The following is a 229,994-nucleotide window of genomic DNA, read 5'->3' as shown; positions in this document are numbered from 1 at the left end:
CAGGGACATGACGTGCGGGTCATTACCGCGCCGCCGTACTACCCGGAATGGAAAGTGGGCGAGCGCTACTCAAGCTGGCGCTACCGGCGCGAAGAGGGCGCGGCGACCGTCTGGCGCTGCCCGCTGTATGTGCCTAAGCAGCCGTCAACGCTGAAACGCTTGATTCATCTTGGCAGCTTCGCCCTGAGCAGTTTCTTCCCGCTGATGGCGCAACGTCGTTGGAAGCCGGATCGCATCATCGGTGTGGTGCCGACGCTGTTTTGCACGCCAGGCATGCGCCTGCTGGGCAAACTCTCCGGCGCGCGCACCTTGCTGCATATTCAGGATTATGAAGTGGACGCCATGCTTGGCCTGGGGATGGCAGGCAAAAGTAAAGGCGGCAAAGTGGCGAAACTCGCCAGCGCGTTTGAGCGTAGCGGTCTGCATAACGTGGATTATGTCTCGACCATCTCGCGCTCAATGATGAACAAAGCGCAGGAGAAGGGCGTTCCGGCTCAGAAGGTGATCTTTTTCCCCAACTGGTCCGAAGTGGCGCGTTTTCGCGACGTAACTGAAAGTGACGCTCAGGCGCTACGCGCCCAGCTCGGTTTGCCTGATGATCAAAAAATCATTCTTTACTCAGGCAATATCGGCGAAAAGCAGGGGCTGGAGAGCGTGATTGAAGCGGCCCAGTTGCTCAGCAAGCAGCCGTGGATGTTTGTGATTGTCGGGCAGGGGGGTGGAAAGGCGCGGCTGGAAAAAATGGCAAGCGAACGCGGCCTGACCAACGTGAAATTCTTCCCGCTTCAGTCCTACGAAGCTCTGCCTGCGCTGCTGAAGATGGGCGATTGCCATCTGGTTGTGCAGAAGCGTGGCGCGGCGGATGCGGTGCTGCCGTCCAAACTGACCAACATTCTGGCAGTGGGTGGCAACGCGGTGATTACAGCAGAAGCCGAAACAGAATTAGGCCAGCTGTGTAACAGCTATCCGGGGATTGCCGTGTGCGTGGAGCCGGAATCGGTCCCGGCGCTGGTTACCGGCATTGAACAGGCACTTGCCATGCCAAAAGTGAACACGGTGGCACGTGAATATGCCGAACGCACGCTCGAAAAAGAGAACGTGTTGAGCCAATTTATTGCAGATATACGGGGATAAATCATGAGTCAAACCACTTTGTATCCGGTTGTGATGGCTGGTGGCTCTGGTAGCCGGTTGTGGCCGCTGTCCCGCGTGCTCTATCCAAAACAGTTCCTCTGCCTGAAAGGGGATCTCACCATGCTGCAGACCACGGTGAACCGTCTGCATGGCGTGGAGTGTGAAAGCCCGGTGGTGATTTGTAACGAACAGCACCGTTTTATCGTGGCTGAGCAACTGCGCCAGCTGAATAAACTCACCGAAAACATCATTCTGGAGCCGGCCGGTCGTAATACCGCGCCTGCTATCGCCCTGGCAGCCCTGGCAGCAAAACGCAGCAGTCCGGATTGCGACCCGCTGATGCTTGTGCTGGCGGCAGACCACGTTATTCAGCAGGAAGAGGCGTTTCGCAATGCAGTGCGTGCGGCCATTCCTTATGCCGAGAGCGGCAAACTGGTGACGTTCGGCATCGTGCCGGATCTCCCGGAAACTGGCTATGGCTACATTCGCCGTGGCAGCGTGACGCCCGGTGAAGGCGACAGCGTGGCGTTTGACGTGGCGCAGTTTGTTGAAAAACCGAATCTGGAAACCGCGCAGGCCTATGTCGCCAGCGGTGAATACTACTGGAACAGTGGGATGTTCCTGTTCCGCGCCGGACGCTATCTGGAAGAGCTGGAAAAATATCGCCCGGATATTCTGAACGCCTGCGAAAAAGCGATGGCAGTGGTGGACCCGGATCTCGACTTTATCCGCGTGGATGAAGAGGCTTTCCTCGCCTGCCCGGAAGAGTCTATTGACTATGCGGTGATGGAACGCACGGCTGATGCCGTCGTGGTACCGATGGATGCGGGCTGGAGCGATGTTGGCTCCTGGTCATCGCTTTGGGAGATCAGCGCCCACACCCCGGAGGGAAATGTCCACCATGGTGATGTAATCAGCCATAAGACGGAAAACAGCTACGTTTACGCTGAATCCGGGCTGGTTACCACGGTGGGCGTGAAAGATCTGGTGGTGGTGCAGACGAAAGACGCGGTGTTGATTGCCGACCGTAACGCGGTGCAGGACGTTAAAAAAGTGGTGGAGAAAATTAAGGCCGATGGTCGTCATGAACACCACATTCACCGCGAAGTGTACCGTCCGTGGGGGAAATATGACTCCATCGACGCGGGCGATCGTTATCAGGTGAAACGCATCACCGTGAAACCGGGTGAGGGACTGTCCGTTCAGATGCACCATCACCGCGCCGAGCACTGGGTGGTGGTGGCAGGTACCGCGAAAGTCACCATTGACGGTGAAGTCAAACTGCTGGGTGAAAACGAGTCCATTTACATTCCACTGGGGGCGACGCACTGTCTGGAGAACCCCGGGAAAATTCCGCTCGACTTAATTGAAGTGCGTTCTGGCTCATATCTGGAAGAGGACGATATCGTGCGCTTCCAGGACCGCTACGGGCGCGTGTAACACCGTCTTTAACGCCGGATGGCGCTTCGCTTATCCGGCCTACGAATGAATAAAAACAATTTTGCCTGTTAATCGGGCGGGCCGACTGTTGCCTGAAAAAGGGGTCATCATGGAAAAGTTAACCTGTTTTAAAGCCTACGATATTCGCGGCAAGCTGGGCGAAGAGCTGAATGAAGACATCGCGTGGCGCATTGGTCGCGCGTACGGCGAATATTTAAAACCGCAGACCATCGTGCTGGGCGGCGACGTGCGTCTGACCAGTGAGTCCCTGAAGCTGGCGCTGGCGAAAGGGCTGCAGGATGCGGGCGTGGACGTGCTGGATATCGGTCTCTCCGGGACCGAAGAGATTTACTTTGCCACCTTCCACCTGGGCGTGGACGGCGGTATCGAAGTGACGGCCAGCCACAACCCGATGGACTACAACGGCATGAAGCTGGTGCGCAAGGGCGCGCGCCCAATCAGCGGCGACACCGGCCTGCGCGACGTGCAGCGTCTGGCGGAAGCTAACGATTTCCCGCCGGTGAACGACGCGAAGCGCGGCAGCTACAAAAAAATCAATCTGCAAAAAGAGTACATCGACCATCTGCTGGGCTACATCAACGTGGCGAACCTCAAGCCGCTGAAGCTGGTGATTAACTCCGGTAACGGCGCGGCCGGTCCGGTTGTCGATGCCCTGGAAGCCCGCTTTAAGGCGCTGAACGTGCCGGTGACCTTCGTCAAAGTGCACAACACCCCGGACGGCAACTTCCCGAACGGTATTCCTAACCCGCTGCTGCCGGAGTGCCGCGACGACACCCGCAACGCGGTGATTGAGCACGGCGCGGACATGGGCATCGCCTTTGACGGCGATTTCGACCGCTGCTTCCTGTTCGATGAGAAAGGGCAGTTCATCGAGGGCTACTACATTGTCGGCCTGCTGGCGGAAGCGTTCCTTGAGAAAAACCCGGGCGCGAAAATCATTCACGACCCGCGTCTCTCCTGGAACACCGTCGATGTGGTGTCCGCGGCAGGCGGCACGCCGGTGATGTCCAAAACCGGCCACGCCTTCATCAAAGAGCGCATGCGCGAAGAAGACGCCATCTACGGCGGCGAGATGAGCGCCCACCACTACTTCCGTGATTTTGCCTACTGCGACAGCGGAATGATCCCATGGCTGCTGGTGACCGAGCTGCTGTGCCTGAAGGGACAGACGCTGGGCGAGCTGGTACGTGACCGTATGGCGGCATTCCCGGCGAGCGGGGAGATTAACAGCAAGCTGGCGCAGCCGGCCGAGGCCATTGCCCGCGTGGAGCACCACTTTGCCCTGCACGCGCTGGAAATTGACCGCACGGACGGCATCAGCATGGCGTTCCCGCAGTGGCGCTTCAACCTGCGCTCGTCCAACACCGAGCCGGTGGTGCGCCTGAACGTGGAATCCCGTGCGGATACTGCGCTAATGGAAGCACGAACGAAGGACATTCTGGCGCTGTTGAATCAGTAAAAATTGCCCCTCCCGGCGGGAGGGGGAACCGAAAACAGGAACAACGATGACGAATCTAAAAAAACGCGAGCGAGCGAGAACGAATGCATCGTTAATCTCTATGGTGCAGCGTTTTTCTGATATCACCATCATGGTCGGTGGATTATGGGCGGTGTGTCGGATCGGCGGGCTACCGTTCTTATACATGCATCTGCTGATGGCATTGATTGCGCTGGTTGTGTTTCAGATGATCGGCGGGATGACGGATTTCTACCGCTCGTGGCGCGGTGTGAAAATGACCACCGAACTGATGCTGCTGCTGCAGAACTGGACCTTAAGCCTGATCTTCAGCGCGGGTCTGGTGGCGTTTAGCCATGATTTCGATAATCGCCTCGTGACCTATCTGTGCTGGTATCTGCTCACCAGCGTTGGCATGGTGGTCTGCCGTTCCCTGATCCGTTTTGGCGCGGGCTGGCTGCGTAACCGGGGTTATAACCGTCGCTTTGTCGCCGTGGCCGGTGATTTGCCGGTGGGGCAGGTGCTGCTCGACAGCTTCCGCAAAGAGCCGTGGTTAGGTTTTGAAGTGGTCGGGATTTATCACGAACCTAAGCCTGGCGGCGTGCCTGCGGGCTGGGCCGGCAATTATGACCAGCTTATCGACGATGCGAAAGCCGGCAAAATTCACAACGTCTACATTGCCATGCAGATGAAAGACGAATCCCGCATTAAGCAACTGATGCGCGAGCTGGCGGATACCACCTGTTCGGTGATCCTGATCCCGGACGTCTTTACCTTCAACATTCTTCACTCCCGTATTGAAGAGGTGAATGGTGTACCGGTCGTACCGCTGTACGACACGCCGCTGTCGGGTATCAACCGCGTGCTAAAGCGCCTGGAAGATATCGTGCTCTCTTCGCTGATTTTGCTGCTGATCTCTCCGGTGCTGTGCTGCATCGCGCTGGCAGTCAAGCTGAGCTCTCCGGGGCCGGTCATCTTCCGCCAGACCCGCTACGGTATGGACGGTAAGCCGATCATGGTGTGGAAATTCCGCTCCATGAAGGTGATGGAGAATGACAAGGTGGTGACGCAGGCAACGCAGAACGATCCGCGCGTCACCCGCGTGGGTAACTTCCTGCGCCGTACCTCTCTTGATGAGCTGCCGCAGTTTATCAATGTGTTCACCGGTGGAATGTCGATTGTTGGCCCGCGTCCGCATGCGGTGGCGCATAACGAACAGTACCGCTCGCTGATTGAAGGTTACATGCTGCGCCATAAAGTGAAGCCAGGCATTACCGGCTGGGCGCAGATCAACGGCTGGCGCGGAGAAACCGACACGCTGGAAAAAATGGAAAAACGCGTTGAGTTTGACCTGGAGTACATCCGCGAATGGAGTCTCTGGTTCGATATCAAGATCGTCTTTCTGACCATCTTCAAAGGTTTCGTGAACAAAGCGGCGTACTAAGATGAGCTTACGTGAAAAAACCATCAGCGGGGCGAAGTGGTCAGCGATGGCGACCATCGTCATCATTGGCCTCGGTCTGGTGCAGATGACCGTGCTGGCGCGCATTATTGATAATCACCAGTTCGGCCTGCTGACCGTCTCGCTGGTGATTATCGCCCTGGCCGATACGCTGTCTGACTTTGGTATCGCCAACTCGATTATCCAGCGCAAAGAAATCAGCCATCTTGAACTGACCACGCTCTACTGGCTGAACGTGGGGCTGGGGATTTTCGTGTTTGTGCTGGTGTTCCTGTTGAGCGACAGCATCGCCAGCGTGCTGCACAACCCGGATCTCGCTCCGCTGATGCGCACGCTGTCGTTTGCTTTCGTGGTGATCCCGCACGGACAGCAGTTCCGCGCGCTGATGCAAAAAGAGCTGGAGTTCAACAAGATCGGCATGATTGAGACCAGCGCCGTTCTGGCGGGCTTTACCTTCACCGTGGTGAGCGCCCATTTCTGGCCGCTGGCGATGACCGCTATTCTGGGATACCTGGTTAACTCTGCCGTGCGTACGCTGCTGTTCGGCTACTTTGGCCGCAAGATCTACCGTCCGGGGCTGCATTTCTCTCTCGCTTCCGTCTCCTCCAACCTGCGTTTTGGCGCATGGCTGACGGCGGACAGCATCATTAACTATGTGAACACCAACCTCTCAACGCTGGTGCTGGCGCGTATTCTGGGCGCAAGCGTGGCGGGGGGCTACAACCTGGCCTACAACGTCGCGGTCGTTCCTCCGATGAAGCTGAACCCGATTATCACCCGCGTCCTGTTCCCGGCGTTTGCCAAGATTCAGGACGACACTGAGAAGCTGCGCGTTAACTTCTACAAGCTGCTTTCCGTGGTGGGGATTATTAACTTCCCGGTGCTGCTGGGGCTGATGGTGGTTTCCAGCAACTTCGTGCCGCTGGTGTTTGGCGAGAAGTGGAACGGCATCATCCCGATCCTGCAGCTGCTGTGCGTGGTGGGGCTGCTGCGCTCCGTAGGGAACCCGATTGGGTCCCTGCTGATGGCAAAAGCGCGCGTGGATATCAGCTTTAAGTTCAACGTGTTCAAAACCTTCCTGTTTATCCCGGCGATTATTGTTGGCGGACATATGGCGGGGGCCATCGGCGTCACGCTGGGCTTCCTGCTGGTGCAGATCGTCAATACCGTTCTGAGCTACTTCATCATGATCAAGCCGGTGCTGGGCTCCAGCTACCGTCAGTACATCCTGAGCCTGTGGCTGCCGTTCTATCTCTCATTGCCAACCCTGGCGGTGAGCTACGGTCTGGGTGTGCTCCTCAATGGTCATCTGCCGCTGGCCGCGCTGCTGGCGGTGCAGGTAGTGGCGGGTGTGCTGGCATTCGGCGTGATGATTGTGCTTTCACGCAATGCGCTGGTGGTGGAGATGAAGCGCCAGTTTTGCCGTAACGAAAAAATGAAAACGCTGCTTCGCGCAGGCTAGTTATTTAAGAGGCCATTATGAAATTATTAATTCTTGGCAACCATACCTGCGGCAACCGTGGCGACAGCGCCATCCTGCGCGGTTTACTGGATGCAATTAACACCCTTAAGCCTGAGACCGAAGTGGATGTGATGAGCCGTTATCCGGTGAGTTCATCCTGGCTACTGAACCGCCCGGTAATGGGTGACCCGCTTTACAGCCAGATGAAACAGCATAACAACGCCGCGGGCGTGATGGGGCGCGTGAAGAAAGTCCTGCGCCGTCGCTACCAGCATCAGGTGCTGCTTTCCCGCGTGACCGATACCGGCAAGCTGCGCAACATCTCTATCGCGCAGGGCTTTACCGATTTCGTTCGTCTGCTGTCGGGTTACGACGCCATTATCCAGGTCGGCGGTTCGTTCTTCGTCGATCTCTACGGCGTGCCGCAGTTTGAGCATGCGCTGTGTACGTTCATGGCGAAAAAGCCGCTGTTTATGATTGGTCACAGCGTTGGGCCATTCCAGGACCCTCAGTTTAACCAGCTGGCAAACTATGTCTTCGGCCACTGCGATGCCCTGATCCTGCGCGAGTCGGTCAGCCTTGAGATGATGAAGCGCAGCGAGATTGATACCTCAAAAGTTGAGCACGGCGTGGACACGGCCTGGCTGGTGGATCACCAGGACGACAGCTTCCAGGCAAGCTACGCGGTGCAGCACTGGCTCGACGTGGCGGCGAAACAGAAGACAGTCGCCATTACCCTGCGTGAGCTCGCTCCTTTCGATAAACGTTTAGGCACGACGCAGGCGGCGTATGAGAAAGCCTTCGCCGACGTGGTGAACCGTGTGCTGGACAGCGGTTACCAGGTGCTGGCGCTCTCAACCTGTACCGGTATCGACAGCTACAACAAAGATGACCGCATGGTGGCGCTGAATCTGCGCAGCCTGGTTAATGACCCGTCCCATTATCACGTGGTGATGGATGAACTGAACGATCTTGAGATGGGCAAGCTGCTCTCTGCCTGCGACCTGACGGTGGGCACGCGCCTGCACTCGGCCATTATCTCCATGAACTTCGGTACGCCGGCCATTGCCATCAACTATGAGCACAAGTCTGCAGGGATAATGCAGCAGCTTGGAATGCCGGAAATGGCCGTGGATATTCGTCATCTGCTGGATGGTTCGCTCGGTGCGATGGTGGGGGATACCCTGGGTCAACTGCCTGCCATCAATGAACGCCTGGCCGTGGCGGTGAAAGCCGAGCGCGAGAAGGGCATTGGGATGGTGAAATCGGTGCTTGACCGCGTTCGGGAGGGGAAATGAAGGTTGGTTTCTTCTTACTGAAATTTCCGCTGTCGTCAGAAACGTTTGTCCTGAACCAAATCACTGCGTTTATCGATATGGGGTATGACGTGGAGATTATCGCCCTGCAAAAGGGCGATACCAAAAACACCCATGCGGCCTATACCCAGTATGGGCTGGAGGCGAAAACCCGCTGGCTGCAGGATGAGCCGTCCGGGAAGCTTAATAAGCTACGCCACCGCGCCAGCCAGACTTTACGTGGATTCCATCGCGCATCGACATGGCGGGCGCTGAATGTTTCCCGCTATGGGTCCGAATCTCGCAATCTGATCCTGTCGGCCATCTGCGGACAAACGGCGCAGCCGTATCGTGCGGATGTGTTTATCGCCCACTTTGGCCCGGCGGGCGTCACCGCCGCGAAGCTGCGCGAGCTGGGCGTGATTGACGGTAAAATTGCGACCATTTTCCACGGTATCGACATTTCCAGCCGCGAAGTTTTGAACCACTACACGCCGGAGTATCAGCAGCTTTTCCGGCGCGGAGATATGATGCTGCCCATCAGCGACCTGTGGGCCGGGCGCCTGAAAAATATGGGCTGTCCGGGGGAGAAAATTACCGTTTCGCGGATGGGCGTGGATTTAACGCGGTTTACCCGCCGCCCGGTGAAGGTGCCGGGTAAACCGCTGCAGATCATTTCTGTTGCGCGTTTGACGGAGAAGAAAGGTCTGCATGTGGCCATCGAAGCCTGCCGCCAGCTGAAAGCGCGTGGGGTAGATTTCCACTATCGCATTCTTGGGATTGGGCCGTGGGAGCGTCGTCTGAGGACGCTTATCGAACAGTATCAGCTGGAAGATGTCGTAGAGATGCCGGGCTTCAAGCCAAGCCACGAGGTCAAGGCCATGCTTGATGAGGCGGATGTGTTCCTGCTGCCCTCGGTAACGGGCGCTGATGGCGATATGGAAGGTATTCCGGTGGCGCTGATGGAGGCGATGGCCGTCGGTATTCCGGTGGTTTCTACCCTGCACAGCGGGATCCCGGAGCTGATTAAGTCTGACCATTCCGGCTGGCTGGTGCCGGAGAATAATGCTATGGCCCTGGCCGATCGATTAGCGGCATTTAGCGACATCGACCAGCAGGCGCTGGAGCCTGTGCTCCACAATGCCCGACAAAAAGTTGAAATCGATTTTAACCAGCAGGTGATTAATCGCCAGTTAGCGAGCCTGCTGCAAACGCTGTAACGCCGAGGTTGTATGCTGAAAAAGATTACCCGACGCACCTTCGTCTCTTCGCTGTCCGTTCTGGCGGCCACGCCGCTGCTGTCGTCCCGCATTGCGCGGGCGGCAAGCGGAAAGACGGTCTCTGTTAATCAGTACAATAACAACGACTGGATTGCCGCCTTTAAGCAGGCGTTTAACGACGGTGATACGGTCGTTGTACCTGCGGGACTCACCTGCGAAAACATCAATACGGGCATTTTCATTCCCGATGGTAAAACGCTGCTGATCCGCGGGGCATTAGCCGGCAACGGCCGCGGCCGCTTTGTGTTGCAGGAAGGCAGCAAAGTGATCGGTGAAGGCGGAGGGCGTACAGAGAATATCACCCTGGACGTTCGCGGCTCTGACTGCGTGATTAAAGGGCTGGCGATGAGCGGTTTTGGTCCTGTGGCGCAGATTTATATCGGCGGTAAGGACCGCAGTGTGATGCGCAATCTGGTGATTGACAACATCACTGTCAGTCAGGCCAACTACGCCATCCTGCGGCAGGGCTTCCATAATCAGGTGGACGGTGCCCGCATCACCAACAGCAAGTTTAGCCACCTGCAGGGCGATGCGATCGAGTGGAACGTGGCCATCAACGATCGCAATATCCTGATTTCCGACCATGTCATCGACAACATTAACTGCACTAACGGCAAGATCAACTGGGGCATTGGCATTGGCCTTGCCGGCAGCACCTATGATAATGACTATCCGGAAAAGCAGACCGTCAAGAACTTCGTGGTGGCCAACATTACCGGCAGCAACTGTCGTCAGCTGGTGCACGTTGAAAACGGAAAACATTTTGTTATCCGCAATATTAAGGCCAAAAACATAACCCCTGACTTCAGTAAAAAGGCGGGAATAGACAACGCCACCGTCGCTATTTATGGTTGTGATAATTTCATTATTGATAATGTCGATATGGTCAATAGTGCCGGTATGTTAATCGGTTACGGGGTGATAAAAGGCGATTATTTGTCCATTCCGCAGAACTTCAAACTCAACAATATTCGTCTGGATAATCGGCAGCTGGCGTATAAGCTGCGCGGAGTACAAATTTCATCCGGTAACGCGACGTCTTTTGTGGCGATTACCAACGTTGAGATGCAGCGCGCTACCCTGGAGCTGCACAATAAGCCACAGCATCTTTTCTTACGAAATATCAATGTTATGCAGGAAGCTGCCGTGGGGCCTGCCCTGAAGATTAATTTCGACCTGCGTAAAGACGTTCGGGGCAAATTTATGGCTAAAGACGAGACGCTGCTGTCGCTGGCGAACATCAAAGCCGTTAATGAGAAGGGGCAAAGCTCAGTGGATATTGACCGGGTGGATCAGCAGGTTGTGAATGTGGAAAGGCTGAATTTTGCGCTTCCATCAATGCGAAAGTGAATTTTTAAGAGGCATAGCACGGACTCATCGTAAACACCTAAAATTTGTTACTGAACTCAGCGATTTTAGGGTTTATAATCCGTGCCACAATTTCCAGATTTGTCTTGTCATTAGCGATACCTCACGGAATATCATGACTCCCGGAGGTTTGCCAAACACACATAACGCATTGAGTGGTTTATGAACGATAAAGTTTTGTTTATTGGCGCGTCCGGTTTCGTTGGGACTCGTTTGATCGAGATTTCTAAGTCCGAGTTTGATGTTACCAACTTCGACAAACAGCAGAGTCATTTCTATCCAGATATTACTGTTTCTGGTGATGTGCGTAATCAGGAGCAGCTCGATCAAGCACTTGCCAGTTTCGGAACGGTGGTACTGCTAGCTGCCGAACATCGTGATGATGTTAGCCCGACTTCACTCTACTATGATGTAAACGTACAGGGTACACGTAATGTACTGGCAGCAATGGAAAAAAATAATGTTAAGAACATTATTTTTACCAGTTCAGTTGCTGTTTATGGTCTCAATAAAGTGAATCCTGACGAATCTCACCCGCACGATCCTTTTAACCACTATGGCAAAAGTAAGTGGCAGGCGGAAGAGGTACTGCGTGAATGGTTCAACAAAGCGCCTGAAGAGCGATCTCTTACGATTATCCGTCCAACGGTCATTTTTGGTGAGCGCAATCGAGGCAATGTCTTCAATCTTCTGAAGCAAATTGCGGGTGGAAAATTCGCAATGGTGGGCGCCGGAACTAACTACAAGTCAATGGCTTATGTAGGTAATATTGTTGAGTTTATCAAATTCCGATTGAGCAACGTCAAACCTGGTTACGACGTATACAACTATGTCGATAAACCCGATCTGAATATGAATCAGCTGGTTGCCGAAGTAGAAAAGAGCCTGAGCAAAAAAATCCCATCAGTACATCTCCCTTATCCTTTAGGGATGCTCGGCGGTTATTGCTTTGATATTCTGAGCAAAGTTACCGGCAAGAAGTATGCGATTAGTTCCGTACGTGTAAAAAAATTCTGTGCCACCACTCAGTTTGATGCAACTAAAGTGCACACCTCTGGTTTTAAAGCGCCTTACACCCTATCTCAAGGACTGGACCGTACGTTGAAGTACGAGTTCGTGCATGAGAAGAAAGATGACATCACGTTTGTTTCTGAGTAGCAACGGATGATCTGGGATTTGTCGGAATCACGTTTTTAATCTTCTTTATTGATAGGGTTTCCGACGATTCTGGGTCACACTTATGACGTAATGAGTTTTAGTAATCAGAGTTCTGAGCCAAACGTGATTTGCATTTGACGCAGTAGACTTTCTTCATCAGGCATTTTTCCTGACACGGTTTATACTTCGTCAACCATATTAAGGTGGAAGAGATAATGATCAATTTGAAAGCAGTCATTCCGGTAGCAGGTCTGGGCATGCATATGCTGCCGGCCACAAAAGCCATTCCTAAAGAGATGCTGCCGATCGTCGATAAACCAATGATTCAGTACATTGTCGACGAGATTGTTGCTGCAGGGATCAAAGAAATCGTTCTGGTTACCCACTCTTCCAAAAATGCGGTAGAGAACCACTTCGACACCTCTTACGAACTCGAAGCTCTGCTTGAGCAGCGTGTTAAACGTCAGTTGCTGGCGGAAGTTCAGTCTATTTGTCCTCCAGGCGTGACCATTATGAACGTGCGTCAGGCGCAGCCGCTGGGTCTCGGCCACTCCATTCTGTGTGCCCGTCCGGTTGTGGGTGATAACCCATTCATCGTTGTGCTGCCGGATATCATTATTGATACCGCTTCTGCCGATCCGCTGCGTTATAACCTGGCGGCAATGGTGGCACGTTTCAATGAAACAGGCCGCAGCCAGGTGCTGGCAAAACGCATGAAGGGCGATCTCTCTGAGTACTCTGTTATCCAGACGAAAGAAGCGCTAGAGACAGAAGGGCAGGTGAGTCGCATCGTTGAGTTCATCGAAAAACCGGATCAGCCACAGACGCTGGATTCCGATCTGATGGCGGTTGGCCGCTATGTGCTGAACGCCGATATCTGGGCCGAACTGGAAAAAACCGAGCCAGGTGCCTGGGACCGTATTCAGCTGACTGATGCGATTGCCGAACTGGCGAAGAAGCAGTCTGTTGACGCGATGCTGATGACTGGCGACAGCTATGACTGTGGTAAGAAAATGGGCTATATGCAGGCGTTTGTGAATTATGGACTGCGTAATCTGAAGGAAGGGGCGAAGTTCAGGGCCCGTATTGAGAAGTTACTGGCAAACGACTGATATTTCTGCCACGACTTGAACAAGCGGCAGTCATTATTTTGGTGTGTTGAAATATAACCCAAATGATGACTGCCGTTTTTTGTTATTAATTCTATGATTACATAGAGTTATCGGGTTTAAATCTCGACAGCTTTGTAGCGATTTGTGCTTGTTTCTGAGGTCGTTTAGGACGACAATTAAAGCCAGTTTTTGCCTGAATCCAGGCAATAGAATCATTTAATCCAACATCGCTCAGTGCACTGGTAGCTGTTAAGCCAGGGGCGGTAGCGTGCTCAATTTCTGAAACCGTCAAAAAACGATCGGGTTCAGAGCGTAAGTATCCAGACATTTCCAACAGACGGAACAGATAACGTGAAAATTCTTGTGACGGGCGGGGCCGGTTTTATCGGCTCAGCGGTTGTACGACATATTATTAAAAATACCCAGGACGAAGTCGTCAATGTGGATAAGCTGACGTATGCCGGTAACCTTGAGTCACTTATTGATGTCAGCGATAGCGATCGTTATGCCTTTGAGCATGCTGATATCTGTGACAAGGCAGCAATGGATCGAATCTTCGCTGAGCATAAACCCGATGCCGTAATGCACCTTGCAGCCGAAAGCCACGTTGATCGTTCTATTAGCGGCCCTGCTGCGTTTATTGAAACCAATATCGTAGGTACCTACGTGCTCCTGGAAGCCGCCCGAGGGTATTGGTCCACATTAGATGATGCTGCTAAGAAAGCCTTCCGTTTTCATCATATTTCAACCGATGAAGTTTATGGCGATTTACCGCATCCTGATGAGCATTCTGCATCATTCGAGTTGCCTCTATTCACGGAAACTACCGCTTACGCACCAAGCAGTCCATATTCGGCATCAAAGGCCTCGAGTGACCATCTGGTTCGCGCGTGGTTGCGTACCTACGGTTTCCCTACGATTGTCACCAACTGTTCAAATAACTACGGCCCATATCACTTCCCAGAAAAGCTGATTCCGCTGGTTATTCTGAATGCGCTGGAGGGTAAAACTCTGCCAATTTACGGTAAAGGCGATCAGATCCGTGACTGGTTGTATGTAGAGGATCATGCACGTGCACTCTATACCGTAGTGACACAGGGCAAAATTGGCGAAACCTACAACATTGGCGGTCACAACGAAAAGCAAAACCTCGATGTGGTACACACTATTTGTTCTCTGCTGGATGAAATTGTGCCAAAGGAAGGTTCCTATCATGACCAGATCACTTATGTTGCTGACCGGCCTGGCCATGATCGCCGTTATGCGATAGATGCTGAGAAAATTGGTCGGGAATTGGGTTGGAAACCGCAAGAAACCTTCGAAAGTGGCATTCGCAAAACAGTAGAGTGGTATCTGGCAAACATTCAGTGGGTGGAAAACGTGAAAACCGGGAATTATCAGTCCTGGATAGAGCAAAATTATAGAGAGCGTAAGTAATGAAAGGTATTATTTTAGCTGGTGGTTCTGGTACCAGATTATATCCAATTACAATGGGTGTATCAAAGCAGTTACTCCCTATTTACGATAAACCAATGATTTATTATCCCCTCTCTGTGCTCATGTTGGCTGGAATCAAAGATATTCTAGTGATCACCACTCCAGAAGATCAGGCTGGTTTTATCCGTTTACTCGGTGATGGAAGCCAATTTGGTATAGAAATCAAATATGCAATTCAACCGAGTCCGGATGGATTAGCACAGGCATTTATTATTGGTGAAAGTTTTATTGGGAATGATTCCGTTTGTCTGGTACTTGGAGATAATATTTTCTTTGGTCAAGGGTTTACTCCCAAACTTAAACTTGCATGTGAGCGTTCTCGAGGTGCCACTGTCTTTGGATACCAAGTAATGGATCCTGAAAGATTTGGTGTCGTTGAGTTTGATAGAGAATTTAAAGCGTTAAGTATAGAAGAAAAACCAAAAAATCCAAAGTCAAATTGGGCTGTGACTGGTTTATATTTTTACGACAACGATGTAATAAATATAGCTAAAAATATTAAACCCTCTTCACGAGGTGAGCTTGAAATTACTACCGTAAATGAAGTGTATTTAAAAAATAATGCGTTGAATGTGGAACTACTTGGGCGTGGCTTTGCCTGGCTCGATACAGGAACCCATGATAGTTTGATTGAAGCGGGTAGCTTCGTTGAGACAGTTCAGAAGCGGCAGGGGATGATGGTTGCCTGTCTTGAAGAAATCGCCTGGAGAAATGGTTGGCTAACAAAAGAAAATCTATTCGAAAGAGGCCAGCAACTTTGTAAAAATCATTATGGTCAGTATTTAATAAAATTAGTAGGGTGAATTATGAATATCCAACTTATCCCATTACAGGTTCATGGTGATGATAGGGGCGCTCTTGTTTCTTTAGAAAGAGATAAGAATATAGACTTTGAAATTAGGCGAGTGTATTACATTTTTGATACAAAAAAAGGTGTAGTCAGAGGCTACCATGCCCATAAAAATCTGAAACAGTTAGTAGTCCCTGTCAGAGGATCGTGTCGTTTTACGCTAGATGATGGATACGAAAGAGTAAGTGTTCTTTTGGATAACCCAGCTCAAGGATTACTTGTTAATTCATTAATCTGGAGGGAGATGTCAGATTTTTCTGACGACTGTGTATTAATGGTTTTAGCCAGTAATGAATATGATGAATCTGATTATATCAGAGATTACGATGCATTTAAATTGGCGGCAAAATGATGTTTATACATAAACTAAGTGATGTCCAGTCAACATCTATTGGTGAAGGTACAAATATATGGCAATTTGTTGTTATCCTCAAAGAGGCAAGAATTGGTAAAAATTGCAATGTTTGTGCTAACTGCTTTATTGAAAATGACGTTGTCATTGGAAATTCAGTAACTATTAAATCAGGTGTTTATATCTGGGATGGCGTAAGGGTACATGACAATGTATTTATTGGACCTTGCGTTGCGTTTACTAATGATAAATATCCTCGTTCTAAAAATTATGATACACAATTTTATGAAACTATAATTGGTGAGAATTCATCGATTGGCGCAAATTCGACTATTCTCCCTGGAGTAAAGATTGGGCGCAATTGTATGATTGGGGCAGGTTCTGTTGTAACGAAAGATGTTCCTGACAATGCTCTGGTTTTAGGGAATCCAGCAAGAATCGTGAAATTTTTGGAGGCAGAATGATTGATTTTCTTAATTTACAGAAGTCCAATGCACGCTACAATAATGAATTAATTAAAGCTGCAGTACGAGTTATTGAAAGCGGATGGTATATCTCAGGTTCAGAATTAAATGCATTTGAGGAAAGTTTCGCTAAGTATTGTAACGTTAAGCATGCTATAGGTGTTGCTAATGGGCTTGACGCTCTGACGTTAACTCTTAAAGCATGGCAAGAACTGGGCAAAGTAAAAAGAAATGATGAAGTGCTTGTCCCGGCTAATACTTATATAGCTTCAATTCTGGCCATCAGCGAGGCAGGGTTAAAGCCTGTTTTAGTTGAACCAAATGAGTCCAGCTATAATCTCTCAATTGAGAATATTAAATCCAAAATTACTGCCAATACGCGGATCATACTCCCTGTCCATCTCTATGGTTTGATTTCCCCAATGGACGAAATCATGAGTTTTGCAAGAGATAATAACCTATTAGTATTGGAAGACAGTGCCCAAGCGCATGGTGCTTCAATCGATGGTAGAAAAGCCGGAAGTTGGGGTGATGCTGCCGGGTTTAGTTTTTACCCTGGCAAAAACCTTGGCGCGCTAGGAGATGCTGGTGCTATAACTACTAATGATACTGAATTAGCAGATACGGTAAGTTACTTGAGGAACTATGGTTCAAAAGTAAAATACAGACATGATTTCAAAGGTGTAAATAGTCGATTGGATGAAATTCAGGCTGCCTTCCTGAATGTAAAACTGAATTATTTGGATGAAGATATTTGTATTAGACGAAATATCGCAAATCGCTATTTAAAAGAAATTAAAAATGAATTAATAGTACTCCCAACCATTACCTGCGAAGAGAATCATGTATGGCATCTCTTTGTCATCAGGACAAAGAACAGGGATGCACTTCAGCGTTACCTGACAGATAATGATATCCAGACCGTTATTCATTATCCAACGCCACCTCATCGCCAACTGGCTTATAAAGAACTCAAAGACTTGAGTTTCCCGCTTAGTGAAGAGTTGCACCGTGAAGTAATTTCAATACCAATGGATCCCACTCTTACAGAAGAGCAAGTTAGTTATGTCATTGATGTATTAAATAAATTTAATTGCTAATCATGAATTTAATTAAAGTCAGTTTTTATAATGGTATTTCTGTAATAATTAAAATGCTGACTATGCTAGGGCTTAATAAAGTCCTAGCTATTTATGTCGGTCCTGGTGGTTATGCCATAATAGGTCAGTATCAGAGTTTTGTTCAAACACTCGCTACATTTTCCGCGGGCTCAATTGCAAATGGCATTACAAAATATACAGCTCAAAATGTAAGTGAGGAAAAAGAATTAATAGATGTTTGGAAAACAGCGGGAACAGTCAGTATTGTTTCTAGCTTGTTTGTGTCAATCATTATTTTGATCTTTTTAAAGATATAAATGTTATTTTTTTAATGACAAAATAGATAATAATCTTTCATATTGGCTTGCTACCTCATTTGTGTTTATGATGTTGAATAGTTATTTGATGGCTATTCTAAATGGGATGAAGGCAATAAAAGCGTATGTATTACTTAATATATCCAGTAGTATATTAGTGTTAGTGGTGACTGGCCTTTTTGCATTTAGCATGGGCCTGAAAGGAGCCTTGATAGCATTAACAATAAATCAATCATTAAATTTTATAATAACCTTCTCATATTTTATTAAACAAAAATGGTTCAAAGTTCGTTTTTTGGCGGGGAATTTAAACAAATCTGTTGTCAAAGGTCTTAGTCGATTTGCTTTTATGGCTTTGTTCTCATCTTTAGCCGTCCCTTTAACTCAGATGTTTCTTAGGAATTTTATAGGTACTAATATTTCTTGGGAGATATCCGGTTATTGGGAAGCCATTAACCGAATAAGCGCAATAAATATTATGTTAGCAACGACTACATTAACCCTTTATTATTTGCCAAAACTATCTGAAACACATGAGAAAAGGAAATATAAGTATGAGCTAATCAATATATCTAAGTTGCTAGTGCCGGTTACAGCTATTGGATGCTTTTGTGTTTTTTATTTAAAGTTTTATATTATAAATATACTCTTTACTCCTTCATTTGTTAACATGTCACCGCTATTTGGCTGGCAGATGGTTGGAGATTTTTTCAAAGTTTTTAGTTGGATTTTCTCTTTTGCACTATTAACGAAAGAAAAATGGAAGGTCTTTATAGCATGTGAAATCTTATCAGCGGTTGTCCTTGCAGTGTCAACAACCATAATTGTTTATTTTATGTCCTGGCATTATCTTTCTTTGGCATATGCTGCAACGTACTTTATATATCTGATATTCACATCATTTTTCTTCTATCAGTCCATATATAAAAAGGCATCCTAGATGGAGTTTACTCTAAATTTCCTTATAATAATACTGAGTTTTATTCCTGGGTACTACTTGGGTGTATTTCGTTTTAAAAGGCTCAACTATTATTGTGTTCTTTACTGGTCGATGCTGCTATTCTGCATTATTGGATCATTTATAATACATTCTGGCTTCATGGATGATTCATTTTTTATAGAGCCAATTGCAAATAATGCTGAGGCAAAAAACCTTGGTTTATTTATTACTACTATTTCTTTCTTTATATTCTTTCTTTCTGCTTTTGTTGTTGAAGTTTTGTGTTCATTATGTTCAGGGCAGCGTTCGGGAATGATTCGCTGGGAAAATTATTACTCCAGTCCTATGATTATGAGCAGTCGCAAGGTAACACTAACACTCTTTATATTATCTTGTGCATTAGTTGTGTATTACATAATATCAATTTATCCAGCACCATTGTTTATGGCATTCCAAGGGGCTTCTGCGGATCAAATTGCTATACGAAGGCTGGAAGTGACAAAAAATTATTCTGGAATTGGATATTTCAAAACACTAGCAGGTGTTATACCTATAATTCTTTCGTATTATTGTTTTATTGCATATCTAAGATTTAAAAAACATTTTCTTCTTTTTGTCTTTATCACTTTCATTTCAATATTAACATTGGCTATTAATGGGGAAAAAGCACCTCTGGTTTTTTATTTCTTGGGGCTTTTAGTTTCATATTCATCGGTAAGAAAAATTAGTAAAAAGGTTTATGTACTTTCCTCAGTATTAATATTTTTCTTGATATTGCTAATGTATATTGTTCTTTTCCAATTTGATAATTCTGATTACCTCCTTTATATTCTTATCGAGAGGTTATTTATAGCTCAAGAGGCAGCGGTGTTTTATGCGGCAGATTATTTTTCTTCCCATAGTTCGCTGGGGTTATCCAGCATGGATACTATTTTTAACAAAATACTTAATGTCACTCCAACAGCCAGGGCATCAGAGATATTCATGAACCAATATTTGCCAAGTATGGTGGCGAATGGTGGTTGGAATGTAAATGGATTTTTTGCACATGAGACTTTCTCTAATTTCGGTTACATGGGAATTGTTCTTGGAAGTATGTACGGTGGAATAGTAAATAGTTTGTTATGCATCTATTTTAGAGCAAGAGAAAAAACTTTATTAACAATGAGTTTTTATAGTTTTTACATTGTGTCCGTAACAACCGTTCTCAGTAGTTTTAATGCAATGCTGTTTAATACGCAGCTGATTTTAGTTTTTATTATTTATTTGCTATTGTCAATTCTCGACGGGAGAAGAAAACATGCAGTACCAGAGTGATAGGGTCTCTATCATTATAATATCTTATAATCATGACCAGTTTATAAAAAGTGCAATCGAAAGTATATTATGTCAGACTTATAAAGATATTGAGCTTATTATCGTCGATAATAACTCTTCGGATACAACACCTGAGATATTAAAAGAATACAAGAACGTCGGTAACGTAAAAACAATTTTTCTTGAAAGTAATACGGGGATTACAGGTGGGATTAACGAAGGCTTAAAACATGCTAGTGGAGAGTTTGTAAGTTTCTTTGCTAGTGATGACATTATGGTATCGAATCGAATTGAATTACAAGTTAATGCATTAAGAAAAGAACCTGAGGCCATTGCTTGCTTTGGTAATATGATAAGAATCAATAGTGATGGCTCAATCAACAAACGTGGTTTGCTACCTATGGTCGATTTTAAGTGGTGGACACTCAACGATATACTGACAGATAGAATATGTTTATACTCTCCAACACAATTGTATAGAGTAGATGTTTTTAAACATAACTCAATAACCTTCCCAAAAGATATCAGGATTGAAGATATCTGGCTATATTTTAAACTCCTCAATGCAGGTTATAAGTTTATTACTATTCCTTACCTCCTGACAATGTATCGAGTTCATGATAATAACACTCATACTCGTTATAAAATGATGATGCTAGAGAAAATAAAAATTCTAAAGGATTATAAGGATGAAGCCTTTTATGAAAGAGCACTTCATTTTATCCACCTTGAACATTTCTCTAATTTTGGTTCGACTTCCAAGAAAGATGCGTTAAGACTTCTACCTAAAGTTATATTAAGTATTAAGTCTAAATATTTATATATCGGCCTGGCCAGGCTACTTTTTGATTGGAGAAAGTAATGTTTAAGCATGTTTACGTTGATTTGTGTGATACCTTAATCAAAGGCAACACAACGTTCATGTTCCTGGATTCCTTCTTTAGCCATCACCCAAATAAACGCTATTGGTTTTACAGAAAACTCAGCACCTCATTTATAATGAGAGTCATATTTAAATTGCTGTTTTCAGCCAAAATAGATCTAAATCGAAGAATTGCGATCCGTTTTTTAAATGGATACAGCATTGATTTTCTTAGAGAACATGTGAAATGGATGCTAGCCAATGGTATTTTTATAGAGAATAAGGAACTTGTTGATGTTATGCAATGTGCTAAAAGTAAGCATATTCCGGTAACAATTATTTCTGCTTCCTTAGATTTCATTGTTGAGGTTGTAGCATCGCATTATGCTATTAATTGCTACAGTAGTAAACTTGCATATAAAGACGGAAACTGTCAAGGACGTATCACCCTTGATCTCCTTTTTAATAAGAATAAAATTTTTGATGATGTAGAGCAAAACAATAATGCTTACTGTTTTATCAGTGATAATATTCAAGATATTAAAATATTGAAAATATGTAGTTATGGTTTTGGTGTTCCGAACTTGAAGAATGAAAAGGCATTTATTGATAATAATATTAAACTTATCAACTATGATCGGCTTATTAACTTAATTAAAAGTGAGTGATTGTGAAAGGCTATAATATCTTTTATCTTCCATTCTGGTATTCTAAGCAAACTAGATTTCGAACAATCACAAGATTTTTTTCATGGATTATAATTTATTTAATCCCTGTTTCTTTATCTTTTTTGTTTGTATACCCAGAATTTAGATATATTAATTTATTTAAGTCGCTCTTGGCTATCTTGTTAGTCTATAATTTGTATGAGATTGGATATATATACAATGATGCTGAAACAATAAAAAAAGAGATTTCACCAACATTAAGGCTTGATTATCTGCAATTGCAATATTATGAAAATAATAAAAAAAATATTTATTGCTTCCGCTTTTTAGTTGCGTTATTAATAACCTTTGCATTATCCTTCAATGATGGTTCATGGATTTTTTTGCTGGTCAGTTGGGCAATAATTCCAACATATGCATTATATAACACAGTTAGAAGTAGATTAAATATACCATTGCATTTTATATTGGTTACTTTAAGATATTGCTCACCAGTATTGTTATTTACAGGAATGAGTGAAGTCTTTATCTTTCTTTTTATGATTTTATTATTCCCGCTGATTAATACTCTTGAGAGATGTACCGAGAGAAGATTTGATTTTGATTTTTTTAACGATTTTTTCCTCACCAATAAAAAAAGCGGTCGATACCTCTATTACTTCATTTTGCTTATTATTGGGCTTTCTTGTTGCTACATTTTTGGTGGTTATATATTTTATGTGTTTTCGATCTATGCATTTTACTATATGACCTTTAGGTTCTTGTCTGCGCAGGTAAATCTTAATGAATGATAGTTCAAAATCATTTAGTGTATTAATGTCTTTATACCATAAAGAAGAACCAGTCTTTCTTGACACATGTTTTGCAAGTCTTGCCAATCAATTATTGTCTCCAACAGAAATTGTTTGTGTTTTTGATGGTCCACTTAATGCAGGATTAGAAAATGTTGTATTCAAATGGTCTGAGAAAATGAATATCAACATAGTAAGGTTACCGGTTAACGTCGGGTTAGGTAATGCTTTAAACAAAGGTCTTGCACATTGTTCATATGATATTGTTGCCCGAATGGATTCAGATGACATTTGCCTCCCTGAACGTTTTCAAAAACAAATACCTCTCTTTTTTAGTGATAATGACCTTATATTGCTAGGATCGGGAATTGATGAGTTTGAAGTATGTGAGAATAAAGTTAAATCAGTCAGGAAAGTTCCTTTGTCAGAGGCTGAGATTCGTGAGTGTTGTAAAATAAAAAATCCTTTCAATCATATGACTGTGGTTTTTAGAAAAAAAGAAATTTTATCACTTGGTGGTTATCAACATCATTTCCTTATGGAAGATTATAATCTTTGGCTCAGAGTTATTGCTAAAGGATATAAAGTTGGGAATATCGATTGCTCACTCGTTAAAGCTCGTGTTGGCAATGGGATGGTAGGGAGAAGAAAGGGGGTTAAATATATTAAAAGCGAGTGGGAGCTTTTTATACTTAAGAAAAATCTTGGATTGCATTCTTTCTTTTCCGGGCTTTGCATTTTCTTGATACGTTCTATTCCTCGCTTACTCCCTGTAACAATGCTCTCAATGCTTTATAATATTTCAAGGACTCGCAATTAAACATTTCAGTTATTATCCGTAGAATATCTCTGGGTATATGAACTAAACTTGCTGTTTAGCAGTATTTTGTAGTTATCTCAAATGACGCCGCTACCAAGCTAAACGATATTGAGTTAACATCAACAGCACATTAAAGCCGCGCACAAGCCGTGGTGACCACACCTGACAGGAGTATGTAATGTCCAAGCAACAGATCGGCGTCGTCGGTATGGCAGTCATGGGGCGCAACCTGGCGCTCAACATCGAAAGCCGTGGTTATACCGTCTCCGTTTTCAACCGCTCCCGTGATAAGACCGAAGAAGTCATTGCCGAGAACCCTGGCAAGAAACTGGTTCCTTTCTATACGGTGAAAGAGTTTGTTGAGTCTCTGGAAACGCCTCGTCGTATCCTGTTAATGGTAAAAGCGGGCGCAGGTACCGATGCAGCTATCGACTCCCTGAAACCTTACCTCGAAAAAGGCGACATCATCATTGATGGCGGTAATACCTTCTTCCAGGACACCATCCGTCGTAACCGTGAGCTGTCTGCTGAAGGCTTCAACTTCATCGGTACCGGTGTTTCCGGTGGTGAAGAGGGCGCTTTGAAAGGCCCATCTATCATGCCTGGCGGCCAGAAAGATGCATACGAACTGGTTGCACCTATCCTGACCAAAATCGCAGCCGTGGCTGAAGATGGTGAGCCTTGCGTAACCTATATCGGTGCGGACGGTGCAGGTCACTATGTGAAAATGGTGCACAACGGCATCGAATACGGCGATATGCAGCTGATTGCTGAAGCGTATTCCCTGCTGAAAGGTGGTCTGAATCTCTCCAATGAAGAACTCGCGGAAACCTTCACCGAGTGGAACAAAGGCGAGCTGAACAGCTATCTGATCGACATCACCAAAGATATCTTCACTAAAAAAGATGAAGAGGGTAAATACCTGGTTGATGTGATTCTGGATGAAGCTGCGAACAAAGGCACCGGCAAATGGACCAGCCAGAGCTCTCTGGACTTGGGCGAGCCACTGTCTCTGATCACCGAATCTGTCTTCGCGCGTTACATCTCTTCTCTGAAAGAGCAGCGCGTTGCGGCATCCAAAGTGCTGTCTGGCCCTCAGGCCAAACCTGCTGGGGATAAAGCTGAATTTGTTGAGAAAGTGCGTCGCGCACTGTACCTGGGTAAAATCGTTTCTTACGCGCAGGGATTCTCTCAGCTACGTGCTGCGTCAGACGAGAACAACTGGGATCTGAACTACGGTGAAATCGCGAAGATCTTCCGCGCGGGTTGCATCATTCGTGCGCAGTTCCTGCAGAAAATCACCGATGCGTATGCAGAAAACGCCGGTATTGCTAACCTGCTGCTGGCACCGTACTTCAAGAAAATTGCAGACGAATACCAGCAGGCGCTGCGTGACGTGGTTGCCTACGCTGTCCAGAACGGTATCCCGGTTCCGACCTTCTCTGCTGCAGTAGCCTACTACGACAGCTACCGTGCTGCGGTTCTGCCTGCTAACCTGATTCAGGCACAGCGCGACTACTTCGGTGCGCATACTTATAAACGCACCGATAAAGAAGGTGTGTTCCATACCGAATGGATGGAATGAGTTAGCTAACTCACTGTAATTTCAACCCGGGGCCTGTCTCCGGGTTTTTTATGCAAAAAATGCCGCGTGTTACTCGAAGTAGTCTGAATCTCATCCCACTCGTCGCGATTACTCCTGGTTTGCCTTGACAGTGCTGTTTGCCAGGAGGTACAAAGCCCAACAGTTATGTTTATCGCGATGGTCTGGCGGCCATCAGTACAGTTAACTCACAGAAGTCATTAGCGAATGAAAATAACAATCTCCGGAACAGGCTATGTCGGTCTTTCTAACGGCATTTTGATTGCTCAGAATCATGAAGTGGTTGCGCTGGATATCGTGCAGGCCAAAGTGGATATGCTCAATCAGAAGCAATCGCCGATTGTCGACAAAGAGATCCAGGACTATCTCAGCCATAAACCGCTGAATTTCCGCGCCACGACAGATAAAGAAGATGCATACCGCGATGCGGATTACGTCATCATTGCGACGCCTACTGACTACGATCCAAAAACTAACTACTTCAACACCTCAACCGTAGAGGCAGTGATCAAAGATGTTATCGCGATCAACCCCCGTGCGGTGATGGTTATCAAGTCAACTATCCCTGTCGGCTTCACCAAATCCATCAAAGAGAAGTTTGGTATTGATAATATCTTCTTCTCGCCGGAATTTCTGCGTGAGGGCAGAGCGCTTTACGATAACCTCCATCCTTCGCGTATCGTCATTGGCGAACGTTCTGAGCGCGCTGAACGTTTTGCTGCACTGCTGCAGGAAGGGGCACTGAAGAAAGATATTCAGGTGCTGTTTACTGATTCCACCGAAGCTGAGGCGATTAAACTCTTCGCGAACACTTATCTGGCAATGCGAGTGGCTTATTTCAATGAACTCGACAGCTATGCAGAGAGTCTTGGACTGAATACCCGTCAGATTATTGAAGGGGTATGTCTTGACCCGCGCATCGGCAACCACTACAACAACCCGTCATTTGGCTACGGCGGTTACTGTCTGCCTAAAGACACCAAACAGCTGCTGGCAAACTATCAGGCGGTACCAAACAACCTGATTTCGGCGATTGTTGATGCTAACCGTACCCGTAAAGATTTCATCTCTGATTCCATTCTGGCGCGCCAGCCGAAAGTCGTCGGTGTATACCGTTTGATCATGAAGAGTGGCTCCGATAACTTCCGCGCCTCTTCAATCCAGGGGATCATGAAGCGCATCAAGGCGAAAGGGGTTGAGGTTGTTATTTATGAACCGGCCATGCAGGAAGATCAGTTCTTCAATTCCCGCGTGATTCGCGATCTGGATGCCTTCAAGAAAGAAGCGGATGTCATCATCTCTAACCGCATGGCGGAAGAACTGGCTGACGTGGCGGATAAAGTGTATACCCGCGATTTGTTCGGTAGCGACTGATTCTCTGTTTTATTTCGTAAAAAACCCGGCTGATTTGCCGGGTTTTTTTATTTTCAGACTTTGTAGAAATCGCGGTACCAGTCGACGAAGTTCTTCACCCCATCTTTAACGGAGGTTTGCGGTTTAAATCCTATCGCGTCATAAAGTGGCTGGGTATCGGCACTGGTTTCCAGTACATCTCCCGGCTGCAGCGGCATCATGTTTTTCTCTGCTTTCTTTCCGAGTGCTTCTTCCAGAGCGGTGATGTAGTCCATCAGTTCAACAGGCGCGCTGTTACCGATGTTATAAACACGGTATGGTGCTGAACTGGATGCCGGAGAGCCTGTCTCAACGGTCCAGTTTGTGTCCGGCTGAGGAATAACGTCCTGCAGGCGAAGAATGGCTTCAGAGATATCATCGATGTAAGTGAAGTCACGCTTCATCTTTCCGTAGTTATAGACATCAATACTTTTGCCTTCAATCATCGCCTTCGTAAACTTAAACAGCGCCATGTCCGGGCGCCCCCACGGACCATACACGGTAAAGAAACGCAGTCCAGTTGTTGGCAGGTTGTAGAGATGCGAATAGGTATGCGACATCAATTCATTGGCTTTTTTGGTCGCGGCATAAAGTGAAACTGGGTGATCCACTGAATCCTCAGTGGAGAATGGCATCTTACGGTTCAGTCCATATACAGAACTGGAGGAGGCATAAAGCAGATGCTGAACCTTGTTATGGCGGCAGCCTTCCAGCACGTTGAGATGACCAATAAGATTAGCATCCGCATACACATGTGGGTTTTCCAGGGAGTAGCGTACGCCTGCCTGTGCGGCCAGATGAATCACGCGATCAAACTTCTCGCTGGCGAAAAGCGCTGCCATGCCTTCCCGGTCGGCCAACTCCAGCTTGTGAAAGCTGAAGCTCTCAGATTTTAACAGTTCCAGGCGCGCCAGCTTCAGGTTGACATCATAGTAATCATTCAGATTATCAATACCGACAACCTGATAACCGGCCTCGAGGAGGCGTTTACTGACATTAGCACCGATAAAACCCGCTGCACCCGTTACCAAAAATTTCATAGCTTCCCTCATAAACCCATATTCTTACAGATGCCATAGCGCATCACATGACGTCTATGATAGCGCGAAGGGTGTAAGTTACATAACTCATCTTTCTGATATCACTCATCGGATTCTTATAGAAAAATCCCCAGCAATAGATACACTATGCAAACATAATTATGTTTGCCCTTTTTAATCTGTTAGGGATTGTATGACGCAAAACGACAATCGCCAGGTCAGCCAAAGCAATGACCCTGAGCAAATTGATTTACTTGATTTAGTGCTTCAACTGTGGCGTGGCAAGTCGACGATAGCAATATTTGTTATTGTTTTTATCGCCCTGGCTATTGGATATCTCTTCGTCGCGAAGGAAAAGTGGACTTCAAGTGCGATTATTGCGCAACCTGATGCGGCTCAGATAGCGACCTACTCAAACGCATTGAACATTCTCTATGGTAGTGCAGCTCCCTCGATGCTGGACAACCAAACGCGCGCTATCGGTCGCTTTAGCTCCTCATTCTCGGCATTATCTCAGGCGCTTGAGAACCAGGAGGAACCTGAAAAACTGACGATAACACCGACTGTGACTGGACAGCCACTCCCGTTAAGTGTTTCCTATACCAGTACATCCGCTGAAGCTGCTCAAAAACAACTGGCTCAGTACATACAGCAGGTTGATGAGCAAACGGCAAAAGAGCTCGCCGTTGACCTCAAGGACAATATCAAAGAGCAGATTAAAACCCTGAACGATTCTCTGGAAAACCAGGAAAAAGTCGCTCAGGAGCAGAAAGATCTGCGCATCAAACAGATTACTGAGGCGCTGAAGAATGCTGAAGCAGCAAAAATCACCTCGCCGCAGATTCAGCAAACCCAGGACGTGACGCAGGAAACGATGTTTCTCTTGGGAAGCGAGGGGCTGAAATCGATGATTGATAACGAAGCTTCTCGCCCGTTGGTATTCTCAGCAGCTTACTATCTGACCAAGCGAAACTTGCTGGATATCGAGAAGCTGAACGTAAACCCGGACACTATCCACGTCTACCGTTATGTCATGAAGCCTGACCTTCCTGTTCGCCGTGACAGCCCGAAAAAAACCGTGATTCTGGTTCTTGCCGTGCTGCTGGGTGGAATGATTGGTTCCGGAGTCGTGCTGGGGCGCAACGCATTGCGCAATTACAAACCAAAAGCCTGATGCATTGATAAAAAAACCGGGGAAATTCCCCGGTTTTTTTATTTGTGCCGCTTACGAAGATTCTCAATCACCGCCGTCAAGTCCAGCTCCTGATCCTGCAGCAGCACCAGCAGGTGATACATCAAATCAGACGCTTCATTGGTCAGTTCCTCACGGTCATGCACGGTCGCGGCCAGAGCCGTTTCAACGCCTTCTTCACCGACTTTTTGTGCGATACGCTTAGTCCCGCTTGCGTACAGCTTCGCGGTATAGGAGCTCTCAGGATCCGCTGTTTTACGTTCAGCCAGCAGCTGCTCCAGTTGATACAGGAACAGCCACTGGTGGCTCGCCTCACCGAAGCAGCTGCTGGTGCCCTTATGGCAGGTTGGTCCGATTGGGTTTGCCAGTACCAGCAGGGTATCGTTATCGCAGTCGGGCGTAATGCTGACCACGTTCAGGAAATGACCTGAGGTTTCCCCTTTGGTCCACAGACGCTGTTTGGTGCGCGAGAAAAACGTGACTTTGCCGCTGTCGAGCGTTTTAGCCAGCGCGTCCTGGTTCATATACCCCAGCATAAGTACTTCGCCCGAAACGGCATGCTGAACCACCACGGGCAGTAGTCCGCCCGTTTTTTCCCAGTCCAGCTGTGCCTGTTGTTGCTCTGTTAACATACCCTGATCTCCACGCCCTGGCCGGCCAGGAACGTTTTTAACTCACCAATATTAATAATCTGTTTGTGGAACACGGACGCGGCCAGCGCGCCGTCGACGTTCGCGTCGCGGAAGGCTTCCAGGAAGTGTTCCATGGTGCCCGCGCCGCCGGAGGCGATCAGCGGGACGTGGCAAACCGCACGCACTTTTTTCAGCTGTTCGAGGTCATAGCCGTTACGCACGCCGTCCTGGTTCATCATGTTGAGGACAATCTCGCCCGCGCCACGCTTCTGCACTTCCTGCACCCAGTCGAGGGTTTCCCATTGGGTCACACGGGTTCGACTTTCATCGCCGGTATACTGATTAACGTGATATTTGCCCGTTGCGTCGTCATACCAGGTGTCGATCCCAACGACAATGCACTGCACGCCAAAGCGATCGGCCAGGCGAGTAATCAGCTCCGGGTCTGCCAGGGCAGGGGAGTTGATGGAAATCTTGTCGGCACCAAACGAGAGAATTTTGGCCGCGTCTTCAGCTGATTTAATCCCACCCGCTACGCAGAATGGAATATCAATCACTTCTGCTACGCGCGCTACCCAGCTTTTATCGACCACTCGGCCATCGCTGGAGGCGGTGATATCGTAAAACACCAGCTCGTCAGCCCCTTCATCAGCATAGCGTTTTGCCAGCGGGACGATATCGCCAATGATCTCGTGGTTGCGGAACTGCACGCCTTTCACCACCTGGCCGTCGCGTACGTCCAGGCAAGGGATTATCCGTTTTGCCAGCATTGAATCGCCTCCGTCACAGTAAATTTTCCTTCCAGCAGGGCGCGTCCAACGATCACGCCCTGCACGCCCGTTCCGCGCAGTGCGGCGATATCTTTCAGATCGCCAATTCCACCCGAAGACTGGAAAGCCACCTGCGGAAAACGTGCACAGACCTCGTCATACAGCGAGACGTTAGAGCCGGCCAGCGTGCCATCGCGAGAGATATCGGTGCACAGCACGTGCTTCAGGCCAACGGGTTGATAAATAACAACCAGCTCTTCCAGCGTCACGCCGGAGTTTTCCTGCCAGCCGCTGACCGCAACCTGTTTATTACCCTGTTCATCAATACGCACGTCCAGCGCCAGTACCAGCGCATCCGCGCCGAAACGGCGGAACCAGCCTTTGACCATTTCGGGGTCTTTTACGGCGGTAGAGCCAACGACAACGCGCGCCACACCTGCTTCAAGCAGAGCCGCAACGTCCTCTTCAGTGCGCACGCCACCACCTACCTGGACGGGGACATTCACGCCAGCGACCAGCTTTTTGAGTAGCGGGATCTGGCGTTTCGCCGGGTCTTTCGCGCCCGTGAGATCCACCAGGTGCAGCACTTCTGCACCCTGCGCCGCGTAATCCTGCAGACGTGGCAGCGGGTCGTCCCCGTAGTCACGCTGCTGCCCGTAATCGCCCTGATGAAGACGAACAACCGTGCCGTCAATTAAATCTAAAGCGGGAATAATCATCACATCTCCAGGAAGTTTTTCAGCAGCTGCGCGCCTGCGGCGCCAGAGCGTTCCGGGTGAAACTGCACGCCGAAGAAGTTATCTTTCTGCACCGCTGCGGTAAACGCTTCACCATAATTGCACTGAGCGATGGTGTACGGATTTACCGGCATGGCGTAGCTGTGCACGAAGTAAAAATATGCGCCGTCTTCAATGCCGCGAAACAGCCTGTCGCCCGCTTTGGCGTACACGCGGTTCCAGCCCATATGCGGCAGAGGCAGGCCGTGGTCGGTCATTTTCGGCACGTCTTCTTCAATAATGCCCAGCAGGTCGACGCCGTTGCTCTCTTCACTGCGGCGGCCCAGGATCTGCATACCCAGGCAAATGCCCAGCACCGGCTGGGTACAGGCTTTGATCAGGTCGACCAACTCGCGTTCGCGAATCTGATCCATCGCGGCCTGCGCGGTTCCCACGCCCGGTAAAAAGAGTTTGTCGGCGCGCAGCACCACGTCCGGGTCACGGCTCACCACCGGCTCATAGCCGTGGCGCGCAATCGCCGATTTTACGGAGTTCAGGTTGGCGCATCCGGTATCCAGAATCACCACATTCATTACAGCACTCCTTTCGATGAAGGCAGGGCGTCACCTTCCACGCGGATCGCCTGGCGAAGGGTACGGCCAAAAGCTTTGAACAGACTCTCCACGCGGTGGTGGTCGTTTTTGCCCTTGGTCTTAAGGTGCAACGTCAGGCCCATGGTGTAGGACAATGAACGGAAGAAGTGCTCAACCATTTCAGTGCTGAGATCGCCCACGCGCTGGTAGTTGAAATCGGCTTTATATTCCAGGTGCGGACGTCCGGAGATATCCATAGCGCAGCGCGCCAGGCACTCGTCCATCGGCAGGACAAAGCCAAAACGGTTGATGCCGCGTTTATCGCCGAGCGCCAGCTTCAGGGCTTCACCCAGCGCCAGGCCGGTATCTTCCACGGTGTGGTGATCGTCAATGTAAAGGTCGCCTTTTACGGTAATTTCCATGCGGAAACCGCCGTGGGTGGCAATCTGATCCAGCATATGGTCGAAGAAACCGACACCGGTGTGGATCTTGCTGCCACCTTCGCGATCCAGCCAGACCTTCACGTCAATCTGCGTCTCTTTGGTGTTACGTTCAACGTGGGAATAGCGGTCACGTTTGGTTAGCTGCTCACCAATTTTCGCCCAGTTCAGACCGTTACGATCGTAGCGCAGCCCCGCAATACCCATGTTTTCCGCCAGCGTAATATCGGTGATGCGATCGCCGATGACATAGCTGTTGGTTTTATCCAGCACATCTTCCGTCAGATAGCGCTCCACCAGTTTTACTTTCGGTTTACGGCAGTCGCACTCATCGGCCGGCATGTGTGGGCAAATCAGCACTTCATCAAAGACCACGCCCTGAGAGGTCAGCACCTGCATCATCAGATTATGCGGGCCGTCAAAGTCCGCCTGCGGGAAGCTGTCGGTACCCAGACCGTCCTGATTAGTGATCATCACCAGCTTATACCCGGCGTTTTGCAGCTTAAGCAGTACGGGGATCACGTCCGGTTCAAAAGCCAGCTTGTCGAAACGATCGACCTGAAAATCGGCTGGTGGCTCCGAAATAAGGGTGCCGTCACGATCGATAAAAAGGATCTTCTGGGTCATACTTTCTCCGCTTTCAGGGCGTCAATCACGCGCTGGCTCTCTGCGCGGGTGCCTACGGTAATGCGCAGGCACCCGCTCAGGGAAGGTTGTTTATTCTGGTCTCGTAAGATAATGCCCTGATCCCACAAAGATTTAAATACGGCACTGGATGCAGTGAAACGCACCAGGATGTAGTTGGTTTCCGAATCGAACACCTGCTCCACGCACGGGATATCCTTCAGGGCGGTCACCAGATACTGACGTTCCTCCAGGATTTGCGCCACACGATCGCGCATCGCGTTGATCCCCTGTGGGGTCAGCGCCTGTGCTGCAATATCGGCAACCGGCGTGGAGAGCGGGTACGGGGCGATCACTTTCAACAGCAGGTCGATGACCTCTTTATTGGCCAGCGTGAATCCACAACGTAGACCGGCGAGGGCGAAGGCTTTCGACAACGTACGCAGCACGACCAGGTGCGGATATTCTTCCAGCCAGCCTGTCAGCGTCGCCTGCGGGCAGAACTCGATGTAGGCTTCGTCAGCGACCACCAGGGCTTTGCCGCGCGTCATCTCCAGCAGGGTACGGATATCCTGCGGGTTGATAATCTGCCCGGTCGGGTTGTTTGGGCTGCAGACAAACACCACCTTTACACCATCGAGATTATCGGCAATGCCCTGCAGGTCCAGCTGCCAGTTCTCCAGCGAGAGGACGTTGCGACACGCCACTCCGAAGGTTTCCGCGCTGACGCTATACATGCCGTAGGTAGGCTGGCAGTACATCACCGCATCTTTGCCCGGTTCGCAGAAGGCGCGGATCAGCAGTTCAATACCTTCGTCTGCTCCACGGCTGACCAGCACCTGCTCCGGCTTCACTCCCGCATACTGCGCGTAGTTTTCGATAACGGCCTTTGGCTGACACTCCGGATAGCGGTTCAGGGTTTGCTGAGACAGCTCAAACTGGACCGCTGTCGGGAATTCGTTAGCGTTCAGCCAGACATCACCTTTACCACCTAAACGACGTGCAGACTGATACGGAGTCAGTTGACGGACATTTTCACGGGCTAATTCTTCAATGTTCATGCTTGCTCCTTCAGGGCTGCAACGCGCAGCGTAACGGCATTTTTGTGGGCGGTCAGGCGTTCCGCGGCTGCCAGCGTTTCAATGGTGGATGCCAGCGAGGCAAATCCTTCACGGGACAGTTCCTGCACGGTCATGCGTTTCTGGAAATCCGCCAGGCCGAGGCTTGAACAGGTTGAGGTATAACCATACGTCGGCAGAACGTGGTTGGTGCCGGACGCGTAATCGCCAGCGGATTCAGGTGACCAGTCACCCAGGAAAACCGAACCTGCGCTGGTGATGCTGTCGACCAGGTCGCGTGCATTTCGGGTCTGAATAATCAGGTGCTCCGGGCCGTACTGGTTAGAGATGGCAATGCACTGCGCCAGATCGCGCGCCACAATCAGACGGCTGGCGGCTAACGCCTGACGTGCCGTTTCGGCGCGGGGCAGGTCAGCAAGCTGGCGCTCGACGGCTTCGCCGACGCGCGTTGCCATATCGGCATCCGGCGTCAACAGAATGACCTGCGAGTCAGGGCCGTGTTCCGCCTGAGAAAGCAGGTCGGACGCGACGAAGTCCGGCGTGGCACCGCTGTCGGCAATGACCAACACTTCAGACGGACCGGCAGGCATGTCAATTGCCGCACCGTCCAGACGCGCTGGCTGACCTGGCGCTTGGCTTCGGTGACGAAGGCGTTGCCCGGGCCAAAAATTTTGTCGACCTTTGGAATGGATTCGGTGCCAAACGCGAGGGCAGAAATCGCCTGTGCGCCACCCACTTTATAGACCGCCTGTACGCCGCACAGCTTTGCTGCGTAGAGGATCTCATCGGCAATCGGTGGCGGAGAGCAGAGCACCACTTTCTGACAACCCGCGATACGCGCCGGGGTAGCCAGCATCAATACGGTGGAGAACAGTGGAGCCGAACCGCCAGGGATATACAGCCCAACGGACGCTACCGGGCGGGTCACCTGCTGGCAACGCACGCCAGGCAGGGTTTCAACATCCACAATTTGCAGCTTTTGCGCGGTGTGGAAGGTCTCGATGTTTTTCACCGCGACGGCCATCGCCTGCTTGATGTCATCACCCAGACGATTACTGGCATCAATGATTTCCTGTTCGGTAACCTTCAGCGCATCCACTTCAGTCTTGTCGAATTTGGCACTGTATTCACGCAGCGCGTCATCGCCACGAGCTTTGACGTTATTGAGGATCTCTGCCACGGTACGAGAGATACTTTCTGAGGCGGAAATCGCCGGGCGCATCAGCAGCTCGCGCTGTTGCGCGTCGCTACAATTATTCCAGTCGATGATTGTGTTAAAACCCATGGCCGTTACTCCATCATCTTCTCAATTGGCAGCACCAGGATAGAGCTTGCCCCCAGCGCCTTCAGTTTTTCCATGGTTTCCCAGAACAGGGTTTCGCTACTGACCATATGCATCGCCACGCGCTGCTGATCGCCCGCCAGTGGCAGAATAGTTGGGCGCTCGGCGCCTGGTAACAGAGCAATCACTTCATCCAGACGCTCGGTTGGCGCGTGCATCATGATGTATTTGGATTCACGCGCCTGGATCACGCCCTGAATACGGGTCAGGAGCTTGTCGATCAACTGCTGCTTGGCATCGGCCATGTCGCCGTCACGCTGAATCAGACAGGCTTTTGAGCGATAGATAACTTCCACTTCGCGCAGGCCGTTCGCTTCCAGCGTCGCGCCAGTTGAGACGAGGTCACAGATGGCGTCCGCCAGACCTGCACGCGGGGCGACTTCAACAGAGCCGTTCAGCAGACAGGATTTAAACTGCACGCCTTTCTGGTCCAGGTAACGCTTTAACAGGTGAGGGTAGGAGGTGGCGATACGTTTGCCGTTCAGTGCAGCCGGGCCATCCCAGGCTTCATCGACCGGCGTTGCCAGCGACAGGCGGCAGCCGCCGAAATCCAGGCGACGCAGGGTGAAGTAACGCGGGTCTTCGCCCTGTGCACGGCGGGTCAGGAGTTCTTCTTCCAGCACGTTTTCACCGATGATGCCAAGGTCAACGACGCCATCCATCACCAGGCCTGGGATATCGTCATCACGCACGCGCAGAATGTCGATGGGCATGTTTTCAGCCAGAGCAATCAGGCGCTGGGTGTGCAGGTTAATTTTGATCCCGCAGCGGGCCAGCAGTTCGCGTGAATCGTCACTCAAACGACCTGATTTTTGAATAGCTATGCGTAAACGTGAGTTATCTAACATTCTTTATTCCTCGTTAACCTGTTTTAACCTGTCTGAATTTGGTCCAAAAAAAAGCCCCCGGAAGAAGATCTTCCGGGGGCTTTTTCATGCGTTCATGCACCACTGGAAGATCCAAACGTCTTCCAGCACACATCGCCTGAAAGACTAGTCAGGATGATGGTGATGATGGTGGTGTTTAAATTGAACGCGTGTCATATAAATTCTCGATGAATGCTTATTCATTTGATGTCTTTTAACCTAAACCAGTTGTGCAACATATTGCAAGGGCTTTTTTTGATCATTAATTCATTTCATATTGATGCTATGAATTGTGTGTTCTGCCGGGCTGGCGTAGCCTTATGAAAGACGAGTACGAGTCAGGAGAATTCGCATGAAAAAGGTCGCGATTGTCGGTTTAGGATGGCTGGGAATGCCGCTGGCGATGTCATTAGCCGCGAAAGGCTGGCAAGTGACCGGGAGCAAAACCACGGCGGATGGGGTAGAAGCAGCGCGTATGTGCGGTATTGATGGTGTCGAACTGCGTCTGGAACCCGAGCTGGTGTGTGATGCTGACGATCTGGACACGTTGATGAACGTCGATGCGCTGGTAATTACGCTACCCGCGCGGCGCAGTGGTCCGGGCGAGTCGTTTTATCTGCAGGCGATGCAGGAGATTGTCGACAGCGCGCTGGCACACCATGTTCCGCGCATTATTTTTACCAGCTCGACGTCAGTCTATGGCGATGTCGAAGGTGTGGTGAAAGAGAGCTCCGGGCGCAATCCTGTTACCGTGAGCGGCCAGGTACTGAAAGAGCTGGAAGACTGGCTGCATAATCTACCCGGCACGCAGGTTGATATCGTCCGTCTGGCGGGTCTGGTGGGGCCAGGGCGTCATCCGGGACGTTTTTTTGCCGGGAAGTCAGCGCCAGACGGGCAACATGTTGTCAATCTTGTGCATCTTGACGATGTTATTGGCGCAATTGAGCTACTCTTACAGGCTCCAAAAGGTGGACACATCTATAATATATGTGCGCCTTCTCATCCGACGCGTAGTACGTTTTACCCGCTAATGGCACGTCAGTTGGGCCTGGCTCCGCCGATTTTTGGTGAGACAAAGGATGAAAGCAAAGGCAAAATTGTTGATGGCAATCGCATTTGCCATGAGCTGGGATTTGAGTATCAGTATCCCGATCCGCTGGTGATGCCCATGGAATAAGTCTCGCAGCGGAGACGATCGCACACCAGAAGGGGGCGAGCATGAAACCGCTGCTTGATGTTCTTATTATTCTGGATGCACTGGAAAAAGAAGGGAGCTTTGCAGCCGCCTCAGCAAAGCTCTACAAAACCCCTTCGGCGCTGAGCTACACCGTTCAAAAACTGGAAAGCGATCTCAATATTCAGATCCTCGATCGCTCCGGGCACCGCGCGCGTTTTACCCGTACCGGGCAGATGCTGCTGGAAAAAGGACGTGAAGTCCTCCATACCGTTCGCGAACTGGAAAAGCAGGCCGTCAAGCTTCATCAGGGATGGGAAAATGAGCTGGTTATAGGAGTCGATGATACCTTTCCGTTTTCGCTTCTGACGCCGCTGATTGAGGCATTTTATCAACACCACAGCGTGACCCGGCTTATCTTTATAAACGGTGTGCTGGGCGGTTCCTGGGATGCGTTAATCCAGGGAAGGGCGGATATTTTCGTCGGTGCACTCCATGAACCTCCCCAGTTGAGTGATTTTGGTTTTGCCCGTCTGGGCGTGCTGGAGCAGGTTTTTGCCGTTGCGCCGCATCATCCGCTTGCTCAGGAGCCGGAGCCTATTAATCGCCGGATTATTAAAGGCTACCGTGCGATTGTGGTGGGGGACAGTTCACGGCCAGAGTGTGCGGTTTCCTCGCAATTACTTGATGAGCAGGAAGCCATTACCGTTTTTGATTTTAAAACCAAGCTGGAATTGCAAATCAGTGGTCTGGGTTGCGGCTATTTGCCTCGTTATCTTGCGCAGCGGTTTATTGATAGCGGGGCGCTGGTTGAAAAACAGGTGCTTGCTCAAAGCAGTAATGAATCAGCGTGGGTGGGCTGGAATGAACAAACCTCTGGACTGGCAAGCAGCTGGTGGCGAGACGAAATTTTAGCAAATAGTGCTATCGCTGCCGTTTACTCTCAGGCCAGCGTCGAGAAATCAGCCAGTTAGCAAAAAGAAAATCACCCAGGGCATTGCAAAGTATTGCCTTTTGTATCCGATGTGGGGCAAAATGCGGCCGCTGCAACCAAATGAATAATCGACGATATAAAAGGCGTCGGTTATTTTTTTTTGCATGTACGAAACGAAACTAAAAACCAAGAGGCCGGGCTTCGTACCGGATAGATATTTACTAAAATCCGACAGTTGTTGTCGCTGAGGAATAAAGAAATGGGGCAATTTTTCGCTTACGTGGCGGTTATCACCGTAAAGGAGAATAACTATGTCGCATAACGCAACTCCAAACACCTCTCGCGTGGAATTACGTAAAACACTTACGTTGATTCCGGTTGTTATGATGGGCCTGGCCTATATGCAACCAATGACGCTGTTCGATACATTCGGTATCGTATCAGGCCTTACTGACGGTCACGTTGCAACGGCGTACGCCTTTGCGCTGGTCGCTATTCTCTTTACTGCGCTGAGCTACGGTAAACTGGTTCGCCGTTTCCCGTCCGCAGGCTCTGCGTACACCTATGCTCAGAAATCCATTAGCCCGGCGGTAGGCTTTATGGTGGGCTGGTCATCACTGCTGGACTACCTGTTCATGCCGATGATCAACATTCTGCTGGCAAAAATTTACTTTGAAGCGCTGGTACCTTCCGTACCGTCGTGGATCTTCGTTGTGGCGCTGGTGGCCTTTATGACCATCTCTAACCTGCGCAGCATCAAGACCGTGGCGAACTTCAACACCCTGATTGTTATTCTGCAGATGGGTATTGTTGCGGTAATCGTTGGCCTGATCATCTACGGTGTTTCTCACGGTGAAGGTGCAGGTACACTGACCAGCACGCGTCCATTCTGGTCTGAAGGTGCGCATGTAGTGCCGATGATCACCGGTGCGACGATTCTGTGCTTCTCGTTCCTCGGCTTTGACGGTATCTCTTCTCTGTCAGAAGAGACCAAAGACGCTGAGCGCGTGATCCCGAAAGCGATTTTCCTGACCGCGCTGATTGGCGGTATGATCTTCATCGGTGCCTCTTACTTCCTGCAGCTGTACTTCCCGGATATCTCTCGCTTTAAAGATCCGGATGCGTCACAGCCTGAAATCATGCTGTACGTGGCAGGTAAAACCTTCCAGTGGGGCGTGTTGATCTTCTCAAGCGTAACCGTACTGGCATCCGGTATGGCGGCGCACGCAGGCGTTTCTCGTCTGATGTACGTGATGGGCCGTGACGGTGTGTTCCCGACTCGCTTCTTCGGTTATGTTCATCCGAAATGGCGTACTCCTGCATGGAACGTGCTGCTGGTAGGTGCAATTGCTCTGCTGGCGATTAAATTTGACCTGGTGACAGCAACTGCGCTGATTAACTTCGGTGCGCTGGTGGCGTTCACCTTCGTTAACCTCTCTGTGATCTCGCAGTTCTGGATCCGTGAGAAGCGCAACAAAACGCTGAAAGACCACTTCAACTATCTGGTGCTGCCAGTGTGTGGCGCGCTGACTGTTGGCGCACTGTGGATTAACCTGGAAGAGAGCTCTATGGTTCTGGGTCTGATCTGGGGTGCTATCGGTCTGATTTACCTGGCCTGCGTAACAAAAAGCTTCCGCAACCCGGTTCCTCAGTACGAAGACGTTGCCTGAGTTTTAACGCATTAAAAAAAAACCGGAGACCATCGCCTCCGGTTTTTTTATATCTCTAATTCAGACTATCTCTTGTGCGTACTGGAACAGGGATTTCAACAGTGCCTGTTTTTCAGCATTCCCTTCATACTGCGCATAAAGCATCTCCAGCTCCTGAGCATAGCTATGCAGGAACTCCGGCGTAAAGACATTACGACGATGTTGCAACCAGCGTTCCTGTTCCGCTTCATCGAGGGTTCCCGGGTAGTTACGCGCACGGTAATTAAACATCAACTTTTCAATGCGCTTGTCAGCAAAAGTGATATCCAGCGCCGGCAGGTTACGCGGATCGGTTTGCAGGACGATATTCATCGCCGCGCGGTCGGCATCGCCGAAGAAACCGTTGTATAGCTGGGCATCCACGTTTTCAGACGGAACGAACGGTTCTGCTTCTGCAAAAATGGCGACCACTTTCTCACGCACCTGCGGGTTTTCGCGCAGCACTTTCAGGTTATCCAGGCAGTGTTGTCGGTTAATGCCCAGTCTGTCAGCATCTTCCGGGCGCAGGGTATTAGCCTGCGCCAGTACCGGACATTTATTGATATGCACCAGTTTAACCGGCACCGCAGGCAGATCGCCGAGTTCATTTTTCGGGGTGTAAAGCCGTTCACGCAGAGTATCACTGTCGAGCTCCAGCAGCGGCGAGATATCGCCAGCTAAGTCCACCATAATGACCGCATTACGGTTGTCCGGATGCCAGGCCAGTGGCGCAACCCAACTGGTGTTGCCGCGCCAGGCACCGAACATACCGGAGATATGCACCAGCGGTTTCATCTGCGGTACATCAATCAGCGTGGTCAATTTCTGTTTGCTGCGGTGGCTCAGCAGATACTCAAACAGCCTTGGCTGAGCGGTTTTCACCAGCTTCGCCATGGCAATGGTGGCATACACGTCTGCCATCGCATCGTGGGCATTACTGTGCTCAATGCCATTGGCGCGCGTCAGATGTTCCAGCCTGAAGCTCGTCAGTCCTTCATCATTCTCCGGCCAGTTAATACCTTCCGGACGTAACGCGTAGCAGGCGCGCATGATGTCGAGTAAATCCCAGCGAGAATTACGGTTCTGCCAGCTCCAGGCATACGGGTCGTAGAAGTTGCGATAGAAAATATTGCGCGTCACTTCATCATCGAAGCGGATATTGTTGTAACCGACCACGCAGGTATTGGGGACGGTAAACAGATCGTGGATGCGTCGGGCGAATTCTGCCTCGTTAACGCCTTTTTCCCGCGCTTCCTGCGGGGTAATCCCGGTAACCATAACCGCTCCAGGCTGCGGCAGGTAGTCATCAGCCGGTTTGCAGTAAAAGACCTCAGGCTCGCCGATAATATTGAAGTCGTCATCGGTACGGATGGCGGCAAACTGCGCCGGTCGGTCCAGCGCCGGGTGCGTACCAAAGGTTTCATAGTCATGAAATAAAAAAGTCGGGCGAGCGGCAGAGTCAGACACCAGTAATACCATCCTGTTAAAAAATGACGCCACTATGGTAAACGATCGTGCGGTCGAGACCGAATAAAAAGCACCTCCGCGTTGCAGATTTGCGCGCCAGCTTCAGAGAAAAATCTGCGTTCTGTCACATTTTTTTGCAATTAAGCCAGGTAACGACATCAGAACTCCCGTAAAAAGGTCAGCGATTTTTAATGACCTGAGGATATACCGTTGAAACGCCGTCTGTTTATTGCTGTTTCTTTACTCGCTTCGAGTGTCTCATCTGCTTTTGCGGCCGAACCACTGGATTTTTCGCCGCAGCCTCCTGCTATTCAGGCTGGCTCCTGGGTGCTGATGGATTACACGACTGGTCAAATCTTAACGGCGGGCAACGAACATCAACAACGTAATCCGGCAAGCCTGACCAAGCTGATGACGGGGTATGTGGTTGATCGGGCCATTGATAGCCATCGTATTTCGCCCGATGACGTTGTTACCGTCGGGCGCGATGCCTGGGCAAAAGGCAACCCGGTTTTTGACGGTTCGTCGCTGATGTTTCTGAAAGAGGGCGATCGCGTCACCGTGCGCGACCTGAGCCGTGGTCTGATTGTGGATTCCGGTAACGATGCCTGCGTGGCGCTGGCCGATCACGTGGCGGGCGGGCAGCCGCAGTTTGTGAAGATGATGAACGACTATGTGCAAAAGCTGAACCTGCGCGATACCCATTTCGAAACCGTTCATGGGCTGGATGCGCCAGGACAGCACAGTTCCGCTTATGACCTGGCCGTCCTCTCCCGGGCCATCATTCATGGCGAACCTGATTTTTACCATATGTACAGTGAAAAGAGCCTCACCTGGAACGGGATCACCCAGCAAAACCGTAACGGCCTGCTGTGGGATAAAACCATGAACGTAGATGGACTTAAAACGGGGCACACCTCGGGCGCAGGTTTTAATCTGATTGCTTCCGCGGTTGATGGGCAGCGCCGTTTAATCGCGGTGGTGATGGGGGCCGACAGTCCGAAAGGGCGTGAGGACCAGGCCCGTAAACTGCTGCACTGGGGGCAGCAGAATTTCGATACGGTGCAGATCCTGCAAAACGGTAAAAAAGTAGGTACAGAGCGTATCTGGTACGGCGATAAGGAGCAGGTGAAACTGGGTACCGACCAGGACTTCTGGCTGGCGCTGCCAAAAGCGGAAGTCCCGAACATCAAAGCCAAATATGTGCTGGATAAAAAAGAGCTGGAAGCACCGATTGCTGCGCATCAGCGGGTTGGGGAGATTCAGCTCTATGACCGTGACAAAGTGGTTGCACACTGGCCGCTGGTGACGCTGGAAGCCGTTGATAAAGGCGGCCTGTTCTCACGCCTGAGCGATTATCTGCACCACACGCTCTAACTGCAGATGAGCAGACTGGCAGGGTTGCGAGTCTGCTCACATAATAAACACTCTTCGTTTGCTGAACAGTTAAAATCTGCTTTATAGTGTATAAATATACAGTAATGGGTGGAGGCAGCATGGACTACAGCATTAAGCAGCAACAGAAACGTAAGATTGCCGGTTTTCATTTGGTTGGACCGTGGGAACAAACGGTAAAACAGGGCTTTGAACAGCTGGTGATGTGGGTGGACGGTCGCCACATTCAGCCGCTTGAGTGGGTTGCAGTTTATTACGATAACCCGGATGAAGTTCCGGCAGAAAAATTGCGCTGTGATACTGCTGTGACGGTACCGGACGATTTCGTTATTCCGGAAAACAGCGAAGGCGTCATGATGACGGAAATCGTGGCCGGTGATTATGCCGTGGCGATGGCGCGCGTGGAAAACTACGACTTTGCGACCCCGTGGTATCAATTCTTCAACTCCCTTCTACAGGACAATAAATACCAGATTGCCCCTAAACCCTGTTTCGAGCGCTATCTTAATGATGGCAACGCAGACGGCTACTGGGATATCGAAATGTTTATCGCCGTTGAGCATAAAACGGTTTAAGCCTGCTAAATGAAGGGTTTTTCAGTCGGGTGTGATCCGCCCGGCTGAAAACACAGTACAATTGTGGTTTGCCGTGTAGCTGGAGAGCGGGTGTGCGTCCCGACAAATCATTAACCCCTTTTGAAATTCGGTTGTACAAACATTACCGAGTGGTGCATGGGTGTCGCATCGCGCTGGCGTTCGTGTTGACGTTTGTCCTTGTCCGCTTGCTGGATGTTCCGGAAGGAACGTGGCCGCTGATCACGCTGGTAGTGGTGATGGGGCCCATCTCGTTTTGGGGAAACGTTGTTCCTCGCGCCTTCGAGCGAATTGGTGGGACCGTTTTAGGCTCGGCTCTCGGGCTTATCGCCCTGAAGCTGGAGCTGATTTCGTTTCCGGTCATGCTGGCATGGTGCGGTGCCGCCATGTTCCTGTGCGGCTGGCTGGCGTTGGGCAAAAGACCGTATCAGGCGCTGCTGATCGGGATTACTCTCGCGGTGGTTGTCGGTGCCCCTGCCGGGGATATGACCACGGCGCTGTGGCGAAGCGGGGATGTTATCCTGGGGTCACTGCTGGCCATGCTCTTTACCGGTATCTGGCCGCAGCGTGCTTTTCTGCACTGGCGTATTCAGATGGCCAACTACGTCACCGCGTTTAACCGCGTCTATCAGGCTGGTTTTTCCCCTAATCTGGTTGAGCGCCCCAGGCTGGAAAAGCATCTGCAAGCCATCCTTAACGATGTAGTCAAAATGCGTGGTCTGATTACCCCGGCCAGCAAAGAAACCCATATTCAGAAAGCGATTTTCGAAGCTATCCAGACGGTAAGCCGCAATCTGGTCTGCATGCTCGAACTGCAAATTAACGCGCACTGGGCTTCTCGCCCGAGCCATCTGTTGATGCTTAACGCACAGACCCTCAAGGAGACACAGCAGATGACGCAGCAAACTCTGCTGACCATCGCCCATGCGCTCTACGAAGGTAACCCACAGCCTATACTGGCGAACAGCGAGCGTCTGAATGAGATCGTCGCTGAGCTGAAGCAGTTAATCAACGAACGCCAGAGCGATAACGTGGCCGAAACACCTATTCATGGCTATGTCTGGCTGAGCATGGAACTGGCGCGACAGCTTGAGCTGATATCACACCTGATTTGCCGCGCACTGCGCAAATAAAACGCGGATGTGACGCCTGCTGCTTCGATTCAGCAGCAATTGGGGTTATGATAGCTTTAAACGATATACTCATTGTCATTCGCGGCCGCTGTCAGTAAGGTTAATGTTACAACGGTTGCTTTAACGAATCCGAATCTCACATTATCAGGGGTGTAAAAATGGAAACTACCAAGCCTTCGTTCCAGGATGTTCTGGAATTCGTCCGCCTGTTCCGCCGCAAAAACAAGCTGCAGCGTGAAATCCAGGACGTTGAGAAGAAGATCCGTGACAACCAGAAACGTGTTCTGCTGCTCGACAACCTGAGCGACTACATTAAGCCAGGCATGAGCGTTGAAGCTATTCAGGGCATCATTGCCAGCATGAAAAGCGACTACGAAGACCGTGTTGATGATTACATCATCAAAAATGCCGAGCTGTCTAAAGAGCGTCGGGACATCTCTAAGAAGCTGAAAGTGATGGGTGAAATCAAGAACGGCGAAGCAAAAAGCGAGTAATCGCAGTGAATTGTGAAAAAGGCTCTCTGGTGACAGAGAGCCTTTTTTTATGACTCAGAGCGCGGTTGTAGCTGGTAGATCCAGGCCTTAACATGTTGCTCGTCAGGTGTGGTCACCATGACCTCAACCCGATCATAACCGTCTTCAAATTCATCCAGCATTTGCCAGTGTGCGGCAAGGTTATCGGAAATAAACAGATAACCTTCGACGCGGGGGCCATCAGGGTGGAGGACGATCCCCGGAAAATCTGCCGCCGCTCCCCAGCCACGTTCATAGAACGTGCCGGTTACGAAACCGGTCTGCCATTCGCCGCCAATGTTTTCAAGGATATGTGCGTTAGAGTGGCCCGGGCGCAGCGTGCCGTAGACAAACAAAGCGTTCATATTTTCCCTCACCAGCAAAGCAAAAAGCCTGCTTTAAAAGCAGGCTTTTTAAATTTGGCTCCTCTGACTGGACTCGAACCAGTGACATACGGATTAACAGTCCGCCGTTCTACCGACTGAACTACAGAGGAATCGTTGTGGAGGCTTATCTTAGCGGCGAAAAAAGTTTTGTCAAACCTGATCTTAGGGAAAATCGATCGATTGCTGGTTCTGTCGTCAGTTTGTTGTAAATCCAAACATCTTTTTCTGGAAAATACTTTGCAGGATTAGCATTTCTCCCTCATTATTTGAAATGGAGTTTCAACTTTTCTCGCTAAGGTCCATTTTGAACGTCACTGCTCCCCTGCGCCAGGTGATAACGCGCACACCATGGTACGCAAAACGTAAAAGTTATCGTGTTCTGTTCTGGCGTGAAATCACCCCTCTTGCGGTACCTATCTTTCTGGAAAATACCTGCGTTCTGCTAATGGGGGTACTGAGTACCTTCCTGGTAAGCTGGCTGGGAAAAGAAGCGATGGCAGGGGTCGGGCTGGCGGATAGCTTTAATATGGTGGTGATGTCATTCTTCGCCGCCATAGATCTCGGGACGACGGTGGTGGTTGCGTTTAGCCTGGGTAAGCTTGATCCCAAACGCGCCCGTGAGGCGGCACGCCAGTCGCTGATGATCATGACCATTTTTTCAGTCATCCTCGCGGCAGTGATCCACTATTTCGGTAAAGAGATTATCGACTTTGTCGCGGGTGAAGCGACGGCCGAGGTTAAGGACCTGGCGCTGACCTATCTGGAAATGACGGTCTTAAGCTATCCGGCGGCAGCCATTGCGCTGATTGGCAGCGGCGCGCTGCGCGGGGCAGGCAACACCAAAATTCCGTTACTGATTAACGGTGGGATGAACATCCTGAATATCATCATCAGTAGCGTACTGATCTACGGTGTGTTCTCGTGGGATGGGCTGGGATTCGTCGGTGCCGGGCTGGGGTTAACCATTTCACGCTATATCGGTGCGGCGGCCATCCTTGGTGTGCTGATGACGGGGATTACCCCCTCGCTGCGGCTTACGCTTAAAAGCTATTTCCGCCCCTTTAATTTCGCCATTATCTGGGAAGTCATGGGGATTGGTATTCCCGCCAGTATTGAATCGGTATTGTTCAACGGAGGTAAGCTGCTCACGCAGATGTTTGTTGCCGGGATGGGGACCGACGTGATTGCCGGTAACTTTATCGCCTTTTCCATCGCTTCCTTGATTAACCTGCCTGGTAATGCGCTGGGTTCGGCATCGACCATCATTACCGGTAAACGACTCGGTAAAGGGCAGATAGGGCAGGCGGAACGACAGCTGCGACACGTATTCTGGTTGTCGACCATTGGGTTAACGTTGATTGCCTGGGGAAGCGCGCCTTTTGCCGGGTTAATGGCCTCATTCTATACCCACGAAGACGATGTAAAAGAGGTTGTTAAGATCCTTATCTGGCTCAACGCGGCCTTTATGCCCATCTGGGCGGCTTCATGGGTACTGCCCGCCGGGCTGAAAGGGGCGCGCGATGCCCGTTTTGCCATGTGGGTGTCGATGCTCGGCATGTGGGGTTGCCGCGTTGTCGCGGGTTATACGCTGGGGGTGATGCTCGGATGGGGAGTGGTTGGCGTCTGGCTGGGGATGTTCCTTGACTGGGCCGTGCGCGGGGCGTTGTTCTACTGGCGTATGGTGAGTGGGCGCTGGCTGTGGAAATATCCACGGAAGAATGCCTGATAAATGCGCGAAATGGAGAATAAATCGGCAAACAATCAGAAATATGCATTCTGCCTTTGACATCCCTGGGGAGCCTCGATAATATGCGCCCCGTTCACACGATTCCTCTGTAGTTCAGTCGGTAGAACGGCGGACTGTTAATCCGTATGTCACTGGTTCGAGTCCAGTCAGAGGAGCCAAATTTAAGAAGCCTGCTTTTAAAGCAGGCTTTTTGCTTTTCTGCGCAAGGTAAACGCAAAACGGCAACCTTGTTGCCGTTTTTAGTGTTTGTTCCCTCTCCCGTGGGAGAGGGATGGGGTGAGGGCACCAGACCGCACGAAATTACACGCGAATAGGCGCCGTTGCCTCAACCAGCCACGGGCGTGCATCGCTTTCCACCAGTGGTGAGAGGGTCTCGCGGACCTGCTGGTGATACTCATCCAGCCACTGTTTTTCCTGCTCGCTCAACAGATGCAACTCAACCTGGCTTAAGTCGATAGGGATGAGCGTCAGCGAAGAGAATTTGCAGAATCCTGGGCGGCTTTCAACAATCTCTACCTGGTTCTCAATACGAATACCGTGGCTATCGCCGAGATAGTAGCCTGGTTCGATAGTCATGATATTGCCCGCTACCAGCGGCCACGGGTTGACCTTTTTGGCGATACGATGCGGGTTCTCGTGGATCAGCAACTGATGCCCCACGCCGTGCCCCGTACCGTGATCGTAATCCAGCCCCATCTCCCATAGCGGGCGACGCGCAAACGCATCCAGCTGATGCCCCTGAGTCCCGGAAGGGAACTGCAGGGTAATAAGCGACAGGAAGCCTCTCAGCACGGCAGTGTAGTGCAGGCGCTGCTGCGGGGCGACCTTACCCCATGCCAGCGTCCGCGTGGCATCGGTGGTGCCGTTAACATACTGACCGCCGGAATCATTCAGGTAAAAATGGTCATGCCCGATGGGCTTGTTGCTGTCTTCGCTCGAATGATAGTGGCACATCGCCGCATTGCTGGATGAGGCGGAGATAGTCGCAAAACTTTGTTCAATAAAACCAGGCTGCTGCTTGCGGAATGCAAGCTGCTGCGCCTGAACCTCCAGCTCGGTCAGGGGGTGTCCCGCAGCCTCACGCTGCGGCACCTCACGGCTCAGCCACGCCAGGAAGTTCACCCATGCGGCACCGTCCTGGTGATGGCATTCGCGATATCCTGCCAGTTCTACCGGGTTTTTGGTGGACTTCATCAGGGTAATGGGATCGGTTTGCCAGACAATTTCCCCCTGTGGCTCAATGGCAAAGCGCAGGGCTACCGGCGCGGAACCGGCATCCATCATCACCCGTTTGCCTTCGGCGTTCTGCTGACAGCGCGCGATAAAGGCGTCCTGAGGTGCAATGGTGAAAGCATTACGCACCGCGTCCGGAAGGGCGCTGAGCTTAGTGTTGTCAACAAACCACTCAACGTTCCCGTCCCGGCCCAGAAGGGCAAAGGAGAGGGGAACCGGGCTGTATGGGATATCCGAACCGCGCACGTTTAACAACCAGGCAATGTTGTCCGGCAGGGTAACGGCCAGATAATCGGCGTTGTTTGCAGCCAGCACTGCGGCGATGCGCTGACGCTTGTCGGCACTGCTTTCGCCACTCATCTCGATCGGCATTTCACGGATAAGCCCCGCCGGAGCCGCAGGGCGATCGGTCCAGAGCACGTCGAACGGAGAGGCACTCAGAGGGACCAGCTTGCACGGTGTAGCAGAGAGTTGCTCAAACTCCGTATTGGTCATCAGCAGCGCTTCAAAGCCGATACGTGTACCCGCCTCAACGTTTGCGGATAACCATTCTGCCAGCGGCTCGTTGTGCAGATGATGGATCTCAACCTCATCCGTATTCACCTGAACGCGGGCCTGAACCTGATAGCGGCCATCAACGAACAGCAACGCTTTGTTTTTCAGTACCAGGGCCAGACCAGCAGAGCCGTCAAAACCTGTCAGCCAGGCCAGCTTTTCGTCGTAAGGCGCGCAGTATTCGCTCTGCCAGGCATCCGCGCGCGGGACGATCATCCCGTCGAGATTGTTTTCCTGTAGCCACTGACGCAGGGCTGCTAACGGTGATGTAGAGTACATTTTTTTTCCTTATTGTTATTAGCGGAATGGCGGCTCGTTGAAGGTACGTAGCTTGCGGGAATGAAGCTTGTCACCTTCGGCCCTCAGCAAATCAATGGCACGAATACCAATTTGCAGATGTTCGGATATTGCCCCTTCATAAAAACGGTTGGCCTGGCCGGGCAGCTTAATTTCACCATGCAGCGGTTTATCAGAAACGCACAGCAGCGTGCCGTAAGGGACGCGGAAGCGATATCCTTGTGCGGCAATGGTGGCGCTCTCCATATCAATCGCTACCGCGCGGCTGAGGTTGAAGCGCAGCGCAGAGGCGGAGTAACGCAGCTCCCAGTTGCGGTCATCCGTCGTGACGACCGTACCGGTGCGCAGGCGCTGTTTAACCTCTTCACCCGGCATGCCGCTGACCTCTTTGGTAGCGTCATACAGCGCGCGCTGTACTTCGGCGATGCTTGGAATAGGGATATCTGGCGGAAGAACGGCATCAAGTACATGGTCATCACGCAGATAGGCGTGAGCCAGCACGTAGTCGCCAATCAGCTGGCTTTCACGCAGCCCGCCGCAGTGTCCAATCATCAGCCAGACGTCAGGACGCAATACCGCAAGATGATCGCAGATGGTTTTGGCATTAGACGGGCCAACGCCGATGTTAATCAACGTGATCCCCTGCCCGTCGGCGGTGATCAGGTGCCAGGCGGGCATCTGGTGTTTTTTCCACGCCAGGTCGGAAATGGCCTGCTCGGGGGCTTCGGTCTCTGCGGTTATCCAGATCCCACCCGCGCAGGAAAGCGCGATGTAAGGACTCTCCGGGTCGAGGATCTGGCTGCAGCCCCAGCGCACAAACTCGTCGACATAGCGGGTGTAGTTGGTAAACAGCACAAATGGCTGGAAATGTTCAGCGGGCGTACCCGTGTAGTGGCGCAGGCGCGCCAGGGAGAAGTCGACGCGGCGAGCATCAAAGTGCGACAGAGGAGCGTACTCCGCCGGATGGAAGATGCCGTCAGCCGTCTCATCGCCAATCTGGGAAAGCTCTGTCGTCGGAAAATGGCGGGTCAGACCCGCGCTCATGGAGCGGTCAAGGGTTAACGCTGAACCGTCAATGACATAAGGATAGGGGATTTCATGTTGCGATGGCTCAACGGCGATATGCGCGCCGTAATCCTGATACAGCAGCGTGAGTTGCTCTTCAAGATAGGGGCGGAACAGTGCAGGGCGGGTGACGGTGGTGCTATAGCAGCCGGAGTGGGTAAAACGGGCGTAGGCGCGGGTTTTCGGGGTATTACTGGCGCTACCGTCCCAGGTCACAGAGAGCGATGGATAAACAAAAAGGCCCTCGGTTCTGGCCTTTTCATCGGGAAGTTTCCCTGTTTCGATGTATTCGCTGATGGCGCTGCGCAGCGCGTTGACGGACTGTTCATACAGTCCGTCGAGTTTTTCCAGCGCCTGAGCCGGGGTCAGGCTGGAGCCCTTATTATTCATCTCTGTCTCCTTGTTCCACAGGTGTGCGACTCTACCCGATAGTATGTCACACGCCTGTGAAACAAAAGTGAGATCAGCGGTGGCTCGTCTCTTTCATAAACAGGGCTGTGGCGGCGGACAGCAGGCAACCGGCCAACAGATAAATCGCCACGCTGTGCCAGTTCCCGCCGGAGAAGGTCACCAGCGCGGCAGCAATAAACGGCGTAAACCCGCCACCGACCACGCTTGCCACCTGATATCCCACGCCTGCACCACTGTAGCGGTAGCTGGCGCCAAACAGCTCGGTAAACATCGGCTGCTGGACACAGACCACCATATCGTGAGCGATGTTCGCGAGCATGATGGCAAAGAAGACAATCCAGAAGATCGACTGCGCTTCCAGCGCCATAAAGAATGGCCAGGCGCTGAGGGTGCCGATCAGCGCCCCGGTGATGTAGACGCGACGGCGACCAAACCGGTCTGCCAGCCAGGCGAAGCAGGGGATCGTCAGGCAGCTGATCCCACCAACCACCAGACCGATATTCAGGAACAATTCACGCGGCAGTCCGAGGTTCTGCGTCGAGTAATTCAGTGCAAATGCGGTGACGATATACATCGTCAGCAATTCGCACAGGCGCAGGGCGATGATTTTCAGAAAAGCGCCAGGATGCTGAACCAGGGCTTCCATCACTGGCAACCGCGTTTTGACGGCGGTTTTTTCGCGCTGCTGCTGTTCGAATTCAGCGGACTCTTCCATTCCATTACGGATCCACAGGGCAGCAATCACCAGCACGATGCTGAAGATAAACGGAATGCGCCAGCCCCAGCTCAGGAACTGTTCGTCGGTGGTGAGCTGACTGATTAAGGATACCAGCCCGGTAGAAAGCAGCAGACCCACGCCATACCCGACCTGCACACCGCTGCTGTAAAACGCTTTCTTATTTTTCGGCGCACTCTCAACGGATAGCAGCGCCGCGCCACCCCATTCGCCACCCACGGCAAATCCCTGAATAGCGCGTAGCGTCACCAGCAGCACCGGTGCCCACCAGCCAATAGTGGTAAACGAGGGGAGAATGCCAATCAGCGCGGTGGCGAGCCCCATCATCCAGACGGTAAGCATTAACATGCGCTTGCGCCCGAGACGGTCACCAAAATGGCCGAAAATCACACCGCCTAACGGTCGAAACAGAAAACCGACACCGAAGGTGGCAAACGCCGCGAGCGTGCCCATCGCGGGGCTAATCTGCGGGAAGAATTCACGGTTAAACACCAGTGCCGCGGTGATGCCGTAGAGCAGAAAATCATACCAGTCGACGACGGCGCCAGCGAAGCTACCCAAAGCGGCACGGCGGGCGCGGTTCAGCGAAGGGGTCTCCTCGTTGGGGCGATCGGAGATGAGGGTGGAGTCCATAGTAGTCCTGTCTGTACTGATTTTTAATTATTGGTATAAGAAAAGGTCACTCACATAGCAGCCGTCATATAAACGGAACCTATGAGACTACCGCGACAGAACGCTGGAGAAAACGTTTTTATCTTTCCGGAAGGTGCAGAATAAATAAATTTCATCGACACCTGCTACAACATAAATCAGGCTGTTTGGCTCTGGTTCGCACTCAATGGTTTACAGTTATAGAGACCGCTGCGTGACGGAAGCTGAGGGATTAACGATGCAACGCACTTTTCTGACATTCTGGATTGTCCTGTCTTTATTCATGGCACCGCTCCATGCTGAACCCAAAGTCTATGGCGAACAGCGTCTGGGCGGCTGGTGGAATGCGCTGACGGATGATATTTCGCAAACCTGGGAGCAGCCTCAACGCTACGATCTCTACCTGCCGTTTCTGAGCTGGCACGCGCGCTTTATGTACGACAAAGAAAAAACGGACAAATACAACGAAATGCCGTGGGGCGGCGGGCTGGGCGTCTCCCGCTACAACGACGAGGGCAACTGGAGCGCGCTTTTCGCAATGATGTTCAAAGACTCGCACAACGAATGGCAGCCCGCGATGGGCTATGGCTGGGAGAAGGGCTGGTATCTGGATAATGCCAAAGACTTCCGGCTTGGGCTTGGTGCCGCCGCGGGGATTACGGCGCGCGATGATTTTGCGAACTATGTGCCCCTGCCGTTTATCTTCCCGCTGTTCTCTGCTGGCTATAAGCGCGTTACCGTCCAGTTCACCTATATTCCCGGGACCTATAACAACGGTAACGTGCTCTTTGCCTGGTTGCGCTTGGGTTTTTAAAGGGTGATCACTTTTTTTGCTACGGCATTTGAAAGCACCAGCATGGAGAACAGAACCGAGGTGACGAAAGTGAGCACGATCAGGGTCAGTTTCATACCGAGAGACGTCACCGGGAAAAGCGCCGTCAACAGGTGAAATACCGAGTAGTGCACAATGTATACGCCGGTCATCGTTTTACTGATGGCGGCCAGAATGGACTCTTTGAATTCTGCATTGCGGCGAAAGCGTACGCCGTTCGCCGCGATCACCAGCGCAACGATCAGAATGTAGATTTGCGAGCCGGTGAGAATAAAGGCGTTTCTGTCAGCCTTGAACAGGGCAAAAAAGAAGTGGCGCTCGTAAAACCAGGTGAAGAGATAAATAAACGGGATGGCGATAACCGCGGCCCTGACCACATTCCTGCGGCTTATCCACTCGGCGATGCTGGGATCGCAGAAAAGCTGCCCCGTCAGGTAAAACAGTAACCACGTCCACAGGCGGTACTGTGGCGAAAGGGAAAAGACGTGGACGTCCGGATAGAGCGCTGAAAGCAAATCATACCCGTAGGAGAAGATCAGCAGGCAGGCAATCACGCCGCAAAACAGCGCGCGCCGCTGGCTGAGCCACTCCACCGCCGGGTGGAAAGTGTAAATCACGACAAACGCAAACACGAACCACGGCTGGATTAAATATCCGCGCTGATACGGTTCCCACAGGTAGTAGATCGTTATCCAGAACAGAAAGACAATCACCAGGCTTTTAATCTTGCTCAACTGCCAGCGGGTGCCGTGCCGGGACTGGCCGTCGAGATAGCCCGCGACCACAAAAAACAGCGGCGTGGCGATGGTCGAGATAAAGGTTAAAAACCCCAGGATCCAGTGATAGTCATAATCATAATGATCCCAGGTATTGTAGATGGTGAAGAAGGTGACCGCCGTCATACAGCCCAGCGTCTTGATAATGTTCAGGCCTGTCGCATTCATTGTTGTTCCGCTTTGTCCTTACGATGGAAGCACGCATAAATCACGGGAAGTACCAGCAGCGTCAGGATTGTCGCAAACCCAAGTCCGAACATAATCACAACGGCCATGCTCTGGAAGAAAACATCCAGCAGCAGCGGCGCCAGCCCCAGAACGGTGGTGAACGCGGTGAGCAAGATAGGGCGCAGGCGCGAGGTGGCGGCGTAAACGATCGCCTCGTGCTGTTCTTTATGCGCTTTCTGCTGCTCGATCTCTTCCACCAGCACAATGCCGTTACGGATCAGCATCCCGCTCAGGCTCAGCAGTCCAATCAGCGCCATAAAGCCGAACGGAATTCCGGTTACCAGGAATCCCGGCGTGACGCCAATCAGCGCCAGCGGCACGGTCAGCCAGATGGCAACGGCGTTTTTCACCGAGCTGAACATCAGAACCGTAATGACAAACATCACCAGGAACCCGATTGGCAGCGTGGTGAAGAGCCCCTGCTGTGCTTCGCTGGAGTTTTCAGCATCGCCTCCCCACTCGATGCTGTAGCCATGGGGCAGGGCAAGGGCGTCAATGTGTGGTTTCACCCGGGCGAGAATGTCGCCTGACGTTTGCTGGCTAAGCGGGTCGGGATCGGTCTGAACCGTCAGCACTCGCGAGCGGTCGCGTCGCAGAATAAGCGGATCTTCCCACTCCAGCGAAAAGCGGCTGACGACGTTACTCAGCGGGATATACTGCTGCCGGGTCTGGCTCCAGACCAGCACGTTGTTCAGGTGATTGGCGTCCAGCCGTTCGCTTTCCGGCGGGCGCACCACGACGGGAAGCAGATCGCTCCCTTCGCGATACAGCCCCGCACGACTGCCGGAGAAATTCATCTCCAGCGCGTTGTCGACATCCTGTTTATCCACGCCAAGTTCGCGTCCCAGCGCGGCGACATATTGAGGACGGATCACCTTGCTGCGGTTTTGCCAGTCGTTTCTGACGCTACCTGTGGCCGGATCGCGTGCCAGAATATCATCCACCTGGCTGGCAATCAGACGTAGTCTGTCAGGATCTGGGCCCTTGATGCGCACCTCTATGGCGCTGTCGCCGGAAGGGCCAAACATCACGCGTTTGGTGCTGGCGTTGACCTGCGGGTAGTTCCGGGCGATGTACTCGTCGACGTAGCGCGTCAGTGCGGAGATGTTGCGCTGGTCATCCATGCGCACCATGATCTGCGCGTAGTTGCTGTACTGCCGCTGTCCGCTGTAGGTCAAAATAAACCGCATACTGCCCTGGCCAATGGTTGAAACGGTGGTTTCTACGCCCGGCTGGCCGTTAATGGTTTTCTCAATATCGCTGGTCATTTTCTCGGTCCATTTGATATCGGTGCCGTAGGGTAACCAGAGGTCGACAAAGAAAATCGGCGTATTGGACGACGGGAAAAAGTTTTGCCGCACCGCGCCAAACCCCCAGACAGACGCGGCCAGCAGGGCGGCCATCACTACCAGCGTCGGTGCCTTATAGTGCAGCAGCGTGTTAAGCAGGCGCTGGTAGAGGCGGTACAGACGTTTGTCGTAAGGATCTGACTCGTCGGCGTTGTCCGGCGCGCTGTCGTTTTTAAACAACCACCACTTAATCAGCACCGGCGTGATGGTGAGCGCCGAGAACCAGCTCAGCATCAGGGAAATCAGCAGTACCTGGAACAGGGATTTACAGTATTCCCCGGTAGAATCCTGCGACAGCCCGATAGGTGCAAACGCCAGGATGGCGATCACCGTCGCCCCCAGCAGCGGCAGGGCGGAGCGACGGATGATGTAGTTAATGGCGGTCAACAGCGAGGAGCCCTGCTGCCTCGCAATCAGCACTCCTTCAACAATCACGATGGCGTTATCCACCAGCATACTGAGGGCGATAATCAGCGCGCCAAGCGAGATGCGCTGCAGTTCAATGCCCCACAGATACATGATCAGCAGCGTGCCGAGCACGTTGAGCGCGAGGGAAAAGGCGATGATAATCCCGCTGCGCACGCCCATAAAGATCAATAGCACGCCGATGACAATCGCCAGCGCCATCAGGAAGTTAATGATAAAACCGTTAACCGAGTGGCCCACTTCGGCGGCTTGATCGTAAAACAGATTTATGTGTATTCCCGCCGGTTTTTCCGCCGACATCTGTTTTAGCTTTGCTTCCAGGGCGTGACCCACGTCAATCACGTTCACGCCAGGGATAAACGAGACGCCCATGGTAACGGCTTTTCTGCCGTTGGCATGATAGATACTGGCAGGTGACTCGTTCAACCCGCGCGACAGCGTGGCGATATCCCGCAGACGCGTCGCTGCCCCGGTACCGGACGGCGTAATAATCAGGTCCGCCAGCTCGTCAAGATTTTCAAACTCACCGGTCGGATGCAGGCGAATCGACTCCGTGCCGGAGGTAATCTCCCCGGCGCTGGACACCACATTAAGGCGACTCAGCAGGGCCGAAAGCTGGCTAAGCGTAATACCGCGCGAGGCCATTTTGGTCAGGGAAATATCAATATTGACCTGCTGGCTAATGGCCCCACCAATTGCGACCTTCGCGACGCCGGGGACCAGAATTAATTCGCGACGCAGTTGCTCAGCGTAACGCACCAGCTCAGGGTTGCTGAATTCGTCTCCGGAAATTGCGAAGAAAAAGCCGAACACGTCGCCGAAATCGTCATTCACGAAGGGCGTGACGACGCCGGGCGGGAACTGGCGTGAGGCATCGCCCACGCGGCGGCGCAGTTCGTCCCAGATCTGCGGCAGTTCGTTCGAATGATAGCGTGAGGCAATGTTCACGGTGATCTGCGACAGGCCGTTTGAAGAGATGGAGCTGACATTGTCCAGATAAGGCAGCTGCTGGAGGGCATTCTCCAGCGGCAGCGTAACCTCCTCTTCAACCTGCTGAGCAGAGGCGCCGGGATAGTGGGTGATGACCACAGCAGTTTTGATCGTAAACGCGGGATCTTCCAGCCTGCCGATATTCAACAGGGCGAAAATGCCCCCGACGCCCAGCAGCAGAATCGTCAGCCAGACACGAATGGGGTTATTGATGAATTGACGAGAGATATCCATTACAGTCCCCGTTCACGCGTCCAGATGCGAACCGGCTGGTTAGCATGGAGCTCTCCTACGCCAGCGGCCACCACGCGTTCGCCTGCCTTAAGGCCACTGGTAATTACCACGCCCTCTGTGGTCACTTGCCCCACGCTGACCTTGCGATCTTCCAGGTGGAGCGTGTCGCCTTCCCCGGCCACAACCCAGACGTGCGGTTCATTGCGCGGGCTGTTGTCCGGGTTAAAGACCGCCTCGACCGGCACAACCAGCGCCTGAGCGCCTGCGCCAGCCGGAAGGTTGGTTAGATTGATGGTAACCGTACCGCTTACACCTCCCACGACGGGAAAATCGTCCGGGCGGGGCATGGTTAAAATCACCTGCCAGGTCAGCGTATTGCTGTCGCTGCTGCCCGAGTGTTCTTTGTAGACGGCGGTAAATTCACGATCCGGAATGGCGTTAATTCTCACCACGGGGCGATACTGCGCGTTACGGATATCAAAGGTGTTGAACAGGTTCTCAGGAATACTAAACACCACGTCCAACAGGTCGGTGCGGGTCAGGGTTGCAATCGGTTGACCGGCAGACACCACCTGATGGTTTCGAACGTGTACGCTGGCCGCCGTCCCGCTGAAGGGGGCGACGAGCGTCATCTGATTCAGCTCTTCACGGGCTATTTGCAGCGCTGCATTCGCCGAATCGCGGTTCGCGCGCTGTACGTCCATTTCTGCTTTCGAGACAGCCTGGCGTCCCGCCAGCGTCTGGAAGCGTTCGAACTGTCGCTGGGCGAGTGTCGCTGCGGTTTGTCTGTCGTTTACCCGCTGCTGGGTTTCACGGGCGTTCAGCCTGGCGAGCTGCTGCCCTTGCTTAATGGCTGCACCCTGACGTATATCGAGCGCCTCGATTTGACCTCCTCGCTTGAAGGAGAGGTCTGTTGCATCACCCGATTCAATACGTGCGGGAAAAACACGCTGCTGGGCGTGAGCGGGGATAGTTACCTCCGCCACTTTAACCATTCGCGGCAGGGGTGCGGCTTGCTCGGGTTTTGGGTCGCACGCCGTGAGCGTTAGGATAACGAACGGTAAAATGAGGTAGCGATTCACTGTATTCCCCTAATAAATAACTGTTTTATTTCTTCCGTAGCAAGGGCAGGGGGTGACACTATTCTGCCAGAACAGTGACAACCATATAGGTGAATAGCCCAATTGCCGTGCTGGCAATAATGGCAAGTGCAATAAACAAACCAAGACGGAAAAGGCTTAAACCGTACATTCATTCCTCCATGCGCTGTATAGAGCGTCTTTCTAAGAGCATAGTTGGAGAAAAGATAAATGTTAAATAACCAATATCAGTGGGTAAGCGTTAAACCTGATATTCCTGTGCTACGTTTAATATCATTCATCTTTTTTTCCCGTAACTGGCATTAAGGGTAACTCCCTGCATTTAATGCATTTTATTGCTTCACTCACTACTGTGTTGGTTATAAAAAGGATGCTCGATATGTATAAAAATATTCTGGTTCCGGTGGATGTTTACGAGACTAGCCTGGCTGATAAAGCCCTTCAGCATGCACAGTTCCTGGCACAAAGCGCATCGGGTGACATTCATCTGCTGCACGTCATGCCTAAGTTTTCTGCCGAACTGACGCGTGGTTTTATTTCAGATGCGCGCAAGATGGATGAATATATGATTAATAATTCTAAAGAAAAACTGTCTGACCTGGTCAAAAAACTCAATTTGCCAGAAGAACGTGTTCACCTCCATGTCCGTAGCGGAAATGTTCGTGATGAGGTTATTAAGCTGGCGGATGAACTTGCTGCCGGGGCAATTATTGTCGGCTCTCGAAATCCCAATATTCAAACCCATCTCCTGGGTTCAGAGGCGGCAAGTATTGTGCGTTACGCACATGTTCCTGTTTTCGTTATTCGTTAATTGCATGAAAGCAAGGTGATTTCTGAAAAGAACCTGAGGAAGGAACGATGAAAACAGAAAAACCTGAACGTCCTTATTATCAACAAACCGTTGACGACACCCTGGCGAATATCAACTCCACTGCGGAGGGGCTGAGCAGCAGTGAGGCATCGGTCCGACTCCAGCAGTATGGTGAAAATGCGTTACCGCAAAAAAAAGGCAAACCCGCCTGGCTGCGCTTCCTGGCCCATTTTAACGATGTGCTGATTTACGTTCTGCTGGTGGCTGCACTACTCAAGCTCTTTATGGGCCAGTGGGTCGATATGTTTGTCATCCTCGGGGTTGCCATCGTTAACGCACTGATTGGTCACATTCAGGAGAGCAATGCTGAAAAATCGCTGCAAAGTATTCGCAATATGCTCTCCAGCGAAGCCGTGGTGGTTCGACAAGGTAATCATGAAACGATCCCTACCACGACGCTGGTTCCGGGTGACATCGTGGTGATCCGCGCCGGGGATCGTATTCCTGCGGATTTGCGTGTGATTGAAGCGCATAACCTTCGCGTGGAGGAGGCCATTCTGACCGGTGAATCCACCGTTGTAGAGAAAAACAGCGATGTGTTAAGCGGGGAATTGCCTTTAGGTGACCGGTATAATCTGCTTTATTCAGGTACTACCGTCAGCTCCGGCGGTGGAAAAGGCGTGGTGGTGGCAACCGGGTGCGAAACCGAGCTTGGACACATCAATCAGATGATGTCTGATATCGAAAAACACCGCACGCCGCTGATGGTGCAGATGGATAAGCTCGGTAAGACTATCTTCATCACTATCCTGGTGATGATGGTGGCGCTGTTTGTCTTCAGTCTGCTGTTCCGCGATATGCCGGTTTCCGAGCTGGTGTTGTCGCTCATCAGCCTCGCCGTTGCTGCGGTGCCGGAAGGCCTGCCGGCGATCATTTCCATCATCCTTTCGCTTGGCGTACAGGCTATGGCGCGCCGCAAGGCCATCATCCGTAAGCTGCCTACGGTGGAAACGCTGGGCGCGATGACGGTCATCTGCTCGGATAAAACCGGCACCCTGACGATGAATGAAATGACGGTCAAAGCGGTGATTACCGCTGACACAACCTATCGCGTGGAGGGAGACAGCTACGAACCGGTGGGGAACATTCACCCCGTAGACGACCCGACGCCCGTCAGCGTGGTGCAGGGTTCGTTACTGGAACGCTACCTGCGCACCATCGACCTCTGTAATGACAGCCAGTTGATCAAAGACGAGCAGGGGCTGTGGAAAATCACCGGGGGGCCGACCGAGGGCGCACTGAAGGTGCTGGCGGCGAAAATTCAGCTCCCGCCGCTCGATACCGAAATGCGCAGTAAAATCCCGTTTGATTCGCAATATAAATACATGTCCACGCTTTACCGTCTGGACGATGAAGAAGTGATTCTGATTACCGGTGCGCCGGACGTGCTGTTCCGCCTCTGTCAGTACCAGCAGACGAATGACGGAATGCAACCGTTCGATCTGCCTTACTGGGAAGGGAAGATTGAAGAGTATGCCCGTGAGGGGCTGCGCATGGTGGCTGCGGCCTGGAAACCCGCCCGCGACGGTCAACGAGAGCTGGATCATCCGGACCTGCAGGATGGAGTGATCCTGCTCGGGATTGCCGGAATGATGGATCCGCCGCGTCCGGAGGCCATTACCGCGATTGCCGACTGCCTGCAGGCGGGGATCCGCGTGAAGATGATCACCGGCGACCACCCGCAAACGGCGATGAGTATTGGGCAAATGTTGGGTATTGGTAACGCCGCAAGCGCTATCACCGGACGTGAGCTGGAGGCGATGGACGATCGTCAGCTGAGCGATGCCGCGCAGCAGTACGATATTTTCGCGCGAACCAGCCCGGAGGATAAATTCCGCCTTGTGCAGGCCCTGCAAAGTAAACAGGAAGTGGTGGGCATGACCGGGGACGGCGTGAACGATGCCCCGGCGCTCAAGCGGGCGGATGTGGGTATTGCCATGGGGATTAAAGGCACGGAAGTCACCAAGGAAGCCGCCGACATGGTGTTAACGGATGACAACTTTGCCACTATTGCCCGCGCGGTACATGAGGGACGGCGGGTTTACGATAACCTGAAAAAAACCATTCTGTTCGTTATCCCCAGCAACATCGCTCAGGCCCTGCTGATCATCATCGCGCTGCTGGCGGGGAACCTGATCCCGCTGACGCCGGTCCTGATCCTGTGGATGAACATGGCGACATCGGCGACGCTCTCTTTTGGGCTGGCGTTCGAGGCGGGCGAGAAAGACATCATGAACCGACCGCCTCGCAAGGCGAATCTGCATGTGATGGACGGCTATGCCATCTGGCGCGTGGTATTTGTCGGCCTGATGATTGCCATCAGCGCCTTCATCCTGGAGGCCTGGCTGCAACCGCGTGGCTACTCGGCGGAATTTATCCGTACCGTGCTGCTGCAAACCCTGGTGACGGCGCAGTGGTTTTACATGCTCAACTGCCGCGTGAATGATGGTTTCTCGTTGAGCAAAGGTCTGCTGGCAAATAAAGGGATTTGGATCGTGAGTGGTGTGCTGCTGGCGCTTCAGCTCCTCATTATCTATGCACCTTTCATGCAGATGCTGTTTGGCACAGAAGCGCTGCCGTTCCGCTACTGGGTCATCACCTTGCTGATTGGTTTTGTGATGTTCCTTATTGTTGAAGCGGAAAAAGTTCTGACACGCAAGTGGCGCAAAACTGAGGCGAAATAGCGTAAACTGAGAAAGCCTGCTTATGTTCAGGCTTTCTCTATTTTCGAGCTCAGGACACTATGATTCGACTTGCCTCGTTCGTTCTCACGCTTTGTGCCGCCGTTCCCGGCGCGTTTGCCGTGACCTATACCTTGCCACCCGAAGGCAGCCGTCTTGTGGGTGCTCCGATAACCATCACTGTTCCACAGGGTAACACGTTGCCCCTTGAAGCCTTTGCCGCGCAGTACGGACTGGGGCTGAGTAATATGCTGGAGGCCAACCCAGGCGTGGATCCTTTTCTCCCCAAATCAGGTGCGACATTAACGATCCCTCAGCAGCTGATTTTGCCTGATACTGTCCGCGAAGGAATTGTGGTGAATGTGGCAGAAATGCGTCTCTATTACTATCCGCCGGGCGGCAACACCGTTGAAGTGCTGCCCATCGGCATCGGTCAGGCCGGGCGTGAAACACCGCGTAACTGGGTGACGGCCGTTGAGCGTAAGCAGGTGGGGCCGACCTGGTCGCCTACGCCGAATACGCGCCGTGCCTATGCGGCTGAAGGTAAAACACTGCCAGCGTTTGTCCCTGCCGGGCCAGATAACCCAATGGGGCTGTATGCGATCTATATCGGCAGGCTGTATGCCATTCACGGCACAAATTCGAATTTCGGAATCGGTCTGAGGGTGAGTCAGGGCTGTATTCGTCTGCGTAATAACGACATCAAATACCTTTTCGACCATGTTCCTGTCGGAACCCGAGTGCAGCTTATCGATCGACCCGTTAAAGTCACCACGGAGCCAGACGGTAGCCGTTGGGTGGAAGTGCATGAACCATTATCACGTAACCGTGCGGAATTTGAATCGACCCGAAAAGTGCCCCTGCCAATTTCAGCCGCGCAGCGGACGCAGTTGATTAACGAGGGCGCAGGAACTGAACTTGAACGGCGCTCGGGGATGCCGGTTAAGCTTGGCATGTGAAGCCCTTTTCGCCCCCGGCAATTTTACCTGGCGCAGAAAAGCAAAAAGCCTGCTTTAAAAGCAGGCTTTTCAAATTTGGCTCCTCTGACTGGACTCGAACCAGTGACATACGGATTAACAGTCCGCCGTTCTACCGACTGAACTACAGAGGAATCGTGTGAACGGGGCGCATAGTATCGACGTCAGCCGAGCTTGTCAAAGGGTGGAGCACCGCCTTTTGATCGTTTGCTGACAAAATCGGCAAAGTGATGTTTTTGACAGCGGAATGCACCGTAATGGTGCGGTTATACCTCTAATGGGGCAGATCATAAACTGCTGTTTCAGTAATAAATGCCCCCTCCATGATTAGGTTTCCTTATTTTCAGCCGCTTAGCAACAAATCAGACCTCTTCGAAAAACTGGCATTCATATTGCAAAACCTGTTCAACAACGACAGCCGGTTACGGCACAGCATTTCGAACAGGGGGCAAAATGAACTTAAGACGACTGAAATACTTCGTAAAAATCGTCGATATCGGCAGCCTGACTCAAGCGGCAGAAGTGCTGCATATCGCGCAGCCTGCGCTGAGCCAGCAGGTGGCTACTCTGGAAGGCGAGATGGATCAGCAGCTGTTGATCCGCACCAAACGCGGCGTTACGCCAACGGAAGCAGGTAAGATCCTTTATACCCACGCACGCACCATCCTCCGCCAGTGTGAACAGGCGCAGCTGGCAGTAAACAATGTCGGTCAGACCCTGAGCGGGCACGTCTCCATCGGTCTGGCGCCGGGAACGGCCGCATCGTCTATTACCATGCCGCTGCTGCAGGCCGTGCGCGCCGAGCTGCCGGAAGTGCTGGTATACCTGCACGAAAACAGCGGTTCCGTACTGAATGACAAACTGCTCAACGGCCAGCTGGATATGGCTGTGCTCTACGATCGCTCTCCGGTCGCCGGGATCACCAGCCAGCCGCTGCTGAAAGAAGATCTCTACCTCGTGGGTACTCGCGACTGCCCGGGGCAGAGCGTAGACCTGACCGCCGTGGCTGAGATGAATCTCTATCTTCCGCGCGACTACAGCGCCGTGCGCGTGCGTGTGGATGAGGCATTTTCTCTGCGCCGCCTGACGGCAAAAATTATTGGCGAAATCGACTCTATCTCCACGCTGACCGCAGCTATCGCTAGCGGAATGGGAGTGACGGTTCTGCCGGAATCCGCTGCACGCTCGCTGTGCAGTGCGGCAAATGGCTGGATGGCGCGCATCACAACGCCGTCTATGAGCTTACCTTTGTCGCTGAACATGTCCGCGCGCGGTTCGCTGTCACCGCAGGCGCAGGCGGTAAAAGAGATTTTGATGTCGCTGGTCAGCAAGCCTTCGCTGGAGAATCGTGAGCTGCAGCTCGTGAGTTAATATTCCATAAAAGCATAAGATGCTGGTTTTTATTATTTGTTCTGCAGCTCAGCTGACTCTAACAATAGAGCTATGTCAGATGCGCCGGAGTGAATCGTGAATTTCCAGCAACTTAAAATTATCCGTGAGGCGGCCAGGCGGGACTTTAACCTGACCGAAGTCGCCAATATGCTTTATACCTCTCAGTCCGGTGTCAGCCGCCATATCCGCGAGCTGGAAGAGGAGCTGGGCATAGAGATTTTTATCCGTCGTGGTAAGCGACTGCTTGGCATGACGGAGCCTGGCAAGGCATTGCTCACCATCGCGGAGCGGATCCTCAACGAGGCCAGCAACGTTCGTCGTCTGGCGGATCTCTTTACCAATGATGCCTCGGGCGTACTCACCATCGCCACCACCCACACCCAGGCTCGCTACAGCCTGCCGCCGGTGATTAAAGCGTTCCGTGAACTTTTCCCTGATGTCCGTCTGGAGCTTATCCAGGGCACGCCGCAGGAAATTGAAGTGCTGCTGCAAAACGGGGGAGCGGATATCGGTATTGCCAGCGAACGCCTGAGCAACGACCCGCTGCTGGTGGCGTTCCCGTGGTTCCGCTGGTACCACAGTTTATTACTTCCCGTTGATCATCCGTTGAATCAGGTATCCCCCCTGACGCTGGAAACCATCGCTAAGTGGCCACTGATTACTTACCGCCAGGGCATTACCGGGCGCTCGCGCATTGATGAGGCCTTCAACCGCAAAGGGTTAACGCCGGACGTGGTGCTGAGCGCGCAGGATTCTGATGTGATTAAAACCTACGTCGAACTGGGTCTGGGTATTGGTCTGGTGGCGGAACAGTCCAGTGGAGAACGTGAAGACGGGAACCTGGTGCGTCTTGATACGCGTCATCTGTTTGACGCTAACACCGTATGGCTTGGCCTGAAGCGTGGACAGCTACAGCGCAACTATGTGTGGCGCTTTATCGAGCTATGCAATGCAGGGCTCTCTGTGGACGAAATTAAGCGCCAGGTGATGGAGCCGGAAGAAGTGGCGATTGATTATCAGATTTAGGTGCGGGTTTGCCCGGTGGCGAGTGCTTACCGGGCTCGCCACTTAGCTGAATGGGTATTTTCTAAAGAACGCCTGTGATTCGAATGATTCGGCAAGCGACTGGATCGCGCTAAACTCCACTGCATTAACGACGTGGGGGATCATCGACTGAATAAACGTCCAGACCACGGTACTGGTGACGGTAACTTGATTGGGAACTGCGGTGGCAGGACGCGGCTCCAGCAAGGTATTCCATTCTTTGCAGGCTGCCAGCAGCTGGATTGTAATACGTTCACTCCATGAGCTGTACTGCTTGTCCGCCGGGCGCAGGTTATGTTCATACACATTTTGCACGGCTTTCTCACAGGCAGCGAGGATAAAGCCCAGCGTCTGGAGATCGTTTGCCAGCGCATCCGGATCGACGGGCAGGAGCTTGCGCTCAGGGTCGGCCTGAGCCTCAAAATAATTCAGTATCAGCGAGGAATCCATCAGGCGTATTCCGTTATCCAGAACCAGCGTCGGGGCTTTTACCGCGGGATTGATCCGGGAGAACGCGTCGAAGGTGCTAAAGACTGACAGCGGCTGGCTTTCAAACTCAACGCCATAAAGCTCAAGGGAGATCGCCACGCGCCGTACATAAGGTGAATCCATCATGCCAACAAGCTTAATCATCTTTCCCGTTTTCCTGTCTCTGTGAAAGAACGCGTCATTGAAAAGGATGACCCGACATTACAATACAATTTGCATGGCGAATATCTTCAGTATCTTACCGTAAGGGTTAGTATTACTGACATATGGTCAGGTTGCCGCTGTATATCCAGCGCAGATAAGGAAGTGCTTTTATGTCGGATTTTCCACCCATTGCTAGTTTGCGAAGTTTTGAAGCCGTCGCCCGTCTTGGCAGCGTGACTCTGGCGGCGAAAGAACTCCACGTTACCCATTCCGCTATCAGCCAGCAGATCAAAACGCTGGAGGAGATGGTAGGCGTAAAGCTGTTTATCCGTCAGGGGCGAGGGGTGCAGATCAACGAAGAAGGGCGGCTCTATGCCTTACAGGTACGCGAAGCGTTGAACCACATCGCGGATGCGACCCGACTCGTACAGGTGAAGCCGAGAAAGCAGGAGTTGACGTTGGCAATGGTGCCGTCATTTGGATGCCACTGGTTATTACCGCGTCTGGCTCGTTTTCGGGCGAAATATCCGCTTATCACCCTGCGGATCCAGGCCAGCCTGACGGTCACCAGCCTGCAGCAGGAAGGGATAGATATCGCGATACGGATGGGGCAGGGGAACTGGGAAGGGAGTGAAAGCCATTATCTTTTTTCCGATGAGCTTATTGTGGTGGCCGCACCGGGCTATAACGGCGGCGTGCTGCCTGCTACGCCAGCGGAGATTGCAAAGAGTCATATTATTTTCTCCATGGAGTCGTGGAAAACGTGGTGCGTGAATGCGGGGCTGGAGAAAGAGATCGTACCTGGCGGTTTATGTATTAACGACTCCAATATCATTATCGAAGCCGTTCGGCTCGGGAAAGGTATCGCGCTGGAGCGTCGCTCTCTGGTCCAGGATGCCATCACCCGAGGTGAACTGGTCCAGCTAACCTCTGTCACCGCGCCGTATCCATGGCCTTACTGGCTGGTGACGGCGCAGTTAACAGACATGAAACCCGAGGTGACGCTCTTTGTCGCGTGGCTGAATGAGGAGGTGGGCATCTGGCTTGAACAGACGGCATACTGAACTGCTCCTTTCATCAGGCCAAATATTGACGAATAGCGGAAGGTGCATAGTTTTTTTCCCACAATGCCCTCATCATTAACATATAGGGTTCAATATAAGTAAAAAAAGCGGTAATGACTCCAACTTACTGATAGTGTTTTATGTTCAGATAATGCCCGATGACTTTGTCATGCAGCTCCACCGATTTTGAGAACGACAGTGACTTCCTGCCCAGCCTTGCCAGATGCTGCCTCAGATTCAGGTTATGCCGCTCAATGCGCTGCGTATATCGCTTGCTGATAACGTGCAGTTCTCCCTTCAGGCGTGATTCATACAGCGGCCAGCCATCCGTCATCCATACCACGACCTCAAAGGCCGACAGCAGGCCCAGAAGACGCTCCAGCGTGGCCAACGTGCGTTCACCGAATACGTGCGCCACAACCGTCCTCCGTATCCTGTCATACGCGTAAAACAACCAGCGCTGGCGTGATTTAGCGCCGACGTAACCCCACTGTTCGTCCATTTCCGCGCAAACAATGACGTCACTGCCCGGTTGTATGCGTGAGTTTACCGACTGCGGCCTGAGTTTTTAAGTGTCGTAAAATCGTGTTGAGGCCAACGCCCATAATGCGTGCACTGGCGCGACATCCGACGCCATTCATGGCCATATCAATGATTTTCTGATGCGTACCGGGTTGAGAAGCGGTGTAAGTGAACTGTAGCTGCCATGTTTTACGGCAGTGAGAGCAGAGATAGCGCTGATGTCCGGCAGTACTTTTACCGTTACGCACCACGCCTTCAGTAGCTGAACAGGAGGGACAGCTGATAGAAACAGAAGCCACTGGAGCACCTCAAAAACACCATCATACACTAAATCAGTAAGTTGGCACCATTACCAAAAAAGCCTGATAGCTTTCGCAAAAATAATTAAGCTGCGAAACACCTCCCTCGGAAAGGGCTATGCGTTCTCTTGCGCAACCGCCGCGGCAGACGAATTGCACTTTACAATGTGTACATTCTTCTGCCAGCGTTGTTTTGAATTGTTCAACTCTTTGTTTAGCCATGCCTTCCTGCATCGTGGTTTTAGTAAGCTGATTGCTGTCTTCACAGGCAGCATAAACGCAGGCCGGCACAGATAACCCACGCCACGAAGCAAATGCATGTTCAAAAATGGGTATGTGAATTGTTCCAATGTCGAGACGTATCCAGGTATAAAAAATCGTTTTCAAAAAAGTGCCCAGTGCGGCGGGGTCAAGGCTTGACGTATCAACACCATCTTGTTCAGACGGTTTAATAAAGGGGATAAACAACATATGGCGACCGCCAAGACTCTTCAGGTAATTATAGGTTTGCAGTGGTTGCTGGCTATTTATGTTATTAATGAAGGTAAGCGTATTGAATGTAATATTGTGCTTTTGCAGTAACCTCACGTTTGTTTCAATTATATTAGTTACTGTTCTTTCAGACATCGTTATGCTGAACGTGTCGCATGACTGACTATCACCATCTACCGAAATGCAAATAAGAAAATCATTTTTTTTGAAGAATTCACACCAGTCATCATTTAACGTAGTACCATTGATAAGCAATGTATTAATAATATTTTTGCCTTGTGCAAATCGCTGTTGTAAGTTAATGATGCGTTTTAAAAAATGTAAACTATAAGAAGTTGATTTACCATCCTGCCAGAAAAAATGCACATCGTCAGTTTTCCATGTGTCAATTTTCTGAAGAATATATTGCTTAAGCGTCGTTTCGTTCATTGAACACGGTTGGTATTCCGGAGGAAATCGCGTTTTATGGAGATGAGAGCAATGTGCACAGTGTAAATTACAGAGTGCAGTTAAGTGTTTTTCCGTCATAGGGGAACTTTCCATCTTTATATAAAATGATGCCATCCATAAACATAAATGAATGGCATCATTGTTTTTTTACTTACTGGCTTCAACCCGCATTTTATTAACTTGTGCAGGAACGATTTTGTGCCCTGACTTCAGATAGTCAATGACCACATCGGACATATTGTGTCCGGCACGGACTTGAATATTTTTCCCTTCTTTAAATGCCAGAAAACCATCGCCTCCTAAAGCAAGGAATGTCGTCGTAGCAACATGGTACGTCTCCGTATCGGCAATCTCTTTGCCGTTAATTGTGAAAGATACTACGCGCTTACCGGCCGGTTTCTGCGGCATATAATGCATTTCGGCCCCCTTTGACATTTGCAGTATGCCATTCGTGAGCGATGCTCCATGCTCCACCAGATTACGCAGATCCTTACCGCTGAGATCCATCTCAGTAAGCTCATTCTTGAAGGGGAATATGCTGGTAATGTCGCCAAAGGTAATGGGGCCTGCGTTGAGATCGGCCCGTAAGCTACCGGAATTAATCAGCGCAATCTGTGCTTTCGGCGCGGCGACAAGCATTGCATCCGTAAACAAGTTGCCCAGTTGTGATGATTCGCCATAAGCGCGGGTAAGCATGATCGGCGATTCACCCACTGGCTGACGTACAATATCCGCGAGTTTTTTATTCCAGCCATCGATAACTCTCTGTGTTGTTGGATCGGGCTTCCATTCATCGGCATAAAGTGTTTTCAGCTCAAAGCTTTTAACTTTTTTGGTTTTCGCCCCAGGTTCAACGTCAAGTATCAACTTACCAACATCGATACCACCGCTGTCCGTAGACAGGATTAGCGTATTCCCCACCTTGATAGGTTCCGGTGTGCCAACATGAGCGTGTCCAGTGATGAGAATATCAAGACCTTTGACCTGACTGGCGGTCTGAATATCTTTATCGAGTGCGCGCCTGACGTCTGTACTCCCAATACTGGACTGACGTGCCGGAACGCCTTCATGCACGAGCGCAACGGTGACGTCAACTTTACCCCGTAACTCATCCAGGTAATGCTGCAGATATTTCACCTCATCGCGAGCCTCAATTCCCTGATTTTTTAGGGCTGCGGCTGATTTATCAAAGCGGTTGTTTTTATCATTATCGAGCCCCTGGATCGAGAGCTCTGAGATGGTGTCATTAAACGCATACACGCCGTGCAGCCCAATAACGCCAATTGTTACACCGTCCTTTTCCAGGATAGTGTACGGTTTGTTCCAGAAAGGTATCTCGCTGTCCTTATGGAACACATTCCCCAACAGTACCGGGAAGTTTGCCTTGCTTAATTGTCGCAAGAGATTATCCCAGCCATGGTCAAACTCATGATTACCAATTGATACCGCGTCAAAGGGCATGGTATTCATAATATCGATAATCGCCTGACCCTTAGTCAGAGTACTGATATATGGCCCGGTAAAATAGTCGCCTGCATCAAAATAGAATGTGGCTTTATTTTTGGATTTTTCCTGTTTGACTAAAGTGGTGATATTAGCGAATCCTCCAATTGCTCGTTTACCGTCTGCGACATACGGGAGTTTGTAAGTATCAACATGAGCATGGAGATCATTGGTATAAATGATAGTGACATCTTTGGCGCAGGCCCAGAATGGCAACGTTAACAGAATACCTGCGGTAACCGTTTTTATTTTCATGGTTAATCCCTTGCAGTGATAATTAAAAAGCGTAACCCACAGTTAAATAGTATGCCCACCCCGTTGAATCTATAGAGGTGATGTCTCCATCGCGGCTAAACGCTTTACTCCCTTCGTCAAATTGTCCACCATGATAGAAATAACGAAGGGTCGCGCCATAGTTCCAGTGGGGATAAACTAAACTGAGTACATTGGTGGAAACAATAGAGCTATTGGTACGGGAGTAAAATTGCTGCTCGCCGCCTGACTCTTCTTTAAGATCTGAACCAAAATCAAAATTGGTAAAGCCGACGTAATTTAGTTTTCCACCAAATAGTGTTGTAATTGGGATGACATATTTGACTTTGAAGCAATATCCATCCCACTCGTTCTCGTTGGCCGCATTGTAGTTGTTTCCTTGATACCTGGCATAGATGTTTGCAGATAACGTCATTGGTAGCCCCGTATCAATATCGGTCCCTATCCCCATATACCATGTGCTCTGACGCTGTCCTGCATTCGTGCCTGCATCATAGATATAGTTGTGGGCAAAATACCATTCTTTGAATGGACCAAAACTTAGGTCGAGCCCCGTTAACTTGTCGATGCTAAAGCGCGGTTCTATCTCCATAAAAAATGGAGAGCCATTATCCCAAATACCGATATCATTATCATTGCCTATACCAAAAAACTTAGGTAAGTCCGCATAGCCATAAAAATAAAACCAATCGACATGCGCCCATGCACGATACTCTGGATATAAGTCCGCTCTTTTTAATGGTCCAAAACGAGTGGAGTTGCTGCCTACGATATTAATACTTTGATGCCACCAGTCTGACAGGTATTCGTTATTCCCGGTGTCTGCCAATGCTACCGTGGGTAAAAGCATAAAAGCGCCTGACAATATATGTTTTATTTTATTCATACGTAGGGTTCCTTCCACAGAGATTTGTTAATTAAGAATATTTATGTTATTGAAACTATTTAGCTGCGCTTACATCGACCACTCTCTTTTCAAGATCGGGTTTCAATGGGGTATGGGTCTTGACATACTCAATAATCGACTCGGCAGAGGTAGTACTGTTGATCGTTTTAACATTCGTGCCTTTTAAGAATGCCTCAAATCCATCCCCACCTGTTGCACAAAACGAGTGTGTAGCAACCCGATATGTTTTGGTTGGATCTACCGGTTGATTATTAATAGTGAATTTAACGATCCGCTCACCCAGCGGTTTTTTGCTGTCGTATTCAACATGAACGCTTTTTGATACTTGCAAAACGCCATTGGTAAGATTCGTTGCATGAGTCATCAAGTCAGTGAGATCTTTTCCGGTGAGATCCATTTCAACCAGTTCGTTATTAAATGGGAAGGTAGTAATGACATCACCATATCGTAAATTTCCTTGTTGGAAATCAGCACGCAATCCTCCGCTGTTTTGTAATCCCACGACGGCGTCAGGCGCTTTGGCCATCATGGCGTCAATGACTAAATTACCAACAGGTGATGATTCACCATAAGAGCGAGTGAAGGGGGCCGTTGTCGACCCAATAATCTGGCCAGTGATACTTTTCAGCTTAGCATTCCACTCATCAATCCTGACCTGAACGTTAGGGTCTGGTTTGTATTCGTCGGCAAATACAGTGATTAATTTACCGCTATAGCCCTCAATTTTTATAGTTTGAGGGTTAAAATTCAGGACTAATTTACCAATATCAGTACCATACGCATCTGTAGAAACAACAAGCGTATCATTAACTTTAATGGGCTCTGGTGTGCCTACATGAGCATGTCCTGTGATTAATACATCAATACCCTTAAATTTTTTTGCGGTATCGATATCAGCTTGCAGCATTCTGGCTACATCTTTATTCCCGTAACTTGATTGACGCGCGGGTGTACCTTCATGGATAAGCAGCACGATGATATCCACTTTGCCTTTTAACGCATCAAGTCCTTTTTGAATATAAGGTGCCTCATCACGAGCCTCTGAGCCAGCGTAAGCCTTTGCCGCAACAGTGTCATAAAAGGCAAATTTTTGATGTACCCCAATGACACCAATTTTAATGCCATCTTTTTCGACAATCGTCCAGGGGGTATCCCAGACAGGTTTATCACTATTAGTATAAAAAACATTACCCAGCAAAACGGGAAACGTTGCTTTTGACAATTGCTTAACCATATTATCAACACCATGGTCAAATTCATGGTTCCCCACTGACACAGCATCAAAAGGCATTGCGTTCATTATGTCAATGATGGCTTCACCTTTGGTCAGGGTGCTTATATAGGGTCCGGTAAAGTAATCTCCCGCATCGAAGAAAAAGACATCTTTATTTTTTTTCTTAGCATCATTAACGATAGTAGCTATATTAGCAAAACCGCCAACTGCACGTTTTTTATCGACGGCTGGGATTTTTCCTGGGGAGACATGAGCATGTAAATCGTTGGTGTAATAAATAGTCACATCCTTCGCGCTAACTGATGCAACTAACGCAGCGGACATGCACAATGCAATCAGACTAAGCTTTATATTTTTATTCATAACGAGTTCCTTTGAAAAAAACAATAAGTTAAATAAGGGTTCATGGAAATATATGAACCCTTTTAATATTTACAGTCGAATAAACTGTTATTTTTTCACATCAACAACGCGCATGCCCCTGAGCTGTTCATCCGTAATGGTATTGCCTGCCTTGAAGTAATCGATCACTGCGTTAGAAACGTAGTAACCGCCTGTTGTATTACGCGCTTTACCCTCGGTAAATGTGGTAAAACCATCTCCGCCGTCGGCAAGGAAGCTCTGGGTGGCAATGTGGTAGACTGTCGCATCCTCAATCGGTTTACCATTAAGGGTAAATGAGACGACCCGCTGACCGATGGGTTTACTGCTGTCATACTTCATCTCCACGCCTTTTGATACCTGCAAAACGCCATTAGTTAGGCCTGCGGCATGTTCCATCAACGTACGCAACTGTTTACCCGTGAGATCCATCGTGGCCAGTTCGTTAGGGAATGGGAAGGTACTGATGACGCCCCCTATTGAAATTGCGCCAGACGGGATCTCATTGCGAATCCCCCCCGAGTTGGTTAAGGCGAGCTGTGTATTTTTACCCGCTGCCGCCAGCAAAGCATCCGCTGCCAGATTTCCCAGCGAGGCTGATTCACCATACGCACGCGTCAATTCAACCGGCGACTGCGCCACCGTTTTTTGAACCTCTTCATCAAGTTTCTTATTCCAGACGTCGATTACCCGTTTCGTCTGCGGGTCGGGCTTCCACTCATCTGCGTAAATGGTTTTAAGCTCAAATTTTTTCATCGTAAACTGATGCGGCTTCGTGTAGTCCAGTACCAGTTTACCCACATCAATACCGCCGCTGTCGGTCGAGAGGATCAGCGTCTTGCCGACTTTAATCGGTTCCGGCGTACCGACATGCGCATGTCCCGTAATCAGGATGTCCAGACCTTTCACCTGGCTTGCCGTTTGAATATCTTTATCCAGGGCACGGCGTACGTCGGTTCCCCCCATGCTGGACTGACGTGCCGGCGTACCTTCATGGACCAGCAATACGGTTAAGTCGACTTTTCCTTTCAGTTCATCGAGATAGCTCTGCAGCCACTTAATTTCATCTCGCGCTTCAATACCTACGCGCGTTGCCGCAGAAACGGTATCATTGAAGGCAAACACGCCGTGCAAGCCAATGACGCCAATTTTCACGCCATCTTTTTCGACGATGGTATAAGGTTTATCCCAGAATAGTTTGTTGCTGTTCTGATAAAATATATTGCCTTGTACAACAGGGAATTTCGCCTGGCTTAGCTGTAATAACGTATTATCCCAGCCATGATCAAATTCATGATTACCTATCGTGACAGCATCAAACGACATGGTATTCATAATATCAATAATTGCCTTTCCCTTCGTTAAACTACTAATATAAGGGCCCGTAAAATAGTCACCTGCATCAAAAAACCATGTTGCTTTACTTTTAGTTTTTTCCTCTTTCACCAGGGTGGTGATATTCGCCCAACCACCAACATCGCGTTTCCCGTCAGCAATCCAGGGGACTTTATAAGGTTCCACATGCGCATGGAGATCGTTGGTATAAATAAGCGTGACATCCTTGGCGCTGGCCCAAAATGGTAATGCCAACAAAATACCTGCGGTAACCGCTTTTATTTTCATAACTCGTTCCTTTCAGTTATATAAAGATGCGTTACTTTACGGTCTGAAAGCGTTTTTTATGCGAGTCTGTTCACACAATCAATCAGGAGCTATGAGGCAATATCAACGACCTCTTGAAATCGTTGGTGACGCATAGTGACTCTGTTTACGATTAATACATGCAAATCGTTTGGTTGCCGAAATTTAGGGCTACCCATATCAGCCTCTGAAGACTACAGCTGGCCAGACTACAGGCTGGGGTTTCCGGCCTTACACTGTCGGGCATGCGGGAGTTATCCGCCGCTGTTTGATGAACAACAGTTTAATGAATGGCTGTCTGCTCATTTAAGTGCCTGCGCCTCAGAATACGGTTATTTTTGTCCTGAATGCTATCACCCTAAAACTATTTGTTATGGTTATAATCCGGGGGGGGCACAGCGCGTTCAGTGCCGATCGTGCAGAAAAGTCTGGACACCCAAACGACAAGAAAAAAGAAAAACAGTCCCTCCAGATCAAATTGAAACTATTCCACTCATTGCACCATTTCAGGGGAGTAGCACAGAACAGAAACTGTATGTTTTGATCAGTTTTGATGCCGTCTGCGGTAATATCCTACATATTTCCACAAATTTTACTCAACATGATATTGGTGAATCGTTAAGGTATCGATGGCGCGGGAATAGTGAGCCTGATTTGCATCATATTGACATCGTAAATCGTGTTGATATGCGCGAGATGCAATTTCTTTATCGGAGCCAGTTTGATGAAATTCAGTATGGAAGTGCGGCACTCAAACGTAACGCAAGAGGTGCGATTCTTCGTCCGGTTATCGCGGCTCACGGACATTTTCGGGTGCTGAACCTTCAATTTCCTAAGGTAAAGAGACATGTCATTTCACACGAATGCTTTCTCCGAGGGGCTGTCATTACCGTCTGGGCAGATCTTTTCCGTCAGCGGCAAGGTGAGCTTTGGTTTATAGAAGAGGAAATCAATGACGGTGAGAGTGATATACCCTGGACTTTTCTGAGAACAACACAGCATGGCTGGTGGCAAAGCCAGTGGCAGCTTTGGGGGCAGGGGAGAAACCGCAAGATGGTATGTCCGTTAACGGGGGGGGATAAGCGTAACGCTAAAACACTCTCTTTAACTGCAAGCAGGCACTTTATCCACTGGCTATACAAACAAACGTGTTTTACCTGCAGCGCCCAATTATCCGCAGGACGTGTAACGCAAATACTCCTTTCCCTGGCGCATGACTATAACGATAAACTGGCCGGATAGGTCCAAACAATTTATATACATGAGAAAGGGTTCATGTGGATACATGAACCCTTTTAACATATGGAGTTAGATCAATTAATTTACAGTAATTGATGCCGTAGTGATTAAATCAGATAGCTCTGTTTCGTTAAACAGTCTGGCACGGTAACCCTCAGCGGGGAACTGAGGCGCGCCATCAGGTAGCGAAATGACATCGTAGATAGAGGCAATCATATTGCCGTTCACGTCGGAGATAAAGAATGAACGGGCATGGTTGGTAAAAATAACGAAGTAATCATCGTGGTCAAACACCCCGCCCATAAAATCAGTCCATTGGACGATGGGGGTTGTTGGCAGTTCAATAGGCGCGTGAATTTCCACGGCTGTTTTGGCTGCCAGGTCTACAGCATAGAAGAGAATACGAGCCGGAGGTGTTGAATAGGCATCGTCTGTTGCGTCGTCATTCATCGGGCGGACAACAGGATTTTCATCTACATCAAGGCAGGATCGGTTATCAAAGACGGATAAAACAAATTTCCCCACGGAAGCGTCAATATTTGCTGAAAATGCACTATTGTTGGTGATACATACAGTGTGAGCCCCGTTTTCAAAGTTAGTAATACCGGTATTATCAATAGGGATAGCATCTGGATTTACCGGGAATTGAGGGTTGAAATGGCTTTGTTGAATAAATCGAACTTTTGCTGAGTTGAAGGATCAGATCACGCATCTTCCCGACAACGCAGACCGTTCCGTGGCAAAGCAAAAGTTCAAAATCACCAACTGGCCCACCTACAATAAAGCCCTCATCAACCGTGGCTCCATAACTTTCTGGCTGGATGATGAAGCTATTCAGGCCTGGTATGAGTCGGCAACGCCTTCATCACGGGGAAGACCTCAGCGCTATTCTGATCTCGCCATCACCACCGTTCTGGTCATTAAACGCGTGTTCAGGTTGACCCTGCGGGCTGCACAGGGTTTTATTGATTCCATTTTTACACTGATGAATGTTCCGTTGCGCTGCCCGGATTACACCAGTGTCAGCAAGCGCGCAAAGTCGGTTAATGTCAGTTTCAAAACGCCCACCCGGGGTGAAATCGCGCATCTGGTGATTGATTCCACCGGGCTGAAGGTCTTTGGTGAAGGCGAATGGAAAGTCAAAAAACATGGCCAGGAACGCCGCCGTATCTGGCGAAAGTTGCATCTGGCAGTTGACAGCAACACACATGAAATCATCTGTGCAGACCTGTCGCTGAACAATGTGACGGACTCAGAAGCCTTCCCGGGTCTTATCCGGCAGACTCACAGAAAAATCAGGGCAGCATCGGCAGACGGCGCTTACGACACCCGGCTCTGTCACGATGAACTGCGGCGTAAGAAAATCAGCGCGCTTATCCCGCCCCGAAAGGGCGCGGGTTACTGGCCCGGTGAATATGCAGACCGTAACCGTGCTGTTGCGAATCAGCGGCTGACCGGGAGTAATGCGCGGTGGAAATGGACAACAGATTATAACCGTCGCTCGATAGCGGAAACGGCGATGTACCGGGTAAAACAGCTGTTCGGAGGTTCACTGACACTGCGTGACTACGATGGTCAGGTTGCAGAGGCTATGGCCCTGGTACGAGCGCTGAACAAAATGACGAAAGCAGGTATGCCTGAAAGCGTGCGTATTGCCTGAAAACACAACCCGCTACGGGGGGAGACTTACCCGAAATCTGATTTATTCAACAAAGCCGGTTGAAATTACCTGTGTCGATCGCCCACAAGATTCTGCCGTCAACGATGGAGATACCATAAGTTGTACTCGTTGAACGGGAATGAACAATAACCGCCTCCTCATTATTTGGACTGCCTGCAATCCATGAAAGCGAGTTCAAATGAATATCATTAGGCGTGCTGTTATTTAAGATTTGAGTACCGCTATACTCGCTGGTATAGTTTTTTGCCCAAATCATTTTCCCGGTCCGGTCGTTAAATTTCATAACCAGTGAATCTTGTCCTCGCGTATTGGTTATCCGGTTAGGAACATCGTTACCAAACATATAGATATCACCCGCTGAATCCCAGACTAAATCATGGGTGTTTGAATAATGATTGCCGTCAGAATCACGCATGTCGAATTCAAAGATGACATTACCGAGAATGTCAATTTTGAAAAAGCGACGACCATACCACGACATATCTTCATCGCTACCCGTATAGATATAACCATTGTGAATTCTTAACGGCTGGAGATGATAAACTGATAAAAAGTTAAAACGCAGGTCACCATTTCGGTCGTAACCGCGACCAGTCGATTGCATTAACCAACTGTTTCCCCATACAGATGTGAACAGAGCAGGATCTGTTTGTTCAATATCGAGGTGGAAAATAACGGATTTATCATAAACCTGATCTACCGTGCTTACAGGGATTGATTGACTGAAAACCTCAGCCCCGGTTTCATCCTTAAACACGACCTGGACGTCGTTTGCATATTGCGCATAAAGGCCAATGACAGGGATTTTTATGCTCTGAGAAACACCATAAATCAGATCAGATGTATAGGTGAAATCAACGCTGGTTGGGCTGGTTGTTCGTTTTGAAACAGTGTAAGAATAGCTCACTGGCGTATCTGTAGTAAAATAAATATAGGCCGCGAGCTGATTGTCGGCCGGAGCAAGTTCAGTTTTAATAAATGTAATAGTCATAATTGTATTCCTTATGGTTTCGTTAAGTAAAATCTAAATACGGTTCTTGTCAGCGCAGCAAGGCTTCGCCAATAGAAATAATGAGCATTAAAATGTCTGCGTCTGCTTTTTTTGCTGTGGTAATTAAAAACAAATATGTACTATAATCCTCCTCTTATAAAATGGCTTAGTAAACAGGGATGTCGTTAATCATCCGCAAATACCGGTGTGCTGGAATATCTGTGGGAATAGAACTGCTATACAGTAGAGATACTATTCAGGGTACATCTTTCGTGAGAGTTGAAAATGAACGCCATCCTTTATTTCCGTCCAGTTGCCGCCCCACTCAACATCAACAGACAACTCCTTAGCGGCCTGAAACACCGCCGTTGCAATTGTCTGATAATGTTTAAACTCCCATGATGCGGCGCCGTTTATGACGGCGAATACATCTACGGCGTGTCCTGTTAAATGCCTGCTTTTTGACGTTAATGATTTTCCTGCTGCCAATAGCTCAAGCTGCCGTTTCTGGTTTTTTACCCCTTCTGAAATACCAAAATCAATAGGTGATAATTTCAATGCTTTTCTCATCACCTCAGAAAGATCTTTATGTACGCCTTTAAGTTTTTTTTCAGTCGTTTTACTAAACTCATGATTTATCATTACTATCTCCAGAGATTTTTTTCCAGTAATAATTAAGAGCAACAACACCCATTGCACCTGATATACCGCTGACGGCAAGCGAGGTATGAAATACAGTTCCCAGGCTTTGTGACATCAATCCAGCAAGTACACCGGTGAATCCTGACACAATAATTTGTGCTACTGCCGAAAATAAATTTCTTCCTGACTGCCCAGACTTAACGTCAAGGAGATATCTAACAAGACCTCCCCACGCGCCGAATAATATTATGTAAATCCAGCTAAAAAATGCATTTGATGATGGGTCTTTCCATGGCAAAACAATTACCTCCATAGGTTGGATAAGTTAAAAACTTTACCTCGTGATGAGATTATTTTTTCCTGACCGAACGATATGTTTTTGCTATGCAGTAAATAATAAAAGTTAAGCAACCCCGTTTTGTGAGGAATGTCACACGGAATGCAATTAATAGTTTTTGTCGATCAATTGTTGCTGAATGATAGTTATGTGTTATTGATATTAATGATTATATTTAGTAGTGGAATACATAACAGGACAAGCGGGAGGAAAATAACCCGATAGCACGTCAATTAATGGGAACGTTGCTTGTCGAGACCACCAGAATGATCGCTAATCGATGTTGATGAACGAATGGCTGGAATGTCGTTACTTATTATTGGAGTTAGGGACATGTTGCTGCATCAATTCAACGATCCAGTCAATAAAAACGCGCAGTTTAGCGTTGACATGGCGGTTCGGCGGAAACGCCAGGTGCAGGGGCATTGGACTGATACGCCATTGTGTAAACAACGGAATCAAAGAGCCGGCAGCCTGATGTGCCGCAGCCATATAGACTGGCAGCGCAATCACGCCTAATCCCGCGAGCCCTGCTTCGAGGTAAGCGTTGCCATCATCCACTGCAAGCACATAGCTGCAGTTTATTTCAATATGTTCACTCTCACCGTGCAGAACCAGAGGATCAATCTTACCGGTGCGTGAGGACAAGAATCCCACTATGCGATGGTCGGTGTTTTCCAGCTCTCGCGGATGCGTAGGGGCGCCAAGGCGTTCCACATAACTCGGTGCGACGTAAACACCCATTTGCAAATCGCCGACATGGCGTGCGATCAGGGACTGATCGTTGATTTCGCCACCGCGAAGGACGCAATCCACGTTGTCGCCGATCAGATCCACCACCCGGTCGCTCACGCCCATGTCGAACTGAATATCAGGGTAGCGTGCGTGAAAAGACGGTAGCGCGGGTACCAGCACCAGACGGGCGAGAGGAGTGGGCACATCTATCCGTAGCCGTCCCCTGGGCGTCATCGCCGAACTGGACAGGCTGTTTTCAGCATCTTCCATATCCGCCAGCAGACGGATGACGCGCTCGTAGTAGACCGCGCCATCAGGAGTGACACCGAGCCTGCGGGTGGTGCGATGGAGCAGCTTGACGCGCAGGCGCGTTTCAAGCTGCTGAATAAGCTGTGTCATCGTGATTTTGCTCATATGAAGCGTTTGGGCAGCCTTTGTGAAACTGCCTGCCTCCACCACGCAGCAAAGGCGCGCATCGCATCGAAACGGTCCATTCCTTGTCCTCTCTTTTCACCGATTGTTTGGATATTACAAACAATGTTGGACAAAGTCGCTTGTTTATCCGCCCGATCCTACACCTGTAAAGTGTCTTTATGTTCACCGGGCAGATTTCGCCCCATTACAAAGGTACAAACATGACAACACGCGAAGCCGTTTTTCCCTTCGGACGCCAGGCGCTCTATGAGCGCAATCGCTATTCACCTGCCATCAAATCCAACGGTTTTCTGTTTGTTTCGGGGCAGGTTGGTAGCCGGGAGGATGGTTCGCCAGAAGAGGATCTAGAAGCTCAGATCCGGCTGGCATTCGATAACCTTAATGCTGTTCTTACGGCTGCGGGCTGCACGTTCGCTGACGTGGTTGATGTTACCCTCTTTGTCGTCGATCCCGAGTCAAACCTCGACGCTATCTGGAGTATCCTTCCAGAATATTGGGGGGAAGCGCCTTACCCTACGTTGACGGGGATCGGCGTGACGTGGCTGTACGGATTTCAGTTTGAGATTAAGGTGATTGCCAGGCTGCCTTAGCGTTACGGGTCTTTCCGCCGGTCGAAAGATAAGACTGCGGGCGCAGCTCCGATCCGGAAGCCGCCTCGCATTTCGTTTATCCTATCCGGCATAATCCTTTAAACCGCAAAAACAGTTTTCTATTATCTGCCTTCTTAGTGACGCACTTCGTTCCCACCTGCGCTGCCCTTCGAGGGATAACAGCTTTCTGCCCACTTAATTACGAAAAGGAAATCACCCTGAATCTGATGACTAATTGTACACCTACCTCCATGGATGTTATATTAAAATATAATATTCGGAGGTGTGCTATGTATACAACTCGCCTGAAAAAGGTTGGCGGATCCATCATGCTGGCGGTTCCTCCCGCCGTGCTGAAAACGCTGGAACTGTCGACGGACAGCGAAGTCGGCATGACCATTAATAATGGTTGCCTGATTATTGAACCCCAGAAACGGCCTCATTATTCCCTTGAGGAGCTGCTGGCGCAGTGCGATCCGCATGCTGAAATGAGCGAAGAGGATCGGGAATGGATTGATGTGCCTGCGGTGGGTAAGGAGAACCTGTAAATGGACAGAGGGGAAATCTGGCTTGTTTCACTGGATCCGATTGCTGGTCACGAGCAAAGTGGAAAACGCCCGGTACTCATCGTATCTAAGGCATCGTTTAATAAGCTGACCCGGCTACCGGTAGTGGTTCCCGTCACCAGCGGCGGTAACTTTGCTCGTACAGCAGGTTTCACCGTTTCACTGGAAGGGGCGGGGACAAAAACAATGGGCGTTATTCGCTGCGATCAGCCCAGAACCATTGATATGGCGGCCCGGAACGGCATGCGACTGGAACGCATACCTGACGCCGTGGTAAATGAAGTGATTGCCAGGCTGGATGCGATTCTGAGTTAACATCAGAGACGTAGAAAAGCAAAAAGCCTGCTTTAAAAGCAGGCTTTTCAAATTTGGCTCCTCTGACTGGACTCGAACCAGTGACATACGGATTAACAGTCCGCCGTTCTACCGACTGAACTACAGAGGAATCGTGTGAACGAGGCGCATAGTAGCGACCTCGGTACGCCTTGTCAAAGGGTGAAAACGCACTTTTCGTTCGTTTGCCGACAATTTCAGCAAATCGCTGATTTTATAGTAAATTTGCTTCGAAATTACACAGCAAAATGCGCCGCCCGCAGGCGGCGCGCGGTATTAGAACAGTACGGAGTAGTTCAGACCAAACGTGCGTCCACGGCCCTTGTAGGTATAAAGGCCCGGTGCACCGTAGGTTGGGCTATACAGCCCCGGCGCGCGCTGGCCCCAGGCGGTGGTGTAGTCTTTGTCCAGCAGATTTTCCACGCTGAAGCTGACTTTACCCACCGGCAGGGCGTAGCTGCCCAGGAAGTCGACCGTGTTATAGCCATCGATCTTCTTGCCGTCGGAGTCAGAGACGTCAAAGGTCTGCGTGCTCTGTACTCGCAAGGTCCAGTCGCCCGGTGCCCAGTTGACCCATGCGCTGGCTTTCGACGGGCTGGCGCTGTCAACCGTCAGCTTCTCCCATTTACCGTTTTCACGGGTTTCAGACTTGATGGCGTTAAAGTTCGCGCCCGTGCTCCAGTCGCTGTCGGTGAAGAAATAGTCCACCTGACCTTCCACCCCATAGATACGACGTTTGTCGTCTTCCAGGTTGATGGTCATGTCCGTCTTGTTAATGGTGATGGTTTTATCCGAGAGCGAGTAGTAGGCCGCGACCTGCGTGCGCAGGTTATCGCCGGTGTAGCGCCAGCCCAGCTCGTAAGCGTTAACCTTGATACCGTCCAGTTTTGAGTCGTTCACGTTCACGCTATTCAGCAGGCGATAGTGACCATTGCTGAGCTGATAGGTGCCGGCACCGTAGTACTTCGCCAGGTCAGGAATTTCAAAGCCCTGCGAGAAGTTAAACCACACCTGCTGCTGCTCGGTCAGGCGACCGAGGATCCCGGCGTTAAACAGGAAGTTGTTGTAATCGGTTTTCCCGCCCGGCACCGCGTCTGCGGAGGTGGCTTTGCCAGTGGCGATAGCCTGCTGCTGCGCGTAACCCACAAAGTCATCTACTTTGTTTTCGGTGTACTGGTAACGCACGCCGCCACTCAGGGTGATGGCGTCAATATCGTAGCTGGCCTGCAGGAACGGGGCGAGGTTGGTGATGCTGTAACCCGGGTAACGACCTACGTTATACGCATTGTCCAGCTCCATGCCGCCACTCGCCGCGGCTTTGCTCAGGTTGAAGAACTGCTGGTTGGCATCGAAGGTTTCGTGGTCGGCGTCGACACCCCAGGTAAGGTTCAAATCATCCACTGGCTTGCTGTTCAGCGTCAGCTTACCGCCGTAAAAATCGGTTTTCTGCTGAGAGGCGCCGATACTGGTCACCACACCTTTGGTCAGGGTCGGGAACGGATAATAGGTCAGGCTCTCGTCACGATAGTAAATCTGCGCAACCAGATCCTGGCCCAGGAAATCGGTATTGGAGTACTGCAGGTTGATCAGATGGCGCTCGGTACCCGGCACGCGGTCAGAGTCGAGATTCCCTTTGTTGTACGCGTCAGCATCTCCCGTTACCGCCGAGAAGTTCTTCCCGAGATACAGCCCATGCTTACCGTCTGACTCACTTTTGTAGTACTGCGTCGTCAGCTGCAATTGCTGGCGATCGTCGATGTTGATGGTGCCTGTCCCCATCACGTCAATACGGTCTGAATACTGTAAGCCGGTCTGGGTGTTATCAATGATCACCTCGTTGCCTTTGCCGTCGTACCAGCCACCGTAGCGCTGATAGGAGACCGACAGGCGACCGGAAGCATTGTCGTTGCCCCCGCTGACGGCTGCCGACACGTTTTCATCGTGGTCGTTATGGCTGTTAAAGCCACTTTTTGTTCCGGTCTGGAACTCAACTTCGGTCTCCGGCTGGCCTTTTTTGGTGACGATGTTCACCAGGCCGCCGGTGCTGCCGCCGCCGTAGAGCGAGGTGGCGCCGGAGATCACTTCAATACGATCGATGTTGAACGGATCGATAGAGTCCAGTTGTCGGCTGTCGCTGCGGGACGAGTTCAGGCGTACGCCGTCGACCATAACCATCATCGAACGGCCGCGCAGGTTCATACCGTAGTTGGTGCGTCCCTGGCTGCTGACGTCCATACCCGGGATCAGCTGTGCCAGTACCTCTTTAATCTCTTTTCCGCCCTGAACCTGCTGCTCAATTTCAGCCCGCTCAATGACCCAGGTGGTCTGCGCCATCTCCGCCACGCTGCGATGCGCACGGCTGGCGGAGACAACGATATTTTCTTCCTTTTGTTCTTCCGCCCACGCAGAGGTAGAAAGCATTGCAAGCAAACAAGGATTTAAAACCCAAAGATGAGAACGTTTCATTGTTATGTCGATCCTGATTGTGTGTGTCAGTACTCAGTCGTTTTTGATAACGATTTAAAAACCTGGCTGCTTTCCGGGCTGGTGGTGGTACGCCAGTGGATCACGCTAGGGGAGGTAGCCAACTCAAACGGCTCGTCAGCATGTGCGCGATTCAAAATTCGTGCGGCACGCCAGGCCATCAGGCTGAGCTGGGGTTCAGCAATACCGAGACGGTGCATCCCGGCATTCACGGCAAACAGGCGGTTGCTCTGCGGGCCGTCCCATTCGAGGGTGAAATCGTTGTTAATGCAGAAGGCTTCGTCCGTATCCAGATGGAGGCGGTGAGACAGTGGGGCGAGAAAAGCAGGCTGTACGCTGCGGTAACCGGTGGCGAAGATCACCACATCGGTCTCCAGCTGTTCGCGTCCGCCGTCGAGATGATGCTGTATTGCCAGGCGCTGCCCGCTTTGCAGCCTCGTAAGCTCGGTCACCGAGCGGGACGGCAAAAGATGCGCCCAGGGTTTTTCACGCAGCACTTCGAAGCGGTGGTACATGGCGCGATAAATCGCCAGCAGAGACTCGGTGGTGATACCGTCGGAGGTCATCTTCTGCTCGTGCAGCATCTGGCGACGCGCCTCTTCACCGAGCGTGGAGAAGCTGTCCACGTACTCCGGCGTGAAGTACTCGTTGGCAAAAGCGGCTTCATCCAGGGCGTTGTAGTTATTACGTCGCGATACCCAGTTCAGGCTCAACGGTTGGCCCCACTCGCCACGGAAAATATTCAAAAACAGGTCGGCACCGCTCTGGCCGCCACCGACAACAGTGACGCGCTTGCCCGCGAGATCCGGCGTGCGCAGCATCATCTCGCTGGCGTGGAAGCAGGTATCGTCCTGAGTTGTGACGCAGTCAGGAAGATTGATCTGTTTGCCAATCCCCACGCAGACATGGCGTGCCAGGAAGCGGTCACGCTGAGTGACCACCTCAAACAGGCCGTTTTTCTCATCAAAACTCACCTGCTGTACCTGCTGGCTGAATGACAGGTTGGTGAGGTTTTCCGCCGCCCAGCACAGGTAATCGGCAAATTCCTCACGAGAAACGGTGCGCTGCTCGGTGGTCAGAAAGCGGTAGAACTTTTTACGCTGTACCAGGTAGTTGAGAAAACTATGTCGGTTGGTAGGCTCGACGGCACTGACCAGATCCTTGAGGAAGCTGGTTTGCATATGGCAGTCCGGCACCATCATGCCAGGGTGCCAGGAAAAATGCGGCTTGCGCTCAAGGAACAGCGAGCTAAAACCGTCCAGCCCTTCCGCCAGCGCGGCGATGCTGAGGTTAAACGGGCCAATACCAATGCCGATGAAATCATAGGTTTTCATTGTGCTGACTCCCGGGAGGCCAGAAAAAGAGGGTTATCAAGGTCGGTGACATAGTTCGGCAGCATGCGGCTGCCGCCGTCGTGTTCGGAGAAGGTCAGTTTGACCGGGTTGAGGATCACGCGAATAATTTGCGGTTTGAACAGGTCGAATTTCGCGAACCGCTCAGCAAGATCCGGGTGAGCCGCCATATACTGGCGCAGCTCTCCGGCCAGGATCTGATAGAAACGCGTTTCGCTGATGCCGCTTTGCTGGGTGAGACGCGAGATAAAGCGCAGCACCGTGACAAAGTTGCCGGTTTGAAGGTCATGGATGATGTAATCCGCGCTCAGGCGTGCCGTCACGGCTTTCACCTGTTCCGGCAGGCTTTCCGCCTGCGGGAAGTCTTCATCCACCAGACGCATGTCGCCCTGGAAATCTTTCAGCAGGATGCGCTGCGGAATAGAGTCTTTCATCACCAGCGTCACGTTCTGGCCGTGGGCGATCAGCGCCACGCCGTAGCGGCAGAGCAGGTGATAAAACGGGATCACCGTTGCCTCAAACAGTTTTTCCAGCCACGCTTCGGCGCTTAAGCCCGAGCGTTTAATCCACGCGTCGATCAGCGGGCGCCCTGCGTTGTCGGTTTCCATCAGCGCCGCCATCAGCACCGCCTGTTCACCGTCCTGCAGATAACACGACGGATTTTCGCGCCAGATCACGCCCAGCATTTCCTGATAGCGATAGGGCGCTTTCGGCAAGGCGGCATAACCCGGATGCGACAGATACCCGGCTGCGGGTTCGCCAAGCACCTGCGCGCCTGAGCGGGTAAGCGTGGCGTCGGTGGCGAACTGCTGCTGCAGCCAGCGCGAAGCCAGCGGCCCGGCGGCAATGTACTTGCCCGGAATGCCGCGATAGCAGGAGGTGTTGTAGATGGTCAGCGGCAGCTTGATGTCATACCGCGCGCGACGGCTGGCGTTGGTCAGCGTGCGCAGAGATTGTTGCGCCAGATACTCATCGCCAAATTCCCCCAGTTCCACCATCTCACCACGCGCGAGCTGCGCCAGGAAATGAATGGCAATTTTTTGCTGCCACTGCCACGGATGCAGTGGCACAGGTAGCCAGTTGTCGTCCAGACCCAGCTTCTGCCAGCGCGCGTCAAACCGCGCGCGCTCGGCATTGTCCATGGTGCTGGCCAGCAGGGTGTTGATATCGCAATCGGCGTCGCTGCTCCAGACCAGATGCTCACGTTGAACGGCAACCCAGTGCAGGCGAAAACGCCCGCGGTATTCCGGGGCGTACTGGCGCAGTGCATCCAGACCCCATCCGCGGCGTCCTTTGTTAAAAATAAACTTAGGATGACCGCTCATCAGGCACTGCAATTCATCCGGGTCGAGATGAATGAGCGCGTCGGCATCCAGCGTTTCACGCGCCTGTAAAAGCTGAATATCGCCCCGCAACGTCGCGTAGAGATCTTCCAGATGCTCCGCCGTTTGCGCATCGCTCATCTCCAGCACCGTCGCCAGCTGTAGCAGCGCGCTTTCCGCTTCCACGGCGGCACCGCTGGCGGTGGTCAGGCTATTTGGATCGATATGCAGCCAGCCCCAGATCCCGCGCGTGGCATGAAACTGCCAGCTCTCCGCCCCCATGGTGATTTGCCACCTGTCGGCGGCCAGAGAATGAGCGCGCAGGGTGCGTTCGTATTCCAGCTCGGCGAGGATCTTCGCCACCATCTCGTGGTTCACTTTTTGCCACAGTGCGTTCACAGTCCCACCTCGCTGAAGAAGCGATGACGCTGGCTCATGATGAGGCGCGAACGTTTATGCGGGAAGTCGAACTCTTTCACGGTATCAAAACCGGCAGACGCCAGATGGCGGAACAGGCGCTGGTTGTCGAAGCGCGGCTCGGCGACAATGCGCGTGGTGCGCGGTTCATCGAGATACAGATAGTGGCTAAGGCCGCGCAGCCAGCTACGGATGTATTGCGCACCACGCCAGTTCTCTTCGCCCACCAGCATGTGCAGCCCACGGTCAAATGGCTGCCAGCGGTAGTGGCGACCAATACGGTCTTCTGGAGCCCAGTAGAGTTCAAAATAGCCGAACGGCTGGTCGTCGAAACAGCCGATAACCGGGTAGCAATAGGTCGAGTCGAGCTGACGACGCAGGTAGTTTTCCTGCTCGGCCTGCGGTCCGGCCATCTCCCAGAAGGCATTGACGCGCGGGTTATTCATCCAGTGGGTGAAGCGTTCGCCGTCCAGCGCCACGTCGGCCACGCGGAAGCTGAGGGTGCGCTTGATTTGTGGGTCATAACGGCGGTATACCTCGCCCTGCGGGCGGTGAGGACGCAGCGGGAAGTACAGCTGACGGCTCTCATCAAACTGCATACCGCCGCTGGCCAGGGGGCGTTCACCTTTCAGCCACAGCGGCAGCTGCCAGAAAGTTTCGCGCGCCAGATAATCGCCACACGCGTGGTTAAACAGTGCCTGTGCCTGCGGTTCATCCTTCCAGGTAGCCCAGGGGAGGGTGATCCCGCTGAGGGCAGGCGCGGCGACAAACAGCTGATCCAGCGCTTCAGCCAGCCAGCCGTCCGGGATATCGCGCAGGCGCTCCAGCACCGCGCTACCGTCGAGACCCAACGTCAGCGGCAGGGGCGTGTCAGTTGCGGTGCAACGAAAGCCGTAGCCGGAATGAACGATGTTCGCGTTAGCCATCACACCTTCTCCTTGTAAAACGGGTTGCTAAAGTCGAAATAGATCACTGCCGGGTCTGCAATCGTGTTTTCGTTGCGATCGTGCAAATAGCAGAAAAAGTTGCCTTTGCAGTTCCAGGTCGGGCTGTCGAGCACGTAGTCGAGACAGCGGGTCTGCTTCGCCGTAGCGCGCAGGTCGGCCAGCGCGTCACGCACGCGTGTCATCAGGTTTTCTTCGCTGTCGAAACCAGCGGCGGCGAGGGCTGCGGTGACGGCAAGGGTAGAGTTCAACAACAGGTAGTAAGGGAAGTAGCGCAGCAGCTGGCTCTCACCGAAGCGGTTTTCCACATCAGTTTCGCCCGCCTCTTTCAGCCATGCGTCGGCTCCTTCGGTCCAGGCGCTGCCCTGGCAGTCGCGGTAGATAAGCCCGACGGGGAAATCCTGCTGCATCTCAACGAGAATGTTTTGCTGGTGTGCCAACAGGACCAGACCGTAATCGGCTTCGGCACTGAACAGCGGAAGTAATACGCGGTCGCAATAGGCGTCCAGCCAGCAGCGCGCGGCCCGGGCGAGCGGTAAATCCAGGCGCTCACTCAGACGACGCACCGCAGCGGCAAGCAGGCTGTCGCCGCCGTCTGGGGCGGCCTGCGTCAGGCTCACCAGCACATTGGTTTGCGTATCCGGAGTATCAAACAGCAGATTGACGCGCAGGGCCATCAGGCTCTCTTCCTGAATCACGCCGTTTTCGTCGCGCAGCCCCGCCCAGCCATCTTCCTGCATCACGCGCATGGTCGGGTAGCGCGCCTGTAGATCTTGCCAGCGTTCGGTTTTAGCCAGACGAGCCAGACGCATCCCGCGCTTAACTTCTTTCACCGACAGCGTGCGCACGGAGTTGGTCAGGCGCACGCTGAGGGAAAACTTAATCATGTCGCTGTTGGTTTCGCTGTACAGCGAGCGTGAAGAGCTGGTTGGCAGCCACTGTGCGCCCGCTTCACCCAGGTCCTGCAGTGAACCGTTGGTCACCAGCCGCTGGCACCACTCCTGGCCGAGCAGGTACTCCGCCTGCCACGGATGCATAGGCAGCAGCCAGCGGGTGTCGGTGAAGTGGCCGAGAAGTTCAGGGGCGCTCTGGGCTGCAAAGCGCAGTAAACGTTCGCGCAGGGAAACATTCAGGCTGTCACCGGCAATAAGCGTGTTCTCAACGGCGAACCAGCGCAGCGGGAAGCGAGAAGCGAAATCGGGTAAATAGCGACGCGCCTCGGTTTCGTTAAACGGCTCGTGCGACTTTGGCGCAGGGTGGAATGCATGGCCGACCAGCAGCGCCTGTTCCGCTTCGGCAAAGTTTAGTGGCTTATCGCGCAGGGTTGGCCAGCTGTGGCGCAAATCAATCGCCTGCCAGGTGTGCGCATGGCTTTCAAGGGCGCGTTGCTTAAAACGCGCCAGCGTATCGGCATCCAGTGAACCTTTTATTGACGGTTTTTCAAGAATTAAATCAATCAGTTGGTGGAATGTGACGGCGTCACTACTGTCATTGTCACTTTGGATAAGCGTTGCCGGGAAACAGTACTGATGATGCTGGGTCGGGGAAAAATACCGTACCGGAACCCGAAGAGCCTGGGCTGGAGAAAGCGGAATATGTATGTGCGATAACTCATCCGCAGAGGTTGCGGAGTGATAGTGCCAGTCCTTCGTTTCACGCAACAGGGCGTTTAAAAAACACTGGGCCGCAACGTCTGTACCGGCGGAGCGGGGCAGAGTACGCATAGATGAACCTCATTCCATGATTGATAATAATTCTCGTTATGATATTCATTCTGTTTACAGTCGCAACCATTTTTGCAATATTTGTTTTCATAAACTTCATGATTTCCACACATTTATTGACACTATGTTCACATTCTCATGCGCACTGACTCTGAAACGTTGACGGAAAACGTCACCCCAAAAGCCAACTGGCCCCTGGCGTTATGTGCAGGTTTATTAGGGATTGGGCAAAACGGTTTGCTGGTCATGCTTCCGCAATTGGTCACCCAGACAGGGCTTTCGCTTTCGGTCTGGGCCGGGCTGTTGATGTTCGGATCCATGCTCTTTTTACCCGCATCGCCCTGGTGGGGACGCCAGAGCGAGCGACATGGCTGTAAGGTCGTGATGCTGGCCTCGCTGAGTGGCTATCTGGTCAGTTTCGGGGTGATGTCGCTGGTGGTCTGGGCGATGGCGGCCGGGATGCTGGATAAGGTCTGGGGCCTGACGGGGTTGGTTCTCTCGCGCACGCTCTATGGTCTGACGGTCTCAGGTCTGGTGCCTGCTGCTCAGACGTGGGCTATCCAGCGCGCGGGGCTGGAAAAAAGAATGACCGCACTGGCGACAATTAGCTCCGGCCTGAGTTGTGGTCGTTTGCTTGGGCCACCGCTGGCGGCGCTGATGCTCAGCGTCAATCCGGTAGCACCGCTCTGGCTGATGGCGATTGCGCCTTTCATCGCTTTGCTGCTAGTGCTTCGCGAAGTGGCGGACCCACCGTTACCGCCAGTGGCGCATCAGTCGACACGTTTGCGGGCTTCAATGCTGCCGTTCCTGTTATTGGCGCTGCTGCTGGCGGCCCTGGTGAGTTTAATGCAGCTTGGCCTGTCACCGCATCTTAGCCCGCTGCTGGAGGGTAACGCCCGGGACATCAGCCATCATGTTGCTCTCCTGCTGAGCCTGGCCGCGCTGGCCACGCTCGCGGCGCAGTTTCTGGTGGTCCGCCCGCAATATTTCAGCCCGGTGACACTGCTCTGCATGGCCGCGGTATTGATGGTAGTGGGGCTTGGGTTGATGTCTGTGGCGGGTCTGGCTCTTTTCTACGTGGGGATTGTCATTACGTCGCTCGGGGCAGCCATGGCAACACCGGGATATCAGCTACTGCTTAACGATCGGCTAACCACGGGCAAAGGGGCGGGAGCGATCGCCACCAGCCACACATTAGGCTACGGTGTTAGCGCGCTGCTGGTACCTGTAGTGACACGTTTTTACGGTGAACAGTTTTTAACGATGGCTGCATTAGGCATGGCATTGATGTTTTTAGTGCTCAGCATAGGGGTGCGATCAACTGAGCGTCCCCTTGCTGAAAAAAATTAATGGACCTGGCGGGGAGAATGGCCGCCAGCATCCTCATTCTGCCGTAAACGCTGCAGGGGATCTTGCTGGTAAAACTGGCAGAATCGCTGCCACAGTGCCGGGAATCGGGGGGCGAAGAGTTCTGGTGCGCTGAAGAAGTATTCAGAGAGTACCGCAAAGCACTCTGCGGGATCGGTCGCCGCATAGGCGTCAATGCTGGCTGCGCTTTCCCCCACCAGGTCTATTTCATCCTGGATATTATCCATCGCGGCATGCAGGTCGTGCTCCCATCCCGCAACCTCACGAAGCGGAATCAATGGCACGCCGCTGGCGCGATCGCCATTGCGGGTATCGAGCTTATGCGCCACCTCGTGAATAATCAGATTAAAACCTGACGCATCGAACGAGTCCTGAATATCGAGCCAGTTGAGGATAATCGGTCCTTGCTGCCAGCTTTGTCCGGACTGTACCACGCGCTGGTTGTGCACCAGCCCGATATCGTCCTGCCATTCGTCATCGACAACAAACGGCGCGGGATAGATAAGCACTTCGTGGAAACCGTCCAGCCACTCGATACCCAGTTCAAGAACCGGCAGGCAAAACAACAGGGCGATACGCGCGTTTTTCAGCGGGTCTAGTTCGAATCCCTGCAGCGGGACCAGGCGTTTTTGCTGCAAAAAACGATCCGCTAGCTGAACCAGTTTCGATTGTTCATCCGGGTTTAGATTAGCCAGAACAGGGATCGTCAGCGCGTCATCCCATGGCAGCGCCACATCCCGGCCAGCCTCATTCGTTTTCCAGGGCCACTTTATCATCGCTTTGCTCGCAAACTCGTCACTTGAACAAAAATGGGAAAGTCAGGTTCGGTTAAGATGCCAGAAAATCGCTCGCTGCGACAATTCCAGCCTGAATAAACTATCATTCGTACGTAGTGGTGGGTAGCGGTTTGCGGGCATCACCTTCATTTTGTGAAGTCTGTCGTGGCCTTGTCTGTAGTCTCAGTGAATTCACCGACAAAGAGAAACCATCGTTACCTTGACTACAACGAACGCTAATCTGAATTTCAACACCTCACCGGTTGCGGTAGGTCAATAAGACGCTATTATTTTTGACTTTGTTGCGTATTCCCTGACAGGACATCCAGACGCCATGCCCGTGAATTTTGACCTTAACGATCTCTATGCTTTCAGAGCGTTAGTGGAATACGGTAACTTCCGTGTCGCTGCTGAATCTATCTGCTTATCCCAGTCGGCGCTGAGCCGCAGGATTGAAAAGCTGGAAGCCGCGCTGGGAAACCGGCTGTTCGATCGTACCACCCGCCGCGTGGCCTTAACCCTATACGGGCAAAACTTTGCTGAACGATCCGCTCAGCTGCTCGACAGCGTAGAGTCAATGCTGGCTGATGTTGATAAAGTCAGTGAAGAACGGACAGGGCTTATCACGGTCGCCACGGTACCCTCAGCGGCCTGTTATTTTATGCCTGACGTGATTCGTCGTTTTCAGTCTCGCTATTCCCGCGTTCGCATTAAGCTCATCGATAGCAGTGCAGGAAATGTGATTGACGCCGTGGCCCGAAGCCAGGCGGATTTTGGTATCTGCTTCGCAGGAAACTTGCCGCCTGACATCGAATTTTTTCCGCTGGTGGAGGATGTTTATGTCGCGGCGTGCAGAAAGGATCACCCGCTGGCACAAAAAAGTCACCTGACGTGGCAGGCGTTTTATCAGCAGGATTATATCTCTCTCGATAAAACGTCAGGTAACCGTAACCTGCTCGATCGGATGCTGGGAGATATTGTTCCCGAGCGCCCCAGCGTCTGTGAAACCCGTCACGTCACCACGATGCTTGGTATGGTAGAGGCGGGGATTGGCATTGCTGCCGTTCCCGCCATGTCGATGCCGACGTCAGAGCATACGCTGCTGACCCATCTGCCGCTGGTGGCGCCGGAAGTGAAACGCACCGTGGGGCTTATCCGGCGCCGGGGGCGCATCCAGTCTTACATAGCGGCTGAACTGGAAAAGCAGATCACCGAGCAGTATCGCCGGACGTAACGGGGATCATCCCCGTCTCCTTGATGACGGCCCTTGAGGGCGGTGAGGCGAGATAGGTCAGCAGCGCTTTCCCCTCCGCGGGATGTTCGGCATGGCGGGTGACCGCACCCGCGAAGCGCGTGATGTACTGCAGACTATCAGGGATTTTCCCGATAAAGGTAACGCCCTGAACCGGCAGCAGCTCGCTGACCTGCTGGAAGCCCACGGCGTATTTTCCTTTCGCCACTTCTGAGGCGACCGGGATACGCTCGACCATTGTCGCTTTGCCCGCCACTTCCTTTTCAATCCCCAGCTTTTTGAACAACGCCTGGCTGACATACCTGCCGCTGGCGCTGTCAGAGTAGGCAATGGAGCTGGCCTGCAGCAGCGCGTTACGCAGGGTCGCCTCGCTGCTGATATCAGGAACATCCGCACCTTTTTTCACCACCATGCCAACGGGAGAGTCCGCGAGTTCAGTTCGCGAACCCGGCTGGGTCTGGCTGGCTTTTTCGAGCTTCTCCAGCGCATCGCCCACCATAATCACCACGTCGGCTTTCTCGCCGCGCGCCAGGCGGTTTGGGATCGCCTGCGGCGTCGTGCCCATTGAGGGGCCGGGGATGATCACGATTTTATCCCCGGTCTGGTGTTCATATTCCGGGGCCAGCTTTTCCAGGGCGGCTTTGAAGCCGCCTGAGATCATGACCGTCACGTCCTGAGCACAGGCATTGGCGCTCATGAACGTCAGCACCAGCGCGCTGGCGGTATAGCGATAAGTGCGTTTCATACAGCCTCCTGTGACTTGACGGTGTTTTGCAGCGATACCGCACGGCGGCGGTAGAGGTAGAGCGTGGCCAGCAGGGCACACACGGCAGCGAAACTCATCCAGTAGCCAGGCGAGGCTTTGTCACCGGTGTATTCAATCAGCGCGGTGGACATTACCGGGGTAAAGCCGCCAAAGACCGCCGTTGCCAGGCTGTAAGCCAGAGAGAAGCCCGCCACGCGCACTTCGGCAGGCATAATCTCCGTCAGGGCCGGGATCATCGCGCCGTTATAAAGGCCGTAGAGGAAGGAGAGCCACAGCAGTACGCTCAGCATCATGGAGAAACTGGGGGCGCTCGCCAGCAGCGTCAGGGCCGGATAGCTGGTCGCCAGCGCCAGCAGCGTCATGGCAATCAGCACCGGCTTGCGGCCAAAGCGATCCGACAGCGCGCCGCCCACCGGCAGCCAGACGAAGTTAGAGATAGCCACCAGCAGCGTGACCAGCAGGCTGTCCGAGGCGCTGAGCATCAGCACCTTTTTGCCAAAGGTGGGGGCGTAGACGGTGATCAGATAGAACGCGGTGGTGGTCATCGCCACCATCAGCATGCCTGCGACCACCACCTGCCAGTTGCCAAGCAGCGTTATAAAGACCTGACGCATCTCCAGATGATGGCGGCGCGCGCTGAACTCTTCCGTCTCCTCCAGCTTGCGGCGCAGGAAGAAGATAAACGGCACGATTAAACAGCCGAACAGGAACGGGATGCGCCAGCCCCATTCGCGAATGGCGCTCTCCTCCATCAGGGCATTCAGGGCAAAACCCATCGCCGCGGCGACCATAATGGCGACCTGCTGGCTGCCGGACTGCCAGCTGGTGTAAAACCCTTTGCGGCCCGGTGTGGCGATTTCAGCCAGATAGACCGAGACGCCTCCAAGCTCTGCACCGGCGGAAAAGCCCTGCAGCAGACGGCCCGTCAGCACCAGCAGCGGTGCCCACAGACCAATGCTTTGATAAGAGGGGATAAGCACAATCAGGAACGTCCCCGCCGCCATGATGGAAAGCGTGACGATCAGCCCCTTTCTGCGGCCCACCTTGTCGATATACGCACCAAGCACAATGGCCCCGATGGGCCGCATCAAAAAGCCCGCGCCGAAGACGGCAAAGGTCATCATCAGCGATGCAAATTCACTGCTCGCCGGGAAGAACGTGTGGGCGATGTAGGTGGCATAGAAGCCGAAAAGAAAGAAATCGAACTGTTCAAGAAAATTGCCGGACGTCACGCGAAGTATCGCGCCCGCCTTAGACCGTACGGTTGCAGGTGAGGTTGAGGAAAACATAGTTATCTCCAGTTATTGTTGACGTTTTACGCGTCTGTTTCTGAAAACTGGATCAGGACGAGGAAATAGATAAGCGCAAATGCCGCATCGGCTGATGCATTTTTTGCATGAATACCATTCACTGTGTAAATACAATTAATGGCAACAATAACTTAACAAGTTGTTGGCTTTTTATTCCCCAATATTCTGTAAGTCTCTGATATTGCGATTTTGTGATGTGGCGCAGAGGGGCGCTTCAGAAAGTGCCGGGTAACCGCTCATTACCCGGCGGGGGCAATTTAGCGCAGCGCCCGGGCAATGGCGCTAAACATCAGAGAGGCCTCCAGCGGCTGGGCGCTAAAGGACGGCTCCGCCTGCGGCCAGGGATTCTTACCAACCCATTTTCATGCCGTGCAGTGGCAGAACGTAAAAAGGCTGCGCACCGAAGTGGGCAGCCGGGGGATTAGTCAGACGATGGTCACCATCTGGAAGCCGGGAAGCGCTCAGCGCTGTGAACACCCTTTGCACTGTTGGTTCTGGATCTGCTGGAAGAAATCGTTGCCTTTGTCATCCACCAGGATAAACGCCGGGAAGTTCTCGACTTCGATTTTCCAGATGGCTTCCATACCCAGTTCAGGATACGCCACGCATTCCAGACTCTTAATACTGTTTTGCGCCAACACCGCAGCCGGGCCGCCGATGCTGCCCAGGTAGAAGCCGCCGTGCTTATGGCAGGCATCCGTTACCTGCTGGCTGCGGTTGCCTTTTGCGAGCATGATCATGCTCGCACCGTGGGATTGCAGTAAGTCCACATATGAGTCCATACGTCCCGCGGTGGTCGGGCCGAGTGAACCAGACGCATAGCCTTCCGGCGTTTTAGCAGGGCCCGCATAGTAGATTGGATGGTCTTTCACGTACTGCGGCAGTTCTTCGCCATTGTCGAGCAACTCTTTCAGCTTCGCGTGGGCGATATCGCGCGCGACGATGATAGTACCGTTCAGCGACAGACGGGTAGAGACCGGGTGCGCTGAGAGCTGCGCCAGGATCTCATTCATCGGCTTGTTGAGGTTGATGCTGACCACGTCGCCTTCGCCCTGCTGGCGCAGAGATTCAGGAATATACTGACCCGGGTTGTGTTCCAGTTTTTCAATCCAGATCCCGTCGCGGTTGATTTTCGCTTTGATATTACGGTCTGCGGAGCAGGAAACACCCATGCCGATTGGGCAGGACGCGCCGTGGCGTGGCAGGCGGATCACGCGGATATCGTGGGCGAAGTATTTACCGCCAAACTGTGCGCCGAGACCCAGGTTCTGCGCTTCCTGGAGCAGTTCCTGTCCGAGCTGAACATCACGGAACGCCTGGCCGTGTTCGTTACCTTCCGTTGGCAGTGCGTCGTAATAGCGGGTGGACGCCAGTTTCACGGTTTTCAGGGTACTTTCCGCAGAGGTACCGCCAATCACAAACGCGATATGGTAAGGCGGGCAGGCTGCAGTGCCCAGAGTACGCATCTTCTCAACCAAATAATTTTTCAGTTTCGCCGGGGTAATCAGCGCTTTGGTTTCCTGGTAGAGATAGGTTTTGTTGGCTGAACCGCCACCTTTTGCCATGCACAGGAATTTGTATTCGTCCCCGTCCACGCTGTAGAGATCAATCTGCGCGGGTAGGTTGGTGCCGGTATTCACCTCTTTATACATATCCAGCGCGGCATTCTGGGAGTAGCGCAGGTTGTCTTCGATGTAGGTGTTATACACCCCCTGGCTCAGGGCTGCTTCGTCGCCGCCACCGGTCCAGACGCGCTGGCCTTTTTTCCCCATGACGATCGCCGTTCCGGTGTCCTGGCAGGTTGGCAGCACGCCTTTGGCGGCAATCTCGGAGTTGCGCAGGAACTGCAGGGCAACGTACTTGTCGTTCTGGCTGGCTTCAGGATCGTTAAGAATGGCGGCAACCTGCTTCTGATGAGAAGGACGCAGCATAAACGCAGCATCGTGGAAAGCCTGCTGTGCCAGCAGCGTCAGCGCCTCTGGCTCGACTTTCAGGATCTCCTGACCCTCGAACTCGGCAACGGAGACGTGCTCTTTAGTCAGCAGATAGTATTCGGTGTCGTCATGCGCGAGAGGGAAGGGGTTCTGGTAGATAAACGGTTTGTTTGACATAGCGTATTGCTCCACAAAAATAAAACCGCCGGAGGATGAGCCCGGCGGTCAGGAATCAGAACATCATGGACATCCACGGATAACCAATCAGCAGCAGGGCCGCCAGGAAAATGGCACCGAAGATGGTGCCGAGGCGCCAGTAGTCTTTGGTTGGCAGGTAGCCACTACCATAGTAAATCGGGCTTGGGCCGGTACCGTACGGGGTGATGATCCCCATCACGCCCAGCGAGGTCACCATCAGCAGAACAAACACTTCCATATTCATACCAGGAATGGTGGAGGCGATGGTCAGCATCGCTGGCAGCAGCGCGGTGGTATGCGCGGTGGTGCTGGCAAACAGGTAGTGCAGCAGGTAGAACGCCAGCAGCAGAACGATGGTCGCAACTCCCGGTGAGATACCGCTCATTAACAGACCACCTTCTTTACCCAGCCAGCTGATAAAGCCGGTAGACGAGAGGCCATCCGCCAGCGCAACCAGGGTGGCGAACCAGACGAAGGTGTTCCACGCGGCTTTGTTGCCGGTGATATCGTTCCACTCCAGCACGCCGGTCCACAGCATCAGGCCGACGATGAGCAGGGCAGCCATGGCAGGTTCGATCCATGCGGCAGCGAAAATCCACATCAGCAGTGCACAGCAGACGAATACCAGCAGCAGGATTTCGTTGCGGGACAGTTTGCCCAGTTTTTCCAGCTCACGGGTCGCCCACAGCGGCACTTCGTTGTTCACTTTGACTTCTGGCGGGTAGAACCAGTAGGCCAGCAGCGGCATGGTCAGGATCAGCAGGATGCCCAGCGGCAGGAAGGCGAGGAACCAGGTACCCCAGGAGATATCAATCCCAACCGTACTTTTCACCAGCGCCAGCGCCAGCAGGTTCGGCGCGAGTGCGGAGAGGAACATTGAGCTAGTAATACAGGCTGCAGTGATCGCCACCCACATCAGATACGAACCAATTTTACGCGCGCTGGGATCGTTTGGTTTTGAACCATACAGCGGCGGAAGGTTAGCGATAATCGGGTAGATGGTCCCGCCGCTACGCGCGGTGTTGGACGGCGTGAACGGTGCCAGCAGCAAATCTGCGAAGGTAATGGCGTAACCGAGCGTCAGGCTGCGACGGCCAAGATACTTCACCAGAATCAGCGCCAGACGGCGTCCGAAGCGGGTTTTATCATAACCAGCGGCGAACATAAAAGCGCCGAAAATCAGCCAAACGGTTGAGTTACCAAAACCGCTCACGGCCCATTTAAAAGAGGCACCGGCCAGCTTGAATTTCGGGTCGGCCAGCTGTTCGGGGCTGAACAGTACCCACTGGCTACAGAGCGCAATGGCCACCACGCCCGTCAGGCCAATCACCGCGCCCGGCAGCGGTTCGAAGATCAAACCAACGATCACACCGACAAAGATGGCGAAGTAGTGCCATGCGTAAGGAGGCAGCCCTTCTGGTACCGGAACAAACAGCAGCAGTACGGCGACGATGACGGGCAGTGCCATCATCAGCAGACGTTTTGCGTTTCCATTTGATGCCTGGTTCGCCACAGGGGGCGTTACAGCAGTTTTTGTATTCATAGTTTCACGTCTTAAGTTGTCAAAAATTCGGTCGTACTGAAAAACAAAATGGCTTTCTTAAGTTTCTTTGCTTTTTTTAGTTATTAAAGGTGCGCTTTTGTATTTTCAGTAATAGCGATTTAACGCATTTTTGATTGCGCTAAATTAAAAAATGATGATGTTTTTATATTGCGCTTTTGGATGCCATAACTATTGATCACGATCAAAAAAACAGAATGGCAGTGTTATTTTTATTCTTTTATTAATAACCACTCAGACGTATGTGGGTATTACGTGTTTTATTGGTTTGTTTTATCATTTTCGTAACATTTATGTTTTCTTTGTTTTGTATATTGTTGTTTTTAATTGTTTTGTTATTTGTGTGGAAATTGGTTTTACCAATTTTTATTTAACGTATTTTAAATTATTGTGAATGACTGAATTACATTCGCTAACACCAATGTGTTATTTGTGTTATTGCAGGGATTAAATAGTTTTTTAACTAACGTAATAACTTTAGAAACTAAAAAAATCATTATATTAATATCATGACATCGGCAAAGAACGACGAAATAAAAAATCAATCCGATAACGAATTCTTAATTTTTAAAAGTTTGGAGTTTTCTATTATGAGCACTAACGAACGCATTCTGAGTTCCTTCACATTACCGAATGGTACCGAACTGAAAAACCGTTTGTTAATGGCCCCAATGACAACCTGTACCGGCTACTATGACGGTACGGTGACCAGCGAGCTGGTGGAGTACTATCGGGCCCGTTCCGGCAGCATTGGCACCATTATTGTTGAGTGTTGCTTTGTCGACGATCTCGGTCTTGCCTTCCCGGGTGCGATCGGTATTGATAATGACGAGAAAATCGCCGGGCTGGCGAAAATCGCTGAGGCAATTAAATCTAAGGGTTCTAAAGCCCTGCTGCAGATCTACCACGGCGGCCGTATGGTTGACCCGAAACTGATCGGTGGCCGTACGCCGGTAGGGCCAAGCGCAGTTGCCGCTCCACGTGACGGTGCCGCGACGCCGGTTGCGCTGACCACTGCCGAAGTCGAAGGCATGATCGGTAAGTTTGGCGATGCCGTGCGCCGCGCGATTCAGGCTGGTTTTGACGGTGTCGAGATCCACGGGGCCAATACCTATCTGATCCAGCAGTTCTACTCCCCGAACTCAAACCAGCGCACGGACGAATGGGGCGGCAGCCGTGATAACCGTGCGAAATTCCCGCTGGCGGTGCTGGAAATTACTCACAAAATGGTGCGCCAGTACGCGGACGACGCGTTTATTATTGGCTATCGCTTCTCCCCTGAAGAGCTGGAAGTGCCGGGCATCCGCTTTGAAGACACCATGTACCTGCTGGAGAAACTGGCGGCGCGCGGCGTGGATTATCTGCACTTCTCCGTCGGCGCTACCCTGCGACCTTCCATCGTCGATACCCAGGACCCGACGCCGCTTATTGAAAAATACTGCGCCATGCGTTCAGAAACGCTGGCACAGGTTCCAGTCATGGGCGTGGGCGGCGTGGTGAATGCGTCAGACGTGAATGAAGCGCTGGACCACGGTTACGACCTGATTGCCGTTGGCCGCGCCACTATTGCTTACCCGGACTGGACTGACCGCATCGCGGCCGGTGAAAACCTTGAGCTGTTTATGGACAGCACCAAACGTGAAGAGCTGAACATCCCTGAACCGCTGTGGCGCTTCTCACTGGTGGAAGCGATGATCCGCGACATGAGCATGGGTGAATCCAAATTCAAACCGGGCACCTTTGTTGAGAAAGTACAGGACGATGCTAACGAGCTGGTGATTAACGTCAGCCTGGAGACCGACCGCATTGCGGATATCGAACTTGCATCGGGTCCGAGCGAAGACGTTGAGTTTGTGACCAGCTTTGAAGAGATCCGTACCCGCATTCTGGATGCCAACACCCCGCATGTGGATGCCATCACTGGCGCAACCAGCCAGAGTGAGGCGGTGAAAAAAGCGGTCTCGAAAGCAATGCTGAAATCCAGCAAAGCGCTGGCCGCAGAAGAGGGCGCCGACCCGAATGAAACCCGCAGCGTGGACGTGGTGGTGGTCGGTAGCGGTGGTGCCGGTCTGGCCGCAGCCATTCAGGCACACGACGAAGGCGCAAGCGTGCTGATTGTTGAGAAGATGCCAACCATCGGCGGTAATACTATCAAAGCGTCAGCCGGGATGAACGCCGCAGAGACGCGCTTCCAGCGGGTGAAAGGGATTCAGGACAGCAAAGAGCTGTTCTATCAGGAAAGCCTGAAAGGCGGCGGTAACAAGAACAACCCGGAACTGCTGCGCCGCTTTGTTGAGAACGCGCCGCAGGCGATTGAGTGGCTGGCAACACGCGGCATTATGCTAAACGACATCACCACCACCGGCGGGATGAGCATCGACCGTACTCACCGTCCAAAAGACGGCTCTGCGGTGGGTGGCTACCTGATTAGCGGTCTGGTGCGTAACGTCAACAAACGCAACATCGACGTCATGCTGGACACCTCCGTCAGCGATATTATCTTCGAAAACGGTGAAGTAACCGGCGTGCGCCTGACCACCGAAGAGAATGAAACTATTACCGTCGCAACCAAAAGTGTCATTGTTGCCACCGGTGGTTTCAGTGCCAACAGCCAGATGGTGGTGAAATACCGTCCGGACCTGGAAGGTTTCGTTACCACCAACCACAAAGGGGCGACCGGTGGCGGTATCGCGCTGCTGGAACGTATTGGTGCAGGCACCGTTGATATGGGTGAAATCCAGATCCACCCAACCGTTGAGCAGAAAACATCGTATCTGATTTCCGAATCTATCCGCGGCGGCGGGGCGATTCTGGTGAACCAGCAGGGGAATCGCTTCTTCAATGAGATGTCGACCCGCGATAAAGTCTCCGCGTCAATCATCGCGCTGCCAGAGAAATACGCTTACATCGTCTTTGATGAACATGTTCGTGCCAAAAACAAAGCCGCAGATGAGTATATCGCCAAAGGATTTGTGACCAGCGCCAGCTCGCCAAAAGCACTGGCTGAGGCCCTGGGGATGGATTACCACCAGTTCCTGGCAACCCTTGAGCGCTACAACGGCTTTGTTGAAAAACAGCACGACGATGATTTCGGCCGTACCACTGCGTTGCGTGCGCCAATCAACGAAGGGCCGTTCTACGCCATTCAGATTGCACCAGGCGTGCACCACACCATGGGCGGCGTGACCATCAACACCGAAACCTGCGTACTGGACAGCAACCACAACGTATTGCCAGGAGCGTTTGCTGCCGGTGAAGTGGTCGGCGGGATCCACGGCGGTAACCGTATCGGTGGTAACGCAGTGGCAGATATCATTATTTTTGGTACTCTGGCCGGACACCAGGCGGCTATGCGTTCGAAAATGAGGTAAGGCACCTGTTTCTCAGGCCGGATAAGCGCAGCGCCATCCGGCTATTCCCCGGCGGCGCGGTGCTTGCCGGGGTTACATTTGAGGATACATCCCATGCCCGATAGCCATCGCGTTTACAGCTACTCCGCCGTCCTGATGGGCTCACCCATCCTCCTGAAACTCTTCTCCCATGACGAAGCCCTCGCTTCCCGCGTGTTTCGCCTGATCAAACAGTATGAAGATCTGCTCACCGTCAACCGCGCGCACTCGCAGGTCATGGATATCAACCATGCAGCAGGCCAGCATCCGGTCACCGTCAGCCGACCCGTATTTGAACTGATCCGCTGTGCAAAAGCGGCTAGCCTGCTCAAGGACAGCGCCTTTAACCTGGCCATTGGCCCGCTGGTGAAGCGCTGGAAAATTGGTTTTCAGGGAGACAGCGTTCCGCCTGCCGATGAAATCGCGTCACTGCTGGCGATTACCCGTCCTGAGGATGTCATCCTTGATGAGGCCCGCAGCAGCGTTTTTCTGACCAGCACGGGTATGGAAATCGATCTGGGGGCCATCGCCAAAGGATATATCGCCGACAGAGTACGGGATTATCTGCACAAAGAGGGGGCCGATCTGGGGCTGATTAACCTCGGCGGCAATATCCAGACATTAGGCTCGCCGGAAGGGGGCTGGAGCGTGGGGCTCAAAAAACCGTTCGCCGGTGATGCGTTGATCGGCACGATGACGGTCGAGAACATGTCAGTCGTGACGTCCGGAACATACGAACGCTACTTTGAACAAAACGGCAAACGCTACCACCACATTCTCGATCCGCGCACCGGGTATCCCCTGGATAACGAACTGGATAGCGTGACCATCATTTCTAAAAACTCCATTGATGGAGATATCTGGACCACGTTGATGTACGGCATGGGCGTAGAGAAGGGGTGTGCCACGCTGCGCGCGCGCCCCGATATTGAAGCTATCTTTGTGACCAAAACAAAAGAAGTGGTGCTCTCTTCAGCGCACCACTTCCGGTTTACCTTGCTGGATAACAGCTACTGCGTTACTGACAATACTGCTTGAGCAGGCCTGTTTGCTCCGGCTGGAGGCGGTAGCGATACACCGGACGCCCGGTGGCACCGTAGTGAATGCTGGTGAACAAAATGTTGATTTGCGCCAGCCAGATCAGATATTTGCGGCAAGATACGCGGGAGATATTGACCGCGCCTGCCAGGTCATCGGTGGAGAATTCTGTCTCCGGATGGGCATCAATCCACTGACAAATCGTGCGCAGCGTCTGCGGCGTTAACCCTTTCGGCAGCTTTTTGCTGTCCGCCAGCTCTGGCGCTCCGCCGTGGATCAGTCTGTCAACGTCGGCCTGCTCGTAGTACTGGTGCGATCCCATCAGACTGTGCTTTGCCTTCCAGCCGTTTAGTGCCTCTTCAAAGCGCGGGAACTGGAACGGTTTAATCAGATAATCCATCACGCCGTAATGGATGGAGGTCTGGATCGTGGCGGCGTCAGCAGCGGAGGAGATCATAATGACATCAATCGGGCGGCCCGAAGCGCGAATAACGGGCAACAGATCCAGCCCGTTATCCTGCTGCATATAAACGTCCAGCAGCACCAGGTCGACAGGCTGGTTGGGGTTATTGATAAAGGCCTCGGCCTGGTTGAGCGTAGAGGCGACTCCGCAGCAGCTAAAGCCTTCAACACGGTTGACGTACAGACGGTTGAGGTCAGCTACCATGGCATCATCATCGACAATTAATACATTTATCACGCGATATTCCTCTCGCTATCCCAGGGGATGTGAACAAAAAATTGGGTAAAGACACCAGGCTCAGACTCGACGGAGATGTCTCCGCCCAGGTTCTGGATTTGCTGGCGAGCAAGGAATAACCCAACACCGCGGTTTTCACCTTTGGTTGAGAATCCCTTTGTAAAAATAGCCTCCAGCTGAGTGGGATCAATACCGGGGCCATCATCACTGACTTCACAACTGAGCCAGCCATTCTGATAATGCAACAGCAGAGTGATTTCGCCTTCCTGCTGTCCTTCCATCGCGTCGAGAGCGTTTTCAATAAGGTTACCCAGCGCGGTGATCAGCACCGCAACCTGCTCTTCACTGGCGGTATCCGGAATCTGGCACTCATCGGCCAGCGACAGGGTGACGCCCGCTTCTTTCGCCCGGTTTATTTTACCCAGCAGGAACCCCGCAATCACCGGAGATTTTACCTTGCTCTGTATCTCACCGATATCTGTCTGGTAATTGTGCGCGGTCTGGATGATGTACTCTTCCAGCTTGTCGTAGCGTTTCATGTGCAGCAGGCCAAGGATCACGTGCAGTTTGTTCATAAACTCATGTGTATGGGTGCGCAGGGCGTCAACGTAACTGACCATGCCATCAATCCGCTGCATCAGCTGGCTGATTTCCGTTTTATCGCGGAAGGTGGTGATCGCGCCGATCACCCGATCCTGGCTTTTGACTGGCACCATGTTGCACAGCAACAGCCGCCCGTTACAGCTGATCTCCTGATCCTGGCGGGCAATACCCGTTTTCGAGACTTCCCGCAGGCTGGCCAGCAGCGGCGCGCTGGCGTTTTCAGTCTGCTTGCCTGAAGGCAGGAGTAAAATCTCTCTGGCGGTTTGATTAATCATCGTCACCCGGCCATGAATATCGACAGCCAGCACCCCTTCACGAAGCGACTGCAGCATCGCCTGACGCTGTTCAAACAAGGCGGAGATTTCGTAGGGTTCGAGCCCGAACAGGATGCGTTTCAGTACCCGAACCAGACCCCAAATCGCCATAGAACTCATAAAGATACTGAATAAGATGGTCCAGACGGCGTTCATCCGTCCACGGGCGATCTGATCTTCCACTTTTTTGAGGGAGATACCGACCACCACCACACCGATCTGATCGTGCTGGCTATCATAAACAGGGGTGAAAACGCGGAGCGCTTCGGCGAGCGCACCACGGTTTACGGAGACATTCTCTTTACCTTCCAGCGCAGGCTCGAGGTCATTACCAATAAAGTGCAGGCCGATCAGCGCTTCGTTCGGGTGCGAGTAGCGAATCCCCCGCATGTCGGTCACCACCGTGAGCAGCAGGTCATTGCGCTGGGTGACGGCTCTGGCGATGGGTTGAATAATATCTGCCTGCGGGGGCTGCATCAGACCTCGCTGGATCTCCGGGCTGTCGGCCAGCGTGCGGGCGATACCCAGCGCGGTATCTTTAACATCATCGCGGGTCGCCCGGGTAATTTGTACTGAATAGAGTGCAAAGACCACCAGCAGCACAGAGGCAATAATCGCGCATACCATCAACGTGACCAGCGTATTCAGTTTCATGGGGCGCTTGCGCGTCAGAAGGAAAGGCTGCAAATCGCTCATCAACACTCCGCGATGATTAAGAAAGGGGGTAATTATCGCCGATGACGCGCTTTTCTTAAAGCCATGTAAAGGCGTGGATTTGCTCCTCTTTTCGTGACCCTCCTCGCATGTCATCCATATAAAACACTTTATAGTGTGTGGGTACTCATAATAAGGAGGCTGTTTATGAGCATTATGCTTACCGGTTCGGTCAAGGAAAGACGGCACGCCAGCACGATGAATATTGATAGATTGTCCACGCTGGACATGCTGAAAGTCATTCACCAGGATGATGCACTTATCACTGCAGCTATTACCCCCTGTTTAACAACTATCGCCCGCGTGGTGGATAACGCCGCCGCGACCCTCAGCCACGGTGGTCGTTTAGTCATTGTTGGCGCAGGCCCGTCGGGCCGTGTCGCGCAACAGGTAGCGGATGAATATGCTCCGGGTAAAACTCCTGTCATTGCCGTTACAGCAGGCGAGGGAGAAGGAAGCTATGAGCGTGGCGTTGCCGACCTGCAGGCCATCACCTTTGGCGAACACGATATGATGCTGGCGGTGACCATTAGCGGAAAAACACCGTGGGTTTGGGGCGCGATGCGGCATGCATGGTCGCTGGGCTCTTCGGTTGCTGTCATTACCGGCGACGCGCAAAGTGAAGCGGCGCAGCTGGCGAGCATGGTGATTGCCCCGGAACTGGGTGCTGATGTGGTCGCAGGCTATATCAATACCAAAGCGGGGATTGCGCAGAAAATGATCCTCTCGATGATTGCTACCGGATTGGCCGTCCGAACCGGTCGCGCATACAGCAACCTGCGTGTGGATCTTGAGGCAAGCAATACCAAATGGGCCGAGCGACAAATCGCAATAGTGATGGAAGCAGGCGGATGTACCCGGGCGGAGGCGAAAGCCGCGCTGGAAGGGTGTAACCATAACTGTAAAACAGCGGTGTTGATGGTGCTGACAGGGCTGGATGCCTGGAAAGCCCATGAGCTACTGGCGCAGAATAACGGATTTATTCGCGTGGCGTTGCAGGAAGCGCCATAGAGCCTGACAAATGGCATAAAAAAGCCCGCGAAAGCGGGCTTTAGTATTTTAGATATTAGAACTGGTAGGTCATACCGATGCCAACGATGTCATCGGTGGAAATACCGTATGTTTCATACAGTGCTTCATCGTTGTCCAGCATGTTGATTTTGTAATCAACATAAGTAGAGAAGTTCTTGTTTAAGCTGTAGGTCATGCCCACGTCAATGTAGTTAACCAGATCCTGATTGAATCCCTTACCGTCCAGGTCTTTACCTTTTGAGTAAACCCATGCCAGGGAAGGACGCAGGCCGAAGTCGAACTGGTACTGGGCAACCGCTTCGAAGTTCTGAGTCTGGTTTGCGATACCAAGGTTACCGATTGGCGTCATGTTGCGGGTTTCCGCATACATCATTGCCAGGTAGATGCTGTTTGCATCGTATTTTGCGCCAACGGTCCAGGCTTCAGCTTTTTCGCCACCGGCATAACCGATGCCTTCCGCGGCTTTGCCATAAGCAACCTGCTCGTTAGTACGATCAGAAGACGAATACGCTGCACCCAGGCTCAGGCCGGACAGGTCGCCAGAGAAGTCGTAGGAAGTCGACATACCGAAGCCGTCGCCATTCTGGAAACGCACATCTTTATGACCATTTTTCGTGCCTTCCTGAACATCAATATTATTACCGAATTGATCTTCGTGTGGACCACTTTCGTTATTACCTTGATATTGCAGCGCAAAATTCAGACCATCAACCAGACCAAAGAAATCTTTATTACGATAAGTCGCCAGACCGTTAGCACGGCCATTCATAAAGTTATCGGTCCAGGTGTAAGAATCACCGCCAAATACCGGCAGCATATCGGTCCAGGCTTCAACGTCGTACACGACGCCGTAATTACGGCCATAATCAAATGAGCCGTATTCACCATATTTCAGACCTGCATATGCCAGACGGTTAAAGGATTTATCACCCGCGCCTTCAGTATCATTTGCGTAGGTTTTATATTCCCACTGGCCGTAACCGATCAGATCGCGAGTAATCTGGGTTTCGCCTTTGAAACCAATCTGTACATAGGTTTCATCGCCGTCGTCACCTGGGTTGTCAGAGAAGGTATGACGTGCATCGACTTTGCCATACAGGTCAACTTTGTTGCCGTTTTTATTGTACATCTCTGCCGCATTTACCGCGCCAGCCATTAATAAAGCGGGTACAAGAAGTGCCAGAACTTTTCTTTTCATTATATATTCCCTTTAAAGATAATTTATATGAATATATGTAATTACTCTCCGCAATTACATGGTTGATACTATTCTATGGTTTGTTATTTTTGTTCAAAAATAAATGTAATTAAAGTCGTATAAATATTGCAAAATATTTCTAAATGTCGCTTTATTTTTCTTGTGAATTATTCGATTGAACATATAGAGGTTAATTATTATTAAGTATTTCACGCTATTATTATTTCATTTTTATAATTGCTTGAAATTATATATCTCGGCCTTTCTGAGCAAAAATAACACAACCGTTAATCTTGCCTGAGATCAACTTAACGCAAACTGAGCGTAAGAAATCTTCCCACACTGCCGCGTTTAATGACAAAATGTGATGATTGTCACAAAACTAAGTGAGCAGGTGAAAACGATAGTGCAGCTATCGTGGAGTGAAGGATAAAGATGGAACGAAAAATTGAACGCAGCCTGGGAGGCAAACTGGCTCTGTGGGTGTTCTACGCATTTTGCGGTTATTTTGTCTGGGCTATGGCGCGCTACGCGTGGGTGGTAAGTAAAATTCCATCACTGCCTGATACCGTGGCTGACGGGGATTTAGGGTCGACCAGCGGGAAGTGGCTTGGAGCCATTCTGGGGTTTATGGTGCTGGGCACCGTCGGTCTGATTCTGGGCGCGATTGCCTGGTATACGCGTCCCCGTCAGGACAACCGGTGATAGCAGCGGGGAAAGTTGCTATTGTTACCGTTTCACCGACAGGATGTGATCATGGAACTTACGCAGTGGCAGCACCGCTTTGAACGCTGGCTCGACGAAAACCACACCACCGACGACGCCGCTCATGATATTTCACACTTTCGTCGTGTCTGGATGACCGCGCAAAAAATTATGGACAACCAGACGGTTGACCCGCTGGTTGTGCTGACCGCATGTTATTTTCATGACATCGTTAGCCTGCCCAAAAACCATCCGGAACGCAGTCAGTCATCCCGTCTGGCGGCGCGTAAGACACGTAGCATTCTGCAATGCGATTTCCCTGATTTTCCGCCCGAATGCTATGCCGCAGTGGAACATGCCATCGAGGCACACAGTTTCAGCGCCGGGCTGACGCCGCAAAGTATTGAGGCCAAAATTGTCCAGGATGCAGACCGTCTGGAAGCACTGGGTGCCATCGGTCTGGCGCGAGTCTTTGCCGTGTCAGGCGCTTTGGGGGTGGCACTGTTTAATGCTGACGATCCGTTCGCCGATGCACGATCGCTTGATGACCGGGCGTTTGCCCTTGACCATTTTCAGACCAAGCTGTTGCGGTTGCCTGATACAATGCAAACGGATGTCGGGCGCGAGCTCGCGCATCACAACGCCGATTTTCTGATCCAGTTTATGGCGAAACTCAGTGCCGAATTACGCGGTGACTGCATCGGGCTGGATAGCCAGGTTCAGAGCCGCTTCCGTCGCAGTTTGCGCAAATGAACTGTGGTAATCTGTTTCCAGTCTTTATTGTCCGGTTAAAACAATGCAGGAAAATCGATCAGTGACTGAGCCCGCACCTGAGCAGGCTGAGAAATCAACGGCAACGGTGCAGGCGTTATTGCACCAGTTGTTAGATATCTATGATGCTAAAACCCTGGCAAATCAGCTGGTGGCACACGGTGAGAGCCACTGGAGCCCGGCAATCCTGAAAAGACTGCTGACCAGCGAGCGGGCAGGGCGTCGCCTGAGCGAAGGCGAGTTTCGTTACCTGCAGAGCCTGCTTCCACGCCCTTCAGCCGCGCACCCGAACTATGCTTTCCGCTTTATCGATCTGTTTGCCGGTATCGGTGGCATCCGACACGGCTTTGAAGCCATCGGCGGTCAGTGCGTGTTTACCAGCGAGTGGAACAAACATGCTGTGCGCACCTACAAAGCAAACTGGTACTGCGATCCCCATGAACATCATTTCAACGCGGATATCCGCGATGTCACCCTGAGCCATAAAAGTGGCGTGAGCGATGCACAAGCCGCGGAGCACATTCGCCAGACGATCCCGGCGCATGATGTGCTGTTGGCGGGTTTCCCGTGCCAGCCTTTCTCCCTGGCGGGCGTCTCGAAAAAGAACGCCCTCGGACGCGCCCACGGTTTCGCCTGTGATACCCAGGGAACGCTGTTTTTTGATGTGGCCCGCATTATTGACGCCCGACGCCCGGCGATTTTTGTGCTGGAAAACGTCAAGAATCTAAAGAGCCATGATAGTGGAAAAACCTTCCGCATCATCATGCAAACGCTGGACGAGTTGGGCTATGACGTGGCCGACTCACAGGACATGGGCGCGGATGACCCAAAAATCATTGATGGGAAACATTTTCTGCCCCAGCATCGAGAACGAATCGTGCTGGTGGGTTTCCGCCGCGATCTCAATCTGAAGGGGGATTTCACCCTGCGTGATATTCCTTCTTTATATCCGGCGCACCGTCCCACCGTGGCTGAGCTGCTGGAGCCTGTCGTCGACGCGAAATTTATCCTCACTCCGGTGCTGTGGAAATACCTCTACCGCTATGCCAAAAAACATCAGGCGAAGGGCAACGGCTTCGGTTTTGGGATGGTCAACCCAAACGATCCGCACAGCGTTACCCGCACGCTTTCTGCCCGCTACTATAAGGACGGTGCAGAAATTCTGATCGACAGAGGCTGGGACAAGGCGCTTGGCGAGCAGAATTTCGACGACCCGGACAACCAGCGTCACCGTCCACGACGCTTAACGCCGCGGGAATGCGCCCGGTTAATGGGGTTTGAAACCCCGCAAGGCTACAGCTTCCGCATTCCGGTTTCGGATACGCAGGCTTACCGCCAGTTTGGTAATTCTGTGGTGGTTCCCGCCTTTGCGGCGGTGGCAAAACTGCTGTCTTCCCGCATCAAACAGGCTGTGGCGCTACGTGAGAGTGAGGCCGTCAATGACGGATGTTCACGATAAGGCCACGCGCAGTAAAAACATGCGTGCTATCGGCACGCGTGATACCGCAATTGAAAAACGCCTGGCCGCGCTTCTGACGCAGGCCGGCGTTGATTTCCGCGTGCAGGATCCCGCGCTTGCGGGGCGACCGGATTTCGTTGTCGACGCGTACCAGTGCATCATCTTTACTCACGGCTGTTTCTGGCATCATCACGACTGCTACTTGTTCAAAGTCCCGGCGACACGCACCGATTTCTGGCTGGAGAAAATTGGTAAAAATGTTGATCGTGACAACCGGGATCTCACCACGCTTATTGCTCAGGGCTGGCGAGTGCTGATCGTCTGGGAGTGTGCCCTGAGAGGCAGATTAAAACTGAACGATGCCGATCTCACGGAACGGCTGGAAGAGTGGATCTGCGGCGGCGGTCAGACCGCGCAGATCGACACTCTGGGTATTCATCCGCTTACGGTTTTTCCACCTCGCAAGGTGTGACAACCGGTTTGGCAGGCAGCAAATATTTGCCCAGCGTGACCAGCACAACAGCAAAAACAATCACCCCGAGTGCCAGCCATTCTACCGACGAGAGCGTTTCACCGCCCAATCCTGTGCCGAGCAGCACGGCCACGACCGGGTTGACATAGGCATAGCTGGTGGCGACGGCCGGAGAAACATTGCGGATCAGGAACATGTAGGCATTAATGGCGATGAGCGATCCAAACAGCGCCAGATAACCGACCGCCAGAAAGCCCGACAGACCCGGCATTGTCGTCAGCTTTTCTCCCGTCAGCGTTGAGGCGAGTAAGAGCACAATCCCCGCAGCGAGCATCTCTACTGCGCCAGCCATCATGCCGGAGGGCAGCTCAATACGGGAGCCGTATACGGAACCGAATGCCCAGCTCATAGAGCCGATCAGAATAATCACGGCGCCCCATGGGTTCCCGCTCAGGTTACCGCCGCTGTTGAGCAGAATAATGCCAGCAAGCCCGATGCCAATCCCCAGCCATTCCAGTTTGCGGGTACGAATGCCAAAAAGGCGGCTAAAACAGAGGGTAAACAGCGGGACGGTGGCAACAACCACGGCGGCGATCCCTGACGGTACATTCTGGTGCTCGGCAATGGTCACAAAACCATTGCCCACGGCCAACAGCAGCAGACCAATCAATGCAGCATTAAGCAGCGGGCGAAGTGGGGGAAGTTTATGACCGCGTAGCAGCAGGAATGCCAGCAGAAGCACCCCAGCCGAGAGGAAGCGAATACCCGCCATCATCAGCGGCGGCCAGCTTTCTACCCCGATGCGAATGACAAAGTAGGTTGAACCCCAAATGATATACAGTGAAAAAAGTGCCCCAATGAGCGGTAGCAATTGCCGGAAACGCATAATCCCTCACGACGAAATAAAAAGGTCGCTGATAGTAAACGCGAAAACTATCGTGCTGGCGAGCCCTTTAATTGTGTGGTTGATGTGAATTTTTTGTTGACGAAAGGTGCCTGTTTCCGGGTTCACGCTTTTGCTCCATACTATTCACTACATTAGCAAAAAAAGAAGGATTGAGATTTTGGCAGGAAGTAGCTTATTAACATTGCTGGATGATATTGCCACCTTGCTGGATGACATTTCAGTGATGGGGAAACTGGCAGCGAAGAAAACCGCTGGCGTTCTGGGAGATGATTTATCGCTTAACGCCCAGCAGGTGAGTGGGGTTAGGGCTAATCGTGAACTGCCGGTGGTGTGGGGCGTTGCGAAAGGTTCATTCCTGAATAAAGTGATTCTGGTACCACTGGCGCTACTGATCAGCGCGTTTATTCCCTGGGCCATCACGCCGTTACTGATGATTGGTGGGGCATTTTTATGCTTCGAGGGCGTCGAGAAAGTCCTGCATTCGTTCGCGGCACGTAATAAGAGCGATACGCCTGAAATGCGCCAGCAGCGTCTTGAAGCACTGGCCGCGCAGGATCCGAAAACCTTTGAGCGCGATAAAGTGAAAGGGGCTATTCGTACCGACTTTATTCTCTCTGCTGAGATCGTCGCCATTACGCTGGGGATTGTGTCTGAAGCACCGCTGATGAACCAGGTTCTGATCCTCTCCGGGATCGCTATTCTGGTCACGGTAGGGGTGTACGGTCTGGTGGGGTTGATCGTTAAGCTGGATGATATCGGCTACTGGCTGGAAGAGAAATCAAGCGCGGTGGCAAAAGGGGTAGGCAAAAGCTTACTGGTGCTGGCGCCCTGGCTGATGAAGAGTTTATCCGTAGTCGGCACGCTGGCGATGTTCCTCGTTGGCGGCGGTATTGTGGTTCACGGTATTGCGCCATTGCATCACGCTATCGAACATTTCTCCACTGCGCAGGGTGCTGTTGTCGCGGCGATTCTGCCCACGCTGCTGAATCTTGTGTTGGGCTTTATCATTGGCGCTATCGTGGTGGCGGCAGTAAAGTTGGTCGAAAAAATGCGTGGCACGGCGCACTAATTGCTACCTGTTACAGATGCAAAAAGACCATTCCTCGTCTAAATTGAAAAAGTTTCACCCTGATACAGGAGGCAGGTATGGTCTTTTTGGTCAGTGATGAAGTTAAGCCTAAGAAGGGCGGCCCACGTATGATTGTCACCGGGTATTCCAGTGGAATGGTGGAGTGTCGGTGGCACGATGGCTACAGCATCAAGCGGGAAGCATTTCGTGAAGATGAGCTTCAGCCGGGTGATGGGCAGCAGAAACGAGACAAGGCTTAATCACATAACGCCCGGCTTTGTCGGGCGTTTTTTATTTCAGGTACCGGGTGTAGGCAGTCATCAGGGAGAGTGTGTGTGCAGCGCGATACATTTGTTGTAAGACGATCTTTTTTTCAATGGCTGCAAAAGCGCAGCAACCCTGGCCTGATTGTTAATTCCTGTTTTATCGTCGTACTGATCTTCTCCACTCTTCTGACCTGGCGCGAGGTGGTGGTGCTGGAAGAGGCCTATATCTCCAGCCAGCGCAATCATCTGGAAACGGTTGCCAGCTCGCTCGACAGACAGCTGCAATTTGGCGTTGATAAGGCGCTATTTTTCCGCAACAGCATGCGGGACGCACTGCAGAAACCGCTGGCATTTGACGTTTTGCATCAGGCTGTTGATCGTTTTGACCTCCTCCGGAATCGACCTGCCTGGCAACTGGCGGTGGATAAAGAACGCACACTCCCCATTAATGGCGTATCAGACGCCTTTGTTGAAAAAACGGTACTCCTCAACCGTGACGATGAACGTATCCGTAATGAAATTTCTGCTGCACTTGAAGTCGGTTACTTACTACGTCTGGCCTCATCGACGGTACAGAATGAAGAGCGGATTATCTATATCTCCCGCGCCGGGTTTTATCTTTCCACGGATACGCCTGCGCAGAGTGACGACATCATTACGCGTTATTACCACCTGGTGACCCAGCCCTGGTTTACGCAGCAGTCTGAACGTAACAATCGTGCGCGGGCGGTGCGCTGGTTTATCTCTACCGCGTCCTCCTGGACCGGCAACGAACGCATGATTACGGCCAGCATACCCATCTATTTTGAACATTACTGGTACGGCGTAGTGGCGATGGATTTTTCGTTTAGCACCATGAAGCGTTTGCTGGCAGATGCAACGGACGATCATGCCGAAGGGGAATATCAGCTGTACGATTCGCGCCTCAACTTGATTGCCTCTTCGGAATCCCCTGCCAGCCTGATGAACCGTTTTGACGAACGTGAAATGGCGCAAATCGCACATGCCATTGAAAGTGACACGGAAGGCGGAGTCCGTCTCGGCAGTCGTTTTATCAGTTGGGAACGGCTCGATCACTTTGATGGCGTCGTTCTGCGAGTGCATACCCTGCATGAAGGTGTTCAGGGTGATTTCGGTAGCATCAGCATTGTGCTGGCTCTGCTGTGGGCACTGTTCACGGCCATGCTGCTTATCTCCTGGCTGGTGATCCGCCGAATGGTGAGCAACATGTATGCACTGCAAAGCTCACTGCAGTGGCAGGCCTGGCATGATCCGCTCACCCGTCTGAATAACCGTGGTGCGCTCTTCGAACGGGCCAGAATACTGGCACAACAATGCCAGCAACAGTCGCTACCGTTTTCCGTGATTCAGATCGATCTGGATCATTTCAAAAGCATCAATGACCGCTTTGGCCATCAGGCGGGTGATAAGGTGCTGTCTCATGCTGCCGGGATTATTGCCAGCGGACTGCGTGAAAACGATGTCGCCGGGCGCGTCGGCGGGGAAGAGTTTTGCGTGGTATTACCTGGAGTGGCGCTTCCCGAGGCCTCGGTGGTAGCAGAGCGCATCCGCGCAAGGATTGACAGCAAAGAGATTCTGGTGAAAAAAAGCACCACATTACATATCACTGCATCATTTGGCGTGAGCTGTGCCCATGAAAAAGGGAACTACAACTTTGAACAGCTGCAGTCGATTGCCGATACCCGTCTGTATCTGGCAAAACAGGGGGGACGTAATCAGGTTATCTGGCGCGATGACGACAAGAAGTGATCCAGCCCCTCACTCCAGCCAGCCGGTCCGGGCTGCTGAGTGTAATAGACCCGCGCAGGGGAAGTGTCTCGCAGCACGATACCCTGTCGGTTTATCCCTTTGATGACGACAGCGAAGTCCATGCTGTCCAACAGGGGGGCATCATTGGGGCCATCACCGAGTCCCAGGGTGACAGGAGTGATATCTTCCTGCTCACGGTACTGCTCAATAAGCCAGTTAACCGCAACGTCCTTACCACAGCGGGCGTCCAGAATATGCCAGAAACGGGCGCCTTGCAGGCATTTCAGGCCACTTCGCGCCAGCACCTCTTCAAACTCAACCATTTTCTCATCGGTGTCGCGCCAGATAAGCGTGACGGAGGCTTCATGCTTACGTGCGAGGGCTGAGCGATAGCGCGTCAGCCCGGTCCACTCGCTGATAACCCGTTCATCGACGTCGTCAAAGGTGGTGAATTTAACGCGCAACTGCAGGCGGATTTGTTCAATCAGCCGGTGGATATCCTGGTGCGACATCCCTCTGATGTGGCGCTGACCCATTTCCCAGCGGACATCAGGCTGAATCACTGCGCCGTTTTCGGCAATAAGCGGTAAACCTTCCAGCCCCAGATCCTGCTGGATCTCAAGCATCTCTGCCACCGTCTTACTGCTGCAAAGAATAACCGGTACCTGGTTATCCAGCAGCCTGTCGAGCCAGGGTATCGCTGGCTGCCAGTCATAGGTATGAATATCCAGCAACGAGCCATCCAGGTCAGAAAAAATCAGCAGCGTGTCCTGCAGTGAAGGCATAGTGGCTCCAGATAACGGATGCGTCAGAGATTAAGAATATTCCTAAAAAATAACGGAAAGGGAAATCCTGGAAAAGGGAACTATCCCAGGCAAACCCGCATTCGGCGTATGTTATCGCTCATAACAAAAATCAATATGTTAAAAATGTTATATTCATTCCGAGAATATATGCTTGTCAGGCAAAATTGTTGGGGATAGTGTGGCATGTACATCAGGTTTCCTGGTGTAACGAATTTCAAGTGCTTCTTGCATAAGCAAGTTTTGATCCCGGCCATCCCCATGACCGGGATTTTTTTCGTGCTACCGATTTGCTTCAGACACGCTAAAGTCATGAATATCAAGCTCGAAGGCCTCAGCCAGTTCACGATAGGTGTGATAATCCCTTCCGTTAACAATGACGCGGTCAGAATTATCGTCCATACGGCGGACTTCTGATTCACTGATCTCATTGATCGCGGCCAGCAGGGCATCGACATCCACTTCGACGTCGCGTTTGATGGTGTCGCTGTACGCTTTGTCGGTCTTCATTACGGGACTCCTCTTTCAACCTACAAACGTGTCCAGGGTTAAGTATAGCCTGTGTATAAAAACGCCATTCGCGCCGGACGGCGATGTGCGTTTTTGCGTTTTGTTCTAAACTGGCTCAAAACCAGAGGAGGAATGTATGAAGGTCAACGATCGGGTAACCGTTAAAACGGACGGTGGGCCGCGCCGCCCGGGTGTGGTACTGGCAATTGAAGAGTTTAGCGAAGGCACAATGTACCTGGTATCACTGGAAGACTACCCGCTTGGCATCTGGTTTTTTAACGAACTGGGGCATCCTGACGGTATTTTTGTTGAGAAAGCAGAGTAGCTCGGCGTCGGGTGGCACAGCGCGTACCCGACAACGTTCTCAGAAGCAAAAATCTCTGGCCAGGCCAGAGATCAAAGGTAGGGTGCACAGGGTCTTAAGCGACTAACGCATGTTGACGAAAATCCCGTTCGTCACATTATCGGTCAGGCGTACTACGTGGTAGATCACTTGCTTATTATGCGTTTTAATTTTCCTTTTAATATTTCCTTTGTGTGACGAAACGGTTTTAGCTTTAATATTCATCTGGTCTGAGATCTGAATAGTTCCTTGGCCCGCCATCCACATTCTCAGCATACTTGATTCAGTCCTGCTTAATGATAGGGTGGGTAAGTTAACCGCTCCTACATTTTTAACTTCTTTATTCAAATAATCACCCAGAATGTCATCCAGCGACTCTGGTTTAATCGATTTAGAGCTGATTAATAAGTTTTTACGGACCAATAAATACTCATCGAAATGGATATTCGCGATCGCCATAAAAACAATAAACAGGGTTTTTGGATGCTGATTAATGATTTGCTTAATGTGCTGACTGTTGGCTGGATCGTGAATGAAACAGTCCTCATTAATAAACACCACGCCTGGTTTTAGTTCGTCACAAGCGGCTGCGAGTTCGTCAACGGTGTGTGCATCGTTGATGTCTCTCTTTCTTACCCCTCTGCTTGCCAGGTACCCGGTTAACCCTAGCCGGGTGTAGCTGCATAAATCCATAATGATCGTTGACATGGCATACCCTCACTCAATGCGTAACGATAATTCACCATCTGCCTGAGAGCTCAAAACAGCCATACGGGATGGAAAAAAATAATAAACCTGTGAGCATGACAAAGACTTTCAGGCGGACTCACTATCCCGTAAAGTTACGTATAATTTGCCAGGAATCTTCTTAAAGTAAAGTAATTATTAAGTATTGTGAGGTGCTTAGAAACAATTAAACCGCGTCAGATATATCCTGGAAGATGTTTTTCAGGTTTTATTTTAGGAATATCCTCAGAAAGACAATATCAATAGTGAGGGCTATTATTTACGTGGCAGTTCGCTGACAATATCCGCTAACAGGTTGAATATCTCGCCGAATAAATGTTCACAGAAGGGGGCGATAAGTGGCATGAGTAATGACATTAATAAAATTCCGACCGTCAACGTCAGCGGAAAACCAATGACAAACACCGATAACTGCGGCGCCATTCGGTTCAGTAAACCTAATGCCAGGTTTACTGTCAGCAGCAGCGTGATAATCGGTAGCGCGAGCATCAGCCCGTTCAGGAATATCAGCCCTGCGGCACGGGTGAGCGCCAGAAAAGCATTGCTGTTCACCGGGTTCTCACCAATTGGCAGCGTATGGAACGTATCCACCAGCATGGAAATGAGCCACAGATGACCGTTGAACGACAAGAATAGCAGCATGGCCAGCAGGTCGATAATGCGCGCCAGCACAGGCATGTTGAGATGGCTGCCGGGATCGACGAACGTGGCGAACGATAATCCCATCTGCAGGCCGATGAGTTCCCCTGCGGTGCGCACGGCGGCAAAGGCGAGTTGCATGGTAAAGCCGACGGCGACGCCAATCATCACCTGCTGCAATGCCACCCATATCGCATTGGCCGAGAAAATCGGAATATCCACAGGGGGAAGAGAAGGGGCGACGATAATGGAAATGATGATGCCCAGCCCCACTTTGACACGCTTGGGGATCGATTTCTCACTGAGAATGGGCGCCGTTGAAATCAGCGCCATGATGCGCAGCATCGGCCAAAAGTAGACGCCAAGCCACTGAACCCACTGGTCGCTGGTGAAGTGCAGCATTGTCAGGTCAGCCGATGATGTACGGCAGGTTGGTAAACAGGTTGCGCATATAGTCCAGCAACAGGTTCAGCATCCACGGCCCGGCAACGATAATCGCCACGAACACGGCGATGATTTTCGGGATAAATGACAGCGTCATTTCGTTAATTTGCGTGGCGGCCTGCAGAATACTGATAATCAGACCGGTTACCAGCGCGACAAGCAACAAAGGTGCGGCAACGGCTATCGCGATTTTCATCGCTTCCGTGCCCATCATCATGACCGATTCGGGTGTCATTGCCGTTCCTTAACTGTAGAAACTCTGGGCCAGAGAACTGACCAGCAGCTGCCAGCCATCGACCAGCACGAAGAGCATGATCTTAAAGGGCAGGGCAATGGTGGCGGGAGGAACCATCATCATACCCAGCGCCATCAGCACGCTGGCGATCACCAGGTCGATAATCAGGAACGGAATAAAAATGGTAAAGCCAATCTGAAACGCGGTTTTCAGCTCGCTGGTGACATAGGCGGGCAGCAGAATACGTATCGGAACTGCTTCCGGTCCCTGAAGCTCACCGGTGTTGGACAGGCGAGCAAAAAGCGCCAGATCCGCTTCACGCGTCTGGCGCAGCATAAATTCCCGTAACGGCTGAGCGCCTTTATCCAGCGCCTCCTGCATGGAGATTTTGTCTTCGCTGAACGGCTGGTAGGCGTCGGTGTAAATCTTATCGATCACCGGCGACATAATGAAAAAGGTCAAAAACAGCGCCAGCCCCAGCAGAACCTGGTTTGGCGGTGCGGAAGGGGTTCCTAGCGCGTTTCGCAGCAGGCCAAAGACGATGATGATGCGGGTGAAGCTGGTCATCATCAGCAGGATGGCCGGAATAAACGTCAGCGAGGTGATAAAAACCAGTGTCTGAACCGGGAGCGACCAGCTTTGGCCGCCGCCAGCGAGGGGCGTTGAGACCAGACCAGGCAGTTGCGCATAAACCGCGGGAGCAAACAGACCCACGCCCGCAAGCGTAAGGGATAACAAACGGCGCATCAGGATCTCCCGGAACGCTTAAGCAAACTCTTCATAACGGACTGGAAATCCGCAGGGGCGTCTGCGCGCTCGTCCACCAGAACAGGAGCGGGCGGCAGTTTATGTAATACGTTGATGTTTGAGGCAGTGACGCCCAGAACCAAACGCGCATCTTCCACATCGACAATGACCACGCGTTCCCGTGGCCCCAGTGTGGTGCTGGCGCTGACCTTCAGACCGCGGGTACCGGCGGTTTTACCCGCCAGACCAACGCGTTTCGCCAGCCATGCGGCGATAAGAATAAAGGCAATAATACCGAACAACGCCCCGCTCACCTGGAGCAGAGGTGAGCCGGGGACGGCAGAAGGTTGTGATATTGTTGCCTGAGTTTTCATGCTTAACGGCTCAGACGACGCATACGTTCTGATGGGGTAATGATGTCGGTGATGCGAACGCCGTATTTATCGGCAACCACCACCACTTCACCCTGGGCAATCAGATAACCGTTGATCAGAATATCCAGCGGCTCACCGGCCAGACCGTCCAGCGCCACCACGGAACCCTGCGTCAGGCGCAGCAGTTCTTTAATGGTCATACGGGTACGTCCCAGTTCCACGGTCAGCTTAACAGGGATGTCCATAATCAGGTCGATGTCCTGCAGCGTGCCGCTGACATCACCCCCACCAAGCTGCTGGAATACCGCATCCGCCGCGCTTTTACTCGGGGTGGATTGTTGCTCGTTTAACGCGTCAGCCCACAGATCGTCCAGTGCTCCGCTGTTTTCATCGGACGGATTGTTCATGTCACTCATTTGGGCTGTTCCTCATTCAGCGAATTCAATATCGGGTTGATCAAGTGCTCAACGCGTAACGCATACTGACCGTTAAGTGTGCCGTACTGGCTTGTCAGCACCGGGACACCATCCACATGGGCAATAATGCGGTCGGGTTTTTCTATCGGCAGGACATCGCCGGGTTGTAATTTCAGTATCTGGGATAACCGCAGCGGGATATCGGCAAAACTCGCGATCAGCTCAAGCTGCGAACGCTGAACCTGACGTACCAGGTTTTCACGCCAGTTCTGGTCTTCGTTGCGTGAGTTCTCCAGCGGGGGGTTAACCAGCAGTTCGCGCAGCGGTTCGATCATGCTGAACGGCAGGCAAATGTTGAATTCCCCGGTCAGGTTACCGATTTCTACATGGAACGGCGTGTTGACGACGATATCGTTTGGAGAGGTGGTGATATTGGTAAATTTCACCTGCATCTCAGAACGTACATACTCCACGTCCAGTGGGTTAATGGCTTTCCACGCGTCGCTGTAAGATTCCAGCGCCAGCTTCAGCATACGGTTAATCACGCGCTGCTCGGTGTGGGTAAATTCACGACCTTCTACTTTGGTCGGGAAACGCCCGTCGCCGCCGAACAGGTTATCCACCGCAATGAACACCAGGCTTGGCGAAAACACCACCAGTCCAGTGCCGCGCAGCGGCTTCAGATGAATCAGGTTAAGGTTGGTTGGCACCGGCAGGTTGCGGGCAAACTCATGATACGGCTGAATACGGATCGCACCGACCGTGATGTCCGGGCTACGACGCAGCAGGTTAAACAGCCCCATACGGAACTGACGTGCAAAACGTTCGTTAATGATCTCCAGCGCCTGCAGACGTTCACGTACCACGCGACGCTGGGTATTCGGGTCATAGGGGCGAATATCGCTATCGCCGCCAAGACCCGGTTGCGGATCATCACTCTTATCGCTGTCGCCGTTAAGCAGCGCATCGATTTCTGCCTGAGAAAGAATACTGTCGCCCATGTCGTTACCGCAGAATGAAGGCTGTATACAGAACGTCAGTGACTTCCTGCTTAGGTTGGCCGTTTACCAGCGGGGTCGCCAGCGTTTGTTTAATGGCGTCGACCAGCTTTTGCTTGCCGACATCGGTGGCCAGCGTCGAAGCATCCTGACGAGAGAACAGCAGCAGAAGGCGGCTACGCACTTCAGGAAGATAATCATTCAGGCGCGCACGCGTGGCCTCATCCTTCAGGCGCAGCGTAATACCGACATACAGCACACGATCCGCATCACCGAGATTCACGGTGAAGGTATCGAGAGGGAAAAATACCGGTGCCGGCGGTGGTGCTGGTTCGGCTTTGGCCGCAGCGGTCGAAGGTTCCTGCTGCATACGCCAGTAACTATAGCCCGCGGTGGCGCAGGCGGCGAGCGTGATCAACACCAGCAGCGGGATCCAGATGGAACGCTTACTTTTTTTGGTGATAGCGGAGTCAGTCATCTGATACGAGCTTCCTGTTTCGGTACAGCTTAATAAGGTGATTATCCCGTGTCCTGCCGACGTCAAAGCGTGGAAAAGACGGGGATAATCACGTTACCTCTGGCGTTTAGGCGAAGATGTCTACGGCGCTGTTGCCACGTGCTGCAGATTGCAGGGCGGCAGGGGTAGGCAGTATCTCATCACTCTCTTCATTAAAGCCGCCGGTATTACCGGAACGCGAAGCCTGCTGTTGCTGCTGGGAGAAGGACTGCTGCTGCCCGGCAAAGCTCTCACTGCTGACGCTGCTCTGCGCAAGCTGAATACCGTTCTCAGCCAGCGATGTCCGTAGTACCGGCAGGGCTGCTTCCAGTGCTGCACGCACGTGGCTGTGCGCCGAGACCATCTGCAGTTGCGCCTGGTTATCATCCAGTTTAAGCGAAATTTGCACCTGACCCAGATCTTCCGGGTGCAGACGCAGCTCCGCTGTCTGTTGTCCCTGCTTAGTGAACAGCGTGATGTGCTGGCTCAGGGATTGCTGCCATTCGTGAGTTCCCAGAGGCTGGCTTAACACCGGCGCAGTGGCAACGGTGGCGGCCGGCTGGCTGGTCGCGTGGCTGGACATCACTGGCGCCAGGGTTGCGGTCGGCGATGTTGAAGACGACGCGCTGGCGAGTTCTTGTTTCTCCACGGCAGCGGTTACAGCCGGTGTCGCGGGCGCGTTGTCAGGCAGAACAGGGTCGCTGTGTTTGCCCTGACTCTGATACGACGCAGAAAGCTGGGCTTTATCATGGCCTGCCAGCGGGGTGTTCTGGGACGATTGTCCCGCGCCATTCTGTGCAAGCGTCGCTGAACTCAGAACAGACTTCGCGGTAATACCGTCAGTGCCTGTCGCGTGAGCAGTGCTGGTCTGCTGGTGGGGGAGCATCGCCATCAGCGCACTTAATCCTGCCAGTTCTTCTTCGCTCAGTTCGCTTTTGCTGTCATCTTTGCTGGCAGTATTCAGTGTCTTCAGGGCATCTCCCTTTGACAGCGGTGTCAGCCCGGAAACCAGCGTTTCCAGCGGTGTGGTTGAGGGTGCTTCATCGCCATTCAGCGCACCCTGACGCGAGAGCAGGTCCGCAATTTTAGCCTGCAGCGTGGTATCGCCCCTGGCGTCCTGAGCGACTTTTGACAGCTTACTGCCAGCCGCTTTCAGGTCAGCCAGGGTCAGTGGCGCATCCTTGCCTTTGCCGGTTGCATCCGTCAGGGCGCCCGCCAGCAGAGAGAGAAAATCTTGCGCACCGTCAGTGCCTTTCCCTGTCAGCGTGCCGCCTGACAGGTCGCTGTCGCTCATCAGCAGTTGTTGCAGTGTGATCATTCCGGTTTCCTCATTGATGCGCGCTGGGCAAACTCATCCATTTTTTTCTGATCCAGACGGTTTTCCGCCAGGGTCGAGGCTGCAATCTGCCGATCCTGTAAGGTTTGCCAGGCCTGCAGCCGCTGTTTTTTCTCGCGCCAGAAATTCAGCGCGGTATCCACTTTCTGGGTCCACTGGTTAAGCTGCTGGCGATGCTGCTCTATCGCCTTCTCCAGCGTCTGGATAAACTGCTGATAGTTAATCCAGCGCTGACTGCCAATGCCCTGTGTCATATCGGTATTGAGGTTGGTGCGATATTCATGCTGATAGTCGATTAACATCTTCAACTGTTCTTCAGCCTGCTGGCACCCGCGTCGCATTGCGCCAAGCTGCAATGCGGCATCATCAACTTCTTTTTCAGCCAGATCTTTCAGCGTTGATAACGCGCTGTTTTGCGCCATAACCTTCGCCCTCCACCTGTGTTACACCTGCGGGAAAATCAGCTCCAGTGCCTGAATTGAATCTTCCCAGTCGGCACGTTCAAAAATGCCTTGTTGCAAAAACGCCTCCAGCTGCGGCCACAGGTTAATCGCTTTGTCGAGCATCGGGTCGCTGCCTTTGGCATACGCCCCCACGCTGACCAGATCGCGGTTACGCTGGAAGCTGGAGAGGAGTTGTTTGAAATTACGCACGCGGGCGTAGTGTTTCTCGGTTATCAGCGCCGTCATTGCGCGGCTGATAGAGGCTTCAATATCAATGGCCGGATAGTGCCCGGCTTCGGCCAGACGACGCGACAGCACAATGTGACCGTCAAGGATCGCACGCGCGGAATCGGCAATCGGGTCTTGCTGATCATCTCCCTCGGTCAGTACCGTATAGAACGCGGTAATGGAGCCGCCGCCGCTGATGCCGTTCCCTGCACGTTCTACCAGAGCAGGGAGCTTGGCGAATACCGAAGGCGGGTAGCCTTTGGTCGCCGGAGGCTCACCAATAGCCAGCGCGATTTCACGCTGTGCCATCGCGTAACGGGTCAGGGAATCCATGATCAGCAGCACGTGCTTGCCGCGGTCACGGAAATCTTCGGCGATACGGGTGGCATACGCTGCACCCTGCATACGCAATAACGGCGAGACATCTGCCGGTGCGGCGATAACCACCGAGCGGGCGCGACCTTCCGCCCCCAGAATGTTTTCGATAAAGTCTTTAACTTCACGCCCACGCTCGCCGATCAGACCCACGACGATAACATCGGCTTGAGTGTAGCGTGCCATCATGCCGAGCAGCACGGATTTCCCCACGCCAGACCCGGCGAACAGGCCCATACGTTGTCCACGGCCTACAGTCAGCAGGGCGTTGATCGGACGCACGCCGGTATCCAGCACATGCTCAATAGGCGTTCGTTGCAGGGGGTTAAAGGGCTGAGTAATGAGTGCGCCGGTTTCCGTGGTGTCCGGTGAAGGCAGACCGTCAAGCGGTTTACCGCTGCCGTCCAGCACGCGGCCCAGCAGGGCAGGGCCAAGCGGCAGCTGTTTCCCGCTCTGCAGTCCATCACCGATAATGTTTTTGGCGTATACGCGTGCGCCGGGAAGAATGCCTTCCACCTCTTCAAGCGGCATCAGAAACAGACGCTGGCCGTTAAAACCGACCACTTCGCTTTCGACTTCGCGCGTTTCCAGACCATCCTGACGCTCAATGACGCAGGTCGCACCCAGCGGAAGCTGCAGGCCGGTGGCCTCCAGTACCAGCCCGGTGGCGCGCGTCAGTCGCCCATAACGACGAACAGATGGCAGTTGCGCCATCTTTGTCTCAAAGTTGTCGAGCGTGGTGAGCCAGCGGGTGAGGCGTGCGGTCATCAGACGACTCCCGGTGCCGCAAGGCGACACAGTTCCTGCCAGCGGGTAGCCACGCTGGCATCCAGGTCACCTTCATCGGCAGAGACTTTGCAGCCGCCGTGATGTAACGACGGGTCGCCGCGCAGACGCCAGCCGTGCAGGTTTAGCGTCGCCCCCAGGCTCTCTTCCACGCGCTGCAGGTCGTCCGGGTGAACGCGTAGCTGAGGCTTCCCGCTGAACAGCGGCTCTTGTTGCAGCAGCCCCTGAATTTGTTTGATCAGCGCAGTGTTATCCACCACCGGCGTCTGGCCGATAACCTGACGCGCGGCTTCCAGCGCCATCTGCATTAGTCGTGATGCAATCACGCTGTCCAGCGCATCCAGCGTGTGCTGGAACTCGCTGACCAGCTGCTGCATGCGGGCATGGATCGGCGCCTGCTGCTGACGCGCCTGATCAATACCGTGCTCTAACCCTTTCGCCAGACCTTCCTGATACCCTTGCTCGTGGCCCTTCTGCCGGCCTTCGTTCAGACCGGCATTATAACCTTGCTCGTGTGCCTGCATTTGCAGCTGAGCCAGCATCTGTGCTTGTTGCTCCTCTTCACTCAGTTCGGGCTGCTCAGCGTCCGGGTCGAGCTCCACGGGCGATACCACCGCTGGTGTGAATTCGGAGAGGGGAGGTGCCAGATCGTCCGGTGTCCAGCGCTTCCACGGCATCTCATTAGACATAGGTGTCGTCTCCGCTGCCAATCACCATCTCGCCGGTTTCCGCCAGACGACGAACAATAAGCAGGATCGCTTTCTGTTCGTTTTCCACCTGAGACAGACGTACCGGGCCACGGTTGGCAAGGTCGTCGCGCAGGATATCTGCCGCACGCTGAGACATGTTGCGCAGGAACTTCTCGCGCAGTGGCTGCTCGGCACCTTTGAGGGCGATAAGCAGCGACTCGGAGTCCACTTCCTGGAGCAGGCGCTGGATGCTGCGATCGTCCACTTCGACCAGGTTTTCGAACAGGAACATCTCGTCGATAATTTTCTGTGCCAGCTCGCCGTCGAATTCGCGTACTGCGGTAATAACCGCCTCTTCCTGCTGGGTTTTCATCAGGTTGATGATTTCCGCCGCCGTTCTCACGCCGCCCATTTTGCTGCGCTTGAGGTTCTGACCGTCGAGCAGGTTGTTCAGTACTTCTGTCAGCTCCGCCAGTGCGGCTGGCTGCACGCCGCCGAAGGTCGCGATACGCAGCATCACATCGTGGCGCAGACGCTCTTCGAACAGCGCCAGAATATCGGCCGCCTGACCACGTTTGAGGTGGACAAGGATGGTGGCAATAATCTGCGGGTGCTCGTCGCGAATAAGGTCGGCGGCACTCTGCGGTTCCATAAAGTTGAGCGTTTCGATACCGCTGGCGGTATCGCGCGTTTCCAGAATATCTTCCAGCAGGCTGGCGGCACGCTCTTCGCCCAGCGCCTTGACCAGCACGGAGCGCAGGTAGTCGTTGGCGTTGACGTTGAGCGCGGCAAACTGTTCGGCTTCCTGCTCAAATTCCGACAGCACTTCGGTCAGCTGTTTATTGGAGATTTGACGCACGTTGGCCATGGCCGCACTGAGAATTTGCACTTCTCGCTGGGAGAGGTGTTTAAACACCTCTGCCGCGCGATCTTCGCCAATGGTCATCAACAGGATGACGCTTTTATCGGTGCCTGTAAGCGTATTACTCATGTTCGTTACCCATCCACTGGCGGATGACCAGCGCCACGACGCGCGGATCGTTATCTGACATTTCGCGAATGCGCTGGCTCATGACCTCAGCGCCCATGCGCTGGTTAGCACGGCGTTGCTGCATTTGTTCATCTTTGCTGAGGCGTACTTCAACCGCTTCTTCCACTTCCTGACGCGCGCTCATCTGTTCGCGAGCGGCTTTCTCGGCTTCAGCTCGACGCTGGAGCTGCGGACGAACGCCTTTACGCCACAGCAGCCACGCGACAATCAGCACCAGCAGCCAGCGTCCCGCGGACATCAGCTGATCGATAAACGCCTGCTGTTGCCAGAACGGCAGTTCACCGCCGGTCTCATCCACCGCGTTGAACGGTGAGTTCACCACGTTGAGGCTATCGCCACGCTTCTCGGAGTAACCCATTGCTTCACGGGTCAGGTTTTCAATCTGCTTCATCTGCTCGGCTGTCAGCGCCAGCGGTTTGCCATTTGGAAGCGTCTTGTAGTTCACCACTACCGCAACAGAAAGACGCTGAATATCGCCCACGTTCAGTTTAGTGTGGCGAATCGTCCGATCCACTTCGTAGTTCGTGGTTTCGTTACGACTGCTGGTATGCGGACCGGCATTATTGGCCGTTGACGTAGTCTGCTGGTTATTTTGCTGACCGTTCTGCTGGTTTGCCGGAGGTGTAGAAATAGGTGCTGCGTTAGCAGGGGCAGGCTGGTTAGACAGCGCACCAGGAACACCGCCAGGGTACGCACCACCAGACTGTTCGCTGGAGTTAATCTGGCGAGAACGCATCACCGCCTGAGCGGCATCACCGTTCGGGCTGTACTGTTCTTCAGTTTGTTCTTTATTAGCGAAGTCAATCTGCGCGGTAACCTGCGCGTGCACGTTACTGTTACCCACGACCGGGCCGAGGATCGCTTCAATACGACGCTGGAGACGGTTTTCTACATCGGCGGCATATTTCAGCTGCGCGTCATTCAGATCGCGACCGGCGGTATTGGATTGCGTCAGCAGATGACCACTCTGGTCGACCAGCGTCACGTTACCCGGCGGCAGACCGGCGACAGCGCTGGAGACGAGATGCGTCACAGCGCTAATTTGCCCTTCATCCAGCGCGCGGCCAGGTTCGAGATTCACGGTCACGGAGGCGGAAGGGGATTTCTGTTCGCGGACAAATAAGGAAGGTTTAGGCATCGCCAGGTGCACTCGGGCACTTTTCACCGGGCCTAACGTTTCAATGGTACGAGCCAGTTCGCCTTCCAGGGCACGCTGGTAGTTCACCTGCTCGCTGAACTGGCTGATACCGAATTTTTCCTGATCCAGCAGTTCAAAACCGACCGCGCCGCCCTTCGGCAGCCCCTGCTGCGCCAGACGCAGACGCAGTTCGTGCACCTTATCCGCAGGAACCTCAAGCGCCCCCCCGTTATCGGCAAAGCGATAAGGGATGTTCATCTGGGTAAGCTGGGTGACGATGGCACCGCCATCCTGATCGGAAAGGTTACTGTAGAGCGTCCGGTAATCAGGGCTTTTCGCCCACAGGACCATCGCTACAAGGATCGCAATTGCGGCAGCGCCTGCCACGATCAACGGGATTTTAGGATTCGCGCGAAGGCGGTTCATCCACTCGAGTGATTTATTTTGTGGCGCTGTCGATGCTGTTGCACTCATTGCGCACCTCTTAAATCCTGGTGGTTTACGTTATTCGTGTAGAGAAACAAAACTGACTCCCGGGTCGGCAAACACGACAAAAGTTCCATATTGATGGCCCTGCCATTATTTGATGATTCGTGATTTTCTATGCGTCAAATAACCTGGTTTTTTCACGCTATTTACCGCCATTATCTTATTGACAAGCTGTTAGTCTTGACCGCGTAAAAAACCATCCAGGGGAGAGTCATGGCTATACAGGGTATTGAAGGGGTAATCAGTCAGTTGCAGGCAACGGCGATGACGGCCCGTAATCAGAATGTGGCAGAACAACAGCCGAACATCAGCTTTGCAGGGCAACTGCATGCCGCTCTTGACCGTATCAGCGATACCCAGACCGCCGCACGGACCCAGGCAGAGAAGTTCACCCTTGGTGAACCGGGTGTGGCCCTGAATGATGTGATGACCGATTTGCAAAAAGCTTCGGTGTCCCTGCAGATGGGGATCCAGGTGCGTAACAAGCTGGTGTCGGCTTACCAGGAAGTCATGGGGATGCAGGTTTAAGACCTGTCGATCTTCGCTGGCAGCCTTAGCGCTTTAATGCCACAATATTTTTTTCTTCGAATGCAGGAAAGGTGATGAAAAAAATAGCAATTGCTGGTGCGCTGCTGGCACTGACCGGGTGCGTTCAGGTCGATAACTATAAAGAAGTGATCAAGCATCCTGTTCCGGCGGAACTGGCGGGATACTGGCAGTCAAAAGGGCCGCAGAGCAAAATGGTCAGCCCGGAGGCGATTGCCACGCTGGTGGTGACGGAAGAGGGCGATACGCTTGACTGCCGTCAGTGGCAGCGCGTGATTGCCGTGCCGGGTAAAATCATGCTGCGTTCAGACAGTTATTACAACGTAACCCGCAAGCTGGATATCTATCCGCTGGAACGTGATGGTTTAACGCTTGAGTACGACGGACTGGAGCTGCAAAAAGTCGACCGCCCAACGGTTGAGTGCGCTGATTACCTGAGCAAAAATCCGCTGGAGAGCAAGGCGCCTTAACCTTTTTTGCCGGGTGGCGCTGACGCTTACCCGGCATTGTTTTTACAGCGCTTCCTCTATTACCCAAATGCTGACGCTCCCGCCTTTACAGGTAAACGTCCCTTCGCCATCCGCGGCCGTGGTGATGGTCTCTTCGCGATTGCCGAGAAAATCACGCCACGTTTTATTACCGTAATTTTCCCCAAGACAAATCACTTTCTCTCCATCGTCACCATTTGACAACACGACCACACAGCCGGGATCGTCCTCGGTACCGCTGCGGCTGAAGGCGATACAGTTAGGATGGTCAAAAAAGAGCGTCTACACGCCGTGGGCAAAGCGCTGACGAGCAAGGATCAATTCGTGGAGCTGCTCAATGACCGGCATGTCTATATGGTACATTTCACCGTCGCCCCCCGTATCGTCATAACTGGCACCGAAGAGATCGGGATAAAAGACGCTCGGCACACCATTTTCCCGTAGCAAGATCAACGCATAAGCCAGGGGTTTAAACCAGGCTTCGACCGGTGCCTCCAGGGCCTGCAAAGGTTGGGTGTCGTGGTTAGCCACAAGGGTTACCGCATGAAACGGATCGGCTTCCACCAGCGTACCGGTGAAGATTTGGCTCATGTCGTAATCCCGTCCCTGGCGTGACGCTTCGTGGAATTTCATCTGCAGGGGGGCGTCAAACAGCATCGTTTTACCCTCGACCTGGTCAATATAGGCCTGGAGCTTATCCACTTCGTGGGACCAGTATTCCGCCACGATAAACAGCGGCTGGTCCGCGACTTCCTGTACGTGTTCAATCCACTCTTTGTAAAACCAGGCGGGAATATGTTTAACGGCGTCCAGACGAAAACCGTCGCAGCGCGTCTGTTCCATGACCCAGCGGGCCCAGTATTTGATCTCTTCCGTGACGGCGTGATTGCGAAAGTCGATATTTTCGCCCATCAGATAATCGAAGTTACCCATTTCATCATCAACCTGATCGTTCCAGCCTTCGCCGGTGTAGTCGTTGACGATTTTAAAGATGCCGTCTTCAGCAGGGTTTTCAATATGGTCGACGCCGCTGAAACATTTGTAATCCCAGATAAACTGCGAATATTGCCCGGCGCGGACAGGGAAGGTGTAACGTGTCCAGGCTTCACACTCGATGACCTCGTCATCAATTTGCGTGCGGTCCTGTTCGTTTACACGCTGAACGCGGACAGACTCTTTCTCATCTGCCCCCATTTTATGATTCACCACAACATCCAGCAGCACCGCAATGTCGTTGCTTTTAAGCGCGTCAATGGCTTCCAGCAACTGTGCTTTTTCGCCGTATTTGGTGGCGATGCTGCCTTTCTGGTCAAACTCACCGAGATCGAATAAGTCGTAAGAATCATACCCAACCGAATACCCACCAGACGCGCCTTTATAAGCGGGTGGCAGCCAGATCATATTGATGCCGATTTCGTTAAGATTGGGGGCTAATGCCGTGACCTCTCGCCACAATTCACCGCCAGCAGGGTAGTACCAGTGAAAACATTGTAACAGGGTGGGGTTTTTCATCGTCCGTGCTCCAGAAGCCGTTTGGCTGACTTCTGGAGTATGGATGAAGAAATCATAATTGTGTGTCGCGGGTCAAACTTTCTGGATAAAGAATATTCCCTGACAGCTTTCCATAGGTAGATGTGATGGATTGCTGTTTACCGGTTTGATCAATGAGACTGCGCAGTTCGTCCATCCGGACTTTCAGCAGCGCCTTTAGCGTATTCTCATTCTCAAGGATCATTTCCAGCAGCGCACGCGCTTGCTCAACCTGAGCCGGAGGGCATGACATGATGGGTGTTTGCGAAATCTTTTCCACCAGTTGAACGTAATGCATTTCCTGCTCAATAAGCGCATCCCATTGACCAGAATGTGCGAGATTTAGCATAGCAATGCTCTGAGCATGTAACGCCTGCCAGTGGCTAAGCGCTGCGCTGGGATTATTCATTAAAATTATCCTGAAATAGAGGACGCATTGGGGCCAATTTGCTTCCACGCATCCGCAATGTTGTTTAATAAACCCTCGACTTCAACAATTGCGTCTACGTCGTTACTGACATTCGCCAGTAACAAACGTCGAACCATATATTCGTACAAGGAGGCAAGATTACCGGACAACTCGCTCTCAACCTCCATGTTCAGTCCTGCTTTTAAACCATTGTCGATGATGTTGATGGCTTTAGATAAAGCCTCACCTTTTTCACGAATTTGCCCGGCTTCCATGAACAAACGCGCGCGGACGAGGGCGCTATGCGCCCCGTCAAACAGCATGACAATCAGTTGGTGTGGACTGGCATTCATGACTGCACTTTCTACACCTATCTGCTGATAGGATTGAACACCAGAGGTCTTATACATATCCACTCCTGAAGGCTACGACTACTTTTGTGAGAACTGTTGGGTCAGATAGTTGGCTGTACTGGTCATTTTGGTGACTAATACGTCCAGGCTGGTGAACTGCGTTTTGTAACGCGCCATGGTGGCATCAATAGTGGCTTCCATCGCATCGTAACGTTCACCCAGCGTTTTCAGCGTCTTATTGATCCCGTCTTTTGCGTTCTGGATCACACCTGCGCTACCGGTGCTGGTGCTGAGCATGGTATCCAGCGTTTTACTCATCTGGGTGGCCATACCGGTGGTTTTCCCGTCGCCCACAAAGTACTGCTGTACGGCGGTAGGGTTGTCGGTGAGCGCTTTTTTCAGTTTATCGGTATCAATTTTCAGGTTACCGACCGTACCGTCAGACCCTTTTACCGGATCCTGGGTAATGCCCAGTTGAGCCATGATCTGAACGGAACCGCTCTGCACTTCAGTCAGCAGGCCGCGCAGCTGAGACTGAATGCCACGCACGTTCGCGTCGCCAACGAGCGCACCGTTACTGGTGGACTGGCTTCCTGAACCTGCGTCGACAGGAACATATTTCGTCAGGCTGTTAATGGTGGACTGCAGTGAGTTATATGCGGTTACCCAGTCAGCGATGGCTTTCTGGTTAGCATCTGTTGCGCGACTCACCTCAAGTGTCTCGTCGGCCTTGCTTTCTGCCTTCAGCGAGAAGGTCATACCTGGCAGCGCATCGGTGATGGTATTCGACTGGCGCTCAATCGAGATGTTGTTCACCACCACAATCGCGTTTTGCGCATCGGTATTTACCGTCAGTGCGCCCGTTTTGGTGGTTGAATCGTAGCCAATTGCGCTTTGCAGTTTGGCGTCACCCGTAACGCTAACCGTCATCGCCCCATCCGTACCGGTGGTTTTCGATGACAGCATCAGGCGGTAATCGCCGTCTTTCGCTTTAATCACGCTGGCGGTGACGTTGCCGTTCGCTTTATTAATGGCGCTCGCGATCCCTGCCAGAGAGGTATCGCCATCCGCCAGGTTCACCTCTAAAGGTGTCTTCGTACCCGGCTGGGTGATAGTGATTTTACGTGTCGTACCTGTCGTATCGCCCAGCAGATCCGTGTTGTTTGCATAGGAGCCCGTGGTGAGAGCCTGTGCCTTCGCGACCTGGTTGACGTTGACAACAAAAGAACCCACGGATGCGTCAGCGGTCGTTGTGGCTGTAAAGGCCGTGTTCGTGCTGCTAACAGACGTGGAGTTCCAGGTGGTTGCTTTACCCAGCGCAGCGGTGGCAGTCTGCAGCGATGTCATGGCGCTCTGCAGTTTGCCGTAAGCGCTTAACTGTGCGTTATACGTTGATTGCTGGGAAGTAATCGTCGTCAGCTTGGTTCTTTCTGCTGCATCCAACTGATTATATAAATCCCCGAGTCCTGCAGAACCTATCCCGAGGTTACTGATAGTAGCCATGCATATTTTCCTTAAAATACGAAAGTAGTTCAGGACTCTTATCGGCCTCTTAACGTAAAAGTTTACGATGGTGAGAAAAAAATAATCCAAAGAATAGACAGGTCCCGGTGGGGTAAATGCAAGGATTGCACTTTAGGGTAATTTTCAGCGCGCTGAAAACACATTGAAAAGTGTGTCTATTCCTTGCGCTAAAAAGCCGTAAATAATAAGTCGATAGTGAACCTTAATTGCTTTTTTAAAAATAAACACCTTAAAAATCAGTTAATTATAATTTTTTCAAAATTGATTCTAAAGTCTTTTGGGGACCCGTCGATAACCTTATTGACGGTGAGAGACGCTGTGAGTGTTAGGCACCGGACCTAAAACCCAATTTTTGAAGGAAAGAAAATTATGGCAGTTATCAATACTAACCTGTTGTCCCTGACCACTCAGAACAACCTGAACAAATCTCAGTCTTCTCTGGGCACTGCTATTGAGCGTCTGTCTTCAGGTCTGCGTATCAACAGCGCGAAAGACGATGCCGCTGGCCAGGCGATTGCAAACCGCATGACCGCTCAGATCAAAGGTATGACTCAGGCAGCACGTAACGCCAACGACGGTATCTCCATGGCGCAGACTGCTGAAGGTTCTCTGAACGAAATCAACAACAACTTGCAGCGTGTTCGTGAGCTGGCTGTTCAGGCAAGCAACGGTACCAACAGCACATCTGACCTGGCCTCTCTGCAGGATGAAGTTACAGCACGTCTGGCTGAAATCGATCGCGTAGCGGGCAAAACTGACTTCAACGGTATCAAACTGCTCGACGGTTCTGCAGGTGCTTCTGGTGTGGTTAAAATTCAGGTTGGCGCAAACGACCAAGACACCATAGATCTTGACCTGAGCGGTGCTAAAGCGGACTCTACTACTCTGGCTGTGAAAAGCATCGACCTTAAATCCATGAAGTCTACCGATCTGGCAACTATCGATGCCGCTATCGCTAAAGTTGATAAAGCACGTTCTGGCCTGGGTGCGGTGCAGAACCGTTTCACTTCTGCAATCAACAACCTGAACAACACCTCTAATAACCTGTCTGCTGCTCAGTCCCGTATCCAGGATGCTGACTACGCAACTGAAGTTTCCAACATGTCCCGCGCGCAGATCCTGCAGCAGGCTGGTACTTCTGTTCTTTCTCAGGCAAACCAGGTTCCACAGACTGTTCTGTCTCTGCTGCGTTAATAAATTTTTAGTTCTTATATTCAAAAAGCCAACCTAAAGGTTGGCTTTTTTGTGCACTGAAAACCCCCAGCTAGGCTGGGGGTTCCGGAAAGCTTTCAGCTATGAGTCAGTTATAAAAAAACCTTTTGATTTGTTAAAACAACTGCGGTCTGGCAACTGCAAGAGAGAAACAAAAAATCAAAAGGGGGTCCCAATGGGGGACGAAAAGAGCTTAGCGCACACCCGATGGAACTGTAAATATCACATAGTCTTTGCACCAAAGTACCGCAGACAGGCGTTCTACGGAGAGAAACGTAGAGCGATAGGAGCGATTTTAAGAAAGCTATATGAGGGGAAAAACGTGAATATTCTGGAAGCATAATGCTGTGTGGATCATATCCATATGCTTCTGGAGATCCCACCGAAGATGAGTGTGTCGGGCTTCATGGGGTACTTGAAAGGTAAAAGTAGCCTGATGCTTTACGAGCAGTTTGGCGATTTGAAATTCAAATACAGAAACAGGGAGTTCTGGTGCCGGGGATACTATGTCGATACGGTGGGTAAGAACACGGCGAAGATACAGGACTACATAAAGCACCAGTTGGAAGAGGATAAAATGGGAGAGCAGTTAGCGATCTCGTATCCGGGCAGCCCGTTCACAGGCCGTAAGTAATCCATAGATGCAAAAGATGCAAATATCAGATTGCGATGCGCCTGTTAGGGCGCGGCTGCTAACAGAGCCTTACAGGCGCATATGAAAAACCTCCGGCTATGCCGGAATATATTTATTATTGAATATAGATAATCCCCAGCTAAATAGCTGCGCGGAATTGTAGATCACTTTGAGGGAACTCAGCCCGGATTGTGCGATCTGAACAATCGCCAAAAAGAAACAAACCACCAACCGGACTGAGCGATGCCGATCATAGCACCAATTCCCTGTGACGAACGATGCCTGATGCAAAAAGCAATCCATAAAGCACTGGGCGAATGAAGCACAGTACTTCCGGTTTTTTATGAAGACGAAGTGGATATTCATTTCAATCCCAAAATTGGCGCATACTGGCAGCTTCGCGGCCAGCAAAAGCGAGTCGTTACGCTGGGACAGAATGAAAAATACTTTCTGGCCGGGGCGTTACTTACTGGCAGAGGAAAGTCAGCTACGTTGGAGGCAGCTGTAAAATCTCCTCGTTATTTTTAAGTCTATTAAAGCATCTCAAAGTGACATACCGGCGAGCCGAAACCACCACTCTAATCGTGGATAACTATATTATCCATAAAAGCCGTGAGACTCTGTGCTGGCTGAAAGCGAACCCGAAGCTCAGCGTGATTTATCAACCTGTTTACTCAACGTGTGTGAACCACGTAGATCAGTTATGGCAGGCACTTCATGATACGAAAACGCGTAAGCATCAGTGCCGTCGATGTGGCAGTTACTGAAAAAAGGTACGGTATCTTATGGAAACCGCCAGCCCATTTCCGGGAGGAAAACATGGGCTGGCAAAAGAGTAGCGGTATTAGGTGCAGCTATTTAGTCTTCAACTAAATTTGTAGTGGGCTGGCGAAACAGAAAGTGCGAATAAGATCCAACCGATATTAATAACTGAATGTTTTCAAATCCTGGGGGCAAGTCAAACCCAATGAAGATGAGTGTGTCAGATTTAATGGGATATGTGAAAGGCAAAAATAGTCTGATGTTTAACGAGTAGTTAGGTGATCAAAAACTTAAGAAATAGGAATTAAAAGTTCTGGTGTCTGGGACGCTACATGAATAACGTGGGTTAAGCAAGGTAAATATAAAATAGTGATTTTAAGGGGTCGGCGTGAGAGAGGGAATAGTGTTTTCGTAACTTGGTGGCCCATTTTTGGCCACAAGTGATTCGTAATGTTAATTTAAAATTGTGATGCTTTATTTTATTTATTAAAAATAAGGATTGTAATGACTTTTGTAATTTTATTAAGTTACGCATTCGAGGTTAAATATTATTTGTGTGGGGTGAGTGGTAATATAAAGGCCACTCACCCCAAGTGACCTTTAATTTCAACCAACAACTGAACCATTATGATTGGTTATTAAACGTTAAGAGATAATATATTGCGAGCTAAAGGTAATTGGGAACTAAAAATATTTACAGGATATTTATCTCTGAATACATTAACAAGCAAAAATAGAAGCTCCTTTTGGGTGATTTAATGATTGCACCAACGCGCAATGAATTTTTCAAGGGAGTAAATGATTTCTATATTTACTGGAAGGCCATAGCGAGCTAAAAGATTGCTGACACGCTGACTCTCACTTCCTCTGTTTTCATCATCATTTTTTATAAGAAAATAATGATAGATAAATGATAGCCATTTTTTCGAACGCTGCTGGTGTAGTTCGTAGTCCTTGTCAGTAATAAGAGCATTTAGAAATTCATCTATATCATCATAGCAATCACTTTCATAGACTCCTCCATGTATACCGAGAACACTTCTTGAAAGAAGTCCCATAGGTTTTTGATAAAAAGCTGCTTCGTACTGAATAGTTGATTGTGTAAAAAGATAGTAATCAGCAGCATTCAGAAGAGTATGTATATTCTCTTCTGGTAATGACTCCAACTTACTGATAGTGTTTTATGTTCAGATAATGCCCGATGACTTTGTCATGCAGCTCCACCGATTTTGAGAACGACAGTGACTTCCTGCCCAGCCTTGCCAGATGCTGCCTCAGATTCAGGTTATGCCGCTCAATGCGCTGCGTATATCGCTTGCTGATAACGTGCAGTTCTCCCTTCAGGCGTGATTCATACAGCGGCCAGCCATCCGTCATCCATACCACGACCTCAAAGGCCGACAGCAGGCCCAGAAGACGCTCCAGCGTGGCCAACGTGCGTTCACCGAATACGTGCGCCACAACCGTCCTCCGTATCCTGTCATACGCGTAAAACAACCAGCGCTGGCGTGATTTAGCGCCGACGTAACCCCACTGTTCGTCCATTTCCGCGCAAACAATGACGTCACTGCCCGGTTGTATGCGTGAGTTTACCGACTGCGGCCTGAGTTTTTAAGTGTCGTAAAATCGTGTTGAGGCCAACGCCCATAATGCGTGCACTGGCGCGACATCCGACGCCATTCATGGCCATATCAATGATTTTCTGATGCGTACCGGGTTGAGAAGCGGTGTAAGTGAACTGTAGCTGCCATGTTTTACGGCAGTGAGAGCAGAGATAGCGCTGATGTCCGGCAGTACTTTTACCGTTACGCACCACGCCTTCAGTAGCTGAACAGGAGGGACAGCTGATAGAAACAGAAGCCACTGGAGCACCTCAAAAACACCATCATACACTAAATCAGTAAGTTGGCACCATTACCTTCTCTTCTGTTTTTATAATATAAGGTGAATTAGGTAATTTAATTCCTGTATTATCATATAATGATAGCGGGTGCTCCTGATAAGTGATATAAATTTTTCTTTTGATGCACTGTTTGATTATCGCGTTTATCTTTTCATTAACTTCATCAGTTTTCAGTTTATTGATGGCACGGTATCGGCTATTACTATGCTTAACAGCAAGTCCGAGAGGCCCATGATTGAATATCGCGATAATAGCGCTTTTTTCAGGAATACCATACTCTGCTTTGAATCGAACAGTTTCTTTAAAAGCAGTTGAGTGGTACTTTCCGACAAGATTATGCTTATCAAGTACTATGGATTTTAGTTTCTCCCACAATTCAGGTTCAGGCACGTATTTATCATATAAATTCTCTATCATCAAGCTTGTTAATAATTCTGATTGAAGGTAATTATCCCCAATATCCATCATCAATGTATTTTTTAGGAATCCACGCTCCATTGACCAAAAAGGGATACCTCTCTGTAATGCAATATTACGTAGAATCCAATTTGTTATATCATTACTTTGCCAACCAATTATAGTTGCTGGCTTAATGGCGGTGATCAACTCACTATAAAATGCTATGCCACAATTAGCAATTTCATGTGAAATAGATAGACTACAATGATATTGCGTAGATAATGAGCTAAGAATATCCTCCGTAGCAATAAAATTAGAATTTTGCAGAACAATATTATTGGCATCTTGGTGATATAAATCCGCAATGTGATAGTGTATGGGGATTGTAAAAAAAGACGCATCAGGTAGTTCTGTAGTAGTTGCAACAATTAAATGCATTTGTTTTTTTTGAAGTTCTAAAGACAGAGTTTCCCAGAATAAAAAAACACTATCATCTACTTCAACAGGTACATTATTAAATGCTAAAACAAGCCCATTGGAGAAAAAATCATCCATTTACAATCTCCGCGTCACAGCTATCGCCAATGGGGCGATATACAATATGAATAACATCATCATTGCGGGAATTGCGAGGTCTGAAGTATAAAATCGAGGTAGGGGTAAGGCCTGTGATTATACCTTTTACCACATCAGCGCCATCTATAAACCAATCATTATTTATAGTTAGCTCTTGCATTTGAGAATCATTGTATATTTTGTATACGAGATTTGTTTTGATTCTGGATACAGAGATCAGTTCTATACCATTATACTTATCATTCAATTTCATTACTATTTCTGCCGTAACTATAGGAATGTAGAGAGAGTAACATCCTTCATGAGTATACATAGCGGTTAATTTTTTTGTAACAACAGTAGTGTTGTTAATATAAAGAACATCAACCATTTTCTTGCGGTAGGAAGCATCGGTTAAGGACCAAGTAAGCCCATAGCGATAACTGCTTAGGAGTGCGATAGATTGTTCTATACCACCATAACGTAATTCTGTTGGGGTATTAGTAATATTTATATTGGCATTACTATCAGTTAGTAAAGAAGGTCCGAATTTTTTCATCTGATAATTATGTTTACTTAGATTGTAGAGTGTTGAAGTCTGTTCAGAGCCAAGATTGATATCGAATTTCATATTACTGAAGCAGCGTATTTCGTTTTCTGTTGGGAAATAAATAAAACGGAATAAGTCAATGATTGAGGAAGTAATTTCATACTCCGCTTCGTATGCCAAATTGGTAGCGGGTGAACCGATAAAATATAATGCTTCGTTCTGTATCTCTCTTATTAAAGATAGATGCTTCTGACTGATGCTTGGTTCTTCGCCTACAGGAATACCTTCGTCAGTATAATCTACAGTTGAATTCCTATGAGATGAGCAAAGGGATTCATAAATTGCAATATGGTTTGTCAAGGCTTTTATTGTACGGCAGTCAAAAGTCTCAGGGTTCACCATCCCCGTTCGGTTATTTTTCCATTCTGGGGTATATGAAACAATCATGTAACAACCAGAAATACTAATAGATAACTCTTCTTGTAAAATTGTTTGCAATAAATTCTGTGTTGTGCCTTCGTAACCTAAATCAACTAATAATAAGTGATCTCCAGCCTTAATTCCCGTACTGTTTATAATGTGTTTAATTAGCTTTTTACGATATTGCTTGGAATTATAAATAATATGCTGTGTATAATTTTCACTGAGAATTATTTTTATTAGCTCATTGATTTTATAGCTTCCTTGGTTAATATTTTTTTTAAGTGGCATCATCTCTTTTTGATTAATACCAAAGTGTTTGGACACTAAATTTAGTGTCTCATCATTAACATATTGATTCGCAATGTCATCATCTATATTATTAAAAAGAGTAATGAGATGGTCACTAACACTTTCTTTTGATATGAAACTTGCGCGAATAGAACACAAACGAGAAATATTAAGATCATGCGTTTCTATTTCCGGGTATAAAATATTAAATGCTGAGCGTGGCATAAAACCATCCCGCATTAAAAAAGCAACTTTTGTATTATTTTTCTTTTTATAATCTTCAAAAATTTTCTTTGCAAAGCTACGCAGCGTTGGACCGAGAACACTCCAGCCAATTAATTTTTGTGGCGATGTATCATCATCGACATTTTCTGAAAACCAACCATGCCACAAGTTAGGGATAGGTGCTTCCTTGCGTAATTTAGGGAAGATGAGAGTCGCTACGCTCTCTCGTTGTCTAAAAACTTTATTTATTTCCTTATGAGTATGGCGAAAATGAATGGCTTCAATGCCCAATTTATTTGGTGAAATAAAATCAGCTGCTTTATTATCACCGATGTGAATTAACTGCGCAGCAGGTATTTTTTCTTTATTTAAAACTTTACCCCATAGTCCTGTCGTCTTTCCAACACCGTGTTCGCTGGAACAATAGATATCATCAATTAAATCTGAAACTTCAGGTGACAACGATGTTATAATATGCCTTAATTGTGTTTTATTAAAGTAAGTGTCACTGACAATGATGGTTTTATATTTTTTCTCTTTCGCAAGCTTCAATATATTTATGGTTGGCGCATGTAGAAAGCCATGTTTTATTTCTGCGGCAATCTCTTTTTGAATATATTCATCAAGAATGATCGGATTGTCTAATGGGAATAATTGCTTGTATATTTCAGCTAGATTTACCTCTGAGTGACCACAATTAAGCATTTTTTTCGCGCGTGCACGTTGCTCAGCTTGTACCCGACTGACAATATCTATTGACGGGTCAATGACGGTAAAAACATCTATAGGCGAAGCCGTTTTTCGCCAGAAAAGAGTATCGAAGCAATCAAACGAAATTACTCTGGCATTAGTATCTGCAATATATTCATAAAGTTTAGTTAAAGATGTGTATTCTGCTTTCATGCTCGTCACCTAAGGCAAATGAAGTCTATTGTCGCGGTTGCTTGAGCAAAGTTATGCATCGAAAAACGAGGTTAATTTCCTTTTGTTCATACGATTCGTGCATGGTGGCGCTTCAACAGTGCTTGAAATTTTTTTAGTCTCCAAATAACCCCTCATTTCACCCACTATTCACCCGATTAAAACCTCTGCAGAATCGGATAATCATGCCGATAACTCAACTAACGCAGGGCTGTTTATCGTGAATTCACTCTATACCGCTGAAGGTGTAATGGATAAACACTCGCTGTGGCAGCGTTATGTCCCGCTGGTGCGTCACGAAGCATTGCGCCTCCAGGTGCGCTTGCCGGCGAGCGTGGAACTGGACGATCTGCTACAGGCGGGCGGTATCGGGTTATTGAATGCAGTTGACCGATACGACGCTCTGCAAGGAACGGCATTTACGACTTACGCAGTTCAGCGTATTCGTGGTGCGATGCTGGACGAACTGCGCAGCCGCGACTGGGTGCCGCGCAGTGTTCGCCGTAACGCCCGCGAAGTGGCGCATGCGATAGGGCAGCTGGAACAGGAACTGGGACGTAACGCAACGGAAACTGAAGTGGCGGAACGTCTTGGCATTGCTGTTGAAGAGTATCGTCAGATGTTGCTCGATACCAACAATAGCCAACTCTTCTCTTATGACGAGTGGCGCGAAGAGCATGGCGATAGCATCGAGCTGGTGACGGATGAGCATCAGCAAGAAAACCCGTTACACCATTTAATGGAAGGCAATTTACGCCAGCGCGTAATGGAAGCGATTGAAGCTTTACCGGAACGCGAGCAACTGGTGTTGACCCTTTATTACCAGGAAGAGCTAAACCTCAAAGAGATTGGCGCTGTTCTGGAGGTGGGAGAATCGCGGGTGAGCCAGTTGCACAGCCAGGCCATTAAACGCTTACGAACAAAGCTGGGTAAGTTATAGGTGATTAATTCACCTGGGAAATGCCGCACAACGTATTGACAACCAGGAGTTATCATGACGGTGCAGCAATCTAAAAGACGGCCTTTAAGCCGCTACCTGAAAGACTTTAAACACAGCCAGACGCATTGCGCCCACTGTAACAAGTTACTCGATCGTATCACGCTGGTTCGTCGTGGCGAAATCGTCAATAAGATCGCGATTTCTCGTCTCGACACGTTGATGGATGAATCAGCATGGCTCGAAGAACAGAAAGAGTGGGTGGCGCTTTGCCGTTTCTGTGGCGATCTCCACTGCAAAGAGCAAAGCGACTTCTTCGATATTATCGGCTTCAAACAGTTCCTGTTTGAACAAACGGAGATGAGCCATGGGACCGTTCGCGAATATGTCGTTCGCCTGCGTCGCCTCGGGCAACATCTGACCGTAAACAACATTTCCCGCGATCTGCTGAAGACCGGTTATCTGGATGAAAATCTGGAGCCGTGGCTGCCTGCAACCAGCACCAACAATTACCGTATTGCGCTGCGCAAGTATGCACAATACAAGGTGCAAATGCCGGGTGTTATGAAGCAGAAAGCGCTCGCCGGAACAACTTCTGATATATATTAAAAAAGAATAAGATGTAGCGCAGTCGCCTTTGACGTTGCAGGCGATTTCTCTACACTACGTAAAAATTCCACTATATCGGGGTATTTATGAAATTTGCACTTCTGGGTCGTCAGGCGCTGATGGGTGTTATGGCCGTTGCGCTGGTTGCGGGCATGAGCGTGAAAACGTTCGCCGCAGAAAACCTGCTGAATAAAGTAAAAGAGCGCGGTACGCTGCTGGTCGGGCTGGAAGGAACGTATCCTCCGTTCAGCTTCCAGGGCGATGACGGTAAGCTGACCGGTTTTGAAGTGGAGTTTGCAGAAGAACTGGCGAAGCACCTTGGCGTTAAAGCGTCCCTGAAACCGACCAAATGGGACGGTATGCTGGCGTCGCTGGATTCCAAACGTATTGATGTGGTGATTAACCAGGTGACCATTTCTGACGAGCGTAAGAAGAAGTATGACTTCTCTACGCCGTACACCGTGTCCGGTATTCAGGCGCTGGTGAAGAAAGGCAACGAAGGTACCATCAAAACCGCTGCAGACCTGAAAGGGAAGAAAGTCGGTGTGGGTCTGGGAACCAACTACGAAGAGTGGTTGCGCCAGAACGTTCAGGGCGTGGATATCCGCACCTATGATGATGACCCGACGAAATACCAGGACCTGCGCGTGGGCCGTATTGACGCGATTCTGGTTGACCGCCTGGCGGCGCTGGATCTGGTGAAGAAAACCAATAATACCCTGGCAGTAGCGGGTGATGCGTTCTCTCGTCAGGAATCAGGTGTGGCCGTTCGTAAAGGCAACGAAGACCTGGTAAAAGCCATTGATACCGCGATTGCTGACATGCAGAAAGACGGAAGTCTGAAAGCACTCTCTGAGAAGTGGTTCGGGGCAGACGTCACGAAATAAGTTTCTGACGTTAAAAAAGGCGCTTTTAAAAGCGCCTTTTTTATTTCTTACGCGTCTGCGTGCATAATGAAAAATATCACATTTTGTCTGAGCTACCGGAGAACCCATGTCACTACAGAATTTAACGCGCTTTCCTCGCCTGGAGTTTATCGGCGCACCGACTCCGCTGGAGTATCTGCCGCGATTTTCTGATTATTTAGGACGCGATATTTTTATTAAGCGTGATGACGTGACGCCAATGGCAATGGGTGGCAACAAACTGCGCAAGCTGGAGTTTCTGGCGGCTGATGCGCTGCGCGAAGGGGCGGATACGCTCATTACTGCCGGGGCTATTCAGTCCAACCACGTTCGTCAGACGGCGGCAGTGGCAGCAAAACTCGGGCTCCATTGCGTGGCCTTGCTGGAAAACCCGATTGGGACGCGGGCAGAAAACTATCTGACCAACGGTAACCGTCTGCTGTTAGATCTCTTTAACGTGCAGATTGAGATGGTGGATGCCTTGAACGACCCGACCGCACAGCTTGATGAACTGGCAACACGTCTGGAAGCGCAGGGCTTTCGTCCCTACGTTATTCCTGTCGGTGGCTCGAACGCGCTGGGTGCGCTGGGGTATGTGGAAAGCGCGCTGGAAATTGCTCAGCAGTGCGAGGGCGCGGTTAACCTCTCATCCGTCGTGGTGGCCTCAGGCAGTGCGGGCACGCATGCCGGGCTGGCGGTGGGGCTGGAGCAGTTGTTGCCCGATGCTGAGCTGATTGGCGTGACGGTCTCTCGTAGCGTCGCGGACCAGAAACCGAAAGTGGTCACCTTGCAGCAGGCGGTAGCGGAACAACTGGAGCTCAAGGCAAAGGCCGATATTGTGCTCTGGGATGACTACTTTGCGCCGGGTTATGGCACGCCTAACGAAGAGGGCATGGAAGCGGTTAAGCTACTGGCTCGCCTTGAGGGTATTTTGCTTGATCCGGTCTATACCGGTAAAGCGATGGCCGGGCTTATTGACGGCATTGCACAGAAACGCTTTAAGGATGAAGGGCCAATTTTATTTGTCCATACAGGTGGCGCGCCCGCGCTGTTTGCCTACCATCCTCATGTCTAAAAATCAGGTCGAAAAATAATAATGCAAGAAAGTATTCAACTGGTTATTGATTCGCTGCCGTATCTGCTGAAAGGTGCGGTATTTACGTTACAACTCAGTATTGGCGGGATGTTCTTTGGGCTGGTGCTGGGCTTTGTGCTGGCCTTAATGCGCATGTCACCGGTTTTACCGGTGCGTTGGCTGGCGCGTTTTTATATCTCTGTGTTTCGCGGCACGCCACTTATCGCTCAGCTCTTTATGATTTACTACGGTTTACCGCAGTTTGGTATCGAGCTGGATCCGATTCCGGCGGCAATGATTGGCCTGTCGCTTAATACCGCGGCATATACCTCAGAAACGCTGCGTGCGGCCATCTCCTCTATTGACAAAGGACAATGGGAAGCCGCCGCCAGTATCGGGATGACGCCATGGCAGACGCTGCGTCGGGCCATTCTGCCGCAGGCCGCGAGAGTCGCGCTTCCGCCACTCAGCAACAGCTTCATCAGTCTGGTGAAAGATACTTCTCTGGCGGCGACGATTCAGGTGCCGGAGCTGTTCCGCCAGGCGCAGCTCATTACCTCGCGTACGCTGGAAGTCTTCACGATGTATCTGGCGGCCTCGCTGATTTACTGGGTGATGGCGACGGTGCTGTCTGCCCTGCAAAACTATTTCGAAAACCAGCTTAACCGCCAGGAGCGTGATCCAAAATGAGTGCTATCGACGTCAAAAACCTGGTGAAAAAATTCCACGGTCAAACGGTGCTCCACGGGATTGATCTGGAAGTTGAGCAAGGGGAAGTGGTGGCAATTATCGGACCGAGTGGTTCGGGAAAGACGACGCTGCTGCGCAGCATTAACCTGCTGGAACAGCCGGAAGGTGGAACCATCCGTGTCGGTGATATAACCATTGATACCGGCAAATCCATCAGTCAGCAGAAAGGGTTAATTCGCCGTTTGCGCCAGCATGTTGGCTTCGTTTTCCAGAACTTCAATCTTTTCCCGCACCGCACGGTGCTGGAAAACATTATTGAAGGGCCGGTAATTGTGAAAGGGGAATCAAAAGAGGAAGCAACAGTTCGAGCGCGTGAACTGCTTGCCAAAGTCGGGCTGGCGGGTAAAGAGACTAGCTACCCGCGCCGTTTGTCAGGGGGGCAACAGCAGCGCGTGGCAATCGCGCGCGCGCTGGCCATGCGTCCTGACGTGATCCTGTTTGATGAGCCTACCTCTGCACTCGACCCTGAGCTGGTGGGGGAAGTGTTGAACACTATTCGTCAGCTGGCTCAGGAAAAACGTACGATGGTTATCGTGACACATGAAATGAGCTTTGCCCGCGATGTTGCCGACAGAGCCATCTTCATGGATCAAGGGCGAATTGTGGAGCAGGGGCCGGCGAAAAGCCTGTTTGCTAACCCTCAGCAGCCGCGAACTCGCCAGTTCCTGGAAAAATTCCTCATGCAGTAGCATTTTTGCACTAATTTGCTCCAGGAATTTAGCCTGGGGCAAATTATTCTCCTTTATCGCCTTATCCCATGTTTTTTTATTCCATCCAGCTCGGATAAACCTTATCAATAGTAAAGTTAATTGTGCTATTGCCGATATTTTGTAGTTAGAAATAAGTTTTATGTGTTAATTTATATTCACCATAATAATGATTATCTTTTCAGAGGCTTCATTTAGTAAGTATGAAGGATTCAGACTTTTTCACCTGGCGACGGGATTGCTCCCTCCGGTTTCAGGAATTGACCTGTGCCGACGAGGTATATCAGGAACTACAGAGACAAACTCAGGCGCTTGAATTTGATTATTACGCACTCTGTGTGCGTCATCCCGTGCCATTTACGCGTCCTAAGATTGCAGTGCATACCACTTACCCAAAGCAGTGGATGGCGCAATATCAATCTGCGAACTATTTCACGGTTGATCCAGTGTTAAAACCCGAGAATTTCATTCATGGTCATTTACCCTGGACCGATGAATTATTTGCGGATGCTCAGGAATTATGGAGCTGCGCGCAAGACCACGGTTTACGTAAAGGAATAACGCAGTGTCTGATGCTGCCGAATCACGCACTCGGTTTTCTGTCGGTTTCCCGTACTAGTGTGCTGGAAATACCCTTAGCCAGCGAAGAAATAGAATTACGCTTGCAGATGCTGGTACAAATGGCCTTAACCACGCTGACCCGTTTTGAAGATGAGATGGTCATGCAGCCTGAAATGAAATTCAGCAAGCGTGAGCGCGAAATTCTGAAATGGACCGCGGAAGGGAAGACGTCAGCGGAAATAGCGATCATTCTTTCAATTTCGGAGAATACCGTTAACTTCCATCAGAAGAATATGCAGAAGAAATTCAACGCGCCAAACAAGACGCAGATTGCGTGCTATGCGGCGGCAACGGGACTGATCTGATTAAACTCTACGTTCTGCGTGCCAGACGAGCTAACGGCTGAATGCAATGCATCCAGCCGTTTTTTATTACTGGCGGTAGGCTTGTTTGATTTGCTTAACGGTGTTGGCAAATACCGCTGATTCCGCCTGGTCTTCCATCTGCGCGATTTGTTTTTCCATTTTAATGATCACACGACCGGCATCAGCCTGGCCCATCGCCTGTAGCATCAGTGTTAGCAACGCCTTCAGACAGTTTACTTCCTGTGCCAGTTCCTGGTTATTCTCCGCAGTGGCAAATTCAGGTGTGCTCATTTATTTTCCTCATTATTAAACGGCGCTAAAGCGCGACGACGAAAGTCAAGGCGGCGGAGTATACCACAAGCTGCAGCAAAAAATGCAGCGGTTGTTTTTCGTACTTTTACGCAGATGTTTAATTGCGTAAACAGAGCGTGCCCGTAAACTGAGCGACAGCCAGTGGCTATTAATTGTTTATGTCCGGTTCGCTTGCCGTTAATTATTGTTACAAAAATTTGAACGCTGTTTTCTGGTGGGGAATCTCTGCAATTTTTTTGTAACTATTTGAATACAGATGCTTAAAAATAGCCGCAAAAGCCCTGAATGCACGGACCCGCTTTCCAGAGCCTGTACAGGCTAATTTCCAGAAACGAGAGCAAAATCGAATAGCCAGTTTTTTAACGTTTTAATCTTGCGAGGAAAACCGTTAATATAAACCAAATTATCACTCAGTAGCGTTATCCCTATTCTGGAGACATTTCCTTTGATCAACGTCCTTCTTGTTGATGACCACGAACTGGTGCGCGCAGGGATACGACGCATTCTTGAAGATATTAAAGGTATTAAAGTTGCCGGTGAGGCGTGCTGTGGGGAAGATGCCGTAAAATGGTGCCGCACAAACTCGGCGGATGTAGTGCTGATGGATATGAACATGCCCGGTATCGGTGGACTCGAAGCAACACGCAAAATTGCGCGGACTTTCGTCGATACGAAAGTCATCATGCTGACCGTGCATACCGAAAATCCTCTGCCCGCGAAAGTGATGCAGGCGGGTGCTGCGGGTTACCTGAGTAAAGGTGCCGCACCACAAGAAGTTGTTAATGCTATCCGCTCTGTGTTTGCCGGACAGCGTTACATCGCCTCCGACATTGCTCAGCAGATGGCGCTAAGTCAGATCGAGCCTGAGAAAAACGAATCACCGTTCGCCAGTTTGTCTGAGCGTGAATTGCAGATTATGCTGATGATCACCAAAGGTCAGAAGGTGAATGAGATCTCGGAGCAACTGAATCTCAGCCCGAAAACGGTGAACAGCTATCGTTATCGGATGTTCAGTAAACTGAACATTCATGGTGATGTCGAACTGACTCATCTGGCCATCCGACATGGTTTGTGTAATGCGGAGACGTTGTTAAGTCAGTGAGCGATGTGTTCGATTCAAAAGCGTTTCTGAAAACCGTAACCAGCCAGCCTGGCGTCTATCGCATGTATGACGCTGGCGGCACGGTTATCTATGTGGGGAAGGCAAAAGATCTTAAAAAACGCCTCTCCAGCTATTTCCGCAGCAACCTTGCCTCCCGTAAGACCGAAGCATTGGTCTCACTCATTCAGAACATTGATGTCACCGTCACGCATACCGAAACCGAAGCGCTGCTGCTTGAACACAACTATATAAAGCTCTACCAGCCGCGCTATAACGTCCTGTTGCGTGATGATAAATCCTATCCATTTATCTTTCTGAGTGGTGATACCCATCCGCGTCTTGCTATGCACCGCGGTGCAAAGCATGCGAAAGGTGAATATTTTGGACCGTTTCCTAACGGCTATGCCGTTCGCGAGACGCTGGCGCTGCTGCAGAAAATTTTCCCTATCCGCCAGTGTGAAAATAGCGTCTACCGTAACCGATCGCGTCCGTGCCTGCAGTACCAGATTGGGCGTTGTCTGGGGCCCTGCGTTGCCGGGCTGGTGAGTGAAGAAGAGTATGCCCAGCAGGTTGATTATGTGCGCCTGTTTTTGGCTGGAAAGGACGATCAGGTATTAACGCAACTGATCGAACGGATGGAAAAAGCCAGCGCCGCACTCGAGTTTGAAGAGGCAGCGCGTATCCGCGACCAGATCCAGGCGGTGCGCAGAGTCACTGAGAAGCAGTTTGTCTCAAATACTGGTGACGATCTTGACGTCATCGGCGTGGCCTTTGACGCCGGGATGGCCTGTGTGCATGTTCTCTTTATTCGTCAGGGCAAAGTGCTCGGCAGCCGCAGCTATTTCCCAAAAGTGCCTGGCGGCACCGAGCTGGGTGAAGTGGTGGAAACCTTTGTCGGCCAGTTCTATCTGCAGGGGAGCCAGATGCGCACGCTGCCATCGGAGATCCTGCTTGATTTTAACCTCGGTGATAAAACGCTGCTGGCCGATTCGCTTTCTGAACTCGCCGGTCGTCGGGTTAACGTACAAACCAAACCGCGTGGCGATCGCGCGCGTTATCTGAAGCTGGCACGAACCAACGCGGCGACGGCGCTCACGACGAAGCTGTCTCAGCAATCTACGGTGAGCCAGCGCTTAACCGCCCTGGCGACGCTGCTGAAGCTGCCGGAAGTGAAACGTATGGAGTGTTTCGACATCAGCCATACGATGGGTGAACAGACGGTGGCGTCCTGCGTGGTGTTTGATGCCAATGGCCCACTGCGCGCCGAGTATCGCCGCTATAACATCACCGGCATCACGCCGGGTGATGATTATGCGGCCATGAACCAGGTGCTGCGCCGTCGCTATGGTAAAGCGATTGAAGAGAGCAAGATCCCGGATGTGATCCTGATTGACGGTGGGAAAGGGCAACTCGGCCAGGCGAAAGCGGTATTTGAATCGCTTGATGTCAGTTGGGATAAAAACCATCCGCTGCTGCTGGGTGTCGCAAAAGGGGCCGATCGCAAGGCTGGCCTTGAGACGCTTTTCTTCGAGCCGGAAGGTGAGGGCTTCAGCCTGCCGCCGGACTCCCCGGCGTTGCATGTCATTCAGCATATTCGTGATGAATCACACGACCACGCCATCAGCGGTCATCGCAAAAAACGGGCAAAGGTAAAAAATACCAGTACCCTGGAAACGATTGAGGGCGTGGGGCCAAAACGTCGTCAAATGCTGCTGAAATATATGGGCGGATTGCAAGGATTACTCAACGCCAGCATAGAGGAAATTGCAAAAGTGCCGGGTATTTCGCAAGGGCTGGCAGAAAAGATCTACTACTCGTTGAAACATTGAGGGCTCTGTAGCAACATAGAGCTAAATTTTACTGACAACAAACAGTTACCGTCATTATGCAATTTAATATCCCTACGTTGCTCACTCTCTTTCGTGTCGTGCTTATTCCGTTCTTTGTACTGGCGTTTTACCTGCCGGTTGTCTGGGCACCTTTCGCCTGTGCATTGATCTTCCTGATTGCAGCAGTCACCGACTGGTTTGATGGCTACCTGGCACGTCGCTGGAATCAAAGTACCCGTTTTGGTGCCTTTCTCGATCCCGTTGCTGATAAAGTGATGGTCGCTATCGCGATGGTGCTGGTGGCCGAGCATTATCATACCTGGTGGGTGACGCTGCCTGCGGCGACGATGATCGGCCGTGAAATTATTATCTCTGCACTGCGTGAGTGGATGGCCGAACTGGGGAAACGCAGCAGCGTGGCGGTCTCCTGGATTGGTAAAGTGAAAACAACCGCGCAAATGGCGGCACTGGTCTGGATGCTCTGGCGTCCGAACGCCTGGGTTGAGTGGGCGGGGATTGGTCTGCTGTGGGTTGCGGCAGTGCTGACGCTGTGGTCAATGCTGCAATATTTAAACGCTGCCCGCGGGGATTTGCTTGATCAGTGATCGTTTCGCCGTAATTTTCAGCAAACGATCCAGGGATGCAAAAAATAACGTTGACTCATAACGTCATATCAGTAGAATGCAACGCATCGAACGGCGGCACAGCAAGCCGGACGATAATGAAATCAAGTGGTTAGAAGTCAACTTGATGACATGCGGGAATAGCTCAGTTGGTAGAGCACGACCTTGCCAAGGTCGGGGTCGCGAGTTCGAGTCTCGTTTCCCGCTCCAGATTAAAGACATGCGCAGTAGCGGGTGTCAGTTTGAAAGATTTAACGGCGCGTTAGCAAAGCGGTTATGTAGCGGATTGCAAATCCGTCTAGTCCGGTTCGACTCCGGAACGCGCCTCCACTTTCTTCCCTGGCCGGATGGTGGAATCGGTAGACACAAGGGATTTAAAATCCCTCGGCGTTCGCGCTGTGTGGGTTCAAGTCCCACTCCGGCTACCATGGGAAAAATAGAATAAAATCAATGATAAGCAGTGTCGTATAAACCACCGAAAGGTGGTTTTTTATTGCTTATTTTTCGCCATTCGCCATTGTTTCGCCATTCATCTTCGCCATAGAAAGAGGGCATTACTGCCCCCCAACCACCGGGACTACAGATATTTTGCGGTTATATCGTGCAGTCTGCGAAGCATTTTTGTGGCCCGATATTTCCTGTTTTTCATGCAGCGTTCCTTCCAGATCAGATATCCCTTTAGCTTTCAGGTCATGGAACGTGAAGTTAAATTCGAGCTCAGGAAATTTTTCTGCGGCTAACTTTTTCGCCTTCATCCACTGAGCATTAAAAGCATCACGTGTATAACGAGAACCAGACTGCTGGTGGATTACGTAAAGGCTCACCATACCACTATTTAAAGGCAGAGAATCAGCCAGGGTGACCGCATTTGACAGGCGTACTGTCCACGCCTTTATCTGACTCACTGCCGTCTTACTTTGCTGAATTAAAATCCCTTCATCCAGTATCTGACTCTTTTTAAGATCCAGAATGTCTCCCTGGCGTGCGCAGCATAAATAGGCCAACTCCATGGCAATCTTCACCGCTACCGACGAAACGCTGAAGAGTGCATCATATTCTTTGTCCGTCACGTACCGGGTGCGCGCCTGCTCTTTAAACTGCTTCACACCCTGGCATGGATTCATTTTCACTTTGCCGCGCTCATATGCCCACCTGAACACCCTAGACATAAAGGCTTTCTCCCGGTTCGCCTGAACTCTGCTCTTAACCCCCCTCTTATCCATATACTTTCTGATGTGCTCTGGCTTGATATTTTCTGGTTTCATTTTTCCGAAAACGACATTTACCTTTGAACCATATTTCCGATAATCCTTTCTGGTCTCTGTTGCCAGCTCATGGAAGTCACCAGAGTTAAAAAACTCTTCGCATAGGGCATGGAAATTGGAACCAACCTTGATATCGTTGATGAAGTTTTCATAGACTGCCCAGACCTGAGACTTGGTTAGATCGTGGTTGCACAATCTGACTGTTCTTCCGTCAGGGGTTCTGAACTCATATGCTGATTTGCCCCGGCGAACGCGAGGCGGCATCCAGTTATCATCTGGGTTTTTGCGGATTCTGGGCATTACATGTCCTTAAAGTTTGGTTCTTCTTCCTCTGGATTGTTCACTACCAGCTTTAGGCCTGCAGGATTAGTTACATGATCCCATGTAGTTCCTGGCCTGCCGTCTTTTCGGGGCACGAAAAATACACCGCTTTCTTTCAGCGCTCGGCACTGAAGGGAAGGGCGACGATAACCAGTAAGCTGATAGAGGTCATCAGGGGTAAGAAAACGTTGGCTTTGTCCGCTCATCGTATAGCTCTCCACTTAACCGGCTGCACCCGGCTATCTATTATAGAAAATGCAAGATGAGCAACCACCACGGAGCCCATCATTGCAGGTACGACATCTTTTTGTTTCGGTGTAATAGAGCTGGTGGACCATTTCCTTTGGCATGAGAACCGGCATCGGTACGCGGATGACCAACTTTTTGAGGCTGTCGATTTCCCCGGCCAGCTCCAGCAGGCGGGAGCGGCAATCCTCTGCCTCATCCCGCCACCATGCCACGTCGGCTTTAAGGCGGCGCACGCGCCGCTGTTTAAGTTTGCTCACCATGGCAGCCACCCTATTTGCTGAAGTGCGCTAATTACCAGCAGCACGAACATTACTGCGTCGAATGGGTTAGGCATCGATATCAACCCTTATAGCGAATACATTCACGGGGTCTTCACCAAAATGCTTATGAATAATTGACTGCAGTTTGTATCCTCGATATGGGACATCAATCCGACGCTCTGAATCATCAGCGCGTGGATAACCGCGAGTAATAATCAGCCTGTCATATTCTCGGTTAACCAATCGCTTGCGCCAGTAATCATTGAGTAGTCGATAGTCAAACTTCTTCTCTCCGGACTTCATCTGGTCGAAGTATTCACCGTTAACAGCCAGTTGCAGGTTAGCCATCACTTAACCTCCTGCTGCGGTGCTGCTGGGTATGCGCTGCCTTCCTGCCCTGGCTCGTTGCTTCCGGTACATGCATTTCTGTGGTCATTGGCGTGCGGGCAGCGCTTATTGCCGCAATCAGGACAGACGACGAATCGCATGTCGGAAATTTTCACCGGGCGGCAGGTGTGGCACCAGCATTTGGTTGACGTTTCCGCGTTTTCCCGAAAATTGTTGGTTGACGAATTTGAGATTTCCCGAAAATCGGGTTCGGCACCCTGAAGCATGGCGGCGCGGACGGTTCGGGCAATGCGTTCGCGTAGCTGCTGCGTTCCGTGGTACTCGACCGCGATATTACGCAACTCGTTTACCAGTTCTCGTATCTGATGGTCTTTCATCGGTGTGGACGCTGGCACTTCTGCATACAGAGCCTGACAACTCCACCCAGACCACAGAGCTGCTTCTGCTTTCTCATCATCTTCAGGACGAACGAGCGTAACTTCTCTCGGATGTTTTCTGTGTGACCACAGCCAGGCTACGGGTTCAGCATTGGCTGGCGCTGGCGGAGCGGTATAGAACTTCGTTCCCAGCGGCATCATCTTCATTTTGTGGATGCCTTTGATATTTCGATAAGTTTGCTTCTCTGAAATGACAAGACCATCCATCATCATTCCTGACTGTTGCTCAATAACTTCGCCAACAGCCTCCGCTTCGAGCGATGCCAGCGCGATACGCGCCAGCTCGTGAACTTCCCATTGCTCTGCATTGGCCTGACAATCACTGCCTTCAGAATTGAACTGAACTCGTTCTTTGGTGATAGCGCTCATGATGCATCTCCTTTACCGGCTGCGGCGACCTTCACGCCAGCTTCTTCAAGCGCCCTGAAAAACTCAAGGCGGACACCAACCAGAATATCTTCACGCTCACGGTGAGTTACTTCGGCTAGGTAATCACGAAGCATTTTTAAATCAGGCAATTTCACCTCCCGCGCCTCCAGCTCAGCAATCCGTTTCTCTGCGGCTTCCAGCTCATCCAGCAGCGCCTCAGCCGCGATGTAAATCACTTGGCGATCGCGGTCAGCCGGGTCGCTGTAGTTCTCTTGCATGTACTGGAACTCTTCCCGTAATGCGCGTTTGTCGATGTTGCTCATTGTTCGGCCTCCGGATTGAACCTGCGCACAGAGAGAACCGGGCATTTTGTAATGCCACCGTCTTTCTCCCATCGTAATAGTGGGAATCGATATGCTTCAAAGTTAAGCCCAGCAGAGTGATCGCCCTGGAAGCATTTCTTACCAACTACCCACACATTTTCGAATCGTCGATTAAGACGAATTGCGGTCCTCCATCCGAATGCCGCGCCTGCACTAACGGCTGCATTTTTTGTTGGAAAAGTAGGTACGGATGATGCAATTTCATCGACTCGCACGCTAAGATGACAATCATCGATATAGCTAATTGAAGTGCTCACGACTGCACTCCTTTGCGAAGCTGGTCGGCGATGGCTTTGTGCTCATCAATAATTTGCGATGCTTCTGCATGAGCCAAACCTTCGAGAGAGATAACGCCTGTGTCACTTATCCCAGCCAGGCTAATCAGTTCAACAAGGCGACGCGCTTTCTTCACGCTAATTTCCGGCGCTATAACGCTGCGGGTAACTTTCTTCTTACCCTTTGCTGCAGCAGAAGCTTTATCCTTCTGAAGAACCTCACCGGCCTTCTCGCCGAACTCTTTTACGCGATCAACGGCAACATCTACGGACACGGTCCCGGATTTAACTTCTTTCTGAACGTCGTGGTTAGCTGTGCTGAGTAGCAGGAGCTTCTCGACAGTAGGAACAGACTTGTTGACCAGTTTTGCGATCTCGCTGGTGGTCTGATTGAAGGCGTTATGCAGCTCCTGAATAACTGCAGCCTGCTCCATATCGGAGAGCGGAAGTTGGTTGTTGCTGGTCATGATGCGCGCCAGGCGTTGCACATCGTTACCGTTGAACGGCATGATGTGAATGCGGTCCACTGGCTTTCCAGCTTCAGCGCAGCGTGCATAGCAGCGGCGACGGCGGTGACCTTCTACAACCCATACGCCACCTTCATCACGGGCGATAACTTCCAGTGGAGGGACAGCACCACCGTTCATTAGATAATGGAAAAGGTCGTCATCAGCCAGGCGGGTGCGCTCATCGTCTTCTCGTTTATTGAAACCTTCACGCACATGAATTTGATCGAGGCTGATAAACATCCCGGTATCGGTGCGCTTAATTACACCAGCCTTGGTCATCTGCTTGAATGAGTTAGCCATCAGAGAGCAACCTCGTTCTTCATGGAAATCACCACAGGAGGCAGTTCGCGCAGTTCGCGCTGTGCTTCCAGAAGATGCATATTGGTTCGGGTCTTAGTGTGGCGCTCCACAATGCGGTCGCACTCTTTGGCCCAACTCGCTACATCCTGGCGAAGGGCGGCATTCTGCTCGGCCAGTTCCTTACGCTGTGCCATCGCTTCGCACAGCACGATGCTGGTAATGTCCAGGCGATTAGCAAGCTCATTCATAAGCTGAGCTGAAGCAATAGGCAGGTACTTAGCTGCAGTACGCGCAGCGTCGATCAACTGCTCTCTGGTCATGCGTGGTTGTAACTCGGTGACGTTCTGTGTGTTCGTCATGGATAGTTTCTCCGTGTTATAAGCGCTCTGCACAGCGCTGAATTCATGGCCTTACAACTTAGAAGAGGCCGCCTTGGTCTTTAGGGGAGGTGCGTTTTCTCCGGGTGACTTCAGCTTTTGAAACCTGCTTGTCTGCCCAAGCTTTCGCGTGCCGCATCACATCATCGAAAATCGCGCCTTTCTTGCTGGCCTGTGACATGCGCTTATATAAATCAATCGCTTGCCATGCCCACCCCCTGAGCCACCGAAGAGGAAAAGCCTTGTTTAATCAGCTGTTCCCTCACGTTCTTCTCAATAAATTCGAGATGGTTCATCAGTCCTCCAGTGGAAATTTCCGCTGAATTTTGGTTGCACGAATCCCTCGCCAGATGGCGACAAAAAATAAAGTGGTTTCGTTTTAGTAAGCACCATACCAGGGCACTTAGTGAAACGGGCGGCTGCCACCGCCAGTTAGCTTCTCCACAATTGTGAGCGCGTTCCCCTGAGTTGATTTAACGACTGAGGCCTCTCAAGGAACCGGCTGAACGCGCTTTCAGTTGTGAAAAGGGGCGGTCGACATTAAGGACATTCACAACTGCCACCGCCAAGACTACACAAAGCATCTGGTACAGCTACTCCGGGTTTACCACGCTGGCTACGTGATTAGGTTGTGGCCGGTAACCAGCCGGAGATTTCCAGCCTCTTCTTTGCTTCAGGTGCCAGGCTGAAAATCTACTTCCACAACGGAAAGAGCACTGCCTGAGATGGATATTCGCGCCCAGGTGTGAAACGCAAACATCAGTGCTCTTACCTGTTATGGCCTCGTCTCTTCCGAGGTGTCACACCTGATCGCCACGCTGGTGAAACGTCTCTGGCTGTCGTACACAACTGGCTTGCACATTCCGGCTACCCGCTGGATCGGGATACTGCCTAAGGAATCCCCGGACCGCTGCGGCACATGTGCCATATACCGTACTGCTAACTTACCGATGGTCTTAAACATCATCACCCCGGTGCATAATGAGTATCACCAATAGTAATTAAATGGTCAACACCTGTAGTGATAAAAATATCACGTATAGTGTTAACTTTATGATTAGTAAGATGAAAAAAGATGCAAAAAAAAGGAGCCGATTGGCTCCTTATTCGAAGATGGTTTCAGGCCATTGGGCCTTAACAACTTTGCCTATTATCCTGCAATTCTCATTACATTCAATGGCCTGATAGCGAGGGCTGGGGTTTAGAGGTTCTAGCCAGGGCTTCCCGTCTTCACGCACAAATTTTTTAAAAGTGACCTCTGAATCGTTGAATATACCAGCTACGCAAAAATCACCAGGCTCAACGTCCTGTTCTGGATCGATGAGTATGAGCATTCCCTCAGGAAAGCTTGGCTTTACTCCTGGAGGAGCAGTCATTGAATGGCCTGATACCTCAAGCCAAAAGGCAGAATCACTGGCTTTAACAGTGGTTGAAACCCATTCCTTCGCGTCGCGTTCTGTGTATGAATTAACTGGGCAAAATGAACCCGCTTGAACTTCGGTTAACAGCGGGTACTCATACACAGAGGATTGATTTCTTCCGTTAGCAATCGCCTCAAACATAGCTGATATCTCAGCTGCAAGGGATGGACTGAAATCATCGACTTTTACCCCGAGAATTTTAGCGAACTGTGCAGCATGAGTAGCGTTGATAGCGTTGGTGCCATTCAGTAACTGAGCGACACCACTTTGCCCCATACCCATTTGTTCAGCCAAAGTCTCCTGTGAGAGCCCCAGCGCTTTTTTCTTGGACTCAAAGATAGCTTTCAGCCTGTTGGCGTCGGCAATTTGTTCGGCGGTCAATGGTTTCTTTTTCATTCTCATAATTTATCACCGCACGGCATAATCACCAATCACCACTAGTGTTGACTTATTTATCACTAACAGTGATACTTCTTATGTGCAAACCACGAGGAAAACCAATGAAGATTATTCCGCTCTCTGAATATGTTTTGGAAAACGGTCAGGCCAAAACAGCTGATGCTCTTGGGGTATACCAAAGCGCCATCAGTAAAGCCCTCAAGCGTAATCGCCGGGTAAATATCCTGGTTAACGAAGACGGGAAAATTGAAGCCGAGGAAGTACGACCATTCCCTAACAAAAACAAACCTGCTGATCCTGACGTTGCAGTCACACCGTAACCCAGCATTCAGCATTACGTAACTACCAAAGGAAAAACAACATGGTAGAGCCAAGCCTGAAAGAAGTAGTGAAAGCGATGTGCAAAGCGTACCCCGGTGGCCGTGAGGCTATGGCTGGTGCTCTTGGCATGTCCGTAACGCAGTTCAACAACAACCTGTACGAGAAGAACGGCTGCCGCTTCTTCGAAGTGAACGAGCTGGAAGCGATGGAGGACATTTCAAACACGTCTCTCCTGGCTGACTACTTTGCTCGTCGTCGCGGCGCATTGCTGGTGGATGTTCCGCATCTGGAAGACCTGGACCGTGTCGACTTGTTTGATCGTGCAATGCGTACATCAGCTGCACGCGGACGTGTCGACACCGTTATTCAGAAAGCACTGGAAGACGGAGTGATAGAACCTCATGAAGCGGAAGAAATTAACGAGTATCACCGCCGTCACCTGGCTGCGCGTGAAGAAGAAATCCGCGCGATTGTCGCGCTGTTTAGCCGTAAGCAAAGCCAAAAAAAGTGACGCCCGCGAGTGTGCAGCTCCGGGCGTCTTGGCGTGTCGTATTCAGTGGAGAAACTAACGCATGAACAGTTTAAACCGATTGAGACCAGCGAAGCAATTCAGATGCCTTCCACTGGTGGGAAAAGACTCCCCGTTCGGCTATGTGGAGAGATTAAACGACCAGGCTGACACGAACAACTACCAGCCTGAGAACGCGATGGTAGAGGCTTTTGCTCAGATGAACGAGAAGGGGCGTGAGGAATGGCTGAAGTTAACCGGCGATTCAAAGACCACTACGGCGTCCCGGTCCGTGTCATCAGATGGTAGCCACAGACTCGACGCGTTATATACCTTCGCGAAGGGTACGATCATGAGTGCTTCAGCCCTCTTGAGCAATTCCAGCGTAAATTTACAGAGTTAAAGGACGACCATGAGCACTAAATTAACCGGTTACGTTTGGGACGCTTGCGCTTCTTCAGGCATGAAGTTGTCCAGCGTTGCCATCATGGCGCGTCTGGCAGACTTCAGCAGTGACGAGGGGGTTAGCTGGCCTTCTATCGCTACTATTGCCCGTCAGATTGGGGCTGGTGAGAGTACTGTTCGCACGGCAATAGGTCAACTTGAGAAAGATGGTTGGCTGACTCGCCAGCAGCGCCGTAAGGGCAACCGTAACGCATCCAACGTTTATCAATTAAATGTTAAAAAGCTCCGTGATTCTGCCTTTTCTCACCTGTCAGAATCTGACGCGTCAAAATCTGATGCATCAAAATCCGACCCGTCAAAATTCGATGCGTCGGAAAGCAGTAATAACGGCAGTTTTCACCCGTCAGAATCTGGTGGGGATCCGTCAGTAAAATCAACTACTGATCCATCAGATAAAAAAACTTCTTGTCAGGTTGCCTCGCAACCAGACGATATCGATCCGGCAATTCGTGTCTTATCCCATTTCAACGAGGTTACTGGATCGTCATACGGGAAGGGCGGGCGCAACAAAACCGTTTTGGGATACATCAGGGGAAGACTTTCCGAAGACTACAGCGCTGAAGACCTGATGCTGGTGGTGGACTATCTCACAGCAAAATGGGCTGACGATCCAAAAATGGATGATTATCTTCGCCCGAGCACTCTCTTTGGTCCAGAAAATTGCGTTGAGTATTTTGATAAGGCTCAGAAATGGCAAAAGCGCGGCAGGCCTGCGTGTGTCAAAGGACGCTGGCAACTGAGCGGTAGCTCTGACCCAAACTTTAAGGCCAACTTCCAGAACGTTGATTACAGCGTTCCAGCCAACTCAGGTTTCCGTGTTTCCGGAGGTACTCAATGAGCTTTCTGAAAACTATCCAGCTTTTCGTGGCTAACAACCCTGGACTGACGAACAAGGAGATCGCCGCCGCATTACCAGAGTACGAGTTACACAGTGTTCAGCGTGCGGTGTGCCGCCTGGCAATGTTGGGACGAGCAGAACGCCGTGGAGAACGTCCAACCTTCCGCTACTACGCCAAAGCCCCAATTGGTCCGATTGGGCCTATTGTCCCGCGCTACCCGGTAGAAAAAGCCGAAGTGATGCCTGAGCCAAAACAGGAAAGCGCACCAAACCCGGCTGTCGTTGCGATGATGGAGAAGGCCAAGGAATTATCTGACAAGGGCTTGTTCCTGCGTGCTGCCACTGTCCTGATGGATGCCTTCAACCGCTCCAAAAGCGAAGAGATGCGGGAAAAAATTATGGATGAGCGCCAGCGCTGCCTGAGTATGGTTCAGAGAGCTAAACCAAGTGGTGATGGCTGGTGTCTGGCTGGCCGAGCGAGGAACGTCTGATGAAATACTCTCTGATTTACGCTGACCCAGCCTGGGAATATGGCAACACTGTCAGCAATGGCGCTGCCACCAATCACTACGGCACGATGAAGCTTATCGACATGAAGCGTCTTCCGGTTTGGGACCTTGCTGCAGATGATGCCGTTCTGGCTATGTGGTTCACCGGCACGCATACCCGCGAGGCAATCGAACTGGCTGAAGCATGGGGCTTTAAGGTCCGCACGATGAAGGGCTTCACCTGGGTGAAGCTCAACCAGCTGGCAGAGCAGCACATCAACAAAGCGCTTCAGGCTGGTGGAGTAGAGGATTTTTACGACTTCCTCGACCTGCTTAATGAGCAGACCCGCATGAACGGAGGGAACTACACCCGAGCCAATACCGAAGACATGCTGATTGCCACTCGGGGAAATGGACTCGAACGCCAGTGTGCCAGCATCAAGCAGGTTATCTACAGCCCACTCGGTGAGCACAGCCAGAAACCAGCAGAGGCGCGTTTCCGTCTGGAGAAGCTTTACGGTGACGTTCCGCGCATCGAACTCTTCAGCCGCTGCGGTGCGCCAGGCTGGGACCACTGGGGTAATCAGGCCGAGTCAGCTGCGGTTGAATTGATTTCCGGCGTTGCTGTTCCGGTGGCAAATGACCGGGAGCATGCAGCATGATCAAACTATCAACCGAGCAGGATAACGCGGTTCGTGATGTTACTCGTCAATGCAGCACCGCGCTTAAGAAAGCCATCACTGATAATCCCTCAGCAGGGTGGAACTCAATAGCAACGCCGATCCTGAAGGAGTATCACGAGAAGGTTAAGCCTATGGGGGTAAGCCTAATGATGTTCTACAGCATCATCGGTCGGCTTAACGGTCGCTTTGGCCGCTACAAGGGCCGAATTGGGGAGGGCTCATGAACGAGTTAACGCCGCGTCAAAGTGAAGTGTATGAAGCTATCAAGGTTCACATTGAAAAGGTTGGCTTCCCACCAACTTTGATAGAGCTTGCTGAACTGATTGGTTGCTCATCGCAAAACGCTGCTGCTGAGCATGTGAAGGCGCTAAAGAAAAAAGGTTACCTCTCCATTGCTCCTGGCGTTGCCAGGGGCATTACCGTCGTCAAAACAGAATTAGATGCTGATCCGGTAGCGATCATTAAAGGCCTGCTATCCGGTGGAGACATGGCCAGAGATAACGCGGTGGAATGGCTGAAAAAGAAGGGAGTGACTTTATGAAACTGGTGCTCCCGTTCCCGCCGAGCGTAAACACCTACTGGCGAGCCCCGAACAAGGGGCCGTTAAAAGGCCGCCATCTTATCAGTGAGAAAGGCAGGGCATATCAGAGTGCGGCATGCGCAGCGATTATTGAGCAGCTGCGATGCCTTCCTAAACCATCATCGTCACCAGCTGCGGTGGAGATCCTTCTCTTTCAGCCAGATGCTCGCCGTCGGGATATCGACAATTACAACAAGGCTCTGTTTGATGCGCTTACTCACGCTGGCATCTGGGAGGATGACAGTCAGGTGCAGCGAATGCTGGTGGAGTGGGGCCCTAAAGTACCTGGTGGGCGAGTAGAGATATCGATCAAGAAACATGAACCTCTGGCGGGTGCAGCCGCCTTATAAGTGGAGAAGAGCATGAATCAGATGAATATCACCGTAATGTGTCCGACTCACCACGCCGCCGCGATGGGACCGCAAATAACGATGTCCAGCCGTGAGATTGCAAAACTGGTCGACTCTCGTCACAGCAATGTCTGTGTGACCATTGAGCGCCTCATGAACTCTGGTGTTATTGGGGGGTATGCTGCAATGCAGTACACCCACCCGCAGAACCAGCAGGTTTATCACTACTACGAAGTTAACAAGCGAGACAGCTATGTGATCGTTGCGCAGCTGTGCCCGGAGTTTACTGCTCGTCTGGTTGATCGTTGGCAGGAACTGGAGAACGGAGCCGGGATGGTGGTACCTCAAACGCTTCCTGAAGCACTCCGCCTGGCCGCTGACCTTGCCGAACAGAAGCAACGCCTTAGTGAAGAACTGGCTATAGCAGCGCCTAAGGCTGAATTTGTTGATCGCTATGTCAAAGCCACTGGCTCAATGACGTTCCGGCAGGTTGCCAAGCTTCTTAATGTCAAAGAGCCAGAGCTCGCTATGTTCCTCATTGAGAACGGCATCATGTACCGCCTGAACCGCGTGCTTACGCCGAAGAGCAAACACATCGAAGCAGGGCGCTTTGAAGTGAAGACCGGGACCACTAACCAGACCAACTACGCATTCAATCAGTCGCGCTTTACAGCAAAAGGTGTTCGCTGGATTGGCGGGCTGTGGGCTGAACATATCTCTAAGGGGCAAATTGCGTGAGAGCCATACTGACACCTGAAGTTGCGCCAATGTCCGGGGTGGTACTGTTCCGCCCAGGTAACGAATTGTTGTGGCTGTTTCGTCGTGGCCGGGTGTTGATTGAAACGCCTTCCGAAGCAATAAAGCACCTGCCATCTGGACTTATTCCGGAAGCGCACCAGCCACTGACAGATGATGTCAGTATGCAGGAGCTTTTCCAGAACGAGCGAGTTATTCAGCGTGCTGGTGGACTGAGTGGACTTGATGCCTGGCTAGAACGTAAATTCGAATGTCAGTGGCCGCACAACGAATGGCACTCAAAGAACTTCACACTGCTACGCCACGCCCCCGGAAGCATTCGCCTTTGCTGGGGTTGTGATAACCAGTTACGTGAACAAAACACTGAAAGACTGGCAGGAATTGCCATGCAGAACCTGGTAAAATGGCTGCTCGAAAGGGTGAATATTATGCTGGGCTTTGGCGCTGACCACACCCTGACGCTGCCGGAGTTTTGCTGGTGGATGGTACGTAACGATCTGGCTGACCTGATTCCTGAATCAGTGGCTAACCAGGCACTCAGGATTAAGCCAGAATCGCACAGCTCAGTGATGCGGGAAAGCGACATTGTGCCATCATTACCGGCGACTGAAATCCTCCAGGAGAAAGTTAAGAAGGTTGTCTCGGTGAAGGTCGATCCAGAATCACCGGAATCTTTCATGCTGAGGCCAAAGCGCCGCCGCTGGGAGAACGATAAGTACACCCGCTGGGTGAAGTCGCAGCAGTGCAGTTGCTGCAATAACCCGGCAGACGACCCCCACCACCTGATTGGCCACGGGCAGGGTGGAATGGGTACCAAAGCGCATGACCTGTTTGTGATACCGCTGTGCAGAGCGCATCACAATGAGTTGCACGCTGATCCTGTGGCATTTGAAGCGAAGCACGGCGACCAGTTGTGGCTGTTGTTTCGGTTTTTAGATCGCGCGCTGGAAATCGGCGTATTGGCGTAAGTGGAGACGCAACATGATCAATCCTTCAGAAGTTGGCAAATCCGGCGAGATGGTTCGCCTTCGCACTCTCGAAAGCATCTGGGTACAGGGTAAGCTCCGTATGTGGGGTCGCTGGTCTTATATCGGTGGTGGCTCAGGCGGAAACATGTTCAACCAGCTGCTTGCGTCCGGGAAAATTACCAAGACCGCAATCAACGATGCGCTGCGCCGCATGAAGAAATCCGGCATCACTAAACCTGAACTGGAAGCTTACCTGCGCGAAATCCTCGACAGCAAAAACAAAAGCGGTCTGGCGTTCTGCTCAGACGAAGAGGGGCTAAAGGTGGATGGTGTTATTGCTTCGGTCCTGATGAATGATGAATACCGTGGGTTGTATGGCGTAATGGTTGACCGTCACCGGCTGCGCAAGAGCAAACTGCAGATGGCAAATGAGCTGAATGCAAAACACCCTGACTGGACTCTAATCACTTGCCGCCGCCGCATCGACACATGGGTAAGTTTGGCAGAATCGATCCTGTACGCTCCACTTTGTGATGCGTTTGGCACAAATAGCGACAGATTTAAGTTGCAGAGTGAGCAAGAAAGTGCTTAAATTGTGTTAGGCTCGGGACAGTAAAGCGTACTGAGCAACAGAACAAAACATAAACCCGCCACTGCTGCGGGTTTTTTATTTTAAGGGCTGCCTACGGGCGGCCTTTTTTGTTTCCCCTCGTTCTGAGAGGACTCACGGCAATAAGAGGGGGCTAAATGTCCGATCCTGTTTCTGGCACTACAGTTGCAGCTGGTGGTCTGATGGGAGCCAGTATGTTTGGCCTGGCAACCGGCATTGATTACGGTGTGGTGTTTGGTGCGTTCGCTGGCGCGGTGTTCTACGTTGCCACGGCGGTTAACATCAGTCGTCTTAAGCTGGTGGGCTACTTCATCACCTCATTCATCTTCGGCGTTATCGGCGCTCCACTGCTTGGCTCTTACTTCTCCAAATGGACGGGGTATAGCGACAGGCCACTTGATGCGCTGGGCGCGGTAATCGTAGCCGCTATTGCTATTAAGCTGCTGACGTTCGTCAACAGTCAGGATTTGGGTAGCCTGTTTGGAATTCTCTCGCGTTTACGTGGTGGAGGGGCCAGCAATGGTAACAAGTGATCCGAGTGCGATGGCAAACGCAATTATTTCTGCTGTTATCGTTATTGCACTGATGTTCTACCAGCGCGGTGGGGCGAGACATCGCCCTCTTATATCGCTGATGGCTTATTTCACGGTGCTGGTATACGCCAGCGTCCCTTTCCGTTACCTGTTCGGCCTGTACCATGAATCACACTGGTTCGTGGTGCTGGTGAACGTCCTGATATGCGCTGCCGTTCTATGGGCTCGGGGGAACGTAGCGCGTCTGGTTGATGTACTGAGGCACTAATGAACCAATCACAATTTCAAAAGGCGGCTGGGCTAAGCGCTGAGTTAGCCGTGCGCTGGTTTCAGCCAATCAGCGATGCGATGAAAGAGTTCGGTATCACCAAGCCGGTAGACCAAGCGATGTTCATTGCTCAGGCTGGGCATGAGTCGACAGGGTTCACCAGGCTTCAGGAAAACTTCAACTACAGCGTAGTAGGATTAACAAATTTCATTCGTGCGGGACGCATCACACAAGATCAGGCCAACCAGTTAGGCCGCCGTGCTGAAGAGCGAGCATTACCGATTGAGCGTCAGCGTGCCATTGCTAACCTGGTATACAGCAAACGCTACGGTAACAACGCGCCTGGTGATGGATGGAAATACCGAGGGCGTGGACTCATCGGCATCACGTTCCTGGATAACTATCGTGACTGCGGGAATGCCCTGAAGGTCGATCTGGTTCAACAGCCTGAGCTGTTAGCGGAGCCCATTTATGCAGCCAGAAGCGCGGCGTGGTTCTTCGCCACTAAGGGATGCTTGAAGTACTCCGGCGACCTGATGCAGGTGACGAAGATTATCAACGGCGGAACGAACGGACTGGAAGATCGTCGCGCTCGCTTCGGTCAGGCCAAAACGGTACTGGTGTGAGGTTGATATGGGATTAGAAACAATCATTGGTCTTGCTGCGCTGGTCATGGCTGCTATCGCTGGTGCTTTTGGCATTGGTCATTCACGCGGCACCAGCAAAGCGGAAGCCAAAGCAGACCAGCAGCGCACAGAAGAAAAGGCCGCAGCCACTGAAGCAGTAGCCGAACGCCGGGTAGAAGCAACGAAAGAGGCCAGCAATGTACAGCAGACTGTTAACCGCATGCCTGATGACGATGTTGATCGCGAGCTGCGCTACACGTGGAAGCGTCCCGGTGGTGGTTGATACCGCCTGTGACTGGGTAAAGCCACTCTACCTGACTGATCACGACATCGACGTTATGGACCGCCAGACGAAGAAAGACATCCTGGCGCATAACAAAGCGTGGCAGGCGAACTGCGAGAAGGTCAGCCCATGAGTTACACGCGATGCACCTTTTGTGGTTCGGGTTTGCACACCCGCGAAAATTGCCCGCATACATGGAGTGGCAACGCTCGCCGGGTGAATCTGCGCTGTAGCTACTGCGGCATCACCGGTCACAATTCTAACGCCTGCCCGCACAACGCCAGCAGCTCTAACCGTCGTCGTCTTAATGACGATTTATATATGGACTGAGGATAAAAAATGTCATCTCCAATCATGAAGTATTTCGCGTATCAGCATCTCCCGTCTCACCTGCAAGAAGTGAGTAAGCCAATCGGTGATCTCGCGGCACTGATGGACGAAACCCTGCCAGATAGCGCGGAAAAGTCAGCAGGCTTACGCAAGCTACTTGAAGCCAAAGATGCACTGGTTCGAGCTAAGCTCGGCTAGCCATTACAAAGCTCACCTGCTGGTGGGCTTGATAATGGTTATCCCCATTAAAGGATAAGCGAATGGCAAACAAACCTGAAATTGTCCATCACGAAGGAAATATCTGGTATCCGTTCCAGGTTAATTTCACAGACGTTGATGGTCGCCCGTTCTCCTTCATCATTCACGCCGTCAGCCCTGAACATGCCTCCTACGTTGTACAGGAAATACGGGAAACGGCAACACTCGGTGATCAGTTAGTAAGCATCACCAAATAGTCAAATCCATGCGCATCGCACGCGCACATCAAAGAAAGTCTTTCAGCTGTGAGCCTGGGCAAACCGTTAACTTTCGGCGGCTTTGCCGTGCGACAGGCTCACGCCTAAAAGGAAATAAATCATGGGTCAGAAAATTATTACGTTGTCCGGCGCGGCGACGGATGTTCTGCATGCGCTGTTTTTCCGTGGCGCGCTTCAGTCTGGTGACCTGCCAGCTAAATCTGGTGCCGCTGAGCTTCGAGAGTTGGGATTCGCTGAAACACGCCATACCGCGACGGAGTATCAAAAGGAAAATTATTTCACCTTCCTGACAGCTGAAGGGCAGGAGTTTGCTATTAAGCATCTGGTAAATACGCGCTTTGGTGTACCTGCCGGTGGTTATATCGGCTCACCTGTAGATAAGCCGGGGGGAGATATCCGTTGCTGTTGCCCAATAGAAGGCATTAGCTGGGGCTGGTTTGTCGATAAATCCGGACAGGCATACATCCACAAGGCGCTGATCAGCGATGGCGTATTGTCTACGAGTTATAACGTGAAGATTAATGCTGACGAAAAAGGAAAAGCGCCAGAGACAGCCTTACAGCAGGTCATTAAAAAGGTTGTGGAAGAAACTGTGCAACAAGCAATGCAGCCAGGCGGCACGATCTGGAATTCCTTACGGCGCGGATTCTGACGGGAGGCTTTATGCGTATCACTGTATTGGATAACGATCCCGGTAGGAGAATTAACCCAGCTCAGGAGCGATATGCCGTTTATCTCGATGGCGTAGAAGTTAAGCACGTATTCACGGCTGATGATGAAAAAGGCGAGGTGATTGCCGCTGTACCCGATGAGCGCGGGTATATGACGGCAGAGAACGGCGAAGTGAAGCGCCGTTCGCTTTACGGGAAGGTCACCATTAAGCGTCTATAAACCCTGATGGAGAAATTATGCAGGTCACTATTGATGGTGTCCCGTATTTGCCAGCCTGTGCTTCAGCGTCACGGATTGGCATTGCGATTACTACCCACAACCGGGCAGACGTTTTAAAGCGTGCTATTGAGCAGCACCAGAAGCATTTGCCAGCCGGTGCGCTGGTGGTGGTTGTCGATGATGGTTCAAAACCTGCAGCGGTAGTGCCCGACGGCGTGCAGCTGCTTCGCAATGATACATCACTCGGCATTGTTGCTTCGAAGAACGCCAGCCTGTCTGCCCTGATGGATGCTGGATGCGAGCATCTTTTTCTGTGGGATGATGATGCCTGGCCTATCGCCGATAACTGGCATCTTCCCTACATCGAATCACCTGAGCCGCACCTGGCTTACCAGTTCCTCGATCTGGCCGGGCGCAATAAGCTGCACGACATGGCGGAGCTGTACCGTGATGATAAGCATGTTGCTTACACCGGGCAGCGCGGCGTGATGCTTTACTACCACCGCAGCGCCATCGAGAAGGTTGGAGGATTCGATCCGGTATACGGTCGCGGCATGTACGAGCATCCCGATCTGGCGCTTCGGATTCACAACGCTGGTTTAACGTCGTGGGCGTTCGCTGATGTAATTGGCTCTGAAAAGCTGATTCACTCAATGGATGAGTACGAAGAGGGCGCGCGCTCAATTCCACGGCCTGACCGAGAGGCACTGGTAAAAAGAAACGTCGGTATATTCAACGCCCGGCGCGATAGTGGTTATACCGGATTCGCGTCATACGGTACCAATCCAAATCTGGTGATTACGACGCTGCTCACAAGCCAGCCAGACCCACAGCGTGCCGGGAAGATGAAACCCGACCCGCAGGTTCTGCAGGCTTGGGCAGATTCAATATCCGGTGCGCTGCCAATTGTCCTGGCTGACGAATTAAAAGAGTCGCCGACTGGTGCCGGCCTGTTTGAAGTCCCGCTGGTGGACATGAGCCCTTACTTTGCTCGCTGGCTTCACATCTATCAGTTTCTGCGTGCGCACCCTGAGTATCATCTTGTCTGGTGTACGGACGGTACTGACGTCGAAATGTTGCGAGAGCCTTGGGCAGAAATGGCGCCGGGTAAAATTTATGTGGGCTCAGAGCATAAGACGTATGCCGACGAATGGATGAGGATCAATCACCACGGCAGTGCATACCAACAATTTCTGGATCAGCACCGCGACGAACCTTTGCTTAATGCTGGTCTGCTTGGTGGCTGCCGTGAGGACGTCATGGAGTTTGCACACCGGGTCATCCGCCTTTACTACCGGATAGAGAGCCATCGCTTCTGGAAGATGGAGACTGCACCCGCAACGCTGGTGGATATGGGCGCGTTCGGTATGGCCGCAAAGTCATTCGGTGATCGAATCGTCACTGGCCCTAAAGTACACACCATCTTTAAAACTGACGGCTTCGGTAAGGAGGTTGCATGGTTTCGCCACAAGTGAAGTTTGTTGTGGTTGGCCATCATTCCCGCTTTGCCTCAGCAGCATTGCTGGCCGGCGAACTTGGTGCACACCTGCTTATCGATGAAGGGAATCACGGCGCGAACTGGAATCATCGACGCGCGCTTGAGTGGGCTGCCTGCCAACCCTGCCGGGTAGTGGTGCTGGAAGATGACGCATTGCCGGTACCCGGATTCACCGAAAAGGTAACCGACTGGTTAGTGCGCTGCCCAGATGACCTTCTGAGTTTTTACCTCGGTACTGGTCGGCCTCCTCAGTATCAGATGCAAATAGCCGAACGGCTAATCATTGCTGATAAAGCTCTATATGAATTCATTTCGTTTCCTCGCCTGATTCATGGCGTTTGCTACAGCGTGCCGCCTCACCGTATAAGCCGTGTGCTATCTCGATGGGACAGTGATAAGCCTGCCGATTTTGCAGTGGGTGATGCCTGGGGTGGCTCAGTGATCTATCCGTGTTACTCGCTGGTGGACCATGCTGACGGCGAGCCGGTTGAGCGTCACCCTGACTCAGCGCCACGAACGGAACGCCGCCGGGCGTGGAGGTTAGCCTGATGCCTGCGTTAATACCGAGAGCATGCCGCAAGCGTGGTTGCCCTGGCACAACTACTGACCGCTCAGGCTATTGTCCCAGGCACCTTAACGAAGGCTGGCAGCAGCATCAGCGAGGACAGAGCAGGCATCAGCGAGGTTATGGCAGCAAGTGGGACAGGCTGCGCCCAATCGTTCTCGACAGAGATAAACACCTTTGTCAGGAATGCCTGCGAAATGGAAGGTATACACCCGCTGAGACGGTGGACCACATCACCGCCAAAGCAAATGGGGGGACCGATGACCTTTCCAATCTCGAAAGCCTCTGCAAGCCTTGCCACAGGGCGAAGACAGCGGTTGAAAGACTCAAATGACATCAATTCTCATTTGAATCAACCGAGGGGGAGGGCGGGTTGAAAGTTCAGGAACGACGCGCCAAAGGACCGCCGCCTAACCTCTTTTCACATCGCCGCAGGTTAGAAAACTTTTTTATGGGATCCCCCATTCGATGATTAATAGGAGTTTTCGATTATGTCTGGACCACCGAAAACCCCGACCCATCTACGTTTGGTGAGGGGTAACCCATCAAAACGCCCGATCAATGAGAACGAACCAAAACCCCCTTCAGGGGTACCCCCAACGCCGAAGCATTTCGACAAGCAGGGGAAATACTGGTTTAAACGGATGGCCGACGAGCTTGATGCTATCGGTGTGATGTCTCAGCTGGACGCCAGAGCCCTTGAGCTGCTGGTTGAGGCCTATACCGAATACCGGCATCACTGCGACACGCTTGAAGTTGAGGGCTACACCTACCGGACCGAAACACAGAGCGGGGATGTGCTGATCAAGGCTCACCCGGCGGCCATCATGAAAGCTGATGCCTGGAAACGTCTGCGCGCCATGCTCGGTGAGTTTGGCATGACGCCAGCCAGCCGTTCTAAGGTGAATGCCAAAGGTCCTGATGCGGTTGATCCGCTGACCGAGTTTATGAAAGCGAGGGATTAATGGCTAAGGTTGCAGAAGGCATCCGCTACGCCGAGAGGGTGGTGGCGGGGGAAATTATTGCCTGTGAGTATTTGCGCCTTGCCTGCCAGCGTTTTCTTGACGATCTGGCACACGGCGAAGAGCGCGGTATTTTCTTCAGTGAGCCGCGCGCACAGCACATTCTGAATTTCTATAATTTTGTGCCTCATGTAAAAGGCGCGCTGGCAGGCCAGCCGATTGAGCTGATGGACTGGCATGTTTTCATCCTGATTAATATTTTTGGTTTTGTTATCCCGCTGGTTAACGAAGAGACGGGGGAAACCGTCCTGCGTAACGACGGCAGCGGTCGGCCGGTGATGGTTCGGCGTTTCCGTACAGCAGATGTTGAGGTGGCCCGTAAAAATGCCAAATCAACACTTTGCTCCGGCGTGGGGCTTTATATGGCTGGCGCAGACGGCGAGGGCGGGGCGGAGGTTTATTCCGCTGCAACCACCCGTGACCAGGCGCGAATTGTTTTTGAAGACGCGAAAAATATGGTCAAGAAGGCGAAAGCTACTCTTGGGCGGATCTTCGAATTCAACAAGCTTGCTATCTACCAGGAGCAAACGGCCTCCAAATTCGAGCCTTTATCATCAGATGCGAACAACCTCGACGGCCTGAACATCCACTGTGCTATCGTCGACGAGCTGCATGCTCATAAAACCCGTGACGTCTGGGACGTTCTGGAGACGGCCACAGGCGCGCGCCTGCAATCGCTACTTTTCGGTATCACCACCGCCGGATTCAACAAAGAAGGTATCTGTTACGAACTACGCGATTACGCAATCAAGGTCCTTCGCGGCCTGGTTAAAGACGATACGTTTTTTGCCATCATCTACACCTTAGATGAAGGTGACGATCCCTTTGATGAAAAAGTCTGGCAGAAGGCGAATCCGGGGCTGGGTACCTGTAAGCGCTGGGATGACCTACGCCGCCTGGCTAAAAAAGCGAAAGAGCAGGTTTCGGCCAGGATTAACTTTTTCACCAAACATATGAATATCTGGGTTACCGCTGAGTCTGCCTGGATGGACATGATGAAATGGGAAAAATGCGAGTTTATCGCCCCGCAGCACGAACTTAAAACCTATCCCTCCTGGGTGGGCGTTGACCTTTCAAACAAAATTGATATCTGTGCAGCCGCTAAAGTCTGGCGCGCGCCAGGTGGCCACGTTCATGCGGATTTTAAATTCTGGCTGCCGGAAGGACGCCTTGAGAAATGTTCACGCCAGATGGCAGAGCTCTATCGTAAGTGGGCCGAGATGGACAAGCTGATCCTTACAGACGGGGATGTAATCGACCATGCTCAGATTAAGGAAGAGCTGCAGGTGTGGGTTGCTGGCGAGAGTCTGAAAGAAATTGGATTCGACCCGTGGAGTGCGACGCAGTTCAGCCTTGCGCTGGCAGAAGAAGGGCTGCCGCTGGTGGAAGTGCCGCAGACGGTTCGCAATTTCTCTGAGGCGATGAAAGAGGTCGAAGCACTGGTATACGGTGGCCGCTTCCATCACAGCAATCACCCGGTAATGAACTGGATGATGTCCAACGTAACCGTCAAACCTGACCGGAACGAGAACATTTTCCCGAACAAGTCCACACCAGAGGCCAAGATTGATGGCCCGGCGGCATTGTTCACAGCAATGAGCCGAGTTCTGGTTAACGGTGGCAACGACCAGCAGGATCTCTCCGGATTCTTCAATAATCCCATCATGGTAGGTTTCTGATGAAAAAAAATAAACAGCCAGGCAGGGTGAAAAGCGCTCTGCTTAACTGGCTTGGTGTGCCTATCAGCCTGACTACCGGCACGTTCTGGGAGGAATGGTTTGGTACCAGCAGCAGCGGAAAGGTGGTAACGGCCGATAAAGCCATCCAGCTATCGGCTGTTTGGGCATGCGTAAGACTGTTAAGCGAGTCTATTTCAACCCTTCCGCTGAAAATATACGTTCGACAGCCTGACGGTTCGCGTAAAGCGGCAACCGATCATCCGGCCTATTCGATACTGTGCCGCCGACCCAATTCAGAAATGACACCATCACGCTTTATGTTGATGGTGGTCGCCAGTATTTGCCTGCGCGGTAACGCCTTCATTGAGAAGAAGTTCATAGCAAACCGCCTGGTTTCGCTGGTGCCTTTGCTACCACAGAACATGGTGGTTAAACGTCTCACTACAGGGGCGCTGGAATACAAATACACTGAAAACGGAAACGAGCGCGTAATTCCGGTAAAAAACATCATGCACATTCGCGGGTTCGGCCTGGATGGTGTTTGCGGCATGATGCCTATGAAGACTGGCCGGGATGTGATCGGTTCTGCAATGGCGGTAGAAGAGTCTGCGGCAAAAATATTCGAGCAAGGGTTACAGAGTTCTGGATTCCTGACAGCGGAGCAAGCATTAAATGATGAGCAGAGGGAAAGGCTCCGGGAATACATGGCAAAGTTCACAGGCTCAAAGAATGCCGGAAAAATAATGGTGCTGGAGGGAGGGCTCAAATACCAGGGCGTTACCATGAATCCTGAAGACGCCCAGATGCTGGAAAGCCGCTCATTCAGTATTGAGGAAATCTGCCGCTGGTTTCGCGTACCTCCTTTCATGGTTGGTCACACCACAAAACAAAGCAGCTGGGCATCTAGCCTGGAAGGTATGAACCTGCAGTTTCTGACTCATACACTTCGACCGCTACTGGTGAACATTGAGCAGGAAATTGGCCGGTGCCTACTCGACAGCGATGACGAAGTGTTTGCAGAATTCTCTGTTGAAGGTCTACTGCGAGCCGATAGTGCCGGTCGCGCGGCATATTATACAAGCGCGCTTCAAAATGGCTGGATGTCCCGTAATGATGTTCGTCGTCTTGAGAACATGCCACCGATTGAAGGGGGTGACATTTACACCGTTCAACTCAACCTGACGCAACTGAAAAATCTCGAAAGCAGCAACCCTGCTGTTCAGGCACTGGCCCTGCGAGAGCTGCATAACCACGTATTCCCCGATATTTCCTTTGAACAATCTCCACTGAAACAGGCCGCTTAGGAGCACTTTCCTGATGAGCAAAAAACAACTTCCGGTAGCACCGGCGGGTCGCCCCTGCGCGCGCGTTACCTGTGAAACATTACCATCCGCACTGGACCGCTGGGACGGCGGGATCAAAGCGGCGGCCACCGACGATAGCAGCATTTCTGTTTTTGATGTTATCGGGCAGGACTACTGGGGCGAAGGGGTAACAGCTAAACGTATTGCCGGTGCGCTTCGGGCTATGAACGGCGCCGACGTCACGGTGAATATCAACTCACCGGGCGGCGACATGTTCGAAGGTCTGGCTATTTATAACCTGCTCCGCGAATACGAAGGCCGTGTAACGGTGAAGGTGCTGGGCATTGCCGCCAGCGCCGCCTCGATAATTGCGATGGCCGGGGATGATATTCAGATTGGCCGCGGCGCCTTCCTGATGATCCACAACTGCTGGGTATACGCGATGGGAAACCGCCATGATTTTGCAGAACTGGCACAGTCACTGGAACCTTTCGATACCGCTATGGCTGACATCTACGCGGCGCGCTCCGGCCTTGATATGGCCGCTGTGAAGAAGCTGATGGACGCGGAAAGCTATATCGGTGGCAGTGATGCTGTGGCGAAGGGGCTGGCAGATAGCTTGCTTTCTGCTGATGCGGTCAGCGACGGCGACGAATCGCCTGCAGCTGCGCTTCGCAAACTTGATGCATTGCTGGCCAAGACCAACACCCCGCGCTCTGAGCGAAGAAAACTCATTAAAGCCTTATCCGGTGGCATGCCTGGCGCTGTCACCACCAACGACGGTACGCCGGGCGCTGCCGAAGACATCAAACCTGAAACCATCAATTCACTTGAAATCGCCCTGGCGGCGTTAGTCAAATAAGGACCCTTTATGTCTGAAGTAAACGATATTCTGAAAAAAGTCACGGCCAGCATCGAAGAGGCAACCGGTAAGTTCAACGCTAAAGCAGAAGATGCACTCAAAGAGGCGCAGAAATCCGGCAAGCTGTCAGAAGAAACAAAGGCAGCCGTCGATAAAATGGCTTCTGAGTTCAACGCCCTGCGTGAAGCAGAAAAAACGCTGAAGGCCGCAATGGGCGAACTTGAGCAACATGTTGCCCAGATGCCGCTGGCAAACGCGAAACAGATTGTCGAGTCCGTTGGCCACCAGGTGATCTCCGCTGAAGCCCTGAAAACCTTTGCTTCCAGCGTGGAAGGTGGTAAGCGCATCAGTATTCCGGTTAAGGCAGCCCTGACTTCGGTGGATGTTCCTGATGGTGTTGTGGAGCCACAGCGCCTGCCGGGTATTGATACGGCACCGAAACAGCGCCTGTTCATCCGCGATCTGATTGCTCCAGGCCGTACATCATCCTCAGCTATTTTCTGGGTGCAGCAGACAGGCTTTACCAATAACGCGAAAGTGGTTCCTGAAAATACGCAGAAACCATACAGCGAAATTGAGTTCACGCCGAAAATCACTGGCGTAAGCACCATCGCTCACCTGTTCAAAGCCTCGAAGCAGATCCTGGATGACTTCGCACAGCTGCAGTCAACCGTTGATGCAGAAATGCGCTACGGACTGAAGTACGCGGAAGAGCAGGAAATTCTCTTCGGTGATGGTACCGGCGTGCATCTGCATGGCATTGTTCCTCAGGCGTCAGCGTTTAATCCGGCGTTCACTGTGGAACAGCAGAGCGGGATTGACGATCTGCGCCTGGCAATGCTGCAGGCGCAACTGGCGCGATTCCCGGCATCTGGCCACGTTCTTCACTTCATTGACTGGGCGCGGATCGAACTGACCAAAGACAGCCTTGGCCGTTACATCCTGGCTAACCCTGCAGCGCTGACTGGACCGACGCTTTGGGGCTTGCCGGTTGTAGCCACGGAAGCGGCGGCCTTCCAGGGTAAATTCCTGACCGGTGCTTTCAACGCTGGGGCGCAAATCTTCGACCGCGAAGATGCTAACGTGGTTATCTCCACGGAGAACGCCGACGACTTCGAGAAAAACATGATCACCATCCGTTGTGAAGAACGTCTGGCGCTGGCCGTTAAACGCCCTGAAGCGTTCGTGTACGGTTCATTCAGCACTGGCGCTGGTAGCTGATAAATAATGCGGCCTTCGGGCCGCTTTTTTTCGGGGTGAATAAATGCTTGATCAAGATATGGTGAAACAGCACTGCCGCATTGATACAGATTTTACCGGCGATGATGCTCTGCTGAAGATATACACAGGTGCGGCTGCGCAATATGTACAGACATGGACAAGGCGAACGCTCTATGACACTGAAAGCAGCCCTGGATACGCAGAAGACCCTGATTCGATTCTCCTTAAAGACGATGTGAAGGCGGCGATGTTACTCCTTATCGGTCACTGGTATGCAAACCGAGAGGCGGTAAATATCGGGAACATAACATCAGATATTCCATTTGCTGTGGAAGCGCTACTGCAGCCGTACCGAATCTATGGGTTGTAGGAGGTGTTATGCAGGCCGGGAGACTCAGAGACAGAATCACCGTACAGAACCTTTCTTCGGAAAGGGATAGTTCCGGGCAGCCCGTTGAATCATGGCATGACGGCTCGGAGACATGGGCTGAAGTAAAAGGGATTAGTGGACGTGAACTGGTAGCGGCAGGGGCTGAAACCGCCATCGCTACTATCAGGGTGTGGACACGATTTCGCCGTGATATCACTGCTGCCTCCAGGATAAGGGTTGAAACTGGCCCGTTTAAGGGGGCTGTTTTAAATATTGTTGGTCCACCAATACCTGATTCTCGTGGTGTTCTTTTCGAAATTTTATGTAAGCAGGGGGCCGAAAAATGATTGAAACGAGCCTCGACTTTTCCGGTTTAAATGACATCGCAAAAGACCTTGAGTCGCTCAGCCGCGCTGAAAACAACAAGGTTCTGCGTGATGCCACGCGCGCCGGCGCAGAAGTGCTTAAGGAAGAAGTGATCGCCCGCGCTCCGGTGCGTACCGGGAAACTGAAAAAAAACGTGGTGGTGGTGACCCAAAAAAGCCGCCGCCGCGGGGAAATTTCTTCCGGTATTCACATCCGTGGCCGCAACATGCGAACCGGTAATAGCGACAACACCATGAAAGCCAGCAACCCGCGTAACGCATTCTACTGGCGATTCGTTGAGCTGGGCACCGCGAACATGCCTGCACATCCGTTTGTGCGACCCGCTTACGATACTCGCGAGGAAGAGGCCGCCAGCGTCGCCATTGCCAGGATGAATCAGGCTATTGATGAGGTATTGAGCAAGTGAATGAAGATAATATCTACGCCTTGCTTTCTTCCCTGGCAGAAGGACGGGTATACCCCTATGTTGCGCCATTAGGTAGTGACGGGAAACCGTCTGTCTCTCCACCCTGGATTATCTTTTCCATCGTCGATGATGTTTCCGCTGACGTACTGTGTGGCCAGGCGGAATCCAGCACATCAGTGCAGATCGATGTTTACTCACTGACCATTAAGGAAGCCAGATCCATTCGCGATCATGCGCTGGAGGCCGTTAAGTCCCTGGCTCCGACTGAGATAACGAAAATTCAAGGCTATGAACCCGATTTCCGGCTTTACCGCGCCACGATCGATTTTCGGATCACATCCTGAAACGTTAACCAACCCTGAACAACCCGCTCCGGCGGGTTTTTTATTACCTCTGACACCGCGCTTCACACGCGCACGTTATAATCCTGGAGCCTACAGAAAGCGAGCCTGAGAGTCAGTTGTACTCCGGGGCTGCTGACTCTGTGTGACAGGCTCACTTTCTATAGGTAAATCTCATGAAATATCCAACCGTATCAGTAAACGGCGTTTCCGTTCGCGTTGATGACGAGGGACGCTATAACCTCAATGATCTCCATGCTGCGGCGGTCGCAAACGGAGAGGCTACAGAGCAGCAGCGTCCAAGTCAGTTTTTACGTAGTGCTCAGGTAAAGCGATTTATCAAGGCACTTAAATCCAAAGTGCAAAAAAGCACTCTGGAACAAATTCAACCACTTAGAGTTGTTAATGGTGGTGATGAACCTGGAGTGTGGGGCGTTGAGCTACTGGCCATTCGCTACGCAGCCTGGATTAAGCCTGAGTTTGAGATTGAAGTATATGAGGTGTTCAGAACAGTGGTTCGCCTCGGCATCAGTGCCATGTCACGCCTGAATAAATTAGATCACATCATTAATACTGAGACTAAAGCGATAAGCCAGTGCGCCAGCCAGATGGCGAAGTGGGGTGTCGGCGGCAGAAAGAAAATCCTCCTTTCTGCGCGGGAGCGGGTGGTTGATGAAGTACAGATGTACTTACCAGGCATCAATTAAACTCGAGAAATGGTCTTTGTTGCTGACAATCTCAGCATTCCAGGCATGATTGATTTACTTAGTAATTTCTTTTCAGAAAGACACCCACCTCCCGCTTCGGCGGGTTTTTACTTTTATGGAGACAACTATGTCTGCACTTTATGAAAAATCGCAGCTGACGAAGATCCTTATTTCCTCCCTGCCAGCCACCAAAGAAACGATGGATTCCGCAACCTTCCTCGATCTGAGTTGCACCATCAAAGAAATTCAGTTCACCGGTGGTCAGAAGCAGGATATCGACGTAACAACACTTTGCTCTACCGAGCAGGAGAACATCAACGGCCTGCCTTCTCCGTCAGAAATCTCTCTGTCCGGCAACTTCTACAAGAATCCGGCGCAGGACGCCTTGCGTGAAGCGTATGACAACGATACGACCTACGCTTTCCAGATCATCTTCCCGTCCGGCAAGGGCTTTAAGTTCCTGGCTGAAATCCGCCAGCACACCTGGTCTTCCGGTACCAACGGCGTAGTGGCGGCAACGTTCTCCCTGCGCCTGAAAGGTAAGCCTGAAAACATCGAGTCTGGCTCCTGAGAGGTCTCATGAAGAATATTAAAAATCTCGCCCTGGCTAAGATGTCGGGATTTCGTCATAAGACGGTCGCCGTTCCTGAGTGGGAAGGCGTCAAAGTGGTTCTCCGTGAGCCGTCTGGAGAAGCCTGGCTTCGCTGGCAGGAAGTGGTGAAAGCGGGTGCTGATGATGAAAATGTGTCTGTATCGGAAAAGGCACACCGTAATCTTTGCGCTGACGTGGTGCTCTTCATTGACGTCCTGTGCGACACCGATAAGCAACCGGTATTCAGCGTAGACGAAGAAGAGCAGGTGCGTGAAATCTACGGCCCCGTCCATTCACGCCTGCTCAAACAGGCGCTTGACCTGATCAACAATGCGGACGAAGCGCGGGAAAAGTCTCAACCCCCGGCGTAAAGTTTCTGATGTCGCTTGCGCTCCGGATGGGGCGCACGCTCTCAGAGCTTCGGCAGAATATGACGGCAAGCGAGCTTCTGATGTGGATTGAGTACGACAGGCAAAGTCCGGTTGGCGATATCCGTGGTGACATTCAGGCAGCTCAGCTCGTCTCTGCCATCTACGGCTCTCAGGGGGCAAAAGTACCGCTGGACGATGCGATCCTGCGCTGGGGTGGTGACGAGCAATCAGCACCGAAGGATCCGTTTGCGGGACTTGAGGCTGCTTTAATGGCTGCATCAAATTAGGGCGGTAAACCGCCCGTAACTTAGTTTATTTGCGATAATATAAAAACTATAAAGCCTATAAGAACTATAGCCCCTATAACTTTACCAATGTTCTCTGCTACATTTTCTGTCTGTTGTGCCTGCGCATTCAATTCTGAAGTTTTATCTAAAATGGTATCAGTAATTGCGTTAAATTCTTCGGAAAGAGTATTGTAAATAGAAACTTGAGCCTCTTCCGGCTCATTTTCAAAAAAATCGTTGATGACATCATTGCTCTCAAGTGTGGCTATATGAATATTCTCACCTAAAGAGGATATATAATCAAAATAGTCACACTGAGTTTTTGCTAACCCCCTTATTTTTAGGCGGTTAGGCTTATAGGAAAGCGTTCCATCTTCCTTTTCCCTAACTTCGTAGTAGTCATCCGGGTTGCCGGGAACTTCAAAGTTCAAGCTCAACATATATGTCTCCATGTGCAAAAAAAATCAAGCCTCTCAGGTGTTAGTCCGAGTGGCTATTCTATTTTCATTATTAAGGTACAAGAGATGGCGGCTCTACGCGAACTAATAATTAAAATCTCCGCGAACTCTCAGTCTTTCCAGAGTGAGATTGCTCGCGCCTCACGAATGGGTGCAGATTATTACCGAACTATGCAAAATGGAGGGAGGCAAGCAGCAGCCGCCGCCCGCGAAAGCGAGAGTGCACTTTCTGATCTTACTACTGGATTTGCATCAGCAGGGAAAGCCGCCGCGGCTGCTAGCGCAGCGTTTGCTACCGGGAAAATTGTTCAGATCGCTGACGAGTGGAACTCCGTAAACGCGCGACTCAAGCAGGCATCATCCTCAGCTGACGATTTTGCTGCTTCTCAGCGTCAGTTGATGGAGATAAGCCAAAGAACTGGCACGGCGTTCGCAGATAATGCAAACCTTTTTTCCCGCGCTGCTGCTTCAATGCGTGAATACGGGTATAGCTCCGATGAAGTCCTGAAAATTACCGAAGCTGTTTCTACTGGCCTCAAACTTTCGGGGGCTAACACCCAGGAAGCGAGTTCTGTTATCACTCAATTCAGCCAGGCGCTGGCACAGGGCGTTCTTCGTGGCGAGGAGTTTAACGCTGTTAACGAATCTGGTGATCGCGTTATCCGCGCACTTGCCACAGGAATGGGCGTGGCCCGCAAAGACCTCAAGAGCATGGCCGATCAGGGGCAACTTACGATTGATAAGGTTGTTCCAGCACTGGTAGGCCAGTTAGATAATTTGCAAGATGAGTTCAAAAGCTTACCACAAACGGTTTCTGGTTCCTTGCAGAAGGTTACTAACTCATTCATGCAATGGGTTGGCGGTATTGATCAGGCTACCGGCGCAACGGCAGGTTTGTCTGGCGGGTTGGATAGTTTAGCCCAAACTCTGGATGCGTTCACTTCTTCAGCTGTTAGCGGTGCCTTGAATGACGTTGCTGACAATATGTCCACAATAACAACTGTGGCAGGGGCGCTTGTTGGCGTGGGGCTGGCACGCTACCTAAGCGGAGTTGTAACCAGCGCCACCAGTGCAACAGGTGCGCTAATTTCAGCCGCGAAATCAGAGGTTGCTCTTGCTGTCGCACAGGACAAAGCGGCTCAGTCTGCTGTTGCAGCTTCAAGGGCTGAAGTTTATCGAGCTCAGCAAGCTGTTCAGCGATCACGAAGCGCAGATGTTCAGGCCGCCCAGCAAGAGAAAATTGCGGCAGCAGAGGCAAAAGTTACAGCAGCTCAAGCCAGACTGACTACCGCTCTTGCAAGTGGCACTGCTACGGAAAAAGTCAGGGCCAGAGCTGCACTTGAGCGTGCACAGGCAGGGCTGGTGGCTGCAAAAAATTCTGACGCTCAAGCTGCTGCAGAAAGGCGTCTGTCCGCGACCCAGGCTTCCTTAAACCGGAACCTTGCAAACCGTGTTTCGGCTCAAAGCAATCTCAATAGCGTGACATCCGTCGGCACTCGGCTCATGAGTGGTGCACTTGGTCTCATCGGTGGAGTTCCTGGTTTAGTTATGTTGGGTGCTGGAGCCTGGTATGCGATGTATCAAAACCAGGAGCAGGCACGTCGCTCTGCCCAGGAATACGCCAGTCAAATCGACGAAATACGAGAAAAAACTTCCCGCATGTCTTTGTCTGAAACAGACGACAATAGGGGGAGAACTGTTGGTGCTCTGGTAGAGCAAAATCGTTTGGTTGATGAGCAAGCCAAAAAGGTTGGTGAGCTGAAGAACCAGATCGACGATTTGAATGCATCGCGTGGAAAACCGGGCATTACCAGCGAGAACGATGCAAATATACTGAGAGCGATAGCTATCGTTACGGATCAACTTGCTGTTGAAGAGGGAAAATTAAATGACATGCGAGATAAATCTCGCGGCATACAGCAGGCTCTCGAAGAAATTGAGCGACGTCGCAATGATTTAATACGCGAACAAGCCTGGCGACAGAATGCGGTATATCAGTCGATGATCATGATGAATGGTCAGCATACTGAATTTAACCGTCTGCTGGGGCTGGGAAATCAGCTATTAATGGCCCGGCAAGGGCTGGCTAACGTCCCGCTCAGACTTCCTCAGGCCGACCTCGACAAAAAGCAAACTGATGCCCTCGAAAAGAGCCGCCGGGATCTGGAGTTGTCACGCCTGAAGGGTGAAGCAAAAGAGCGCCTGCGACTGAGTTATGCAGCCGATGACCTGGGGTTAACCAGTGATCCGCAATTCCAGACAGGCCGTCAGGAGTTGATTAATAACGGTCTTGCTGAATGGCGGAATAATGAGGCCAACAAACCTAAGGCGAAGGGTGGTAAAACCGAAGGCGAGAAAACCGAGGATGTGTATAAGCGCCTTATCAAGCAGCAAAAAGAGCAGATTGCCCTGCAAGGCCAGAATACTGAGCTGGCGAAGGTTAAATACCAGGTCAGCCAGGGGGAACTTGCTTCTCTGACGGAAGCCCAGAAAAAGACGGTATTGCAGAATGCTGCACTGATTGACCAGGTTAAATTGCGTGAGCAACTGCGAAATTACGAAGCCAACCTTGCCGACAGTAACGCCAGCGCCCGAGCAGCCAATGAAGCGCAACTGCTGGGATACGGGCAGGGAACCAGGTTCCGTGAAAGACTTCAGGAGCAGTTCAATCTGCGTAAGGAGTTTGAGCAGAAGAATACCGATCTTCTCCGCCAGCGTCAGGCTGGTGAAATCGACGAGACGTTCTATCAGCAGGGGCTGGCACTTAATAAGCGCTACCTCGAAGAGCGCCTGCGCGACCAGGAGGGATATTACGCAGCTTCTGATGCGCAGCGTGACGACTGGATGACGGGACTGTCTGAGGGTTATGCGAACTGGGTGGACGAAGCTACTGATTATTCTTCCATGGCCGCTGACGGCATGAAGCAGGCCATGGGTGGCGCGGTCACCACGATCACCGACATGCTCAATGGCAACGTTGACAGCTGGAAGGACTGGGGCGTGAGCGTACTGAAGATTATCCAGAACGTTCTGGTGAACATGGCTGTTGCTAATGGCGTCAGCTCAATTGGATCACTGTTCAGTTTTGGTGCCTCGTCAGCCGCAACCGCCAGCAGCGGTACCGCTATTCAGAATGCTGGCGCGAACTTCACATTTAATGCGAAGGGTAATGTGTACGACTCTCCGTCCCTGAGCGCTTACAGCAATGGCGTTTTTCAGACGCCTCAGCTGTTTGCTTTTGCTAAAGGCGCAGGGGTTTTTGCCGAGGCTGGTCCGGAAGCCATTATGCCGCTTACGCGCGCCGCTGATGGTTCGCTTGGCGTTCGGGCAGTTGGTACTCCGCAGGTCTCTGGTGGCGTGCCTTCAGTTAACTTCGGCGATATCAATATTCAGGGCGGATCTCCACAGGCGTCCAGTCAGGGTACTGCCGGAGCAGCAGGCAGGCAGCTTAAGGATGCCATCACTGGTGTCATTAACGAACAGGCCAGCATGCCGGGCTCGCCTCTGTGGCGATTAATCAAGGGAGTTTAACCATGACAGTTGAAACCTTCACCTGGTGTCCGAAGGTTGCCTCTCAGGTTGATACCAGTTTTCGGACCAGAAAGGCGCAGTTTGGCGATGGTTATGCGCAAGTGGCTGGCGATGGTATCAACCCAGTGACGCCGCAATGGAGTGTCAGTTTTACAGGCGATGAAGCGTACATTCAGGCGATCAAAAACTTCCTGAACAGACACGCCGGGTTTAAGTCATTTATCTGGAAACCGCCACTTGAGTCATCAGGACTCTGGCGCGCGGAATCCTTCCAGATATCGACCCTCGGTAATAAGAAATACACCCTCAGTAGCACATTCACACAGGCGTACCATCCATGAGTATTTCATCCGATGTCCAGAAACTGGAGCCGGGTAAACGCGTCCGTCTTATCGAGGTGGACGGATCAGCTTTCGGTGCCGGTATTCTTCGTTTCCATAACGAGACCATCCCCCATACAGAGGCGGAAATTATCGCCTCCGGTGGCGACGAGTCGAAACTGGAACCGAAGTCAGTGTGGTGGCAGGGGCAGGAATATGGCGCGTGGCCATACGAACTTACCGGGATATCTGTCAGCAGTGACGGGCAAAGCTCTCGGCCAGCGCTTACCGTGGCAAACATCAGCGGCACGATTGGTGCGCTTTGCCGGCGATTTCAGGGTATGGCAAAAGCGAAGGTGATCATCCACGACACCTTCGCTCATTACCTTGACGCCAGGAACTTTCCTGATGGTAACCCGACCGCCAACCCCAATGAGGAACGCAAACAGGTTTATTACATCGACCGAAAATCAGGTTCTGATGATGAAACAGTGGAGTTTGAGCTTTCCAGTCCTGCTGATCTTCGCGGGCAGTTAATCCCTACCCGGCAGATTCAGCCCATGTGCACGTGGTGTATGCGTGGCTGGTACAAAACCGGTAACGGCTGCACTTATGCGGGACAAAACGGCTGGTTCGATAAAGACGGTAACCGGGTTGATGATCCTTCACAGGACGTCTGCTCTGGCCTGATGTCTACGGGTTGCAAGCCACGCTTCGGTGAGAATGAGCAACTGGATTATGGGGGCTTCCCCGGCGCTTCACTTCTGAGAGGATAACCATGCGCGAGAAAACAGTCAGCGCCATACTGGCGCACGCGGCCTCATCGTGTCCAGACGAATGCTGTGGCGTTGTCATACAGAAGGGACGGGTAGAGAAATACATCCCTTGCAGAAATCAGGCTGAATCCCCGACTGAGCAGTTCGAACTGTCTCCTGAAGATTATGCGGCAGCTGAAGAGCAGGGCACTGTAGTTGCTATCGTGCACAGCCATCCTGGTGACGGCGCGACAACCCAGCCCAGTGAACTCGACATGCTGATGTGTGATGCTACTGAATTGCCGTGGGTAATTGCATCATGGCCGGAAGGGGATATTCGAACCGTCATGCCTCGCGGTGATCGCCCGCTAACTGGTCGCCAGTTTGTGCTCGGTCATGCCGACTGCTGGTCTCTCATCATGGATTATTTCCGTACTGAGCACGGTATTACGTTACCGAATTACAGCGTGGATCGTCACTGGTGGGAGCAGGGCGAAAACCTCTACATGGACAACTGGTATGAGTGTGGATTCAGGGAGTTCGACGGGCCTTCCCAGCCAGGTGACATGGTGATCATGCAGGTACAGTCCGCAGTCCCAAACCACGCGGGTATTTTGCTTGAGGGTAATGTGCTCCTTCACCACATGTATGGCCAGCTAAGTCAGCGCATTCCATACGGTGGCTATTATCGTGACCGTACCATCAAAATTCTGCGCTATAAGGATTTGATGTAATGGAAAGAAAAACCGTCATTAAACTCAGTGGTTCAATGGCTCAGCGATTTGGCAGGACCCACCGCCGCGCGTTAACGTCTGCCAGTGAGGTATTCAGGGCGCTATCTAACACCATTGATGGATTTGATGCCTACCTGCGTGAGACCAGAGCGAAGGGTCTGGACTTTGTCATCTTCCGAAACCAAATAAACATAGGAAAGGAAGAGTTTGATCTTCTTGGACCTGGCGATGAACTTCGCATTATCCCTGTAATACGCGGTAGTAAAAGGGCTGGCCTCTTTCAAATTGTTACTGCCGCCGCAATTGCGGCTTTTACCTGGTGGAACCCAATAGGATGGGCAGCAGGTACACAAATGGCGCTATATGCCGCAGCTGGTTCTATGGCTGTGGGTGGTGTAGTGCAAATGCTTTCCCCTCAGGTTGCTGGTCTGAGGATGCGACAGGACCCAGATAATAAGCCTTCCTATGCGTTTGGCGGACCCGTCAATACTACGGCATCCGGTAACCCCGTTCCTTTGCTTTACGGACAGAGGGAAATAGGCGGTGCGATTATCTCAGCCGGGATTTATGCAGAAGATCAGCAATAAACCAAACTACCCATTTCAAGCCACCTGACGGTGGCTTCTTTTATGGACGCGATATGACGACGACGATCATCAAAGGGCGCGGTAAAGGTGGCAGCAATAAAACCCGAACGCCTGTTGAGGCACCGGACAGCATTCAGTCCATTGCCAGAGCAAAAGTGCTTATTGCTCTCGGAGAGGGCGAGTTCGCTGGTGGGCTTGATGGTAAAAACATTTTCCTCGGCGACTCATCATCGTACACACCTATTCAGAATGCAGACGGAAGTTACAACTTCAACAATGTAAAATATGAGTTCCGTTCCGGCACGCAGGATCAGGACTACATTCAGGGTTTCCCCGGTGTTGAAAACGAACTTCAGGTTTCCTATGAACTGAAACAGGCAGTCCCGTACGTAAGAGCTATCTCCAATACCCAACTCTCTGCGCTGCGTATTCGCCTTGGATGGCCGACTCTTTTACTCCAGAAAAACAACGGCGATAAAGTCGGTACCCGCGTTGAATACGCTATCGATCTTTCAGTAGATGGTGGACCCTATGAAACGGTAGTCAACGGTGCTGTGGATGACAAAACAACAACGCTTTATGAGCGCAGCCATCGTGTAAACCTTCCGAAAGCTACGACAGGCTGGCAATTGCGGGTTCGCAGAATCACTCCTGATTCTACGAGCGTAAATGTTGTGGACACCATGCGCGTTGTGGCTGTGACTGAAATTATTGACGCCAAACTACGCTACGTAAACACAGCCCTGCTGTACGTTGAATTTGACGCAAAGCAGTTCCCTAATGGCATTCCTCAGGTTGTATGCAATCCGAAAGGTCGAATCATCCGTGTACCGGACACCTACGATCCTGAAACCCGGACTTACGCTGGTACCTGGGAGGGTGTGTTTAAATGGGCATGGACAGATAACCCTGCCTGGATTTATTACGACATCATCCTGAACGAGCGTTTCGGTCTGGGTCAGAGAATTGACGCGACACAGATAGATAAATGGGAGCTTTATCGCATCGCTCAGTATTGCGATCAGCCAGTGCCTGACGGGAAGGGTGGTAGCGGGACGGAGCCTCGTTTTCGTTGTAACGTTTATATCCAGGACCGTAATGACGCCTGGACCGTACTTCGTGATCTGGCAGGTATTTTTCGAGGCATGACGTACTGGGGCGATAACAAGATGTATGTTCTCTCCGACATGCCCCGTGATGTGTGGCACATCTACAACCACGCCAGTGTTGTCGAGGGTAAATTTACCTTTGCCGACCCAAGTGAAACCACCCGTAATACTGCGGCTCTGGTTAACTGGTCAGACCCGACAAACCATTATAAGGATACACCTGAGCCTGTTTACGATAACGATCTGGCCATGCGCTTTGATTATCGTCAGCTTGAAATGACCGCTATCGGCTGCACCAGACAGTCAGAGGCAAACCGGCGCGGGCGCTGGGCGCTGCTTACTAACGGCATCGGCGAGGTGGTGACCTTCAGCACAGGTATGGACGTGCCCCCTGTCGGAGAGGTGATCGGCGTGGCTGCCAACGAGCTGGCCGGAAGAACCATCGGCGGCAGGGTGAGTGCGGTTAACGGCCGCAACATAACCCTTGATCGCGCTGCTGATGTGAAAGCCGGTAACCGGCTGTTTCTGAACCTGCCATCAGGCACAGCTCAGGCCAGAACCGTTCAGGCCGTTAACGGAAACATCGTAACTGTTACCACATCCTACAGCGAAACCCCTGAGGCTGAATGTAACTGGGGTGTGGATGCCGACGATCTGTTTATAGCGCTTTTCCGTGTTACGGGAACGCGGGACAATAATGACGGCACTTTCGAAGTCACCGGGACGACATACAACCCTGACATCTATTCTGCCGTTGATACAGGCGCAAGACTGGACGAGCGTCCTATCAGTGTCATTCCACCAGGAGTTCAGGCTCCTCCAGACAATATCGTCGTGGACAGTTACTCTACGGTTAACCAGAACATTGCGATTACGACTATGCGTGTTGCCTGGGATGCCGTTCAGGGTGCAGTTGCGTACGAGGCCGAATGGCGACGAGACAGTGGAAACTGGGTTAGCGTGCCGCGTACGTCATCACTCGGTTTCGAAGTGCAGGGGATCTACTCTGGTCGCTATCTGGTCCGGGTGAGAGCAGTAAACTCCAGTGATGTTTCATCCGTATGGGCGTCATCTGCTGAAGTAACTCTGACGGGAAAAGTGGGGAATCCACCGAAACCAGTGGGATTCATGGCCACGGGCATTAACTGGGGGATTCGTCTTAACTGGGGTTTCCCGGCCAACACCGGTGATACGCTAAAAACTGAAATTCAGTACACAGCCAACAGTGACTTTTCAAATCCACTCTTGCTGTCAGATGTGCCTTATCCATCCGCTGAATATACCCAGCTTGGGCTTAAGGCTGGGCAGGAATTCTGGTACCGCGCGCAGCTGGTCGACAGAACGGGCAACGAGTCAGGGTATACCGACTGGGTAAGGGGGATGTCTAACGATAATGCAGATGATTATCTGGGCGATATCGCAGACGATTTCCTAACCTCTGCCGACGGGGAACGCCTCACCGGGGACATCGATACCAACATTGAGGGGATTCTACAGAACGCCCTGGCGAACCACGGAACAGTTGAGCACCAGTGGGCACAATACGGTGAAGTGCGTGCCGATATCCTGGTTGTTAAAACGACCATTGCTGAGGTAGATAAGGCAATGGCCGAAATGTCGACGCAGGTACAGGCCCAGATCAATGATGTCACGGCTGCACTGGAGGACAAGCTTACCGCAGTGGTCGATGCCTCAGGTGCTTCGGCAATCTACACGCTTAAAACAGGCGTGAGGATAAACGGCATCATGTATAACGCCGGGATGTCGATTGCCGTTCTGGCGCAGGCAGGGCAGCCGATTGTTACCCGAGTAGGTTTCAACGCTAACCAGTTCGTGCTGATGAGTGGCAGTGGTGATACCCAGTATTCACCGTTCGCTGTGGTTAATGGCCAGGTCTTTATCAGCTCAGCGTTTATTCAGGATAATACGATCACCAATGCCAAAATCGGTAACTTTATCCAGTCCAACAATTACGTTGCCGGGCAATCTGGATGGAAACTGGATAAAGGTGGCACCTGGGAAAACTATGGCAGTGACGGTCAGGGTGCAAGAAAGACCACGAACGTTACTGACAGCATCAGGGATGCGAACGGTGTCCTCCGCGTACAGATTGGAAAACTGACAGGAGTATTCTGATGTCATGGGGAATACAAACATGGGATGCCAGCGGAAGGCCTAATAACTATGGCATTAAACCAGTATCGGTAGTAGGCCGCATTCCACTTGCAGCAGGTCAGAACTCAGGTTCCTGGAGTTTCACTGTGCCAACAGGTTTTAAAGTTGGTTTTGTTGTTTCTCTTGATGAAGGAGGTAACAGCGTAGGGCGCAGAATAGTTGCATCAGGTAACTCAATAACTGTGACGTCCGCATCTGACACTGGGCTTGGTAATTATCCGGCCTCAAAATGTGAGCTGATCGTTTTTATGGAGAAGGCATAGTGTCTGACTTTGGCGCAATGATTTTAATGGATAATGGGAATCCCTTCGTCACTCCGCAATCAACGCCTTTCTGCCTCTACGGGAAATACTCATTTAATTCCTCAGCTAATGGCAGCTCCCAACAGGTGGCACAATATCTTTCGGTGCCTGCCGATTATCCGGTAATGGTTTTTATCAAAACTACTGATACGGCGCAGCCGACACCCGTCATGTCATATCGCATCGGAGGAAATGTCTATATTAGTGGCGTAAATCCCTATAACCAGAGCTTTACGCTTACAGCATATGTATTTGCAATATTTCCTCAAACACTTCCTGCGTGGGGATTTGCTATCTGGGATGCCTCCGGTAAGCTTGTTCTGACGAACGAATCAAGGGTGCTTTCTGATCTTCAAACTGTTGGGAGTCCTGGTGCAAGCGGTGGGATTAATATTGATCAGACACTGTCCGGTTCGTGGGCTGTCGCTCCAGCACAGCTTGGTCAGACGATTATCGTTAATAACTCCACTCAGCCCCCAACTATCTACACCATAAATGCCTATTCATCGTGTAGGTTTAATGGTGGCAGTACGAGAATAAATGCAGGTGGTACATCTACCGGAACTGGATCACCAGGCGGAGGAACCAACACAGGAATTTCTTTGACCGCTATCAATACGGCAGCATTTGATTAATTGATCGTTTAAAACGATCAATGTTTTGATATTGATCTGTTTAATCTATTTTCATTAATCTAGCCGTCAGGTTAATTTTTATAAAACTAATTACCTCAGGGCAAAATAATGAAAAAAATATCAGTAATGTTTCTTTTTTGCATTCTTCTTTCTGCTTGCTCATCCAGTATCCTTGAGAAGCAGAATCCAGTATGCGAGGCCGTAATAGTTGTCGGTGGACAGGAACAGACTGTTCAGGTCTATGGTGTAAGGCAGGTAGCAAATCAGATTGAATACAAAGCTGGATATCCTTTCAACTGGCGGTGGGTAAGTAAAAACAACTTCGCCAGCTCGACCTGTAAAAAATGAACAAAACAAGAACCCGCCTCGGCGGGTTTTTTATTATCTGAATTCAGGAGTATTTTATGTCGGCAGGCACCATCACCCTGACAAACGGGTCCGCTGTTGTTGGCGGTTCCGGAACCTCATTCGCAACCGAACTCGCCGCAGGTGATTTCATTGTCTCTACTGTGGGTGGTGTACCTTATACGCTGCCGGTGAAATCGGTCGAGAGCAATACCCAACTGACGCTGGTCAGTAACTTTACCGGGCCAACACAATCCGGAGCTGCCTGGTCAGCCGTCCCCCGCGTGGCGCTCAACATGGTAACTGCCGCGCTGGTGGCGCAAAGTGCTGAAGCGCTACGTGGACTGAATTACGACAAACAGAACTGGCAAAGCATTTTTTCCGGAACTGGCAATGTTACGGTAACACTGCCGGATGGAACGACATGGACGGGACCAGCCTGGAATAGCATTACCTCATCACTAAATAGCATTAACGAATCGATAGATAGCATTACCACAGCGCTCTCAGGCAAGGCGGCAAAAGGTGAAAACAACGATATCACCTCGCTCAGAGGACTCACTACTGCGTTATCTGTAGCGCAGGGTGGCACAGGGGCAAAAACACCTTTTGATGCAGCAACAAATCTGCAAACCATTAGATCCCTGACATATAGATTTGGCCCAGGAATGGACCCTAAGTCAATATCATTTAAAAACACATCAGCATTTATAGTAGGACAGCAGGGCTATGGTCCTCTCGGCGCTTTTCTGGATATCACATCTTTCGATAATTCTGCAAGGATGCAGCTCTACGGGTGCTATGACTCACAAATGTTCCCGGGTAAAAATGCACTTGCCTACGCAACGTATAACCCAAACGACCGTACCTGGTACCCAATTGCATTTGTAAGGGACACATCGAATACAACTGTCGATTCGAACGGTTTCATTAAATCAGCATCTCCAATAGTCAACGTTTATGGTGATGGGCGATACGAAACTAACGATGAATCAGAAGGGGTAAGAGTCACACGTCTGGATGTGGGGCAATACTACATTGAGGGATGTCAGGCGCTCAATTCTGACGCTGCATGGGGCGGTATTGACGGAGGATTTGAGATTCCTACTGACAGGAATAAGCAACCGCTGATATGGCTGGACTATGAGGTTAACGCAGACGGCTCTGTGCTGGTGAAAACCTATCACCGCGAACATCCTTCAGCGCCAGCATTTGCCAGGAATGAGCGTGCTGGATTGGCAGATGGCGAGCCGGTTGATATCCCGGCTGATCAGTTCGTCAGCGTTCGTGTAGAAATGCCAGCGAGTAGCATCTGGAATCAGAAACAGAAACAAACGGAAGAGGCTTTAAAGCAGGAACAGGGGTCTTAAAAAAACCGCCGCCCATCGTATGCAAGAACAGGCGGCGGCTGGTTGCTCAGTGTTCATGCCCGAGCAAACGTCGGGAATATTACCCGAACAAGATTTAAAGACCAACCTGGCGAACTGTCGGGAACTCAGATACCAGCCACATATCGGACTCTTCAAACATATCCTCCAGCATGCGGTTGAGCTTTTCCCGATCGATTTTGCTGGCATCGCTATTCAGGCCGTTTGCCTGCATCGGCTTCACCTTCACTTCGGCATCAGGGAAAATCTGGTGCACCCGCTTCGTCAGCTCGGCCAGAATGATCTCTCTGGCCCCTTCGAGTCCATCAACATTTCGCTTGTCATAAACCAGTTCAACTAACATCACATCATACTCACTTACTTGATCTGTACTAACAAAAATACTACTGTATATGCATACAGTCAATGATGTAGTGAGGGCGACACTTATGCCTCGTCAATATGATATCCATGCGGCTTTTTTGGCGGCCATACAACAGAATCCGAAGGGCTATCTTTGTCTTAATACAAATAAATTTATTGCTGAATTACGCGATAGAAACTGGCATTTCAGCCAGGATGACGCCAATGCATGGATAGAGCGATACCAGCCTGACTTCGCTGATAAGACGACAAACGGAAGCGATAACCGATACTGGATCCTGCGTAACATGGGGAGGGTTTTCTGATGGGCTTTCCTTCACCGGCAATGGATTACCAGGAGCAGCGGTTAACCATAGATCTGCTATGCGGAATTGACGGTAACTGCAGGGTAATTGAAACTTCATGTGGTTGGGCTGTCATTAATGTTGCGCTGATGCCAGAGCAGGGGGATACGCTACTGGTAAGAATGGATAACAGGAACGAGTTTGCGAAGCTTTACGGTGTGGCATTGATAACTGAAGAAGGTGAAGCGATAGAGGGCGATGCACTGGATGACGTGGAGGTTTTTGGCGTGCTAACGCATAGTCTGAACCGGGTAAGTAACGATGATTGCCCGACAATTTAAAGCATGGTTTAACCATCATTTCACCATCGTTTCGCCATCATAATTTTATGGAAACAAAAAACCAGCCGTAAAAGGCTGGTTTTGATAATAATTTTGGTCGGCACGAGAGGATTTGAACCTCCGACCCCCGACACCCCATTTTGGTGCGCGGCACGAAAAAGTTTCGCCATTATGACTTTTCGATACCCGTAAGTAGTTGATTCTTCTGATCTAAAAATTATGAATTAATGGCGAAAAATAAGCGTATGTGTTTGATTATTATAGATAACACGCGTGATTTAAAATCCCTCGGCGTTCGCGCTGTGTGGGTTCAAGTCCCACTCCGGCTACCATGGGAAACAAAGAATAATCAAAGCAATAAGCAGTGTCGTGAAACCACCGAAAGGTGGTTTTTTTGTATCTGCGATTCACGCATTAACTGCACATATTCCCCGGATGACCTCGATTTAATTAACTCATTATGCGTGCGCGTTTTGGGTCAAAACATAGTGACTTAACGTGTCCGATTGCGTGTTTTCAGGTATTATCAAAACCCTATTTCCTTCTATATTTCCCGGCATTTCGGGCTGGCATTCTCATACCAGGATGATTCATGAACGACAAAATCAGTCAGGATACGATCAATAAAGCCCTGTGGGCCGCGTGTGATACGTTCCGTGGCACCATCAGTGCTGATACCTATAAAGACTTTATCCTTACCATGCTGTTCCTCAAGTACATTTCGGATGTCTGGCAGGATCACTATGACGAATACAAAGAACAGTATGGCGATGCGCCGGAACTGATTGAAGCGATGATGGCTAACGAGCGTTTTGTGCTGCCAAAAAGTGCCAGCTTTTATGCGCTGTACGAACGCCGTCATGAGCCGGGTAACGGCGAGCGGGTAATGGTGCCAACTTACTGATTTAGTGTATGATGGTGTTTTTGAGGTGCTCCAGTGGCTTCTGTTTCTATCAGCTGTCCCTCCTGTTCAGCTACTGAAGGCGTGGTGCGTAACGGTAAAAGTACTGCCGGACATCAGCGCTATCTCTGCTCTCACTGCCGTAAAACATGGCAGCTACAGTTCACTTACACCGCTTCTCAACCCGGTACGCATCAGAAAATCATTGATATGGCCATGAATGGCGTCGGATGTCGCGCCAGTGCACGCATTATGGGCGTTGGCCTCAACACGATTTTACGACACTTAAAAACTCAGGCCGCAGTCGGTAAACTCACGCATACAACCGGGCAGTGACGTCATTGTTTGCGCGGAAATGGACGAACAGTGGGGTTACGTCGGCGCTAAATCACGCCAGCGCTGGTTGTTTTACGCGTATGACAGGATACGGAGGACGGTTGTGGCGCACGTATTCGGTGAACGCACGTTGGCCACGCTGGAGCGTCTTCTGGGCCTGCTGTCGGCCTTTGAGGTCGTGGTATGGATGACGGATGGCTGGCCGCTGTATGAATCACGCCTGAAGGGAGAACTGCACGTTATCAGCAAGCGATAACGCAGCGCATTGAGCGGCATAACCTGAATCTGAGGCAGCATCTGGCAAGGCTGGGCAGGAAGTCACTGTCGTTCTCAAAATCGGTGGAGCTGCATGACAAAGTCATCGGGCATTATCTGAACATAAAACACTATCAGTAAGTTGGAGTCATTACCCGGCGAGCGTATTGATCAGGCATTACACGCTATTGAAGAAGCCAACGGCACCAAACTGAAAGATGCCGGGAAAAGCGTGTTCCAGGATATTTCGTTTAACACTGACCGCCTGGGTGAAGAAAAACAGAAGAACACCATCCTGCGTCAGCTGCTGGAAGACTTTGCCGGTGAAGATCTTAACCTGAAGCCAAGCCGTGTAGGTACTCTGGACGTTATCGGTAATGCCTATGAATATCTTATCAAAAATTTTGCTGCCAGCGGTGGACAGAAAGCCGGGGAATTCTATACCCCGCCGGAAGTCTCGGACCTGATTGCTGAACTGCTCGATCCGCAGCCGGGTGATACCATTTGTGATCCTGCCTGTGGTTCGGGTTCATTGTTAATGAAGTGCGGACGTAAGATTGTCTCCGGATATGACAGCCGTAACTATGCATTGTTCGGTCAGGAAGCGATTGGCTCCACGTGGTCGCTGGCGAAAATGAATATGTTCCTCCACGGCGAAGACAACCACAAAATCGAGTGGGGCGATACCATTCGTAACCCGAAGCTGCTCGATAAAAATGGCGACCTGATGCTGTTTGATATCGTGACCGCAAACCCGCCGTTTAGCCTGGATAAGTGGGGCCATGACGAGGCTGAAAACGATAAGTTTGGCCGTTTTCGTCGAGGTGTACCGCCGAAGACTAAAGGAGATTACGCCTTTATCTCGCATATGATCGAAACCCTGAAACCAGGAACGGGGCGTATGGGCGTAGTTGTGCCACACGGTGTGCTGTTCCGTGGCTCCAGCGAAGGTAAAATTCGCCAGAAACTGATCGACGAAAATTTGCTGGATGCGGTGATTGGATTACCAGATAAGTTGTTCTACGGAACGGGGATTCCGGCTGCGATTCTGATTTTTAAGAAGCAGAAAGTGGATGACAAGGTGATGTTTATCGATGCCAGCCGTGAATATAAGGCGGGCAAAAACCAGAACCAGCTCAGCGCAGAAAATATCCAGAAGATCGTTAACACCTATCGTGAAGGCGATAACGTCGATAAATACGCCTATCTTGCCAGCCTGAAAGAGATTCAGGACAACGACTATAACCTTAATATTCCACGCTATGTCGATACCTTTGAGGAAGAAGACGAGATTGATTTGCTTGCGGTACGTGCTGAGCGTGAGCAACTGAAAGCGGAACTGGCTAAGCTGGAAACTGAGATGGCGGGTTATCTGAGGGAGTTAGGTTATGGTGCCTAAGGGGTGGAGTGAAAGTTATCTTGGTGAAGTGGTTACATATAAAAAAGGCTATGCATTTAATTCATCATTATATACAGAGGAAGGGATACGGATTGTTCGAATTTCGGATACAACTAGGGACTCCATCCATTCTGACAACCCTGTTTTTATTGCTGGCGGGAATGTCGAAGGTTTAGAGCAATACAGTCTTTTCGAAAACGATATAATACTCTCTACTGTGGGATCTCGTCCACATTTACTGGACTCCATGGTTGGTAAAGCTGTAAAGGTTCCGCGCAGTGCACATAATAGCTTGCTAAATCAGAATCTTGTTAAACTCATACCGAAGAAAACAAAAATAACAAATGAGTATCTTTTTAGCATGCTTAAAAAAAAGGAGTTTATACAATTCATCTCAAACTTGGTTCGTGGTAATGCAAACCAAGTCTCTATAACTTTGGCTGATCTTTTTAAATATAAATTCATCTTACCTTCTCTCCCCGAACAAAATAAAATCACCCAAATTCTGTCCACTTGGAATAAGGCAATTTCGGTGACGGAAAACCTTCTCGCCAACAGTCAGCAGCAGAAAAAAGCGTTGATGCAGCAATTGCTCACTGGGAGGAGGCGCTTACTGGATGATCATGGGGTTAGGTTTAGTGGGGAGTGGCGTTCAGGACCGCTAGGGAGCTTAGTCGGTAGGATTTATGGTGGGGGCACACCATCACGAGCTAATAGCGGACTATGGGGAGGGGATATCCCATGGGTAACAGTTAAAGATCTAATTTCACCACGTATTAACGGGGCTCAAGAGTATATTAACGAAATTGGTTTGGCTGAGAGCGCATCAAATCTTGTCCTTGCTGGAACGGTAATAATTGCGACTAGAATGGCCGTTGGGAAAACAGTTATGGCGTCTTGCGATGTTGCTATTAACCAAGATTTAAAAGCAATTTGTGCAAGTGAATATGTTTGCTCAGAATATATTTTTAACTGGTTTCTATTACACGCTGAACAGATAGCAAAAATGGGGACGGGGAGCACGGTTAAGGGCGTTCAAGTTGAAGCCATCAAGGCACTAAATATGACAATTCCTAAAGCGATAGAAGAACAACAAAAAATCGCAGCCGTACTTTCTGCTGCGGACGCTGAAATATCCACCTTGGAGAAAAAACTCACCTGCCTGAAAGACGAGAAAAAAGCCCTGATGCAGCAATTACTGACCGGAAAGCGTCGTGTGAAAGTAGAAGCTGAAGAAGCCGTTAGCGCTTAACGCTAAGAACAAGGAAAGCCAATGAACCAGACGTACACGCCAAAGTTCCAGGAAGAATACAGCGCCAAAATCCCGGCACTGACGTTACTGACCAGCCTCGGCTGGACGTTTTTATCTCCGAAACAGATTATGGGTTATCGGGGTTATAAACAGGATGAGGTAGTGCTGCGTCCGGTTCTGCGTGAAGTGTTGTCGAAGCGTTCGTTTATGACTGGTGGCAAAACCTGCCAGTTATCGGAAAAGGCACTGGATAACCTGATATCGCAGGTCTGTTCCCCGGCACTCAACGAAGGGCTGCTGAAAGCCAATGAGCGGATGTATAACCATCTGCTCTACGGGATCGCCGTCACGGAGTTTGTCGATGGTAAGAAGGTCAACCCCACGATTGCACTCATTGACTGGCAACATCCGGAAAATAACCAGTTCCATTTTACGGAAGAATTTACGGTGTTGCGGTCAGGCGGTGTTGAAACCCGCAGACCGGATATTGTCTGTTTTGTGAATGGTATCCCGCTGGCCGTCATTGAAGCGAAAAGCCCGGCAGGCCACAGCAAGAAAGGGCCAACCATTGATGAGGGGATATCCCAGAGTATCCGCAACCAGTTCAACGATGAAATCCCGCAGATGTTTGCCTACAGCCAGCTATTGCTTTCAATTAACGGGCATGATGGGCGCTACGGTACCTGCCATACGCCAATGAAATTTTGGGCAGCATGGCGCGAAGAAGATATTACGGATGCGCAGATGTATGCTCTGCGCAACCATCAGTTATCGACTGAACAAATTCATGCATTGTTTGATCATCGTCCTTCAGCCGATCTCGACTGGTACCAGCAGTTAATCGCCGCTGGTGAACTGGCTGTCAGTGGGCAGGATAAGCTGCTTATCAGCCTGCTTTCGCCGGAGCGTCTGCTGGAGATGACCCGCTTCTTCACCCTGTTTGATAAAAAGACCGGGAAAATTGTCGCCCGCTATCAGCAGGTGTTCGGGATTAAAAGGCTGTTGGAACGCATCAGTACCCGCAGACCGGACGGGGGCAGGGAAGGTGGTGTGATCTGGCATACCACGGGGTCAGGTAAATCGTACACCATGGTGTTCCTCAGTAAGGCGCTGATTCTTCATGACAGCCTGAAGCAGTGTCGTGTTGTGGTGGTGACGGACCGTGTCGATCTTGAAGGACAGCTCAGCGGCACTTTTGCCTCAGGTGGCGAACTGGCAGGGAAGGATGATAAGGCCAAAGCGATGGCGACCTCAGGTCAGAAGCTGGCACAGCAGATTGGCTTTGGTAAAGAACGTATAATCTTTACCCTTATCCAGAAATTTAACTCAGCGACAAAACTCCCCGAATGCGTCAATACCAGCCCCGACATCATCGTTCTGATTGATGAAGGTCATCGTAGCCAGGGTGGTGAGAACCATGTGCGAATGAAACTGGCCCTGCCGAATGCCGCCTTTGTGGCATTTACCGGTACGCCATTGCTAAAAGAAGATAAGACCACCAATAAATTCGGGCCGATTGTCCACGCTTATACCATGCAGCGAGCGGTAGAAGATAAAGCCGTTACACCTTTGCTGTATGAAGAACGTATTCCCGACCTTGAGGTTAACGATCGGGCAATAGATGCCTGGTTTGACCGTATTACCGATGGATTAAGCGAAGCGCAAAAAGCCGACCTTAAACGTAAATATGCCCGTAAAGGTGAGGTCTACAGTGCAGATGACCGCATCCGACTTATCGCACTCGATATTGCCACACACTTCTCGAAAAACATTGATGAGGGGCTGAAAGGGCAACTTGCCTGCGACAGCAAAATCTCCGCCATCAAGTATAAAAAGTATCTTGATGAAGCAGGGTTGTTTGAATCAGCAGTGGTTATCAGTACGCCGGATACCCGGGAAGGGAATACCGAGGTAGATGAAAGTAAACTACCGGAAGTGACGAAATGGTGGAAGGATAATGTCGGCACGCAGGATGAGTCCGCGTATACCCGCAATATCATCAGTCGTTTCGATACCGATGATAAGCTTAAATTGCTGATCGTCGTTGATAAACTGCTCACCGGGTTTGATGAACCAAAAAATACCGTGCTGTATATCGACAAGCCACTTAAGTCCCACAACCTAATCCAGGCGATTGCCCGGGTGAACCGACTGCATCCACTGAAAAAGTTTGGCCTGCTGATTGATTATCGCGGCATTCTGGCTGAACTGGACACAACTATCGGTAAATATCAGGATCTCGCCTCCCGAACCCAGGGTGGATACGACATCAAGGATATTGACGGGCTGTACAGCGCCATGAGCTCTGAATATAAACGTCTGCCGCATCTGTATAACCAGTTGTGGGCCATATTTGCCGGTGTTAAAAACAAAAATGATACTGAGCAGTTACGTGCAGTACTGGTGCCTAAAATGGAAGAACGTGACGGAGAGATGGTCGATATCCATCAGAAAACCCGTGATGATTTCTTCGAGGCGTTAACGGCCTTTGCCGGATGCCTGAAAGTGGCACTGCAGTCCGCCACCTTCTTCACCGACAAGAGCTTTACGGAACAAGACCGAAATATCTATAAAGAAACCGTAAAACAGATGTCCAGCCTTCGCCAGTGGGCAATGCAGGTAAGTGGAGAGCAGGTCAATTATGACGACTACGCTGAGCAGGTGAAAAAACTGCTGGATAAGCATGTCACCGGCGTTGAGGTTCGTGAACCGAATGGCGTGTATGAAGTCGGTAAAATGGGCAAGAGTGAAAAGCCCGAAGAGTGGGACAACAATAAAACCCGCAATGAAACCGACATCATTAAAACCCGTGTGACAAAGATGATTGAGCAGGAGCTGCGTGATGACCCGTATGCTCAGGAGGCCTTTTCCAAACTCCTGCGTATGGCAATCGAAGAGGCTGAAAAACTATTCGACCACCCACTGAAACAGTATCTCTTATTCCGTGAGTTTGAAGAAAAAGTTGAAGCCCGTAAGCTCAGCGATATCCCGGATGCGCTGGCGGTAAACAAGCATGCTCAGGCGTATTACGGTGTCTTTAAAAAAGAGCTACCGGAGGTTTTTGCGATTAACGACATTCAGGTGCAGGAGAAGTGGACGAAGCTGGCTTTTGAAGTAGACTGCATTATCGTCAAAGCAGTGGCAGAAAACTCCCTGAACCCTCAGGATATCGAGAAAGTGGTCAAGACAAATCTCTTACCGCTGCTGTTTACGGTCTGCCGGGAAGTAGGTGCCGGAATGAACCAGGTAAACCGTATTGTGGAAACTATCATCCAGATACTGCGCGTTGGTTTAATGAAATCATGAGTGAAAAAGAGTCGCCAGCAATGAAAGCAATACGCATTGTTTATGGTGATGAGGTCATCGTCGTACAGTGTGTTTCACGTCAGGTCGTTAAGGGCAGGGTGCTCATCAAGGTGCATCCGGACTGTCGTGTTGTTGCCTCTGTACCACCAGAAACACCTGAGCACGAGGTGCTGTTTGCGCTGAAAAAACGAGGGCGCTGGATATATCAGCAACTGCGTGAATTCAGGGAGCAACAGACGCACATTGTCCCGCGTCAGTATGTCAGCGGAGAAAGCCATTACTACCTTGGCAAGCAATATCAGTTGAAAGTGACAGAAGACGCTACTGCACCGCAACGAGTGAAAATGTTGCGTGGGCGCCTGGAAGTGACGGTCAGACACAAATCGACAGAAAAGGTTAAAGCGTTGCTGGCTGAATGGTATCGGGAACGCGCCAGAGATGTCTTCCAACGCAGACTAGATTTATTGATACCGCAGACCCTTTGGGTTAGTGAGCGTCCGCCGATACGTTTGCGGGCGATGCAAACGCAATGGGGCAACTGTTCTGCGAAAGGCTGTCTGACCTTAAATCCGTGGTTGGTGAAAGCGTCCTCAGAATGCGTCGATTATGTCTTGTTGCATGAGTTATGCCATGTGGCTGAGCACAACCACAGCGAGGAGTTTTACCGTCTGATGGGGCAGGTTATGCCGGGCTGGGAAAAGGTTAAGAAGCGACTGGATGGTATGGCTGGGATGTTGTTGGCTGACGTAATTGAAAATTAACTAGTTGTTTGATATGTAAAATTTTGTGGAGTTTTTATGTCAATTAATATCAATGATATTTTTAATGAAGCTAAAAATGAATTAGAAGATCTTAGGGTTGAAGGGATAAAAAGTGCTGCCTATCTGGAGCTAAAATCCATTTTTGAAGAGATAAAAGCAAATCCTGAAATAAAGACGAATTATAACTTTAGTTTTTCAGAACCCAGTTCAGGTTGGAAGAATGGTTGTTTATCGTACCGAGAAACTTGTTATAACAAGGATACAAAATCATATGTATTAGGGTTAACACATTTTGATGGCGAAAAATACTCCGCTGAAATGTATGTTTTTACCAGAGGACCAAGAGGAGCCGATAAAGGATATGAAAGGAAAATATTTAATGATGCAAGAGATGGCATTAAATTCATCATTAAAAAGCTAATTAGTTAAAATGGTATAATTCAAGGAAATATTATTAATTATAAATTTAAAAGGAAGCTAAATTGTCATGTAAAGCGTTAAACATCGAATTCATGAAAATGTTAAAAGGGATTTGTTTTGAGGATGATATTGAATTCAATTTTTTTGAATTGGGAGGTTCCGGATATCTCGAAAATCCAACAACGGACTTGATGGCTTTGTTTATGGGAGCACAGAAAATGGTGCAGCCATGGTTGCTCAAAGCATTGTTATGTTGCCTGGATGATTCCCTCGATGTTGATGAAATTGATTTCACCTCTCTGGAATTAATGAGAGAAGCCAGAACAGAGGATGGGAAATATCTTGATATTCTTATCAGACATGATGAATTCATCATAGGTATTGAGCATAAAGTTTTGGCTGATACATATAATCCTTTTCCCAGCTATGTAAGCCTCATTGATAGTTACGGCGGCAACAATCAAAAACTATTTCGCTGTATATTAAAGCCTGACGGTAACAGTGCTAAAGGCGTAGACGGTTGGCAACTGATCAATTATTCACTGTTGCTAGAAACCGCCATTCGACGTCTGGGGTTAGAGATGATGAATCAAGAGTTCAGCAAGTGGACTGTTTTTTATCAGGAGTTTTTGAGTCATCTTAAAAAATTGAGTGAGGTTAGTATGGATAAGGTATCTGATAAAAATGTGGAGTTTGTCACTGAAAATTTCACAGCTTTGATAAAATCGGTTCAATTGCTGGAAATGTACCAAAATGCTATCACCGAGGAAGCTAAATCGGTTGTCTCAGAGGTATTGCCTGATATTCATATTGCAACAGGTATTAATAACTGGAAGGGTTACTATAAAGCAATTCATCTGATGCCGGGATGCTGGGGGCAAGGTAAAACAGGAATTACGTTAGTTTATCGACCTTCAGAGGATGGACGAGATGAAGCTGAGTTCTACGTATATGGCTGGATACATTCAGATGATTACCCTGAAGTTAATGCACTAAAAGAAGAAATAAGAGTTGCTTTAAGTGCTGGAAATTTCATTCCAACCGCTAGCCCTGAGGACTACGAAGTATCAATTTCTGGGAAGGGGAAAGTGCTTGAACTGAGTTTTTGGGGGAACACGAGAAGCAAAAAAGATGCACTGGTTCTTCTTAAGGATATGACGGAGTGGGTGGACTCAAAAATAAGAACATAAATTAATATGACTGCGTTATGATGATCTTTTTTAAATTGTGGATTATTAAGCAGGAAATTAAAGTGTCGAATAGTCAGATATTGGAATAAAAGGAGAATATTCAAATGATTTATCAGTGTGATACTTGCAGTAGAACGACTTTTGAGGTTAATTGTCCCTGGTGTAGTGGAGTTTCGCCTGTAAAAACGTCTGCATGGGGTTCAGCATCATCGACCACACAAGCAATAGATATACAACGTATGACGCCATTGAATCCATCGTTTTATCCCGAATTTCAGTATCGTTCAAAGGGTGTTCTGAAAGATCTGTTTGGGAAAAAGAAAGAACAAACTCAGCTTAATCAATTACTTGAAAATGTTCTCGAAAAATACTCCAGTTTAAAAGATCCATATTTTACTAACTTCATTTACACTTCCAGATTCTCACATAATAATAAATCGGAAGCAGATTTCCCAACAGATAATGGCACATACTCCGAATTACAACTTTTCCGTGAGGTGTTGGTCAGAAAAGGGTTCAATGAGCTTGAGGAGTTACCTGAGCTATTAGATAAATTACTCCTTACCACGTCATTTAGCGCTCTTTATTATGGTTTCGCTAAAGAAGTTAAACGGCATATTAAATCTACACTTACTGAATCCTTGAAGTCATGGATTGAGGAAGCGGGCACCACTTTTCGGGCAGATCTTTCATTATTTCTATTCTATATATGGAGCAATAAAATAGAGTTCTCATCAGTAGAATTCAATGAAAAAGCGGAGGCCACGCCTGGTGTTCCTTTGGTTTTATTCGATGAAGTTAAAAAATACTTAGCTGTGTGCGAACGTATTTATTTTGATATTCTGGTTGATAGATTAGCTACACGGCTTGAGCATTTTAACCCTAACAAATTCGTTACCATGTATTTAGTTGACGCAATGGACGGCTTCCAGTTTGAAGATTTCCTTGTGGAAGTATTCCAGACTATGGGTTATGACGTCAAAGAAACCAAGAGAACGCAAGATCAGGGGGCAGATCTCTTCGTCACTCGATTTGGTAAGGATATGGTTATTCAGGCGAAAAATTATTCTGGTTCTGTAGGTAACTCGGCGGTGCAGCAGGTGATCTCTGCTAAAACGTTCTATGGTTGTGATGAGGCGATGGTTGTGACTAATTCCTACTTCACACGCTCTGCTAAAGAGTTAGCTGAGTCAGCCTTGGTACGTTTGATCGACAGGGATGAACTGCAAAAGTATCTGGATGATTACAATCAGAAGATAATCGAAGATTTCCAGTCAAACTCGTAACTTTGTCTTGTGATCAATGGAAAATGGCTTGTCCTTGGAGAAACGCTGATGAATTTGACGAAAATAAAGCTTGGAACCCGGAAATACCTCCCAGTGATCCATGAGCTTTTAGACTTGGGATTGCCAGGAGAAATTTTATCAATTCGTACTACAGGTAAGAAGGGAACCTTGATACCTGATCTGACTGTTGGGTTAGGTAAAGCTAGGCGAGTCAAAACTGGCGATTGGAACATCGCAGATACAAGAACATTTGACTATGTTGTTTTGCGAGTTGAGCGACCCGATAGTTATCATGATGTTTACACCGGTCAGTTCGTTCGACTCCATCGGTCAGAAAGAAGCGGCGGACAAATCGTCGAAATGAGTAATCCCAGGTTGGCGGGTATGACAAAATCCATTTCAAAAGTTTTTAATGGTGGAAAGGTGAGTGGTAGAGGGACCGCGTATGTCTCAATCTCTCCAGGCTTGAGCAACACAGTTATTTTCCCTACTCGCGTGTATAAAGAAGGGCGGGAAAGCAATGCAACTTACAGTTCCGACCAGTCGCCCTTTTCACAAGATGCCAGGAAGAATTGTTTTGACCGCTGTGTTGTTACCGGAGTCCAATCGCGTTGGAGGACCGAGGCAGCTCACATAACGCCGCGACACGAAGAAGGCATCCCAGACGTTACGAACGGTCTTCTATTACGTAGGGATATTCACAACCTATTTGACCACAACCATTGTGCGATTGATCCCGATAATATGAAAGTTTACTTCAGCCCTCAAGTCTGCGCGATAGATGAAGACCTCTTAGAGTGGCAGGGGAGCACTATCATTGCATCACGTATGCAGACACACATTAATATTGAGTATCTGCGTCCGCGATGGAGCAAGTTCATTGAAATTCATGGGAAAATGATGGACTAAAATGACGTGCACACATAGATGTATGGCAGGTTCATAGCGCATATAATCACGAAGTCTGCATATGGCATTGAATAGATGATCCTACCATTGAGAACGCTGCTTTGAGTATATTGAATGAAAACGGAAGCATGTTGCGACACTGCGTACCGACGATCAAAAAGGACTTAACATGTCAATTAACATCAATACTTTGAAGAATCTACGTACTGGATTACTTACTGCACTGGAACTTTCCATTAAGCATGGTGAAGCTGCAGAAAATGTCGATCACATTACCGATGTTTTGCGTCAGGTGGAGCTGACGACGCTTTTGCAGAAAGAACCAATTTATGCTATCGCCGGTATGCAAGGGGCTGGTAAAACAACCTTGGCGAAAACGATCCTCGGTATTAATGATGAATGGTTAGACGCCAATCCGGGTCGTGGCGAGCAGGTGCCGCTTTTTATCGAACAGGTGGATGGTGACCCCGCCTACTTTCCCCAGGTAGTCTATCAGTGCCTCAACCTTAAAACTGGCGAAATTCAGCAGCAAAAAGGCGAGGGCGGGGAGCAACTTCAAAACCTCCTTCGTGACTGGAACAGTGTTCGTCGCTATGAAAAAGCAGGCTTTAAGCTGCTCTACCCCAAACTGCTGATCAGCAAGAAAAACTCGTTCATTGATGAACAGGTGACCTGGGCGCTGTTACCGGGCTATGAGTTGACCACCAGCAAAAACTATCTCTGGCAGGATATGATGCGTCACGTATTGGTTAACGCCCGTGGCGTCCTGTTCGTTACCGATGCCTCGTTGTTAGCGAACGACAGCAAATCTGGTGTGCTGCAAGATTTGCGAGATAACTTCAGTGACCGAGGCCCTGTGGTGGTCATCAGCAAAACTGAGATGCTCGGTTTACAGGAAATCGAACAGCTCAAGACCAGTGCTGCTGAATGTGTATTCCCAAATGTTGGAATGAAAAAAGAGGATATCGTAGCGACAGGCTCTGGCAATAGCGATATTTGGATTGACGCATTGCGCCAGACGGTGACCAATAAGCTCACTAGCAGCTCGGCGTCTGAAGCAATTGCTTTGGATAATTTTATGGGGCTTATTCGCGAAGATGTATCCGAAATTATTAATGATTTGAGAATATTGGCGGATAAACAGCAGCATCATGAATCCATGGTAGAAGAGATTCTTGAGGCCTTTGATGAATCAGCCGCCAACCATGAGCAAAAATTACGCGCAGCGATAAAAAAGCAGACCCGTCAGCACTTTACTGATGCACTTATGCATTGTGAAGAAAACTATAAAAGCGAAGAGGTTGGTTTTCAAAACAATCTTAAAATTTTTGCGCGGCGTCTGTCGTTGCGCGGCGTAGAAGTGGATGACGAGCGCAGTCGACGCATTCTTGATGCTTGGAATAAACAATATGAAAACGTCAGCATCCACGAGCATAACTTCAAGGCACTGACATCTACAAATACACGGGTGCTTCGTGCTCAGGGGCTCTTGCCTAATGTTGAAAATCAGCAGTTACTACCGACAACAGCACCCGGGAGAATGGGATATCTGGTTCAGGATAAGCAGACGGAGTACTCGATGACAGATCCTGAGCTGATGACGGGACTGTATACACTGCTCAAAAAACCGAGCAAAGAGCATCAAGTTCCTCTGCCTACAAAACTAACCGCAGCTCTGGATATTTTGCCTGCCTTAATGCTGGAAAATGCACGTTCCAGGCTTGCAATGCAGCTCGATCCTGCTTGTACTACCCAACTGGCAGAAGAGATCCAACCTAAGCAAATATTTGATGCTCTCTTTTCCAGCAGTGAACAGTACCATCCAATTAAAACAGCCATGATGGCGTTTTTGGGGGCTGATGCTGCAGATGGAACGGTGGATGGTAAGAGCACACCAAATAAGGAAGGGGGATTAACTCCGCTGGCGTTAGTAGGTAAAGCGGCGTTGGTTGCCAGTGTGGCGTATGGTATTTACCAAATAACGGGTGTGATTCGCGACAGCGATAAAGCGCAGATCTATTACATTCGTCGTGCTATGGAGGAACTGGCATTCCATAACGAACAAACAGTGATCGGCAACTATCAGGAGATGATTGCCGAACTGAGAGAGCATATTGCGTATAACTTGAAGCAGATTTTTGGCGAAACGGATGCTCTGGCAAATCGAAGTGCGTTGGTACTCGCGATTAACAAGCTAACTGCGGCACAAAAGGAAGCAAAACTGTATGAAACTCACTTCCGAAAAATCTTGGGTTGATCTTAGCCGGGAACGTTACTTGTGGGCAGAAGAGAGTTTTGTCGCCTTTCTTAAGAAATTTGACGAGCAACGGCTAATCCAGGCGACGGACAATGCCAGAAGGCAGATTTCAGTGATCCTTTACGGCCCGGCTCAGGTTGGTAAAACCTCACTGATCTTGACCTTGCTGGGCATTCGTGATGACTGCTTCACCGAACTAAATACTTTGCTACGTGGCGAGCAGGATCTGGGCACGATGTCCACGGCGCGCACTTATCGCTATCGTATGTCTAAAAACGACTTCTGGTACTTTAGTCACCGCGAGAACGGTACAGCCTGGTTTAACGACGAGGAGGCGAAGGCCATTTTTGCCGGTTTTCGCCAGGAAGTTGAGCAGGGTGTGCGAGAATTCGATAGCGTGGATGTATTCCTGCCCCGACGCTTTTTTGATTTGCAGCAACAGAGCAGTGCTCAGCTGTTGATCCGTGATTTACCAGGCACTCACTCAACCAACGCCAATGAGCAGTACTATGTCAACATGCTTGCCAGCCGTTATCTTGCCTCTGCCGATGTGGTGATGCTGACAGGCAAGGCAGATGCGTTGTCCTTCCTAAAACCAGAAGAGTTGGACAATGACCTGCTGAAGGACTGGCACTGGCAACGCCACCGCTACAAGATTGTCCTGACTAGAGCTTATTCTGATGCAACACTTCAGCGTCTGATCAAGCAAAAACGGCTTGATAAAAAGGCAATGCGGACGTTCTTGCTTGAACAAATCAATACCATGGAGCTGGGATTGCCTGAAAGTATCAGTGAACTGATCTACCCCGTAGAGTGCGGCCACACCTGGCTGGCAATCAATGCCGGAGATGACGAGTTCGCCTGCCAGTGCCGAGATTTGCGGCGAGACGTGTTGCAAGAGTTACTCGACTCTCTGCACCAGGCGTCGAACCCGCTTTCACGCTTGCGCACGGGCTACGCGTTGCCGCATATCATTGAACAGCAAATGGCCGTCGAAAAGGTGCATTACGAAACAGAAAAAACGTTGCTGCGAAAACAGCTCTTACGGTTGGAAGAGCATGTTGATATGTACCAGGAACGTGTGAGCTGTAATAGAGATAACCATCAGAAATTAATAAAGAAGCAGCAAACGTTATTAAAAAAACGTGATGACGCATCGGGTAAGAATTTTGGTGAGCATTCGAACGTATCTCAGATAATCGCGCAATTAACGACATGCAAATCGCCATCTCTAGATTTACTTAAGTCGAAGATTCGTGAATGTGGTGAAACCTATACCCAATGCTGGAATGACCTGCTTGAAGCCTTCCAGCTTCCTCCTGAAAGGGTGCCGGAGATGGCCTATCTAGAGCGGGTCTTAACCAGACTGAATGGCTACTGGTTTGAAACCTATTTTCGCGAGAAAACACGCAGGGAAGATCAGGATGAGATCAAAGGGGCGTGCCTCAAAGACGCCAACTTCTTAACGGCTCTTTTCCACAAACGCATCAAGTTTAAGTTCGATACCGAAGAATGCGCCCTGAATAAAAACATTGTTAAAAATGAGCGCACAACGCGGCGACTGGAGCGTATCGTTGCTCAGTTATTGAAAAAAAAAGAGCACACACATCTGCGGATCGTCCGGATTAAGCAGGAGTTCGACGAGTCGTTAACTCGTTATTCCCAGCGGCTTCACGAGAGTAAAAACTTTCTGAATGTCATTCTTTCGGCAAAAAATACCCGGGCGCATGAAATCGAGGTCAACGTTAAAAACCCAGACATCAGCCGCAGCGAGCGCCTCGGCTGGTTGCTGATGTATAAAGCGTTGAACAACGATTTTGACTACGTAAAATCCTTAGCCGAGGAGAGCAGTAAAATTGAATAAAAACCTTGTTGTAGCGGAAACGGCCAACGATGAACAGTTACTGGACCAACTGGTGCAGGATCTGTTTTTGGAGCATTTGCGACGCGAGCTTGTCGGGCAAAAGAAGAGTATTGACGACAGTAATGACAAACTCTTTAATCTCGACCGAAAATTCGTCGCTGAATTTAAAAAACTGACCGGACCGCTTGAGACGATATCCGATACGCTCGGTGAGCAGACACGCGAACTGAACGATGCCAAAGATGATGCTCAAAGACATTATCTTACTTTATTGAACAGTCTGGCGCAGAACAGGGCGGACACTACCGCTCTGCATGACATGTCCCAGCAACAGAATAGTAAGCATCATCAGGAACAGGTCGAAGAACTACAACGCATCCATGAACAATTGCCCCAACAGAGCGCTAGACTTCAGGAGCAAAACGCAGCATTGACGTCCCTTACGGAACAGCAAGTGGCGTTAAGCCATCAGCAGGTAGCCCTTCAGGAACAACTGTTCTCCGCTACTCTGGCCGAGATGCAGGCGCAAAACGTGATGCTGGAGTCGCTCACGGAACAGAATAAATCTCTGCATCAACAAATACTCACCTTAGAGGATAAACAACGTGCAGAGCTACAGACAAACCGCCGTTGGGGCAAGCTGGCCACTGTATTCACGCTGGTGAATACACTCATTCTGATGGGCATGACCACCCTGTTTTTCATTCAGCATGGCACCTGACTAGGGATGATAGCTCTTTTAACGTCACAGCCCGTTTAAGTAATCTGCGTATAACTATGCGCATTCAGAGTGGACAAATGCGAGTTGATACGCTGCTGGCAGCTGAGTGTCAGTTGGGCGCGCTGTGTGGGTTTACACACTTGGCCGCTCACTGTTAGCGTTGCATTCAGCAAATTGATTTAACTAGGGTGAATACTTTCGGCACGAACTCATATCTGTGACGTTTCTTTGCTCAAAGCTATCCATGGCTATCTATTTACTGCTAACTACAGCAAATATGAACATCCAATCCCCACAAAATATTGCAATGAATCGCTATGTAACACATTGATCCTGCGTAGAATTTAAAATCCCTCGGCGTTCGCGCTGTGTGGGTTCAAGTCCCACTCCGGCTACCATGGGAAACAAAGAATAATCAAAGCAATAAGCAGTGTCGTGAAACCACCGAAAGGTGGTTTTTTTGTGCCTGAAATTCATTTTCCTAACATCATTTGTCATTTTTGCCCACCAACCACCGGAACAATCTTCACTTTTTGATCGTAACGTGACGTCTGTGTGATCGTCTTGAGACCTGAAATCTGTTGCTTCTCCTGCAGGCTTCCTTGCAGATCTGAAACGCCTTTTGCTTTCAATTCGTGAAATGTGAAATCAAAAAGTAGGTGGGGGAATTTTTTCTGAACTTCATCGCGTGCCCGCTGCCACCGGCTGTTAAACCCGTCACGGGTATAACGCGTGCCGTTCTGCTGGTGCAGCACATAGGGGTATACGCAAAGATGCATTGCATCAGTACCCCTTTCAGATCGTCGATTTACTTTGCATTCAGGTTGTCAGAAATATCTATGCTGGCTACAGACTGGACTTTCCAGGCCCCGTCTTCTTTTACCATGCAGTCAATAACGGTGTGATCGCGCTTCTTGCCAAAGGATATATACACCTGCATGCACACGGCATCGTAATCAATCGCTCTGGCAATAACCGTTCCCCAGTCATCTTCATAGCCCTGGGCCTTTATGAACATATCAGCGTCTGGAACGTCGTATTCATTCGGATCAAGCTTGTCCATGGCTTTAAGCTTACTGATGGTAACGTGGCTTACATACTGGCTGAGTGCGTCATAATCCGTAAGTGGCTCTTTCCCGATCATTATCTGAGAGATGTACCACTTATTAAACTGCAGTGCCGCCTTAGCTTCCGGCGGTAAGGTTTGAGCAGCATAAGCCAGAGGCGGCAGCAGCAGAGCTGCGAGTATTATTTTTTTCATGTTATTCATGCCTGTAAATTGCGTACGCTGGTTTTACTTCCCTGTACTCCGGGTCTGGATACAGCCATGCTGAAAGCTCCTTTTCAGTTAGTTTGACGTGATCGTCAGTGACTAATAAATCAGCATAACCAGACCTTCTCTAGCCATTGCGTGCTATACATTCTGTGAATAATTTATTGTTATTTATAGGAAATAATTTTGATACATACACCAGTATCGAATCAAACACCACCTAAATACGCCTTCCTCACCTCCTGATTGCCCAGCAGTTCTTCGCCGCTGCCGCTCAGGCGGATCTGGCCATTAACCATCACATATCCCCGGTCAGAAAGTTTCAGCGCATGGTGCGCATTCTGCTCGACCAGAAAAATCGTCATGCCGTTGCGGGCCAGCTCGCGCAGCGTCTGGAAAATCTGTTTTACCACAATGGGTGCCAGCCCAAGACTCGGTTCATCCAGCAGCAGCAATTTCGGGCGACTCATCAGCGCCCGGGCAATGGCCAGCATCTGTTGTTCGCCACCGGACATGGTCATCGCGCGCTGCTTGCGACGCTCTTTGAGGCGCGGAAACAGGTCAAACATGGTTTGCATATCTTCAGTCGCAAATTGATTGCCGATGGGGATAGTCCCCATCAGCAGGTTTTCTTCAACCGTCATATCCGGGAAGATACGTCGTCCTTCTGGCGCCTGGGCGATACCCCCAGATGCAACGTAATGAGTCGATTTATGGCTAATGTCCTCTCCGCAGAAAAGGATCTGTCCGTCACGAATACGGGGCTGGCCAAAGATGGACATCAGCAGTGTCGATTTACCCGCGCCGTTTGCACCAATCAGCGCTACGGTTTCACCCTTATTGACCTCCAGGGAAACCTGCTTCAGCGCCTGAATGACGCCGTAAAACACGTCCACCTCGCGAAATGCCAGCAGCGGTTCGTTCATAAGGTGACCTCGCTTTCGTCCGTACCCAGGTAGGCAGCAATGACCTTTTCATCATGCTGGATCTGCTCGGGTTTTCCTCTGGCAATAACATCGCCGTGGTCGAGCACGATAATGTCGTCCGATATCTCCATCACCATTCCCATATCATGTTCAATCAACAACACCGTGATGTCGTGATGATCGCGCAGAAAACGAACTATGCTGCTCAGCTTATGCGTTTCTACCGGGTTTAGCCCGGCAGCGGGCTCATCCAGGCAGATCATCTCCGGCCCGGTACACATTGCCCGCGCGATTTCCAGACGCCGCTGCTGCCCGTACGACATCTCTCCCGCCAGGCGATTGGCGCACTCCACCAGGTCAACCACTTCCAGCCAGTAGAAGGCTCTGTCCAGGGCATCACTCTCCGCCCGGCGGTATGCCGGCGTATTTAAGATCCCGGCAAGAAGATTGCGGTTAACGCGCATATGCTGTGCAACCAGCAGGTTTTCCACGACCGACATTTCGCGAAAAAGCCGGATATTTTGAAACGTGCGCGCCAGTCCGGCGCGGTTGACCAGGTGGGTTCCGCCAAACATTTTGTAGAAAAGACGCTGCCCAAACTGCGCGGGGTTAATCCAGTCACCTGGCTGGAATTTTTGCCCGAGGACCTGAATAACGTTGGTCGTTTTACTGCGGGTATTAAATAAAATGTTGCCGCCAGAGGCTCTGTAGAAGCCCGTCAGGCAGTTAAACACGGTGGTTTTCCCCGCACCGTTTGGCCCAATCAGGGCGGTAATAGAGCCACGCTGCACGTCCAGGTTGACATCGTTTAGCGCCTTAATCCCGCCGAAGTGCATCATCAGATGTTCAACGCGCAATATCATATCGTTCATGGCGCAACGCCCTTACGCACGGCAAACCCGCTGCGGTTTATGCGGATCAAACCGCGTGGACGCCAGATCATCATCACCACCATCAGCATGCCAAACAGCAGGACCCGGTACTCGGCAAAACTGCGCAGCAGCTCGGGCGTGACGGTAAGCACAAAGGCCGCCAGCACGACGCCAAGCGTGGAGCCCATGCCGCCCAGCACCACGATGGCGAGGATCAGTGCCGATTCAAAAAACGTAAATGAGGTCGGATTCACGAAGCCCTGGTAGGTTGCAAAGAACACCCCGGCAATCCCGGCGGTTGAGGCACCGAGCGTAAAGGCCGAAAGCTTGACCAGAACATGATTCAAGCCCATTGAGCGACAGGCGATTTCGTCTTCGCGCAATGCTTCCCACGCCCGGCCAATCGGCATCCGCGTCAGGCGGTGCTTAATATAGAGCACCAGCATCACCACCAGAAACAGTACCGCATAGATAAAGATAAACTTCATATTGGGGTTGTAGGTCAGGTGGAAAAATTCGTGGAAGGGCACTCCACCTTCTTTAGCCCGACGGCCAAACTCCAGACCGAAAAAGGTAGGAGGAGGGGCTGAAACACCATTGGGCCCTCCGGTGAAGGTCAGCCAGTTGTTCAGGATCAGACGAATGATCTCCCCAAACCCGAGGGTCACGATGGCCAGATAGTCACCGTGCATGCGCAGCACCGGGAAACCGAGCAGGGCACCTGCGGCAGCGGCCATGATTGCCGCCAGCGGTAGCATGCTCCAGAAGCCTAACCCAAGATACTGATAACCCAGCGCCAGGCCATAAGCGCCGATGGCATAGAACGCGACATATCCCAGGTCCAGCAGACCGGCCAGACCCACGACGATGTTAAGTCCCAGACCAAGAAGCACGTAGATCAGCCCGAGAATGGCAACGGTCAGCACATATTTGGTGGCGACAAACGGGAAGCAAATCGCAAGGGTAATCACCAGAGGAATAATCCAGCGCATGCGGCTTTTGTATTCCGGGGGGCGGACATACACGCCCGCGCTATCGGCTTCAAAGCGTGACTGGAAACGGGCTCCGGTGGCAGTACCCAAAAAAGCGCTCAACAGAAAGCGCCCCAGCATCACAATGCCAACCATCCAGGCCAGTCGCTGCCCGGCGAAGTTAAAGCTGTACCCGTCCAGCACCACGCCCGCAATTGGGCCAAATATAATCAGCGCAATCAGCCCGGAAAAAATAGCGTCCAGAGTGCAGCGTTTGAGAGAAAAACCGTGGCTTGTCATCGTTGCTCCCTCACACTTTGGCCACAATCGGGCGACCAAGCAGTCCCTGGGGACGGAAAATAAGGATCATCACCAGAAGCCCAAACGAGAACACATCTTTATAGTCCGAGTTCACCATGCCCGAGAACTGGGCTTCCGCCACGCCGAGAATAAGTCCGCCGAGCATTGCCCCGGGCAGGGATCCGATGCCGCCGAGTACCGCCGCGGTAAAGGCTTTGATGCCAATGACAAATCCGACGTAGAAATCAAAGGTGCCGTAATTCATGGTGATGAGCACACCCGCCAGACCCGCCATTGCCGCGCCGATGACAAAGACCAGCGAAATAATCCGATCGGTGTTTATCCCCAGAATGGAGGCCATTTTGCGGTCCTGTTGCACCGCGCGGCACATCCGTCCCAGGCGGGTATGGTTGATTATCCAGGTGAGGACCAGCATGCCGGCAAATGAAGCGACCAGAATAAACACTTTGGTATAGGTTATCTGAACGAACCCTTCCCCCAGATGCAGGCGAATAACGCCATCCAGCATGGTCGGAACCCCTTGCTGGCGCGGGCCCTGGCTCAACTGCGCGTAGTTTTGCAGAATAAGCGACATACCGATGGCGGAGATCAGTGGCGCCAGGCGTGTGGAGTTTCGCAGCGGCTTATAGGCAATTCGCTCGATGGTCCAGCCGTAAACCCCGGTCACCACAATAGTGAAAACCAGCGTCCCGAGGATCAACAGAGGGAAAGACTGCAGGCCGAAGAATGACAGCAGCGCCAGGCCAATGGCGCAGAGATAGGCGGAAATCATATACACTTCGCCGTGGGCGAAATTAATCATGCCGATAATGCCGTAAACCATGGTGTAGCCGATGGCGATCAGGCCGTAGACGGAGCCCAGCGTTAAGCCATTAATTAACTGTTGCAGGAAGAATGTACTCATCTTAGCGCGCTCGTTTTTTATAGGCTGCGCGACTTACGCAGCCTGATGTTTATTACGCGCCGACAGGCTGGCCTGCCGGCGTTGAGCGTGATTCCGTCCCGTTACTGCACTTCCTTATATTTTCCTTTGTCGTCCCACTGGTAAACCACGTAGTCAGACACTTTCAGATCGCCTTTGCTGTCCCAGGCTTTTTTGCCCATCACCGTGTCGACGGCATTGGCTTTCAGCCACTCGCTGGCTTTGGCAGAGTCCTTGCCACCGGTGGCTTTGAAGGCAGCAGCAATGGCCTGTACAGAGGCATAGGAATAGAGGGTGTAACCTTCGGGTTCGAATTTACCGGCGCGGAATTTCTCGATAACCGCTTTACCGTCCGGGATCAGGCGCGGATCTTTACCGAAGGTCATGTAAATACCGTTGGTGTATTGCGGGCCACCCGCGGCGGTTACCATCTCTTCGTTGACAATACAGTCGCCGGAGAAGAATTTCGCCTGCACGCCCTGTTCACGCATCTGGCGAACCAGCGGACCGGCTTCCGGGTGACAGCCGCCGAAGAACACCACGTCCGGTTTTTGTGCACCGATCTTCGTCACCAGCGCGTTAAAGTCTTTTTCACCGCGCGAAAGTCCCTCATACATCACATCCTGAACCCCGCGTTTCGCCAGCGCCGCTTTGGTGGCGTCAGCCAGACCCTGACCGTAAGTGTCTTTATCGTGAATGATCACCACACGTTTGGCTTTCAGCTTGTCGATGATGAAGTCGCTGGCGACCTGGCCCTGCTGGTCATCGCGTCCGCACATGCGGAACATGTCGCTCATACCGCGTTCCGTAATCAGCGGGTTGGTCGAGCCGGGAGTGATGGCAATAATCCCCGCATCGCTGTAAACCTCGGAGGCGGGCATGGTGGAAGAGGAGCAGAAGTGGCCAACCACGGCGTTGACTTTATCCTGGTCCACCAGACGGTTAGCAACAGCCACAGCCTGTTTCGGCTCGCAGGCGTCATCCCCCTGAACCAGTTTGATCTTCTCCCCGTTAATGCCGCCAGCAGCATTAATGTCTTCAGCGGCTTGCGTTGCGCCGTGCCAGTACTGATCGCCATAGGTGGCATTGGGGCCTGTGAACGGTCCGGCGACACCGATCACAATATCTGCCTGGGCGGAAAATGCGGTCACCAGGCAACCGGCCAACACAAGAGAAAGAGGCGTTCTGATAAATTTCAGCGACATTATTATGTTCCTTAGCAAAGAGGTTTTTGCACCACGGCGTATACCCAAACGCCCGACGGCGCAGCCAGTCCAAAACACGAGCAAGAACAAAATGCACTAAACGAACAAGATCCAGACTGCATCCTGCGTGATACGGCGAGGTTTCCATGCGCAACTTCGCGCGAAGAACATTAAGCAAAAACGTTGCCAGAATGGTTAACCCATTGATGGGTTTGCGACATGTTTGAGTATAGAGCCCCGTGTTATGTCGCCTTGCGGGAGGAGAAGAAATTACAGCGGAGATCACATATCGTTAACAATAAAGCCCATAAGTTGTGCAGGAGTCACGATTTGCACGTTTTTGCAGCAATAAAGACCTAAACTTCAACCCGGAAAGGTGTGCGATATGTGGTAGGATCCTTTCCTTTTTATCAGGAGTGTCAGCGATGACTGAAGGCCCATTGAATGAAAGCGAAATGGAGTGGCTTGAAGAGACATTAATGTCTTACGGTCACGACGATGCGTCCGTGATTGACGTCTCCGAACTGGACGGCATGCTTACCGCAGTGCTTTCTGGCCCCGTTGTCGTCGAGCCCGATACCTGGCTGGTGGCGGTGTGGGGTGGCGAGAAGTACATTCCACGCTGGAAAAACGATCGTGAGATGAACCGTTTTATCGATCTCTGCTTTAAGCATATGAACGATATCGCCGAGCGCCTGAGCGAATACCCGGATCAGTTTGAACCGATGTTTGGTTACAACGACGTGGACGGTGAAAGCTATACCGTTGTGGAAGAGTGGTGCTACGGCTACATGCGCGGCGTGGCGCTGACGGACTGGTCTGCCTTGCCGGAAGATCTAAAGGCCGATCTGGATGTGATTGCGCTGCACGGTACTGAAGAGAACAGCGACAAGCTGGATGCGCTGACGGAAGAGGAATATAAAGCCAGCATTGAAAGCATCCAGCCTGCGGCACTGCGTTTGTACAATTATTGGGTGAACAACCCGCAGCAACCGGAAGAGAAGAAGCCGATTGTGAATGGGGCGAAGGTCGGGCGTAACGATCCGTGTCCTTGCGGTAGCGGGAAGAAGTTTAAGAGCTGCTGTTTGCACTGATACATTTTTTTGTGGATTTAGGTAACTTTATTTCGTTCACCTTAACACCAACAGAAAATAATACGTCCTTAACATGTGATCAAGATAAGGGGGCATCGTAGCCCCCTTAGCAATCCCCGCGGCCCTGCGGATAATGATAGCTGGGTGGATTTTTCTGTTAACTATACGTCGCTTTTCACTCCAATAATACGGAGGTTAATCATATTTGTCTTGCCTAAAGATATCCGGGCGATGATTGTCGGCTAGAATCTCTTGCCGTTCTGAAATTCTTAGTGGTTCCCTGTATTATTATATTTGTATCGAGTGTGTCCCGGTCTTTTGGTAATGACTCCAACTTACTGATAGTGTTTTATGTTCAGATAATGCCCGATGACTTTGTCATGCAGCTCCACCGATTTTGAGAACGACAGTGACTTCCTGCCCAGCCTTGCCAGATGCTGCCTCAGATTCAGGTTATGCCGCTCAATGCGCTGCGTATATCGCTTGCTGATAACGTGCAGTTCTCCCTTCAGGCGTGATTCATACAGCGGCCAGCCATCCGTCATCCATACCACGACCTCAAAGGCCGCCGACAGCAGGCCCAGAAGACGCTCCAGCGTGGCCAACGTGCGTTCACCGAATACGTGCGCCACAACCGTCCTCCGTATCCTGTCATACGCGTAAAACAACCAGCGCTGGCGTGATTTAGCGCCGACGTAACCCCACTGTTCGTCCATTTCCGCGCAAACAATGACGTCACTGCCCGGTTGTATGCGTGAGTTTACCGACTGCGGCCTGAGTTTTTAAGTGTCGTAAAATCGTGTTGAGGCCAACGCCCATAATGCGTGCACTGGCGCGACATCCGACGCCATTCATGGCCATATCAATGATTTTCTGATGCGTACCGGGTTGAGAAGCGGTGTAAGTGAACTGTAGCTGCCATGTTTTACGGCAGTGAGAGCAGAGATAGCGCTGATGTCCGGCAGTACTTTTACCGTTACGCACCACGCCTTCAGTAGCTGAACAGGAGGGACAGCTGATAGAAACAGAAGCCACTGGAGCACCTCAAAAACACCATCATACACTAAATCAGTAAGTTGGCACCATTACCGTAATGATGAATGAATTAATCGCTCTAATCTTACCTCGTAAAGCTGTTCTTTATTATGATGCTTTGGCATTCGGTGTAATGCTTGCATTAATGACTGTGTGTTGATTTAGATTTCGATTGTTCTAACAAAAAACAATGGTGTATGCATAATAAATTTAAATCATTGAAAGATGAACCGAGAATTTATGAGAATGTATATGTCAATACGTATTCCTTCCCGAAGGAAATACTATGTTAGTGTTCACTGAGTTTTTTCAATTGGGGGTTAAGCAATATCGCGGGCCTCGTGCCCGCGTATTGTTTATAAATCTGAAATCACGACTGAATTTCTTTCAACTCTCTGATGTTTTCCTGAATCCGCGTAAGCGCAGTCTCTGCCTTATCAGGACATAAGGGGTTTTATCAAAGGGTAAACATACCCCTATGGTAGCTGGTAGTTTCCCCTTAACCCCCGTTTTTAACCCACTTCAGGCAGCATTCCCGCTGCAATCAAAACCTGCACCAGAATAATCACCACGCCACAGCCAAACACGATACACAGCAGCGGTTTTCCCCCCGCCACGCGATACCCTTGCTGAGGATGTTGCTGACGGCTCTTCCATGCCAGCAGGGAAGGGAGCAACAGGGCAAGGATCGACAGTGCCACCCCCGCGTAACCCAGCGCCATCACAAACCCGCGTGGGTAAAACAGCGCAAAGGCCAGCGGTGGCAGGAAGGTGATTGCGCCCGTCTGCAACCGTCCAGCCGCGGTATTGCGACGCTGGAACAGGTCAGCCAGGTAATCAAACAGGCCCAGCGCAACACCCAGGAACGACGTGGTCAGTGCCAGGTCGGCAAACAGGTGTACCGCCAGTTCCACATGTGGGGAGGTCACAACCTCGCGCAGTGCCAGCAGAAAACCATTCAGGCCAGCGTGTTGCGCCATCAGTCCAATAAAGGTCGAAGAGTCAATGCTGCCCAGCGTCACCAGTTGCCAGAAAATATAAGCGATCAGGGGGATTGCGCTGCCGATAACAAAGACACGGCGCAGCTTGCGAATATCGCCGTTCATATAGCTGACAATGCTCGGCACGCTGCCGTGAAAACCAAACGAAGTGAAAATGACCGGGATTGCGGAAAGCGCCAGCCCTTTTTCCAGCGGCAGCGTCAGCAGGTTGACCTTGTGTACATGTGGTGCGAGCAGTACCAGCATCACAATCAGGAACAGAATTTTGGCACTGAACAGAAAACGGTTAAACAGATCGACCAGCGACGTCCCCACGCAGACCACGCCACCGCCGATGAGCGCAAAGAAAATGGCGCCCGTTGCCGGGGTAATATCGGAGCCGAACCAGTCATTGACGCTGGAGGCGATGAGCTCCCCGGCACCGCTAATATAGGCGGCAGTCAGAGCGTACATCAGGAACATCATGCTAAAGCCGGTTATCCACTGACCGTAGCGTCCCAGATAGCGTGCTGCAAGAGAACCCAGACCGGTGTCGGCTGGCACATGCTGATAAACCTCAAGCAACAACAGTGCGGTGTAGCACATTAACGCCCAGAGCATACCAAGTAGCAGCAAGGTCATCCCAAACCCCACGCCTGCGGCTGCCAGGGGCATTGCCAGCATTCCTGCTCCAATCGTCGTTCCGGCGACGATAAAAATACTTCCCAGGGTTCTGTTTTTCACGCTTTCCTCTACAACGATTCGTAATCGCGACAAAATCTGCGGCGCAGAGTAAGGGAAAAGCGGTAACTCGTCAAATCACCGTTACAAGTAGTGTAATGAAAGGTTTACGAAGTTGAGCGCTCTGCGATCATGCATGGGGCGTCATCCAGACGTAACGTTAATAAGGGGAACAGGAAATACAATGAGGGTTTTGATGCAGGGAATGTAAGTAAAAAACGCGGCGCCGATTTTCGGCACCGCGCTGGAATTAGTTTTGCGTATCGAGGGTAGAAAGTTCTTTATCAATAAAGTAAAGACCTTCGCCAGATTTACCCACCAGAGATAATTTATCCAGGACGGATTTAAACAGCTTCTCTTCTTCGTGCTGTTCAGCTACATACCATTGCAGGAAGTTAAAGGTTGGATAATCCTGGCTGGTCATTGCCGCATGAACCAGTTCGTTAATTTTCTGTGTGATTAATTGTTCGTGCTCGTAGGTTGCGCGGAACAGTTCATCGAGAGAATTATATTCAGCAAAAGGGGATGTCACGGTTTCAATGCGCGGCAGGGCGCCGGTATCTGTCAGATAATCAAACAGACGTTGCATATGGGTCATCTCTTCCTGAGCGTGACGACGCAAAAACGCAGCCGCGCCTTCGAAACTGTGGTAGCTGCACCAGGCGCTCATCTGCTGGTAGAGCAGGGACGAAAAAAGCTCAAGGTTCATTTGTGCATTGAGCTTGTCGATCATTTCAGTTTTCAGCATAGTGGCGCTCCTGGTTATTATTTCTGATTCACAATGAGCGATACTATAATTTGTTATTTAATTATTTGCAAAACGTAAAATTTTTATTTCTTTATTTAAAATACGAATGGGAATAAAACGCATTGACGATTTTTATATTTATTAATGAGAATTATTTTTGTTCGTAATGAAATAAACTGCCAGCAAATACTGGCAGTCCTGATTAATACCACGGATTATTTGACTTAGGGTTAACGGCAAAACCCATACATTTATACTGGATAGTCACGCTCTCGTTCAGACACAGAGAGCCGCTAATCAGCGTGCAGGTTTTGATGGGCTGGCCATAGGCAGAGGCTGTGGCATACCCCATGCTCTGACACGCTTTTGCCGCCGTACCGTTATTCACATACTCATCAGAATACGCATTTTGTAGCGCCGCCTGGCCGTAGTCGAGGCGGACTATGCCGTTGGGCGCGTCGAGACTACTGACCTCAGCCTGGCGGTTAATGCTACACCCCGCGAGCAGCAGGATCGTGCCAGCTACGATGACTCTTTTCATGGTTCGCTCTGAATGGATGGAAATACGTTATCGTACCTGCAGATGTTTGCTGCAATGCCTGGAATAGCCGGACAATCTGCCCTCTCTCTTTGCAACGGGATGGAATTGAATGTAATCCGCATCCGGTACATTTAATATTGGCGGTTTTTTTGTACCTGTACGTGACGAAGGGGAGATAAAAGAGCCTGCGTTTTGCTACTATGGCGGCCTTTAAATAAGGAGAAAGCCCCCATGTCTCAAAACCTGAGTGCCGATCAGGAACTGGTCTCTGACGTTGTCGCCTGTCAGCTGGTTATCAAACAAATTCTTGATGTCCTGGACGTTATTGCGCCGGTTGAAGTGCGCGAGAAGATGTCAACTCAGCTGAAAAACATTGATTTCGCCAGTCATCCGGCAGCGGCTGATCCGGTTACGCTTCGTGCCATCCAAAAAGCCATTGCGCTGATTGAGCTGCGATTCACGCCGCAGAGTGAGTCTCACTGAAGAGTGGAAATGGGCGACAGTATTTGTCGCCCTTCAATGCCATCAGAAGAACGTCTGGACCAGCAGGTAGCTTGCCGCGCACGCACAACTTACACCAATCAGCCCTGGCAGAATAAAGCTGTGGTTGATGATAAATTTGCCGATGCGGGTCGTGCCTGAACGGTCAAAACCGATACAGGCCAAATCACTTGGATAGGTCGGCAGGACAAAATACCCGTATGACGCCGGGAAAAAGGCGATCAGCATTTTCGGCTCAATACCCAACATCAGGCCCATGGGCGCAACGGCCGTCAGCGCTGCGGCCTGGCTGTTCACCAGCTTCGACACCAGAAACAGTACAATGGCATACGTCCACGGGTGGCTTTTCACAACGCCTTCCAGCGCCAGTTTTAACTCGTCAAGATGCGCCTGGAAAAAGGTATCACTCATCCACGCCACGCCGAACACCGAGAAGATCGCCACCATTCCGGCTTTGAATACCGCACCGTTAGAAATAGCAGAGGCATTGACCTTGCAGGCCATCAGCATTACGGCGCCTGCAATTAACATCATCATCTGAATGACAAGGTTCATCGACAGCGCCGTCATTTTGCCTTTCAGCTCAAAGGCGGGGCGTAATTCCGGGAATGCCCCCAGCAGCACCACTACGGCAATACCGGCAAAGAAAATCCACGTGGACCAGTAGGCTTTTTTTGGAAAACGTTGATTCATTAACGTCTCTGTTCCGCCATAGATAAACTCGCGCTGCTTTGGATCTTTAAGCTTCTCCTGAAAATCCATGTCGTCGGCCAGATCTTTCCCGCGCCGCAAACTCCACAGGGCAGCGATGGCTACACCGAAAAGTGAAGCAGGAACTGACACTGCAAGTATTTCAAGGATGCCCCACGCATGGCCAATTCCATGCTGAGCGCCCAGGATGGACACCAGCGATACAACGGCAACGGAAACCGGTGATGCCGTAATCGCCATCTGCGAGGCCACGGATGCTACCGCCATTGGACGTTCCGGGCGGATCCCTTTTTTCAGGGCGATATCTGCAATGATCGGGAACATGGTGTAGACCACATGTCCGGTACCACACAGAAAAGTCAGCATCCAGGTGGTAAAGGGGGCGAGAAGTGTGATGTGCTGCGGGTGTTTACGCAGAAGGCGCTCTGCAAATTGCATCATGACATTGAGACCGCCTGCGGTCTGCAGAGTAGCAGCACAACCAATCACCGCGAGGATGGTCAACATGACGTCAACCGGGGGCTTGCCAGGTTGCAGCCCAAAAACAAAACACAAAATAAAAAGCCCAATACCGCTTATTAACCCCAGCCCCATACCGCCGAAACGTGTACCTGTCAGCAGGCAGAGGAGAATGACAACAAACTCGATGGTGATCATGATGCTCCCTCGTCAATGATTATGTAATTAAATAAATCATTACATGTTGTGTGGATAATCATTGGGAGCAAGATCTGATTTGTTAAATTTCAGCAAAAGCAGAAGGTTGGCGGTGAGAAGGGAAACCTGCGCCCGGACGGGAGCAGGTTAAAAGGGATCAGTGATGTTGCACCGTCACAATGTCGAGCAGGTGACGGTCAGTCTGTTCCGGGCATAACCCTGCCTGTCGCGCATTGCGCAGTTCATCCGCCAGTATCTTCAGCAGCATGCCGTCCTGCTGCTGTTCTTTGTCCATGTCGCGTAAGAATTTAAGGGTGGTAGTGTCTTGCTGCGCTTTGGCTTCATCGGCCAGTTTACTGAGAGTGGTGCAACGTTGCTCATACTCTTCAAGCGTTTTCTGGAACAGTTCTTCCAGGGAGGAGTAGTCATCGTTAATGGTATCAAGGGCTTTAACAACAGGATTGGCGCCAACGGCCTTCATGAAGTTAAAGACGCGCATCATGTGCGTGACGTTACTTTGTGCCTGAGTACGGAAGAATGTTGCTGAACCCGTAAGACTGTTCTCAGCACACCACGCACTTAAGTGAAGGTGCAGATTGGACGCATAGAACTCAAGGTTCATCTGCGCATTTAGTTTTTGCATCATCGTTGGGGTAGCCATACTCATATCCTTATTGACTGTGGGACGAGATGTCCGCTGCTTAACCTGAGCGTCAGGCATTGACGAAGAACTCGCAGATATACAATTTCCGCAGTATCTAAAATCGACCTAAAATTCACTTCCTGTGTTCGATATAAATAAGCATACCCTTGTCTCCGGGGTAAGAAAACTCCTAAACACCTTATTTTTACCATACATTACAAAAATTAAAATACTACAAATTTGCAAATGGATTTTCATAAAGCAAATATAGTATAAGTCATTGATAATTAATTATTATTTTAATTTGTCGCATGCTAATGTTCTTCCGTAAATATTAAGTCGGAATAATGCTCTGAGAAAAAATGAAATACGGATTATTCATTGCGAATATATGATACGCGGGAAAAATTGCGCTAAATCAATTTCTGCAGAATAACAGTCTGATGTGGTTCCCGTGCATTTGTGATGAAACGCAGTTTGATCTTTTTTTTCGTTGGTTGCCATTTTTCCCAGCGGACGGTGTCAGGGATTTCTTAGCTAATCTTATGGATAATTCTGCTTAACCCTCTTTCATTTGTCTGACAAATCCTGCCTTTTTTATGTCATTTTTCGCTGAATTTATGTACGCAATTACTGTAATTCTGCGGTGTGATGGGGCTCTCTTATGGATGATTAATTTCCCGCTAAAACTATCACCAGCAATAACGCTTATGACGAGGTAAGCGCTAATGCCTTGTTTTAAGTCCGATTAAATTAGAAGCACGCACATATTCCCTACAGAAAAGAATGCTAAAGCTGGAGTTTACCATGCACAAATTTACTAAAGCGCTGGCGGCCATCGGTCTGGCTGCCGTTATGTCACAATCCGCTATCGCTGAGAATTTAAAACTCGGTTTTTTGGTAAAACAGCCCGAAGAACCCTGGTTCCAGACTGAGTGGAAATTCGCAGATAAAGCCGGAAAAGATTTAGGTTTTGAAGTGATTAAAATCGCCGTGCCTGACGGTGAAAAAACCCTGAATGCCATCGACAGCCTGGCGGCCAGCGGTGCGAAAGGTTTCGTTATCTGCACACCCGATCCAAAACTGGGATCGGCAATCGCGGCGAAAGCGCGTGGTTACGACATGAAGGTCATTGCGGTTGACGATCAGTTCGTTAACGCCAAAGGCAAACCGATGGACAGCGTCCCTCTGGTGATGATGGCGGCGACCAAAATCGGTGAACGTCAGGGCCAGGAACTTTATAAAGAGATGCAAAAACGTGGCTGGGATGTGAAAGAAACCGCTGTGATGGCCATTACTGCGGACGAACTGGACACGGCTCGCCGCCGTACTTCCGGTTCCATGGACGCGCTGAAAGCAGCCGGCTTCCCGGAAAAACAGATCTACAAAGTCCCCACCAAATCCAACGATATCCCGGGTGCTTTCGACGCCGCGAACTCCATGCTGGTTCAGCATCCGGAGGTGAAACACTGGCTGGTGGTCGGGATGAACGACAATACCGTGCTGGGCGGAGTACGCGCGACGGAAGGCCAGGGCTTCAAAGCGCCTGACGTGATCGGGATCGGCATCAACGGCGTTGACGCAGTCAGCGAGCTGTCCAAAGCGCAGGCCACTGGCTTCTATGGCTCTCTGCTGCCAAGCCCGGACGTTCACGGCTACAAATCCAGCGAGATGCTCTACAACTGGGTAACCAAAGGGGCTGAACCGCCGAAATTTACCGAAGTGACTGACGTGGTGCTGATCACCCGCGATAACTTCAAAGAGGAACTGGCGAAAAAAGGATTGGGCGGTAAGTAATTCGCTGTGATTGTGCCCCTCATTCCTGTGAGGGGCCAGATGTACACACTACTGGAATCACGGAGACGTTATGCAACAGTCTGAGCCGTATCTCTCTTTTCGCGGCATTGGTAAAACTTTCCCCGGTGTTAATGCGCTGACCGATATCAGTTTCGACTGCTATGCCGGCCAGGTTCACGCCCTGATGGGCGAAAACGGCGCGGGAAAATCCACGCTGTTGAAAATCCTCAGCGGTAACTACACGCCGACGACCGGCACGCTGGCTATTCGCGGAGACGAGGTGGCGTTTGCCGATACCACGGCGGCGCTCAACGCCGGGGTAGCCATTATTTATCAGGAACTGCACCTCATCCCTGAGATGACCGTGGCAGAAAACATCTATTTAGGACAGCTTCCGCATACAAGCGGCGTGGTGAATCGTTCGCTACTTAATTATGAAGCGGGGCTGCAGCTTAAACATCTTGGCCTGGACGTTGATCCTCAGACGCCACTGAAATATCTCTCTATTGGTCAGTGGCAGATGGTTGAAATTGCTAAGGCGCTGGCGCGTAACGCCCGAATCATAGCCTTCGATGAACCCACCAGTTCTCTCTCCGCGCGTGAAATCGAAAATTTGTTCCGTGTGATCCGTGAATTGCGTCAGGAAGGCCGCACCATTTTGTACGTTTCGCACCGTATGGAAGAGATATTCGCCCTGAGTGATGCCATTACCGTCTTTAAAGACGGACGCTATGTACGCACCTTTACCGACATGAAGCAGGTTAACCATGACCAGCTTGTTCAGGCGATGGTTGGCCGCGAGTTGGGTGACATTTATCACTGGCAGCCGCGCGAGTATGGCCCTGAACGCCTGCGTCTGGATAGCGTAAAAGCGCCAGGCGTGCGTACGCCAATCTCCTTGTCAGTACGCAGCGGTGAAATCGTCGGACTGTTTGGCCTGGTGGGGGCGGGGCGCAGCGAGTTGATGAAAGGGTTATTCGGCGGTACCCGGATTACCGAAGGTCAGGTTTCCATTGACGGCAAGCGGGTAGATATTCAGAAACCGGCCCACGCGATCAGGGCGGGGATGATGCTCTGCCCGGAAGACCGTAAAGCGGAGGGGATTATTCCGGTTCATTCGGTGCGCGATAACATCAATATTTCCGCCCGCCGTAAGTTTATCCGCGCCGGTTGCCTGATTAACGATAGCTGGGAGTCGAGCAATGCCGACCACCATATTCGTTCGCTGAATATCAAAACGCCTGGCCCGGAACAGCTGATCATGAATCTCTCCGGCGGAAACCAGCAGAAGGCTATTTTAGGCCGCTGGCTGTCGGAAGATATGAAGGTCATTTTATTAGATGAGCCAACGCGCGGTATTGATGTGGGGGCAAAACACGAAATTTATAACGTGATCTATGAACTGGCAAAACGCGGCGTGGCGGTGCTCTTCGCCTCCAGCGATCTGCCGGAGGTGCTTGGCGTAGCCGACCGCATTGTCGTGATGCGTGAAGGTGAAATTGCCAGTGAATTACTTCATGAACAGGCGAATGAACAACAGGCGTTGAACCTCGCCATGCCTAAAGTCAGCCAGGCTGTCGCCTGAGTAAGGAGTTAATGATGTCCTCTGTTACTACATCCGGAGTGCCGAAGTCGGCTTTCAGTTTTGGACGCATCTGGGATCAGTACGGCATGCTGGTGGTCTTTGCCGCGCTGTTCCTCGCCTGTGCGATCTTTGTTCCTAATTTTGCCACTTTCATTAATATGAAAGGGCTGGGGTTGGCCATTTCCATGTCAGGGATGGTGGCCTGCGGCATGCTCTTCTGCCTGGCCTCCGGCGATTTTGACCTGTCGGTGGCGTCCGTTATTGCCTGCGCGGGTGTGACCACGGCAGTGGTGATCAACATGACTGAAAGCCTGTGGATCGGCGTCCTGGCCGGTCTGTTACTGGGCGTCATCAGCGGTCTGGTCAACGGTTTTGTCATTGCGCGTCTGAAGATAAATGCCCTGATCACCACGCTTGCCACAATGCAAATTGTCCGAGGCCTGGCCTATATTATTTCCGACGGTAAAGCGGTGGGGATTGAAGACGAGCGCTTCTTTACGCTGGGTTACGCCAACTGGCTCGGTCTGCCTGCGCCTATCTGGCTGACCGTAGCCTGCCTGATCCTGTTCGGCTTCCTGCTTAACCGGACCACCTTTGGCCGTAATACGCTGGCGATTGGTGGCAATGAAGAAGCGGCGCGTCTGGCTGGGGTGCCGGTCGTGCGAACCAAGATTATTATCTTTGTGCTCTCGGGGCTGGTTTCTGCCGCCGCGGGCATTATTCTGGCATCACGCATGACCAGCGGCCAACCCATGACCTCTATCGGTTACGAGCTGATCGTCATTTCGGCCTGCGTTTTAGGGGGCGTTTCCCTGAAGGGCGGCATCGGAAAAATCTCATATGTGGTGGCCGGTATCCTGATCTTAGGGACGGTAGAGAACGCCATGAACCTGCTGAATATTTCCCCGTTCTCTCAGTACGTGGTTCGTGGCCTGATCCTGCTGGCTGCGGTGATTTTCGACCGTTACAAGCAAAAAGCGAAGCGTACCGTATAACGCTTTTTCCCGTCTTTTATTGCTCAACTTATAACCTTAGTTGACCCCTTAACCGCCTCGCCAGTAAAACTGGCGGGGCGGTTGTCAAATGGCGAGCCACGTCACACTGTCTATACTTACATGGCTATGAAAGAGGTAAAGGCGTTTACCTCTCGCAAACCGTAAGGAGGAAAAGGGTGGCTGACTTGTTAACCGCACCGCCTGTACTGTCCGGACACTATGCTTTCTTTTTTGATCTCGACGGCACGCTCGCCGGGATAAAACCGCACCCTGATCAGGTGGCTATTCCGGATGCGGTATTACAGGATTTGCATCAGCTCTCGCTTATGAATGAGGGAGCACTGGCATTGATATCAGGGCGCTCAATGGCCGAGCTGGATATGCTCGCCAGTCCTTACCACTTTCCGCTGGCCGGTGTACACGGAGCGGAGCGCCGCGACATCCATGATCAAACGCATATCGTTTCACTTCCCGATGCACTCACACAACGTCTTCAGGAGAAACTTTCTGCTGCGCTGGCAGAACTGCCGGGCACAGAACTGGAAGCTAAAGGCATGGCCTTTGCTCTGCATTATCGTCAGGCGCCACAATATGAAGAGCGCGTGCTTGCCCTTGCCAGAGAAATTGCGAATGCGCACCCGCAACTGGCGTTACAGCCGGGTAAATGCGTGGTGGAGCTAAAACCGCAAGGGATCAATAAAGGCGCGGCCATCACCGCGTTTATGGCGGAGGAACCTTTTAAGGGCCGGACGCCCGTTTTCTTTGGGGATGACCTGACCGACGAAGCAGGGTTCCGCGTGGTGAATCAGGCCCGAGGGATCTCCGTTAAGGTTGGGCCCGGCGACACTGTTGCCCAATGGCGGCTGGTGGATGTCGCCAGTGTCTGGCAGTGGATATCTGACATCGCTAACCAGCAACAACAACAAATAGCGCAAAACCAAGGGGGAAACCATTATGGGTCGCTTAGTCGTCGTCTCTAACCGAATCGCGCCGCCTGATGATAAAAAAGTCAGCGCGGGTGGCCTGGCGGTAGGGGTGTTAGGTGCCTTAAAAGCTGCTGGCGGGCTGTGGTTTGGCTGGAGTGGTGAAATCAGTGAAGACGAAAAACCGCTCAAAAAAGTGACGCGCGGAAATATTACGTGGGCATCGTTCGCGTTAAAAGAGAAAGACTATGACGAGTATTACTCGCAGTTCTCGAATGCCGTTCTGTGGCCTGCATTTCACTACCGTCTTGACCTGGTTAAATTCCAGCGTGAATCCTTCGAAGGCTACACGCGAGTCAACGCGCTGCTGGCGGATAAACTGCTGCCTTTAATCGAAGAAGACGATATTTTATGGATCCACGATTATCATCTGCTCCCCTTCGCCAGAGAATTGCGGGAAAGGGGCGTAAATAACCGGATTGGTTTTTTCCTGCATATCCCGTTCCCGACACCGGAGATTTTTACCGCGTTACCACCCCATGAAGCGTTGCTGGAGGCGCTATGTGATTACGATTTGTTGGGCTTCCAGACTGAAAATGATCGCCTTGCGTTTTTGGATTCTGTGTCAGGCAAAACGCGCCTGGTGACCAAAGGTGGAAAAACGCATACTGCATGGGGGAAAACATTCCATACCGAAGTGTATCCGATTGGGATTGAACCCGACGAGATTGCGGAGCAGGCCGCCGGGCCGTTGCCATCAAAGCTGGCGCAGCTTAAGAATGAACTTAAGCATGTGAAAAATATCTTCTCGGTAGAGCGACTTGATTATTCCAAAGGGTTACCGGAACGCTTTCTGGCATATGAAACGCTGTTGGATAAGTACCCTCAACACCACGGTAAAATTCGCTATACGCAGATAGCACCAACGTCGCGCGGCGAAGTTCAGGCCTACCAGGACATTCGGCATCAGCTGGAGACAGAAGCGGGGCGC

Annotated in this window: 224 protein-coding genes, 7 tRNA genes, 14 pseudogenes and 1 other annotated feature (2 of these 246 only partly in view); of the genes and pseudogenes, 147 read left to right on the top strand and 98 right to left on the bottom strand. The window is 50.9% G+C overall.

Annotation, left to right across the window (positions count from 1 at the left end; genetic code table 11):
* The 23 genes and pseudogenes from wcaI to ugd form a co-directional block, all read left to right on the top strand.
* Positions 1-1,134, top strand: the 3' portion of a protein-coding gene (gene wcaI, locus ACLHV8_RS14245; RefSeq protein WP_134707765.1) for a colanic acid biosynthesis fucosyltransferase WcaI. The gene continues 90 nt to the left of window position 1, outside the view; the window shows 1,134 of its 1,224 coding nt (coding positions 91-1,224); the start codon falls outside the window, past its left edge; it ends in the stop codon at positions 1,132-1,134.
* A gap of 3 nt (positions 1,135-1,137) precedes the next feature.
* Positions 1,138-2,574, top strand: a complete 1,437-nt coding sequence (gene cpsB, locus ACLHV8_RS14240) for a mannose-1-phosphate guanyltransferase (protein ID WP_028016378.1) — start codon at positions 1,138-1,140, stop codon at positions 2,572-2,574.
* A gap of 109 nt (positions 2,575-2,683) precedes the next feature.
* Entirely contained in the window at positions 2,684-4,054 is a 1,371-nt protein-coding gene (gene cpsG / locus ACLHV8_RS14235; protein ID WP_208594262.1) for a colanic acid biosynthesis phosphomannomutase CpsG, read from the top strand.
* Positions 4,055-4,100: 46 nt separating this feature from the next.
* Complete coding sequence (gene wcaJ, locus ACLHV8_RS14230) at positions 4,101-5,495, top strand: undecaprenyl-phosphate glucose phosphotransferase (RefSeq protein WP_208594263.1); 1,395 nt, start codon at positions 4,101-4,103, stop codon at positions 5,493-5,495.
* Between the two features lies 1 nt (position 5,496).
* The gene (wzxC, locus tag ACLHV8_RS14225) at positions 5,497-6,975 is read left to right on the top strand and encodes a colanic acid undecaprenyl disphosphate flippase WzxC (RefSeq protein WP_208594264.1); all 1,479 of its coding nucleotides are present in this window, start codon (positions 5,497-5,499) and stop codon (positions 6,973-6,975) included.
* A gap of 17 nt (positions 6,976-6,992) precedes the next feature.
* On the top strand, positions 6,993-8,273 hold the full coding sequence (gene wcaK / locus ACLHV8_RS14220; protein WP_208594265.1) for a colanic acid biosynthesis pyruvyl transferase WcaK: 1,281 nt from the start codon (positions 6,993-6,995) through the stop codon (positions 8,271-8,273).
* Positions 8,270-9,490, top strand: coding sequence for a colanic acid biosynthesis glycosyltransferase WcaL (wcaL, locus tag ACLHV8_RS14215; protein WP_208594266.1), 1,221 nt, complete (start codon positions 8,270-8,272; stop codon positions 9,488-9,490). The genes wcaK and wcaL overlap by 4 nt, the downstream gene beginning before the upstream one ends.
* Positions 9,491-9,502: 12 nt before the next feature.
* Positions 9,503-10,900, top strand: coding sequence for a colanic acid biosynthesis protein WcaM (gene wcaM, locus ACLHV8_RS14210; RefSeq protein WP_208594267.1), 1,398 nt, complete (start codon positions 9,503-9,505; stop codon positions 10,898-10,900).
* Positions 10,901-11,080: 180 nt separating this feature from the next.
* Positions 11,081-12,076, top strand: coding sequence for an NAD-dependent epimerase/dehydratase family protein (locus ACLHV8_RS14205; RefSeq protein WP_128347493.1), 996 nt, complete (start codon positions 11,081-11,083; stop codon positions 12,074-12,076).
* 215 nt (positions 12,077-12,291) lie between these two features.
* A complete protein-coding gene (galF, locus tag ACLHV8_RS14200) occupies positions 12,292-13,188 on the top strand; it encodes a GalU regulator GalF (protein ID WP_208594268.1) in 897 nt (298 codons plus the stop codon).
* A gap of 351 nt (positions 13,189-13,539) precedes the next feature.
* Positions 13,540-14,625 carry a dTDP-glucose 4,6-dehydratase gene (rfbB, locus tag ACLHV8_RS14195; RefSeq protein ID WP_128347495.1) on the top strand — a complete coding sequence of 362 codons (1,086 nt, stop codon included), beginning with the start codon at positions 13,540-13,542 and terminating at the stop codon, positions 14,623-14,625.
* Positions 14,625-15,488, top strand: coding sequence for a glucose-1-phosphate thymidylyltransferase RfbA (gene rfbA, locus ACLHV8_RS14190; RefSeq protein ID WP_208594269.1), 864 nt, complete (start codon positions 14,625-14,627; stop codon positions 15,486-15,488). Before rfbB ends, rfbA begins: the two co-directional genes overlap by 1 nt.
* 3 nt (positions 15,489-15,491) lie before the next feature.
* Positions 15,492-15,887: a sugar 3,4-ketoisomerase gene (locus ACLHV8_RS14185; protein WP_128347497.1), complete on the top strand. Its 396-nt coding sequence runs from the start codon at positions 15,492-15,494 to the stop codon at positions 15,885-15,887.
* Entirely contained in the window at positions 15,887-16,351 is a 465-nt protein-coding gene (locus tag ACLHV8_RS14180) for an acyltransferase (RefSeq protein ID WP_208594270.1), read from the top strand. The genes ACLHV8_RS14185 and ACLHV8_RS14180 overlap by 1 nt, the downstream gene beginning before the upstream one ends.
* Positions 16,348-17,451 carry a DegT/DnrJ/EryC1/StrS family aminotransferase gene (locus tag ACLHV8_RS14175; RefSeq protein ID WP_128347499.1) on the top strand — a complete coding sequence of 368 codons (1,104 nt, stop codon included), beginning with the start codon at positions 16,348-16,350 and terminating at the stop codon, positions 17,449-17,451. Before ACLHV8_RS14180 ends, ACLHV8_RS14175 begins: the two co-directional genes overlap by 4 nt.
* A gap of 2 nt (positions 17,452-17,453) precedes the next feature.
* Positions 17,454-18,708 (top strand): annotated as a pseudogene (locus ACLHV8_RS14170) (O-antigen translocase).
* Complete coding sequence (locus tag ACLHV8_RS14165) at positions 18,709-20,025, top strand: O-antigen polymerase (RefSeq protein ID WP_208594272.1); 1,317 nt, start codon at positions 18,709-18,711, stop codon at positions 20,023-20,025.
* Positions 20,009-20,887 carry a glycosyltransferase family 2 protein gene (locus tag ACLHV8_RS14160; protein ID WP_128348993.1) on the top strand — a complete coding sequence of 293 codons (879 nt, stop codon included), beginning with the start codon at positions 20,009-20,011 and terminating at the stop codon, positions 20,885-20,887. Before ACLHV8_RS14165 ends, ACLHV8_RS14160 begins: the two co-directional genes overlap by 17 nt.
* A complete protein-coding gene (locus ACLHV8_RS14155) occupies positions 20,887-21,555 on the top strand; it encodes a haloacid dehalogenase-like hydrolase (protein ID WP_208594273.1) in 669 nt (222 codons plus the stop codon). Before ACLHV8_RS14160 ends, ACLHV8_RS14155 begins: the two co-directional genes overlap by 1 nt.
* A gap of 2 nt (positions 21,556-21,557) precedes the next feature.
* Positions 21,558-22,346, top strand: a complete 789-nt coding sequence (locus ACLHV8_RS14150) for a hypothetical protein (RefSeq protein ID WP_244250032.1) — start codon at positions 21,558-21,560, stop codon at positions 22,344-22,346.
* Entirely contained in the window at positions 22,339-23,166 is an 828-nt protein-coding gene (locus ACLHV8_RS14145) for a glycosyltransferase (RefSeq protein WP_128348754.1), read from the top strand. The genes ACLHV8_RS14150 and ACLHV8_RS14145 overlap by 8 nt, the downstream gene beginning before the upstream one ends.
* Before the next feature lie 178 nt (positions 23,167-23,344).
* Complete coding sequence (gene gndA / locus ACLHV8_RS14140; protein ID WP_024908082.1) at positions 23,345-24,751, top strand: NADP-dependent phosphogluconate dehydrogenase; 1,407 nt, start codon at positions 23,345-23,347, stop codon at positions 24,749-24,751.
* Positions 24,752-24,976: 225 nt separating this feature from the next.
* A complete protein-coding gene (gene ugd, locus ACLHV8_RS14135) occupies positions 24,977-26,143 on the top strand; it encodes a UDP-glucose 6-dehydrogenase (protein WP_208594275.1) in 1,167 nt (388 codons plus the stop codon).
* A 53-nt stretch (positions 26,144-26,196) separates the two neighbouring features.
* Here ugd and ACLHV8_RS14130 read toward each other — a convergent pair whose 3' ends face one another.
* Positions 26,197-27,201, bottom strand: a complete 1,005-nt coding sequence (locus tag ACLHV8_RS14130) for an NAD-dependent epimerase (RefSeq protein ID WP_208594276.1) — start codon at positions 27,199-27,201, stop codon at positions 26,197-26,199.
* A 193-nt stretch (positions 27,202-27,394) separates the two neighbouring features.
* On the opposite strand from ACLHV8_RS14130, the gene wzzB reads away from it, so the two are divergent.
* The gene (wzzB, locus tag ACLHV8_RS14125) at positions 27,395-28,375 is read left to right on the top strand and encodes an LPS O-antigen chain length determinant protein WzzB (RefSeq protein WP_208594277.1); all 981 of its coding nucleotides are present in this window, start codon (positions 27,395-27,397) and stop codon (positions 28,373-28,375) included.
* Positions 28,376-28,413: 38 nt separating this feature from the next.
* Here the strand turns inward: wzzB and hisIE are convergent, their stop codons facing one another.
* From hisIE to hisL, 9 genes and pseudogenes are all read right to left on the bottom strand, one after another.
* Positions 28,414-29,025: a bifunctional phosphoribosyl-AMP cyclohydrolase/phosphoribosyl-ATP diphosphatase HisIE gene (hisIE, locus tag ACLHV8_RS14120; RefSeq protein WP_128348758.1), complete on the bottom strand. Its 612-nt coding sequence runs from the start codon at positions 29,023-29,025 to the stop codon at positions 28,414-28,416.
* Positions 29,019-29,795: an imidazole glycerol phosphate synthase subunit HisF gene (gene hisF, locus ACLHV8_RS14115; protein ID WP_129325233.1), complete on the bottom strand. Its 777-nt coding sequence runs from the start codon at positions 29,793-29,795 to the stop codon at positions 29,019-29,021. The genes hisIE and hisF overlap by 7 nt, the downstream gene beginning before the upstream one ends.
* Complete coding sequence (gene hisA, locus ACLHV8_RS14110) at positions 29,777-30,514, bottom strand: 1-(5-phosphoribosyl)-5-[(5-phosphoribosylamino)methylideneamino]imidazole-4-carboxamide isomerase (RefSeq protein WP_129325234.1); 738 nt, start codon at positions 30,512-30,514, stop codon at positions 29,777-29,779. The genes hisF and hisA overlap by 19 nt, the downstream gene beginning before the upstream one ends.
* Complete coding sequence (gene hisH / locus ACLHV8_RS14105) at positions 30,514-31,104, bottom strand: imidazole glycerol phosphate synthase subunit HisH (RefSeq protein WP_028018504.1); 591 nt, start codon at positions 31,102-31,104, stop codon at positions 30,514-30,516. The genes hisA and hisH overlap by 1 nt, the downstream gene beginning before the upstream one ends.
* Positions 31,104-32,171, bottom strand: coding sequence for a bifunctional histidinol-phosphatase/imidazoleglycerol-phosphate dehydratase HisB (gene hisB, locus ACLHV8_RS14100; RefSeq protein ID WP_128348762.1), 1,068 nt, complete (start codon positions 32,169-32,171; stop codon positions 31,104-31,106). The genes hisH and hisB overlap by 1 nt, the downstream gene beginning before the upstream one ends.
* Positions 32,168-33,229: a histidinol-phosphate transaminase gene (hisC, locus tag ACLHV8_RS14095; RefSeq protein WP_129325235.1), complete on the bottom strand. Its 1,062-nt coding sequence runs from the start codon at positions 33,227-33,229 to the stop codon at positions 32,168-32,170. The genes hisB and hisC overlap by 4 nt, the downstream gene beginning before the upstream one ends.
* Positions 33,226-34,532, bottom strand: a pseudogene (gene hisD / locus ACLHV8_RS14090) (histidinol dehydrogenase). The gene hisC and the pseudogene hisD overlap by 4 nt, the downstream one beginning before the upstream one ends.
* Positions 34,533-34,537: 5 nt before the next feature.
* Entirely contained in the window at positions 34,538-35,437 is a 900-nt protein-coding gene (hisG, locus tag ACLHV8_RS14085; RefSeq protein WP_028018500.1) for an ATP phosphoribosyltransferase, read from the bottom strand.
* 45 nt (positions 35,438-35,482) lie between these two features.
* Positions 35,483-35,606 (bottom strand) — a sequence feature (His leader region).
* Entirely contained in the window at positions 35,582-35,632 is a 51-nt protein-coding gene (gene hisL / locus ACLHV8_RS14080) for a his operon leader peptide (RefSeq protein ID WP_001364200.1), read from the bottom strand. It overlaps the preceding feature by 25 nt.
* A 175-nt stretch (positions 35,633-35,807) precedes the next feature.
* On the opposite strand from hisL, the gene ACLHV8_RS14075 reads away from it, so the two are divergent.
* The 4 genes from ACLHV8_RS14075 to ACLHV8_RS14060 all read left to right on the top strand — a co-directional run bounded on the left by ACLHV8_RS14075 (position 35,808) and on the right by ACLHV8_RS14060 (position 39,233).
* Positions 35,808-36,632: an SDR family oxidoreductase gene (locus ACLHV8_RS14075; RefSeq protein WP_208594278.1), complete on the top strand. Its 825-nt coding sequence runs from the start codon at positions 35,808-35,810 to the stop codon at positions 36,630-36,632.
* 41 nt (positions 36,633-36,673) lie between these two features.
* Complete coding sequence (locus tag ACLHV8_RS14070) at positions 36,674-37,603, top strand: LysR substrate-binding domain-containing protein (protein ID WP_128348764.1); 930 nt, start codon at positions 36,674-36,676, stop codon at positions 37,601-37,603.
* A gap of 219 nt (positions 37,604-37,822) precedes the next feature.
* A complete protein-coding gene (gene yoeI / locus ACLHV8_RS14065; protein ID WP_099458931.1) occupies positions 37,823-37,885 on the top strand; it encodes a membrane protein YoeI in 63 nt (20 codons plus the stop codon).
* The gene (locus ACLHV8_RS14060; RefSeq protein WP_032666924.1) at positions 37,875-39,233 is read left to right on the top strand and encodes an APC family permease; all 1,359 of its coding nucleotides are present in this window, start codon (positions 37,875-37,877) and stop codon (positions 39,231-39,233) included. The genes yoeI and ACLHV8_RS14060 overlap by 11 nt, the downstream gene beginning before the upstream one ends.
* A 60-nt stretch (positions 39,234-39,293) precedes the next feature.
* Here the strand turns inward: ACLHV8_RS14060 and sbcB are convergent, their stop codons facing one another.
* Positions 39,294-40,730 (bottom strand): exodeoxyribonuclease I, encoded by a 1,437-nt coding sequence (gene sbcB, locus ACLHV8_RS14055; RefSeq protein ID WP_410377048.1) that lies wholly within the window; start codon positions 40,728-40,730, stop codon positions 39,294-39,296.
* Positions 40,731-40,928: 198 nt separating this feature from the next.
* Between sbcB and dacD the strand changes: the two genes are divergently transcribed.
* The 4 genes from dacD (at position 40,929) to ACLHV8_RS14035 (ending at position 44,333) form a co-directional block, all read left to right on the top strand.
* Positions 40,929-42,095, top strand: coding sequence for a serine-type D-Ala-D-Ala carboxypeptidase DacD (gene dacD, locus ACLHV8_RS14050; protein ID WP_028019640.1), 1,167 nt, complete (start codon positions 40,929-40,931; stop codon positions 42,093-42,095).
* Positions 42,096-42,214: 119 nt separating this feature from the next.
* Positions 42,215-42,688, top strand: a complete 474-nt coding sequence (gene sbmC, locus ACLHV8_RS14045) for a DNA gyrase inhibitor SbmC (RefSeq protein WP_049008318.1) — start codon at positions 42,215-42,217, stop codon at positions 42,686-42,688.
* 92 nt (positions 42,689-42,780) lie between these two features.
* Positions 42,781-43,839, top strand: coding sequence for an FUSC family protein (locus ACLHV8_RS14040; RefSeq protein ID WP_208594298.1), 1,059 nt, complete (start codon positions 42,781-42,783; stop codon positions 43,837-43,839).
* Between the two features lie 158 nt (positions 43,840-43,997).
* The gene (locus ACLHV8_RS14035; protein ID WP_008499467.1) at positions 43,998-44,333 is read left to right on the top strand and encodes a DUF496 family protein; all 336 of its coding nucleotides are present in this window, start codon (positions 43,998-44,000) and stop codon (positions 44,331-44,333) included.
* Positions 44,334-44,380: 47 nt separating this feature from the next.
* On the opposite strand, the gene ACLHV8_RS14030 is transcribed toward ACLHV8_RS14035, so the two are convergent.
* Entirely contained in the window at positions 44,381-44,716 is a 336-nt protein-coding gene (locus ACLHV8_RS14030; protein ID WP_208594299.1) for a gamma-glutamylcyclotransferase family protein, read from the bottom strand.
* Positions 44,717-44,771: 55 nt separating this feature from the next.
* A tRNA-Asn gene (locus ACLHV8_RS14025) sits at positions 44,772-44,847 on the bottom strand.
* A gap of 161 nt (positions 44,848-45,008) precedes the next feature.
* Here ACLHV8_RS14025 and emmdR point away from each other — a divergent pair.
* On the top strand, positions 45,009-46,463 hold the full coding sequence (gene emmdR / locus ACLHV8_RS14020; RefSeq protein WP_129325239.1) for a multidrug efflux MATE transporter EmmdR: 1,455 nt from the start codon (positions 45,009-45,011) through the stop codon (positions 46,461-46,463).
* A 103-nt stretch (positions 46,464-46,566) separates the two neighbouring features.
* A tRNA-Asn gene (locus tag ACLHV8_RS14015) sits at positions 46,567-46,642 on the top strand.
* Between the two features lie 142 nt (positions 46,643-46,784).
* Here ACLHV8_RS14015 and ACLHV8_RS14010 read toward each other — a convergent pair.
* From ACLHV8_RS14010 to shiA, 3 genes are all read right to left on the bottom strand, one after another.
* The gene (locus ACLHV8_RS14010) at positions 46,785-48,551 is read right to left on the bottom strand and encodes an aminopeptidase P family protein (protein ID WP_208594300.1); all 1,767 of its coding nucleotides are present in this window, start codon (positions 48,549-48,551) and stop codon (positions 46,785-46,787) included.
* A gap of 18 nt (positions 48,552-48,569) precedes the next feature.
* A complete protein-coding gene (locus ACLHV8_RS14005; protein WP_208594301.1) occupies positions 48,570-50,024 on the bottom strand; it encodes an AMP nucleosidase in 1,455 nt (484 codons plus the stop codon).
* Positions 50,025-50,097: 73 nt separating this feature from the next.
* Positions 50,098-51,414 carry a shikimate transporter gene (gene shiA, locus ACLHV8_RS14000; protein WP_049004969.1) on the bottom strand — a complete coding sequence of 439 codons (1,317 nt, stop codon included), beginning with the start codon at positions 51,412-51,414 and terminating at the stop codon, positions 50,098-50,100.
* Between the two features lie 256 nt (positions 51,415-51,670).
* On the opposite strand from shiA, the gene pagP reads away from it, so the two are divergent.
* Positions 51,671-52,246, top strand: a complete 576-nt coding sequence (gene pagP / locus ACLHV8_RS13995; RefSeq protein WP_208594302.1) for a lipid IV(A) palmitoyltransferase PagP — start codon at positions 51,671-51,673, stop codon at positions 52,244-52,246.
* Here the strand turns inward: pagP and ACLHV8_RS13990 are convergent.
* The 3 genes from ACLHV8_RS13990 to ACLHV8_RS13980 are packed head-to-tail and all read right to left on the bottom strand — an operon-like array spanning position 52,243 to position 57,349.
* Entirely contained in the window at positions 52,243-53,208 is a 966-nt protein-coding gene (locus ACLHV8_RS13990) for an acyltransferase (RefSeq protein ID WP_108089619.1), read from the bottom strand. The genes pagP and ACLHV8_RS13990 overlap by 4 nt on opposite strands.
* Positions 53,205-56,267, bottom strand: a complete 3,063-nt coding sequence (locus ACLHV8_RS13985) for an efflux RND transporter permease subunit (RefSeq protein ID WP_134707793.1) — start codon at positions 56,265-56,267, stop codon at positions 53,205-53,207. The genes ACLHV8_RS13990 and ACLHV8_RS13985 overlap by 4 nt, the downstream gene beginning before the upstream one ends.
* Entirely contained in the window at positions 56,267-57,349 is a 1,083-nt protein-coding gene (locus tag ACLHV8_RS13980) for an efflux RND transporter periplasmic adaptor subunit (protein ID WP_028019629.1), read from the bottom strand. Before ACLHV8_RS13980 ends, ACLHV8_RS13985 begins: the two co-directional genes overlap by 1 nt.
* Positions 57,350-57,746: 397 nt before the next feature.
* Here ACLHV8_RS13980 and ACLHV8_RS13975 point away from each other — a divergent pair, with 397 nt between their 5' ends.
* From ACLHV8_RS13975 to ldtA, 3 genes are read left to right on the top strand one after another with little or no spacing between them, the layout of a single operon-like run.
* Positions 57,747-58,178: a universal stress protein gene (locus tag ACLHV8_RS13975; RefSeq protein ID WP_028019628.1), complete on the top strand. Its 432-nt coding sequence runs from the start codon at positions 57,747-57,749 to the stop codon at positions 58,176-58,178.
* A gap of 47 nt (positions 58,179-58,225) precedes the next feature.
* Positions 58,226-60,922 carry a cation-transporting P-type ATPase gene (locus ACLHV8_RS13970; RefSeq protein WP_208594303.1) on the top strand — a complete coding sequence of 899 codons (2,697 nt, stop codon included), beginning with the start codon at positions 58,226-58,228 and terminating at the stop codon, positions 60,920-60,922.
* Positions 60,923-60,981: 59 nt separating this feature from the next.
* A complete protein-coding gene (ldtA, locus tag ACLHV8_RS13965) occupies positions 60,982-61,878 on the top strand; it encodes a L,D-transpeptidase (RefSeq protein ID WP_410376970.1) in 897 nt (298 codons plus the stop codon).
* 76 nt (positions 61,879-61,954) lie between these two features.
* Here ldtA and ACLHV8_RS13960 read toward each other — a convergent pair.
* Positions 61,955-62,030: transfer RNA gene (locus tag ACLHV8_RS13960), tRNA-Asn, on the bottom strand.
* A 319-nt stretch (positions 62,031-62,349) separates the two neighbouring features.
* Between ACLHV8_RS13960 and nac the strand changes: the two genes are divergently transcribed.
* Together nac and cbl are read left to right on the top strand one after the other, a co-directional pair.
* The gene (nac, locus tag ACLHV8_RS13955) at positions 62,350-63,267 is read left to right on the top strand and encodes a nitrogen assimilation transcriptional regulator NAC (RefSeq protein WP_008499475.1); all 918 of its coding nucleotides are present in this window, start codon (positions 62,350-62,352) and stop codon (positions 63,265-63,267) included.
* A 96-nt stretch (positions 63,268-63,363) separates the two neighbouring features.
* Positions 63,364-64,314: an HTH-type transcriptional regulator Cbl gene (gene cbl, locus ACLHV8_RS13950; protein WP_410392131.1), complete on the top strand. Its 951-nt coding sequence runs from the start codon at positions 63,364-63,366 to the stop codon at positions 64,312-64,314.
* A 42-nt stretch (positions 64,315-64,356) separates the two neighbouring features.
* Here the strand turns inward: cbl and ACLHV8_RS13945 are convergent, their stop codons facing one another.
* Positions 64,357-64,965: a glutathione S-transferase family protein gene (locus tag ACLHV8_RS13945; RefSeq protein ID WP_208594306.1), complete on the bottom strand. Its 609-nt coding sequence runs from the start codon at positions 64,963-64,965 to the stop codon at positions 64,357-64,359.
* A gap of 170 nt (positions 64,966-65,135) precedes the next feature.
* Here ACLHV8_RS13945 and ACLHV8_RS13940 point away from each other — a divergent pair, with 170 nt between their 5' ends.
* The gene (locus ACLHV8_RS13940; protein WP_208594307.1) at positions 65,136-66,029 is read left to right on the top strand and encodes a LysR substrate-binding domain-containing protein; all 894 of its coding nucleotides are present in this window, start codon (positions 65,136-65,138) and stop codon (positions 66,027-66,029) included.
* Between the two features lie 124 nt (positions 66,030-66,153).
* On the opposite strand, the gene ACLHV8_RS13935 is transcribed toward ACLHV8_RS13940, so the two are convergent.
* The 6 genes from ACLHV8_RS13935 to ACLHV8_RS13910 form a co-directional block, all read right to left on the bottom strand.
* Positions 66,154-66,850, bottom strand: a protein-coding gene (locus ACLHV8_RS13935; protein WP_174491968.1) for an IS1 family transposase whose coding sequence is annotated in 2 segments (ribosomal slippage) — positions 66,154-66,598 and positions 66,597-66,850 — 699 coding nt in all. Because the reading frame shifts where the segments join, the coding sequence is not laid out codon by codon here.
* 33 nt (positions 66,851-66,883) lie between these two features.
* Entirely contained in the window at positions 66,884-67,870 is a 987-nt protein-coding gene (locus ACLHV8_RS13930) for a radical SAM protein (RefSeq protein WP_410392130.1), read from the bottom strand.
* 69 nt (positions 67,871-67,939) lie between these two features.
* The gene (locus ACLHV8_RS13925) at positions 67,940-69,550 is read right to left on the bottom strand and encodes a bifunctional metallophosphatase/5'-nucleotidase (protein ID WP_410376966.1); all 1,611 of its coding nucleotides are present in this window, start codon (positions 69,548-69,550) and stop codon (positions 67,940-67,942) included.
* A 22-nt stretch (positions 69,551-69,572) separates the two neighbouring features.
* Entirely contained in the window at positions 69,573-70,454 is an 882-nt protein-coding gene (locus ACLHV8_RS13920; RefSeq protein WP_410376965.1) for a nucleoside-specific channel-forming protein Tsx, read from the bottom strand.
* Between the two features lie 55 nt (positions 70,455-70,509).
* On the bottom strand, positions 70,510-72,072 hold the full coding sequence (locus ACLHV8_RS13915) for a bifunctional metallophosphatase/5'-nucleotidase (RefSeq protein WP_410376964.1): 1,563 nt from the start codon (positions 72,070-72,072) through the stop codon (positions 70,510-70,512).
* 87 nt (positions 72,073-72,159) lie between these two features.
* Positions 72,160-73,713, bottom strand: coding sequence for a bifunctional metallophosphatase/5'-nucleotidase (locus ACLHV8_RS13910; protein ID WP_208594311.1), 1,554 nt, complete (start codon positions 73,711-73,713; stop codon positions 72,160-72,162).
* Positions 73,714-73,845: 132 nt separating this feature from the next.
* Here ACLHV8_RS13910 and ACLHV8_RS13905 point away from each other — a divergent pair, with 132 nt between their 5' ends.
* Complete coding sequence (locus ACLHV8_RS13905) at positions 73,846-74,973, top strand: cytoplasmic protein (protein ID WP_208594339.1); 1,128 nt, start codon at positions 73,846-73,848, stop codon at positions 74,971-74,973.
* A gap of 75 nt (positions 74,974-75,048) precedes the next feature.
* Here ACLHV8_RS13905 and ACLHV8_RS13900 read toward each other — a convergent pair whose 3' ends face one another.
* Complete coding sequence (locus ACLHV8_RS13900; RefSeq protein ID WP_410376963.1) at positions 75,049-75,495, bottom strand: hypothetical protein; 447 nt, start codon at positions 75,493-75,495, stop codon at positions 75,049-75,051.
* A gap of 166 nt (positions 75,496-75,661) precedes the next feature.
* Between ACLHV8_RS13900 and ACLHV8_RS13895 the strand changes: the two genes are divergently transcribed.
* Positions 75,662-76,630 (top strand): IS5-like element IS903B family transposase, encoded by a 969-nt coding sequence (locus tag ACLHV8_RS13895; protein ID WP_022649395.1) that lies wholly within the window; start codon positions 75,662-75,664, stop codon positions 76,628-76,630.
* 46 nt (positions 76,631-76,676) lie between these two features.
* Here the strand turns inward: ACLHV8_RS13895 and ACLHV8_RS13890 are convergent, their stop codons facing one another.
* The 4 genes and pseudogenes from ACLHV8_RS13890 to ACLHV8_RS13875 form a co-directional block, all read right to left on the bottom strand.
* A complete protein-coding gene (locus ACLHV8_RS13890; RefSeq protein ID WP_410376962.1) occupies positions 76,677-77,642 on the bottom strand; it encodes an aryl-sulfate sulfotransferase N-terminal domain-containing protein in 966 nt (321 codons plus the stop codon).
* 252 nt (positions 77,643-77,894) lie between these two features.
* Positions 77,895-78,284, bottom strand: coding sequence for a M15 family metallopeptidase (locus tag ACLHV8_RS13885; protein ID WP_410376961.1), 390 nt, complete (start codon positions 78,282-78,284; stop codon positions 77,895-77,897).
* Entirely contained in the window at positions 78,271-78,582 is a 312-nt protein-coding gene (locus ACLHV8_RS13880) for a phage holin family protein (protein WP_244250037.1), read from the bottom strand. Before ACLHV8_RS13880 ends, ACLHV8_RS13885 begins: the two co-directional genes overlap by 14 nt.
* A gap of 348 nt (positions 78,583-78,930) precedes the next feature.
* Positions 78,931-79,850 (bottom strand): annotated as a pseudogene (locus ACLHV8_RS13875) (LysR substrate-binding domain-containing protein).
* 141 nt (positions 79,851-79,991) lie between these two features.
* Between ACLHV8_RS13875 and ACLHV8_RS13870 the strand changes: the two are divergent.
* The 3 genes from ACLHV8_RS13870 (at position 79,992) to ACLHV8_RS13860 (ending at position 81,262) form a co-directional block, all read left to right on the top strand.
* The gene (locus tag ACLHV8_RS13870) at positions 79,992-80,381 is read left to right on the top strand and encodes a RidA family protein (RefSeq protein WP_208594315.1); all 390 of its coding nucleotides are present in this window, start codon (positions 79,992-79,994) and stop codon (positions 80,379-80,381) included.
* 290 nt (positions 80,382-80,671) lie between these two features.
* Positions 80,672-80,929: an antitoxin gene (locus tag ACLHV8_RS13865; protein ID WP_237993420.1), complete on the top strand. Its 258-nt coding sequence runs from the start codon at positions 80,672-80,674 to the stop codon at positions 80,927-80,929.
* The gene (locus ACLHV8_RS13860; RefSeq protein ID WP_208594317.1) at positions 80,930-81,262 is read left to right on the top strand and encodes a type II toxin-antitoxin system PemK/MazF family toxin; all 333 of its coding nucleotides are present in this window, start codon (positions 80,930-80,932) and stop codon (positions 81,260-81,262) included.
* A 54-nt stretch (positions 81,263-81,316) separates the two neighbouring features.
* Here the strand turns inward: ACLHV8_RS13860 and ACLHV8_RS13855 are convergent.
* From ACLHV8_RS13855 to ACLHV8_RS13830, 6 genes are all read right to left on the bottom strand, one after another.
* Positions 81,317-81,392 (bottom strand) — tRNA-Asn (locus ACLHV8_RS13855).
* Positions 81,393-81,556: 164 nt separating this feature from the next.
* Positions 81,557-83,746: a TonB-dependent siderophore receptor gene (locus tag ACLHV8_RS13850; protein WP_410376960.1), complete on the bottom strand. Its 2,190-nt coding sequence runs from the start codon at positions 83,744-83,746 to the stop codon at positions 81,557-81,559.
* A 26-nt stretch (positions 83,747-83,772) separates the two neighbouring features.
* Positions 83,773-85,098, bottom strand: a complete 1,326-nt coding sequence (locus ACLHV8_RS13845) for a lysine N(6)-hydroxylase/L-ornithine N(5)-oxygenase family protein (RefSeq protein ID WP_208594319.1) — start codon at positions 85,096-85,098, stop codon at positions 83,773-83,775.
* On the bottom strand, positions 85,095-86,837 hold the full coding sequence (iucC, locus tag ACLHV8_RS13840) for an aerobactin synthase IucC (RefSeq protein ID WP_274620546.1): 1,743 nt from the start codon (positions 86,835-86,837) through the stop codon (positions 85,095-85,097). The genes ACLHV8_RS13845 and iucC overlap by 4 nt, the downstream gene beginning before the upstream one ends.
* On the bottom strand, positions 86,834-87,781 hold the full coding sequence (locus tag ACLHV8_RS13835; protein ID WP_208594320.1) for a GNAT family N-acetyltransferase: 948 nt from the start codon (positions 87,779-87,781) through the stop codon (positions 86,834-86,836). The genes iucC and ACLHV8_RS13835 overlap by 4 nt, the downstream gene beginning before the upstream one ends.
* Positions 87,781-89,523, bottom strand: coding sequence for an IucA/IucC family protein (locus ACLHV8_RS13830; RefSeq protein ID WP_208594321.1), 1,743 nt, complete (start codon positions 89,521-89,523; stop codon positions 87,781-87,783). Before ACLHV8_RS13830 ends, ACLHV8_RS13835 begins: the two co-directional genes overlap by 1 nt.
* A gap of 138 nt (positions 89,524-89,661) precedes the next feature.
* On the opposite strand from ACLHV8_RS13830, the gene ACLHV8_RS13825 reads away from it, so the two are divergent.
* On the top strand, positions 89,662-90,873 hold the full coding sequence (locus tag ACLHV8_RS13825) for an MFS transporter (protein WP_208594322.1): 1,212 nt from the start codon (positions 89,662-89,664) through the stop codon (positions 90,871-90,873).
* On the opposite strand, the gene mtfA is transcribed toward ACLHV8_RS13825, so the two are convergent.
* A complete protein-coding gene (mtfA, locus tag ACLHV8_RS13820) occupies positions 90,870-91,667 on the bottom strand; it encodes a DgsA anti-repressor MtfA (RefSeq protein ID WP_028019616.1) in 798 nt (265 codons plus the stop codon). The genes ACLHV8_RS13825 and mtfA overlap by 4 nt on opposite strands.
* A gap of 334 nt (positions 91,668-92,001) precedes the next feature.
* On the opposite strand from mtfA, the gene ACLHV8_RS13815 reads away from it, so the two are divergent.
* Complete coding sequence (locus ACLHV8_RS13815) at positions 92,002-92,901, top strand: LysR family transcriptional regulator (protein WP_028019615.1); 900 nt, start codon at positions 92,002-92,004, stop codon at positions 92,899-92,901.
* Here ACLHV8_RS13815 and ACLHV8_RS13810 read toward each other — a convergent pair.
* Both ACLHV8_RS13810 and ACLHV8_RS13805 read right to left on the bottom strand, forming a co-directional pair.
* Entirely contained in the window at positions 92,876-93,664 is a 789-nt protein-coding gene (locus tag ACLHV8_RS13810) for a substrate-binding domain-containing protein (RefSeq protein ID WP_208594323.1), read from the bottom strand. The two genes, ACLHV8_RS13815 and ACLHV8_RS13810, sit on opposite strands and share 26 nt — an antisense overlap.
* Positions 93,661-94,974 (bottom strand): MFS transporter, encoded by a 1,314-nt coding sequence (locus ACLHV8_RS13805; protein WP_208594324.1) that lies wholly within the window; start codon positions 94,972-94,974, stop codon positions 93,661-93,663. Before ACLHV8_RS13805 ends, ACLHV8_RS13810 begins: the two co-directional genes overlap by 4 nt.
* A gap of 354 nt (positions 94,975-95,328) precedes the next feature.
* Here ACLHV8_RS13805 and ACLHV8_RS13800 point away from each other — a divergent pair.
* Positions 95,329-95,463 (top strand): annotated as a pseudogene (locus ACLHV8_RS13800) (LysR family transcriptional regulator); the annotation flags it as partial.
* Here ACLHV8_RS13800 and fumA read toward each other — a convergent pair.
* Both fumA and ACLHV8_RS13790 read right to left on the bottom strand, forming a co-directional pair.
* A complete protein-coding gene (gene fumA / locus ACLHV8_RS13795; RefSeq protein ID WP_208594325.1) occupies positions 95,457-97,106 on the bottom strand; it encodes a class I fumarate hydratase FumA in 1,650 nt (549 codons plus the stop codon). The pseudogene ACLHV8_RS13800 and the gene fumA sit on opposite strands and share 7 nt — an antisense overlap.
* Positions 97,107-97,161: 55 nt before the next feature.
* Positions 97,162-98,670: an anion permease gene (locus tag ACLHV8_RS13790; RefSeq protein ID WP_023325580.1), complete on the bottom strand. Its 1,509-nt coding sequence runs from the start codon at positions 98,668-98,670 to the stop codon at positions 97,162-97,164.
* A 608-nt stretch (positions 98,671-99,278) separates the two neighbouring features.
* Between ACLHV8_RS13790 and ACLHV8_RS13785 the strand changes: the two genes are divergently transcribed.
* Both ACLHV8_RS13785 and ACLHV8_RS13780 read left to right on the top strand, forming a co-directional pair.
* Positions 99,279-102,059 (top strand): flavocytochrome c, encoded by a 2,781-nt coding sequence (locus ACLHV8_RS13785; protein WP_208594326.1) that lies wholly within the window; start codon positions 99,279-99,281, stop codon positions 102,057-102,059.
* Between the two features lie 93 nt (positions 102,060-102,152).
* Positions 102,153-103,115 (top strand): FAD:protein FMN transferase, encoded by a 963-nt coding sequence (locus ACLHV8_RS13780; protein ID WP_208594327.1) that lies wholly within the window; start codon positions 102,153-102,155, stop codon positions 103,113-103,115.
* Here ACLHV8_RS13780 and dcuR read toward each other — a convergent pair.
* Both dcuR and ACLHV8_RS13770 read right to left on the bottom strand, forming a co-directional pair.
* Entirely contained in the window at positions 103,096-103,815 is a 720-nt protein-coding gene (gene dcuR / locus ACLHV8_RS13775; RefSeq protein ID WP_028019609.1) for a two-component system response regulator DcuR, read from the bottom strand. The two genes, ACLHV8_RS13780 and dcuR, sit on opposite strands and share 20 nt — an antisense overlap.
* On the bottom strand, positions 103,812-105,428 hold the full coding sequence (locus tag ACLHV8_RS13770) for a sensor histidine kinase (protein WP_208594328.1): 1,617 nt from the start codon (positions 105,426-105,428) through the stop codon (positions 103,812-103,814). The genes dcuR and ACLHV8_RS13770 overlap by 4 nt, the downstream gene beginning before the upstream one ends.
* A 165-nt stretch (positions 105,429-105,593) precedes the next feature.
* Here ACLHV8_RS13770 and ACLHV8_RS13765 point away from each other — a divergent pair, with 165 nt between their 5' ends.
* Positions 105,594-106,457, top strand: coding sequence for an N-acetylmuramic acid 6-phosphate etherase (locus ACLHV8_RS13765; protein ID WP_028019607.1), 864 nt, complete (start codon positions 105,594-105,596; stop codon positions 106,455-106,457).
* Positions 106,458-106,512: 55 nt separating this feature from the next.
* Here the strand turns inward: ACLHV8_RS13765 and ompC are convergent, their stop codons facing one another.
* Entirely contained in the window at positions 106,513-107,676 is a 1,164-nt protein-coding gene (ompC, locus tag ACLHV8_RS13760) for a porin OmpC (RefSeq protein ID WP_108089637.1), read from the bottom strand.
* A gap of 435 nt (positions 107,677-108,111) precedes the next feature.
* Here ompC and drpB point away from each other — a divergent pair, with 435 nt between their 5' ends.
* The 4 genes from drpB (at position 108,112) to ACLHV8_RS13740 (ending at position 111,083) form a co-directional block, all read left to right on the top strand.
* The gene (gene drpB / locus ACLHV8_RS13755; RefSeq protein WP_028019605.1) at positions 108,112-108,381 is read left to right on the top strand and encodes a cell division protein DrpB; all 270 of its coding nucleotides are present in this window, start codon (positions 108,112-108,114) and stop codon (positions 108,379-108,381) included.
* A gap of 51 nt (positions 108,382-108,432) precedes the next feature.
* The gene (locus tag ACLHV8_RS13750) at positions 108,433-109,134 is read left to right on the top strand and encodes a phosphohydrolase (protein ID WP_208594329.1); all 702 of its coding nucleotides are present in this window, start codon (positions 108,433-108,435) and stop codon (positions 109,132-109,134) included.
* A 61-nt stretch (positions 109,135-109,195) separates the two neighbouring features.
* A complete protein-coding gene (locus ACLHV8_RS13745; protein WP_274620541.1) occupies positions 109,196-110,611 on the top strand; it encodes a DNA cytosine methyltransferase in 1,416 nt (471 codons plus the stop codon).
* Entirely contained in the window at positions 110,592-111,083 is a 492-nt protein-coding gene (locus ACLHV8_RS13740; protein ID WP_208594331.1) for a very short patch repair endonuclease, read from the top strand. The genes ACLHV8_RS13745 and ACLHV8_RS13740 overlap by 20 nt, the downstream gene beginning before the upstream one ends.
* On the opposite strand, the gene yedA is transcribed toward ACLHV8_RS13740, so the two are convergent.
* Positions 111,055-111,969, bottom strand: coding sequence for a drug/metabolite exporter YedA (gene yedA, locus ACLHV8_RS13735; RefSeq protein ID WP_208594332.1), 915 nt, complete (start codon positions 111,967-111,969; stop codon positions 111,055-111,057). The genes ACLHV8_RS13740 and yedA overlap by 29 nt on opposite strands.
* Positions 111,970-112,144: 175 nt before the next feature.
* Between yedA and ACLHV8_RS13730 the strand changes: the two genes are divergently transcribed.
* From ACLHV8_RS13730 to dgcQ, 3 genes are all read left to right on the top strand, one after another.
* Entirely contained in the window at positions 112,145-113,059 is a 915-nt protein-coding gene (locus tag ACLHV8_RS13730) for a DUF808 domain-containing protein (protein ID WP_192831230.1), read from the top strand.
* A gap of 77 nt (positions 113,060-113,136) precedes the next feature.
* A complete protein-coding gene (locus tag ACLHV8_RS13725; RefSeq protein WP_028019599.1) occupies positions 113,137-113,319 on the top strand; it encodes a YodC family protein in 183 nt (60 codons plus the stop codon).
* Positions 113,320-113,394: 75 nt separating this feature from the next.
* Entirely contained in the window at positions 113,395-115,095 is a 1,701-nt protein-coding gene (gene dgcQ, locus ACLHV8_RS13720) for a cellulose biosynthesis regulator diguanylate cyclase DgcQ (protein ID WP_028019598.1), read from the top strand.
* On the opposite strand, the gene ACLHV8_RS13715 is transcribed toward dgcQ, so the two are convergent.
* Both ACLHV8_RS13715 and yodD read right to left on the bottom strand, forming a co-directional pair.
* Entirely contained in the window at positions 115,062-115,880 is an 819-nt protein-coding gene (locus tag ACLHV8_RS13715) for a mannosyl-3-phosphoglycerate phosphatase-related protein (protein ID WP_129323335.1), read from the bottom strand. The two genes, dgcQ and ACLHV8_RS13715, sit on opposite strands and share 34 nt — an antisense overlap.
* Positions 115,881-116,180: 300 nt before the next feature.
* Positions 116,181-116,408, bottom strand: a complete 228-nt coding sequence (yodD, locus tag ACLHV8_RS13710) for a YodD family peroxide/acid resistance protein (protein ID WP_028019596.1) — start codon at positions 116,406-116,408, stop codon at positions 116,181-116,183.
* Positions 116,409-116,544: 136 nt separating this feature from the next.
* Here yodD and dsrB point away from each other — a divergent pair, with 136 nt between their 5' ends.
* The gene (gene dsrB, locus ACLHV8_RS13705) at positions 116,545-116,733 is read left to right on the top strand and encodes a protein DsrB (protein WP_013097741.1); all 189 of its coding nucleotides are present in this window, start codon (positions 116,545-116,547) and stop codon (positions 116,731-116,733) included.
* A 102-nt stretch (positions 116,734-116,835) separates the two neighbouring features.
* Here the strand turns inward: dsrB and rcsA are convergent, their stop codons facing one another.
* The 14 genes and pseudogenes from rcsA to fliF form a co-directional block, all read right to left on the bottom strand.
* The gene (rcsA, locus tag ACLHV8_RS13700; protein ID WP_008500313.1) at positions 116,836-117,459 is read right to left on the bottom strand and encodes a transcriptional regulator RcsA; all 624 of its coding nucleotides are present in this window, start codon (positions 117,457-117,459) and stop codon (positions 116,836-116,838) included.
* A 278-nt stretch (positions 117,460-117,737) separates the two neighbouring features.
* Positions 117,738-118,539: pseudogene (gene fliR, locus ACLHV8_RS13695) on the bottom strand (flagellar biosynthetic protein FliR).
* 7 nt (positions 118,540-118,546) lie between these two features.
* Positions 118,547-118,816 (bottom strand): flagellar biosynthesis protein FliQ, encoded by a 270-nt coding sequence (gene fliQ, locus ACLHV8_RS13690; protein WP_008500315.1) that lies wholly within the window; start codon positions 118,814-118,816, stop codon positions 118,547-118,549.
* Positions 118,817-118,825: 9 nt separating this feature from the next.
* Positions 118,826-119,563 carry a flagellar type III secretion system pore protein FliP gene (gene fliP / locus ACLHV8_RS13685; protein ID WP_208594333.1) on the bottom strand — a complete coding sequence of 246 codons (738 nt, stop codon included), beginning with the start codon at positions 119,561-119,563 and terminating at the stop codon, positions 118,826-118,828.
* Positions 119,563-119,937 (bottom strand): flagellar biosynthetic protein FliO, encoded by a 375-nt coding sequence (fliO, locus tag ACLHV8_RS13680; protein ID WP_028019595.1) that lies wholly within the window; start codon positions 119,935-119,937, stop codon positions 119,563-119,565. Before fliO ends, fliP begins: the two co-directional genes overlap by 1 nt.
* Before the next feature lie 2 nt (positions 119,938-119,939).
* Complete coding sequence (gene fliN / locus ACLHV8_RS13675; RefSeq protein WP_028019594.1) at positions 119,940-120,353, bottom strand: flagellar motor switch protein FliN; 414 nt, start codon at positions 120,351-120,353, stop codon at positions 119,940-119,942.
* A complete protein-coding gene (gene fliM, locus ACLHV8_RS13670; RefSeq protein WP_208594334.1) occupies positions 120,350-121,354 on the bottom strand; it encodes a flagellar motor switch protein FliM in 1,005 nt (334 codons plus the stop codon). Before fliM ends, fliN begins: the two co-directional genes overlap by 4 nt.
* 4 nt (positions 121,355-121,358) lie before the next feature.
* Entirely contained in the window at positions 121,359-121,829 is a 471-nt protein-coding gene (gene fliL / locus ACLHV8_RS13665) for a flagellar basal body-associated protein FliL (RefSeq protein ID WP_028019592.1), read from the bottom strand.
* A gap of 106 nt (positions 121,830-121,935) precedes the next feature.
* Positions 121,936-123,165, bottom strand: a complete 1,230-nt coding sequence (gene fliK, locus ACLHV8_RS13660) for a flagellar hook length control protein FliK (RefSeq protein WP_208594335.1) — start codon at positions 123,163-123,165, stop codon at positions 121,936-121,938.
* Positions 123,162-123,605, bottom strand: coding sequence for a flagellar export protein FliJ (gene fliJ, locus ACLHV8_RS13655; protein WP_006811155.1), 444 nt, complete (start codon positions 123,603-123,605; stop codon positions 123,162-123,164). The genes fliK and fliJ overlap by 4 nt, the downstream gene beginning before the upstream one ends.
* A gap of 21 nt (positions 123,606-123,626) precedes the next feature.
* Entirely contained in the window at positions 123,627-124,997 is a 1,371-nt protein-coding gene (fliI, locus tag ACLHV8_RS13650) for a flagellar protein export ATPase FliI (protein ID WP_028019590.1), read from the bottom strand.
* Positions 124,997-125,704 (bottom strand): flagellar assembly protein FliH, encoded by a 708-nt coding sequence (gene fliH, locus ACLHV8_RS13645; protein ID WP_028019589.1) that lies wholly within the window; start codon positions 125,702-125,704, stop codon positions 124,997-124,999. The genes fliI and fliH overlap by 1 nt, the downstream gene beginning before the upstream one ends.
* A complete protein-coding gene (fliG, locus tag ACLHV8_RS13640) occupies positions 125,697-126,695 on the bottom strand; it encodes a flagellar motor switch protein FliG (RefSeq protein WP_008500327.1) in 999 nt (332 codons plus the stop codon). Before fliG ends, fliH begins: the two co-directional genes overlap by 8 nt.
* Entirely contained in the window at positions 126,688-128,367 is a 1,680-nt protein-coding gene (fliF, locus tag ACLHV8_RS13635; RefSeq protein WP_208594336.1) for a flagellar basal-body MS-ring/collar protein FliF, read from the bottom strand. The genes fliG and fliF overlap by 8 nt, the downstream gene beginning before the upstream one ends.
* Before the next feature lie 228 nt (positions 128,368-128,595).
* Here fliF and fliE point away from each other — a divergent pair, with 228 nt between their 5' ends.
* On the top strand, positions 128,596-128,910 hold the full coding sequence (fliE, locus tag ACLHV8_RS13630) for a flagellar hook-basal body complex protein FliE (protein WP_208594337.1): 315 nt from the start codon (positions 128,596-128,598) through the stop codon (positions 128,908-128,910).
* 74 nt (positions 128,911-128,984) lie between these two features.
* On the top strand, positions 128,985-129,398 hold the full coding sequence (yedD, locus tag ACLHV8_RS13625; RefSeq protein WP_108089646.1) for a lipoprotein YedD: 414 nt from the start codon (positions 128,985-128,987) through the stop codon (positions 129,396-129,398).
* A gap of 42 nt (positions 129,399-129,440) precedes the next feature.
* Here yedD and amyA read toward each other — a convergent pair.
* The 4 genes and pseudogenes from amyA to fliD all read right to left on the bottom strand — a co-directional run bounded on the left by amyA (position 129,441) and on the right by fliD (position 133,211).
* A pseudogene (amyA, locus tag ACLHV8_RS13620) lies at positions 129,441-130,928 on the bottom strand (alpha-amylase).
* A 52-nt stretch (positions 130,929-130,980) separates the two neighbouring features.
* The gene (gene fliT / locus ACLHV8_RS13615; protein ID WP_128348961.1) at positions 130,981-131,355 is read right to left on the bottom strand and encodes a flagella biosynthesis regulatory protein FliT; all 375 of its coding nucleotides are present in this window, start codon (positions 131,353-131,355) and stop codon (positions 130,981-130,983) included.
* Between the two features lie 5 nt (positions 131,356-131,360).
* Positions 131,361-131,765 (bottom strand): flagellar export chaperone FliS, encoded by a 405-nt coding sequence (fliS, locus tag ACLHV8_RS13610; protein WP_023312296.1) that lies wholly within the window; start codon positions 131,763-131,765, stop codon positions 131,361-131,363.
* Positions 131,766-131,786: 21 nt separating this feature from the next.
* Positions 131,787-133,211 (bottom strand): flagellar filament capping protein FliD, encoded by a 1,425-nt coding sequence (gene fliD / locus ACLHV8_RS13605; protein WP_244250038.1) that lies wholly within the window; start codon positions 133,209-133,211, stop codon positions 131,787-131,789.
* Positions 133,212-133,601: 390 nt separating this feature from the next.
* Between fliD and ACLHV8_RS13600 the strand changes: the two genes are divergently transcribed.
* From ACLHV8_RS13600 to ACLHV8_RS13590, 3 genes and pseudogenes are all read left to right on the top strand, one after another.
* Complete coding sequence (locus tag ACLHV8_RS13600) at positions 133,602-134,426, top strand: flagellin (RefSeq protein WP_128348959.1); 825 nt, start codon at positions 133,602-133,604, stop codon at positions 134,424-134,426.
* Between the two features lie 193 nt (positions 134,427-134,619).
* A pseudogene (gene tnpA, locus ACLHV8_RS13595) lies at positions 134,620-135,078 on the top strand (IS200/IS605 family transposase).
* A 297-nt stretch (positions 135,079-135,375) separates the two neighbouring features.
* Positions 135,376-135,917: pseudogene (locus ACLHV8_RS13590) on the top strand (transposase); the annotation flags it as partial.
* Between the two features lie 678 nt (positions 135,918-136,595).
* Here ACLHV8_RS13590 and ACLHV8_RS13585 read toward each other — a convergent pair.
* The 4 genes from ACLHV8_RS13585 to ACLHV8_RS13570 all read right to left on the bottom strand — a co-directional run bounded on the left by ACLHV8_RS13585 (position 136,596) and on the right by ACLHV8_RS13570 (position 141,086).
* The gene (locus ACLHV8_RS13585; protein ID WP_208595341.1) at positions 136,596-137,006 is read right to left on the bottom strand and encodes a hypothetical protein; all 411 of its coding nucleotides are present in this window, start codon (positions 137,004-137,006) and stop codon (positions 136,596-136,598) included.
* A 1-nt stretch (position 137,007) separates the two neighbouring features.
* Positions 137,008-137,704, bottom strand: a protein-coding gene (locus ACLHV8_RS13580) for an IS1 family transposase (protein WP_174491968.1) whose coding sequence is annotated in 2 segments (ribosomal slippage) — positions 137,008-137,452 and positions 137,451-137,704 — 699 coding nt in all. Because the reading frame shifts where the segments join, the coding sequence is not laid out codon by codon here.
* Positions 137,705-137,737: 33 nt separating this feature from the next.
* Positions 137,738-138,697 carry a hypothetical protein gene (locus ACLHV8_RS13575; RefSeq protein WP_208595302.1) on the bottom strand — a complete coding sequence of 320 codons (960 nt, stop codon included), beginning with the start codon at positions 138,695-138,697 and terminating at the stop codon, positions 137,738-137,740.
* On the bottom strand, positions 138,690-141,086 hold the full coding sequence (locus tag ACLHV8_RS13570; RefSeq protein WP_208595303.1) for a hypothetical protein: 2,397 nt from the start codon (positions 141,084-141,086) through the stop codon (positions 138,690-138,692). Before ACLHV8_RS13570 ends, ACLHV8_RS13575 begins: the two co-directional genes overlap by 8 nt.
* 238 nt (positions 141,087-141,324) lie before the next feature.
* Here ACLHV8_RS13570 and ACLHV8_RS13565 point away from each other — a divergent pair, with 238 nt between their 5' ends.
* From ACLHV8_RS13565 to sdiA, 7 genes are all read left to right on the top strand, one after another.
* The gene (locus ACLHV8_RS13565) at positions 141,325-142,044 is read left to right on the top strand and encodes an RNA polymerase sigma factor FliA (RefSeq protein WP_028019580.1); all 720 of its coding nucleotides are present in this window, start codon (positions 141,325-141,327) and stop codon (positions 142,042-142,044) included.
* A 54-nt stretch (positions 142,045-142,098) separates the two neighbouring features.
* Positions 142,099-142,650: a flagella biosynthesis regulatory protein FliZ gene (gene fliZ, locus ACLHV8_RS13560; RefSeq protein WP_028019579.1), complete on the top strand. Its 552-nt coding sequence runs from the start codon at positions 142,099-142,101 to the stop codon at positions 142,648-142,650.
* An 86-nt stretch (positions 142,651-142,736) separates the two neighbouring features.
* Positions 142,737-143,537, top strand: a complete 801-nt coding sequence (tcyJ, locus tag ACLHV8_RS13555; protein ID WP_028019578.1) for a cystine ABC transporter substrate-binding protein — start codon at positions 142,737-142,739, stop codon at positions 143,535-143,537.
* A 106-nt stretch (positions 143,538-143,643) separates the two neighbouring features.
* A complete protein-coding gene (gene dcyD, locus ACLHV8_RS13550) occupies positions 143,644-144,630 on the top strand; it encodes a D-cysteine desulfhydrase (RefSeq protein ID WP_208595304.1) in 987 nt (328 codons plus the stop codon).
* A 21-nt stretch (positions 144,631-144,651) separates the two neighbouring features.
* Positions 144,652-145,320: a cystine ABC transporter permease gene (tcyL, locus tag ACLHV8_RS13545; protein WP_028019576.1), complete on the top strand. Its 669-nt coding sequence runs from the start codon at positions 144,652-144,654 to the stop codon at positions 145,318-145,320.
* Positions 145,317-146,069 carry an L-cystine ABC transporter ATP-binding protein TcyN gene (tcyN, locus tag ACLHV8_RS13540; protein WP_023312288.1) on the top strand — a complete coding sequence of 251 codons (753 nt, stop codon included), beginning with the start codon at positions 145,317-145,319 and terminating at the stop codon, positions 146,067-146,069. The genes tcyL and tcyN overlap by 4 nt, the downstream gene beginning before the upstream one ends.
* Positions 146,070-146,290: 221 nt before the next feature.
* A complete protein-coding gene (sdiA, locus tag ACLHV8_RS13535) occupies positions 146,291-147,013 on the top strand; it encodes a transcriptional regulator SdiA (RefSeq protein WP_208595305.1) in 723 nt (240 codons plus the stop codon).
* A gap of 66 nt (positions 147,014-147,079) precedes the next feature.
* Here sdiA and ACLHV8_RS13530 read toward each other — a convergent pair whose 3' ends face one another.
* Positions 147,080-147,304 carry a DUF2594 family protein gene (locus ACLHV8_RS13530; RefSeq protein WP_014832453.1) on the bottom strand — a complete coding sequence of 75 codons (225 nt, stop codon included), beginning with the start codon at positions 147,302-147,304 and terminating at the stop codon, positions 147,080-147,082.
* A gap of 466 nt (positions 147,305-147,770) precedes the next feature.
* On the opposite strand from ACLHV8_RS13530, the gene uvrY reads away from it, so the two are divergent.
* The 6 genes from uvrY (at position 147,771) to ACLHV8_RS13500 (ending at position 151,307) form a co-directional block, all read left to right on the top strand.
* On the top strand, positions 147,771-148,427 hold the full coding sequence (gene uvrY, locus ACLHV8_RS13525; RefSeq protein WP_028019574.1) for a UvrY/SirA/GacA family response regulator transcription factor: 657 nt from the start codon (positions 147,771-147,773) through the stop codon (positions 148,425-148,427).
* Positions 148,424-150,256: an excinuclease ABC subunit UvrC gene (gene uvrC / locus ACLHV8_RS13520; RefSeq protein ID WP_208595306.1), complete on the top strand. Its 1,833-nt coding sequence runs from the start codon at positions 148,424-148,426 to the stop codon at positions 150,254-150,256. Before uvrY ends, uvrC begins: the two co-directional genes overlap by 4 nt.
* Positions 150,257-150,312: 56 nt before the next feature.
* Positions 150,313-150,861: a CDP-diacylglycerol--glycerol-3-phosphate 3-phosphatidyltransferase gene (gene pgsA / locus ACLHV8_RS13515; protein WP_028019572.1), complete on the top strand. Its 549-nt coding sequence runs from the start codon at positions 150,313-150,315 to the stop codon at positions 150,859-150,861.
* A 152-nt stretch (positions 150,862-151,013) separates the two neighbouring features.
* Positions 151,014-151,089 (top strand) — tRNA-Gly (locus ACLHV8_RS13510).
* 46 nt (positions 151,090-151,135) lie between these two features.
* A tRNA-Cys gene (locus ACLHV8_RS13505) sits at positions 151,136-151,209 on the top strand.
* 11 nt (positions 151,210-151,220) lie between these two features.
* A tRNA-Leu gene (locus ACLHV8_RS13500) sits at positions 151,221-151,307 on the top strand.
* A 126-nt stretch (positions 151,308-151,433) separates the two neighbouring features.
* Here the strand turns inward: ACLHV8_RS13500 and ACLHV8_RS13495 are convergent.
* The 10 genes from ACLHV8_RS13495 to ACLHV8_RS13450 all read right to left on the bottom strand — a co-directional run bounded on the left by ACLHV8_RS13495 (position 151,434) and on the right by ACLHV8_RS13450 (position 157,795).
* Positions 151,434-152,444: a tyrosine-type recombinase/integrase gene (locus ACLHV8_RS13495; RefSeq protein ID WP_410376959.1), complete on the bottom strand. Its 1,011-nt coding sequence runs from the start codon at positions 152,442-152,444 to the stop codon at positions 151,434-151,436.
* Complete coding sequence (locus ACLHV8_RS13490) at positions 152,444-152,671, bottom strand: DUF4224 domain-containing protein (RefSeq protein ID WP_016063584.1); 228 nt, start codon at positions 152,669-152,671, stop codon at positions 152,444-152,446. The genes ACLHV8_RS13495 and ACLHV8_RS13490 overlap by 1 nt, the downstream gene beginning before the upstream one ends.
* Positions 152,672-152,704: 33 nt before the next feature.
* Positions 152,705-152,974, bottom strand: coding sequence for a hypothetical protein (locus ACLHV8_RS13485; protein ID WP_410376958.1), 270 nt, complete (start codon positions 152,972-152,974; stop codon positions 152,705-152,707).
* A 66-nt stretch (positions 152,975-153,040) separates the two neighbouring features.
* Positions 153,041-153,322: an ASCH domain-containing protein gene (locus ACLHV8_RS13480; RefSeq protein WP_410376957.1), complete on the bottom strand. Its 282-nt coding sequence runs from the start codon at positions 153,320-153,322 to the stop codon at positions 153,041-153,043.
* Positions 153,322-154,128, bottom strand: coding sequence for a hypothetical protein (locus ACLHV8_RS13475; protein ID WP_410376956.1), 807 nt, complete (start codon positions 154,126-154,128; stop codon positions 153,322-153,324). Before ACLHV8_RS13475 ends, ACLHV8_RS13480 begins: the two co-directional genes overlap by 1 nt.
* Positions 154,125-154,451, bottom strand: a complete 327-nt coding sequence (locus ACLHV8_RS13470) for a hypothetical protein (RefSeq protein WP_410376955.1) — start codon at positions 154,449-154,451, stop codon at positions 154,125-154,127. Before ACLHV8_RS13470 ends, ACLHV8_RS13475 begins: the two co-directional genes overlap by 4 nt.
* Positions 154,448-154,768, bottom strand: a complete 321-nt coding sequence (locus tag ACLHV8_RS13465) for a hypothetical protein (RefSeq protein WP_410376954.1) — start codon at positions 154,766-154,768, stop codon at positions 154,448-154,450. Before ACLHV8_RS13465 ends, ACLHV8_RS13470 begins: the two co-directional genes overlap by 4 nt.
* Positions 154,765-155,595, bottom strand: a complete 831-nt coding sequence (locus ACLHV8_RS13460) for a chromosome partitioning protein ParB (protein WP_410376953.1) — start codon at positions 155,593-155,595, stop codon at positions 154,765-154,767. The genes ACLHV8_RS13465 and ACLHV8_RS13460 overlap by 4 nt, the downstream gene beginning before the upstream one ends.
* Positions 155,595-155,954 carry a hypothetical protein gene (locus tag ACLHV8_RS13455; RefSeq protein WP_410376952.1) on the bottom strand — a complete coding sequence of 120 codons (360 nt, stop codon included), beginning with the start codon at positions 155,952-155,954 and terminating at the stop codon, positions 155,595-155,597. Before ACLHV8_RS13455 ends, ACLHV8_RS13460 begins: the two co-directional genes overlap by 1 nt.
* A gap of 1,121 nt (positions 155,955-157,075) precedes the next feature.
* On the bottom strand, positions 157,076-157,795 hold the full coding sequence (locus tag ACLHV8_RS13450; RefSeq protein ID WP_032624446.1) for a LexA family protein: 720 nt from the start codon (positions 157,793-157,795) through the stop codon (positions 157,076-157,078).
* A gap of 98 nt (positions 157,796-157,893) precedes the next feature.
* On the opposite strand from ACLHV8_RS13450, the gene ACLHV8_RS13445 reads away from it, so the two are divergent.
* The 38 genes and pseudogenes from ACLHV8_RS13445 to ACLHV8_RS13260 all read left to right on the top strand — a co-directional run bounded on the left by ACLHV8_RS13445 (position 157,894) and on the right by ACLHV8_RS13260 (position 179,378).
* Positions 157,894-158,112: a Cro/CI family transcriptional regulator gene (locus ACLHV8_RS13445; protein WP_410376951.1), complete on the top strand. Its 219-nt coding sequence runs from the start codon at positions 157,894-157,896 to the stop codon at positions 158,110-158,112.
* A 41-nt stretch (positions 158,113-158,153) separates the two neighbouring features.
* The gene (locus ACLHV8_RS13440) at positions 158,154-158,624 is read left to right on the top strand and encodes a YmfL family putative regulatory protein (RefSeq protein ID WP_049015358.1); all 471 of its coding nucleotides are present in this window, start codon (positions 158,154-158,156) and stop codon (positions 158,622-158,624) included.
* 240 nt (positions 158,625-158,864) lie between these two features.
* A pseudogene (locus ACLHV8_RS13435) lies at positions 158,865-159,044 on the top strand (DUF4222 domain-containing protein).
* A complete protein-coding gene (locus ACLHV8_RS13430) occupies positions 159,034-159,924 on the top strand; it encodes a conserved phage C-terminal domain-containing protein (protein WP_410376950.1) in 891 nt (296 codons plus the stop codon). Before ACLHV8_RS13435 ends, ACLHV8_RS13430 begins: the two are co-directional and overlap by 11 nt.
* Complete coding sequence (locus tag ACLHV8_RS13425; RefSeq protein ID WP_410376949.1) at positions 159,921-160,415, top strand: hypothetical protein; 495 nt, start codon at positions 159,921-159,923, stop codon at positions 160,413-160,415. The genes ACLHV8_RS13430 and ACLHV8_RS13425 overlap by 4 nt, the downstream gene beginning before the upstream one ends.
* Entirely contained in the window at positions 160,415-161,074 is a 660-nt protein-coding gene (locus ACLHV8_RS13420; protein ID WP_410376948.1) for an MT-A70 family methyltransferase, read from the top strand. The genes ACLHV8_RS13425 and ACLHV8_RS13420 overlap by 1 nt, the downstream gene beginning before the upstream one ends.
* Positions 161,071-161,319 carry a hypothetical protein gene (locus ACLHV8_RS13415; RefSeq protein WP_410376947.1) on the top strand — a complete coding sequence of 83 codons (249 nt, stop codon included), beginning with the start codon at positions 161,071-161,073 and terminating at the stop codon, positions 161,317-161,319. The genes ACLHV8_RS13420 and ACLHV8_RS13415 overlap by 4 nt, the downstream gene beginning before the upstream one ends.
* Positions 161,316-161,636: a LexA family transcriptional regulator gene (locus ACLHV8_RS13410; RefSeq protein ID WP_410376946.1), complete on the top strand. Its 321-nt coding sequence runs from the start codon at positions 161,316-161,318 to the stop codon at positions 161,634-161,636. The genes ACLHV8_RS13415 and ACLHV8_RS13410 overlap by 4 nt, the downstream gene beginning before the upstream one ends.
* Positions 161,633-162,025 (top strand): RusA family crossover junction endodeoxyribonuclease, encoded by a 393-nt coding sequence (locus ACLHV8_RS13405; RefSeq protein WP_410376945.1) that lies wholly within the window; start codon positions 161,633-161,635, stop codon positions 162,023-162,025. The genes ACLHV8_RS13410 and ACLHV8_RS13405 overlap by 4 nt, the downstream gene beginning before the upstream one ends.
* Before the next feature lie 21 nt (positions 162,026-162,046).
* Entirely contained in the window at positions 162,047-162,763 is a 717-nt protein-coding gene (locus ACLHV8_RS13400; RefSeq protein ID WP_410377047.1) for a phage antirepressor KilAC domain-containing protein, read from the top strand.
* Positions 162,760-163,749 carry a DUF968 domain-containing protein gene (locus tag ACLHV8_RS13395; RefSeq protein WP_128348808.1) on the top strand — a complete coding sequence of 330 codons (990 nt, stop codon included), beginning with the start codon at positions 162,760-162,762 and terminating at the stop codon, positions 163,747-163,749. The genes ACLHV8_RS13400 and ACLHV8_RS13395 overlap by 4 nt, the downstream gene beginning before the upstream one ends.
* A 13-nt stretch (positions 163,750-163,762) precedes the next feature.
* Positions 163,763-164,341 (top strand): DUF1133 family protein, encoded by a 579-nt coding sequence (locus tag ACLHV8_RS13390; protein WP_410376944.1) that lies wholly within the window; start codon positions 163,763-163,765, stop codon positions 164,339-164,341.
* 155 nt (positions 164,342-164,496) lie between these two features.
* A complete protein-coding gene (locus ACLHV8_RS13385) occupies positions 164,497-164,892 on the top strand; it encodes a phage holin family protein (protein WP_022648767.1) in 396 nt (131 codons plus the stop codon).
* Entirely contained in the window at positions 164,879-165,160 is a 282-nt protein-coding gene (locus tag ACLHV8_RS13380; protein WP_023330778.1) for a phage holin family protein, read from the top strand. The genes ACLHV8_RS13385 and ACLHV8_RS13380 overlap by 14 nt, the downstream gene beginning before the upstream one ends.
* Positions 165,160-165,786 (top strand): glycoside hydrolase family 19 protein, encoded by a 627-nt coding sequence (locus ACLHV8_RS13375; RefSeq protein WP_410376943.1) that lies wholly within the window; start codon positions 165,160-165,162, stop codon positions 165,784-165,786. The genes ACLHV8_RS13380 and ACLHV8_RS13375 overlap by 1 nt, the downstream gene beginning before the upstream one ends.
* Positions 165,787-165,793: 7 nt before the next feature.
* Positions 165,794-166,069, top strand: a complete 276-nt coding sequence (locus tag ACLHV8_RS13370; protein WP_410376942.1) for a hypothetical protein — start codon at positions 165,794-165,796, stop codon at positions 166,067-166,069.
* Complete coding sequence (locus ACLHV8_RS13365; protein WP_410377046.1) at positions 166,020-166,202, top strand: hypothetical protein; 183 nt, start codon at positions 166,020-166,022, stop codon at positions 166,200-166,202. The genes ACLHV8_RS13370 and ACLHV8_RS13365 overlap by 50 nt, the downstream gene beginning before the upstream one ends.
* Positions 166,199-166,399 (top strand): hypothetical protein, encoded by a 201-nt coding sequence (locus tag ACLHV8_RS13360; RefSeq protein WP_410376941.1) that lies wholly within the window; start codon positions 166,199-166,201, stop codon positions 166,397-166,399. The genes ACLHV8_RS13365 and ACLHV8_RS13360 overlap by 4 nt, the downstream gene beginning before the upstream one ends.
* 9 nt (positions 166,400-166,408) lie before the next feature.
* Positions 166,409-166,597 (top strand): hypothetical protein, encoded by a 189-nt coding sequence (locus ACLHV8_RS13355; RefSeq protein ID WP_022648762.1) that lies wholly within the window; start codon positions 166,409-166,411, stop codon positions 166,595-166,597.
* Positions 166,598-166,659: 62 nt separating this feature from the next.
* The gene (locus ACLHV8_RS13350) at positions 166,660-166,854 is read left to right on the top strand and encodes a hypothetical protein (protein ID WP_219976892.1); all 195 of its coding nucleotides are present in this window, start codon (positions 166,660-166,662) and stop codon (positions 166,852-166,854) included.
* Positions 166,855-166,975: 121 nt separating this feature from the next.
* Positions 166,976-167,527, top strand: coding sequence for a hypothetical protein (locus ACLHV8_RS13345; protein ID WP_410376940.1), 552 nt, complete (start codon positions 166,976-166,978; stop codon positions 167,525-167,527).
* Between the two features lie 11 nt (positions 167,528-167,538).
* Positions 167,539-167,766 (top strand): hypothetical protein, encoded by a 228-nt coding sequence (locus tag ACLHV8_RS13340; RefSeq protein WP_128299500.1) that lies wholly within the window; start codon positions 167,539-167,541, stop codon positions 167,764-167,766.
* Between the two features lie 17 nt (positions 167,767-167,783).
* Entirely contained in the window at positions 167,784-169,241 is a 1,458-nt protein-coding gene (locus ACLHV8_RS13335; RefSeq protein ID WP_128299499.1) for a glycosyltransferase family 2 protein, read from the top strand.
* The gene (locus tag ACLHV8_RS13330) at positions 169,223-169,813 is read left to right on the top strand and encodes a hypothetical protein (protein ID WP_410376938.1); all 591 of its coding nucleotides are present in this window, start codon (positions 169,223-169,225) and stop codon (positions 169,811-169,813) included. The genes ACLHV8_RS13335 and ACLHV8_RS13330 overlap by 19 nt, the downstream gene beginning before the upstream one ends.
* On the top strand, positions 169,813-170,163 hold the full coding sequence (locus ACLHV8_RS13325) for an HNH endonuclease (protein ID WP_143346703.1): 351 nt from the start codon (positions 169,813-169,815) through the stop codon (positions 170,161-170,163). The genes ACLHV8_RS13330 and ACLHV8_RS13325 overlap by 1 nt, the downstream gene beginning before the upstream one ends.
* A 157-nt stretch (positions 170,164-170,320) precedes the next feature.
* Entirely contained in the window at positions 170,321-170,794 is a 474-nt protein-coding gene (locus ACLHV8_RS13320) for a phage terminase small subunit P27 family (RefSeq protein WP_053528461.1), read from the top strand.
* Positions 170,794-172,530 carry a terminase large subunit gene (locus ACLHV8_RS13315; protein WP_410376937.1) on the top strand — a complete coding sequence of 579 codons (1,737 nt, stop codon included), beginning with the start codon at positions 170,794-170,796 and terminating at the stop codon, positions 172,528-172,530. Before ACLHV8_RS13320 ends, ACLHV8_RS13315 begins: the two co-directional genes overlap by 1 nt.
* On the top strand, positions 172,530-173,834 hold the full coding sequence (locus ACLHV8_RS13310; RefSeq protein ID WP_410376936.1) for a phage portal protein: 1,305 nt from the start codon (positions 172,530-172,532) through the stop codon (positions 173,832-173,834). Before ACLHV8_RS13315 ends, ACLHV8_RS13310 begins: the two co-directional genes overlap by 1 nt.
* Positions 173,835-173,847: 13 nt before the next feature.
* Positions 173,848-174,696 (top strand): head maturation protease, ClpP-related, encoded by an 849-nt coding sequence (locus tag ACLHV8_RS13305; RefSeq protein ID WP_410376935.1) that lies wholly within the window; start codon positions 173,848-173,850, stop codon positions 174,694-174,696.
* A 9-nt stretch (positions 174,697-174,705) separates the two neighbouring features.
* Entirely contained in the window at positions 174,706-175,917 is a 1,212-nt protein-coding gene (locus ACLHV8_RS13300; RefSeq protein ID WP_086538233.1) for a phage major capsid protein, read from the top strand.
* 43 nt (positions 175,918-175,960) lie between these two features.
* Positions 175,961-176,287 carry a head-tail connector protein gene (locus tag ACLHV8_RS13295; protein ID WP_410376934.1) on the top strand — a complete coding sequence of 109 codons (327 nt, stop codon included), beginning with the start codon at positions 175,961-175,963 and terminating at the stop codon, positions 176,285-176,287.
* An 8-nt stretch (positions 176,288-176,295) separates the two neighbouring features.
* The gene (locus ACLHV8_RS13290) at positions 176,296-176,634 is read left to right on the top strand and encodes a phage head closure protein (protein WP_028019706.1); all 339 of its coding nucleotides are present in this window, start codon (positions 176,296-176,298) and stop codon (positions 176,632-176,634) included.
* Entirely contained in the window at positions 176,631-177,080 is a 450-nt protein-coding gene (locus tag ACLHV8_RS13285) for an HK97-gp10 family putative phage morphogenesis protein (protein WP_410376933.1), read from the top strand. The genes ACLHV8_RS13290 and ACLHV8_RS13285 overlap by 4 nt, the downstream gene beginning before the upstream one ends.
* Positions 177,077-177,424, top strand: a complete 348-nt coding sequence (locus ACLHV8_RS13280; RefSeq protein ID WP_023337468.1) for a DUF3168 domain-containing protein — start codon at positions 177,077-177,079, stop codon at positions 177,422-177,424. Before ACLHV8_RS13285 ends, ACLHV8_RS13280 begins: the two co-directional genes overlap by 4 nt.
* Positions 177,425-177,597: 173 nt before the next feature.
* Positions 177,598-178,128 (top strand): KilA-N domain-containing protein, encoded by a 531-nt coding sequence (locus tag ACLHV8_RS13275; RefSeq protein ID WP_023337467.1) that lies wholly within the window; start codon positions 177,598-177,600, stop codon positions 178,126-178,128.
* Between the two features lie 127 nt (positions 178,129-178,255).
* Positions 178,256-178,675 (top strand): annotated as a pseudogene (locus ACLHV8_RS13270) (phage tail tube protein); the annotation flags it as partial.
* A gap of 32 nt (positions 178,676-178,707) precedes the next feature.
* The gene (locus ACLHV8_RS13265; RefSeq protein WP_001549114.1) at positions 178,708-179,091 is read left to right on the top strand and encodes a phage tail assembly chaperone; all 384 of its coding nucleotides are present in this window, start codon (positions 178,708-178,710) and stop codon (positions 179,089-179,091) included.
* Between the two features lie 8 nt (positions 179,092-179,099).
* Positions 179,100-179,378, top strand: coding sequence for a DUF4035 domain-containing protein (locus tag ACLHV8_RS13260; RefSeq protein ID WP_063408024.1), 279 nt, complete (start codon positions 179,100-179,102; stop codon positions 179,376-179,378).
* 20 nt (positions 179,379-179,398) lie between these two features.
* Here ACLHV8_RS13260 and ACLHV8_RS13255 read toward each other — a convergent pair whose 3' ends face one another.
* Positions 179,399-179,818, bottom strand: a complete 420-nt coding sequence (locus tag ACLHV8_RS13255) for a hypothetical protein (RefSeq protein WP_063154039.1) — start codon at positions 179,816-179,818, stop codon at positions 179,399-179,401.
* 84 nt (positions 179,819-179,902) lie between these two features.
* Between ACLHV8_RS13255 and ACLHV8_RS13250 the strand changes: the two genes are divergently transcribed.
* The 8 genes from ACLHV8_RS13250 to ACLHV8_RS13215 are packed head-to-tail and all read left to right on the top strand — an operon-like array spanning position 179,903 to position 189,984.
* Positions 179,903-183,367, top strand: a complete 3,465-nt coding sequence (locus ACLHV8_RS13250) for a phage tail tape measure protein (protein WP_063154037.1) — start codon at positions 179,903-179,905, stop codon at positions 183,365-183,367.
* A 2-nt stretch (positions 183,368-183,369) separates the two neighbouring features.
* The gene (locus tag ACLHV8_RS13245) at positions 183,370-183,708 is read left to right on the top strand and encodes a phage tail protein (RefSeq protein ID WP_049110962.1); all 339 of its coding nucleotides are present in this window, start codon (positions 183,370-183,372) and stop codon (positions 183,706-183,708) included.
* Positions 183,705-184,463 (top strand): phage minor tail protein L, encoded by a 759-nt coding sequence (locus ACLHV8_RS13240; RefSeq protein ID WP_410376932.1) that lies wholly within the window; start codon positions 183,705-183,707, stop codon positions 184,461-184,463. Before ACLHV8_RS13245 ends, ACLHV8_RS13240 begins: the two co-directional genes overlap by 4 nt.
* A gap of 2 nt (positions 184,464-184,465) precedes the next feature.
* Entirely contained in the window at positions 184,466-185,176 is a 711-nt protein-coding gene (locus ACLHV8_RS13235) for a C40 family peptidase (RefSeq protein ID WP_410376931.1), read from the top strand.
* On the top strand, positions 185,176-185,763 hold the full coding sequence (locus tag ACLHV8_RS13230) for a tail assembly protein (RefSeq protein ID WP_001549121.1): 588 nt from the start codon (positions 185,176-185,178) through the stop codon (positions 185,761-185,763). The genes ACLHV8_RS13235 and ACLHV8_RS13230 overlap by 1 nt, the downstream gene beginning before the upstream one ends.
* Positions 185,764-185,816: 53 nt before the next feature.
* A complete protein-coding gene (locus ACLHV8_RS13225; RefSeq protein ID WP_410376930.1) occupies positions 185,817-189,008 on the top strand; it encodes a host specificity protein J in 3,192 nt (1,063 codons plus the stop codon).
* Positions 189,008-189,310: a hypothetical protein gene (locus ACLHV8_RS13220; RefSeq protein WP_023277155.1), complete on the top strand. Its 303-nt coding sequence runs from the start codon at positions 189,008-189,010 to the stop codon at positions 189,308-189,310. The genes ACLHV8_RS13225 and ACLHV8_RS13220 overlap by 1 nt, the downstream gene beginning before the upstream one ends.
* Entirely contained in the window at positions 189,310-189,984 is a 675-nt protein-coding gene (locus ACLHV8_RS13215; protein WP_047652159.1) for a hypothetical protein, read from the top strand. Before ACLHV8_RS13220 ends, ACLHV8_RS13215 begins: the two co-directional genes overlap by 1 nt.
* Before the next feature lie 40 nt (positions 189,985-190,024).
* Here ACLHV8_RS13215 and ACLHV8_RS13210 read toward each other — a convergent pair whose 3' ends face one another.
* Positions 190,025-190,147, bottom strand: coding sequence for a hypothetical protein (locus tag ACLHV8_RS13210; protein WP_410376929.1), 123 nt, complete (start codon positions 190,145-190,147; stop codon positions 190,025-190,027).
* A 241-nt stretch (positions 190,148-190,388) separates the two neighbouring features.
* Between ACLHV8_RS13210 and ACLHV8_RS13205 the strand changes: the two genes are divergently transcribed.
* Positions 190,389-191,699: a phage tail protein gene (locus tag ACLHV8_RS13205; protein WP_410376928.1), complete on the top strand. Its 1,311-nt coding sequence runs from the start codon at positions 190,389-190,391 to the stop codon at positions 191,697-191,699.
* Between the two features lie 94 nt (positions 191,700-191,793).
* Here the strand turns inward: ACLHV8_RS13205 and ACLHV8_RS13200 are convergent, their stop codons facing one another.
* On the bottom strand, positions 191,794-192,060 hold the full coding sequence (locus tag ACLHV8_RS13200) for a DinI family protein (RefSeq protein WP_410377045.1): 267 nt from the start codon (positions 192,058-192,060) through the stop codon (positions 191,794-191,796).
* 85 nt (positions 192,061-192,145) lie between these two features.
* On the opposite strand from ACLHV8_RS13200, the gene ACLHV8_RS13195 reads away from it, so the two are divergent.
* From ACLHV8_RS13195 to ACLHV8_RS13125, 15 genes and pseudogenes are all read left to right on the top strand, one after another.
* Positions 192,146-192,385, top strand: a complete 240-nt coding sequence (locus ACLHV8_RS13195) for a hypothetical protein (protein WP_128348720.1) — start codon at positions 192,146-192,148, stop codon at positions 192,383-192,385.
* Positions 192,385-192,705, top strand: a complete 321-nt coding sequence (locus tag ACLHV8_RS13190; RefSeq protein ID WP_410376927.1) for a hypothetical protein — start codon at positions 192,385-192,387, stop codon at positions 192,703-192,705. The genes ACLHV8_RS13195 and ACLHV8_RS13190 overlap by 1 nt, the downstream gene beginning before the upstream one ends.
* A 592-nt stretch (positions 192,706-193,297) precedes the next feature.
* Positions 193,298-193,591, top strand: a pseudogene (locus ACLHV8_RS13185) (type I restriction-modification system subunit M N-terminal domain-containing protein); the annotation flags it as partial.
* A gap of 51 nt (positions 193,592-193,642) precedes the next feature.
* Positions 193,643-194,338: pseudogene (locus tag ACLHV8_RS13180) on the top strand (IS1 family transposase).
* Positions 194,339-194,354: 16 nt separating this feature from the next.
* Positions 194,355-195,596, top strand: a pseudogene (locus tag ACLHV8_RS13175) (type I restriction-modification system subunit M); the annotation flags it as partial.
* On the top strand, positions 195,586-196,848 hold the full coding sequence (locus ACLHV8_RS13170; protein WP_410376926.1) for a restriction endonuclease subunit S: 1,263 nt from the start codon (positions 195,586-195,588) through the stop codon (positions 196,846-196,848). The pseudogene ACLHV8_RS13175 and the gene ACLHV8_RS13170, both read left to right, overlap by 11 nt.
* 21 nt (positions 196,849-196,869) lie before the next feature.
* A complete protein-coding gene (locus tag ACLHV8_RS13165) occupies positions 196,870-200,154 on the top strand; it encodes a type I restriction endonuclease subunit R (protein ID WP_208595293.1) in 3,285 nt (1,094 codons plus the stop codon).
* Positions 200,151-200,915 carry a M48 family metallopeptidase gene (locus tag ACLHV8_RS13160; RefSeq protein WP_208595294.1) on the top strand — a complete coding sequence of 255 codons (765 nt, stop codon included), beginning with the start codon at positions 200,151-200,153 and terminating at the stop codon, positions 200,913-200,915. Before ACLHV8_RS13165 ends, ACLHV8_RS13160 begins: the two co-directional genes overlap by 4 nt.
* A gap of 36 nt (positions 200,916-200,951) precedes the next feature.
* Positions 200,952-201,344 carry a hypothetical protein gene (locus ACLHV8_RS13155; RefSeq protein WP_208595295.1) on the top strand — a complete coding sequence of 131 codons (393 nt, stop codon included), beginning with the start codon at positions 200,952-200,954 and terminating at the stop codon, positions 201,342-201,344.
* Positions 201,345-201,427: 83 nt separating this feature from the next.
* The gene (locus ACLHV8_RS13150) at positions 201,428-202,525 is read left to right on the top strand and encodes a PD-(D/E)XK nuclease family protein (RefSeq protein WP_244250183.1); all 1,098 of its coding nucleotides are present in this window, start codon (positions 201,428-201,430) and stop codon (positions 202,523-202,525) included.
* Between the two features lie 104 nt (positions 202,526-202,629).
* Complete coding sequence (locus ACLHV8_RS13145) at positions 202,630-203,811, top strand: restriction endonuclease (RefSeq protein ID WP_208595297.1); 1,182 nt, start codon at positions 202,630-202,632, stop codon at positions 203,809-203,811.
* Between the two features lie 48 nt (positions 203,812-203,859).
* Positions 203,860-204,720, top strand: coding sequence for an HNH endonuclease signature motif containing protein (locus ACLHV8_RS13140; RefSeq protein ID WP_208595298.1), 861 nt, complete (start codon positions 203,860-203,862; stop codon positions 204,718-204,720).
* Between the two features lie 169 nt (positions 204,721-204,889).
* Complete coding sequence (locus ACLHV8_RS13135; RefSeq protein ID WP_208595299.1) at positions 204,890-206,977, top strand: hypothetical protein; 2,088 nt, start codon at positions 204,890-204,892, stop codon at positions 206,975-206,977.
* The gene (locus ACLHV8_RS13130) at positions 206,946-208,841 is read left to right on the top strand and encodes a hypothetical protein (RefSeq protein ID WP_208595300.1); all 1,896 of its coding nucleotides are present in this window, start codon (positions 206,946-206,948) and stop codon (positions 208,839-208,841) included. Before ACLHV8_RS13135 ends, ACLHV8_RS13130 begins: the two co-directional genes overlap by 32 nt.
* Positions 208,834-209,562 (top strand): hypothetical protein, encoded by a 729-nt coding sequence (locus tag ACLHV8_RS13125; protein ID WP_208595301.1) that lies wholly within the window; start codon positions 208,834-208,836, stop codon positions 209,560-209,562. Before ACLHV8_RS13130 ends, ACLHV8_RS13125 begins: the two co-directional genes overlap by 8 nt.
* 494 nt (positions 209,563-210,056) lie before the next feature.
* Here ACLHV8_RS13125 and ACLHV8_RS13120 read toward each other — a convergent pair.
* From ACLHV8_RS13120 to ACLHV8_RS13090, 7 genes and pseudogenes are all read right to left on the bottom strand, one after another.
* Positions 210,057-210,320, bottom strand: a pseudogene (locus tag ACLHV8_RS13120) (integrase); the annotation flags it as partial.
* 50 nt (positions 210,321-210,370) lie between these two features.
* Positions 210,371-210,823 carry a DUF3828 domain-containing protein gene (locus ACLHV8_RS13115; RefSeq protein WP_410376925.1) on the bottom strand — a complete coding sequence of 151 codons (453 nt, stop codon included), beginning with the start codon at positions 210,821-210,823 and terminating at the stop codon, positions 210,371-210,373.
* Between the two features lie 221 nt (positions 210,824-211,044).
* The gene (locus tag ACLHV8_RS13110; protein WP_208595323.1) at positions 211,045-211,761 is read right to left on the bottom strand and encodes an ABC transporter ATP-binding protein; all 717 of its coding nucleotides are present in this window, start codon (positions 211,759-211,761) and stop codon (positions 211,045-211,047) included.
* Entirely contained in the window at positions 211,758-212,633 is an 876-nt protein-coding gene (locus ACLHV8_RS13105; protein ID WP_129323353.1) for an ATP-binding cassette domain-containing protein, read from the bottom strand. The genes ACLHV8_RS13110 and ACLHV8_RS13105 overlap by 4 nt, the downstream gene beginning before the upstream one ends.
* Complete coding sequence (gene livM, locus ACLHV8_RS13100) at positions 212,630-213,904, bottom strand: high-affinity branched-chain amino acid ABC transporter permease LivM (RefSeq protein WP_028018588.1); 1,275 nt, start codon at positions 213,902-213,904, stop codon at positions 212,630-212,632. Before livM ends, ACLHV8_RS13105 begins: the two co-directional genes overlap by 4 nt.
* Before the next feature lie 10 nt (positions 213,905-213,914).
* Positions 213,915-214,829: an ABC transporter permease subunit gene (locus tag ACLHV8_RS13095; protein ID WP_028018589.1), complete on the bottom strand. Its 915-nt coding sequence runs from the start codon at positions 214,827-214,829 to the stop codon at positions 213,915-213,917.
* A gap of 101 nt (positions 214,830-214,930) precedes the next feature.
* Positions 214,931-216,052 (bottom strand): branched-chain amino acid ABC transporter substrate-binding protein, encoded by a 1,122-nt coding sequence (locus ACLHV8_RS13090; protein ID WP_028021355.1) that lies wholly within the window; start codon positions 216,050-216,052, stop codon positions 214,931-214,933.
* A 425-nt stretch (positions 216,053-216,477) separates the two neighbouring features.
* Between ACLHV8_RS13090 and ACLHV8_RS13085 the strand changes: the two genes are divergently transcribed.
* Entirely contained in the window at positions 216,478-217,146 is a 669-nt protein-coding gene (locus tag ACLHV8_RS13085; protein ID WP_208595324.1) for a YecA family protein, read from the top strand.
* Positions 217,147-217,481: 335 nt separating this feature from the next.
* Here ACLHV8_RS13085 and ACLHV8_RS13080 read toward each other — a convergent pair.
* The 4 genes from ACLHV8_RS13080 to yecR all read right to left on the bottom strand — a co-directional run bounded on the left by ACLHV8_RS13080 (position 217,482) and on the right by yecR (position 221,191).
* A protein-coding gene (locus ACLHV8_RS13080) for an IS1 family transposase (protein ID WP_410392129.1) occupies positions 217,482-218,181 on the bottom strand; the annotation gives its coding sequence in 2 pieces (ribosomal slippage) (positions 217,482-217,929 and positions 217,928-218,181; 702 coding nt in all).
* Positions 218,182-218,693: 512 nt separating this feature from the next.
* A complete protein-coding gene (gene tyrP / locus ACLHV8_RS13075) occupies positions 218,694-219,905 on the bottom strand; it encodes a tyrosine transporter TyrP (protein ID WP_208594395.1) in 1,212 nt (403 codons plus the stop codon).
* A 247-nt stretch (positions 219,906-220,152) separates the two neighbouring features.
* The gene (ftnA, locus tag ACLHV8_RS13070; RefSeq protein ID WP_129323357.1) at positions 220,153-220,650 is read right to left on the bottom strand and encodes a non-heme ferritin; all 498 of its coding nucleotides are present in this window, start codon (positions 220,648-220,650) and stop codon (positions 220,153-220,155) included.
* A gap of 202 nt (positions 220,651-220,852) precedes the next feature.
* On the bottom strand, positions 220,853-221,191 hold the full coding sequence (yecR, locus tag ACLHV8_RS13065) for a YecR family lipoprotein (protein WP_028018594.1): 339 nt from the start codon (positions 221,189-221,191) through the stop codon (positions 220,853-220,855).
* 231 nt (positions 221,192-221,422) lie between these two features.
* On the opposite strand from yecR, the gene ACLHV8_RS13060 reads away from it, so the two are divergent.
* Complete coding sequence (locus tag ACLHV8_RS13060) at positions 221,423-221,674, top strand: DUF2766 family protein (RefSeq protein ID WP_028018595.1); 252 nt, start codon at positions 221,423-221,425, stop codon at positions 221,672-221,674.
* 42 nt (positions 221,675-221,716) lie between these two features.
* Here ACLHV8_RS13060 and ACLHV8_RS13055 read toward each other — a convergent pair whose 3' ends face one another.
* On the bottom strand, positions 221,717-223,060 hold the full coding sequence (locus tag ACLHV8_RS13055; protein ID WP_410376924.1) for an anaerobic C4-dicarboxylate transporter: 1,344 nt from the start codon (positions 223,058-223,060) through the stop codon (positions 221,717-221,719).
* A 157-nt stretch (positions 223,061-223,217) separates the two neighbouring features.
* Positions 223,218-223,721, bottom strand: a complete 504-nt coding sequence (locus tag ACLHV8_RS13050) for a non-heme ferritin-like protein (RefSeq protein ID WP_028018597.1) — start codon at positions 223,719-223,721, stop codon at positions 223,218-223,220.
* Between the two features lie 789 nt (positions 223,722-224,510).
* Between ACLHV8_RS13050 and araF the strand changes: the two genes are divergently transcribed.
* The 5 genes from araF to otsA all read left to right on the top strand — a co-directional run.
* Positions 224,511-225,500, top strand: a complete 990-nt coding sequence (gene araF / locus ACLHV8_RS13045) for an arabinose ABC transporter substrate-binding protein AraF (protein WP_024909787.1) — start codon at positions 224,511-224,513, stop codon at positions 225,498-225,500.
* A gap of 70 nt (positions 225,501-225,570) precedes the next feature.
* Complete coding sequence (gene araG / locus ACLHV8_RS13040) at positions 225,571-227,085, top strand: L-arabinose ABC transporter ATP-binding protein AraG (RefSeq protein WP_208594396.1); 1,515 nt, start codon at positions 225,571-225,573, stop codon at positions 227,083-227,085.
* Between the two features lie 14 nt (positions 227,086-227,099).
* Entirely contained in the window at positions 227,100-228,080 is a 981-nt protein-coding gene (araH, locus tag ACLHV8_RS13035) for an L-arabinose ABC transporter permease AraH (RefSeq protein ID WP_032666953.1), read from the top strand.
* A 176-nt stretch (positions 228,081-228,256) separates the two neighbouring features.
* Entirely contained in the window at positions 228,257-229,060 is an 804-nt protein-coding gene (gene otsB / locus ACLHV8_RS13030) for a trehalose-phosphatase (protein ID WP_208594397.1), read from the top strand.
* Positions 229,035-229,994: the 5' portion of an alpha,alpha-trehalose-phosphate synthase gene (gene otsA, locus ACLHV8_RS13025; RefSeq protein WP_028018601.1), read on the top strand. 465 nt of this gene lie beyond the right edge of the window; the window shows 960 of its 1,425 coding nt (coding positions 1-960); its start codon is at positions 229,035-229,037; its stop codon lies off the right edge, out of view. Before otsB ends, otsA begins: the two co-directional genes overlap by 26 nt.

Origin of the sequence: Enterobacter sp. CPE_E863, assembly GCF_046521465.1 — a bacterium.
GTDB classification, from domain to species: Bacteria; Pseudomonadota; Gammaproteobacteria; order Enterobacterales; family Enterobacteriaceae; genus Enterobacter; species Enterobacter adelaidei.
Note: the sequence above shows the minus strand (reverse complement) of the source record. Positions and strands in the feature narration are given on the sequence as shown.

Coding starts and splice junctions, on each gene's coding strand:
- ACLHV8_RS13265 (WP_001549114.1), top strand. CDS start 178,708: ATGAAGAATATTAAAAATCTCGCCCTGGCTAAGATGTCGGGATTTCGT.
- ACLHV8_RS13920 (WP_410376965.1), bottom strand. CDS start 70,454: ATGAATAAAATAAAACATATATTGTCAGGCGCTTTTATGCTTTTACCC.
- ACLHV8_RS13440 (WP_049015358.1), top strand. CDS start 158,154: ATGGTAGAGCCAAGCCTGAAAGAAGTAGTGAAAGCGATGTGCAAAGCG.
- ACLHV8_RS13475 (WP_410376956.1), bottom strand. CDS start 154,128: ATGAGCGCTATCACCAAAGAACGAGTTCAGTTCAATTCTGAAGGCAGT.
- emmdR (WP_129325239.1), top strand. CDS start 45,009: ATGGAGTTTCAACTTTTCTCGCTAAGGTCCATTTTGAACGTCACTGCT.
- cpsG (WP_208594262.1), top strand. CDS start 2,684: ATGGAAAAGTTAACCTGTTTTAAAGCCTACGATATTCGCGGCAAGCTG.
- fliF (WP_208594336.1), bottom strand. CDS start 128,367: ATGAGTGCAACAGCATCGACAGCGCCACAAAATAAATCACTCGAGTGG.
- hisA (WP_129325234.1), bottom strand. CDS start 30,514: ATGATTATTCCCGCTTTAGATTTAATTGACGGCACGGTTGTTCGTCTT.
- ACLHV8_RS14165 (WP_208594272.1), top strand. CDS start 18,709: ATGGAGTTTACTCTAAATTTCCTTATAATAATACTGAGTTTTATTCCT.
- cpsB (WP_028016378.1), top strand. CDS start 1,138: ATGAGTCAAACCACTTTGTATCCGGTTGTGATGGCTGGTGGCTCTGGT.
- dcyD (WP_208595304.1), top strand. CDS start 143,644: ATGTCACTACAGAATTTAACGCGCTTTCCTCGCCTGGAGTTTATCGGC.
- ACLHV8_RS13230 (WP_001549121.1), top strand. CDS start 185,176: ATGGAAAGAAAAACCGTCATTAAACTCAGTGGTTCAATGGCTCAGCGA.
- ACLHV8_RS13335 (WP_128299499.1), top strand. CDS start 167,784: ATGCAGGTCACTATTGATGGTGTCCCGTATTTGCCAGCCTGTGCTTCA.
- ACLHV8_RS13095 (WP_028018589.1), bottom strand. CDS start 214,829: ATGAGTACATTCTTCCTGCAACAGTTAATTAATGGCTTAACGCTGGGC.
- ACLHV8_RS13790 (WP_023325580.1), bottom strand. CDS start 98,670: ATGAATACAAAAACTGCTGTAACGCCCCCTGTGGCGAACCAGGCATCA.
- ACLHV8_RS13340 (WP_128299500.1), top strand. CDS start 167,539: ATGCGTATCACTGTATTGGATAACGATCCCGGTAGGAGAATTAACCCA.
- ACLHV8_RS13575 (WP_208595302.1), bottom strand. CDS start 138,697: ATGGATGATTTTTTCTCCAATGGGCTTGTTTTAGCATTTAATAATGTA.
- ACLHV8_RS13405 (WP_410376945.1), top strand. CDS start 161,633: ATGAAACTGGTGCTCCCGTTCCCGCCGAGCGTAAACACCTACTGGCGA.
- ACLHV8_RS14070 (WP_128348764.1), top strand. CDS start 36,674: ATGAAACCGCTGCTTGATGTTCTTATTATTCTGGATGCACTGGAAAAA.
- ompC (WP_108089637.1), bottom strand. CDS start 107,676: ATGAAAAGAAAAGTTCTGGCACTTCTTGTACCCGCTTTATTAATGGCT.
- drpB (WP_028019605.1), top strand. CDS start 108,112: ATGGAACGAAAAATTGAACGCAGCCTGGGAGGCAAACTGGCTCTGTGG.
- ACLHV8_RS13160 (WP_208595294.1), top strand. CDS start 200,151: ATGAGTGAAAAAGAGTCGCCAGCAATGAAAGCAATACGCATTGTTTAT.
- hisH (WP_028018504.1), bottom strand. CDS start 31,104: ATGAATGTGGTGATTCTGGATACCGGATGCGCCAACCTGAACTCCGTA.
- tcyN (WP_023312288.1), top strand. CDS start 145,317: ATGAGTGCTATCGACGTCAAAAACCTGGTGAAAAAATTCCACGGTCAA.
- ACLHV8_RS13490 (WP_016063584.1), bottom strand. CDS start 152,671: ATGAGCGGACAAAGCCAACGTTTTCTTACCCCTGATGACCTCTATCAG.
- ACLHV8_RS13360 (WP_410376941.1), top strand. CDS start 166,199: ATGAGTTACACGCGATGCACCTTTTGTGGTTCGGGTTTGCACACCCGC.
- ACLHV8_RS13130 (WP_208595300.1), top strand. CDS start 206,946: ATGAAACTCACTTCCGAAAAATCTTGGGTTGATCTTAGCCGGGAACGT.
- ACLHV8_RS13495 (WP_410376959.1), bottom strand. CDS start 152,444: ATGCCCAGAATCCGCAAAAACCCAGATGATAACTGGATGCCGCCTCGC.
- ACLHV8_RS13910 (WP_208594311.1), bottom strand. CDS start 73,713: ATGAAAATAAAAGCGGTTACCGCAGGTATTTTGTTGGCATTACCATTT.
- ACLHV8_RS13195 (WP_128348720.1), top strand. CDS start 192,146: ATGCCTCGTCAATATGATATCCATGCGGCTTTTTTGGCGGCCATACAA.
- ACLHV8_RS13285 (WP_410376933.1), top strand. CDS start 176,631: ATGATTGAAACGAGCCTCGACTTTTCCGGTTTAAATGACATCGCAAAA.
- fliP (WP_208594333.1), bottom strand. CDS start 119,563: ATGCGCCGTTTGTTATCCCTTACGCTTGCGGGCGTGGGTCTGTTTGCT.
- ACLHV8_RS13320 (WP_053528461.1), top strand. CDS start 170,321: ATGTCTGGACCACCGAAAACCCCGACCCATCTACGTTTGGTGAGGGGT.
- ACLHV8_RS13850 (WP_410376960.1), bottom strand. CDS start 83,746: ATGAAACGTTCTCATCTTTGGGTTTTAAATCCTTGTTTGCTTGCAATG.
- ACLHV8_RS13915 (WP_410376964.1), bottom strand. CDS start 72,072: ATGAATAAAAATATAAAGCTTAGTCTGATTGCATTGTGCATGTCCGCT.
- hisIE (WP_128348758.1), bottom strand. CDS start 29,025: ATGTTAACAGAGCAACAACAGGCACAGCTGGACTGGGAAAAAACGGGC.
- livM (WP_028018588.1), bottom strand. CDS start 213,904: ATGACAAGCCACGGTTTTTCTCTCAAACGCTGCACTCTGGACGCTATT.
- ACLHV8_RS13275 (WP_023337467.1), top strand. CDS start 177,598: ATGAAATATCCAACCGTATCAGTAAACGGCGTTTCCGTTCGCGTTGAT.
- ACLHV8_RS13770 (WP_208594328.1), bottom strand. CDS start 105,428: ATGAGCGATTTGCAGCCTTTCCTTCTGACGCGCAAGCGCCCCATGAAA.
- ACLHV8_RS14060 (WP_032666924.1), top strand. CDS start 37,875: ATGTCGCATAACGCAACTCCAAACACCTCTCGCGTGGAATTACGTAAA.
- ACLHV8_RS13060 (WP_028018595.1), top strand. CDS start 221,423: ATGTCTCAAAACCTGAGTGCCGATCAGGAACTGGTCTCTGACGTTGTC.
- wcaJ (WP_208594263.1), top strand. CDS start 4,101: ATGACGAATCTAAAAAAACGCGAGCGAGCGAGAACGAATGCATCGTTA.
- ACLHV8_RS13380 (WP_023330778.1), top strand. CDS start 164,879: ATGGTAACAAGTGATCCGAGTGCGATGGCAAACGCAATTATTTCTGCT.
- sbmC (WP_049008318.1), top strand. CDS start 42,215: ATGGACTACAGCATTAAGCAGCAACAGAAACGTAAGATTGCCGGTTTT.
- ACLHV8_RS13810 (WP_208594323.1), bottom strand. CDS start 93,664: ATGAAACGCACTTATCGCTATACCGCCAGCGCGCTGGTGCTGACGTTC.
- fliJ (WP_006811155.1), bottom strand. CDS start 123,605: ATGGCGCAAAACAGCGCGTTATCAACGCTGAAAGATCTGGCTGAAAAA.
- fliS (WP_023312296.1), bottom strand. CDS start 131,765: ATGTATAAGACCTCTGGTGTTCAATCCTATCAGCAGATAGGTGTAGAA.
- fliN (WP_028019594.1), bottom strand. CDS start 120,353: ATGAGTGACATGAACAATCCGTCCGATGAAAACAGCGGAGCACTGGAC.
- ACLHV8_RS14075 (WP_208594278.1), top strand. CDS start 35,808: ATGAAAAAGGTCGCGATTGTCGGTTTAGGATGGCTGGGAATGCCGCTG.
- ACLHV8_RS13085 (WP_208595324.1), top strand. CDS start 216,478: ATGACTGAAGGCCCATTGAATGAAAGCGAAATGGAGTGGCTTGAAGAG.
- ACLHV8_RS13310 (WP_410376936.1), top strand. CDS start 172,530: ATGAAAAAAAATAAACAGCCAGGCAGGGTGAAAAGCGCTCTGCTTAAC.
- yodD (WP_028019596.1), bottom strand. CDS start 116,408: ATGAAGACCGACAAAGCGTACAGCGACACCATCAAACGCGACGTCGAA.
- hisB (WP_128348762.1), bottom strand. CDS start 32,171: ATGACCCAGAAGATCCTTTTTATCGATCGTGACGGCACCCTTATTTCG.
- ACLHV8_RS13970 (WP_208594303.1), top strand. CDS start 58,226: ATGAAAACAGAAAAACCTGAACGTCCTTATTATCAACAAACCGTTGAC.
- hisG (WP_028018500.1), bottom strand. CDS start 35,437: ATGTTAGATAACTCACGTTTACGCATAGCTATTCAAAAATCAGGTCGT.
- ACLHV8_RS13315 (WP_410376937.1), top strand. CDS start 170,794: ATGGCTAAGGTTGCAGAAGGCATCCGCTACGCCGAGAGGGTGGTGGCG.
- ACLHV8_RS13830 (WP_208594321.1), bottom strand. CDS start 89,523: ATGCGTACTCTGCCCCGCTCCGCCGGTACAGACGTTGCGGCCCAGTGT.
- ACLHV8_RS13305 (WP_410376935.1), top strand. CDS start 173,848: ATGAGCAAAAAACAACTTCCGGTAGCACCGGCGGGTCGCCCCTGCGCG.
- ACLHV8_RS13220 (WP_023277155.1), top strand. CDS start 189,008: ATGTCATGGGGAATACAAACATGGGATGCCAGCGGAAGGCCTAATAAC.
- ACLHV8_RS13455 (WP_410376952.1), bottom strand. CDS start 155,954: ATGACGAACACACAGAACGTCACCGAGTTACAACCACGCATGACCAGA.
- ugd (WP_208594275.1), top strand. CDS start 24,977: ATGAAAATAACAATCTCCGGAACAGGCTATGTCGGTCTTTCTAACGGC.
- fliO (WP_028019595.1), bottom strand. CDS start 119,937: ATGAAAACTCAGGCAACAATATCACAACCTTCTGCCGTCCCCGGCTCA.
- yecR (WP_028018594.1), bottom strand. CDS start 221,191: ATGAAAAGAGTCATCGTAGCTGGCACGATCCTGCTGCTCGCGGGGTGT.
- ACLHV8_RS14145 (WP_128348754.1), top strand. CDS start 22,339: ATGAATGATAGTTCAAAATCATTTAGTGTATTAATGTCTTTATACCAT.
- ACLHV8_RS13260 (WP_063408024.1), top strand. CDS start 179,100: ATGTCGCTTGCGCTCCGGATGGGGCGCACGCTCTCAGAGCTTCGGCAG.
- ACLHV8_RS13055 (WP_410376924.1), bottom strand. CDS start 223,060: ATGATCACCATCGAGTTTGTTGTCATTCTCCTCTGCCTGCTGACAGGT.
- fliG (WP_008500327.1), bottom strand. CDS start 126,695: ATGAGTAATACGCTTACAGGCACCGATAAAAGCGTCATCCTGTTGATG.
- ACLHV8_RS13740 (WP_208594331.1), top strand. CDS start 110,592: ATGACGGATGTTCACGATAAGGCCACGCGCAGTAAAAACATGCGTGCT.
- ACLHV8_RS13845 (WP_208594319.1), bottom strand. CDS start 85,098: ATGAAAACCTATGATTTCATCGGCATTGGTATTGGCCCGTTTAACCTC.
- ACLHV8_RS13255 (WP_063154039.1), bottom strand. CDS start 179,818: ATGTTGAGCTTGAACTTTGAAGTTCCCGGCAACCCGGATGACTACTAC.
- ACLHV8_RS13945 (WP_208594306.1), bottom strand. CDS start 64,965: ATGATTAAGCTTGTTGGCATGATGGATTCACCTTATGTACGGCGCGTG.
- ftnA (WP_129323357.1), bottom strand. CDS start 220,650: ATGCTGAAAACTGAAATGATCGACAAGCTCAATGCACAAATGAACCTT.
- pgsA (WP_028019572.1), top strand. CDS start 150,313: ATGCAATTTAATATCCCTACGTTGCTCACTCTCTTTCGTGTCGTGCTT.
- wcaM (WP_208594267.1), top strand. CDS start 9,503: ATGCTGAAAAAGATTACCCGACGCACCTTCGTCTCTTCGCTGTCCGTT.
- ACLHV8_RS13885 (WP_410376961.1), bottom strand. CDS start 78,284: ATGATAAATCATGAGTTTAGTAAAACGACTGAAAAAAAACTTAAAGGC.
- ACLHV8_RS13375 (WP_410376943.1), top strand. CDS start 165,160: ATGAACCAATCACAATTTCAAAAGGCGGCTGGGCTAAGCGCTGAGTTA.
- shiA (WP_049004969.1), bottom strand. CDS start 51,414: ATGGACTCCACCCTCATCTCCGATCGCCCCAACGAGGAGACCCCTTCG.
- wcaL (WP_208594266.1), top strand. CDS start 8,270: ATGAAGGTTGGTTTCTTCTTACTGAAATTTCCGCTGTCGTCAGAAACG.
- rcsA (WP_008500313.1), bottom strand. CDS start 117,459: ATGTCAACGATCATTATGGATTTATGCAGCTACACCCGGCTAGGGTTA.
- dsrB (WP_013097741.1), top strand. CDS start 116,545: ATGAAGGTCAACGATCGGGTAACCGTTAAAACGGACGGTGGGCCGCGC.
- yedA (WP_208594332.1), bottom strand. CDS start 111,969: ATGCGTTTCCGGCAATTGCTACCGCTCATTGGGGCACTTTTTTCACTG.
- fliQ (WP_008500315.1), bottom strand. CDS start 118,816: ATGACACCCGAATCGGTCATGATGATGGGCACGGAAGCGATGAAAATC.
- ACLHV8_RS13210 (WP_410376929.1), bottom strand. CDS start 190,147: ATGAGCAAGCAGAAAGAAGAATGCAAAAAAGAAACATTACTGATATTT.
- ACLHV8_RS13350 (WP_219976892.1), top strand. CDS start 166,660: ATGGCAAACAAACCTGAAATTGTCCATCACGAAGGAAATATCTGGTAT.
- fumA (WP_208594325.1), bottom strand. CDS start 97,106: ATGTCAAACAAACCGTTTATCTACCAGAACCCCTTCCCTCTCGCGCAT.
- ACLHV8_RS13115 (WP_410376925.1), bottom strand. CDS start 210,823: ATGAAAAAAATAATACTCGCAGCTCTGCTGCTGCCGCCTCTGGCTTAT.
- ACLHV8_RS13420 (WP_410376948.1), top strand. CDS start 160,415: ATGAAATACTCTCTGATTTACGCTGACCCAGCCTGGGAATATGGCAAC.
- ACLHV8_RS13140 (WP_208595298.1), top strand. CDS start 203,860: ATGAATTTGACGAAAATAAAGCTTGGAACCCGGAAATACCTCCCAGTG.
- ACLHV8_RS13240 (WP_410376932.1), top strand. CDS start 183,705: ATGAGTATTTCATCCGATGTCCAGAAACTGGAGCCGGGTAAACGCGTC.
- sbcB (WP_410377048.1), bottom strand. CDS start 40,730: ATGGTATTACTGGTGTCTGACTCTGCCGCTCGCCCGACTTTTTTATTT.
- ACLHV8_RS14185 (WP_128347497.1), top strand. CDS start 15,492: ATGAATATCCAACTTATCCCATTACAGGTTCATGGTGATGATAGGGGC.
- ACLHV8_RS13725 (WP_028019599.1), top strand. CDS start 113,137: ATGGTCTTTTTGGTCAGTGATGAAGTTAAGCCTAAGAAGGGCGGCCCA.
- ACLHV8_RS13190 (WP_410376927.1), top strand. CDS start 192,385: ATGGGCTTTCCTTCACCGGCAATGGATTACCAGGAGCAGCGGTTAACC.
- ACLHV8_RS13925 (WP_410376966.1), bottom strand. CDS start 69,550: ATGAAAATAAAAACGGTTACCGCAGGTATTCTGTTAACGTTGCCATTC.
- ACLHV8_RS13295 (WP_410376934.1), top strand. CDS start 175,961: ATGCTTGATCAAGATATGGTGAAACAGCACTGCCGCATTGATACAGAT.
- ACLHV8_RS13345 (WP_410376940.1), top strand. CDS start 166,976: ATGGGTCAGAAAATTATTACGTTGTCCGGCGCGGCGACGGATGTTCTG.
- ACLHV8_RS14030 (WP_208594299.1), bottom strand. CDS start 44,716: ATGAACGCTTTGTTTGTCTACGGCACGCTGCGCCCGGGCCACTCTAAC.
- ACLHV8_RS13370 (WP_410376942.1), top strand. CDS start 165,794: ATGGGATTAGAAACAATCATTGGTCTTGCTGCGCTGGTCATGGCTGCT.
- ACLHV8_RS13445 (WP_410376951.1), top strand. CDS start 157,894: ATGAAGATTATTCCGCTCTCTGAATATGTTTTGGAAAACGGTCAGGCC.
- ACLHV8_RS13825 (WP_208594322.1), top strand. CDS start 89,662: ATGCGCACTGACTCTGAAACGTTGACGGAAAACGTCACCCCAAAAGCC.
- nac (WP_008499475.1), top strand. CDS start 62,350: ATGAACTTAAGACGACTGAAATACTTCGTAAAAATCGTCGATATCGGC.
- fliH (WP_028019589.1), bottom strand. CDS start 125,704: ATGTCTAATGAGATGCCGTGGAAGCGCTGGACACCGGACGATCTGGCA.
- ACLHV8_RS13860 (WP_208594317.1), top strand. CDS start 80,930: ATGGACAGAGGGGAAATCTGGCTTGTTTCACTGGATCCGATTGCTGGT.
- fliD (WP_244250038.1), bottom strand. CDS start 133,211: ATGGCTACTATCAGTAACCTCGGGATAGGTTCTGCAGGACTCGGGGAT.
- ACLHV8_RS13135 (WP_208595299.1), top strand. CDS start 204,890: ATGTCAATTAACATCAATACTTTGAAGAATCTACGTACTGGATTACTT.
- fliM (WP_208594334.1), bottom strand. CDS start 121,354: ATGGGCGACAGTATTCTTTCTCAGGCAGAAATCGATGCGCTGCTTAAC.
- ACLHV8_RS13400 (WP_410377047.1), top strand. CDS start 162,047: ATGAATATCACCGTAATGTGTCCGACTCACCACGCCGCCGCGATGGGA.
- ACLHV8_RS13940 (WP_208594307.1), top strand. CDS start 65,136: ATGTCGGATTTTCCACCCATTGCTAGTTTGCGAAGTTTTGAAGCCGTC.
- fliZ (WP_028019579.1), top strand. CDS start 142,099: ATGACGGTGCAGCAATCTAAAAGACGGCCTTTAAGCCGCTACCTGAAA.
- wcaK (WP_208594265.1), top strand. CDS start 6,993: ATGAAATTATTAATTCTTGGCAACCATACCTGCGGCAACCGTGGCGAC.
- ACLHV8_RS13470 (WP_410376955.1), bottom strand. CDS start 154,451: ATGAGCAACATCGACAAACGCGCATTACGGGAAGAGTTCCAGTACATG.
- mtfA (WP_028019616.1), bottom strand. CDS start 91,667: ATGATAAAGTGGCCCTGGAAAACGAATGAGGCTGGCCGGGATGTGGCG.
- sdiA (WP_208595305.1), top strand. CDS start 146,291: ATGAAGGATTCAGACTTTTTCACCTGGCGACGGGATTGCTCCCTCCGG.
- ACLHV8_RS13090 (WP_028021355.1), bottom strand. CDS start 216,052: ATGTCGCTGAAATTTATCAGAACGCCTCTTTCTCTTGTGTTGGCCGGT.
- fliI (WP_028019590.1), bottom strand. CDS start 124,997: ATGACCGCACGCCTCACCCGCTGGCTCACCACGCTCGACAACTTTGAG.
- ACLHV8_RS13200 (WP_410377045.1), bottom strand. CDS start 192,060: ATGTTAGTTGAACTGGTTTATGACAAGCGAAATGTTGATGGACTCGAA.
- ACLHV8_RS13990 (WP_108089619.1), bottom strand. CDS start 53,208: ATGAATGCGACAGGCCTGAACATTATCAAGACGCTGGGCTGTATGACG.
- ACLHV8_RS13410 (WP_410376946.1), top strand. CDS start 161,316: ATGAACGAGTTAACGCCGCGTCAAAGTGAAGTGTATGAAGCTATCAAG.
- ACLHV8_RS14130 (WP_208594276.1), bottom strand. CDS start 27,201: ATGAAATTTTTGGTAACGGGTGCAGCGGGTTTTATCGGTGCTAATGTC.
- ACLHV8_RS13385 (WP_022648767.1), top strand. CDS start 164,497: ATGTCCGATCCTGTTTCTGGCACTACAGTTGCAGCTGGTGGTCTGATG.
- ACLHV8_RS13155 (WP_208595295.1), top strand. CDS start 200,952: ATGTCAATTAATATCAATGATATTTTTAATGAAGCTAAAAATGAATTA.
- araF (WP_024909787.1), top strand. CDS start 224,511: ATGCACAAATTTACTAAAGCGCTGGCGGCCATCGGTCTGGCTGCCGTT.
- ACLHV8_RS13170 (WP_410376926.1), top strand. CDS start 195,586: ATGGTGCCTAAGGGGTGGAGTGAAAGTTATCTTGGTGAAGTGGTTACA.
- ACLHV8_RS13865 (WP_237993420.1), top strand. CDS start 80,672: ATGTATACAACTCGCCTGAAAAAGGTTGGCGGATCCATCATGCTGGCG.
- ACLHV8_RS13235 (WP_410376931.1), top strand. CDS start 184,466: ATGCGCGAGAAAACAGTCAGCGCCATACTGGCGCACGCGGCCTCATCG.
- rfbA (WP_208594269.1), top strand. CDS start 14,625: ATGAAAGGTATTATTTTAGCTGGTGGTTCTGGTACCAGATTATATCCA.
- araG (WP_208594396.1), top strand. CDS start 225,571: ATGCAACAGTCTGAGCCGTATCTCTCTTTTCGCGGCATTGGTAAAACT.
- ACLHV8_RS13460 (WP_410376953.1), bottom strand. CDS start 155,595: ATGGCTAACTCATTCAAGCAGATGACCAAGGCTGGTGTAATTAAGCGC.
- ACLHV8_RS13985 (WP_134707793.1), bottom strand. CDS start 56,267: ATGGATATCTCTCGTCAATTCATCAATAACCCCATTCGTGTCTGGCTG.
- ACLHV8_RS13765 (WP_028019607.1), top strand. CDS start 105,594: ATGAGCATTATGCTTACCGGTTCGGTCAAGGAAAGACGGCACGCCAGC.
- ACLHV8_RS13165 (WP_208595293.1), top strand. CDS start 196,870: ATGAACCAGACGTACACGCCAAAGTTCCAGGAAGAATACAGCGCCAAA.
- ACLHV8_RS13150 (WP_244250183.1), top strand. CDS start 201,428: ATGAAAATGTTAAAAGGGATTTGTTTTGAGGATGATATTGAATTCAAT.
- ACLHV8_RS13870 (WP_208594315.1), top strand. CDS start 79,992: ATGACAACACGCGAAGCCGTTTTTCCCTTCGGACGCCAGGCGCTCTAT.
- ACLHV8_RS13415 (WP_410376947.1), top strand. CDS start 161,071: ATGATCAAACTATCAACCGAGCAGGATAACGCGGTTCGTGATGTTACT.
- yedD (WP_108089646.1), top strand. CDS start 128,985: ATGAAAAAAATAGCAATTGCTGGTGCGCTGCTGGCACTGACCGGGTGC.
- ACLHV8_RS14180 (WP_208594270.1), top strand. CDS start 15,887: ATGTTTATACATAAACTAAGTGATGTCCAGTCAACATCTATTGGTGAA.
- tcyJ (WP_028019578.1), top strand. CDS start 142,737: ATGAAATTTGCACTTCTGGGTCGTCAGGCGCTGATGGGTGTTATGGCC.
- ACLHV8_RS13290 (WP_028019706.1), top strand. CDS start 176,296: ATGCAGGCCGGGAGACTCAGAGACAGAATCACCGTACAGAACCTTTCT.
- ACLHV8_RS13450 (WP_032624446.1), bottom strand. CDS start 157,795: ATGAGAATGAAAAAGAAACCATTGACCGCCGAACAAATTGCCGACGCC.
- ACLHV8_RS13480 (WP_410376957.1), bottom strand. CDS start 153,322: ATGGCTAACCTGCAACTGGCTGTTAACGGTGAATACTTCGACCAGATG.
- wzxC (WP_208594264.1), top strand. CDS start 5,497: ATGAGCTTACGTGAAAAAACCATCAGCGGGGCGAAGTGGTCAGCGATG.
- galF (WP_208594268.1), top strand. CDS start 12,292: ATGATCAATTTGAAAGCAGTCATTCCGGTAGCAGGTCTGGGCATGCAT.
- ACLHV8_RS13430 (WP_410376950.1), top strand. CDS start 159,034: ATGAGCACTAAATTAACCGGTTACGTTTGGGACGCTTGCGCTTCTTCA.
- fliT (WP_128348961.1), bottom strand. CDS start 131,355: ATGAATAATCCCAGCGCAGCGCTTAGCCACTGGCAGGCGTTACATGCT.
- ACLHV8_RS13930 (WP_410392130.1), bottom strand. CDS start 67,870: ATGACGGAAAAACACTTAACTGCACTCTGTAATTTACACTGTGCACAT.
- ACLHV8_RS13205 (WP_410376928.1), top strand. CDS start 190,389: ATGTCGGCAGGCACCATCACCCTGACAAACGGGTCCGCTGTTGTTGGC.
- ACLHV8_RS13600 (WP_128348959.1), top strand. CDS start 133,602: ATGGCAGTTATCAATACTAACCTGTTGTCCCTGACCACTCAGAACAAC.
- ACLHV8_RS14160 (WP_128348993.1), top strand. CDS start 20,009: ATGCAGTACCAGAGTGATAGGGTCTCTATCATTATAATATCTTATAAT.
- fliK (WP_208594335.1), bottom strand. CDS start 123,165: ATGATCACACTGCAACAACTGCTGATGAGCGACAGCGACCTGTCAGGC.
- fliL (WP_028019592.1), bottom strand. CDS start 121,829: ATGACTGACTCCGCTATCACCAAAAAAAGTAAGCGTTCCATCTGGATC.
- ACLHV8_RS13355 (WP_022648762.1), top strand. CDS start 166,409: ATGTCATCTCCAATCATGAAGTATTTCGCGTATCAGCATCTCCCGTCT.
- gndA (WP_024908082.1), top strand. CDS start 23,345: ATGTCCAAGCAACAGATCGGCGTCGTCGGTATGGCAGTCATGGGGCGC.
- pagP (WP_208594302.1), top strand. CDS start 51,671: ATGCAACGCACTTTTCTGACATTCTGGATTGTCCTGTCTTTATTCATG.
- wzzB (WP_208594277.1), top strand. CDS start 27,395: ATGACGCAAAACGACAATCGCCAGGTCAGCCAAAGCAATGACCCTGAG.
- ACLHV8_RS13390 (WP_410376944.1), top strand. CDS start 163,763: ATGATCAATCCTTCAGAAGTTGGCAAATCCGGCGAGATGGTTCGCCTT.
- ACLHV8_RS13780 (WP_208594327.1), top strand. CDS start 102,153: ATGCCCGATAGCCATCGCGTTTACAGCTACTCCGCCGTCCTGATGGGC.
- ACLHV8_RS13530 (WP_014832453.1), bottom strand. CDS start 147,304: ATGAGCACACCTGAATTTGCCACTGCGGAGAATAACCAGGAACTGGCA.
- ACLHV8_RS14010 (WP_208594300.1), bottom strand. CDS start 48,551: ATGTACTCTACATCACCGTTAGCAGCCCTGCGTCAGTGGCTACAGGAA.
- ACLHV8_RS14035 (WP_008499467.1), top strand. CDS start 43,998: ATGGAAACTACCAAGCCTTCGTTCCAGGATGTTCTGGAATTCGTCCGC.
- tcyL (WP_028019576.1), top strand. CDS start 144,652: ATGCAAGAAAGTATTCAACTGGTTATTGATTCGCTGCCGTATCTGCTG.
- ldtA (WP_410376970.1), top strand. CDS start 60,982: ATGATTCGACTTGCCTCGTTCGTTCTCACGCTTTGTGCCGCCGTTCCC.
- hisC (WP_129325235.1), bottom strand. CDS start 33,229: ATGAACATTGAAGAATTAGCCCGTGAAAATGTCCGTCAACTGACTCCG.
- fliE (WP_208594337.1), top strand. CDS start 128,596: ATGGCTATACAGGGTATTGAAGGGGTAATCAGTCAGTTGCAGGCAACG.
- ACLHV8_RS13250 (WP_063154037.1), top strand. CDS start 179,903: ATGGCGGCTCTACGCGAACTAATAATTAAAATCTCCGCGAACTCTCAG.
- ACLHV8_RS13570 (WP_208595303.1), bottom strand. CDS start 141,086: ATGAAAGCAGAATACACATCTTTAACTAAACTTTATGAATATATTGCA.
- ACLHV8_RS13485 (WP_410376958.1), bottom strand. CDS start 152,974: ATGGTGAGCAAACTTAAACAGCGGCGCGTGCGCCGCCTTAAAGCCGAC.
- ACLHV8_RS14155 (WP_208594273.1), top strand. CDS start 20,887: ATGTTTAAGCATGTTTACGTTGATTTGTGTGATACCTTAATCAAAGGC.
- ACLHV8_RS13750 (WP_208594329.1), top strand. CDS start 108,433: ATGGAACTTACGCAGTGGCAGCACCGCTTTGAACGCTGGCTCGACGAA.
- ACLHV8_RS13890 (WP_410376962.1), bottom strand. CDS start 77,642: ATGACTATTACATTTATTAAAACTGAACTTGCTCCGGCCGACAATCAG.
- ACLHV8_RS13245 (WP_049110962.1), top strand. CDS start 183,370: ATGACAGTTGAAACCTTCACCTGGTGTCCGAAGGTTGCCTCTCAGGTT.
- ACLHV8_RS13110 (WP_208595323.1), bottom strand. CDS start 211,761: ATGAACGAACCGCTGCTGGCATTTCGCGAGGTGGACGTGTTTTACGGC.
- ACLHV8_RS13325 (WP_143346703.1), top strand. CDS start 169,813: ATGCCTGCGTTAATACCGAGAGCATGCCGCAAGCGTGGTTGCCCTGGC.
- hisF (WP_129325233.1), bottom strand. CDS start 29,795: ATGCTGGCAAAACGGATAATCCCTTGCCTGGACGTACGCGACGGCCAG.
- ACLHV8_RS13225 (WP_410376930.1), top strand. CDS start 185,817: ATGACGACGACGATCATCAAAGGGCGCGGTAAAGGTGGCAGCAATAAA.
- ACLHV8_RS14205 (WP_128347493.1), top strand. CDS start 11,081: ATGAACGATAAAGTTTTGTTTATTGGCGCGTCCGGTTTCGTTGGGACT.
- ACLHV8_RS13835 (WP_208594320.1), bottom strand. CDS start 87,781: ATGGCTAACGCGAACATCGTTCATTCCGGCTACGGCTTTCGTTGCACC.
- ACLHV8_RS13805 (WP_208594324.1), bottom strand. CDS start 94,974: ATGTTTTCCTCAACCTCACCTGCAACCGTACGGTCTAAGGCGGGCGCG.
- ACLHV8_RS13105 (WP_129323353.1), bottom strand. CDS start 212,633: ATGAACGATATGATATTGCGCGTTGAACATCTGATGATGCACTTCGGC.
- ACLHV8_RS13365 (WP_410377046.1), top strand. CDS start 166,020: ATGTTGATCGCGAGCTGCGCTACACGTGGAAGCGTCCCGGTGGTGGTT.
- ACLHV8_RS13300 (WP_086538233.1), top strand. CDS start 174,706: ATGTCTGAAGTAAACGATATTCTGAAAAAAGTCACGGCCAGCATCGAA.
- ACLHV8_RS13330 (WP_410376938.1), top strand. CDS start 169,223: ATGGTTTCGCCACAAGTGAAGTTTGTTGTGGTTGGCCATCATTCCCGC.
- ACLHV8_RS13425 (WP_410376949.1), top strand. CDS start 159,921: ATGAGCTTTCTGAAAACTATCCAGCTTTTCGTGGCTAACAACCCTGGA.
- ACLHV8_RS13785 (WP_208594326.1), top strand. CDS start 99,279: ATGAGCACTAACGAACGCATTCTGAGTTCCTTCACATTACCGAATGGT.
- ACLHV8_RS14175 (WP_128347499.1), top strand. CDS start 16,348: ATGATTGATTTTCTTAATTTACAGAAGTCCAATGCACGCTACAATAAT.
- ACLHV8_RS13145 (WP_208595297.1), top strand. CDS start 202,630: ATGATTTATCAGTGTGATACTTGCAGTAGAACGACTTTTGAGGTTAAT.
- araH (WP_032666953.1), top strand. CDS start 227,100: ATGTCCTCTGTTACTACATCCGGAGTGCCGAAGTCGGCTTTCAGTTTT.
- ACLHV8_RS13815 (WP_028019615.1), top strand. CDS start 92,002: ATGCCCGTGAATTTTGACCTTAACGATCTCTATGCTTTCAGAGCGTTA.
- ACLHV8_RS13050 (WP_028018597.1), bottom strand. CDS start 223,721: ATGGCTACCCCAACGATGATGCAAAAACTAAATGCGCAGATGAACCTT.
- ACLHV8_RS13975 (WP_028019628.1), top strand. CDS start 57,747: ATGTATAAAAATATTCTGGTTCCGGTGGATGTTTACGAGACTAGCCTG.
- ACLHV8_RS14005 (WP_208594301.1), bottom strand. CDS start 50,024: ATGAATAATAAGGGCTCCAGCCTGACCCCGGCTCAGGCGCTGGAAAAA.
- ACLHV8_RS13715 (WP_129323335.1), bottom strand. CDS start 115,880: ATGCCTTCACTGCAGGACACGCTGCTGATTTTTTCTGACCTGGATGGC.